Annotated in this window: 213 protein-coding genes, 1 other RNA gene and 2 pseudogenes (2 of these 216 cut by a window edge); 97 read left to right on the top strand and 119 right to left on the bottom strand. The window is 61.4% G+C overall.

From position 1 onward, the window contains the following. From H043_RS0102650 to pilG, 11 genes are all read right to left on the bottom strand, one after another. Positions 1-751, bottom strand: partial view of a biotin-independent malonate decarboxylase subunit beta gene (locus H043_RS0102650; RefSeq protein WP_027610591.1) — the 5' portion only. Its footprint begins 101 nt before the window's first position; 751 of the gene's 852 nt are visible here — the first part of the coding sequence; it begins with the start codon at positions 749-751; its stop codon lies off the left edge, out of view. Next, positions 744-1,043 carry a malonate decarboxylase subunit delta gene (locus H043_RS0102645; protein ID WP_007964081.1) on the bottom strand — a complete coding sequence of 100 codons (300 nt, stop codon included), beginning with the start codon at positions 1,041-1,043 and terminating at the stop codon, positions 744-746. Before H043_RS0102645 ends, H043_RS0102650 begins: the two co-directional genes overlap by 8 nt. Beyond that, on the bottom strand, positions 1,043-1,915 hold the full coding sequence (locus H043_RS0102640) for a triphosphoribosyl-dephospho-CoA synthase (protein WP_027610590.1): 873 nt from the start codon (positions 1,913-1,915) through the stop codon (positions 1,043-1,045). The genes H043_RS0102645 and H043_RS0102640 overlap by 1 nt, the downstream gene beginning before the upstream one ends. Next, positions 1,915-3,585, bottom strand: a complete 1,671-nt coding sequence (mdcA, locus tag H043_RS0102635; protein ID WP_027610589.1) for a malonate decarboxylase subunit alpha — start codon at positions 3,583-3,585, stop codon at positions 1,915-1,917. The genes H043_RS0102640 and mdcA overlap by 1 nt, the downstream gene beginning before the upstream one ends. Positions 3,586-3,813: 228 nt before the next feature. Continuing rightward, complete coding sequence (locus tag H043_RS0102630) at positions 3,814-4,179, bottom strand: hypothetical protein (RefSeq protein WP_027610588.1); 366 nt, start codon at positions 4,177-4,179, stop codon at positions 3,814-3,816. Positions 4,180-4,713: 534 nt separating this feature from the next. Next, positions 4,714-5,184: a chemotaxis protein CheW gene (locus tag H043_RS0102625; RefSeq protein WP_027610587.1), complete on the bottom strand. Its 471-nt coding sequence runs from the start codon at positions 5,182-5,184 to the stop codon at positions 4,714-4,716. Continuing rightward, positions 5,177-11,077 (bottom strand): Hpt domain-containing protein, encoded by a 5,901-nt coding sequence (locus H043_RS0102620; protein WP_027610586.1) that lies wholly within the window; start codon positions 11,075-11,077, stop codon positions 5,177-5,179. The genes H043_RS0102625 and H043_RS0102620 overlap by 8 nt, the downstream gene beginning before the upstream one ends. 11 nt (positions 11,078-11,088) lie before the next feature. After that, a complete protein-coding gene (locus H043_RS0102615; protein ID WP_027610585.1) occupies positions 11,089-13,143 on the bottom strand; it encodes a methyl-accepting chemotaxis protein in 2,055 nt (684 codons plus the stop codon). Between the two features lie 154 nt (positions 13,144-13,297). Next, the gene (locus H043_RS0102610; RefSeq protein WP_007964098.1) at positions 13,298-13,837 is read right to left on the bottom strand and encodes a chemotaxis protein CheW; all 540 of its coding nucleotides are present in this window, start codon (positions 13,835-13,837) and stop codon (positions 13,298-13,300) included. A 10-nt stretch (positions 13,838-13,847) separates the two neighbouring features. Further along, complete coding sequence (gene pilH, locus H043_RS0102605; RefSeq protein WP_025109154.1) at positions 13,848-14,213, bottom strand: twitching motility response regulator PilH; 366 nt, start codon at positions 14,211-14,213, stop codon at positions 13,848-13,850. 60 nt (positions 14,214-14,273) lie between these two features. After that, on the bottom strand, positions 14,274-14,678 hold the full coding sequence (gene pilG, locus H043_RS0102600; protein ID WP_003229093.1) for a twitching motility response regulator PilG: 405 nt from the start codon (positions 14,676-14,678) through the stop codon (positions 14,274-14,276). Between the two features lie 225 nt (positions 14,679-14,903). On the opposite strand from pilG, the gene gshB reads away from it, so the two are divergent. From gshB to H043_RS0102560, 7 genes are all read left to right on the top strand, one after another. Continuing rightward, positions 14,904-15,875 (top strand): glutathione synthase, encoded by a 972-nt coding sequence (gene gshB, locus H043_RS0102595; RefSeq protein WP_027610584.1) that lies wholly within the window; start codon positions 14,904-14,906, stop codon positions 15,873-15,875. A 107-nt stretch (positions 15,876-15,982) separates the two neighbouring features. Next, the gene (locus H043_RS0102590) at positions 15,983-16,882 is read left to right on the top strand and encodes an energy transducer TonB (RefSeq protein ID WP_007964106.1); all 900 of its coding nucleotides are present in this window, start codon (positions 15,983-15,985) and stop codon (positions 16,880-16,882) included. Between the two features lie 172 nt (positions 16,883-17,054). Continuing rightward, positions 17,055-17,627, top strand: coding sequence for a YqgE/AlgH family protein (locus H043_RS0102580; RefSeq protein WP_025109150.1), 573 nt, complete (start codon positions 17,055-17,057; stop codon positions 17,625-17,627). Beyond that, positions 17,627-18,064, top strand: coding sequence for a Holliday junction resolvase RuvX (gene ruvX / locus H043_RS0102575; RefSeq protein WP_003229101.1), 438 nt, complete (start codon positions 17,627-17,629; stop codon positions 18,062-18,064). Before H043_RS0102580 ends, ruvX begins: the two co-directional genes overlap by 1 nt. An 81-nt stretch (positions 18,065-18,145) precedes the next feature. Beyond that, entirely contained in the window at positions 18,146-18,652 is a 507-nt protein-coding gene (gene pyrR / locus H043_RS0102570) for a bifunctional pyr operon transcriptional regulator/uracil phosphoribosyltransferase PyrR (protein WP_027610583.1), read from the top strand. A gap of 28 nt (positions 18,653-18,680) precedes the next feature. Further along, positions 18,681-19,685, top strand: coding sequence for an aspartate carbamoyltransferase catalytic subunit (locus tag H043_RS0102565; protein WP_003229107.1), 1,005 nt, complete (start codon positions 18,681-18,683; stop codon positions 19,683-19,685). Further along, entirely contained in the window at positions 19,682-20,953 is a 1,272-nt protein-coding gene (locus H043_RS0102560; RefSeq protein WP_027610582.1) for a dihydroorotase, read from the top strand. The genes H043_RS0102565 and H043_RS0102560 overlap by 4 nt, the downstream gene beginning before the upstream one ends. 152 nt (positions 20,954-21,105) lie before the next feature. On the opposite strand, the gene H043_RS0102555 is transcribed toward H043_RS0102560, so the two are convergent. After that, complete coding sequence (locus H043_RS0102555; protein WP_007964113.1) at positions 21,106-21,537, bottom strand: TM2 domain-containing protein; 432 nt, start codon at positions 21,535-21,537, stop codon at positions 21,106-21,108. Positions 21,538-21,785: 248 nt separating this feature from the next. Between H043_RS0102555 and H043_RS0102550 the strand changes: the two genes are divergently transcribed. Further along, positions 21,786-22,412 (top strand): C40 family peptidase, encoded by a 627-nt coding sequence (locus H043_RS0102550; protein WP_003229112.1) that lies wholly within the window; start codon positions 21,786-21,788, stop codon positions 22,410-22,412. A gap of 143 nt (positions 22,413-22,555) precedes the next feature. Here H043_RS0102550 and H043_RS0102545 read toward each other — a convergent pair whose 3' ends face one another. Beyond that, the gene (locus H043_RS0102545) at positions 22,556-23,590 is read right to left on the bottom strand and encodes a type IV pilus twitching motility protein PilT (RefSeq protein WP_027610581.1); all 1,035 of its coding nucleotides are present in this window, start codon (positions 23,588-23,590) and stop codon (positions 22,556-22,558) included. Between the two features lie 56 nt (positions 23,591-23,646). Between H043_RS0102545 and H043_RS0102540 the strand changes: the two genes are divergently transcribed. The 11 genes and pseudogenes from H043_RS0102540 to H043_RS30605 form a co-directional block, all read left to right on the top strand. Continuing rightward, entirely contained in the window at positions 23,647-24,333 is a 687-nt protein-coding gene (locus H043_RS0102540; RefSeq protein WP_027610580.1) for a YggS family pyridoxal phosphate-dependent enzyme, read from the top strand. A gap of 28 nt (positions 24,334-24,361) precedes the next feature. Further along, positions 24,362-25,180, top strand: coding sequence for a pyrroline-5-carboxylate reductase (gene proC / locus H043_RS0102535; RefSeq protein WP_027610579.1), 819 nt, complete (start codon positions 24,362-24,364; stop codon positions 25,178-25,180). Between the two features lie 10 nt (positions 25,181-25,190). Beyond that, positions 25,191-25,781, top strand: a complete 591-nt coding sequence (locus H043_RS0102530) for a YggT family protein (protein ID WP_027610578.1) — start codon at positions 25,191-25,193, stop codon at positions 25,779-25,781. Beyond that, positions 25,778-26,071 carry a DUF167 domain-containing protein gene (locus tag H043_RS0102525; RefSeq protein ID WP_027610577.1) on the top strand — a complete coding sequence of 98 codons (294 nt, stop codon included), beginning with the start codon at positions 25,778-25,780 and terminating at the stop codon, positions 26,069-26,071. The genes H043_RS0102530 and H043_RS0102525 overlap by 4 nt, the downstream gene beginning before the upstream one ends. Before the next feature lie 186 nt (positions 26,072-26,257). Continuing rightward, positions 26,258-27,397 carry a homoserine O-acetyltransferase gene (locus H043_RS0102520; protein WP_027610576.1) on the top strand — a complete coding sequence of 380 codons (1,140 nt, stop codon included), beginning with the start codon at positions 26,258-26,260 and terminating at the stop codon, positions 27,395-27,397. A gap of 7 nt (positions 27,398-27,404) precedes the next feature. Continuing rightward, positions 27,405-28,025: a methionine biosynthesis protein MetW gene (metW, locus tag H043_RS0102515; RefSeq protein WP_003229126.1), complete on the top strand. Its 621-nt coding sequence runs from the start codon at positions 27,405-27,407 to the stop codon at positions 28,023-28,025. Between the two features lie 26 nt (positions 28,026-28,051). Beyond that, positions 28,052-28,486 carry a DUF4426 domain-containing protein gene (locus H043_RS0102510; protein ID WP_027610575.1) on the top strand — a complete coding sequence of 145 codons (435 nt, stop codon included), beginning with the start codon at positions 28,052-28,054 and terminating at the stop codon, positions 28,484-28,486. Then, positions 28,483-29,079, top strand: a complete 597-nt coding sequence (rdgB, locus tag H043_RS0102505) for an RdgB/HAM1 family non-canonical purine NTP pyrophosphatase (RefSeq protein ID WP_027610574.1) — start codon at positions 28,483-28,485, stop codon at positions 29,077-29,079. Before H043_RS0102510 ends, rdgB begins: the two co-directional genes overlap by 4 nt. After that, positions 29,076-30,281 (top strand): radical SAM family heme chaperone HemW, encoded by a 1,206-nt coding sequence (gene hemW / locus H043_RS0102500; protein ID WP_027610573.1) that lies wholly within the window; start codon positions 29,076-29,078, stop codon positions 30,279-30,281. Before rdgB ends, hemW begins: the two co-directional genes overlap by 4 nt. Before the next feature lie 29 nt (positions 30,282-30,310). Continuing rightward, positions 30,311-30,634, top strand: a complete 324-nt coding sequence (locus tag H043_RS0102495; protein WP_003229134.1) for a DUF3392 domain-containing protein — start codon at positions 30,311-30,313, stop codon at positions 30,632-30,634. Positions 30,635-30,658: 24 nt separating this feature from the next. Next, positions 30,659-30,745 (top strand): annotated as a pseudogene (locus H043_RS30605) (metal ABC transporter ATP-binding protein); the annotation flags it as partial. Positions 30,746-30,764: 19 nt separating this feature from the next. Here H043_RS30605 and trmB read toward each other — a convergent pair. The 4 genes from trmB to H043_RS0102475 all read right to left on the bottom strand — a co-directional run bounded on the left by trmB (position 30,765) and on the right by H043_RS0102475 (position 33,006). Beyond that, complete coding sequence (gene trmB, locus H043_RS0102490; RefSeq protein WP_027610572.1) at positions 30,765-31,490, bottom strand: tRNA (guanosine(46)-N7)-methyltransferase TrmB; 726 nt, start codon at positions 31,488-31,490, stop codon at positions 30,765-30,767. Positions 31,491-31,499: 9 nt separating this feature from the next. Next, positions 31,500-32,294, bottom strand: a complete 795-nt coding sequence (locus H043_RS0102485) for a thiazole synthase (protein WP_007964131.1) — start codon at positions 32,292-32,294, stop codon at positions 31,500-31,502. A 59-nt stretch (positions 32,295-32,353) separates the two neighbouring features. Next, positions 32,354-32,554, bottom strand: coding sequence for a sulfur carrier protein ThiS (thiS, locus tag H043_RS0102480; RefSeq protein ID WP_027610571.1), 201 nt, complete (start codon positions 32,552-32,554; stop codon positions 32,354-32,356). An 80-nt stretch (positions 32,555-32,634) separates the two neighbouring features. Further along, positions 32,635-33,006, bottom strand: coding sequence for a DUF423 domain-containing protein (locus H043_RS0102475; protein WP_003229144.1), 372 nt, complete (start codon positions 33,004-33,006; stop codon positions 32,635-32,637). A 74-nt stretch (positions 33,007-33,080) separates the two neighbouring features. Here H043_RS0102475 and mtgA point away from each other — a divergent pair, with 74 nt between their 5' ends. Further along, entirely contained in the window at positions 33,081-33,803 is a 723-nt protein-coding gene (gene mtgA / locus H043_RS0102470; RefSeq protein WP_027610570.1) for a monofunctional biosynthetic peptidoglycan transglycosylase, read from the top strand. A gap of 198 nt (positions 33,804-34,001) precedes the next feature. Here the strand turns inward: mtgA and rpoH are convergent, their stop codons facing one another. The 4 genes from rpoH to ftsY all read right to left on the bottom strand — a co-directional run bounded on the left by rpoH (position 34,002) and on the right by ftsY (position 38,176). Next, positions 34,002-34,856 carry an RNA polymerase sigma factor RpoH gene (gene rpoH / locus H043_RS0102465; protein WP_003229146.1) on the bottom strand — a complete coding sequence of 285 codons (855 nt, stop codon included), beginning with the start codon at positions 34,854-34,856 and terminating at the stop codon, positions 34,002-34,004. Between the two features lie 115 nt (positions 34,857-34,971). Continuing rightward, entirely contained in the window at positions 34,972-35,997 is a 1,026-nt protein-coding gene (gene ftsX / locus H043_RS0102460) for a permease-like cell division protein FtsX (RefSeq protein ID WP_007964135.1), read from the bottom strand. Continuing rightward, positions 35,994-36,665: a cell division ATP-binding protein FtsE gene (gene ftsE, locus H043_RS0102455; protein WP_003229148.1), complete on the bottom strand. Its 672-nt coding sequence runs from the start codon at positions 36,663-36,665 to the stop codon at positions 35,994-35,996. Before ftsE ends, ftsX begins: the two co-directional genes overlap by 4 nt. Next, the gene (gene ftsY / locus H043_RS0102450; RefSeq protein ID WP_027610569.1) at positions 36,662-38,176 is read right to left on the bottom strand and encodes a signal recognition particle-docking protein FtsY; all 1,515 of its coding nucleotides are present in this window, start codon (positions 38,174-38,176) and stop codon (positions 36,662-36,664) included. The genes ftsE and ftsY overlap by 4 nt, the downstream gene beginning before the upstream one ends. A 344-nt stretch (positions 38,177-38,520) precedes the next feature. Here ftsY and H043_RS0102440 point away from each other — a divergent pair, with 344 nt between their 5' ends. The 5 genes from H043_RS0102440 to H043_RS0102420 all read left to right on the top strand — a co-directional run bounded on the left by H043_RS0102440 (position 38,521) and on the right by H043_RS0102420 (position 43,961). Further along, on the top strand, positions 38,521-39,876 hold the full coding sequence (locus tag H043_RS0102440; protein WP_027610568.1) for a pitrilysin family protein: 1,356 nt from the start codon (positions 38,521-38,523) through the stop codon (positions 39,874-39,876). Beyond that, the gene (locus tag H043_RS0102435) at positions 39,869-41,356 is read left to right on the top strand and encodes a pitrilysin family protein (protein ID WP_027610567.1); all 1,488 of its coding nucleotides are present in this window, start codon (positions 39,869-39,871) and stop codon (positions 41,354-41,356) included. Before H043_RS0102440 ends, H043_RS0102435 begins: the two co-directional genes overlap by 8 nt. Continuing rightward, on the top strand, positions 41,356-41,967 hold the full coding sequence (gene rsmD / locus H043_RS0102430) for a 16S rRNA (guanine(966)-N(2))-methyltransferase RsmD (RefSeq protein WP_027610566.1): 612 nt from the start codon (positions 41,356-41,358) through the stop codon (positions 41,965-41,967). The genes H043_RS0102435 and rsmD overlap by 1 nt, the downstream gene beginning before the upstream one ends. A 162-nt stretch (positions 41,968-42,129) precedes the next feature. Continuing rightward, positions 42,130-43,125 (top strand): hydrolase, encoded by a 996-nt coding sequence (locus tag H043_RS0102425; protein ID WP_027610565.1) that lies wholly within the window; start codon positions 42,130-42,132, stop codon positions 43,123-43,125. Continuing rightward, the gene (locus H043_RS0102420) at positions 43,122-43,961 is read left to right on the top strand and encodes an AraC family transcriptional regulator (protein ID WP_027610564.1); all 840 of its coding nucleotides are present in this window, start codon (positions 43,122-43,124) and stop codon (positions 43,959-43,961) included. The genes H043_RS0102425 and H043_RS0102420 overlap by 4 nt, the downstream gene beginning before the upstream one ends. Before the next feature lie 111 nt (positions 43,962-44,072). Here H043_RS0102420 and H043_RS0102415 read toward each other — a convergent pair whose 3' ends face one another. Both H043_RS0102415 and H043_RS0102410 read right to left on the bottom strand, forming a co-directional pair. Beyond that, the gene (locus H043_RS0102415; RefSeq protein ID WP_027610563.1) at positions 44,073-44,927 is read right to left on the bottom strand and encodes a sulfurtransferase; all 855 of its coding nucleotides are present in this window, start codon (positions 44,925-44,927) and stop codon (positions 44,073-44,075) included. 31 nt (positions 44,928-44,958) lie between these two features. Continuing rightward, entirely contained in the window at positions 44,959-45,630 is a 672-nt protein-coding gene (locus H043_RS0102410) for a TetR/AcrR family transcriptional regulator (protein ID WP_027610562.1), read from the bottom strand. A 145-nt stretch (positions 45,631-45,775) separates the two neighbouring features. Between H043_RS0102410 and H043_RS0102405 the strand changes: the two genes are divergently transcribed. The 5 genes from H043_RS0102405 to H043_RS0102385 all read left to right on the top strand — a co-directional run bounded on the left by H043_RS0102405 (position 45,776) and on the right by H043_RS0102385 (position 50,477). Further along, positions 45,776-47,206 carry a coniferyl aldehyde dehydrogenase gene (locus H043_RS0102405; protein WP_027610561.1) on the top strand — a complete coding sequence of 477 codons (1,431 nt, stop codon included), beginning with the start codon at positions 45,776-45,778 and terminating at the stop codon, positions 47,204-47,206. A gap of 28 nt (positions 47,207-47,234) precedes the next feature. Further along, positions 47,235-47,780, top strand: a complete 546-nt coding sequence (locus tag H043_RS0102400) for a hypothetical protein (RefSeq protein WP_027610560.1) — start codon at positions 47,235-47,237, stop codon at positions 47,778-47,780. Between the two features lie 119 nt (positions 47,781-47,899). Next, positions 47,900-49,495 carry a GMC family oxidoreductase gene (locus tag H043_RS0102395; RefSeq protein WP_027610559.1) on the top strand — a complete coding sequence of 532 codons (1,596 nt, stop codon included), beginning with the start codon at positions 47,900-47,902 and terminating at the stop codon, positions 49,493-49,495. Between the two features lie 115 nt (positions 49,496-49,610). After that, a complete protein-coding gene (coaD, locus tag H043_RS0102390) occupies positions 49,611-50,090 on the top strand; it encodes a pantetheine-phosphate adenylyltransferase (RefSeq protein WP_003229157.1) in 480 nt (159 codons plus the stop codon). Between the two features lie 135 nt (positions 50,091-50,225). Then, complete coding sequence (locus H043_RS0102385; RefSeq protein ID WP_003195146.1) at positions 50,226-50,477, top strand: YfhL family 4Fe-4S dicluster ferredoxin; 252 nt, start codon at positions 50,226-50,228, stop codon at positions 50,475-50,477. Between the two features lie 151 nt (positions 50,478-50,628). Here the strand turns inward: H043_RS0102385 and H043_RS0102380 are convergent, their stop codons facing one another. From H043_RS0102380 to H043_RS0102370, 3 genes are all read right to left on the bottom strand, one after another. Then, positions 50,629-50,952, bottom strand: coding sequence for a hypothetical protein (locus tag H043_RS0102380; protein ID WP_027610558.1), 324 nt, complete (start codon positions 50,950-50,952; stop codon positions 50,629-50,631). Positions 50,953-51,021: 69 nt separating this feature from the next. Further along, entirely contained in the window at positions 51,022-51,834 is an 813-nt protein-coding gene (mutM, locus tag H043_RS0102375) for a bifunctional DNA-formamidopyrimidine glycosylase/DNA-(apurinic or apyrimidinic site) lyase (protein WP_027610557.1), read from the bottom strand. Positions 51,835-51,846: 12 nt separating this feature from the next. Beyond that, the gene (locus H043_RS0102370; protein ID WP_171061892.1) at positions 51,847-52,659 is read right to left on the bottom strand and encodes an HDOD domain-containing protein; all 813 of its coding nucleotides are present in this window, start codon (positions 52,657-52,659) and stop codon (positions 51,847-51,849) included. A 228-nt stretch (positions 52,660-52,887) separates the two neighbouring features. Here H043_RS0102370 and H043_RS0102365 point away from each other — a divergent pair, with 228 nt between their 5' ends. From H043_RS0102365 to ilvD, 6 genes are all read left to right on the top strand, one after another. Next, on the top strand, positions 52,888-53,427 hold the full coding sequence (locus H043_RS0102365) for a type 1 glutamine amidotransferase domain-containing protein (RefSeq protein WP_027610555.1): 540 nt from the start codon (positions 52,888-52,890) through the stop codon (positions 53,425-53,427). Between the two features lie 250 nt (positions 53,428-53,677). After that, the gene (locus tag H043_RS0102360; protein WP_027610554.1) at positions 53,678-54,874 is read left to right on the top strand and encodes a class I SAM-dependent rRNA methyltransferase; all 1,197 of its coding nucleotides are present in this window, start codon (positions 53,678-53,680) and stop codon (positions 54,872-54,874) included. Between the two features lie 438 nt (positions 54,875-55,312). Beyond that, positions 55,313-56,386 (top strand): SagB family peptide dehydrogenase, encoded by a 1,074-nt coding sequence (locus H043_RS0102355; RefSeq protein WP_027610553.1) that lies wholly within the window; start codon positions 55,313-55,315, stop codon positions 56,384-56,386. Further along, on the top strand, positions 56,383-57,360 hold the full coding sequence (locus H043_RS0102350; RefSeq protein ID WP_027610552.1) for a diiron oxygenase: 978 nt from the start codon (positions 56,383-56,385) through the stop codon (positions 57,358-57,360). The genes H043_RS0102355 and H043_RS0102350 overlap by 4 nt, the downstream gene beginning before the upstream one ends. Beyond that, the gene (locus H043_RS0102345; protein WP_027610551.1) at positions 57,353-58,585 is read left to right on the top strand and encodes an MFS transporter; all 1,233 of its coding nucleotides are present in this window, start codon (positions 57,353-57,355) and stop codon (positions 58,583-58,585) included. Before H043_RS0102350 ends, H043_RS0102345 begins: the two co-directional genes overlap by 8 nt. A 257-nt stretch (positions 58,586-58,842) precedes the next feature. Continuing rightward, a complete protein-coding gene (gene ilvD, locus H043_RS0102340) occupies positions 58,843-60,684 on the top strand; it encodes a dihydroxy-acid dehydratase (protein ID WP_007964170.1) in 1,842 nt (613 codons plus the stop codon). Between the two features lie 218 nt (positions 60,685-60,902). Here the strand turns inward: ilvD and H043_RS0102335 are convergent, their stop codons facing one another. Next, positions 60,903-61,958: a hypothetical protein gene (locus H043_RS0102335; protein WP_027610550.1), complete on the bottom strand. Its 1,056-nt coding sequence runs from the start codon at positions 61,956-61,958 to the stop codon at positions 60,903-60,905. Between the two features lie 241 nt (positions 61,959-62,199). On the opposite strand from H043_RS0102335, the gene H043_RS0102330 reads away from it, so the two are divergent. Beyond that, on the top strand, positions 62,200-63,591 hold the full coding sequence (locus tag H043_RS0102330; protein ID WP_027610549.1) for an L-cystine transporter: 1,392 nt from the start codon (positions 62,200-62,202) through the stop codon (positions 63,589-63,591). Positions 63,592-63,715: 124 nt separating this feature from the next. Here the strand turns inward: H043_RS0102330 and H043_RS0102325 are convergent, their stop codons facing one another. Next, entirely contained in the window at positions 63,716-64,228 is a 513-nt protein-coding gene (locus H043_RS0102325; protein ID WP_027610548.1) for a dihydrofolate reductase, read from the bottom strand. Positions 64,229-64,313: 85 nt separating this feature from the next. Here H043_RS0102325 and H043_RS0102320 point away from each other — a divergent pair, with 85 nt between their 5' ends. After that, the gene (locus tag H043_RS0102320) at positions 64,314-65,687 is read left to right on the top strand and encodes a DUF2868 domain-containing protein (RefSeq protein ID WP_027610547.1); all 1,374 of its coding nucleotides are present in this window, start codon (positions 64,314-64,316) and stop codon (positions 65,685-65,687) included. Then, positions 65,680-67,056 carry a GTPase/DUF3482 domain-containing protein gene (locus H043_RS0102315; RefSeq protein ID WP_027610546.1) on the top strand — a complete coding sequence of 459 codons (1,377 nt, stop codon included), beginning with the start codon at positions 65,680-65,682 and terminating at the stop codon, positions 67,054-67,056. The genes H043_RS0102320 and H043_RS0102315 overlap by 8 nt, the downstream gene beginning before the upstream one ends. 113 nt (positions 67,057-67,169) lie before the next feature. Here H043_RS0102315 and H043_RS0102310 read toward each other — a convergent pair whose 3' ends face one another. The 7 genes from H043_RS0102310 to H043_RS0102280 form a co-directional block, all read right to left on the bottom strand. Beyond that, the gene (locus tag H043_RS0102310) at positions 67,170-67,727 is read right to left on the bottom strand and encodes a phosphonate degradation HD-domain oxygenase (RefSeq protein ID WP_027610545.1); all 558 of its coding nucleotides are present in this window, start codon (positions 67,725-67,727) and stop codon (positions 67,170-67,172) included. Continuing rightward, complete coding sequence (locus H043_RS0102305) at positions 67,727-68,860, bottom strand: TIGR03364 family FAD-dependent oxidoreductase (RefSeq protein WP_027610544.1); 1,134 nt, start codon at positions 68,858-68,860, stop codon at positions 67,727-67,729. Before H043_RS0102305 ends, H043_RS0102310 begins: the two co-directional genes overlap by 1 nt. Before the next feature lie 137 nt (positions 68,861-68,997). Further along, the gene (locus H043_RS0102300) at positions 68,998-70,023 is read right to left on the bottom strand and encodes a putative 2-aminoethylphosphonate ABC transporter substrate-binding protein (protein ID WP_027610543.1); all 1,026 of its coding nucleotides are present in this window, start codon (positions 70,021-70,023) and stop codon (positions 68,998-69,000) included. 47 nt (positions 70,024-70,070) lie between these two features. After that, the gene (locus H043_RS0102295) at positions 70,071-71,795 is read right to left on the bottom strand and encodes a putative 2-aminoethylphosphonate ABC transporter permease subunit (RefSeq protein WP_027610542.1); all 1,725 of its coding nucleotides are present in this window, start codon (positions 71,793-71,795) and stop codon (positions 70,071-70,073) included. Next, positions 71,795-72,871 carry a putative 2-aminoethylphosphonate ABC transporter ATP-binding protein gene (locus tag H043_RS0102290; protein WP_003229183.1) on the bottom strand — a complete coding sequence of 359 codons (1,077 nt, stop codon included), beginning with the start codon at positions 72,869-72,871 and terminating at the stop codon, positions 71,795-71,797. The genes H043_RS0102295 and H043_RS0102290 overlap by 1 nt, the downstream gene beginning before the upstream one ends. Before the next feature lie 221 nt (positions 72,872-73,092). Next, positions 73,093-73,956, bottom strand: coding sequence for a LysR family transcriptional regulator (locus tag H043_RS0102285; protein WP_027610541.1), 864 nt, complete (start codon positions 73,954-73,956; stop codon positions 73,093-73,095). 16 nt (positions 73,957-73,972) lie between these two features. Next, a complete protein-coding gene (locus tag H043_RS0102280) occupies positions 73,973-76,288 on the bottom strand; it encodes a heavy metal translocating P-type ATPase (RefSeq protein WP_027610540.1) in 2,316 nt (771 codons plus the stop codon). Positions 76,289-76,372: 84 nt separating this feature from the next. On the opposite strand from H043_RS0102280, the gene cadR reads away from it, so the two are divergent. Continuing rightward, positions 76,373-76,822 (top strand): Cd(II)/Pb(II)-responsive transcriptional regulator, encoded by a 450-nt coding sequence (cadR, locus tag H043_RS0102275; protein ID WP_008088440.1) that lies wholly within the window; start codon positions 76,373-76,375, stop codon positions 76,820-76,822. 125 nt (positions 76,823-76,947) lie between these two features. Here cadR and H043_RS0102270 read toward each other — a convergent pair whose 3' ends face one another. The 3 genes from H043_RS0102270 to H043_RS0102260 all read right to left on the bottom strand — a co-directional run bounded on the left by H043_RS0102270 (position 76,948) and on the right by H043_RS0102260 (position 79,661). After that, the gene (locus H043_RS0102270) at positions 76,948-77,919 is read right to left on the bottom strand and encodes a thymidylate synthase (RefSeq protein ID WP_027610539.1); all 972 of its coding nucleotides are present in this window, start codon (positions 77,917-77,919) and stop codon (positions 76,948-76,950) included. Between the two features lie 50 nt (positions 77,920-77,969). Then, positions 77,970-78,785: a prolipoprotein diacylglyceryl transferase gene (gene lgt / locus H043_RS0102265; RefSeq protein WP_027610538.1), complete on the bottom strand. Its 816-nt coding sequence runs from the start codon at positions 78,783-78,785 to the stop codon at positions 77,970-77,972. A gap of 93 nt (positions 78,786-78,878) precedes the next feature. Then, positions 78,879-79,661, bottom strand: coding sequence for a sulfite exporter TauE/SafE family protein (locus H043_RS0102260; RefSeq protein ID WP_027610537.1), 783 nt, complete (start codon positions 79,659-79,661; stop codon positions 78,879-78,881). Between the two features lie 130 nt (positions 79,662-79,791). Here H043_RS0102260 and H043_RS0102255 point away from each other — a divergent pair, with 130 nt between their 5' ends. After that, the gene (locus H043_RS0102255) at positions 79,792-80,538 is read left to right on the top strand and encodes an NRDE family protein (protein ID WP_027610536.1); all 747 of its coding nucleotides are present in this window, start codon (positions 79,792-79,794) and stop codon (positions 80,536-80,538) included. A gap of 108 nt (positions 80,539-80,646) precedes the next feature. Here the strand turns inward: H043_RS0102255 and ptsP are convergent, their stop codons facing one another. Together ptsP and H043_RS0102245 are read right to left on the bottom strand one after the other, a co-directional pair. Continuing rightward, positions 80,647-82,926 (bottom strand): phosphoenolpyruvate--protein phosphotransferase, encoded by a 2,280-nt coding sequence (ptsP, locus tag H043_RS0102250; RefSeq protein WP_007965577.1) that lies wholly within the window; start codon positions 82,924-82,926, stop codon positions 80,647-80,649. Positions 82,927-82,948: 22 nt separating this feature from the next. Next, complete coding sequence (locus H043_RS0102245) at positions 82,949-83,428, bottom strand: RNA pyrophosphohydrolase (RefSeq protein WP_003229203.1); 480 nt, start codon at positions 83,426-83,428, stop codon at positions 82,949-82,951. Positions 83,429-83,571: 143 nt separating this feature from the next. Between H043_RS0102245 and H043_RS0102240 the strand changes: the two genes are divergently transcribed. Next, a complete protein-coding gene (locus tag H043_RS0102240) occupies positions 83,572-84,228 on the top strand; it encodes an HAD family phosphatase (RefSeq protein WP_027610535.1) in 657 nt (218 codons plus the stop codon). A gap of 106 nt (positions 84,229-84,334) precedes the next feature. Here the strand turns inward: H043_RS0102240 and H043_RS0102235 are convergent, their stop codons facing one another. Continuing rightward, positions 84,335-84,760, bottom strand: a complete 426-nt coding sequence (locus H043_RS0102235; RefSeq protein WP_027610534.1) for a DUF2269 domain-containing protein — start codon at positions 84,758-84,760, stop codon at positions 84,335-84,337. A 39-nt stretch (positions 84,761-84,799) separates the two neighbouring features. Next, positions 84,800-86,314 carry a threonine ammonia-lyase, biosynthetic gene (gene ilvA, locus H043_RS0102230; protein WP_027610533.1) on the bottom strand — a complete coding sequence of 505 codons (1,515 nt, stop codon included), beginning with the start codon at positions 86,312-86,314 and terminating at the stop codon, positions 84,800-84,802. Positions 86,315-86,460: 146 nt separating this feature from the next. On the opposite strand from ilvA, the gene rpiA reads away from it, so the two are divergent. After that, a complete protein-coding gene (gene rpiA, locus H043_RS0102225) occupies positions 86,461-87,135 on the top strand; it encodes a ribose-5-phosphate isomerase RpiA (protein WP_007913886.1) in 675 nt (224 codons plus the stop codon). Positions 87,136-87,285: 150 nt separating this feature from the next. On the opposite strand, the gene H043_RS0102220 is transcribed toward rpiA, so the two are convergent. The 4 genes from H043_RS0102220 to H043_RS0102205 form a co-directional block, all read right to left on the bottom strand. Next, positions 87,286-88,203: an SdiA-regulated domain-containing protein gene (locus H043_RS0102220; protein WP_027610532.1), complete on the bottom strand. Its 918-nt coding sequence runs from the start codon at positions 88,201-88,203 to the stop codon at positions 87,286-87,288. 130 nt (positions 88,204-88,333) lie between these two features. After that, positions 88,334-89,257 carry an SdiA-regulated domain-containing protein gene (locus H043_RS0102215; protein ID WP_027610531.1) on the bottom strand — a complete coding sequence of 308 codons (924 nt, stop codon included), beginning with the start codon at positions 89,255-89,257 and terminating at the stop codon, positions 88,334-88,336. 301 nt (positions 89,258-89,558) lie between these two features. After that, positions 89,559-90,224 (bottom strand): fumarylacetoacetate hydrolase family protein, encoded by a 666-nt coding sequence (locus H043_RS0102210; RefSeq protein WP_027610530.1) that lies wholly within the window; start codon positions 90,222-90,224, stop codon positions 89,559-89,561. Between the two features lie 41 nt (positions 90,225-90,265). Continuing rightward, positions 90,266-91,660: an FAD-binding oxidoreductase gene (locus H043_RS0102205; RefSeq protein ID WP_027610529.1), complete on the bottom strand. Its 1,395-nt coding sequence runs from the start codon at positions 91,658-91,660 to the stop codon at positions 90,266-90,268. A gap of 204 nt (positions 91,661-91,864) precedes the next feature. Here H043_RS0102205 and serA point away from each other — a divergent pair, with 204 nt between their 5' ends. Further along, the gene (serA, locus tag H043_RS0102200; protein ID WP_003229219.1) at positions 91,865-93,094 is read left to right on the top strand and encodes a phosphoglycerate dehydrogenase; all 1,230 of its coding nucleotides are present in this window, start codon (positions 91,865-91,867) and stop codon (positions 93,092-93,094) included. A 62-nt stretch (positions 93,095-93,156) separates the two neighbouring features. Here serA and H043_RS0102195 read toward each other — a convergent pair whose 3' ends face one another. Continuing rightward, the gene (locus H043_RS0102195; protein ID WP_027610528.1) at positions 93,157-93,582 is read right to left on the bottom strand and encodes a DUF4399 domain-containing protein; all 426 of its coding nucleotides are present in this window, start codon (positions 93,580-93,582) and stop codon (positions 93,157-93,159) included. A 135-nt stretch (positions 93,583-93,717) separates the two neighbouring features. On the opposite strand from H043_RS0102195, the gene H043_RS0102190 reads away from it, so the two are divergent. Continuing rightward, positions 93,718-94,287: a transporter substrate-binding domain-containing protein gene (locus H043_RS0102190; protein WP_027610527.1), complete on the top strand. Its 570-nt coding sequence runs from the start codon at positions 93,718-93,720 to the stop codon at positions 94,285-94,287. Between the two features lie 55 nt (positions 94,288-94,342). Here the strand turns inward: H043_RS0102190 and H043_RS0102185 are convergent, their stop codons facing one another. Further along, positions 94,343-94,828 (bottom strand): DUF523 domain-containing protein, encoded by a 486-nt coding sequence (locus H043_RS0102185; RefSeq protein ID WP_027610526.1) that lies wholly within the window; start codon positions 94,826-94,828, stop codon positions 94,343-94,345. 1 nt (position 94,829) lies between these two features. Further along, a complete protein-coding gene (locus tag H043_RS0102180; protein WP_027610525.1) occupies positions 94,830-95,462 on the bottom strand; it encodes a 2OG-Fe(II) oxygenase in 633 nt (210 codons plus the stop codon). Between the two features lie 108 nt (positions 95,463-95,570). Between H043_RS0102180 and H043_RS0102175 the strand changes: the two genes are divergently transcribed. Next, on the top strand, positions 95,571-96,323 hold the full coding sequence (locus tag H043_RS0102175; protein ID WP_027610524.1) for a DUF2059 domain-containing protein: 753 nt from the start codon (positions 95,571-95,573) through the stop codon (positions 96,321-96,323). Positions 96,324-96,426: 103 nt separating this feature from the next. Here the strand turns inward: H043_RS0102175 and H043_RS0102170 are convergent, their stop codons facing one another. Beyond that, positions 96,427-97,374 (bottom strand): alpha/beta hydrolase, encoded by a 948-nt coding sequence (locus tag H043_RS0102170; protein ID WP_027610523.1) that lies wholly within the window; start codon positions 97,372-97,374, stop codon positions 96,427-96,429. A gap of 99 nt (positions 97,375-97,473) precedes the next feature. On the opposite strand from H043_RS0102170, the gene H043_RS0102165 reads away from it, so the two are divergent. Then, complete coding sequence (locus tag H043_RS0102165; protein ID WP_027610522.1) at positions 97,474-98,052, top strand: DUF6436 domain-containing protein; 579 nt, start codon at positions 97,474-97,476, stop codon at positions 98,050-98,052. A gap of 102 nt (positions 98,053-98,154) precedes the next feature. Continuing rightward, positions 98,155-100,566, top strand: coding sequence for a penicillin acylase family protein (locus H043_RS0102160; RefSeq protein WP_027610521.1), 2,412 nt, complete (start codon positions 98,155-98,157; stop codon positions 100,564-100,566). A 113-nt stretch (positions 100,567-100,679) separates the two neighbouring features. Here the strand turns inward: H043_RS0102160 and H043_RS0102155 are convergent, their stop codons facing one another. Beyond that, a complete protein-coding gene (locus tag H043_RS0102155) occupies positions 100,680-101,645 on the bottom strand; it encodes a GlxA family transcriptional regulator (protein ID WP_027610520.1) in 966 nt (321 codons plus the stop codon). 315 nt (positions 101,646-101,960) lie between these two features. Between H043_RS0102155 and H043_RS0102150 the strand changes: the two genes are divergently transcribed. Further along, the gene (locus H043_RS0102150) at positions 101,961-102,602 is read left to right on the top strand and encodes an HD domain-containing protein (protein ID WP_027610519.1); all 642 of its coding nucleotides are present in this window, start codon (positions 101,961-101,963) and stop codon (positions 102,600-102,602) included. 191 nt (positions 102,603-102,793) lie between these two features. On the opposite strand, the gene H043_RS0102145 is transcribed toward H043_RS0102150, so the two are convergent. The 7 genes from H043_RS0102145 to H043_RS0102115 all read right to left on the bottom strand — a co-directional run bounded on the left by H043_RS0102145 (position 102,794) and on the right by H043_RS0102115 (position 111,153). Next, positions 102,794-103,684, bottom strand: coding sequence for an ABC transporter permease subunit (locus tag H043_RS0102145; RefSeq protein WP_027610518.1), 891 nt, complete (start codon positions 103,682-103,684; stop codon positions 102,794-102,796). Beyond that, positions 103,681-104,562, bottom strand: a complete 882-nt coding sequence (locus H043_RS0102140; RefSeq protein ID WP_171061891.1) for an ABC transporter permease subunit — start codon at positions 104,560-104,562, stop codon at positions 103,681-103,683. Before H043_RS0102140 ends, H043_RS0102145 begins: the two co-directional genes overlap by 4 nt. A gap of 35 nt (positions 104,563-104,597) precedes the next feature. Beyond that, entirely contained in the window at positions 104,598-105,740 is a 1,143-nt protein-coding gene (locus H043_RS0102135) for an ABC transporter ATP-binding protein (protein WP_003229245.1), read from the bottom strand. A 67-nt stretch (positions 105,741-105,807) separates the two neighbouring features. Continuing rightward, the gene (locus tag H043_RS0102130) at positions 105,808-106,905 is read right to left on the bottom strand and encodes a polyamine ABC transporter substrate-binding protein (RefSeq protein ID WP_027610516.1); all 1,098 of its coding nucleotides are present in this window, start codon (positions 106,903-106,905) and stop codon (positions 105,808-105,810) included. A gap of 187 nt (positions 106,906-107,092) precedes the next feature. Continuing rightward, positions 107,093-108,202 carry a polyamine ABC transporter substrate-binding protein gene (locus H043_RS0102125; protein WP_027610515.1) on the bottom strand — a complete coding sequence of 370 codons (1,110 nt, stop codon included), beginning with the start codon at positions 108,200-108,202 and terminating at the stop codon, positions 107,093-107,095. A 171-nt stretch (positions 108,203-108,373) separates the two neighbouring features. Continuing rightward, the gene (locus H043_RS0102120; protein WP_027610514.1) at positions 108,374-109,738 is read right to left on the bottom strand and encodes an aspartate aminotransferase family protein; all 1,365 of its coding nucleotides are present in this window, start codon (positions 109,736-109,738) and stop codon (positions 108,374-108,376) included. Between the two features lie 56 nt (positions 109,739-109,794). After that, the gene (locus tag H043_RS0102115; protein WP_007967993.1) at positions 109,795-111,153 is read right to left on the bottom strand and encodes a glutamine synthetase family protein; all 1,359 of its coding nucleotides are present in this window, start codon (positions 111,151-111,153) and stop codon (positions 109,795-109,797) included. A gap of 730 nt (positions 111,154-111,883) precedes the next feature. On the opposite strand from H043_RS0102115, the gene H043_RS0102110 reads away from it, so the two are divergent. Together H043_RS0102110 and H043_RS0102105 are read left to right on the top strand one after the other, a co-directional pair. Then, the gene (locus H043_RS0102110) at positions 111,884-113,260 is read left to right on the top strand and encodes a glutamine synthetase family protein (protein ID WP_003229254.1); all 1,377 of its coding nucleotides are present in this window, start codon (positions 111,884-111,886) and stop codon (positions 113,258-113,260) included. Between the two features lie 248 nt (positions 113,261-113,508). Then, entirely contained in the window at positions 113,509-114,141 is a 633-nt protein-coding gene (locus tag H043_RS0102105) for a TetR/AcrR family transcriptional regulator (RefSeq protein WP_027610513.1), read from the top strand. 161 nt (positions 114,142-114,302) lie between these two features. Here the strand turns inward: H043_RS0102105 and H043_RS0102100 are convergent, their stop codons facing one another. The 8 genes from H043_RS0102100 to H043_RS0102065 form a co-directional block, all read right to left on the bottom strand. Continuing rightward, entirely contained in the window at positions 114,303-114,518 is a 216-nt protein-coding gene (locus H043_RS0102100; protein WP_007967989.1) for a molybdopterin-binding protein, read from the bottom strand. Between the two features lie 32 nt (positions 114,519-114,550). Beyond that, the gene (ssuB, locus tag H043_RS0102095; protein WP_027610512.1) at positions 114,551-115,357 is read right to left on the bottom strand and encodes an aliphatic sulfonates ABC transporter ATP-binding protein; all 807 of its coding nucleotides are present in this window, start codon (positions 115,355-115,357) and stop codon (positions 114,551-114,553) included. Then, a complete protein-coding gene (ssuC, locus tag H043_RS0102090) occupies positions 115,354-116,136 on the bottom strand; it encodes an aliphatic sulfonate ABC transporter permease SsuC (RefSeq protein WP_027610511.1) in 783 nt (260 codons plus the stop codon). The genes ssuB and ssuC overlap by 4 nt, the downstream gene beginning before the upstream one ends. Before the next feature lie 8 nt (positions 116,137-116,144). Further along, entirely contained in the window at positions 116,145-117,293 is a 1,149-nt protein-coding gene (gene ssuD, locus H043_RS0102085; RefSeq protein ID WP_027610510.1) for an FMNH2-dependent alkanesulfonate monooxygenase, read from the bottom strand. Between the two features lie 26 nt (positions 117,294-117,319). After that, positions 117,320-118,300, bottom strand: coding sequence for a sulfonate ABC transporter substrate-binding protein (locus H043_RS0102080; RefSeq protein ID WP_027610509.1), 981 nt, complete (start codon positions 118,298-118,300; stop codon positions 117,320-117,322). Positions 118,301-118,389: 89 nt separating this feature from the next. Next, positions 118,390-118,983, bottom strand: coding sequence for an NADPH-dependent FMN reductase (gene ssuE, locus H043_RS0102075; RefSeq protein WP_027610508.1), 594 nt, complete (start codon positions 118,981-118,983; stop codon positions 118,390-118,392). Between the two features lie 317 nt (positions 118,984-119,300). After that, complete coding sequence (locus tag H043_RS0102070; RefSeq protein ID WP_007967980.1) at positions 119,301-119,939, bottom strand: peroxiredoxin; 639 nt, start codon at positions 119,937-119,939, stop codon at positions 119,301-119,303. A gap of 296 nt (positions 119,940-120,235) precedes the next feature. Further along, complete coding sequence (locus tag H043_RS0102065; protein ID WP_027610507.1) at positions 120,236-121,585, bottom strand: OprD family porin; 1,350 nt, start codon at positions 121,583-121,585, stop codon at positions 120,236-120,238. Between the two features lie 367 nt (positions 121,586-121,952). Here H043_RS0102065 and tauA point away from each other — a divergent pair, with 367 nt between their 5' ends. Beyond that, complete coding sequence (gene tauA / locus H043_RS0102060; protein WP_177325600.1) at positions 121,953-122,945, top strand: taurine ABC transporter substrate-binding protein; 993 nt, start codon at positions 121,953-121,955, stop codon at positions 122,943-122,945. Between the two features lie 124 nt (positions 122,946-123,069). Here the strand turns inward: tauA and argA are convergent, their stop codons facing one another. Both argA and argE read right to left on the bottom strand, forming a co-directional pair. Next, the gene (argA, locus tag H043_RS0102055) at positions 123,070-124,368 is read right to left on the bottom strand and encodes an amino-acid N-acetyltransferase (protein WP_007967974.1); all 1,299 of its coding nucleotides are present in this window, start codon (positions 124,366-124,368) and stop codon (positions 123,070-123,072) included. 266 nt (positions 124,369-124,634) lie between these two features. Beyond that, entirely contained in the window at positions 124,635-125,789 is a 1,155-nt protein-coding gene (gene argE, locus H043_RS0102050; protein WP_027610505.1) for an acetylornithine deacetylase, read from the bottom strand. Between the two features lie 156 nt (positions 125,790-125,945). Between argE and H043_RS0102045 the strand changes: the two genes are divergently transcribed. Then, the gene (locus H043_RS0102045; protein WP_027610504.1) at positions 125,946-127,316 is read left to right on the top strand and encodes an inorganic triphosphatase; all 1,371 of its coding nucleotides are present in this window, start codon (positions 125,946-125,948) and stop codon (positions 127,314-127,316) included. Positions 127,317-127,405: 89 nt separating this feature from the next. Here H043_RS0102045 and H043_RS0102040 read toward each other — a convergent pair whose 3' ends face one another. After that, complete coding sequence (locus H043_RS0102040; protein WP_027610503.1) at positions 127,406-127,870, bottom strand: Lrp/AsnC family transcriptional regulator; 465 nt, start codon at positions 127,868-127,870, stop codon at positions 127,406-127,408. A gap of 126 nt (positions 127,871-127,996) precedes the next feature. Between H043_RS0102040 and H043_RS0102035 the strand changes: the two genes are divergently transcribed. The 3 genes from H043_RS0102035 to H043_RS0102025 all read left to right on the top strand — a co-directional run bounded on the left by H043_RS0102035 (position 127,997) and on the right by H043_RS0102025 (position 130,596). Beyond that, entirely contained in the window at positions 127,997-128,335 is a 339-nt protein-coding gene (locus H043_RS0102035; protein WP_027610502.1) for a hypothetical protein, read from the top strand. Between the two features lie 90 nt (positions 128,336-128,425). After that, a complete protein-coding gene (locus H043_RS0102030; RefSeq protein ID WP_027610501.1) occupies positions 128,426-130,210 on the top strand; it encodes a GspE/PulE family protein in 1,785 nt (594 codons plus the stop codon). 65 nt (positions 130,211-130,275) lie between these two features. Then, the gene (locus tag H043_RS0102025) at positions 130,276-130,596 is read left to right on the top strand and encodes a DUF2388 domain-containing protein (protein ID WP_169843014.1); all 321 of its coding nucleotides are present in this window, start codon (positions 130,276-130,278) and stop codon (positions 130,594-130,596) included. A 192-nt stretch (positions 130,597-130,788) separates the two neighbouring features. On the opposite strand, the gene gcvP is transcribed toward H043_RS0102025, so the two are convergent. Next, positions 130,789-133,662 (bottom strand): aminomethyl-transferring glycine dehydrogenase, encoded by a 2,874-nt coding sequence (gene gcvP, locus H043_RS0102020; RefSeq protein ID WP_027610500.1) that lies wholly within the window; start codon positions 133,660-133,662, stop codon positions 130,789-130,791. 156 nt (positions 133,663-133,818) lie between these two features. Here gcvP and H043_RS0102015 point away from each other — a divergent pair, with 156 nt between their 5' ends. After that, entirely contained in the window at positions 133,819-134,961 is a 1,143-nt protein-coding gene (locus H043_RS0102015; protein WP_027610499.1) for a DegT/DnrJ/EryC1/StrS aminotransferase family protein, read from the top strand. A 56-nt stretch (positions 134,962-135,017) separates the two neighbouring features. Here H043_RS0102015 and gcvH read toward each other — a convergent pair whose 3' ends face one another. The 8 genes from gcvH to H043_RS0101975 form a co-directional block, all read right to left on the bottom strand. Then, a complete protein-coding gene (gene gcvH / locus H043_RS0102010) occupies positions 135,018-135,401 on the bottom strand; it encodes a glycine cleavage system protein GcvH (RefSeq protein WP_027610498.1) in 384 nt (127 codons plus the stop codon). 49 nt (positions 135,402-135,450) lie between these two features. Continuing rightward, positions 135,451-136,533: a glycine cleavage system aminomethyltransferase GcvT gene (gene gcvT, locus H043_RS0102005; RefSeq protein ID WP_027610497.1), complete on the bottom strand. Its 1,083-nt coding sequence runs from the start codon at positions 136,531-136,533 to the stop codon at positions 135,451-135,453. 156 nt (positions 136,534-136,689) lie between these two features. Beyond that, the gene (locus H043_RS0102000; protein ID WP_027610496.1) at positions 136,690-138,306 is read right to left on the bottom strand and encodes an iron ABC transporter permease; all 1,617 of its coding nucleotides are present in this window, start codon (positions 138,304-138,306) and stop codon (positions 136,690-136,692) included. 198 nt (positions 138,307-138,504) lie between these two features. After that, positions 138,505-139,509 (bottom strand): extracellular solute-binding protein, encoded by a 1,005-nt coding sequence (locus H043_RS0101995; RefSeq protein ID WP_027610495.1) that lies wholly within the window; start codon positions 139,507-139,509, stop codon positions 138,505-138,507. Between the two features lie 220 nt (positions 139,510-139,729). Next, complete coding sequence (locus H043_RS0101990) at positions 139,730-140,947, bottom strand: 2-octaprenyl-3-methyl-6-methoxy-1,4-benzoquinol hydroxylase (protein WP_177325599.1); 1,218 nt, start codon at positions 140,945-140,947, stop codon at positions 139,730-139,732. A 109-nt stretch (positions 140,948-141,056) separates the two neighbouring features. Beyond that, positions 141,057-142,244 (bottom strand): 2-octaprenyl-6-methoxyphenyl hydroxylase, encoded by a 1,188-nt coding sequence (ubiH, locus tag H043_RS0101985; RefSeq protein WP_027610493.1) that lies wholly within the window; start codon positions 142,242-142,244, stop codon positions 141,057-141,059. Continuing rightward, the gene (gene pepP, locus H043_RS0101980) at positions 142,241-143,575 is read right to left on the bottom strand and encodes a Xaa-Pro aminopeptidase (protein WP_027610492.1); all 1,335 of its coding nucleotides are present in this window, start codon (positions 143,573-143,575) and stop codon (positions 142,241-142,243) included. The genes ubiH and pepP overlap by 4 nt, the downstream gene beginning before the upstream one ends. Before the next feature lie 27 nt (positions 143,576-143,602). Beyond that, positions 143,603-144,163: a YecA family protein gene (locus tag H043_RS0101975; RefSeq protein WP_027610491.1), complete on the bottom strand. Its 561-nt coding sequence runs from the start codon at positions 144,161-144,163 to the stop codon at positions 143,603-143,605. A gap of 130 nt (positions 144,164-144,293) precedes the next feature. Here H043_RS0101975 and H043_RS0101970 point away from each other — a divergent pair, with 130 nt between their 5' ends. From H043_RS0101970 to H043_RS0101960, 4 genes are all read left to right on the top strand, one after another. Beyond that, entirely contained in the window at positions 144,294-144,503 is a 210-nt protein-coding gene (locus tag H043_RS0101970) for a TIGR02449 family protein (RefSeq protein ID WP_025112001.1), read from the top strand. Continuing rightward, the gene (locus H043_RS0101965; RefSeq protein ID WP_007967943.1) at positions 144,500-144,817 is read left to right on the top strand and encodes a cell division protein ZapA; all 318 of its coding nucleotides are present in this window, start codon (positions 144,500-144,502) and stop codon (positions 144,815-144,817) included. Before H043_RS0101970 ends, H043_RS0101965 begins: the two co-directional genes overlap by 4 nt. A gap of 30 nt (positions 144,818-144,847) precedes the next feature. Beyond that, positions 144,848-145,026, top strand: a non-coding RNA gene (gene ssrS / locus H043_RS29530) — 6S RNA. A gap of 80 nt (positions 145,027-145,106) precedes the next feature. Continuing rightward, positions 145,107-145,712, top strand: a complete 606-nt coding sequence (locus H043_RS0101960) for a 5-formyltetrahydrofolate cyclo-ligase (protein ID WP_027610490.1) — start codon at positions 145,107-145,109, stop codon at positions 145,710-145,712. Positions 145,713-145,747: 35 nt separating this feature from the next. Here H043_RS0101960 and H043_RS30405 read toward each other — a convergent pair whose 3' ends face one another. Continuing rightward, positions 145,748-145,903 (bottom strand): hypothetical protein, encoded by a 156-nt coding sequence (locus H043_RS30405; protein ID WP_003229308.1) that lies wholly within the window; start codon positions 145,901-145,903, stop codon positions 145,748-145,750. 197 nt (positions 145,904-146,100) lie between these two features. Here H043_RS30405 and H043_RS0101950 point away from each other — a divergent pair, with 197 nt between their 5' ends. The 4 genes from H043_RS0101950 (at position 146,101) to H043_RS0101935 (ending at position 151,478) form a co-directional block, all read left to right on the top strand. Continuing rightward, complete coding sequence (locus H043_RS0101950) at positions 146,101-146,550, top strand: EVE domain-containing protein (RefSeq protein ID WP_027610489.1); 450 nt, start codon at positions 146,101-146,103, stop codon at positions 146,548-146,550. Positions 146,551-146,671: 121 nt separating this feature from the next. After that, complete coding sequence (locus H043_RS0101945; protein WP_027610488.1) at positions 146,672-147,637, top strand: HlyD family secretion protein; 966 nt, start codon at positions 146,672-146,674, stop codon at positions 147,635-147,637. Continuing rightward, positions 147,634-150,360, top strand: coding sequence for a ribosome-associated ATPase/putative transporter RbbA (gene rbbA, locus H043_RS0101940; RefSeq protein ID WP_027610487.1), 2,727 nt, complete (start codon positions 147,634-147,636; stop codon positions 150,358-150,360). Before H043_RS0101945 ends, rbbA begins: the two co-directional genes overlap by 4 nt. Then, complete coding sequence (locus tag H043_RS0101935; RefSeq protein ID WP_027610486.1) at positions 150,360-151,478, top strand: ABC transporter permease; 1,119 nt, start codon at positions 150,360-150,362, stop codon at positions 151,476-151,478. The genes rbbA and H043_RS0101935 overlap by 1 nt, the downstream gene beginning before the upstream one ends. Before the next feature lie 16 nt (positions 151,479-151,494). On the opposite strand, the gene H043_RS0101930 is transcribed toward H043_RS0101935, so the two are convergent. Next, positions 151,495-151,902, bottom strand: a complete 408-nt coding sequence (locus tag H043_RS0101930) for a flagellar basal body-associated protein FliL (RefSeq protein WP_027610485.1) — start codon at positions 151,900-151,902, stop codon at positions 151,495-151,497. Positions 151,903-152,052: 150 nt separating this feature from the next. On the opposite strand from H043_RS0101930, the gene H043_RS0101925 reads away from it, so the two are divergent. Further along, positions 152,053-153,030 (top strand): NADPH:quinone oxidoreductase family protein, encoded by a 978-nt coding sequence (locus H043_RS0101925; protein WP_027610484.1) that lies wholly within the window; start codon positions 152,053-152,055, stop codon positions 153,028-153,030. Positions 153,031-153,099: 69 nt separating this feature from the next. Here the strand turns inward: H043_RS0101925 and H043_RS0101920 are convergent, their stop codons facing one another. Both H043_RS0101920 and H043_RS0101915 read right to left on the bottom strand, forming a co-directional pair. Next, on the bottom strand, positions 153,100-153,714 hold the full coding sequence (locus H043_RS0101920) for an energy transducer TonB (RefSeq protein ID WP_027610483.1): 615 nt from the start codon (positions 153,712-153,714) through the stop codon (positions 153,100-153,102). Between the two features lie 177 nt (positions 153,715-153,891). After that, the gene (locus H043_RS0101915; protein ID WP_027610482.1) at positions 153,892-154,521 is read right to left on the bottom strand and encodes a hypothetical protein; all 630 of its coding nucleotides are present in this window, start codon (positions 154,519-154,521) and stop codon (positions 153,892-153,894) included. 225 nt (positions 154,522-154,746) lie between these two features. On the opposite strand from H043_RS0101915, the gene glpT reads away from it, so the two are divergent. Next, on the top strand, positions 154,747-156,096 hold the full coding sequence (glpT, locus tag H043_RS0101910) for a glycerol-3-phosphate transporter (protein WP_027610481.1): 1,350 nt from the start codon (positions 154,747-154,749) through the stop codon (positions 156,094-156,096). On the opposite strand, the gene H043_RS0101905 is transcribed toward glpT, so the two are convergent. Continuing rightward, on the bottom strand, positions 156,072-156,740 hold the full coding sequence (locus H043_RS0101905) for a gamma-glutamylcyclotransferase (protein WP_027610480.1): 669 nt from the start codon (positions 156,738-156,740) through the stop codon (positions 156,072-156,074). The two genes, glpT and H043_RS0101905, sit on opposite strands and share 25 nt — an antisense overlap. Positions 156,741-157,093: 353 nt before the next feature. Between H043_RS0101905 and H043_RS0101900 the strand changes: the two genes are divergently transcribed. Continuing rightward, positions 157,094-157,567: a hypothetical protein gene (locus H043_RS0101900; RefSeq protein ID WP_027610479.1), complete on the top strand. Its 474-nt coding sequence runs from the start codon at positions 157,094-157,096 to the stop codon at positions 157,565-157,567. Positions 157,568-157,616: 49 nt separating this feature from the next. Here the strand turns inward: H043_RS0101900 and H043_RS0101895 are convergent, their stop codons facing one another. From H043_RS0101895 to H043_RS0101870, 6 genes are all read right to left on the bottom strand, one after another. Continuing rightward, positions 157,617-158,585 carry a CDP-6-deoxy-delta-3,4-glucoseen reductase gene (locus H043_RS0101895; protein ID WP_027610478.1) on the bottom strand — a complete coding sequence of 323 codons (969 nt, stop codon included), beginning with the start codon at positions 158,583-158,585 and terminating at the stop codon, positions 157,617-157,619. Continuing rightward, complete coding sequence (ubiD, locus tag H043_RS0101890) at positions 158,585-160,051, bottom strand: 4-hydroxy-3-polyprenylbenzoate decarboxylase (protein WP_003229330.1); 1,467 nt, start codon at positions 160,049-160,051, stop codon at positions 158,585-158,587. The genes H043_RS0101895 and ubiD overlap by 1 nt, the downstream gene beginning before the upstream one ends. 69 nt (positions 160,052-160,120) lie before the next feature. Continuing rightward, positions 160,121-162,121, bottom strand: a complete 2,001-nt coding sequence (locus H043_RS0101885) for an acyltransferase family protein (RefSeq protein WP_027610477.1) — start codon at positions 162,119-162,121, stop codon at positions 160,121-160,123. Between the two features lie 196 nt (positions 162,122-162,317). Continuing rightward, positions 162,318-163,577: a transcription termination factor Rho gene (rho, locus tag H043_RS0101880; RefSeq protein ID WP_003229334.1), complete on the bottom strand. Its 1,260-nt coding sequence runs from the start codon at positions 163,575-163,577 to the stop codon at positions 162,318-162,320. A gap of 247 nt (positions 163,578-163,824) precedes the next feature. Beyond that, positions 163,825-164,154 carry a thioredoxin TrxA gene (gene trxA / locus H043_RS0101875; protein ID WP_003177349.1) on the bottom strand — a complete coding sequence of 110 codons (330 nt, stop codon included), beginning with the start codon at positions 164,152-164,154 and terminating at the stop codon, positions 163,825-163,827. 120 nt (positions 164,155-164,274) lie between these two features. After that, positions 164,275-164,982, bottom strand: a complete 708-nt coding sequence (locus H043_RS0101870; protein WP_027610476.1) for a FadR/GntR family transcriptional regulator — start codon at positions 164,980-164,982, stop codon at positions 164,275-164,277. A gap of 256 nt (positions 164,983-165,238) precedes the next feature. Between H043_RS0101870 and H043_RS0101865 the strand changes: the two genes are divergently transcribed. The 5 genes from H043_RS0101865 (at position 165,239) to ppx (ending at position 169,824) form a co-directional block, all read left to right on the top strand. Beyond that, a complete protein-coding gene (locus tag H043_RS0101865; protein WP_027610475.1) occupies positions 165,239-166,024 on the top strand; it encodes a transporter substrate-binding domain-containing protein in 786 nt (261 codons plus the stop codon). A 22-nt stretch (positions 166,025-166,046) separates the two neighbouring features. After that, complete coding sequence (locus tag H043_RS0101860; protein ID WP_027610474.1) at positions 166,047-166,715, top strand: amino acid ABC transporter permease; 669 nt, start codon at positions 166,047-166,049, stop codon at positions 166,713-166,715. Continuing rightward, complete coding sequence (locus H043_RS0101855) at positions 166,712-167,362, top strand: amino acid ABC transporter permease (RefSeq protein WP_007968438.1); 651 nt, start codon at positions 166,712-166,714, stop codon at positions 167,360-167,362. Before H043_RS0101860 ends, H043_RS0101855 begins: the two co-directional genes overlap by 4 nt. Then, positions 167,349-168,086 (top strand): amino acid ABC transporter ATP-binding protein, encoded by a 738-nt coding sequence (locus tag H043_RS0101850; protein ID WP_027610473.1) that lies wholly within the window; start codon positions 167,349-167,351, stop codon positions 168,084-168,086. Before H043_RS0101855 ends, H043_RS0101850 begins: the two co-directional genes overlap by 14 nt. Before the next feature lie 235 nt (positions 168,087-168,321). Next, positions 168,322-169,824: an exopolyphosphatase gene (ppx, locus tag H043_RS0101845; RefSeq protein ID WP_027610472.1), complete on the top strand. Its 1,503-nt coding sequence runs from the start codon at positions 168,322-168,324 to the stop codon at positions 169,822-169,824. Positions 169,825-170,072: 248 nt separating this feature from the next. Here ppx and ppk1 read toward each other — a convergent pair whose 3' ends face one another. After that, positions 170,073-172,298 carry a polyphosphate kinase 1 gene (gene ppk1, locus H043_RS0101840; RefSeq protein ID WP_027610471.1) on the bottom strand — a complete coding sequence of 742 codons (2,226 nt, stop codon included), beginning with the start codon at positions 172,296-172,298 and terminating at the stop codon, positions 170,073-170,075. Positions 172,299-172,316: 18 nt separating this feature from the next. Further along, positions 172,317-173,330 (bottom strand): porphobilinogen synthase, encoded by a 1,014-nt coding sequence (gene hemB / locus H043_RS0101835; protein WP_027610470.1) that lies wholly within the window; start codon positions 173,328-173,330, stop codon positions 172,317-172,319. A gap of 207 nt (positions 173,331-173,537) precedes the next feature. On the opposite strand from hemB, the gene H043_RS0101830 reads away from it, so the two are divergent. Beyond that, positions 173,538-174,188, top strand: coding sequence for a DedA family protein (locus H043_RS0101830; protein ID WP_027610469.1), 651 nt, complete (start codon positions 173,538-173,540; stop codon positions 174,186-174,188). 279 nt (positions 174,189-174,467) lie between these two features. Next, on the top strand, positions 174,468-175,136 hold the full coding sequence (elbB, locus tag H043_RS0101820; RefSeq protein WP_027610468.1) for an isoprenoid biosynthesis glyoxalase ElbB: 669 nt from the start codon (positions 174,468-174,470) through the stop codon (positions 175,134-175,136). Positions 175,137-175,274: 138 nt separating this feature from the next. On the opposite strand, the gene H043_RS0101815 is transcribed toward elbB, so the two are convergent. The 3 genes and pseudogenes from H043_RS0101815 to H043_RS0101805 form a co-directional block, all read right to left on the bottom strand. Then, positions 175,275-175,730: a YaiI/YqxD family protein gene (locus tag H043_RS0101815; RefSeq protein ID WP_027610467.1), complete on the bottom strand. Its 456-nt coding sequence runs from the start codon at positions 175,728-175,730 to the stop codon at positions 175,275-175,277. A gap of 108 nt (positions 175,731-175,838) precedes the next feature. Further along, the gene (locus H043_RS0101810) at positions 175,839-177,734 is read right to left on the bottom strand and encodes an FTR1 family protein (protein ID WP_027610466.1); all 1,896 of its coding nucleotides are present in this window, start codon (positions 177,732-177,734) and stop codon (positions 175,839-175,841) included. Positions 177,735-177,820: 86 nt separating this feature from the next. After that, positions 177,821-178,720 (bottom strand): annotated as a pseudogene (locus H043_RS0101805) (LysR family transcriptional regulator). A gap of 128 nt (positions 178,721-178,848) precedes the next feature. On the opposite strand from H043_RS0101805, the gene H043_RS0101800 reads away from it, so the two are divergent. The 5 genes from H043_RS0101800 (at position 178,849) to H043_RS0101780 (ending at position 183,625) form a co-directional block, all read left to right on the top strand. Next, on the top strand, positions 178,849-180,228 hold the full coding sequence (locus H043_RS0101800; RefSeq protein WP_027610465.1) for a COG3014 family protein: 1,380 nt from the start codon (positions 178,849-178,851) through the stop codon (positions 180,226-180,228). A gap of 241 nt (positions 180,229-180,469) precedes the next feature. Then, positions 180,470-181,864, top strand: coding sequence for a COG3014 family protein (locus H043_RS0101795; protein WP_027610464.1), 1,395 nt, complete (start codon positions 180,470-180,472; stop codon positions 181,862-181,864). A 15-nt stretch (positions 181,865-181,879) separates the two neighbouring features. Beyond that, complete coding sequence (locus tag H043_RS0101790) at positions 181,880-182,254, top strand: YcfL family protein (protein ID WP_027610463.1); 375 nt, start codon at positions 181,880-181,882, stop codon at positions 182,252-182,254. Between the two features lie 36 nt (positions 182,255-182,290). Next, a complete protein-coding gene (gene lpoB, locus H043_RS0101785) occupies positions 182,291-182,878 on the top strand; it encodes a penicillin-binding protein activator LpoB (protein WP_003229365.1) in 588 nt (195 codons plus the stop codon). Between the two features lie 3 nt (positions 182,879-182,881). After that, the gene (locus tag H043_RS0101780) at positions 182,882-183,625 is read left to right on the top strand and encodes a hypothetical protein (protein WP_027610462.1); all 744 of its coding nucleotides are present in this window, start codon (positions 182,882-182,884) and stop codon (positions 183,623-183,625) included. 199 nt (positions 183,626-183,824) lie between these two features. Here the strand turns inward: H043_RS0101780 and H043_RS0101775 are convergent, their stop codons facing one another. From H043_RS0101775 to H043_RS0101765, 3 genes are all read right to left on the bottom strand, one after another. After that, positions 183,825-184,457, bottom strand: coding sequence for a LysE family transporter (locus H043_RS0101775; RefSeq protein ID WP_027610461.1), 633 nt, complete (start codon positions 184,455-184,457; stop codon positions 183,825-183,827). 202 nt (positions 184,458-184,659) lie between these two features. Further along, the gene (locus H043_RS0101770) at positions 184,660-185,241 is read right to left on the bottom strand and encodes a mechanosensitive ion channel family protein (RefSeq protein ID WP_027610460.1); all 582 of its coding nucleotides are present in this window, start codon (positions 185,239-185,241) and stop codon (positions 184,660-184,662) included. Further along, positions 185,241-187,151 carry an ATP-binding cassette domain-containing protein gene (locus tag H043_RS0101765; RefSeq protein ID WP_027610459.1) on the bottom strand — a complete coding sequence of 637 codons (1,911 nt, stop codon included), beginning with the start codon at positions 187,149-187,151 and terminating at the stop codon, positions 185,241-185,243. The genes H043_RS0101770 and H043_RS0101765 overlap by 1 nt, the downstream gene beginning before the upstream one ends. Positions 187,152-187,201: 50 nt before the next feature. Between H043_RS0101765 and H043_RS0101760 the strand changes: the two genes are divergently transcribed. After that, a complete protein-coding gene (locus H043_RS0101760) occupies positions 187,202-187,666 on the top strand; it encodes a TIGR02444 family protein (RefSeq protein ID WP_027610458.1) in 465 nt (154 codons plus the stop codon). On the opposite strand, the gene H043_RS0101755 is transcribed toward H043_RS0101760, so the two are convergent. Further along, positions 187,663-188,826: an AlgP family protein gene (locus tag H043_RS0101755; RefSeq protein ID WP_027610457.1), complete on the bottom strand. Its 1,164-nt coding sequence runs from the start codon at positions 188,824-188,826 to the stop codon at positions 187,663-187,665. The two genes, H043_RS0101760 and H043_RS0101755, sit on opposite strands and share 4 nt — an antisense overlap. Positions 188,827-189,018: 192 nt before the next feature. On the opposite strand from H043_RS0101755, the gene H043_RS0101750 reads away from it, so the two are divergent. Further along, positions 189,019-189,684 carry an FKBP-type peptidyl-prolyl cis-trans isomerase gene (locus tag H043_RS0101750; protein WP_027610456.1) on the top strand — a complete coding sequence of 222 codons (666 nt, stop codon included), beginning with the start codon at positions 189,019-189,021 and terminating at the stop codon, positions 189,682-189,684. 75 nt (positions 189,685-189,759) lie between these two features. Here the strand turns inward: H043_RS0101750 and H043_RS0101745 are convergent, their stop codons facing one another. From H043_RS0101745 to H043_RS0101715, 7 genes are all read right to left on the bottom strand, one after another. Next, a complete protein-coding gene (locus H043_RS0101745) occupies positions 189,760-190,218 on the bottom strand; it encodes an Rsd/AlgQ family anti-sigma factor (protein ID WP_027610455.1) in 459 nt (152 codons plus the stop codon). Between the two features lie 186 nt (positions 190,219-190,404). Then, on the bottom strand, positions 190,405-190,956 hold the full coding sequence (locus H043_RS0101740) for a disulfide bond formation protein B (protein ID WP_027610454.1): 552 nt from the start codon (positions 190,954-190,956) through the stop codon (positions 190,405-190,407). Between the two features lie 218 nt (positions 190,957-191,174). Further along, positions 191,175-192,413, bottom strand: a complete 1,239-nt coding sequence (locus H043_RS0101735; protein ID WP_027610453.1) for a heme biosynthesis protein HemY — start codon at positions 192,411-192,413, stop codon at positions 191,175-191,177. Beyond that, the gene (locus tag H043_RS0101730) at positions 192,410-193,552 is read right to left on the bottom strand and encodes a uroporphyrinogen-III C-methyltransferase (protein WP_027610452.1); all 1,143 of its coding nucleotides are present in this window, start codon (positions 193,550-193,552) and stop codon (positions 192,410-192,412) included. The genes H043_RS0101735 and H043_RS0101730 overlap by 4 nt, the downstream gene beginning before the upstream one ends. 16 nt (positions 193,553-193,568) lie before the next feature. Next, positions 193,569-194,336 (bottom strand): uroporphyrinogen-III synthase, encoded by a 768-nt coding sequence (locus H043_RS0101725; RefSeq protein ID WP_027610451.1) that lies wholly within the window; start codon positions 194,334-194,336, stop codon positions 193,569-193,571. Further along, positions 194,333-195,274: a hydroxymethylbilane synthase gene (hemC, locus tag H043_RS0101720; RefSeq protein WP_027610450.1), complete on the bottom strand. Its 942-nt coding sequence runs from the start codon at positions 195,272-195,274 to the stop codon at positions 194,333-194,335. The genes H043_RS0101725 and hemC overlap by 4 nt, the downstream gene beginning before the upstream one ends. A 137-nt stretch (positions 195,275-195,411) precedes the next feature. Beyond that, on the bottom strand, positions 195,412-196,158 hold the full coding sequence (locus H043_RS0101715; RefSeq protein WP_003229385.1) for a LytTR family DNA-binding domain-containing protein: 747 nt from the start codon (positions 196,156-196,158) through the stop codon (positions 195,412-195,414). Between the two features lie 472 nt (positions 196,159-196,630). Between H043_RS0101715 and argH the strand changes: the two genes are divergently transcribed. Next, on the top strand, positions 196,631-198,025 hold the full coding sequence (gene argH, locus H043_RS0101710; protein WP_027610449.1) for an argininosuccinate lyase: 1,395 nt from the start codon (positions 196,631-196,633) through the stop codon (positions 198,023-198,025). A 120-nt stretch (positions 198,026-198,145) separates the two neighbouring features. Here the strand turns inward: argH and H043_RS0101705 are convergent, their stop codons facing one another. Next, entirely contained in the window at positions 198,146-198,805 is a 660-nt protein-coding gene (locus H043_RS0101705) for a glutathione S-transferase (protein ID WP_027610448.1), read from the bottom strand. A gap of 123 nt (positions 198,806-198,928) precedes the next feature. Between H043_RS0101705 and H043_RS0101700 the strand changes: the two genes are divergently transcribed. From H043_RS0101700 to H043_RS0101690, 3 genes are all read left to right on the top strand, one after another. After that, positions 198,929-199,213: a hypothetical protein gene (locus tag H043_RS0101700; RefSeq protein ID WP_027610447.1), complete on the top strand. Its 285-nt coding sequence runs from the start codon at positions 198,929-198,931 to the stop codon at positions 199,211-199,213. Positions 199,214-199,473: 260 nt separating this feature from the next. Beyond that, positions 199,474-199,719: a TIGR02647 family protein gene (locus H043_RS0101695; RefSeq protein ID WP_027610446.1), complete on the top strand. Its 246-nt coding sequence runs from the start codon at positions 199,474-199,476 to the stop codon at positions 199,717-199,719. A gap of 185 nt (positions 199,720-199,904) precedes the next feature. Continuing rightward, positions 199,905-202,748: a class I adenylate cyclase gene (locus H043_RS0101690; RefSeq protein WP_027610445.1), complete on the top strand. Its 2,844-nt coding sequence runs from the start codon at positions 199,905-199,907 to the stop codon at positions 202,746-202,748. Between the two features lie 7 nt (positions 202,749-202,755). Here H043_RS0101690 and rnk read toward each other — a convergent pair whose 3' ends face one another. The 3 genes from rnk to cyaY form a co-directional block, all read right to left on the bottom strand. Then, entirely contained in the window at positions 202,756-203,166 is a 411-nt protein-coding gene (gene rnk, locus H043_RS0101685) for a nucleoside diphosphate kinase regulator (protein ID WP_027610444.1), read from the bottom strand. A 258-nt stretch (positions 203,167-203,424) separates the two neighbouring features. Continuing rightward, positions 203,425-203,643, bottom strand: coding sequence for a DUF1289 domain-containing protein (locus H043_RS29520; RefSeq protein ID WP_081730175.1), 219 nt, complete (start codon positions 203,641-203,643; stop codon positions 203,425-203,427). Between the two features lie 4 nt (positions 203,644-203,647). Further along, entirely contained in the window at positions 203,648-203,980 is a 333-nt protein-coding gene (cyaY, locus tag H043_RS0101675) for an iron donor protein CyaY (RefSeq protein ID WP_003229398.1), read from the bottom strand. A gap of 317 nt (positions 203,981-204,297) precedes the next feature. On the opposite strand from cyaY, the gene H043_RS29515 reads away from it, so the two are divergent. The 6 genes from H043_RS29515 to H043_RS0101645 are packed head-to-tail and all read left to right on the top strand — an operon-like array spanning position 204,298 to position 208,907. After that, the gene (locus H043_RS29515; protein ID WP_007911098.1) at positions 204,298-204,471 is read left to right on the top strand and encodes a lipoprotein; all 174 of its coding nucleotides are present in this window, start codon (positions 204,298-204,300) and stop codon (positions 204,469-204,471) included. A 9-nt stretch (positions 204,472-204,480) separates the two neighbouring features. After that, the gene (lysA, locus tag H043_RS0101665; protein ID WP_027610442.1) at positions 204,481-205,728 is read left to right on the top strand and encodes a diaminopimelate decarboxylase; all 1,248 of its coding nucleotides are present in this window, start codon (positions 204,481-204,483) and stop codon (positions 205,726-205,728) included. Between the two features lie 3 nt (positions 205,729-205,731). Beyond that, on the top strand, positions 205,732-206,562 hold the full coding sequence (gene dapF / locus H043_RS0101660) for a diaminopimelate epimerase (protein ID WP_027610441.1): 831 nt from the start codon (positions 205,732-205,734) through the stop codon (positions 206,560-206,562). A gap of 13 nt (positions 206,563-206,575) precedes the next feature. Then, positions 206,576-207,301 (top strand): DUF484 family protein, encoded by a 726-nt coding sequence (locus H043_RS0101655; RefSeq protein WP_027610440.1) that lies wholly within the window; start codon positions 206,576-206,578, stop codon positions 207,299-207,301. Between the two features lie 2 nt (positions 207,302-207,303). Continuing rightward, the gene (xerC, locus tag H043_RS0101650) at positions 207,304-208,203 is read left to right on the top strand and encodes a tyrosine recombinase XerC (RefSeq protein WP_027610439.1); all 900 of its coding nucleotides are present in this window, start codon (positions 207,304-207,306) and stop codon (positions 208,201-208,203) included. Beyond that, complete coding sequence (locus tag H043_RS0101645; RefSeq protein WP_027610438.1) at positions 208,200-208,907, top strand: HAD family hydrolase; 708 nt, start codon at positions 208,200-208,202, stop codon at positions 208,905-208,907. The genes xerC and H043_RS0101645 overlap by 4 nt, the downstream gene beginning before the upstream one ends. 191 nt (positions 208,908-209,098) lie before the next feature. On the opposite strand, the gene sutA is transcribed toward H043_RS0101645, so the two are convergent. The 4 genes from sutA to glnK all read right to left on the bottom strand — a co-directional run bounded on the left by sutA (position 209,099) and on the right by glnK (position 211,881). After that, positions 209,099-209,425 (bottom strand): transcriptional regulator SutA, encoded by a 327-nt coding sequence (gene sutA / locus H043_RS0101640; protein ID WP_007951900.1) that lies wholly within the window; start codon positions 209,423-209,425, stop codon positions 209,099-209,101. Positions 209,426-209,527: 102 nt separating this feature from the next. Further along, complete coding sequence (locus H043_RS0101635) at positions 209,528-209,953, bottom strand: secondary thiamine-phosphate synthase enzyme YjbQ (RefSeq protein WP_003229414.1); 426 nt, start codon at positions 209,951-209,953, stop codon at positions 209,528-209,530. A gap of 215 nt (positions 209,954-210,168) precedes the next feature. Further along, a complete protein-coding gene (locus H043_RS0101630; RefSeq protein ID WP_027610437.1) occupies positions 210,169-211,506 on the bottom strand; it encodes an ammonium transporter in 1,338 nt (445 codons plus the stop codon). 36 nt (positions 211,507-211,542) lie between these two features. Then, positions 211,543-211,881, bottom strand: coding sequence for a P-II family nitrogen regulator (gene glnK / locus H043_RS0101625; protein WP_002555808.1), 339 nt, complete (start codon positions 211,879-211,881; stop codon positions 211,543-211,545). A gap of 413 nt (positions 211,882-212,294) precedes the next feature. On the opposite strand from glnK, the gene H043_RS0101620 reads away from it, so the two are divergent. Beyond that, positions 212,295-212,555, top strand: a complete 261-nt coding sequence (locus H043_RS0101620; protein ID WP_007920416.1) for an accessory factor UbiK family protein — start codon at positions 212,295-212,297, stop codon at positions 212,553-212,555. Between the two features lie 757 nt (positions 212,556-213,312). Next, positions 213,313-214,806, top strand: a complete 1,494-nt coding sequence (locus H043_RS0101615; protein ID WP_027610436.1) for a YifB family Mg chelatase-like AAA ATPase — start codon at positions 213,313-213,315, stop codon at positions 214,804-214,806. Here the strand turns inward: H043_RS0101615 and H043_RS0101610 are convergent. The 3 genes from H043_RS0101610 to H043_RS0101600 form a co-directional block, all read right to left on the bottom strand. After that, positions 214,803-216,017: an aldose 1-epimerase family protein gene (locus tag H043_RS0101610; RefSeq protein ID WP_027610435.1), complete on the bottom strand. Its 1,215-nt coding sequence runs from the start codon at positions 216,015-216,017 to the stop codon at positions 214,803-214,805. The two genes, H043_RS0101615 and H043_RS0101610, sit on opposite strands and share 4 nt — an antisense overlap. A gap of 219 nt (positions 216,018-216,236) precedes the next feature. Further along, a complete protein-coding gene (locus H043_RS0101605) occupies positions 216,237-218,213 on the bottom strand; it encodes a methyl-accepting chemotaxis protein (protein WP_027610434.1) in 1,977 nt (658 codons plus the stop codon). Between the two features lie 181 nt (positions 218,214-218,394). Beyond that, positions 218,395-219,315, bottom strand: coding sequence for a LysR substrate-binding domain-containing protein (locus tag H043_RS0101600; RefSeq protein WP_027610433.1), 921 nt, complete (start codon positions 219,313-219,315; stop codon positions 218,395-218,397). A 159-nt stretch (positions 219,316-219,474) separates the two neighbouring features. On the opposite strand from H043_RS0101600, the gene H043_RS0101590 reads away from it, so the two are divergent. Continuing rightward, positions 219,475-220,872, top strand: coding sequence for a NorM family multidrug efflux MATE transporter (locus H043_RS0101590; protein WP_027610432.1), 1,398 nt, complete (start codon positions 219,475-219,477; stop codon positions 220,870-220,872). Between the two features lie 127 nt (positions 220,873-220,999). On the opposite strand, the gene H043_RS0101585 is transcribed toward H043_RS0101590, so the two are convergent. After that, positions 221,000-222,673 (bottom strand): bifunctional diguanylate cyclase/phosphodiesterase, encoded by a 1,674-nt coding sequence (locus H043_RS0101585; RefSeq protein WP_027610431.1) that lies wholly within the window; start codon positions 222,671-222,673, stop codon positions 221,000-221,002. Positions 222,674-222,927: 254 nt separating this feature from the next. Between H043_RS0101585 and rep the strand changes: the two genes are divergently transcribed. Together rep and H043_RS0101575 are read left to right on the top strand one after the other, a co-directional pair. Then, complete coding sequence (rep, locus tag H043_RS0101580; RefSeq protein ID WP_027610430.1) at positions 222,928-224,937, top strand: DNA helicase Rep; 2,010 nt, start codon at positions 222,928-222,930, stop codon at positions 224,935-224,937. Between the two features lie 55 nt (positions 224,938-224,992). Beyond that, a complete protein-coding gene (locus H043_RS0101575) occupies positions 224,993-225,565 on the top strand; it encodes a xanthine phosphoribosyltransferase (protein ID WP_003229440.1) in 573 nt (190 codons plus the stop codon). A 132-nt stretch (positions 225,566-225,697) separates the two neighbouring features. Here the strand turns inward: H043_RS0101575 and H043_RS0101570 are convergent, their stop codons facing one another. After that, positions 225,698-227,620, bottom strand: coding sequence for an acetyl-CoA hydrolase/transferase C-terminal domain-containing protein (locus tag H043_RS0101570; protein WP_027610429.1), 1,923 nt, complete (start codon positions 227,618-227,620; stop codon positions 225,698-225,700). 135 nt (positions 227,621-227,755) lie between these two features. Beyond that, positions 227,756-227,985 carry the 3' portion of a cytochrome c5 family protein gene (locus H043_RS0101565; RefSeq protein WP_041071964.1) on the bottom strand. The gene runs 187 nt beyond the window's last position, so 230 of the gene's 417 nt are visible here — the last part of the coding sequence; the start codon falls outside the window, past its right edge; its stop codon occupies positions 227,756-227,758.

Here is a 227,985-nt window from a genome sequence, read left to right as displayed (position 1 = left end):
GACTGCGCGGCTGAGCAGGCAAGCCTTGTTGCAACAACTCGCCCACCTGCTGGCGAATCTGTGCCACATCATCGGCGACATAACGATCCACCAAGCTGCTAGCGAAACGCTGCTCGCCACCGGTCAGGCTCCAGATGAAGGGCCGGTCGCGGGAGTCGTATTCCTCGATCCCGGCTTCCTGCTCGATCACCTGCGGCCCGTTCAAACCGAGACGCGCTTCCTGGGTTACCAGCAAATAACTGCACAGCGCAGCGGCAATCGACATGCCGCCGAAACAACCGACGCTGCCCGCGACCACACCGACCACCGGTTGGTACTGCTGCAAATCGACAATCGCCGCATGAATATCGGCAATCGCCGCCAGCCCGAGGTTGGCTTCCTGCAAACGCACGCCACCGGTTTCCAGCAGCAGAATGGCGCGGGTCGGAATGCCTTTGCGGTTGTCTTCGGCGGCCAGTTCCAGCGCGCCGGCAATCTTCGCTCCGCCGACTTCGCCGAGGCTGCCGCCCTGGAACGCGCCTTCGATGGCGGCGATCACCACCGGCAAACCGTCGACGCTGCCCTTGGCGATCACCACGCCGTCATCGGCTTGCGGCACCACGCCCTGACGCTCCAGCCATGGCGACATCACCCGTTGAAACGGGTCGAGCAATTCACGGAAGGTCTCGGCGTCGAGCAAGGCTTTCGCCCGTTGCCGCGCCCCGAGTTCGACGAAGCTGTGCTTGTGCAACAGCGCTGCGCTGTCAGTCATGGCCGATCTCCTCGAAACCTTGTTCCAGACGCAGACGCACCACCCCCGGCGTGGCGCCGAAATCGTGGATATCGATGGCCATCGCCGGTGGCGTGGAGCCGTCGAACATCCGCGCAAACAGATGTTGCCAGCGCTGCTGCGCACCGTTGACCGAGGTCTGCACATTGATCGTCAGCTTGCCGGCCAGCCCCGGTTCGATCAGCACTTCCAGATCGCCCGAGCCGACACAACCGACCAGCGCGCGCCCGCGTGGCGGCTGCCCGGCGGGGAATTCAAAGGATAAGGTTTCCATCAAAACGCTCCCTGAAGGATGCCGTCGCGCTCGATTCGATCGAGCAGCAGCGTGGCGGCGAGCAAGTCGGCGGCGCCACCGGGCGAGGCATTCAATGCGATGAGTTGTTGATCCAGTTCGTGCAGGCGCCGACGCCCGCCGAGGCTGGCGCTGCCGCCGGCGTCGAGCACCGCTTGCGCGCCTTGTTGCATGGCGTGCAGGCCTTGTTCACCGGCGCGGTAGAGCACGCAGGTGTCGGCCAGATCGGTCATGATCGCCAGCAGCGCATCGAGCCGGGCGTTCTGTTCGCCGTGGCCTCTGGCGCGGCTGCGTTTGAGTTGCGGCAGGCCGCGTTGCAGCACAGACGGAAAGCCGAGTTGCGCTTCCTCACGGGCACCGCGTGCGCCGTAACGCAGGGCGACTTGTGCGCCGTGGCTCAGCGGTTTTGGTGCGTAGCGGTCATCGAGTAATGCCAGACGTGCGGCGCGCAAGGTGACGGCGTTGGCGCTGGAGGATTTCGGTTCGAGTGCAGCGGCGGTCACCAGTAACCCCAGTGCCCAAATGGCGCCGCGATGGGTATTCACACCGTTGGTGGTCGCGAGCATGGCTTGCTCGCCTTCGCGACCGATGCGGCCAATCGCTTCGCGCAACGTTGAATCGACTGCGCCGATTTCAGCCGCCGCTTCGGCCATTTCCTTGAACGCCGGCCACAACGACAACGCCGAGGCGTGCATCAGGCCCAAGTGCAGATCGGTGTGCGCGCCATTGCCGCGCCGGTCGACCAGCGCCGGTTTCGGCGACAGATCGGCTTCGTCGATCAGCGCATCCACCGCCAGATCGGCCAGGTGTTCGCGGAGGCTCAGGGGTTTCGCTTGCAGGTTGAGTGCGTGCATTACCAGCTCCTGAACTTGGCGGGAGGGTTGTAGAGGCCGCCGGACCACTCGACCAAATCGGCAACGCTTTTCGCCGCCAGCAGTTCGCGGGTGGCGTCGGTGCGGCGGATGCCGAGGTCTTCGGGCAAGGCGATCAGGCCTTCGCGGCGCATGCGTTCGGTGTCTTTCGGGTTGTGGCGCAGGCCGATGGCGGTCACGCCCGCAACCGCAGCGATCATCGCCTGGCGTTCTTCCAACGAGCGCGCCTTGTACAGGTAGGCGATGCCTTCCTCGGTGAGCAGGTGGGTGACGTCGTCGCCGTAAATCATGATCGGCGCCAGCGGCATGCCGCTTTTCTTCGCCACTTCCACCGCGTCGAGGGTTTCGACGAAGGTCGGTTTGCCACCCTCCTGGAAGGTCTCGACCATTTGCACCACGAGTTTCTTGCCGCGTTCGAGCATCGGTTGCTGTGAATCGTCGTGGCGCATGTCGAGCCACGCCGGGGTGCCGTGACGGCGACCACGCGGGTCGTGGCCCATGTTCGGTGCACCGCCGAAACCGGCGAGACGACCACGGGTCACGGTCGAGGAATGCCCGTCGCCATCGACCTGCAGGGTCGCGCCGATGAACAGGTCCACCGCGTACTGCCCGGCGAGTTGGCAGAACATCCGGTTGGAACGCAGCGAGCCGTCGCGCCCGGTGAAGAAAACGTCCGGGCGCGCGGCGATGTAGTTTTCCATGCCCAGTTCAGTGCCGAAGCAATGCACGCTCTCGACCCAACCGCTCTCGATCGCCGGGATCAGGGTCGGGTGCGGGTTGAGCGTCCAGTTGCGGCAGATCTTGCCTTTGAGGCCGAGGGATTCGCCGTAGGTCGGCAGGATCAACTCAATGGCAGCGGTGTTGAAACCGATGCCGTGGTTGAGCGACTGCACGTTGTGTTTTTCGTAGATCCCGCGAATCGCCATCATCGCCATCAACACGTGCACCGGTTTGATGTGCCGTGGGTCGCGGGTGAACAGCGGTTCGATGTAGAACGGCTTGTCGGCCACCACCACGAAATCCACCCACGAAGCGGGGATGTCCACGCGGGGCAGTTCGCTGACGTCGTCCACCAGTTGATTGACCTGGACGATAACGATACCGTCGCTGAACGCGGCCGGTTCGATCAATGCAGGGGTGTCTTCGGTGCTGGGGCCGGTGTAGATGTTGCCGGCGCGGTCGGCCATGAACCCGGCCGAGAGCACGACGTTGGGGATCAGGTCCACCACCAGCCGCGCGTAGAGTTCGATGTAAGTGTGAATCGCGCCGATTTCCAGCAGGCCGTCTTCGAGCAACTGGCTGATGCGCAGACTCTGGGTGCCGGCAAAGGAGAAATCGAGCTTGCGGGCGATGCCGCGTTCGAACAGATCCAGATGCTCGGAGCGACCGACGCTGGGCATGATCATGTGCAGATCATGCAGCTTGGCCGGGTCAGCCTTGGCCAGCGAACGGGAAAGGAAATCCGCCTGTTTCTGATTGTTGCCCTCCAGCACCACCCGGTCGCCGGGATGGATCAACGCTTCGAGTGCCGCGACGATCTTGTCGCTGGGCAACACCACACCGTCGGCCAGCCCGAGCACCTTGTCGAGACGCCGCTGCTTCTCGTCACGCCGCCGCGTCCAGCGCGAGTCGGGGGAAATTGTTGTTGTCATGCTCACTCCACGGGGTTCGCTGTCGTGGAGCTACGTTAGGCGTGTGGGGTGGGGGCATCAATCAAGCGCGGTGGTAAATCATTACGCTGAGCGTAACGTTCACTGCCGCATTCGCGAGCAGGCTCGCTCCCACAGGGGTTCTGTGTCGTGCTCAAAATCCCGGATCACTGAAGATCCAATGTGGGAGCGAGCCTGCTCGCGAAGAGGCCAGTCGGAACACCGCATCAATCAGTCCGTGGGCACCAATTTGTCCAACACCCGATTCACCGCCATCTCCGCCACCATCACCACCTGAGCAATGCCCTGCAGGGTCTTGCGGTGCGTGCCTTGCACCAGCGCCGCATGGTTGTTGAGCATGACCGTAGCGGAGCCGAGGGATTCGCTGGCGTCGGCCAGCAGGGATTCGCTGTCGGCGTCGGGGTTGGCCATGTACAGCGTGTTGGGGGTGTAGGGCGTGGCCATGAGGTCGGGTTTTGGCGGGCCGAGGTAATGGTCGAGGGCGCGTTCGGCGGCTTCGTGGAATTTCTTTGATTCGGGGGCTTCGTAGGGGGATGCCGTGTCGGTGACCGGCGGGTTAGGTGTTACTTTGAACATCGGAATGTACCTCTGTGAGGCCGCACCATCTCGCTGCTAAACGGTAGGGTGGCGGCTGTGCGCAAGTTAGCAGACCGGTCATTCCGGAACCCGGCGCACCCGAAGGTGCCATGCACACAGCCACCATCAAGCGCAGGCGAATGCCTGACCGGATGAGACTTGTACGACCGGAATAAAACGAAGCCGGGCTGCTAAACCCGATCACTGGGAATCAGTGACGCAATCAAGTTACGCAGCCTGCCGAGGGCGCACAAGCCGGCGGATTCTGGTGCATGCGTAGGCAGCGGCGCAAGGATTTGTAGGCCGGTGAGGCGTAACACTGAGTGTCTTTAAACAGCTGTGCTGGAAAGTGTTTATTGCGCTACAGAAATCGGACTTTATTTGTAGGAATCGGGTGAAGCGACTGGCGCCTTCGCGAGCAGGCTCGCTCCCACAGGGGATCTGTGTCGTGTCCAAAATCTGTGTTCACTGAAGATTCAATGTGGGAGCGAGCCTGCTCGCGAAGAGGCCAGCAAGATCACCACAAACTCTGGATCAGTGAACCAGCCCAGCCTCCACCAACAACTGCTCCAACCCCAACAAATCCGGCACCTTGGCCACCTGCTCCCCGACCTGCACCGCCGCCTGCTCCAGCGCACACAACGGCACATCGACATAACTCAACTGACTGTCGAGCTTGTACGAACGCGGAATCCCCTGCACCAGCAGCGCAATGAATTTCAGCTGCGGCAAGCCGCCGAGAGCATTGAGGATGACGATCCGCGCGCGTTCGCCGATGACGATTTTCTGCCCGCAGGCCGACTCGAAACTCAGCAGCGGAATCTGCCGCTCACGCCAGCTCACCCGCCCCAGGTACCACGGCGGTGTGTCGAGGTCGAAGGCGCTGGCCTGGTAGTCAATCAGCTCGGCCACGGCGACGTTGGGCAGGATCAGGTTGCGGTCGGCCAGTGGCAGCAGCAGGCCGGTGAGTTGGCTGGTGCGCGCGTTGTGGCGGCGCTCATGCATGTTTCTTGCTCCAGTGGGCAATGCTTTCGAGCAGCACCGATTCCTGATACGGCTTGCCGAGGTAGTCGTTGACGCCGATGGCCATCGCGCGGTCGCGGTGTTTCTGCCCGGTGCGCGAGGTGATCATGATGATCGGCAGGTGTTGCAAGCGTTCATCGTGGCGCACTTGGGTGGCGACTTCGAAGCCGTCCATGCGCGGCATTTCGATGTCGAGCAGCATCAGGTCGGGCATGTGTTCTTCCAGCAGCAGCATCGCGTCGACGCCGTCCTTGGCGGTCAGCACGTTCATGCCGTGGCGTTCGAGCAAACGGCTGGTGACCTTGCGCACGGTCACCGAGTCATCGACCACCAGCACCAGCAGTGGCTTCTGCGGTTCGCTGTCGATTTCCGCCTGCGCCGGACGCTGTGCAACCCGCGCCTGCATCGCGCGAATCGGTGCGAGCAGATCAAGAATCAGCACCACCCGGCCATCGCCAAGAATCGTCGCCCCGGACACGCCCTGCACCGCCGCGAACTGCGGGCCGAGGCTCTTGACCACAATCTCGCGAGAGCCGGCCATCGCATCGACCTGCACCGCAATGTGCCGGTCATTGCACTGCACCAGCAGCACCGGCAATGGAAGGCTCTGGCCGAGCAGTTTCGGGCGCGGCGCGGTTTTCAGCAGCTCGCCCAGATAGCACAGTTCGTAGCGCTGGCCGGCGTAGTGGTAGCTCGGCGGATCGTTGCGGTAGTGCGCTTCCAGATCATTCGGCAACACGCGGACGATGCCTTCGATGGTGTTCAGCGGAATCGCGTATTGATCCTCGCCGCATTGCACCATCAGCGCGCGGTTGACCGACACGGTGAACGGCAGACGAATGCGGAAGTGCACGCCCTGCCCCGGCACCGAGTCGATGCTCATGGTGCCGCCGAGCTGGCGGACTTCTTCGTGAACCACGTCCATGCCGACGCCGCGTCCGGAAATCTGGGTGATCTTTTCCGCCGTGGAGAAGCCCGGCTGCAGGATGAATTGCAGCACGTCGCGGTCGCTGATTTCGGCGTCCGGTGCCAACAGGCCGCGCTTGATCGCCTTGCGCCGCACCGCTTCGAGCGGCACCCCGGCGCCGTCGTCGCGAATATCGAAAACGATGTCGCCGCCCTCGCGGGTCAGGTCGAGGGTGATCGTGCCCTGCGCCGGTTTGCCCGCCGCCAGCCGCACTTCGGCCGACTCCAGGCCATGGTCGACGGCGTTGCGCAGCATGTGCTCCAGCGGCGCGGCCATGCGCTCCAGCACATTGCGATCCATCTCGCCTTCGGCGTTGCCGATGATGAACGCGACGTCCTTGTTCAGCTCTTCGGCGACCTGCCGCACGATGCGTTTCAGGCGCGGCAACATCCGTTCGAACGGCACCATGCGCGTGCGCATCAGGCCTTCCTGCAACTCGGTGTTGATCCGCCCCTGTTGCTGCAACAGGTTCTCGGCGTCGTGGTTGCGGCGCTCGAGGGTTTCCTTGAGATCGAGCAAGTCGGAGGCGGATTCGAACAGTGCCCGCGACAGTTGCTGCAACTGCGAATGGCGGTCCATTTCCAGCGGGTCGAACTCTTCGTAACCGAGGCGTTCGGCATCGACTTGCTGACGGCTGAGAATCCGTCCCTGGGTTTCAGTGTCGAGCCGGCGCAACTGATCGCGCATGCGTTCGATGGTGGTTTCCATCTCGTTCAGCGCGGTTTGCGCATCGCTGACCTGCTGCTCGATACGCCCGCGGAAAATCGAAGTTTCGCCGGCCAGATTGACCAGTTCATCAAGCAGTTCGGCGGAGACCTTGACCATGTCCGCGCCGGCATCGGCGGCAGGCACCGCAGGCTCGGTCTTGGCCGGAATCGGCAGCAACGGCGGCGTGTCGGGGGTCGCCGGATGGCTGAAATTCTGGATCGCATTGATCAGCCGATCCGCCGGCGGGCATGGCTGCCCGGCACGCACGCCATCGAGCATTTGCGCCAGGCGGTCATGCCCGCGCTGCACCAGCGCGAACAGTTCGGCGGACGGTTGCAGCACGCCGGTGGCGAGGCTTTCGTAAAGGTATTCGAGCTCATGGGCGAGGTCGCCGATCGGGCCGATCTCGACCATCCGCGCACCGCCCTTGAGGGTGTGCAGATCGCGCAGCAGGGTTTCCACTTCCTGCCGATTGCCCGGCTCGGCCTGCCAGCGCAGCAACGCCGCGCCGGAGCTTTCGATGATGTCGAAACCTTCTTCAAGGAAGATTTCCAGCAGCTCCGGATCATGCGCTGTGCTGTCGGGTACAGCCGTCGGCTGCGCTGTTTCGGCACTGCCGGACTGGCCCTGACGGAACTGGCGGATCGCTTCGATCAGGTCTTGCGCCGGGGTCAGTGGCTGATGGTTGTGCAACTGTTCAAGCAACTGGGCCAAGCGGTCGTGGCTCTTGTGCAGCAAGCGTCCGAGCAGCTCGCTGTAGCTGTGGCGACGATCCACCAGACCTTCGTAGAGACTTTCCAGCTCATGGGCCAGATCGCCGATGGCGTCGACCTCGGCCATCCGCGCGCCACCCTTGAGGGTGTGCAGATCGCGCTGCAAAGAGGACAGCGGCGCAGCGTTGTCCGGGTCGCTCAACCAGCGTTGCAAGGCTTGCCCGGCACTGTCGAGGATGTCCACCGCTTCTTCGAGAAAGATCTCGACGATCTCGTCGTCCGGTGCGGTCTCGGCATTGGCGTGAGCGAGTTCGGCGGTCGCGGCGCCCAGTTCGCTGATGCTCAAGGTCCTGCTGCCGTCGCTGCGAATCAGCCCCATCGCCGTCGGGTCGAGGCTTTCATCGAGCAGTTCGTGCAGGGCGCGAATGCGCTGCGGCTGTGGGGTGATTTCCTGGCCGGCGGCCAGTTCATCGAGCATGTTGATCAGCGCTTCATGGGCGTTCTGCGCTTCGTGGAAAAACCTGTCGCTGACCGCCAGGCTGCTTTCTTCGACGGCGCCATACAGGTCGAGCAAGGCTTCGCAGAGCACGTCCACCGGCAGCAGATCGGCGAGGTGTGCGCCTTCGCCCAGAGTAGTGAGTTCGTCCAGTAGCGCGCTGAGTTCCTGACGCTCGCCGGGATGTTGCTGCCAGCGCTGCAACAGGCTTTCGGCGTCGAGCAGGATGTCCATGCCCTGGGCGAGGAAGTTGTTGATCAGTTGCGGATCGCGCTTGATCCGCAGGCCAGTGTTCGGCGCGTTGAGGATCGCCTCCAGACGTTCGGCCAGCAGCGTTTCGGTGCGTTTGATCAGCGACTGCGCACCGACAATCGGTGCCAGCGGATCGTGCTTGAGCTGGCGCAGGCCGACGCGGAACAAGCCTTCGGCTTCGAGGAGCAATTCCACTTCATCGAGATCCAGCGGCAACTGATGCGCCTTGAACTCGCGCGCCAGTTTATCCAGCGGCGCCGCCAGTTCGGCAATCGGCAACACGCCGGCCATCGACGCACTGCCCTTGAGCGTGTGCAAGGCGCGCTGCAATTCGTCGCTGGCCGGCAGCGGCACATGCTCGGCAGCCTGATCGAGGAAGCGGTTGAGGCTGGCGAGGTGGGTTTCGGCCTCGTTGCGGAAGATCTCCAGCAACAGCGGGTCGAGAGCCGCCACGTCGTCGACGTCTTCGGCCGCCAGCGGCTCGACACCTTTGGCCAGCGCATGCGCACGGGCCGCCAGTTGATCGACATCAATGCGCTGACGCTGGCGCTGCATGGCGAATTCGCTGATCAGTTCCGGCAGCAGCAACAGCGTGTCAGTGAGCAACTGCTGCACCTGCGCTCCAGGCTCGACACTGTGCTCCAGCACGCGGTTGAGCAGGTTTTCCACGGCCCAGGCCAGCTCGCCAAGGATCAACGCGCGAACCATGCGCCCGCTGCCCTTCAAGGTGTGAAAGGCGCGGCGCAGTTCGGTCAGTGCGGCGCGGTCATGAGTGTCAGCCGACCAGCGCGGCAGGTATTCGTGCAGGACTTCGAGGACTTCGTCGGTCTCTTCGAGGAACACTTCGCGCAGTTCATCGTCCACCGGTTCTTCATCGACCGGCGGCGGCATCAGGCTGCCGGGCGTGATCAAGGCCGGCGGGTTGACCGCCGACACCGGGCTGGCCAGCACCTCGGCCAGCGACTGCACGGTCTCGGGGTCATCCAGTGTCTGCAGATCCTGCATCACCAGCGCTTCGCTGGGGCTGAGCACGTCGTCGAGCAGCGGCACGTGCTGCTCATGTGGAAAGAAACCGAGACTGGCGAGGCTCTTTTGTGCGACATCCAGCAGTTGTTCATTCGGCGCTTGCGGGTCGTCGCTCAGGCGTTCGAGGTAATACTCGAGGCTGGTGATGACGTCGGCCAGATTATCCAGTTGCTGCCAGCCTGGCTGGTGCGGATCGAGCAGCAGGTGTTCGCGGATGAAGCTGTTGCAGGCCTCGACCAGACTGGCCGCCCGGCTCAGCGGAATCATCGCCAGCGCGCCGCGCACCTGGGTCAGCAGTTCCGGCAACGGTTGCAGTTGCTGGCGATCCCAGTCGGCGTCGATGTAATCGACGATCATGTCCTTGGCCTGTTGCAGGCAGATGCGCGCTTCCTTGATCACGATCTGATGGATCTGCGTCAGGTCGGTGGTCGGCAGGCGCGCGTCTTCGGGGCTTTCCGGCTCGACGGTGCCGACCATGCCGGCGAGGTTGGCTTCGACGTAAAGCAGCGCGCCGGCAACGTCCATCAGGGTCGCGTCATTCGGTTCGCGCTGGCCCTGAGCGAGGCTGAGCACCACCGCCAGTTGATCGATGATGACTTTGCGCGGCTGGCCGAAACCGAGCACCGCGAGGGTGTCGGCGATCTGCCGCAGCGGCGCCAGCAGGCTCTCCAGGTCGGAGGTGTGCTGACGGTCGCTGCGCACGAACAGGTCGAGACGCTCCTTGACCCGCACCAGCTCTTCGCACAATGCCGCCAGCACCGAGCGCATCGCATCGCGGTCGGGACCGGCCAGACGCGCACGTTCTTCGTCGACCATCGCGCTGTCGGGCAACGCGTCGTCCAGGGAGTAGCGATCTTTCATGGTCAGCATCTGCCCGGTGGGATGTTCGGCTTTGGCAATATAGAACAGCAGGCTTTTCAGCAACTCCGGCGGGGGCGGCTGATTGAGGCCGCGCATGCCCTGTTCGAGCAGGCGCTTGAGTTCCTTGTCGGCGTCCTTGAACAGGCTGCGCAACGCCGGGCTGTTGGCGATGGCGCCTTCGCGCATGCCTTCGACCAGCGCGGAAGCGACCTGCCACAGCGGGCTCAGGGGCGCATCGGCGCTGAGCGCTTCGAGGCGCTGGAAAACTTTCGCCAGGTATTCGAGGTGGGTCTGATCATCCTGCTCGCGCAGCAACCCGACCAGCGCCATTTGCAGCATCTGGCGCAACTTGCGCAGCATGTTGGGCCACTCGGCCGGCTCCAGCGCGGCCAGCGCTTCTGCGCTCAACGGCGGCAAGTCCGGCAGTGGCGGGCTGAACAGGCTGGTTTCCGAGAGCAGGCTGTCGCCGCGTGCACTGCGCAGATCGTTGATTAGCGGCAGCACCACCAGCGGCAGATCGCGGCGGGCGCTCTGCACGCGATCGAGGTAAATCGGCAATTGCCCGAGGGCTTGCAGCAGCAAGTGCAGGGCTTCATCGCGATGGGCGACGCGTCCCTGCTGCAAGGCTTCGACCAGATGCTCCATCTCTTCGGCGAGCAAAGCGGCGCCGTAGAACTCGACCATCTGCAAACTGCCGTGCACCTGATGGATATAGGCCAGACACTCATCCAGCCCCGGCGTGGCCTGCGGGTCATCGAGCACGGTTTCAATCGCCTGATGCGCCTGTTTCAGCGTTTCGGCAATTTCACCCTTGACCCATTCGAGGGCCACGTAGTCGTGCCGGTCACCCATAACCACTCCACTCACGCCTTATCCGTCGCGGACGCCGACGGCAAGGTGAAACCGGATACCGAACGGCGCAGCTGACTGGCCATTTTCGCCAGATTGCCGATGCTCTCGGCGGTGGCGGTGGAGCCGGACGAGGTCTGCGTGGTGATCTGCTGGATCACATTCATCGTCAGTGAGATCTGCCCGGCCGACGAGGTCTGCTGCTGCGCCGCGTTGGAGATGCTTTGAATCAACGCGGCGAGGGTTTTCGAAACGCCTTCGATTTCTTCCAGCGCCACCCCGGCATCCTGCGCCAGTCGGGCGCCGCGCACCACTTCGGTGGTGGTCTGCTCCATGGAAATCACCGCTTCGTTGGTGTCGGTCTGAATCGCCCGCACCAGGGTTTCGATCTGCCGGGTGGCGGCGGACGAACGCTCGGCCAGTCGCTGCACTTCGTCGGCAACCACGGCAAAGCCGCGCCCGGCGTCCCCGGCCATCGAGGCCTGAATCGCCGCGTTGAGCGCGAGGATGTTGGTCTGGTCGGCAATGTCGTCGATCAGGCTGACGATGTCGCCGATTTCCTGGGACGACTCGCCCAGACGCTTGATGCGCTTGGCGGTGTCCTGAATCTGTTCACGAATGTTGTCCATGCCGTGGATGGTGTTGTGCACCACCTCGTTGCCCTTGTTGGCGATCTCCACCGAACGCTCGGCCACCGCCGAGGATTCAGCGGCGTTGGCCGAGACCTGATCGATCGACTGGGCCATATCGCTGATCGCGGTCGAGGCTTCGGAAATCTGCTGCGCCTGATGTTCCGAGGCCTGGGCCAGGTGCATGGCGGTGGCCTGGGTTTCCTGCACGGCGGCGGCGACCTGGCCGGCGGTGAGGTTGATGGTCGCAACCAGATCGCGCAGTTGATCAACCGAGTAGTTGATCGAGTCGGCGATGGTCCCGGTGAAGTCTTCGGTTACCGAGGCGGTCACGGTCAGGTCGCCGTCGGCGAGGTCTTCGATCTCGTCGAGCAGGCGCATGATCGCGTTCTGATTGCGTTCGTTCTTCTCGGCGGTCTCGCGCAACTGGCGATTGGTTTCACGAACCATGACCATGCCGATCAGGATGATCGAGGCCAGCGCCAGCAAACCAAGGACGTAGCCGCCGATGGTGTCGGTGTTGCGCCCGCCAGCGAGGTTTTCGAAACCGCTGGCGAGGTGCGAGGCTTCGTCGAGCAGGGTCTGCGACAGGCTGAAGATATTGCTCGCCGACTCCCGGACCTTGAACAGCTCCGGCGAGGTTTCGAGGATTTCATCCACGGAGCCGGAGACGAACTGGAACAGCTCGGAAATTTCACTCAGCCGCGCACGGGCATCACGGTCTTCGACCTGGCTGATTTTCAGGGTCGGGTTGCCCTGCAACATGCCGTTGAGCACCTGGCCGAAACGGGTGGCATCGCGGCCAAACGCATCGGCAGCCTGCTGCGAATTCTCGTCGCCAGCGAGCACGGTGTTGACCGCGCCGAGAATGCGTTCAGCGAGCAGCGATTGGCGCTGGGCCATCGCCACTTGGGCGGCTGGCGCGCCGCGTTGCAGAAGGATCTCGACGACTTTTTCGTATTCGATCTGCAACTGCGGCACGGTTTCGGCCAAGGTCGCGGCGACTTGATGCAGCGAGAGCACGGTCTGCTCGCTGGAGAGAATCGCGTCGGTGTTTTTCAGCAGGCGTTCCCAATCCAGCTGCACCGCGCGCATTTCCGGGCGCACGGTGGCCGGCGCGGGCGGCAGGCCGGTGGCCGGATCGCCCTTCTTCAGGTAACCCCAGCGCTGGGCAAAATCGTTGCGCGCATCGCTCAGCAGCTTGAACGCTGCCGACTTCCCGGCAGCCGCTTCGGTGGCGTTCTTGGCGATGCGTTGCGACAGCACGCGCAGCTCACCGGCGTGGCCGATGTACTGCTTGTCGTAGTTGGCCTGGGTGTTGAGGTAGGCGAAGTTGGCGAACAGCAGCATGATGAACACGATCAGTGCGATGAACAGCACGATGATCTGCGAGCGACTGCGCGACCCTTCCGCCGATTTGCCTGTTTTTGCCTTTGTCATCGGTCCTCGCCCTTAACCCACATCTTTGAGGCCTGCTGCAATCCCTGTGGGAGCGAGCCTGCTCGCGAAAGCGTCGGGTCAGCCAATATTTATCTTGCCTGACACGCCCTCTTCGCGAGCAGGCTCGCTCCCACAGGGGACAGTGTTGAATCTGTTATATCGCGACGCTCATGAACACTGGCGATTTGGCCAGCGCAAACAGGCTGAACACCCGCCAGTTCTGCTCACGCCGGAAATAGCCTTTGACGAACTCGGCCTTGGAACCCTGGCGTTTGCTGATCGAGATCGGTTCGAAGCTGTCCTGCTCGAAGTGCTGCAGACCGAACACCTCATCAACCAGCAGCCCGGCGAACACGTCGTTGTGCTCCACCACCAATACCCGCCGCTGTTTGCGCAGCGGCGACAGCTCATGGCCGAAGAAGCCGCACAGGTCCATGATCGGCAGCAAGCGCCCACGCAGGTTAGCCACCCCTTTGACCCACGGCTTGACCCCGGGCAACTGCGTGCAACGCGGTTCGTGCAGCACTTCGCTGACTTCGCCCATCGGCGTCACGTACCAATGCTCGCCGAGGCGAAAACCGATGCCGCTCCAGCGATCCTGACGGCCGGGCTGCGACGGCAGGTCCGCCGCCAGCAGACGGCAGCGCTGGTCGATCTGCCACAGCAGCTCGAACGCGGTCAGCGACTGGTTCATGGCCGCGCGATCAACCGGCCAGCACGTTGTTCAGGGTCTTGATCAGCATGTCTTCTTCGACCGGTTTGGTCAGGTAATCCTTCGCGCCCTGGCGCGTGCCCCAGACCTTGTCGGTTTCCTGATCCTTGGTGGTGATGATGATCACCGGGATGTGGCTGGTCTCGGCATCCTTGGTCAGTTGCCGGGTGGCCTGGAAGCCGTTGAGGCCGGGCATGACGATGTCCATCAAGACCGCGTCAGGCTTTTCCTGACGGGCCAGGGCCACGCCGTCGGCGCCGTTTTCGGCCTTGAGCACTTCATGGCCGTGCTTTTCCAGCATGCCGGTGAGTTTGTACATTTCAGTCGGCGAATCATCGACGATCAGGATACGTGCCATGGTCTTCCCCATTTTTCTTGTCGACACCCGGCCCGCTGGCCGAGCGTCACTGTACGTGTCTTACTGCGGCAAAACGGCGGCGAAGCCCGGAACATGGGCCTGAATCGCGTCGAGCAGTTCTTCCTTGCTGAAAGGCTTGGTCAAAAATTGATCAGAACCGACAATCCGCCCCTTGGCCTTGTCGAACAGCCCGTCACGCGACGACAGCATGATCACCGGCGTGGCCTTGAACGCACTGTTGTTCTTGATTAAAGCGCAGGTCTGATAACCATCCAGACGCGGCATCATGATGTCGACAAAAATGATCCCGGGGTGGTGGTCGGCGATCTTCGCCAAAGCGTCGAAGCCATCGATCGCCGTGATGACTTCGCAGCCCACATTTTTCAACAGCGTTTCGGCGGTGCGACGAATCGTTTTCGAGTCATCGATCACCATGACCTTCAAGGCGCTGGACTGCTGTTCCATAAGAGGGCTCTACCGTCGCCTTTGCGAATCAAATTGTCCGTTTTGCGATGAGTAATGGCTGGAAACCCTTGATGCTCAAGGGCCAGCACGCTATGCCAGCCTTTTTAGCACAGTCTCCAGATGCAATCTATCGACGGGTTTTTCCTTGACCGAAAACCCTGCCAGCGCCACTCTGGCGGCACTTTTTCAATACCGATCCGGTAGCCAATTTTCGAGGAAAACCCAATGAGCGTTCGCGTCGGGATTGTCATGGACCCTATCGCCAGCATTTCCTATAAAAAGGATAGCTCGCTGGCCATGCTGCTGGCCGCGCAGAAACGTGGCTGGGAACTGTTCTACATGGAGCAGCGCGACCTGTATCAGGCCGAAGGTCAGGCCCGGGCGCGCATGAAGCCGCTGAAAGTCTTCGCCAACCCGGAAAAATGGTTCGAACTGGACGCCGAGCAGGACAACCTGCTGAGCGACCTCGACGTGATCCTGATGCGCAAGGATCCGCCGTTCGACATGGAGTTCGTCTACTCCACCTATTTGCTGGAACAGGCCGAAACCGCCGGCGTGCTGGTGGTCAACAAGCCGCAGAGCCTGCGCGACTGCAACGAAAAACTGTTCGCCACGCTGTTCCCGCAGTGCACCCCGCCGACCATCGTCAGCCGCCGCGCCGATGTGCTGCGTGAATTCGCCGCCAAGCATGGCGACGTAATCCTCAAGCCGCTGGACGGCATGGGCGGCACTTCGATTTTCCGTCACCGCGTCGGCGACCCGAACCTGTCGGTGATTCTGGAAACCCTGACCGCCCTCGGCAATCAGCAGATCATGGGCCAGGCCTACCTGCCGGCAATCAAGGACGGCGACAAACGCATCCTGATGATCGACGGCGAGCCGGTGGATTACTGCCTGGCGCGAATTCCGGCGCAAGGCGAAACCCGTGGCAACCTCGCGGCCGGTGGTCGTGGCGAAGCGCGGCCGCTGACCGACAAGGATCGCTGGATCGCCGCCCAGGTTGGCCCGACCCTGCGCGAGAAAGGTTTGCTGTTCGTCGGTCTGGACGTGATCGGTGAAAACCTCACCGAAATCAACGTCACCAGCCCGACCTGCATCCGCGAAATCGACAACGCTTTCGGTACCGACATCGGCGGCATGCTGATGGATGCCATCGACAAGAAGCTGCAAGCCGCCGGCAAAAAGCCGCAAGCTTGACGTGTGTCACATGCAGCCTGTCGCTTGAAGCGTGAAGCCCAAGGCGCGAAACCAACATTGCGTTATCATGCGCAGCCTCTGAAAAACGCGATGTTGGTTTTCTTGTCATGACCCTCCCGTCCGATCTGCCCGCAGAACTCGCCCACCGTGGCGTGCGCCCGGCCGATCGCCTCGGATTTACCCTGTTTCTCGCGGCGCTGATTCATTTGGCGCTGCTGCTCGGCGTCGGCTTTACCATGGTCGAACCCAAGCAGATCAGCAAAACCCTGGAAATCACCCTCGCCACCTTCAAGAGCGAAACCAAGCCGAAAAAGGCTGATTTCCTCGCTCAGGAAAACCAGGAAGGCAGCGGCACCCTCGACAAGAAGGCGATTCCCAAGACCACCGAGGTCGCGCCGTTCCAGGACAATCAGGTCAAGAAGGTCACCCCGCCCCCGGCCGCCAAACCGGAAGTGCGCGAAGCCGCGCCAAAGGCTGCGGTGACCACGGTGGCGCCGAAACAGCAAAAGGCGCCGACCAAGAAAGAAGAAACCAAAACCGAGACCAAACCCGCGGTCAACGCGCCGACGTTCGACAGCTCGCAGTTGTCCAGCGACATCGCCAGCCTCGAAGCGGAACTGGCCAACGAACAACAGCTGTACGCCAAGCGCCCGCGGATTCACCGTTTGAGCGCGGCCTCGACCATGCGCGACAAGGGCGCCTGGTACAAGGATGACTGGCGCAAGAAGGTCGAACGCATCGGCAACCTCAATTACCCCGAGGAAGCTCGGCGCAAGCAGATCTACGGCAACCTGCGGCTGATGGTCTCGATCAACCGCGACGGCTCGCTGTATGAAGTGCTGGTGCTCGAATCGTCCGGCCAGCCGTTGCTGGATCAGGCGGCGCAGCGCATCGTCCGACTGGCGGCACCGTTTGCGCCGTTTACCGGCGATCTGTCGGATATCGACCGACTGGAAATCATCCGCACCTGGAAATTTGCCCGGGGCGACAAGCTTTCCAGCAATTAAGAACACCGCAAAACCCCTGTGGGAGCGAGCCTGCTCGCGAATGCGGCGGATCAGCTACATCAATATTGAATGACACACCGCTTTCGCGAGCAGGCTCGCTCCCACATTGCATCGGTGTGTCACCTGCATCTCCAGCTTGTCAGTTCGCCCCTTGAACGCCACACTATCGCTCATGAAAAACGTCAGCCCCAGCTACCTCAAGCATCACTTCCTGATTGCCATGCCGCACATGGCCGACCCGAACTTTGCCCACACCTTGACCTACATCGTCGAGCACACGGCCAATGGCGCCATGGGACTGGTGGTCAATCGACCGCAAGAGCTGAATCTGGCTGACATCCTCGAGCAATTGCGCCCGGACATCGATCCGCCAGCGCTGTGCCAGCATGTGCCGATCTTCATTGGTGGCCCGGTGCAGACCGATCGCGGTTTCGTCCTGCACCCGGCGGGCAAGACCTTTCAGGCCACCGTCGAACTGGACGGTGATCTGGCGCTGTCCACCTCGCAGGACGTGCTGTTCGCCATCGCCGACGGCGTAGGCCCGGCGAAAAGCGTGATTGCCCTCGGTTATGCCGGTTGGGAAGCCGGGCAACTGGAGGCTGAACTGGCCGACAACGCCTGGCTGACCTGCCCGTACGACGCCGACATCCTGTTCAACACCAGCAGCGAGCTGCGTCTGGAAGCGGCGGCACGGCATCTGGGGATCAACCTCAGCCTGCTGACCAGTCAGGCGGGGCACGCCTGATGGCCCTGCGCCTGATTCTCGGCTTCGACTACGGCACCAAACAGATCGGCGTTGCGGTCGGCCAGGTGATCACCGGCCAGGCCCGCGAGCTGTGCACCCTGAAAGCGCAGAACGGCGTGCCCGACTGGAATCAGGTCGAAGCGCTGTTCAAGGAATGGAAACCCGACGCCGTGGTGGTCGGCCTGCCGCTGAACATGGACGGCACGCCCAGCGAGATGTGCCTGCGCGCGGAGAAATTCGCCCGCCGTCTCAATGGCCGTTTCAATGTGCCCTTCTATACCCACGACGAACGCCTGACCACCTTTGAAGCCAAGGGTGAACGACTGGTGCGCGGCGGGCAGAAAGGCAGTTACCGCGACAACCCGGTGGATGCCATCGCCGCCGCTCTGCTGTTGCAGGGCTGGCTCGATGAAAACACTGCATTGTTTGAATCCTGACAAGCGCTTCGGCGCTTTTCTTTTGGTTATAAACCCAGCCGCGTCCGGCAGGACGCGGCTCGGAATCACGAAGGAGCAACCATGAGCCTGCCCAATCCCGCCGATCTGATCAGCCAGATGGCGACCCGCCTCAAGGCGCACCTTGCACAGCGTGATATCAGCGAACCGCGTTACATCGGCATCCGCACTGGCGGCATCTGGGTCGCGCAGGCCTTGCTCAAGGAATTGGCCAGCGACGCGCCATTGGGCACGCTGGATGTTTCCTTCTACCGCGACGACTTCAGCCAGAACGGCCTGCACCCGCAAGTGCGCCCCTCGGCCCTGCCCTTCGAGATCGAAGGCCAGCATCTGGTGCTGATCGATGACGTATTGATGAGCGGCCGGACCATCCGCGCCGCCATGAACGAACTGTTCGACTACGGCCGCCCGGCCAGCGTGACCCTGGTCTGCCTGCTAGACCTGGACGCCGGCGAGCTGCCGATCCGCCCGAACGTGGTCGGCGCGACGCTGTCGCTGGCCGCCAATGAGCGGGTCAAGCTGTCCGGCCCGGAGCCGCTGACGCTCGAACTGCAAGACCTGAATTCCTAACCCGCCCTTATTGAGAGTCCCCCTCGCGATGACGCCTCTAGATACCAAGCGCCCGCTGCAGCTCAATGATCAGGGCCAGCTGCGCCACTTCCTCTCGCTCGATGGCCTGCGCCGCGAGTTGCTGACGGAAATCCTCGACACTGCCGACTCGTTCCTCGAAGTCGGTGCCCGGGCGGTGAAGAAGGTCCCGTTGCTGCGCGGCAAGACCGTGTGCAACGTGTTCTTCGAAAACTCCACCCGCACCCGCACCACCTTCGAACTGGCGGCCCAGCGGCTGTCGGCGGACGTGATCACCCTGAACGTGTCGACCTCGTCGGCCAGTAAAGGTGAAACCCTGCTCGACACCCTGCGCAACCTCGAAGCCATGGCCGCCGACATGTTCGTCGTGCGCCACGGTGATTCCGGCGCCGCACACTTCATCGCCGAGCATGTCTGCCCGCAGGTGGCGATCATCAACGGCGGCGACGGCCGGCACGCGCACCCGACCCAGGGCATGCTCGACATGCTCACCATCCGTCGGCACAAGGGCGGTTTCGAAAACCTCTCGGTGGCGATCGTCGGCGACATCCTGCACTCGCGGGTGGCGCGCTCGAACATGCTCGCGCTGAAGACCCTCGGCTGCCCGGACATCCGCGTGATCGCGCCGAAGACTCTGCTGCCGATCGGCATCGAGCAGTACGGCGTCAAGGTCTACACCGACATGAACGAAGGCCTGAAGGACGTCGACGTGGTGATCATGCTGCGCCTGCAGCGTGAGCGCATGACCGGCGGCCTGCTGCCGAGTGAAGGCGAGTTCTACCGCCTGTTCGGCCTGACCACCGCGCGTCTGGCCGGGGCCAAACCCGATTGCATCGTCATGCACCCGGGGCCGATCAACCGTGGGGTAGAGATTGAGTCCGCGGTGGCCGACGGCCCGCACTCGGTGATCCTCAATCAAGTCACCTACGGCATCGCCATCCGCATGGCCGTGCTGTCGATGGCCATGAGCGGGCAAACAGCACAACGTCAATTCGAGCAGGAGAACGCCCAGTGAAGCTCAGCATTCTCGGCGCCCGCGTCATCGATCCAAGCAGCGGCCTGGATCAAATCACCGACATTCACGTTGAAGCCTGCAAGATCGTCGCCCTCGGCGCCGCACCGGCCGGTTTCACCGCTGTGGAAACCATCGACGCCAACGGTCTGGTTGCAGCACCGGGCCTGGTCGACCTGAATGTGGCCCTGCGCGAGCCGGGCTACAGCCGCAAAGGCAGCATCGCCAGCGAAACCCGCGCAGCGGCGGCCGGCGGCGTGACCAGTCTGTGCTGCCCGCCGAAGACCAAACCGGTGCTCGACACCTCGGCCGTGGCCGAACTGATCCTCGACCGCGCCCGCGAAGCCGGCAACACCAAGGTGTTTCCGATTGGCGCGCTGAGCAAAGGGCTGGACGGCGAACAGCTTGCAGAGCTGGTGGCGCTGCGCGACGCCGGGTGTGTGGCGTTCGGCAATGGTCTGGAGAGTTTCCGCAACACCCGCACCCTGTGCCGGGCATTGGAATACGCGGCGACCTTCGACCTGACGGTGATTTTCAATTCGCAGGATCACGATCTGGCCGATGGCGGTCTGGCCCATGAAGGCGCGGTCGCCAGTTTCCTCGGCCTGCCGGGGATTCCGGAAACCGCTGAAACCGTGGCTCTGGCTCGCGATCTGTTGCTGGTCGAGCAGACCGGCGTGCGCGCGCACTTCAGCCAACTGACCAGCGCGCGCGGCGTGGCCCTGATCGCTCAGGCGCAGGCCCGTGGCTTGAAGGTCACGGCGGATGTCGCCCTGTATCAGTTGATTCTCACCGATGAAGCGCTGATCGACTTCAGCAGCCTGTATCACGTGCAACCACCGCTGCGCACCCGCGCCGACCGCGACGGCCTGCGTGAAGCGGTGAAGTCCGGGGTGATTTCGGCGATCTCCAGCCATCACCAGCCGCATGAACGCGACGCCAAACTGGCACCGTTCGGTGCGACCGAACCGGGCATCAGCAGTGTGGAGTTGCTGCTGCCGCTGGCGATGACGCTGGTTGAGGATGGTTTACTGGATCTGCCGACCCTGCTGGCGCGCCTGAGTGCCGGGCCTGCGGATGCACTGCGTCTGCCGGCGGGCAAACTGGCGGTAGGCGGTGCGGCGGATATCGTGCTGTTCGACCCGAAGGCGTCCACCGTGGCCGGCGAAGGCTGGCTGTCGAAGGGCGAGAACTGCCCGTTCCTCGGTCACACCCTGCCGGGTGTGGTGCGTTACACCTTGGTGGATGGGCGGATCAGTCACCAGACGTAACCGGCTGCTGAGGGACATTGTGGCGAGGGGATTTATCCCCGATGGGCTGCGCAGCAGCCCTCAATCTACAACCGCGGTGATTCAATTCCTCCGCGGTTGAATGTTTTAGGGCCGCTACGCGCCCCATCGAGGATAAATCCCCTCGCCACAGGTTACTGAAAGGCGCCGCGATTCTGCGCGTTACGCACCGAAACCTGATCATTCAGTGTCCAGAAGTCATACAGCACACCAATAAAGAACAACCCGCCGGTCAGCAGATACAGCAACCCGCTGATCCACTTGCCCTGGTACATCCGGTGCACGCCGAACACGCCCAGGAACGTCAGCAGAATCCACGCCACGTTGTATTCGATCGGCCCTGCGGTGAAACGCAGATCCGCCTCGCGATCCATTGCCGGGATCAGGAACACGTCGATCAGCCAGCCAATGCCCAGCAGACCGAAGGTGAAGAACCAGATCGTCCCGGTCACCGGCTTGCCGTAATAGAAGCGGTGAGCGCCGGTGAAACCAAAAATCCACAGCAGATAACCGATGATTTTGCTGTGCGTATCCTGCGGTGCAGCGACCTGCTGATAGCGGTTCATGAAGACCTCGATTCACACGATAGATAAATTTTCTTTAATTCTTTGTGACTTTTTTACATGTAGCCGACGTACGGCAAATGTTACCGTGTCGTCCGTCAAAGCCTTATAGCACCGGACTTCTGTCCGACAATTGCGTCCGTTTGCCGCTTGTTTGGTTCCGTTACCCTCCGATGGAATCGACCAACGGCCTCGGAAGGGACAAAAAAGCTGTTATAAAGTTGCGCGCTAACACATAAGAGCCACGCCTAATGCGACCATTTTTCAAGACATGGCTAACTATTTGCCTATTAATGCCACTGGCCGCCCACGCCACCAATCGTGAGCAACGTCTTCCCAACGTTAACGGTTTCACCCCTAAATCCCATGCTTCGGCTCCTTCGAGCAAGAGCAGCAAACAAACGAAACACACCACGCTCGCCAGCAAGAATCACGGCAAGCTGGTGCCACCGATGGCCAACAAGGAAAGCAGCAACGTCCTGAGCCGTGCGGTGAACGTCCTCGGTACTCCTTACCGTTGGGGCGGCAGCAGCCCAAGTAAAGGCTTCGACTGCAGCGGGCTGGTGAAATATGCGTTCAACGACGCCACATTCGACCTGCCACGCACTTCCAACGCGATGGCCAGCGGGCATGGCGAGAAAGTCGAACGCAAGGATCTGAAGCCGGGCGACCTGATTTTCTTCAACATCAAGAGCCGTCGGGTCAACCACGTTGCCATCTACCTGGGCAACGACCGCTTCATCCACGCACCACGCCGTGGCAAAGCGGTGAGCATCGATACGCTGAACAAGCCGTACTGGGAACAGCATTACGTAGTTGCCAAGCGTGTGCTGCCGAAAGAACCGGCTGGCAAACAGATGCGTGTGGTTCAGCGCTGAGTCGACTGATCCGGAATCTGCTCAAGCAGTACTGACCCCTTCGCGAGCAAGCCCGCTCCCACATTTGATTTGTGAACGACACAGATCCAATGTGGGAGCGGGCTTGCTCGCGAAGAGGCCAGTGAAAGCAACACAAGCCTCTCTTAAAAATTATCCGGCGTACGCGCCTTTTCCCGCGCATGCTCGCGGCTGATCAAGCCCTTGGTCACCAGTTCCTTCAGGCACATGTCGAGTGTCTGCATCCCCAACGACCCTCCGGTCTGAATCGCCGAATACATCTGCGCCACCTTGTCCTCGCGGATCAGGTTCCGGATCGCCGACGTTCCCAGCATGATCTCGTGCGCGGCCACCCGTCCGCCGCCGATCTTCTTGATCAGCGTCTGCGACACCACGGCCAGCAGCGACTCCGACAGCATCGAACGGACCATGGACTTCTCGTCGCCGGGAAACACATCGACAACACGGTCGATGGTCTTGGCGGCCGACGTCGTGTGCAGCGTGCCGAACACCAGATGCCCGGTCTCAGCGGCAGTCAGTGCGAGGCGAATGGTTTCCAGGTCGCGCATCTCGCCCACCAGAATCACATCCGGGTCTTCGCGCAGCGCCGAGCGCAGCGCCGTGGCGAAGCTGCGGGTATCGCGATGGACTTCGCGCTGATTGATCAGGCATTTGCGCGATTCGTGGACGAATTCGATCGGGTCTTCGATGGTGAGGATATGGTGATGGCGATGGATATTGAGGTAGTCGATCATCGCCGCCAGCGTGGTCGATTTGCCGGACCCGGTCGGCCCGGTCACCAGCACCAGCCCGCGCGGCGCATCGGTGATCTTGCGAAAGACGTCGCCCATGCCGAGGTCCTCCATGCTCAGCACTTTCGAGGGAATGGTGCGGAACACCGCGCCGGCGCCCCGGTTCTGGTTGAACGCGTTGACCCGAAAGCGCGCTACGCCGGGGACTTCGAACGAGAAATCCGTTTCCAGGTGTTTCTCGAAGTCGACCCGCTGGGTGTCATTCATGATGTCGTAGATCAATTCGTGCACTTGCTTGTGATCCAGCGCCGGCAGATTGATCCGCCGCACATCGCCATCGACGCGGATCATCGGCGGCAGACCGGCCGACAGGTGCAGGTCGGAAGCGCCCTGTTTGGCGCTGAACGCCAGCAGTTCAGTGATATCCATAGCGTCCCTCAATTCCAGTAGAATGCCGCGAACCTTCAGACCGCCGGCGCCTCTTGATGTCCACGATAGCAGACAACATTCTTCAGGTTAGTTCGCGTATCCAGGCAGCGGCCAAAGCTGCAAACCGCGATGAACACAGCATCCAGTTGCTGGCCGTGAGCAAGACCAAACCGGCGCAGGACCTGCGTGAAGCCTACGCCGCCGGCCTGCGTGACTTTGGCGAGAACTATCTGCAGGAAGCCCTGGGCAAACAGCTCGAACTGGCCGACCTGCCCTTGATCTGGCACTTCATCGGCCCCATTCAATCGAACAAGACTCGCGCCATCGCCGAGCATTTCGACTGGGTGCACTCCGTGGATCGCCTGAAAATCGCCCAACGCCTGTCCGAGCAGCGCCCGACCGAGCTGCCGCCGCTGAACATCTGCATTCAGGTCAACGTCAGCGGTGAGGCCAGCAAGTCTGGCTGCGCCCCGGCCGACCTGCCAGCGCTGGCCGAGGCCATCAGCGCCCTGCCCCGGTTAAAACTGCGCGGGCTGATGGCGATTCCCGAGCCGACCGAAGATCGCGCCGAACAAGATGCCGCTTTTGCTGCCGTGCAACGTTTGCAGGACAGCCTGAATCTGCCGCTCGACACACTTTCCATGGGCATGAGCCACGACCTCGAATCGGCCATCGCCCAAGGCGCCACTTGGGTGCGGATCGGTACCGCCCTGTTTGGCGCCAGAGATTACGGTCAGCAATGACCGACAGCCATCTGAAAAAGGACCTGACATGAGCAACACACGCATTGCCTTTATCGGTGCCGGCAACATGGCCGCCAGCCTGATTGGCGGCCTGCGGGCCAAGGGTCTGCAAGCCAGCCACATTCGCGCCAGCGATCCGGGCGAAGAGACCCGCCAACGCGTCAGCGCCGAACACGGCATCGAAACCTTCGCCGACAACGCGCAGGCTATTGATGGCGTCGACGTGATCGTGCTGGCGGTCAAGCCACAGGCGATGAAAGCCGTGTGCGAAGCCATCCGTCCCAGCCTGAAGCCGCAGCAACTGGTGGTGTCGATCGCCGCCGGCATCACTTGCGCGAGCATGACTGCGTGGCTTGGCGAGCAGCCGATCGTGCGCTGCATGCCCAACACCCCGGCGCTGTTGCGTCAGGGCGTCAGCGGTCTGTACGCCACCAGCGAAGTGACTGCCGAACAGCGTCAGCAGGCTGAAGAGCTGCTGTCCGCCGTGGGTATCGCGCTGTGGCTTGACGAAGAGCAGCAACTCGATGCGGTGACCGCCGTCTCCGGTTCCGGCCCGGCGTACTTCTTCCTGCTGATCGAAGCGATGACCGCCGCTGGCGTCAAACTCGGCCTGCCAAAGGAAATCGCCGAGCAACTGACCCTGCAAACGGCTCTGGGCGCCGCGCACATGGCGGTATCCAGCGATGTCGACGCTGCCGAACTGCGCCGCCGCGTGACCTCGCCAAATGGCACCACAGAGGCCGCGATCAAATCATTCCAGGCTAACGGCTTCGAAGCCCTGGTAGAAAAAGCACTCGGCGCCGCCGCGCACCGCTCGGCCGAAATGGCCGAACAACTGGGCAAATAAGGAGCCTTACATGATTGGATTGAACACCGCAGCGGTTTACGTGCTGCAAACCCTCGGCAGCCTGTACCTGCTGATCGTGCTGTTGCGCTTCGTCCTGCAACTGGTGCGCGCAAACTTCTACAACCCGCTGTGCCAATTCGTGGTCAAGGCTACCCAGCCGCTGCTCAAGCCGCTGCGCCGGATCATCCCGAGCATCTTCGGTCTGGACATGTCGTCGCTGGTGCTGGCGATTCTGGTGCAACTGGCCCTGATGGCCCTGACCCTGCTGCTGACCTACGGCACCACCGGCAACCCGCTGCAGCTGTTCATCTGGTCGATCATCGGCGTGACCGCGCTGTTCCTGAAGATCTTCTTCTTCGCCCTGATCATCAGCGTGATCCTGTCGTGGGTCGCTCCGGGCAGCCACAACCCGGGCGCTGAACTGGTGAACCAGATCTGCGAGCCGGCGCTGGCACCGTTCCGCAAGATTCTGCCGAACCTCGGCGGTCTGGACCTGTCGCCGATTTTCGCCTTCCTGGCGCTGAAGCTGATCGACATGCTGGTGATCAACAATCTGGCGGCGATGACCATGATGCCGGAAATCCTGCGCCTGCTGATGTGAGCTGGTTTCGCTGGGACGGGGACGACTTGATCCTCGAATGTCATCTGCAACCGGCAGCCCGCAGCGATGATTTCGCCGGGCTGCACGGTGACCGCCTGAAGATCCGCCTCACCGCGCCGCCGGTCGAGGGCAAGGCCAATGCGTATCTGATGGGCTTTCTGGCCAAGGCGTTTGGGGTTTCCAAAAGCCAGGTCAGTTTGCTCAGCGGCGAGTTGAACCGGCAGAAACGGGTGAAGATCTGTTCGCCGAAGAAGCTGCCGGAGTTGCCTGATCTGGCGCGTCCAGCCTGATCCACCGAGTTGCCCCATTCGCGAGCAGGCTCGCTCCCACACTGGAATGCAATCCCCTGTGGGAGCGAGCCTGCTCGCGAATGGCTGCACCTCGGTCCAGAGCGAAGACATCTGAGCCCCAACGTTGCTTGCCGCTAACCCCCCCGGTCTTTAGACTTACGCCTCATTTCAACGAGAGCAGGGTCGATGCCAGCTGCCTTTCCCCCCGATTCTGTTGGTCTGGTGACGCCGCAAACGGCGCACTTCAGTGAACCTCTGGCTCTGGCCTGTGGCCGTTCGCTGCCTGCCTACGACCTGATCTACGAAACCTACGGCACGCTGAACGCACAGGCGAGCAACGCCGTGCTGATCTGCCACGCGTTGTCCGGGCACCACCATGCCGCCGGCTATCACAGCGCCGAAGACCGCAAGCCCGGTTGGTGGGACAGTTGCATCGGCCCGGGCAAACCGATCGACACCAACAAGTTCTTCGTGGTCAGCCTGAACAATCTGGGCGGCTGCAACGGCTCCACCGGCCCGAGCAGTATCAACCCGGAGACCGGCAAGCCGTTCGGCGCGGACTTCCCGGTGCTCACCGTGGAAGACTGGGTGCACAGTCAGGCGCGTCTGGCGGACCTGCTCGGCATTCGTCAGTTCGCCGCCGTCATCGGCGGCAGCCTGGGCGGCATGCAGGCGCTGCAGTGGACCATCACCTACCCGGATCGCGTGCGCCACTGCCTGGCCATCGCCTCGGCCCCCAAGCTGTCGGCGCAGAACATCGCCTTCAACGAAGTGGCGCGCCAGGCGATCCTCACCGACCCGGAGTTCCACGGTGGTTCGTTCCAGGAACAAGGTGTGATCCCCAAGCGCGGGCTGATGCTGGCGCGGATGGTCGGACACATCACCTACCTGTCCGACGACTCCATGGGCGAGAAATTCGGCCGTGGCCTGAAGAGTGAAAAGCTCAACTACGACTTCCACAGCGTCGAGTTCCAGGTCGAAAGCTACCTGCGCTATCAGGGTGAAGAGTTTTCCGGGCGTTTCGACGCCAATACCTATCTGTTGATGACCAAGGCACTGGACTACTTCGATCCGGCGGCGAACTTCGACGATAACCTGGCGAAAACTTTCGAAAACGCCACCGCCAAGTTCTGCGTGATGTCGTTCACCACCGACTGGCGCTTCTCCCCGGCCCGCTCGCGGGAGCTGGTGGACGCGCTGATGGCGGCACGCAAAGACGTCAGCTATCTGGAAATCGACGCGCCACAGGGCCACGACGCCTTCCTGATTCCGATCCCGCGCTATTTGCAGGCGTTCGGCAATTACATGAACCGAATTACGGTGTGAACAAGCCATGAGAGCTGATCTGGAAATCATCCAGGAATGGATCCCCGCTGGCAGCCGCGTGCTCGACCTCGGTTGCGGCGACGGCGAACTGCTGACCTGGCTGCGCGACAACAAGAACGTCACCGGTTATGGCCTGGAAAACGACGCCGACAACATCGCCGAGTGCGTGGCCAAGGGCATCAACGTCATCGAGCAGGATCTGGACAAGGGGCTGGGCAACTTCGCCAGCAACAGTTTCGACATCGTCGTCATGACCCAGGCCCTGCAAGCCGTGCATTACCCGGACAAGATCCTCGACGAGATGCTGCGGGTCGGTCGTCAGTGCATCATCACCTTCCCCAACTTCGGTCACTGGCGCTGCCGCTGGTACCTGGCGAGCAAGGGCCGGATGCCGGTGTCGGAATTTCTGCCGTACACCTGGTACAACACGCCGAACATTCACTTCTGTACCTTCGAAGACTTTGAAGAACTTTGTCGCGAACGTGATGCGAAGGTCATTGATCGGCTTGCCGTGGATCAACAGCACCGTCACGGGTGGGCCAGTAAGCTATGGCCTAATCTGTTAGGTGAGATTGGTATCTACCGCGTCAGCAGCCCGGTGCTTGCAGATCATCGGGTCGCGGTCTGAACCACGACATTTCGAGGAGAACGATCATGGGTCGCTTGATTACTGTGCTATTGGCCGCCTGCCTGAGTCTGTCGGCGGTGGCCGCCGATGCCATCAAGGGCGAACGCAAGGAAGTGTTCGGCGACGTTACCGTGCACTACAACACTTTCAACTCGACCTTCCTGACACCCGACATCGCCAAAGCAGCCGAGCTGATCCGCAGCAAGAACCAGGGCGTGATCAATGTCTCGGTGATCAAGGACGGCAAACCGCTGATCGCCAACGTCACCGGCACGGTCAAAGACCTGACCAGCCAGAGCGTGCCGCTGAACTTCCGCCAGGTCACCGAACAGGGCGCGATCTACTACATCGCCCAGTACCCGGTGGAGCAGCAGGAAACCCGCACCTTTGAAATCAAGGTGCAGAACGGTGACAAGATCAACACCATCAACTTCAACCAAGAACTCTTTCCCGGCGAATGATGAACCTCACGCAACTCGTACTGGCCAGCCATAACGCCGGCAAACTCAAGGAACTCCAGGCCATGCTCGGCGACTCGGTGCAACTGCGCTCGATCGGCGAATGGAGCAAGGTCGAACCGGAGGAAACCGGTCTGTCGTTCGTCGAGAACGCGATCCTCAAGGCGCGCAATGCCGCGCGCATCTCCGGCCTGCCGGCGCTGGCCGACGATTCCGGTCTGGCGGTGGATTTCCTCGGCGGTGCACCGGGCATCTACTCGGCGCGCTATGCCGACGGCAAGGGCGATGCGGCGAACAACGCCAAACTGCTCAAGGCCCTCAAAGACGTGCCGCAAGCCGAGCGCGGCGCGCAGTTCGTCTGCGTGCTGGCACTGGTGCGGCATGCCGATGATCCGCTGCCGATCCTCTGCGAAGGCCTGTGGCACGGGCGCATCCTGACCGCCGCCAGCGGCGAGCACGGTTTCGGCTACGACCCGCTGTTCTGGGTGCCGGAGCGAAACGTGTCCAGCGCCGAACTGAGCCCGGCCGACAAGAACCAGATCAGCCACCGCGCCCGTGCAATGGATCTGCTGCGCCAGCGTCTGGGCCTGAAATGACCGACAGCCACCCCGCGTCGTCGCTGATCATCGGCGGCGCCGCCTCTTCGCCTCGGGCGCCGCTGCCTACGCTGCCGCCTCTGGCGCTGTACATCCACATCCCGTGGTGTGTGCGCAAATGCCCGTATTGCGATTTCAACTCGCACACCGCCAGCCCGGTGCTACCGGAAGAGGAATACGTCGACGCGTTGCTGGCCGATCTCGATCAGGACCTGCACGCGGTGTATGGCCGTGAAATCAGTTCGATCTTCTTCGGTGGCGGTACGCCGAGCCTGTTCAGCGCGCAAGCCCTCGGGCGCTTGCTCAAAGGCGTCGAGCAGCGCATCCCGTTCGCCCACGACATCGAGATCACCCTGGAAGCCAATCCCGGCACCTTCGAGCAAGAGAAGTTCGTTGCGTATCGCAAGCTCGGGATCAATCGCCTGTCGATCGGCATTCAGAGCTTCCAGCAGCAGAAACTCGAAGCCCTCGGACGTATCCACAACGGCGACGAAGCGGTGCGCGCGGCCGGTATGGCGCGTCAGGCCGGGTTCGATAACTTCAACCTCGACTTGATGCACGGCTTGCCCGATCAGTCGCTGGAAGATGCCTTGAGCGACCTGCGTCAGGCCATCGAACTGCAACCGACGCACATCTCCTGGTATCAGCTGACACTGGAGCCGAACACGGTGTTCTGGAACCAGCCGCCGGTGCTGCCGGAAGACGACACGCTGTGGGACATTCAAGAAGCCGGGCAAGCGCTGCTCGCCGCGCACGGTTACGCGCAATACGAAGTCTCGGCCTATGCCCAGCCCGGGCGGCCGGCGCGGCACAACCTCAATTACTGGAGTTTCGGCGACTTCATCGGCATCGGTGCTGGCGCCCACGGCAAGCTCAGTCATCCGGACGGGCGCATTGTGCGCACCTGGAAGACGCGCTTGCCGAAGGACTATCTCAACCCGGCCAAGAGTTTCCAGGCCGGCGAGAAAGCCCTGAGCAATGACGAGATGCCGTTCGAGTTCCTGATGAACGCCCTGCGCCTGACTGCCGGGGTGGAATCACGCCTGTATCCCGAACGCACCGGCCTGCCGCTGGAAAGTCTCGCCGAACACCGCCGCGAGGCCGAACAAAGTGGCCTGATGCAGGTCGAACCGTCACGTCTGGCGGCCACCGAGCGCGGACAACTGTTTCTCAACGACTTGCTGCAGAAATTTCTGAGCTGAGCCCTAACGGCCGCCCCAAGGAAAACCGCATGGATTTGATACTCGATCTGCTCGCCACCGTGTCCCGCTGGAGCCGCAGCAACCTCTCGGAAATCGCCCTGGCGCTGGTGGGCTGCCTGCTGGTGCTGTTCGGCGCCGACTTCAAGGGCTGGGTCGAGCAGCGTCTGGGCAGCATCGCCGGCGCCCTGCGCGTACCACTGATGGCCCTGCTGTGCGTGATCGGCAGCGGCGCCGCGCTGATCTATGCGACGCCGTGGGTGGTCAAGGGCCTGAGCCAGTTCAACAACTACAGCCTGGCGCCGGTGCTGCTGGTGGTGCTGGTGCTTATCGGCGTAGTCGCTGACCGCCGCTGAATCCTCTGACACCCCAAAACAACTGTGGGAGCGGGCTTGCTCGCGAAGGCGTCGTATCAGTCAACATCAACGTTGAATGATTCACCGCTTTCGCGAGCAAGCCCGCTCCCACATTGGGTTTGCGTGATGTTTAAGCGATTTTCTCGAACTTCAGATCCCACACGCCATGCCCAAGACGTTCGCCGCGGCGTTCGAACTTGGTGATCGGCCGTTCGGCCGGGCGTGGTACGCATTTGCCGTCTTCGGCGAGGTTGCGGTAGCCCGGGGCGACGTTCATCACTTCCAGCATGTACTCGGCGTACGGCTCCCAGTCGGTGGCCATGTGCAGGATGCCGCCAACCTTCAGCTTGCTGCGCACCAGTTCGGCGAAGGACGCCTGAACGATACGACGCTTGTGGTGACGGCTCTTGTGCCATGGATCCGGGAAGAACAGCATCAGGCGATCGAGGCTGTTGTCGGCGATGCAGCGGTTGAGCACTTCAATCGCGTCGCAATCGTAGACCCGCAGGTTGGTCAGGCCCTGAGTCAGCACGCCGTTGAGCAGCGCGCCGACACCCGGACGGTGCACTTCAACACCGATGAAGTCCTGATCCGGCGCCGCCGCAGCCATTTCCAACAGCGAGTGGCCCATGCCGAAACCGATCTCCAGCGAGCGCGGTGCCGAACGGCCGAACACTTGATCGTAATCCACCGGCGCGTCGGCCAGCGGCAGCACGTACAGCGGCGCGCCCTGGTCCAGACCCCGTTGCTGGCCTTCGGTCATGCGCCCGGCGCGCATCACGAAGCTCTTGATGCGGCGGTGTTGGCGCTCGTCGCCCTCTTCCGTCTGGATAGGCGTGTCGTTCGATTCAGTCATCAATGGCTCTTACTTGATCAGACCATCCAGCGGCGAAGAGGCGCTGGCATAGAGTTTTTTCGGCATGCGGCCGGCGAGGTAGGCCAAGCGGCCTGCGACGATCGCGTGTTGCATGGCTTGGGCCATCATCACCGGTTGCTGAGCATGGGCGATGGCCGAGTTCATCAGCACCGCGTCACAGCCCAGTTCCATGGCGATGGTGGCGTCGGAGGCGGTACCGACACCGGCATCCACCAGCACCGGAATCTTGGCTTCTTCGAGGATGATCTGCAGGTTGTACGGGTTGCAGATCCCCAGACCGGAACCGATCAGACCGGCCAGCGGCATGACCGCTATGCAGCCGATTTCCGCCAGTTGGCGAGCGATGATCGGGTCATCACTGGTGTAAACCATCACGTCGAAGCCTTCCTTGACCAGCGTTTCGGCGGCCTTGAGGGTTTCGATCACGTTGGGGAACAGGGTTTTCTGGTCGGCCAGCACTTCCAGCTTCACCAGGTTGTGACCATCGAGCAGCTCACGGGCCAGGCGGCAGGTGCGCACGGCCTCGATAGCGTCGTAGCAACCGGCGGTGTTCGGCAGGAAGGTGTAGCGATCGGGCGACAGCACTTCGAGCAGGTTCGGCTCGCCTTCGATCTGGCCGAGGTTGGTACGGCGCACGGCGAAGGTGACGATCTCGGCACCCGAGGCTTCGATGGCCTGACGGGTTTCTTCCATGTCACGGTACTTGCCGGTACCGACCAGCAAACGCGACTGGTAAGTACGACCGGCCAGAACAAAAGGCTTGTCGCTGCGAACGATGCTCATGGGGAATCCTCTTTAGGGGTGAGGGTCTTGCAGAATTCTGTGCCCTTGCGGGCCGGCGATCAGCCGCCGCCGATGGCGTGCACCACTTCGACGTTGTCGCCGTCGTTGAGCACGGTGTCGGCATGCTGGCTGCGCGGGACGATATCCAGATTGAGTTCGACTGCCACCCGGCGACCGGTCAGGTCCATACGGGCAATCAGGGCCGCAACGGTTTCACCGTCGGGCAGTTCAAGGGATTCGCCGTTCAACTGAATGCGCATGCGCCTGGCCGCCATCATTTTTAGGGGGTGGCATTCTAGCCCGATCATGACCTAAAGGTCAGCACCAAGCGTCAAGCGGTTTACTGCAGGCGCCAGGCGGCAAGTCCAAGACACAGCCAGCCAACCAGAAACGCCAGACCGCCGAACGGAGTGATGATGCCGAGCTTGCTGATACCTGTGGTGGTCAGCACATACAGGCTCCCGGAGAACAGCAGAATGCCGACGGCGAACGAAATACCCGCCCAGGTCACCAGCCGCCCCTGAATCTGCGTGGCCAGCAGCGCCACGCCGAACAGTGCCAGGGTGTGCACCAGTTGATAGGTCACGCCGGTGTGGAAAATCGCCAGATACTCGGGGGTCAGGCGGCTCTTCAGGCCATGCGCGGCGAAGGCGCCCAGGCCCACACCGGTAAAACCAAAGAAAGCGGCCAGCATCAGAAAGCCACGCAGCATGTGGAACTCCAGTCAGACTCGTTCGGCAGGGTCTGTATAATGGCCCGCTCTATCGGTTCGGCCAAGCCATCTCTATGCTGCGTTCACTTTTGCGTCGTCTCACGAAGGCCCTGCTCTGGTTCGCGGGCGGCAGTGTATTGCTGGTGTTGCTGTTTCGCTTCGTGCCGCCGCCGGGCACGGCGCTGATGGTCGAGCGCAAGGTCGAATCCTGGGTCGACGGCGAGCCGATTGACCTGCAGCGCACCTGGAAACCGTGGGACGAGATCTCCGACGATCTCAAGGTCGCAGTCATGGCCGGCGAAGACCAGAAATTTCCCGAGCACTGGGGCTTTGACTTCGGCGCGATTCAGGCTGCGCTGGCCCACAACGAACTCGGCGGTTCGATTCGCGGTGCCAGCACCCTGAGCCAGCAAGTGTCGAAGAACCTGTTTCTGTGGTCCGGTCGCAGCTATCTGCGCAAAGGCCTGGAAGCCTGGTTTACCGCACTGATCGAGGTGTTGTGGCCCAAGCAGCGGATTCTTGAGGTTTACCTGAACAGCGTCGAGTGGGATGACGGGGTGTTTGGTGCCGAAGCCGCAGCACGCCATCACTTTGGTGTCAGCGCCAAGTCACTGTCGCGTCAGCAGGCGAGTTATCTGGCGGCGGTGCTGCCTAACCCGCGAGTGTGGAGCGCCAGCCATCCGACGGCCTATGTATCGCGCCGGGCCGGGTGGATTCGCCAGCAGATGAGCCAGTTGGGCGGGACCAGCTATCTGCTAGGGCTTGATGATTCGCGTCGGGCGCCTTGGGCGCAATAGCAGGCCACATTCATCCAAACCCTGAAAATCCCATGTGGGAGCGAGCCTGCTCGCGAAAGCGGTGTGCCAGCTTGCATTGATGTCACTGATAAACCGCATTCGCGAGCAGGCTCGCTCCCACAGGGATTTGTGTTGAAACAGAAATGAAAACGCCCCGATCATCGCTGATCGGGGCGTTTTTTATTGCCTGAGCGCCGGTTATGCGGCGATCGACAATTTGAGCTTGTTCATCGCGCTCTTCTCGAGCTGACGGATTCGCTCGGCCGACACGTTGTACTTCTGCGCCAGGTCGTGCAGCGTGGCTTTCTCTTCTGCCAGCCAGCGCTGGTAGAGGATGTCGCGGCTACGTTCGTCCAGCACTTCCAGCGCTTCGTGCAGGTTGTGGTTGGAGTTGTCGCTCCAGTCGGCATCTTCCAGTTGACGCGCCGGGTCGTACCGGTGGTCTTCCAGGTAGTTGGCCGGCGACTGAAAAGCGCTGTCGTCGTCAGCTTCTGCAGCCGGGTCGAAGGCCATGTCATGGCCAGTCAGGCGACTTTCCATCTCGCGCACTTCACGTGGTTCGACGCCAAGGCTTTCCGCCACACGGTGGACTTCCTCGTTGTTCAGCCACGCCAGACGTTTCTTCTGGCTGCGCAGGTTGAAGAACAGCTTGCGCTGGGCCTTGGTGGTCGCGACCTTCACAATGCGCCAGTTGCGCAGGATGAACTCGTGAATTTCCGCCTTGATCCAGTGCACGGCGAACGACACCAGACGCACACCCATTTCCGGGTTGAAGCGTTTTACCGCCTTCATCAGACCGACGTTGCCTTCCTGGATCAGGTCAGCCTGAGCCAGACCGTAGCCGGAATAGCTACGGGCAATGTGTACGACAAATCGCAGGTGGGCGAGCACCATCTGCCGAGCCGCCCCCAAATCCTGCTCATAGTAGAGACTCTCGGCCAGTTCACGCTCCTGCTCCGGCGTCAGCAATGGAATGCTGTTGACGGTGTGCACATAGGCTTCCAGGTTCGCACCCGGAACCAACGCGTACGCAGGTTGCAAAGAATTGGTCATGCGAAAAAACCTCCCACTTACATACTCGTGCCTCTCGGCACTGCGAAAAATTGACCGGGAATTCAAGTACAAGTTCCCAAAAAAACCGCAAGGTCAATCACGCGCAAAAAAGATTCTACTTCGGCGCCAGCTCCCTGAGATGACGTGCGACTGCAATCCATGCACCGATATAACCCAACAGCACCGCGCCAAGCAAGAGCGACAGACCGTCGGCAACTGGCACTCCGGCCAGCGCGAAATCACTGCCGTACAAGCCGGCCAGTCCAACCACCGCGTCGTTCAGCCAGTTCAGGCCGAACGCCAGCACACCCCAGGACAGAACCCCCGCACCGAAGCCATACAACGCGCCCATATAAAGGAAGGGGCGACGTACATAGCTGTCAGTGCCGCCGACGAGTTTAATCACTTCTATCTCTGTGCGGCGGTTTTCAATATGAAGACGAATGGTATTGCCTATCACCAAAAGTAATGCAGACACCAAAAGCACCGTCAGACCGAAGACAAAACGGTCACCAAGCTTGAGGATGGCGGCCAGACGCTCGACCCAGACTAGATCAAGTTGCGCCTGTTGTACCTTCGGCAGCTCGGAAAGTTTTTGTCTTAATGCTTCCAGAGTCGGCTTGTCGACCTCGTTCGGGGTCACCAGCACCACGCCCGGCAGCGGGTTCTCCGGCAGCTCGCGCAGGGCTTCGCCCAGACCGGACTGCTGCTGAAACTCTTCCAGCGCCTGATCACGACCGACATATTCGGCATCAGCGACGCCGGGCATGCCTTTGATCTGCTCGCGCAACGATTCACCCTGCGCGGGCGTGGCATCCAGCTGCAGGTACAGCGAAATCTGCGCCGCACGCTGCCACGAACCGCCGAGACGCTCGACGTTGTTGATCAGCAGTGACAAGCCCATCGGCAGGCTCAGCGCCACAGCCATCACCATGCAGGTGAAGAAGCTGCCGATCGGCTGCTTGCCGAGGCGCCGCAGGCTGTCGAGCAGGCTGGCACGGTGACTTTCGATCCACGAACGCAACAGCGTGGAAAAGTCCGGGCCGTCGTCATCGTCGTGTTTTTTCTTCTTTGGCGGTTGCGGGTCGGCGGCTTTCGGGGCCACGCGCTCGGATACCTTCGGACTGCGTGTCGCACTCATACGCCGGCCTCCCCGTCGCCGATCAGTCGGCCGCGTTGCAGGGTCAGCATGCGGTGGCGCATGCGCGCAATCAGCGCCAGGTCGTGACTGGCGATCAGCACGCTGGTGCCCAGGCGGTTGATGTCTTCGAACACGCCCATGATCTCGGCCGCCAGACGCGGGTCGAGGTTACCGGTCGGTTCGTCCGCCAGCAGCAGGGCTGGACGGTGGACGATGGCGCGGGCGATGCCGACGCGCTGTTGCTGACCGGTGGACAGGTCGCCCGGGTACAGATCGGTTTTATCCGACAACGCCACGCGCTCCAGCGCCGAATCGACGCGCTTGGCGATTTCGGCCTTGGACAAGCCGAGAATCTGCAGCGGCAGCGCGACGTTGTTGAACACCGTGCGATCGAACAGCAACTGGTGATTCTGGAACACCACGCCGATCTGCCGACGCAGAAACGGAATCTGCGCGTTGCTGATGGTGCTCAGGTCCTGCCCGGCCAGCAGCAGTTTGCCGCTGGTCGGACGCTCCATCGCCAGCAACAGGCGCAACAGCGTGGACTTACCGGCACCGGAGTGACCGGTGACAAACAGAAACTCGCCACGACGCACTCGAAAGCTCAGCTCATGCAAGCCGACGTGACCGTTCGGGTAGCGTTTACCGACCTGTTCGAAACGAATCATGAACGCTCCCGTTCGGCAAACAGTGCCTGGACAAAGGGTTCGGCTTCAAAGGTACGCAGATCGTCGATGCCTTCACCGACGCCGATGTAGCGGATCGGCAGGCCAAACTGCTTGGCCAGGGCGAAAATCACCCCGCCCTTGGCGGTACCGTCAAGCTTGGTCAGCGCCAGGCCGGTCAGTTCGACGGTCTGGTTGAATTGCTTGGCCTGGTTGATCGCGTTCTGACCGGTGCCGGCATCAAGTACCAGCAGCACTTCGTGCGGTGCGTCGGCGTCGAGCTTGCCGATCACCCGGCGAACTTTCTTCAGCTCTTCCATCAGGTTGTCTTTGGTGTGCAGACGACCGGCGGTGTCGGCGATCAACACGTCGATGCCACGGGCCTTGGCGGCCTGCACGGCGTCGAAGATCACCGAAGCAGAGTCGGCGCCGGTGTGCTGGGCGATCACCGGGATCTTGTTGCGCTCGCCCCAGACCTGCAGCTGCTCAACGGCAGCGGCGCGGAAGGTGTCACCGGCGGCGAGCATGACTTTCTTGCCTTCCAGTTGCAGCTTCTTCGCCAGTTTGCCGATGGTGGTGGTCTTGCCAGCGCCATTGACGCCGACCACCAGAATCACGAACGGCTTGTTCTGCGAGGCAATTTTCAGCGGCTGCTCGACCGGCTTGAGCATCGCCGCCAGCTCGGCCTGCAACGACTTGTACAGCGCGTCGGCGTCGGCCAGCTCTTTACGTGCGACCTTCTGGGTCAGACGCTGAATGATCTGCGTAGTGGCTTCGACACCGACGTCGGCGGTCAGCAGACGGGTTTCCAGCTCATCGAGCAAATCGTCATCAATGGTTTTACGGCCGAGAAACAGGCTGGCCATGCCCTCGCCGATGCTGGCGCTGGTTTTCGACAGACCTTGCTTGAGGCGGGCGAAGAAGCCGACTTTGGTTTCTTCGCTGCGCGGGGCTTCCACTGGCGTTTCAGCAACCACGTCTACCGGCACCACCGGAGCAGCGACGACCGGTGCAGGTGCAGGTGCAGGCTCGGGCTGCTGCACGACCGGCGCAACAGGGGCAACGAACACCGGGGCCTCTGGCTCGGGAACAACCGGAGCAGGCTCGACAACCGGCTCAACCAATGGCGCCTGAGCGACTTCAGGGACGAACGCGGCAGGTGCAGGAATCGGCGGCGTCACATGCGGCGCAGCCTCTTCGACCAAGGCCACCGGCTCTTCCGCCACCGGCAAGGTCAGCCACGGCTCGGCCGCCGGAGTCAGTGGCAGCTCGGCCGCTACCGGGGTTTCAGGTTCTGGCTCGGGCTCGACCGGTTGCAGCACCGGCTCGGCAATCGGCAGCACGATCGGCGCCGGTTCTTCTTCTATAGCAGGCGCTGGCGTCGGAGCCGGTTCAGGAATCGCGGGCGGCTGTTCGACGACGGGTTCCTGCGGTTTCTTACGCAGCCATCCGAACAGGCTTTTCTTCTCGCCAGCCGCAGCTGGGGTCTTCTTGTCGTCGTTGGAACCAAACATGGAGGACGGCTATCTCACGGTAGCGACGCGCCATAAGGGCGCCCCGGCAAATAAATATTCGATGCAGAACAGACTGTGTTTCATCCAGCTTGTTCACGCGCAACATTTTGTCGAGGCGCCAGCGGCACCCCAAAGATTCGTATTAACGAAGGACTAAACCGGCAAAATCGGCGAAAAAGCGAAGTCTAGTCGATAAACCGCAGCTTTCTGCCGCCAACCTATACAACCGCATCAGGCCTGAAAACCTGATAGGCGTGGTCGCCGGTAAAACGGATCAGTATCCTAGCACCCTCTCGCCCGCCGACGCTAAGACCAAGCGGGCAGCCCAACAGGTTAAAAAACGAATGAATGCTCTAGCCCGCCGCGCTGCAGGCCTGCTGCTCAGCACAGTCTGCCTGCCCCTTTCGGCCCTGGCGGCCGACCCGCAACCGACCCACGAATTCACCCTCGACAATGGCCTGAAGGTCGTCGTGCGCGAAGACCATCGCGCGCCGGTGGTGGTGTCGCAGGTCTGGTACAAGGTCGGTTCCAGCTACGAAACTCCGGGCCAGACCGGCCTGTCCCACGCGCTTGAGCACATGATGTTCAAGGGCAGCGAGAAAGTCGGTCCCGGCGAAGCCTCGCTGATCCTGCGCGACCTGGGCGCCGAAGAAAACGCCTTCACCAGCGACGATTTCACCGCTTATTACCAAGTGCTGGCCCGCGACCGTCTGGGCGTAGCGTTCGAACTGGAAGCCGACCGCATGGCCAATCTGCGCCTGCCGGCTGAGGAGTTCGCCAAGGAAATCGAAGTCATCAAGGAAGAGCGTCGCCTGCGCACTGACGATAAGCCGATGTCCAAGGCTTACGAGCGTTACAAGGCGATGGCTTACCCGGCCAGCGGCTACCACACACCGACCATCGGCTGGATGGCCGACCTGGACCGGATGAAGGTCGAAGAGCTGCGCCACTGGTATCAGTCCTGGTATGTGCCAAACAACGCCACGCTGGTAGTGGTCGGCGACGTCACCCCCGATGAAGTGAAGACCCTCGCCCAACGCTACTTCGGGCCGATTGCCAAGCGCGACGTGCCACCGGCGAAGAAACCGCTGGAACTGGCCGAGCCGGGTGAGCGCCAGATCACCCTGCATGTGCAGACCCAACTTCCCAGCCTGATGCTCGGCTTCAACGTGCCAAGCATTGCCACTGCTGAAGACAAGCGCTCGGTCAACGCCCTGCGCCTGATCTCGGCGCTGCTCGACGGCGGCTACAGCGGGCGCATCCCGACGCAACTGGAGCGCGGCGAAGAGTTGGTCTCGGGCGGTTCGTCGAGCTACGACGCCTACACCCGTGGCGACAGCCTGTTCACCCTGTCGGCGACGCCGAACACCCAGAAGAAAAAGACCATGGCGCAAGCTGAAGCCGGTCTGTGGAAACTGCTGGAACAGCTGAAAACCACCGCACCGTCCGCCGAAGAACTCGAGCGCGTGCGGGCACAAGTGATTGCCGGTCTGGTGTTCGAACGTGATTCGATCACCAGTCAGGCCACCGCCATCGGCCAACTGGAAACGGTCGGGCTGTCGTGGAAGTTGATGGACACCGAACTCGCCGACCTGGAAAGCGTGACCCCGCAAGACATCCAGAACGCCGCCAAGCTGTATTTCACCCGCGAACGTCTCAGCGTCGCCCATGTCCTGCCACTGGAGACGACTCATGAGTGAGCGCAAATCCCCACGCCTGTTGCTCGGCCTGATCGCCGTGGCGGTCATCGGCTCCGCCGCGTTCTATCTGATGCCCGGTGTCAAAACCGGCGCCAGCGAAGCACTGGACAACGCCAAGACCACCCAGAAGCTGCAATCGCTGGCCGAACTCGATGGCAAGGCCCCGGCCAGCCGCAAGCTCGACGTGCAGACCTGGAACACCGCCGAAGGCGCCAAGGTGCTGTTCGTCGAAGCCCATGAGCTGCCGATGTTCGATATGCGCCTGATCTTCGCCGCCGGCAGCAGTCAGGACGGCAATGCACCGGGTCTGGCAGTCCTGACCAACGCCATGCTCAACGAAGGCGTGGCCGGCAAGGACGTCGGCGCCATCGCCCAAGGTTTCGAAGGCCTCGGTGCGGATTTCGGCAACGGCGCCTACAAGGACATGGCGCTGGCTTCGCTGCGCAGCCTGAGTGCCGCCGAGCAACGTGAACCGGCGCTGAAGCTGTTCTCCGAAGTGGTGGGCAAACCGACCTTTCCGGCCGACTCCTTCGCGCGCATCAAGAACCAGATGCTCGCCGGTTTCGAATACCAGAAACAGAACCCCGGCAAACTCGCCAGCCTCGAGCTGATGAAGCGTTTGTACGGCGATCACCCATACGCGCACTCCAGTGACGGCAATGCGCAGAGCGTGCCGAAGATCACTCTGGCGCAACTGCGTGAATTCCACGCCAAGGCCTACGCGGCCGGCAACGTGGTGATCGCGCTGGTCGGTGACTTGTCTCGCGCCGAAGCCGAGGCGATTGCCAATCAGGTCTCCGGCGCCCTGCCTAAAGGCCCGGCGCTGACGAAAATCGCCCAGCCGCAGGAACCGAAAGCCAGCGTCAATCACATCGAGTTCCCGTCGAAGCAGACCAACCTGCTGCTCGCGCAGCTGGGCATCGACCGTAACGACCCGGATTACGCGGCGCTGTCGATGGGCAACCAGATCCTCGGTGGCGGCGGTTTCGGCACCCGCCTGATGAGCGAAGTGCGCGAGAAGCGTGGCCTGACCTACGGCGTGTACTCGGGTTTCAGCCCGATGCAGGCTCGCGGCCCGTTCATGATCAACCTGCAAACCCGCGCGGAAATGAGCGAAGGCACGCTGAAACTGGTGCAGGACGTGCTCGCCGATTATCTGAAGACCGGCCCGACCCAGAAAGAACTCGACGACGCCAAGCGCGAGCTGGCCGGCAGCTTCCCGCTGTCCACCGCAAGCAACGCCGATATCGTCGGCCAACTGGGCGCCATGGGCTTCTATAATCTGCCGTTGAGCTATCTGGACGACTTCATGCGTCAGTCCCAGAGCCTGACTGTCGAGCAGGTCAAAGACGCGATGAACAAACACCTGAGCACGGACAAACTGGTCATCGTCAGCGCTGGCCCGACCGTGCCGCAAAAGCCGTTACCGGCCCCATCTGATAAACCCGCCGAGCAACCGCTCGGGGTTCCGGAGCATTAATGGCTACTCGTCCTAAAAAACCTGCGCAGAACGTTCACAACGGCGTGAACCAGTTGCGCATCATCGGCGGCGAATGGCGCAGCCGTAAACTGAGCTTCCCCGATGCACCCGGCCTGCGCCCGACACCGGATCGCGTGCGTGAGACCCTGTTCAACTGGCTCGCACCGTATGTGGCCGGGGCCAAGGTGCTGGACCCGTTCGCCGGCAGCGGCGCGCTGTTTCTTGAAGCACTGTCGCGTGGCGCGGCCATGGGTCAGGCGCTGGATGCCAGCCACGTTGCTGTTTCGAGCCTGAAAGAACACCTCGGTACCCTGCGCTGCACCAATGGTCAGGTGCAGACCGCCGATGCGCTGCGCTATCTGGAAACCCAGGTCGCCACGCCGTTTGATCTGGTGTTCCTCGATCCGCCGTTCAACCAGAACCTGCTTCCGGCCGTCTGCACCCTGCTGGAAGAGCGCCAATGGCTGGCGCCGGATTCGTGGATCTACACTGAAAGCGAGACCGCGCCTTCGACGCTGGGTCTGCCGGGCAACTGGCGCCTGCACCGCGAGCAGAAATCCGGGCGGGTGTACTACGCGTTGTGGCAACGTATGGCAGAGATCGCCGGTTAACTGAAAGTTTGCGCTAAATCTGTGGCGAGGGAGCTTGCTCCCGCTGGGGCGCGTAGCGGCCCCTTTTTTAGCAGCGAGGCCTGCTGCGCAGTCCAGCGGGAGCAAGCTCCCTCGCCACAAAAGCGTGCGTACTCTGCCCACAAAGCTGCATCGAGAATCATCGTGCCCGCTTCTTCAGATCGCTTTACCCCCGCCTTCGGCCTCGGCAATCCGCACCTGCAAACCTTGTGGGGGCCGCTCTGGCGCAAAACCGTCCACCTTGATCGCGAGCGTGAACGCTTGTGGCTGGACGACGGGGATTTCCTCGATCTCGACTGGCATGGCCCGCACAGCGCCGAGGCGCCGCTGGTGCTGGTGCTGCACGGGCTGACCGGCTCTTCAAATTCACCCTACGTCGCCGGGATTCAGGCGGCAATCGCCACGCAAGGCTGGGCCAGCGTCGCGCTGAACTGGCGCGGTTGCTCCGGCGAACCCAACCTGCTGCCGCGCAGTTACCACTCCGGCGCCAGCGAAGACCTCGCCGAAGCCATCAGACACCTGCGCGCCAAGCGCCCGCTGGCGCCGCTGTATGCAGTCGGATACTCATTGGGCGGCAATGTGTTGCTCAAGCATCTCGGCGAGACCGGCAGCGACAGCGGCGTGCTCGGTGCAGTGGCGGTGTCGGTGCCGTTTCGCCTTGATCAGTGCGCCGACCGCATCGGTCAAGGCTTCTCCAAGGTCTATCAGGCGCACTTCATGCGCGAGATGGTCGCCTACATCAAGAACAAGCAACGTCAGTTCCAGCATGACGGACGCGAGGATGGCCTGGCGGCTCTGGCGGCGCTCGGTTCGCTGGAGAACATGCGGACTTTCTGGGACTTCGATGGCCGGATCACTGCGCCGTTGCATGGTTTTACCGATGCCGAGGATTACTATCGACAGGCATCGAGTCGCTACTTTCTCGGTGAAATCCGCACCCCGACTCTGATCATTCAGGCGGCTGACGATCCGTTCGTGTTTCCCCACAGCCTGCCGACGGCCGAAGAGCTGTCCGCCAGCACCCGGTTCGAGCTGCAGGCCAAGGGTGGGCATGTCGGCTTTGTCGATGGCACGTTGCGCCAGCCCGGTTACTACCTGGAACGGCGCATCCCGCAGTGGCTGGCCCGTGTGACGTCATGAGCGATCAGGGCGAGTCGATCCGATTCTGGCAAACCGCGCCGCTGGCCGGGGTCGAGTTGCTGTCGGCGCGCTACATCGAGCATCGCTTCGCCCCACACGTGCACGACGGCTATGTGATCGGCATGATCATGGCCGGTGCCCAGCGTTATCGCTATCGCGGTGCCGAACACCTGGCCGGCAGCGGCACGCTGGTGCTGATCAACCCGGACGAATTGCACACCGGGCACAAGGGCACCGAGGACGGCTGGCTGTACCGGGCGTTTTATCCCGATACCGGACAGATCGTTTCACTGCTCGAAGAACTGGAACTGCCCACCGCGCCGATGCCGGCCTTCGGCGCAACGCTGTACCGCGACCCGGATCTGGTCAACGGTTTCTGTCAGTTGCATCGCTTGCTGGAAAGCCCCGCCACAGCACTGCAACAGCAAACGGTATGGCGCGAGATGATGATGCTGCTGTTGCAGCGGCATGCGGCGGTGCAGATCAACGGCAAACCGGGCAAGGAGCATCGTGCGGTGGTAATGGCCAAGGAACTGCTGCATGCGCAACTCGCGGCGCCGCCATCGTTGGAAGAACTGGCGGTTGCGGTCAACCTGTCGCCCTTCCACTTCGCCCGGGTGTTCCGCCGCGCCACCGGCATGCCGCCACACACCTGGCTGATGCAGCAGCGCATCGCCACGGCCCGGGGTTTATTGCAGCACGGTTGCCTGCCGGTGGAAGTCGCCATGCAGTTGGGCTTTGCCGACCAGAGTCATCTGAGCCGGCAGTTCAAGCAGGTGTATGGCGTGGGGCCGGCGGCGTATCGCAGTGCCCGACAACCTGTCAGCGACGATTAACCCCTGTGGGAGCGGGCTTGCTCGCGAAAGCGGTGTTTCAGTCGATAATGATGCCTGCTGATACAACGCTTTCGCGAGCAAGCCCGCTCCCACATTGGGGGTATGGTGACTTTATTCGCCCGTGGCGATGCCTCGGGAAGGCTCGTTGATCCACTCACTCCACGACCCGGCATACAGCGAACCCAGCGGATACCCCGCCAGGCACAACGCAAACAGGTTGTGACAAGCCGTCACCCCGGAGCCGCAATAGGCGACCAGCTCCGAAGGCGAACGCTCGCCGAGTTTCGCGGCAAAGCGCTGCTTGAGCTGCTCCGCCGGCAGGAAGCGCCCGTCGCTGCCGAGATTCTCGGTAAACGCTGCGCACTGCGCGCCGGGAATGTGCCCGGCAATCGGGTCGATCGGCTCCACCTCACCCTTGAAGCGCGGCAAGGCCCGGGCGTCGAGCAACGTCAGCGATGGCTGATCAAGGCGCTTGTGCAATTGCTCGGCGCTCAGCAGCAGTTTCATTTCCGGCTGACCACTGAAGTTGCCCCGGGTGACCGATGGCGCATCCAGGCTCAGCGGCAGACCCGCCGCGTGCCAGGCCTTCAGCCCGCCGTCGAGAATGAACACGCCATCGCGCTTGCCCAGCCACGCCAGCAACCACCAGGCGCGGGCCGCATAGACACCGGGGCCGTCGTCGTACAAAACCACATCGCTGTCGGCATTGATGCCCCAGGCCTGTAGGCGCTCGATCAATGCCGCCGGCTCGGGCAGCGGGTGGCGCCCGGTCACGCCTTTGACCACCTTGCCACTGAGGTCACGCTCAAGGTCGGCGAAACGGGCGCCGGCAATGTGCCCTTCGGCGTAGCTGCGCTGCCCGTAATCCGGGTCTTCAAGGGCAAAACGGCAATCGAGAATCACCAGCCCCGGCTGCTCCTTGCGGGCATCCAGTGCATTCGGGCTGAGCAGTTGCGCAATCGGCATAACGGACTCCTGTGAGCGACTTCGAAATGGTTTAGCGCCCTTCCTCGAGGGCCTGGGCCAGCGGCACGTAGAACTCGTCGAACAAGGCATTCACCTCTTCGCGGGCCTGATCGGTGACGAATCCGGCCTCCAGCACCAGCACCTGATACACGCCACGCTTGATGGCCTGTTCGCTGAGGTGGTTGGAGTTTTCCCGGGTGGTGCACAGAAAGCGCACCCACGAGGTGAGGATGATCCAGGCATTGATCGTCAGGGATTCGATCTGCACCCGATCCATCTTGAGAATGCCGGCGGCGACGAAGCCTTCGTAGATCGCCATGCCCTGAATCACGCAGCGCTGGGAAAAACGTCGGTAGCGCGCGGCCAGATCAGGGTCGCTGTCGAGCAGGTGTTCGAGATCGCGATGCAGAAAGCGGTAGCCCCACATCGCCGACAGCAGCTCCTTGAGGTAATAGCGCTTGTCTTCGACGGTGGCGGCACGCCCCTGCGGCGGGCGCAGAAAGCTGTCCACAAGCGTCTCGTACTCACTGAACAGCACGGCGATGATCGCCTGCTTGTTCGGGAAGTGGTAGTACAGATTGCCCGGAGAAATCTCCATGTGCGCGGCTATGTGATTGGTGCTGATGCTGCGCTCGCCCTGCTGATTGAACAGTTCAAGGCTGTTCTGCACGATGCGCTCGCTGGTTTTTATTCGTGGGGCCATGGCTTGAGCTTTAATTCAGAGTGCGGTGAGGGGCATCTTACGACCTAACCGGAACTGGATAAAACAAAGCTGTGTCGGGAAGTCATTTGACTTTCTAGAGCATAGACTCTAGAAAGTCATCACTACAATAAATCCGGAGCCGACGATGACTGCCGACATTGCTTATCTGCAAACACTGCAACAGCCCCTGGAAGAGCTGGATCGGCTGTTCGCGGCACAGCGCGCCGCCTATGCCGCCAACCCGATGCCAGCGGCAGACCAGCGCCAGCAGTGGCTCAAGGCGTTGCGCGAGTTGCTCAGCGATGAGCGCCAGGCCCTGATTGACGCTATCAGCGCAGATTTCAGTCATCGCAGTGCCGATGAAACCCTGCTCGCCGAACTGATGCCCAGCCTGCACGGCATTCATTACGCCAGCCGCCATCTCAAGGGCTGGATGAAGTCGTCGCGACGCAAAGTCGGCATGGCCTTTCAACCGGCGTCGGCGAAAGTCGTGTATCAGCCGCTCGGCGTAATCGGCATCATCGTCCCGTGGAACTACCCGTTGTACCTGGCCATCGGCCCGCTGGTCGGCGCACTGGCGGCGGGTAACCGGGTGATGCTCAAGCTCAGCGAATCGACCCCGGCCACCGGCCAGTTGCTCAAAACCCTGCTGGGGCGAATTTTCCCCGAAGATCTGGTCTGCGTGGTGCTTGGCGAGGCCGATGTCGGCGTGGCGTTTTCCCGTCTGCGCTTTGATCACCTGCTGTTCACCGGCGCCACCAGCATCGGCAAACACGTGATGCGCGCCGCAGCGGAAAACCTGACCCCGGTGACCCTCGAACTCGGCGGCAAGTCCCCGGCCATCGTCTCCCGCGACGTGCCGCTCAAGGACGCCGCCGAACGCATCGCCTTCGGTAAAACCCTGAATGCCGGGCAGACCTGCGTCGCCCCCGATTACGTGCTGGTGCCGCAAGACCGCGTCGGCGCGTTCGTCGAGGCCTATCGTCAGGTGGTCAACAGTTTCTATCCAACCCTCGCCGACAACCCGGACTACACCGCGATCATCAACGAGCGCCAACTGGCCCGGCTCAACGGTTATGTCAGCGACGCCACGAGCAAGGGCGCGCTGCTGATCCCGCTGTTCGAACAGGGCCAGGGCCGGCGCATGCCGCACAGCCTGCTGCTCAATGTCACTGACGAGATGACCGTGATGCAGGACGAAATCTTCGGCCCGTTGCTGCCGATCGTGCCGTATCAGGATCTCGATCAGGCGTTTGCCTACATCAATCAGCGCCCGCGTCCTCTGGCGCTTTACTACTTTGGCTACGACAAGCGCGAGCAGGATCGCGTGCTGCACGAAACCCACTCCGGCGGCGTGTGCCTGAACGACACCCTGCTGCACGTGGCGCAGGACGACATGCCGTTCGGCGGCATCGGCCCGTCGGGCATGGGCCACTATCACGGCCACGAAGGTTTCCTGACCTTCAGCAAGGCCAAAGGCGTGCTGATCAAACAGCGCTTCAATGCCGCCAGGCTGATTTACCCGCCTTACGGCAAATCGATTCAGAAGCTGATCCAGAAGCTGTTCATCCGCTAATCATCGTCACCGCCGGGTAATAACAACAATGCACCCAAGCCTGACCGATACACCTGCCCTGTCGCGCCGTGGCCTGCTGAAGTTCAGCCTTGGTGCCACAGCATTTCTCGCCACCGCCGGCCTCGGCGCCAGCCTCAGTGGTTGTTCATCAAGTGTCGCGGCCAATGGCTTCGTCACTTTGCGCGACGGCGACCTGCTGTTTCTGCGCGCACTGATTCCGGTGATGCTCGAAGGCGCCGTGGCGAGCGAAAAAATGCCCGGCGCCGTCGATGGCACCCTCAAATCGCTGGATTACAGCCTCGATCACCTGTCGCCGGAGATGCTCAAACTCACCCGGCAATTGTTCGACGTGCTGGCCATGGCGGTCACCCGCGGGCCGCTCACGGGCATTTGGGGCAGTTGGGAAAACGCCAGCCCCGAGGCCATGCGCCACTTCCTCGAGCGCTGGCAGAACAGTTCATTGAGCCTGCTGCGCATGGGCCACAGCTCATTGCAGCAGATGGTGATGATGGCCTGGTACACCCGCGCCGAGTCCTGGGGCCATTGCGGCTACCCCGGCCCGCCTACTGTTTGAAACCGAGTCGCGCCCTTCGCGAGCAGGCTCGCTCCCACAGGGGGCTGCGGTGCAAATGTGGGAGCGAGCCTGCTCGCGAAGGGACCCGCAAGAACAACAAGAACAAGAGAACCTGATCAATGCCCGTACCCGACCCGTTCCGCGAAGGCCTCGCCCGTGGCTGGAAAACCTACAACGGCGCACAGCTGACCGCCGACCTGACGCTGCAAGCCGATGTGGCGATCATCGGCAGCGGTGCCGGTGGCGGCACCACGGCAGAAATCCTCAGCGCCGCCGGTTACAAAGTGCTGCTGATCGAAGAAGGCCCGCTCAAGACCAGTTCCGACTTCAAAATGCTCGAAGACCAGGCCTACAGCAGCCTCTATCAGGAAGGCATCGGCCGCATGAGCAAGGACGGCGCGATCACCATCCTCCAGGGCCGCGCGGTGGGCGGCACCACGCTGATCAACTGGACGTCGAGTTTCCGCACGCCCGAGCCGACGCTCGAGCACTGGGCCAGGGAGCACAACGTCAAAGGTCACAGCCCGGCCGAGATGGCGCCGTGGTTCGAAAAAATGGAACAGCGCCTCGGCGTCGCGCCGTGGATGGTCCCGCCCAATGCCAACAACGACGTGATCCGCAAGGGCTGCGAGCATCTCGGCTACAGCTGGCACGTGATCCCGCGCAACGTGCGTGGCTGCTGGAACCTCGGTTATTGCGGCATGGGCTGCCCGACCAACGCCAAGCAGTCGATGATGGTCACCACCATTCCGGCGACCCTGGAAAAGGGCGGCGAGTTGCTGTACCTGGCCCGCGCGGAAAAACTGCTGATCAGTGGCGACAAGATCACTGGCCTGCAATGCGTGGCGATGGACGAACGTTGCGTTGCGCCGACCGGACGCAAAATCACGGTCAAGGCCCGGCATTACGTGCTGGCCGGCGGTGGCATCAACAGCCCGGCACTGCTGCTGCGCTCGGATGCACCGGATCCGCATCAGCGCCTCGGCAAACGCACGTTCCTGCATCTGGTGAACATGTCCGCCGGGCGTTTCGACGAGGTGATCAACCCGTTCTACGGCGCGCCGCAGTCGATCTACTCGGATCATTTCCAGTGGAAGGACGGCACCAGTGGGCCGATGGGCTACAAACTCGAAGTGCCACCGCTGCAACCGGCACTGGCCGCAACCTTGCTCGGCGGTTTCGGCCAGCAGAATGCCGAACACATGGCCGACCTGCCGCACACCCACGCGATGCTCGCGTTGCTGCGCGACGGTTTCCACCCGGACAGCCCCGGCGGCAGTGTCGAACTGCGCGGTGATGGCTCGCCGGTGCTCGACTATCAAGTCTCGCCTTATGCCTGGGAGGGCCTGCGCCGCGCCTTTCACAGCATGGCCGAGATCCAGTTTGCCGGCGGCGCCAAAGCCGTAATGCCGATGCACGCCGATGCGCGCTACGTGAAAACCCTGGCCGAAGCCCGCACGCTGATCAACGTTCTGAGCCTTGAGCTGTATCGCACGCGGCTGGGCAGTGCCCACGTGATGGGCGGTTGCGCAATGGGTGAAGACCCGAAAAACGCAGTCACCGACAGCCTTGGCCGGCATCATCAACTGAGCAATCTGTCGATTCACGACGGCTCGCTGTTCCCCACCAGCATTGGCGCCAACCCGCAATTGTCGGTGTATGGGCTGACAGCACAATTGGCGACTGCCCTCGCCGATCGGCTGAGAAATCCGTGAAAAAACCGGTTTATCGCGTCGTCTATAGTGCTTTCTTACCCAACAGGCGACTTGGCCGACCGGGACGGCTGCGATACCATCCGACTCCCCAACGGACTCCCGCCAGGACGACGCGATGAACCGAGTGTTGTACCCAGGTACCTTCGACCCTATTACCAAAGGGCATGGCGATCTGGTCGAACGCGCCTCGCGCCTGTTCGATCACGTGATCATTGCGGTCGCCGCCAGCCCGAAGAAAAACCCGCTGTTCCCGCTGGAACAACGGGTTGAGCTGGCTCGCGAGGTCACCAAACACCTGCCCAACGTCGAAGTGGTCGGCTTCTCGACGCTGCTGGCGCATTTCGCCAAGGAACAGAACGCCAATGTGTTCCTGCGTGGCCTGCGTGCGGTGTCGGACTTCGAATACGAATTCCAGCTGGCCAACATGAACCGCCAGTTGGCCCCGGACGTCGAGAGTCTGTTTCTCACCCCGTCCGAGCGTTATTCGTTCATTTCCTCGACGCTGGTGCGGGAAATCGCCGCGCTGGGCGGCGATATCAGCAAGTTCGTGCACCCGGCCGTGGCCGATGCCCTGACCCTGCGCTTCAAAAAGTAGGAGCTGCCGCAGGCTGCGATCTTGGCTTTTGATTTCAGCCCTTGATCGCAGCCGCGTGCACTGCGGGCGCCAATGCGGCACAATTGCGCGCATTGATTTATTGCGCCCGGGCCTGCCGCCCCGGCTGGAGTTAGCATGTCCCTGATCATCACCGACGATTGCATCAACTGCGACGTCTGCGAACCCGAGTGCCCGAACGCCGCCATTTCTCAAGGCGAAGAGATCTATGTGATCGACCCGAACCTGTGCACCCAGTGCGTCGGCCATTACGACGAACCGCAGTGCCAGCAGGTCTGCCCGGTGGATTGCATTCCACTGGACGAGGCGCATCCTGAGACTGAAGAACAGTTGATGGAAAAGTACCGCAAGATTACCGGCAAGGCCTGAGTCCTTCAGCGCCTGTTCCGACGCCATCGCGGGCAAGCCCGCTCCCACAGGGTTGTGTGGTGATACACAAATCGTGTTAACACCGAAATCCTTGTGGGAGCGGGCTTGCCCGCGATAAGGCCATCAATAACACCGCTGATCTCGGATCAGCTCACTCGCGCTGCTCAAACCCCTCCCCCGTACACCCCAGACACCGCACAAACGCCGCTTTCGCCGGATCCACCACCAGCGCCTGCCCCGCATCACCTACCCCGCCACCCAGCGCGGTAAACGGCAATGACACTACAAACACCCCCGCACCCAGCACCGTTGCCACCACCAATAAAGGTCGGGCAATCAGCAAATCGCCGATCATGGCGTAGGCGGGAGGGTTCTGGATGGTGTAGCGCGGATCACCGCTGCCATGCTCCGCGGCCTGAACGGCCAGGCTGGAACACAGCAACAGTGTGGCAAAGAGGACTTGCAAGGACTTCATGGCACGATCCTTCGGGCTGAACAGTGAGACCACTCACTATAGACCGTAGGACTTTTTCAGATTTTTGCCTCAGGTCTGGCAGCGCGGACAGAACACACTGGCCCGTTGCCCCAGCTTCACTTCCCGCAGGCCAGTACCGCAGACCTTGCAGTGCTCACCACCGCGACCATAGACAAACAGTTCCTGCTGGAAGTAGCCGGGCTGCCCGTCACCGCCGATGAAATCCCGCAACGTAGTGCCGCCGCGTTCGATGGCTGCGGCGAGGATGCGTTTGATCTCGATCGCCAGCCTCAGATACCGCGCCCGGGAGATACTTTTGGCTTCGCGGCGCGGATCGATCCCGGCGGCGAACAGCGCTTCGGTCGCGTAAATATTGCCGACGCCTACCACCACCGCGTTGTCCATGATGAACGGCTTGACCGCCATCGAACGCCCGCGCGACAGCTGGAACAGGCGCTCACCGTCGAACAGATCGGTCAATGGCTCCGGCCCGAGGCGTATCAGCAGTTCGTGATTGAGCGGATCGGTGCTCCACAGCATCGCGCCGAAACGGCGTGGATCGGTGTAGCGCAGCGCCAGACCGGATTCCAGCTCGATATCGACGTGCTCATGCTTGAGCGCCGGCAACCCGACTTCCACCAGCCGCAAGTTGCCCGACATGCCCAAGTGACTGATCAACGTGCCGACTTCGGCATTGATCAACAAATACTTGGCCCGCCGCTCGACCAGCACGATGCGCTGCCCGGACAGGCGCACATCGAGGTCTTCGGGGATCGGCCAGCGCAGCCGACGATCCCGCACGATCACCCGGCTGACGCGCTGGCCTTCCAGGTGCGGAGCAATGCCCCGGCGGGTGGTTTCGACTTCCGGCAATTCAGGCATGACGTTCTCGAATCAATGCGCGCCGAGGTCGCGGATCGTCTGTTTGAGGGTTTCGAAATCGTAGTCCGACAGACCGACGTAATCGAGAATCAGCGGGCCAATGCTGTTCCACTCGTGGTCTTCGGTCTGGTTGCCCAGCACCCGATAAGACGCACAGATGTGCTCGGCCATCTTCAGGATCGCCAGCAGATTCTTCATCTGGCTGTTGCGCGAGGATTCGTCGCTGAAGATCGCCAGCGCATTGTGGTGATTGGCGATCGCCGTGCTGACGTGTTCCGGCAGGCGCCACGACTTGGCGGTGTAGTAGCCGACCACGGCGTGGTTGGTATTGAACTCGGCGTTCTCGGTGTCCACCACCCGGCATTCGGCGCTGGCATTGGCGTAAGCCTTTTCCAGTACCGACATGTAGTTGGGGAAGCGCTGCAGCATCAACGGCACGCCGCAGTCGTGGAACAGCCCCAAGGCATAAGCTTCGTCGCCGGCCTGGGTGCCGATGCGCTTGGCCAGGGTCAGGCAGGTCATCGCCACGTCCTGGGCGGTGTCCCAGAAACGGTTGAGGGTGACGATGGTGTCATCGTTCATCTCGCCCTTGATCGACTGCGCGTTGATCAGGTTGATGATCGAACGGCTGCCCAACAGATTCACCGCACGCTGGATCGAAGTGATCTTGTTGCTCAGGCCGTAATACGGCGAGTTGACGATTTTCAGCAGAGAACCGGACAGGCCGGGATCCTGGGCGATCAGCTTGGCGATCACCTCCAGGTCCGGGTCGGGCATGTACTGCTCCATCTGCAGATCCACCATGATCTGCGGCTGCGCGGGCACGCTGATGCCTTGCAGGGATTGTTGAATCTGTTCGGTGGTCAGCTCTTGGGACATAAGTACACACTCTGGGACAGGCGGCGATTCTAACCTCTAAAAACCGCAGGACGACACACCAGTGGGCAATTGTCAGGAACTTTCATTCACGCTCAGGCTTCGGACTTTGTAACGCCGACCGGACAATCAAGCACCGGCTCGGCGGTAATTTCCCGCAGACTCAGGAGCTTATCGATGGCTACTTCCCTCACTGGCAAACGCGTCGCCATTTTAGTAACAGACGGTTTCGAACAGGTCGAACTGACCGGGCCCAAGCAAGCACTGGAGCAGGCCGGCGCCCAGGTCGACATCCTTTCGGCCGAGGCCGGCAAGGTCAAAGGCTGGAACCACGACAAACCGGCGGATGACTTCAAGGTCGATCAGACCTTTCAAGGCGCCAGCAGCGAGCAGTACGACGCGATCGTCCTGCCGGGCGGCGTACAGAACTCCGACACCATCCGCATCGACCAGGACGCCCAGCATCTGGTGAAAACCGGGGCCTCCGCCGGCAAACCGATTGCGGTGATCTGCCATGGCGGCTGGTTGCTGATTTCCGCCGGGCTGGTCAACGGCAAGACCATGACCAGTTTCAAGACACTCAAGGATGACCTGGTCAATGCCGGGGCCAACTGGGTCGACAAGGAAGTGGTCAAGGACGGTCATCTGATCAGCAGCCGTCAGCCGGATGATATTCCGGCGTTCAACAAGGAGTTGATCGACGCGCTGTCGGCCTGATCTGTGGGCTTGTGAGTTTATGTGGTGAGGAGATTTATCCCCGATGGACAGCGCAGCTGTCCCAGATCGACTCACGCGGTCAGTCAGAAAACTGCGTTGGGGGTTTGCGGCTGCTGCGCAGCCGATCGGGGATAAATCCCCTCGCCACAGGTAATGTCTTCCACCGGCAATGACTTGCCACATGTCCACTCACCAGCCAATCAGGCCGAGCAACACGGTATACTCCCGCTCTTTTTTCCGGAGCGACGTCATGTCCCTGCCTAGCCTGCGCCTCAAAGCCAACGCCGACCGTCGCCTGCGCAACGGCCACTTGTGGGTCTACAGCAACGAAATCGATGTGGCCGCCACGCCACTGCACGGCTTCAAGGCCGGCGATCAGGCGATCCTCGAAGCCGCGGGCGGCAAGCCGCTGGGCATCGTCGCGATGAGCCCGAACAACCTGATCTGCGCGCGCCTGCTGTCGCGCGACATCAAGCTGCCTCTGGACAAGTCGCTGCTGGTGCATCGTCTGAACGTGGCCCTGTCGCTGCGCGAGCGCCTGTTCGACAAGCCGTTCTACCGCTTGGTGTACGGCGATTCCGACCTGCTGCCGGGTCTGGTGGTCGACCGTTTCGGCGACATCCTCGTGGTGCAGATTGCCTCGGCAACCATGGAAGCGCACAAAGATGACGTGATCGCTGCACTGACCCAAGTGCTCAAGCCAAGCGGCATTCTGTTCAAGAACGACTCCGCCGCCCGTGACGCCGAAGGCCTCAACCGCTACGTCGAAACCGTGTTTGGCCTGGTGCCGGAGTGGGTGGCCCTGGAAGAGAACGGCGTGAAATTCGAAGCACCGGTCATCGGCGGCCAGAAAACCGGCTGGTTCTACGACCACCGCATGAACCGCGCCCGCCTCGCCCCCTACGCCAAAGGCAAACGCGTCCTCGACCTCTATAGCTACATCGGTGGCTGGGGCGTGCAGGCTGCCGCGTTCGGCGCCAGCGAAGTGTTCTGCGTCGACGCGTCGGGCTTCGCCCTCGACGGCGTCGAGCGTAACGCCGCGCTGAACGGCTTCGCCGACAAGATGACCTGCATCGAAGGCGACGTCTTCGAAGCGTTGAAGGAACTCAAGGCCAGCGAAGAACGTTTCGACGTGATCGTTGCCGACCCGCCAGCGTTCATCAAGCGCAAGAAAGACATGAAGAACGGTGAAGGCGCCTACCGTCGTCTGAACGAGCAAGCCATGCGCCTGCTGACCAAGGACGGCATTCTGGTCAGCGCTTCGTGCTCCATGCACCTGCCAGAGGACGATCTGCAGAACATCCTGCTGACCAGCGCCCGTCACCTGGACCGCAACATCCAGATGCTCGAGCGCGGCGGTCAGGGCCCGGACCACCCGGTACACCCGGCCATCGCCGAGACTCGCTACATCAAGAGCATCACCTGCCGCCTGCTGCCTAACAGCTGATCGGCCCATGAAACGGGGAGCCTGCGGGCTTCCCGTTGGCTTTACGGCGATGCAATGTCGTCGAATTTCTTCCTCTTTCCTACAACTAACTTCCTACATGCATGCAGGACATTTCCCTGCGCATTACATTTCAACATCTAATACTTACAAGTTTGCCCTTGCAGCACGCCCACTCCGACAAAATTAATAGAAATTTCCTACCCAAGTATCACTTGCCAATAATTCATTACAACCTATTATTAAGTTGTCACCACGACGGTGACATTCACTCTCAATGAACAAGGAGTTCATACTTATGAAAGCAATTACTCTGGAAACCAACCAAATCGCAAACCTGGCCTTCCTGGTTGCACCTAAAGCCCGCTAAGTGAGCCAGAACGCTGGGGAGTGCCGGCACCCCAGCGTTCTTCCGACCCGTTCCAGAGCGATGAACACAACATGCATATCAATCCCTATTTATTCATATTGCCGCGCACGCCCGGACAAATAGTCTGGAACTATAAAGACCACACCCAACATGAACTTGACCTGACTTACTCTTGTCGACTTTCACAACTTATCAATAACCCGGAACAGTTCGACAGACGCAACATAATAGACTCACAACTTCTGAACGCGGGCATATTAACCGTTGCAAAAATAGACGGTCCGCCATGGGGCTGGGATGAATTGTCGAAGATTTATCATATTGGCACCCAGAACATTCCCTGCGAACAGACACCCCAGAATATTCACGAGTGGTCCAGGCAATACCTGAACCATTGCAACGCGGTGCTGACTACACCGGCCCCCGCACTAGATCGGTCGACACCTCAAGACGAACCTCGAATCGCCCTGCCCGCCTCCGCGGCCCTGACCGTTGCCAGCTTGGGCAATGTCCTGCGCCTGAGAAAAACCTGCCGCTCCTTCACTGGCGCAGCGATCACCCTCAATGACGTCGGTACACTGCTGTACCTCTCGCTGGGCTTTCTTCGCCATCGCGACAATGACCGCGACGAGAGCATCGCCGAAGGCCTCGGTGCCCGGCGCAGCAGCCCGTCGGGTGGAGGATTGAATGCCTGTGAAGGGTTTCTTCTGGCACGCAATATCGAGGGCCTGGAACCGGGTGTCTACGCCTATCACCCGGCAGAACACGCACTCAGCCGGGTCAATCCTTTGCCCGACCACGCGCTGGGTCATTTGCTGGCGGGTCAGCACTTCATCAATAACCTGCCACTGGGTCTGTTCATCACCGCTCGTTTCGACAAGCTCTGGTGGAAGTATGAACACTCACGCGCCTATCGCATGGCGTTTGTCGAGGCGGGTCATCTGTCGCAAACCTTTCAACTGGTGGCCACAGCGCTGGGCCTGGGAACGTGGCTGACCGGGGCATTCGCCGACCGCCAGGTCGAAGCCCTGCTCAAACTCGAAGGCAGCGCTGAACAACCGTTGTTCTTTGTCGGCTGCGGCGCCAGCGACGGTCAGGCGATGTGTCAGGAAATGCGCGACCTGTTGCAGGAGACGCGCAAATGAGCGCATCAACCGTGGACCAGCCCGAAGCGCCAGAGTCCTGGGCGCTTCGATTCACCCTCGGCGACTGGAACAACCACGCCTCGGTACGCACCAGCCGGCACGACTACCAGTTGCCGGCAGACCTGCAGTTGCAACTGCAAACCCGCTTCTGGTTTCCGCCGGCATTCCTGCCGTATCTGTCCCACCCGGCGATCGAAGCCGCAGGCAGCAAGGTCATGCATCGGCTGGCTGCCAACCACCTGGTGCACTTTCTCGACTACACCACGCTGCTGGAACACCGCATCGTCAACCGCGCCGTGGAAACCATCGTCCACGGTGAGTTGCCCGCGCACATTCCGTCAAGGATGAAAACCGCCGCGCTGCAGCTCTATACCGACGAGGGTTATCACGCATTGTTCTCCCATCATCTGGCCGAACAGATCGCCGAACTGCATGGTTTCACCGGTCGTCCACAGATGCCGCTGCGCATCACCCGCCTGACCGGTCAGATCGCCCGAACGCCGGAGAGCAAACGCCCGCTGGCATGGTTTCTGCTCGGCTTCGTCTCCGAAACCATCATTGCCCGGGAGTTGCTGGATGTGTGTCGGGAAACGCTGGTCAGCAGCGTGAACGACATGCTGCGCGACCACCTCGCGGATGAAGCGCGCCACAGCCGTTTTTTTTCCGAGGTCTTTCACTACCTCTGGTTGACCCTGAACAGCCGCCAGCGCGCCTTTGCGGCCAGAACCTTGCTGGAGACCCTGGCGACCTTCTTCGAAGTCGACGAGCAATGGCTGCACCAAAGCCTGCGCCGCGCCGGCATTGGCGAAGGTGCGATCAAGGAAATCCTCGACAGCCTGACCAACGAACAGGCCAGCCGCCAGCGTGCCCGATCCGGAGCAACGGCTACGCTTGCTGCACTCGAAAAAGCCGGATTCTTCGCGCTACCCAACAACCGCAAACTTTTCGCCAAGGCAGGACTGATCGATGCTTGAAGGAAGAACGGTGGTAACGACCCGACAACGACGCGGGGCGATCAGCCTGCTTTTGGCCATGGTGCTGCTGGGGGTGTTTCCGCTGGACGTCCTGCTGCCGTCGTTCCCGGCGCTGGCCGAACACTTCGCCAGCACTCCGACCGACATCGCCCTGTCGATCAGCCTGTTCGCGGTGGGCATCGCCTTTGCCCAACTGCTGATCGGGCCGTTGTCCGACGTCATCGGGCGCAAGGGCTTGCTGCTCGCCGGCATGGCTGTCTCGATCCTCGGCGCTATCGGCTGCGTAATGACCAGCGACTACACGCTGTTCATGGCCTTTCGCATCGTGCAGGCCATCGGTTGTGGCTGTTTCGTCCTGTCACAGGCGCTGGTGCAGGATCTGTTCGAGGGCGCAGAGCGCGATCGCCTGCGGATCCTGATGGTGACCGCCACCGGGATCTTCATCTCCATATCACCGCTGGCCGGAACCTTTCTGCAGGCGACCCTGGGCTGGCGTGGCAGCTTCTGGCTGTTCATCGCACTGGCGGCGGTGGTGTTGCTCAAAGCCTGGCTGTTTCTGGACGGCGGTCGGCCAGTCGCCAAGGGCACACCGCTCAACTTTCTCAGCGCCTACCGGCGAGTGCTGGGGGATTTCGAGTTCGTCGGCTACTGGCTGATTTCGGCTTTCGCGTTCGCCTGCCACTTCTCGTTCATCGTCATTTCGCCGTTGATCTTCATGGATCAGTTGCAGCTCTCAGCCTATGACTTCTCACTGATCCTGCTGATCTACGGTGCGGCGTATGTGACCGGCGGGATTGCCGCCACGCTGTTGAGCCGGCGCATCAGCTCTGCGCAACAGATCGTGGCCGGGTTGGGCCTGATTCTGCTGGCAGGGCTGGTGATGCTATTACTGTCGCAGTACTTCGCACTCTCGCCCGTCACGGTATTGATCCCGATGCTGATCTGCACCGCCGGCACCACCATTGCACGCCCGGCCGCCACCTCACGCGCCATGGGCCTGTTTCCGGAGAACGCCGGTACTTCGGCCTCGGCCGGTAGCACGATCATCTTCATTTGCGGCGGGTTGATCAGTGCGCTGATCAGCCTGAGTCCAGGCAACCTGCAGGCCACTCTCGGCTACTGTTTTGTCCTGCTCAGTTGCATCGCGCTGGCGCTGAACAAGCGGATCAGCCATCGCGCCAGCATTATCGAGAACGGCGCGGTCACGCCCTTCGGCAGCGATTGAGCCTGCCGGTCGTCATGCCATACGCACCGTCGGCACTGGAACAACACTTTGCGCCATTCCCTCCAGACGCCAGCGGTGTAGAATCGGCTGATTCATCGCCATTCATCCCCCGGCGGGTTTATGAGCTCAGGCTGAGGCAAGCGGCGATCCCGCAAAGTCATCGGCAACATCCAGGACACACGGCCATTTCTGAGTGTTCCAGACGTCAATAGAAGCTCACTCCCTTTTGATACCTGATTAGCCGCCCGGAGTGCTCCATGCCAGATTACCGCTCGAAAACATCCACCCACGGCCGCAACATGGCCGGCGCCCGCGCACTGTGGCGCGCCACCGGGATGAAAGATGACGACTTCAAGAAGCCGATCATCGCCATTGCCAACTCCTTCACCCAGTTCGTGCCGGGCCACGTGCACCTCAAAGACCTCGGTCAACTGGTTGCCCGGGAAATCGAACGCGCCGGTGGCGTAGCGAAAGAATTCAACACCATCGCCGTGGATGACGGCATCGCCATGGGTCACGACGGCATGCTCTATTCGCTGCCGAGCCGCGAGATCATCGCCGACTCTGTCGAATACATGGTCAACGCCCACTGCGCCGACGCCATCGTCTGCATCTCCAACTGCGACAAGATCACCCCGGGCATGTTGATGGCCGCTTTGCGCCTGAACATTCCGGTGATCTTCGTTTCCGGCGGCCCGATGGAAGCCGGCAAGACCAAACTCGCTTCCCACGGCCTCGACCTCGTCGACGCCATGGTGATCGCCGCCGACTCCAGCGCTTCTGACGAGAAGGTTGCCGAGTACGAGCGCAGCGCCTGCCCGACCTGCGGTTCATGCTCCGGCATGTTCACCGCCAACTCGATGAACTGCCTGACTGAAGCCCTGGGCCTGGCATTGCCGGGCAACGGTTCGACCCTCGCGACCCACAGCGACCGCGAGCAGTTGTTCCTGCAGGCCGGCCGCACCATCGTCGAGCTGTGCAAGCGTTACTACGGCGAAAACGACGAATCCGTGCTGCCGCGCAACATCGCCAACTTCAAGGCGTTCGAGAACGCGATGATGCTCGACATCGCCATGGGCGGTTCGACCAACACCATCCTGCACTTGCTGGCTGCCGCCCAGGAAGCCGAGATCGATTTCGATCTGCGCGACATCGACCGTCTCTCGCGCAGCGTGCCGCAACTGTGCAAGGTCGCGCCGAATATCCAGAAGTACCACATGGAAGACGTGCACCGCGCCGGCGGCATCTTCAGCATCCTCGGTTCCCTGGCCCGTGGCGGCCTGCTGCACACCGACCTGCCGACCGTGCACAGCCGCAGCATGGAAGAAGCCATCGCCAAGTGGGACATCACCCAGACCACTGACGAAGCCGTGCATCACTTCTTCAAGGCCGGCCCGGCGGGCATCCCGACCCAGACCGCGTTCAGCCAGTCGACCCGTTGGGAAACCCTGGATGACGACCGTGAAAACGGCTGTATCCGCAGCTTCGAACACGCCTATTCGAAAGAAGGCGGCCTGGCCGTGCTGTACGGCAACATCGCTCTCGACGGCTGCGTGGTGAAAACCGCCGGCGTCGACGAGTCGATCCACGTCTTCGAAGGCAACGCGAAGATCTTCGAAAGCCAGGACAGCGCGGTGCGCGGCATCCTCGCCGACGAAGTGAAGGAAGGCGACATCGTCATCATTCGCTACGAAGGCCCGAAAGGCGGCCCGGGCATGCAGGAAATGCTCTACCCGACCTCGTACCTGAAGTCCAAAGGTCTGGGCAAAGCCTGTGCGTTGCTCACCGACGGTCGTTTCTCTGGCGGTACTTCCGGCCTGTCGATCGGCCACGCTTCGCCAGAGGCTGCGGCCGGTGGCGCGATCGGTCTGGTGCAGGACGGCGACAAAGTGCTGATCGACATCCCGAACCGCTCGATCAACCTGTTGGTCAGCGATGAAGAACTGGCTGCACGCCGGGTCGAACAGGACAAGAAAGGCTGGAAACCGGTCGAGCAGCGTCCACGCAAAGTGACCACCGCCCTGAAGGCCTACGCCCTGCTGGCGACCAGCGCCGACAAGGGTGCGGTGCGTAACAAGGCGATGCTCGACGGGCTGTAAGTTTTAGCCGCCGAATAAAAATGCCCCGCCAAGTGCGGGGCATTTTTTTGCCTGATCCAAAAACAATGAAGATCAAAACTGTGGGAGCGGGCTTGCTCGCGAAAGCGGTCTACCGGTCAAAAAATCTCTCGCCTGACACTCCCTCTTCGCGAGCAAGCCCGCTCCCACAGGGGGCTGTCAGTGCATCCAGAATCTGCGCTCCCACAAGGATTGTGGGCTTACTGGATTTCCTCGGGTTTAACGATCACCCAGTTCTTGTCCGCCGTCACCGACAAACCTTCCTTGGCCTGCGCTGCCGCGTGCTTGGCCATCATGCCGTTGAGCTGGGTCATGTACTTGTCCTTGCGGTTGATCCACAAGTGAATACCGCCCTTGGCCACGTCGACATCGTGGAACAGCATGTAGCCATCACTGGTTGGGGTGTCGCCACCGACCAGAACCGGTTTTTTCCACTCGTCGATATAAGTCAGAATCGCCGCGTGTTTGCCGGCCATCCAGGTTGCCGGGGTCCACAGGTACGGGGTCAGTTCGAGGCCGAGGTTGGCCTTCTCGTCATACTTGCCGGCGGTAATCTGCTTGCGTGCGGTCGTCAGCTCGCCGGTTTCGCGGTTCTTCAGCAACGTGGTCACGCCGATCACGTTCTGCGGTTTGACGTTGTAACCGTACTTCGGATCGGCCGCGACCATGCGCACCAGTTCTTCGGAGGCGGCGGTCATCACGTAAACCTCGATGCCGTTCTCCATCAGCTTGTTGTACAGCTCGGCCTGGCCGGTGAAGACTTTCGGCGGCTGCACATCGATGTTCTTCACTACGTCGCCTTCGTAGTAAGTGGCCGGCACCGGTTTGCCCGACGCCATCAGCTCATCGACGTAGCCCTTGAGTTCCTTGAGAGTGAAGCCGGAGAACACCTGCGCTACCCACGGGTAGCAGACCATGTCGTCGACTTCGCACAGGCGATAGTAGTAACTGAACAGGCTTTCCTTATGGTCGGCGGTGTCCTTGAACGGCATCAGTTTCAGCGAGGGGTCGAGTTTGTCGCGGGTGATCAGGCCCTTGTTTTCCATGAACGGCAGCAAAGACTCTTCAAGGTCGTATCGGTAGCTGGTGTTGTCCATGTCGAACACCGCGTAGTTACCCTTGTTGGCGTTGGCCGCGATCATCGCGTCGAGTGCCTTGGCCTGATCCGCCGGCCAGTGCTTCAGGTCGGTGGCGAATGCGTGAGCGGCCAAGCCCAATCCAAGAACCACAGCGAGCATTTTCGGTGCGAACTTCATCGGCGTTTTCTCCCTGACTGAAAGACATCGACGCTAACAAATAAGTGTGACAGTCCTCGTCTGTCAGCGACCGCTTACGTCTCCTCAACGCCAGTTGCATTGCCGAGAGCGACAAGCGCTTATTCCAAAAACGACGGACAACCTGCGATTTCGGTATTAATTCATTGGAAATCAAACTGTTAGGCTTGCCGGTTCGCAGTTGCCCAAGAATGCGACTGGCACAAGTCTTATCGGAGTCTTCATGAATCTGCCGCTGATCCTCAATCTGCTGGTGTTCCTCGCCCTGCTCTTCGGTCTGGCGCAAACCCGCCACACCACCTGGAGCCTGGCGAAAAAAGTCCTGCTCGCGCTGGTGCTGGGCGTAGCCTTCGGTGTTGCCCTTCACACCGTTTACGGTGCCGGCAACCCGGTACTGAAAGCCTCGATCGGTTGGTTCGATCTGGTCGGCAACGGCTACGTGCAGTTGCTGCAAATGATCGTGATCCCGCTGGTGTTCGCTTCGATCCTCAGCGCGGTTGCGCGTCTGCACAACGCATCGTCGCTGGGCAAGATCAGCTTCCTGACCATCGGCACCCTGCTGTTCACCACCGCGATTGCGGCGCTGATCGGTATCGGCCTGACCAACCTGTTCGGCCTCACCGCCGAAGGCCTGGTCGCCGGCACGCAGGAAATGGCCCGCCTGCAAACCATCCAGACCGACTACGCCGGCAAGGTCGCCGACCTGAATGTGCCGCAGCTGCTGCTGTCGTTCATTCCGCAGAACCCGTTCGCCGACCTGGCCCGCGCCAAGCCGACCTCGATCATCAGCGTGGTGATCTTCGCCGCGTTCCTCGGGGTCGCGGCGCTGCAACTGCTCAAGGATGATGCCGAGAAAGGTCAGAAAGTGATCAACGCCATCGACACCCTGCAAGCCTGGGTGATGCGTCTGGTGCGTCTGGTGATGAAGCTGACCCCGTACGGCGTGCTGGCGCTGATGACCAAAGTGGTCGCCGGTTCCAACCTGCAGGACATCATCAAGCTCGGCAGTTTCGTCGTGGTCTCGTACATCGGCCTGGGCCTGATGTTTGTGGTGCATGGCCTGCTGGTGTCGGCGGCCGGGATCAACCCGCTGCGCTTCTTCCGCAAGATCTGGCCGGTGCTGACGTTCGCGTTCACCAGCCGCTCCAGCGCGGCGAGCATTCCGTTGAGCATCGAAGCGCAGACCCGTCGTCTGGGCATTCCGCAGTCGATCGCCAGTTTCGCCGCCTCGTTCGGTGCGACCATCGGCCAGAACGGTTGCGCCGGTCTGTACCCGGCGATGTTGGCGGTGATGGTTGCGCCAACGGTCGGCATCAACCCGCTGGATCCGCTGTGGATCGCGACACTGGTGGCGATTGTCACTCTGAGCTCGGCCGGTGTGGCCGGGGTCGGTGGCGGCGCGACGTTCGCGGCACTGATCGTGCTGCCGGCGATGGGCTTGCCGGTGTCACTGGTGGCGCTGCTGATTTCGGTTGAGCCGCTGATCGACATGGGTCGTACGGCGTTGAACGTAAGTGGTTCGATCACCGCCGGTGCGATTACCAGCCAAGTGATGCAGCAGACCGATAAAGCACTGCTGGATGCGGATGAGCATGCGGAGCTGGCTCAGGCCTGACAGCAACACAGTCTTGTGGCGAGGGGATTTATCCCCGATGGGCTGCGTAGCAGCCCCAAAGCACGGGGTCGCTGCGCGACCCATCGGGGCGGTGCGACGTTTCGCTAAATCCCCTCACCACAATTCAAGCCTTTTCCCAGACTTCGAAGTTGTACGCGGGCTTATCGACCTCAGCCGGATTCGACACGTTCGACACCAGCTTCCACTGGTTCAGATCGAACTCCGGAAACCACGCATCGCCTTCCGGGCTCAGCGCCACTCGGGTCAGATACAGACGATCGGCCTGCGCCAGCCCTTGCGCATACAACTGCGCGCCGCCAATCAGCATCAACTCATCGACACCCTGCGCTTTCGCCCATTCCTCGGCGCGAACCACCGCGGCTTCCAGCGACGGATACACCTCCGCCCCTTCCAGCAGCAGATCCGGCTGACGGCTGACCACGATGTTCAAGCGGCCCGGCAGCGGACGGCCGAGGGAGTCCCAGGTCTTACGGCCCATGATGATCGGCTTGCCGAGGGTCGTGGCCTTGAAGTATTTGAAGTCCCCCGGCAGGTGCCAGGGCATGCTGTTGTCGACGCCGATCACGCGGTTTTCACCGAGGGCTGCGATCAGGCTGAGGGGGAGTGATTTAGTCATGCCGGCGAGGATACCAGAGCCTCGCTTGACCCGATAAGCGCCACAGCGGTTATGCTCACTGCTCAATCGAGCAACGGAATGGCGCGTGACTGAACTGACTCCACTGCAAAACCTCTGGCTGACTGAAACCATCCGCCTGCGCGAAGAACACGCAGGCCCCCTGGAAGATCTGGAAGCCAATCGACTGGCCCGCGCGGCCGGCGGCGATCTGCCGGGCCGTATTCAGCGCCGCGCCGTGTGGCTGGCCGAGCGCGACGGGCTGAGCGCAGCACTCAAGCACTGGCTGCAAGGCGCGCGTCTGGCGCTGGTGCTGCTGGTGATTTTCGCGCTGCTGAGCGGCGCCGGTCTGGCCTTCGCCGCACTGAGCCAGTCACCGGTGAATGTGTTCTGGGCCTTGGGCAGCCTGCTCGGATTGAACCTGATTCTGCTACTGAGCTGGGCACTGGGGCTGATCTTTGCCGGAGAACACGGCGCCACCCTCGGGCGCTTGTGGCTGTGGCTCAGCGAAAAACTCGCTCGCGATGCCAAAGCCGCGCAACTCGCGCCGGCCCTGCTGCTGATGCTGCAACGCAAAAAACTCAATCGCTGGGCGCTCGGCACATTGGTCAACGGTCTGTGGTTGCTGGCGATGCTCAGCGCCCTGCTGTTGCTGCTGACACTGATGGCGACCCGGCGCTACGGCTTCGTCTGGGAAACCACCATTCTCGGCGCCGACACCTTCATCAACCTGACTCAAGCCCTCGGCGCGCTGCCGGCGCTGCTTGGCTTCAACGTGCCGACCGTGGAGATGATCCGCGCCAGCGGCGGCGCAGCGCTGGATATCGAAAGCGCGCGACAGGCTTGGGCAACCTGGCTGGTCGGCGTGCTGGTGGTCTACGGCGTACTGCCGCGTCTGCTGCTGGCGCTGTTGTGTTTCTGGCGCTGGAGTCACGGCAAAGCCGCGCTGACCCTGGACTTGAACCTGCCCGGTTACGCCCAGTTGCGTGAACGGCTGATGCCGACCAGCGAACGCCTCGGCATCAACGACGCCGCGCCTGCGCAGTTGCATCGGGTCGAAAGCAGCGTCAGCGAACACGCCAGCGACGGCGCTTTGCTGGTCGCCATCGAACTCGACGATCATCGCCCGTGGCCACCAGCCCTGCCGAAAACCGTGAGCAACGCCGGGATTCTCGACAGCCGCGAATCACGGCACAAACTGCTCGAACAGCTCAGCCGTTTCCCTCCGGCGCGCCTGCTGATCGCCTGCGATCCTCGGCGCTCGCCGGATCGCGGCAGCCTCGCGCTGATCGCCGAACTGGCGCGCAACGCCAGCGCCACCCGGGTCTGGCTGCTGCAAGCACCGTCCGGCGAAGCGCTGGACAGTGCCCGTCTCGGCGACTGGCACGTTGCGCTGCAACAACTGGAGTTGCCGTTCGCCGATTGCGCGCCGATGAACTGGCTGGAGAGCGGTCATGACTGATGCCCGGAAAGCGCCGCTGAAACTCGCGGTGGTCGGCCACACCAACGTCGGCAAGACTTCGCTGCTGCGCACCCTGACCCGCGACGTCGGCTTCGGCGAAGTCTCGCACCGGCCGAGCACCACTCGACATGTCGAGGGTGCGCGGTTGTCGGTGGACGGCGAGCCGTTGCTCGATCTCTACGACACGCCGGGGCTGGAAGACGCCATCGCCCTGCTGGATTTCCTTGAGCGTCTGGAGCGCCCCGGCGAACGTCTCGACGGCCCGGCGCGACTGGCGCGGTTTCTCGACGGCAGCGAAGCACGTCAGCGTTTCGAACAGGAGGCGAAAGTCCTGCGACAGCTACTCGCGTCCGACGCCGGTCTGTATGTGATCGACGCCCGCGAACCGGTGCTGGCCAAGTATCGTGACGAACTCGAAGTGCTGGCCAGTTGCGGCAAACCACTGCTGCCGGTGCTGAATTTCGTCAGCAGCGCCAACCATCGCGAACCGGACTGGCGCGAAGCGTTGGCGCGGCTCGGCCTGCATGCGCTGGTGCGCTTCGACAGCGTTGCGCCGCCGGAAGATGGCGAGCGGCGCCTGTACGAAAGCCTTGCGCTGTTGCTGGAAAACGCCCGTCCGCAACTGGAGCGCTTGATCGCCGATCAACAGGCCCAGCGCCTCGCCCGCCAACAAAGTGCGGCGCGTTTGATCGCCGAATTGCTGATCGACTGCGCCGCGTGCCGACGCAGTGTGGTCAGCGAGGCTGAGCAGGAACAGCAAGCGATCAGCGAACTGCGCAAAGCCGTGCGCCAGCGTGAACAGAAATGCGTCGAAGCATTGCTCAAGCTCTATGCGTTTCGCCCGCAAGATGCGGCGGCCAGTGATCTGCCGTTGCTCGATGGGCGTTGGGGCGATGATCTGTTCAACCCGGAAACCCTGAAGCAACTCGGCGTGCGGGTGGGCGGCGGGATTGCGGCCGGTGCCGCTGCCGGGGCTGGCGTGGATCTGCTGGTCGGCGGCATTACCCTCGGTGCGGCGGCATTGGCCGGTGCGATTGCCGGTGGTGCACTGCAAACCGCGCGCAGTTATGGCAGCCGCCTGCTCGGCAAGATCAGGGGCCAGCGGGAGTTGACCGTGGATGACGGGGTGTTGCGGCTGCTGGCGTTGCGTCAGCGCCAACTGTTGCTGGCGCTGGATCAGCGCGGGCATGCGGCGATGGAGGCGGTTCAGGTCGCCACCCCGCAGGACAAGACCTGGCGCGAAGGCAAGTTGCCGGATGCGCTGAGCAAGGCGCGGGCGCATCCGCAGTGGTCTTCGCTCAATCCGCATGCGAAGTTGAATCAGGCGGAGCGGCAGGAGCAGATTGAGTTTCTGGCTGCAGATTTGTAGCGCCTGATCTGGCCTCTTCGCGAGCAGGCTCGCTCCCACATTGGATCGTGGTCAGAACACAAAACCCTGTGGGAGCGAGCCTGCTCGCGAATGGCGCGACTCGGTGACATGGATTACGCAGCCAGCAGCCGCGCCGCTTTCTCCTTCAACACCTGAAGGTCAATCACCGGCACCGCCCTCTCCTTGGCCAGCTCGTCCCACTGGCGCATGCGCAAGCTGACGGCACACAACGGATCCCGCTCAAACACATCCGCCTCAGCCTCGCTCATCACCCCGCCCTGATACTCCAGCGTGCGGCGACTCGCTTCACTCAAGCGCTCGAAATACCCCGGCTCACGCAGCGTCAGATAACGTTTGGCCTGCACGTGATATTCCACCAGTCGGGCCATACGCTCACTAAAACCCGCCTCACGCAAGTAGTCCGCACCCAATCGCTCATGGCTGACCACGCCATAACCGCCCATGCTCTCGGCACCTTCGGCACACAAATGACCGATGTCATGGAAGAACGCTGCCAGCACCACTTCATCATCAAAGCCTTCGGCGATCGCCAGTTCAGCAGCTTGGGACATGTGCTCGATCTGCGACACCGGCTCGCCGATGTAATCACTAGCACCAAAGCGTTCATACAGCGCAAACACCCGGTCAACGACTTGCGCATGCCCCGCCATCACATTTCCTCCAGCCACTGCGCGACATTGCGCTCGGCCAGTGCCGGGCCGACGCTCATGCCGACACCGGTGTGCATCAACGCCACACTCAGCCCCGGGGCCGGGCGCAGCAACGAAAACGGCCCCGGCCCACGGGCACCGTAGACGCCCTGCCAGCGCTCGACCACTTGCACCTTGCAGCCCAGCGTGTGCTCGGCCAGTTCGAGCATCCAGTTGTCCACTTGCTCGGCGTTGAACGGCGACGGATCGCTGCCGTAATGGTGCGAGTCGCCGATGATCAGCTCGCCATACGGCGTCGGACTGATCAGCAGGTGAATGCCGTTGTCGTGCAGGTGCGGTTGTTCGCGCAGGATCTGCGCCTGCACCGCCGCCGCTTCTGGCAAATCGGCGAAGGCGCCGTAGTGCACGCAGCTCAAACCGGTGAGCAAGGCGTGTTGCAGATTCAGCTCGATCTGCGGTTTGGCGCGGAGCATTTGCAGGCGGCATATCTGCGGGTCGAGCGCGGCAATCGGCTCGGCCAGCAGGGTCTGATAATCGTGGCCGGAGCAGACGATGATCTGCTTCGCCGTGAAGCTGCCGGCGGTGCTGTGCAGGCGCGCCGGTTCGACGTCGCGCACCAGCGTATTGAAGTGAAACTCGACGCCGAGGTCGCGGCGCAGATAGTCGATCAACGCCGGAATCGCTTCGCGCGAGTACAGCTGTTGATCGTCCAGGCCGTGCAACGCCGCGCGGTGATGACTGAACTGACCGTGGTACAGATCACGCAGGGCAGCGCCACGCAGCAAGGCGACGTTGTACCCGTGCTCCACGGCGCGGCCGTTGCAGAAAGCTTCGAGCAAGTGTTCTTCGGCTTCGCTGCGGGCGAACAGGTACGAGCCGTTTCGCTTGATCTGCAGACCGGCGAGTTGCGCCCAGCCACCCCAGATCTCGCGGCTGGCCTTGGCCAGTTCAAGCATCGGCCCCGGTGGCTGACCGGTGACCAGCGCCTGACCAAAGTTGCGCACCGAAGCGCCGAGGGGCGTGGCAGTGCGTTCGAAAACGCTGACCTTGAGGCCGCGTTTGGCGGCGGCGTAGGCGTGGGACAGGCCGAGGATGCCGGCGCCGACGATCAGCAGGTCTTTGTGTTGAGTCATGGAGATTTTCCCTGAATGGGAGACCGCCTTCGCGAGCAAGCCCGCTCCCACAGTTTGATCGCATTCCTTCCGGTGGAACTCGGTCGAATGTGGGAGCGGACTTGCTCGCGAAGAGGCCCTGTCAGTCGATAAAGATCTTACTTGGCAACGACTTTCTCGGACTTGCCGTCATAACGCTTGCGCCATTCGGTCAGGATCTCGTCGCGATTCTTCGAGGCCCAGGCAAAGTCGTTCTTGATCAGGCGCTGCTCGTAGTCGGCCGGCAGTTCGGTCTGTGGCTTGGCGATACCCGGCTGCGCAAGAACCGCAAAGTTCTCCTTGTACAGATCCATCGCACCGGCGCTGGCGGAGAAGTCCGCGAGTTTCTTCGCTGCCTCTTCATGCGGCGTGCCTTTGATCACGGCCGTCGCTTCGATCTCCCAGCCCAGGCCTTCTTTCGGCAGGATGATGTCCAGCGGCGCGCCCTGGCGTTTCAGCTGTACGGCCGGGTATTCGAAGGAAATGCCGATCGGGAATTCGCCCGCAGCAGCCAGTTTGCAAGGCTTGGAACCGGAGTGAACATACTGGCCGATGTTCTGGTGCAGACCGTCCATGTAGGCCCAGCCCTGCTTCTCGCCGAAGGTTTGCAGCCAGGCGCTGACGTCGAGGAAACCGGTGCCGGACGACGCCGGGTTAGGCATGACGATCTTGCCCTTGTACTCAGGCTTGGTCAGATCCTGCCAGCTCACTGGTTTGCTCAGGCCCTGCTTCTCGGCTTCGACGGTGTTGAAGCAAATGGTCGCGGCCCACACGTCCATGCCGACCCAGGCTGGCGGGTTGGCAGCATCGCGGTAGTTCGCGCCGATCTTGCCCAGATCCTTCGGTGCGTAGCTTTGCAGCATGCCCTGCTGATCGAGGATCGCCAGGCTCGAAGCGGCCAGGCCCCACACCGCGTCAGCCTGCGGACGGGCCTTTTCGGCCAGCAACTTGGCGGTGATGATCCCGGTGGAATCACGCACCCACTTGATCTCGACGTCCGGGTTGGCCTTCTCGAACGCGGCTTTGTAAGCGGTCAGTTGCTCGGCTTCGAGGGCGGTGTACACCGTCAACTCGGTTTTTGCCGCGAAGGCGTTCAGGCTGAAAGTAGCGAGCACAGCAGCGGCCAGGGCCATAGGCTTGAACATGATCGTTTTCCTGTCGGTGAGTTGAGGCTGTAGGGATAAGTCGTCAATCAGTGACCGGGCGCGGTTTGCCGCCAGGCCTGGGAACGGCGCAGCAAGCCGCGCGAAGCCCACGCCAGCAGCAAGGACACGCCTGCCGAGGTGAACAGAATCAGGGTCGACATCGCCGCCGCGCCGCCGACGTTGCCGGCGTCATCCATGTTCAGCACCGCGACCGCCGCGAGGATGGTGTCGGGGCTGTAGAGGAAGATCGCCGCCGACACCGTGGTCATCGCCGAGACGAACAGGTAGCGCATGATGTCCAGCAGCGCCGGCAGGCAGATCGGCACGGTGACGCGCAGGTAGTGGCGGTACAGCGGTGCCTTGAGCGACAGCGCGGCGGCCTCGAACTCGGCGTCGAGCTGGCGCAGCGCGGTGGTCGCGGTCATTTGTGCGGTGGTCAGATAGTGAGCAATGGTGCAGACGATCAGCAGGGTCATCGTGCCGTACAGCACGTGCAGCGGGTTGCCGCTGAGGTTGAAGAAGAAGACGTAACCCAGACCGAGCACCAGCCCCGGCACTGCCATCGGCACGAAACTGAGCATGCGCAACGTCAGGTTGAGGCCGCGTTGGCTGCGGGTTTTCTCCATCAGGTAAGCGCCAGTGAAGATCAGCACGCTGCCGATCAGCGCCGTGCCCAGCGCCATCTTCAAGCTGTTGCTGTACGCCAGCCAGCCACCGCCGGCGGTCTCGTTGAACTGGTAGTGATTGAGCGACAGCGACAGGTTGTACGGCCAGAACTTCACCAGCGACGAAAACACTGCCATGCCGAACACCAGCAGCAGCGCCGCGCTGATCAACAAAACAATCGCCAGATAGCAGCCATCACGCAATTTCGACGGCGCCGGTTTGAACACCTGGGCGCGGCCGCTCATGGAATCACCGTGACGCCGACGCAACCAGGCATCGACGCCGAAGCTGAACAGCGCCGGCAGCAACAGCACCATGCCGATCAACGCCCCGCGTCCGAATTGTTGCTGACCGACCACGGCTTTGTAGGCTTCCAGCGCCAGCACTTGATAGTCGCCGCCGACCACCACTGGCACACCGAAATCGGTGATGGTCAGGGTGAACACCAAGCAGAACGCGGCGAACACTGCCTGCCGGGTCGCCGGCCAGGTGATGCTGCGAAAGGCTTTCGCCGGACTGGCGCCCATGCTCGACGCCGCATCGAACAGCCGCGCATCGGCCAGCGACAGCGCCGACAGCAGAATCATCAGCGCATGGGGAAAGGTGTAGATCACCTCACCCAGCACAATGCCCCAGAACCCGTAGAGATTGTCCGAGAGCAGCCCGCGCAACATGCCCTGATTGCCGAACAGATAGACCAGTGCGATCCCCGGCAGCATCGACGGCGCCATCAATGGCAGCAGAGAAATTCCGCGCCAGAGGCCCTTGGCCGGAATCATCGTGCGTTGCAGGGCGTAGGCAAACAGGTAGGCCAGCGGTACGACGATGGCCGCGACGCTGAGGGAAACTTTCAGGCTGTTGCCGAGCAGCCAGTGGAAATTCTCGCTGCTGACCAACTCCTTAGCGGCGAGCCAGCCACCGCCCTGCCCGGCCTCACTGCTGAAGCCACGCCAGAAGATCGCCAGCAACGGCAGCAGCACGGCGATACCGAGCAGCAACAGCAGCAGGAGTTTGCCGCCGAGGACGAAGATCCGGTCACCGACCTCGGCCCCGGACACTCGCCGCGCTTGCTTGTGCGGTAGCGGCAGTGCGATGTTCGCGCTCATCAGGCAAACACCTGCAGGCTGCGCGGTGGCAAGGCGACCATGATCTGCTGGGCGCCAAGGCGTGGCATGGCTTCCGGCGCCAGTTCAGCAAGCAGCGCGTGGCCCGGCAATTGGTCGAGTTCGAAGCTCATGCGGCAGCGATTGCCGAGAAAGGTGATCTCACGGACTTTCGCCGGAAACAGGTTTTCTTCGTGCACCAACGGATTGACGCTGATTGCTTCCGGACGGCAGAACAGTCGGCCCGAGGCGCCGCTGACGCTACCATCGGCCAGACGCACATCCATCCCGCCAACCCGGGCGTGACTGGCGCTGCTGCGCTGGAACGGCAGCCAGTTGCCCTGCCCGACAAACTCGGCGACAAACGGCGTGGCCGGGCGGTTGTAGATTTCCTGCGGGGTGGCGTACTGCTCGACCCGGCCGTTGTTCATCACGGCGATGCGGTCGGCCATCAGCATGGCTTCGTCCTGATTGTGGGTGACCATCAGGGTGGTGATGCCGAGGTTGCGCTGCAGTTGGCGCAGTTCGGTGCACAGATGCTCGCGCACTCGGGCGTCCAGCGCCGACATCGGTTCATCAAGCAACAGCAGCGACGGCGCCGGGGCCAGGGCACGAGCCAGGGCAACCCGCTGTTGCTGGCCGCCGGACAACTGGCCCGGGTACTTTTTCTCACTGCCGGTGAGGCCGACCAGTTCCAGCATCTGCCCGACGCGACGGCGTACTTCGTCGCGACCGCTGCCGGCGAGGCCGTAGGCAATGTTCGCTTCGACGGTCAGATTGGGGAACAGCGCGTAGGACTGGAACAGAATGCCGTAATCCCGGGCCTGCGGCGCAAGGTGCGAGACATCGCGATCGCCGAGGTACAACTCGCCGCTGTCCTGCTTCTCCAGCCCGGCGATGCAGCGCAGCAGCGTGGTCTTGCCGCAACCCGAGGGGCCGAGCAGGCACACCAGCTCACCGGCCGCAACATCGAGGGAGACGTTATCCAGTGCGGTGAACGCGCCGAAGCGCTTCTGCACGCCGCGCACTTTCATCGGCGCACCGGGGTTGGTCAGGGCAGTTGCGATTGCAGGATTCATGGACAGACCTCATCAAGCTGATGGGGCCAATCCTAGAGTTGTAATGCGTCCGTCATGTGGCAGTAGGGCAAAAACGGCTGATAGTGGTATTCGGGGATTTGGGTTCAGATTCTGTATTGCCTGGTCTGACGCTTTCGCGAGCAGGCTCGCTCCCACAGGGAACGCATTCCAATGTGGGAGCGAGCCTGCTCGCGAAGAGGCCAGCAAGATAGATGGAGATCTCAGGCCGGGGACATTTCCTGCGCCAGTCCGAGGAACGCCGCCGGCAACCGCGCACCCTTGCGCTCCTTGAGGCAATACAGATACTCGGGAATCTGCGGCGCATTCTCGATGGTCAGCACCCGCAATTGCGGATCGTGCGGGACTTCCTGGCGGGCAATGATGCTGATGCCGATATTGCGCAGCACCGCCTCACGGATCGACTCGCGGCTGCCAATTTCCAGCAGCGGCCCGAAACTGACCCCAGCGCTTTGCAGCAACTCCTCGGTCAAACGGCGGGTGGTCGAACCCGACTCGCGCATCAGCAAGGTATGCCCGGCCAGCGCACTCAACGCCACATGCTCCTGCGCCGCCAGCGGATGGTTGCGATGCACCGCCAGTACCAGTGGATCGCTGCCCAATACCCGGCGAATCAACCGCGCATCCTCAAGCAACTGCGACGACGCGGCGACATCGACCCGGTAATCCTCCAGCGCTTCGAGCACCTGCTGCGAGTTGCCGATCTCCACCGATACTTCCACCTGCGGCAGACGCTCGCGGAAGGTCTTCACCAGATCGAGGATGTAATACGGCGCGGTGGCGGCGATGCGCAGCGTGCCCTGCACCTGACCGCTGTTGCGCAGGAAGAACTCGATGTCCGCCTCTTGCTGCAACAGCGCCTTGACCATCGGCAGCAACCGCGCGCCTTCGTCGCTGACGCTCAGGCGCCGGCCGCCACGGTAGAACAGCTCCACCGAATACTGACTTTCCAGATTACGAATCTGCGTGGTCACGGTGGGTTGGCTCAGGCCGAGCTTTTTCGCCGCCAGCGTAATGCTGCCCAGGCGGGCGACCATATAAAACGCTTTCAGCTCGGCACTCAGCACAACCATCCCTCATCGTTTATTTACGCAGCAGGCGCAAACCGTTGAACACCACCAGCAGGCTCACGCCCATGTCGGCGAACACCGCCATCCACATGGTGGCGAGTCCGGCGAAGGTTACCCCAAGAAAGATAGCCTTGATCACCAGTGCCAAGGCGATGTTCTGTTTCAGGATGCTCGCGGTGTCACGCGACAGGCTGATGAACGCGGGAATTTTGCGCAGATCGTCGTCCATCAGGGCGACATCGGCGGTTTCAATCGCGGTGTCGGTGCCGGCGGCCGCCATGGCGAAACCGATCTCGGCGCGGGCCAGTGCCGGGGCGTCGTTGATGCCGTCGCCAACCATGCCCACCCGATGACCCTGTGCATAAAGCGCTTCGATGGCTTGCAGCTTGTCGGTTGGCAGCAAGTCGCCCTTGGCCTGATCGATGCCGACCTGCGCGGCAATCGCCTGCGCGGTGTGCACGTTGTCACCGGTGAGCATCATGGTTTTCACGCCCAGCGCGTGCAACTGGCGGATCGCTTCGCGGCTGGACTCCTTGACCGTGTCGGCCACGGCGAACAGCGCCAGCGGACCAGAACTGTCGAGCAGCAACACCACGGATTTGCCCTGTTTCTCCAGCGCAAACAGCTTCTCTTCCAGTTGCGGCGAGCACAGGCCCAGCTCCTCGACCAGACGATGGTTGCCCAAGTGATAGGTCTGGCCGTTGACCTGTCCCTTCACGCCACGACCGGCCAGCGCTTCGAAGTTATCCACAGTCAGCACGGCGAGGTTTTTATCCACAGCCGCATTGGCGATGGCCAGCGACACCGGGTGATCGGAGCGCCCGGCCAGTGCGGCGGCGATTGCCGGAGCGCTGGCGTCGGCGGTCGGGTCGAGCGACAGGTAATCGGTCTGCACCGGTTTGCCGTGGGTGATCGTGCCGGTCTTATCCAGCGCCAGATAGTCGAGCTTGAAGCCGCCCTCCAGGTACACGCCACCCTTGACCAGAATGCCTTTGCGCGCCGCTGCCGCGAGGCCGCTGACGATGGTCACCGGGGTGGAAATCACCAGTGCACAGGGACACGCCACCACCAGCAGCACCAGCGCACGGTAGATCCAGTCGAACCACAACGCGCCCATAAACAGCGGCGGAATGATCGAAACCGCCAGCGCCAGCACGAACACCACCGGGGTGTAGATTTTCGAGAACTGATCGACGAAGCGCTGCGTCGGCGCCCGCGCACCCTGAGCCTGCTCGACGGCGTGGATGATCCGCGCCAGGGTCGAGTTGTTCGCCGCCGCAGTCACCGAGTATTCCAGCGAACCGGCCTGGTTGATGGTGCCGGCGAAGACTTTGTCGCCCACGGTTTTCTCCACCGGCAGGCTTTCGCCGGTGATCGGCGCCTGATCGATGGTCGAACTGCCGCTGACCACTTCACCGTCCAGCGCGATGCGCTCGCCGGGTTTTACCCGCACACGGGCGCCGAGTTCGACGCTTTTAACCTCTTGTTCGATCCAGTTGCCGTCGGCTTGCTGCACCGTGGCCTGTTCCGGGGTCATCTGCATCAGGCCGCTGATGGCATTGCGCGCACGATCCAGCGAGCGCGCCTCGATCAACTCGGCCACGGTGAACAGGAACATCACCATCGCCGCTTCCGGCCACTGACCGATGAGGATTGCGCCGGTCACCGCGATGCTCATCAGCGCGTTGATGTTGAGGTTGCGGTTTTTCAGGGCGATCCAGCCCTTTTTATAGGTGGTCAGGCCGCCGCTGAGGATCGAGAGCAGCGCAATGATCGCCACCACCCAGGTTGGCGCAGCGTTGGTGAAATGGATCACTTCGGCCGCCAGCGCGCCGACACCGGACAGCGCCAGGGGCCACCAGTGTTTTTTCACCGGTGCCGGGGTCGGGGCTTCGACGCCCGCCTCCAATGGCTCGGCGTGCATGCCCAGCGAGGTGATCGCCTCGGTGATCGGCGCGGTGTCGCGCAGATTGTGGGTCACGCCGAGCACGCGGTTGATCAGGTTGAACTCCAGCTGCTGCACACCGGCCAGCTTGCCGAGTTTGTTCTGGATCAGCGTCTGCTCGGTCGGGCAGTCCATCGCTTCGATGCGGAAACTGCTCAGGCGGGCGTCAGCGCTGGTCTTTTCGCTCAGTTGCACCAACGCAGGCGCGGCGACTGTCGAGGAGCAGCAAGAATCTTCGTGCGAATGAACCGGTGCCGGTGCTGCGGCTTTCGACCCGCAGCAGGAATCGCCGCCATGTTCGTGCTTATGCACAGGCTGCAATTTATGGCTGTGGCTATGATCGTGCCCGTCGTCGGGCTTGTGGGTGTGCTGGGAATCGCTCATTGGTCGCGTCCATGAAGGTGCCTGTTGCCAAGTTAAGACCCTGTAGCCACTATAGGGTCAAGCACCCTTTTGGAGATTGCCGTCATGAAGATCGGAGAACTGGCCAAACTCACCGACTGCGCCGTGGAAACCATCCGCTATTACGAGCGCGAAAACCTGCTGCCGGAGCCGGCGCGCAGCGACGGTAACTACCGCGTTTACACCCAGGCGCATGCCGAACGCCTGACCTTCATCCGCAACTGTCGCACCCTCGACATGACCCTCGAAGAAATCCGCAGCCTGCTGGCGATGCGTGACAGCCCGCAGGATCAGTGTGAAAGCGTCAATACGCTGATCGACGAGCACATCCAGCATGTGAAAGCGCGGATTGACGGGTTGCTGGCGTTGCAGACACAACTGCTCGACCTGCGCCAACGCTGTGGCGAAGGGCCGGGGGCGGATCAGTGCGGGATCTTGCAGCGGCTGGAGGTGAGTGGCGGGGTTGTGGCGACGGAGGTTGAGCATTCGCATGTCGGCCGCAGTCACGGCCACTGAGGCTTACACAGAACCCAATGTGGGAGCGAGCCTGCTCGCGAAAGCGGTGTATCAGTCGACATCTCTATGACTGACACGCCCTCTTCGCGAGCAGGCTCGCTCCCACAGGGGTTTTGTGCAACGGCTTAGACCGCCATCGGCGCGGTCATTGGCGCGTGGTGCTCATAGCCTTCCAGCGAGAAATCGCTCGGTTCTACCAACTCCAGCCACTCCGGCTGGTACACACCGGTCTTGGCGAACTCCGGCACGCGGTCGGAGATTTTCAGTTTCGGCATGGCGAACGGCTCGCGCTTGAGCTGTTCGTTGAGCATGTCCAGATGATTCTCGTAGACGTGCGCATCACCGATGAAATAGGTGAACCAGCGCGGCGTGTAACCGGTCAGGCGCCCGATCAGGCTGAGCAGCGCAGCGCCTTCGGTGAGGTTGAACGGCGTACCCAGACCCAAGTCGTTGGAGCGGATGTACAGGGTCAGGGAGATCTCTTTGGTCTCGACGTTCGGGTGGAACTGGTACAGCAGATGGCATGGCGGCAGGGCCATTTCATCGAGCTGGGCGACGTTCCAGCCGTGGAACAGGATGCGGCGGCTGCCCGGGTCGTTGATGATCGTGTCGACGCACTGGCGCACCTGATCGATGGCTTTGTACAGCACCACGTAAGCCTGGCCGTCTTCTTCGCCCTGGGCGATCTGCTTGTAGCCGTTGCTCAGTGTCTGTTCGATGGCGGCGGTGTTGCTCAGCGGGATCTGCTTGTACGCCGGCCACTTGCGCCATTGCACGCCGTAGATTTCGCCGAGGTCGTCCTCGCCCTGACGGAACGGGTTGGCCAGCCATTGCGCATTTTCGTTGGCGTTCTGATCCCAGACCTTGCAGCCCAGCGCACGGAATTCCGCGGCGTTGTTCACGCCACGCAGAAAACCGCACATCTCGCCGATGGCCGATTTGAAGGCCATCTTGCGGGTGGTGATCGCCGGAAAGCCTTCCTGCAGATCGAAACGCAGCATCGCACCCGGGAAGCTGATGGTGTTGATGCCGGTGCGATTGGCCTGTTTGGTGCCGTTCTGAATGACGTGCGAGACCAGTTCGAGATATTGCTTCATGAGTTACCTGTGTCCTTTGAGCCCCGGCGTCGCGCGCCGGGGTTCGTAGTTTAAGCGGTCGGCGCGAGCGGCGCTGCCGGCGCACGACGATAGGCCAGCCAGATCAGGAACAGCCCGCCGACGATCATCGGTACGCACAGCACCTGACCCATGGTCAGCCAGTTCCAGGCCAGGTAGCCCAGTTGCGCGTCCGGCACGCGAACGAACTCGACGATGAAACGGAAAATGCCGTAAAAAAGCGCGAACATGCCGGATACCGCCATGGTCGGGCGCGGTTTACGCGAGAACAGCCACAGGATCAGGAACAGCGCCACGCCTTCGAGCGCGAATTGATACAGCTGCGACGGGTGACGCGGCAGTTGCGCCGGATCGCTGAACGGCGGGAACACCATGGCCCACGGCACGTCGGTCGGCTTGCCCCACAACTCGGCATTGATGAAGTTGCCGATTCGCCCGGCACCCAGACCGATCGGCACCATCGGTGCGACGAAGTCCATCAGCTGGAAGAACGACTTGCCATTACGCTTGCCGAACCACAGCGCGGCGAGCATCACCCCGATGAATCCGCCATGGAACGACATGCCGCCCTTCCACACTTCGAAAATCAGCGTCGGGTTGGCGATGTAGGCGCTCAGGTCATAGAACAGCACGTAACCCAGACGTCCACCGACAATCACCCCCATCGACAGCCAGAACACCAGATCGGAGAGCTTCTCCTTGGTCCAGGTCGGGTCGAAACGGTTGAGCCGGCTCGACGCCAGCAGCCATGCGCCGCCGATGCCGACGAGGTACATCAGGCCGTACCAGTGGATTTTCAGCGGACCGATGGCCAGGGCCACCGGGTCGATCTGCGGGTAAGGCAGCATTGCGACTCCTCGTTAGAGTTGAAACCAAAATTCCCGGGCGACGCTGCCACCTCAGGATTAAGCCAGGATTGCGGCCCGTTCTGACCCAGCGGATCAGAGCAGGAAATTCAGGCCCACGCAGAACAGCAAAGCGGCGAACAGCCGTTTCAGCAAGCGCGGCGACAATCTGTGTGCCAGGCGCGCGCCGAGACGGGCGAACACCATGCTGGTCAGGGCAATGCCCAGCAGCGCCGGCAAATAGACAAAACCGAGACTATGCGGCGGCAACAGCGGATCATGCCAGCCCAGAATCATGAAACTTAACGCACTCGCCACAGCAATCGGCAAGCCACAGGCCGACGACGTTGCCACCGCCTGCTGCATCGGCACGCTGCGCCAGGTCAGGAACGGCACGGTCAGCGAACCGCCGCCGATTCCGAAAATCGCCGAGGCCCAGCCGATCACACTGCCGGCCACGGTCAGACCGAGTTTGCCCGGCACCGTTCGACTGGCCTTGGGTTTGACCTCCAGCGCCAGTTGCACGGCAATCACCAAGGCGAACACGCCGATGATCTTCTGCAGGTTCGGCCCGGAAATCGCCTCGGCCGTCAGCGCCCCAAAACCGGCGCCGAGCAGAATACCCACGGTCATCCACATGAAGATCGGCCAGCGCACCGCACCACGTCGATGGTGTTCACGCACGGCGTTGACCGAAGTGAAGATGATGGTCGCCAGCGATGTCCCTACCGCCAGATGCGTGAGGATCGACTGATCGAATCCCTGCAAGGTAAAACTGAACACCAGCACCGGGACAATAATGATCCCGCCGCCCACCCCGAACAGCCCGGCCAGCACGCCCGCACAGGCGCCCAACGCCAGATAGAGCAGAAATTCCATGACCGTCTCCCAGACGCATCCCCAAAACCGGAGCGGCATGGTAACGGATGCATGCCCTTTGGCTCCACTGACGATGGATGCACGGACGCCGACTGCGTAGAGTGAGCAGAAAACACACAAGGACCACCTTATGTGCCTGATCGTTTTCGCCTGGCGCCCGGGCCATGCCCAGCCGCTGATCGTCGCGGCCAACCGTGACGAGTTCTACGCCCGCCCGAGCCTGCCGCTGGCGCCATGGGCCGACGCGCCGCACGTGCATGCCGGGCGCGATCTTGAGGCGGGCGGCACGTGGCTGGGGATTGGTGCCAACGGACGCTTCGCCGCACTGACCAATATCCGCGATCCGCACCAGCCACCAGCGCGCAAATCGCGGGGAGAGCTGGTGGCGCGGTTTCTCGCGGGTGATGCGTCAATTGATGATTATTTGCGCGATGTGGTCGGTCGCTCGCCGGAATACGCCGGGTTCAATCTGCTGCTGGGTAATACCCATGAGCTGTGGCACTTCAATGCGCGGACGTCTGAGCCGGTGATGCTCGAACACGGGGTTTACGGGCTGTCGAATGCCGGGCTGGATACGCCGTGGCCGAAATTGCTCAAGGCCAAGGCTGCATTGAGTGCGGTGCTGGATGATCCGCAGCCTGCGCGACTGCTGGGGTTACTGAGCGATGCGCAGACCGCGCCGTTTAATGAATTGCCGGACACCGGGGTCGGGCTGGCGACTGAATCGTTACTGTCAAGTGTGTTTATTGCCAGTCAAAGTTACGGGACACGGGCGAGTACGGCGTTGATCGTGCAGGCGGACGGCACGCGGCGAATGGTCGAGCGCAGTTTCGGGCCGTATGGCGGGCATTTGGGGGAGGTGGAGGTTCAGGTTTAGCGGTAGCGGGACTGACGCCTTCGCGAGCAAGCCCGCTCCCACATTGGTTCTGTGATCGACACAAATCCCTGTGGGAGCGGGCTTGCTCGCGAAGGGGCCATCAGCCTTTCAGAGGGCCTTGTTGACCGCCGGCGGATTCATCTTCGACAACCCGAGATTCTTCAGCGCCAGTTGCAGCGAGCTGTGGATCACTTGCGGGTTATCGATCTTCATCAGCTCCGCCAGCAGATCCTTGGCCTTGCTCAGGTTGATCTGGCGCAGCATCCACTTCACTTTCGGCAAGTTGGTGGCGTTCATCGACAAGCTGTCGAAGCCCATCGCCATCAACAGCACCGCCGCTGCCGGATCACCGGCCATTTCGCCGCAGATACTCACCGGTTTGCCTTCGGCATGCGCGTCGCGGACCACGGTTTGCAGGGCTTGCAGCACCGCCGGGTGCAGGTAGTCGTAGAGGTCGGCCACTCGCGGGTTGTTGCGGTCGACGGCTAGCAGGTACTGGGTCAGGTCGTTGGAGCCGACCGACAGGAAGTCCACCTGCCGCGCCAGTTCCTTGGTCTGGTACACCGCAGCCGGAATTTCAATCATCACCCCGATTGGCGGCATCGGCACGTCGGTGCCTTCGTCACGCACTTCGCCCCAGGCCCGGTGGATCAGGTGCAGGGCTTCTTCGAGTTCGTGGGTGCCGGAGATCATCGGCAGCAGGATCCGCAGGTTGTTCAGGCCTTCGCTGGCCTTGAGCATCGCGCGGGTCTGCACCAGGAAGATTTCCGGGTGGTCGAGGGTCACGCGAATCCCGCGCCAGCCGAGGAACGGGTTGTCTTCCTTGATCGGGAAGTACGACAGCGACTTGTCGCCGCCGATGTCCAGGCTGCGCATGGTTACCGGTTGCGGGTGGAACGCGGCGAGTTGCTCGCGGTAGATCGCCAGTTGTTCCTTTTCGCTCGGGAAACGCTGGTTGATCATGAACGGCACTTCGGTGCGGTACAGACCGACTCCCTCGGCGCCGCGCTTCTGCGCCCGCGCCACATCGGCCAGCAGACCGGTGTTGACCCACAACGGCATGCGATGGCCATCGAGGGTCACGCACGGCAGATCACGCAGGGTGTCGAGGCCCAGCGCCAGCTGTTTCTCTTCTTCGACCACCTCGGCGAACTGCTTGCGCAGCACATCGCTGGGGTTGGTGTAGACCTCGCCGCGGGTGCCATCGACGATCACCTCGATGCCGTCAACCTTGGCGTACGGCAAGTCAACCAGGCCCATCACCGTCGGAATGCCCATGGCCCGGGCCAGGATCGCGACGTGCGAGTTACCCGAACCGAGGACCGACACCAGACCGACCAATGTGCCTTCCGGCACCTCGCCGAGCATCGCCGGCGTCAGCTCTTCGCTGACCAGAATGGTTTTTTCCGGGTAGACCAGATTCTGCTGACGCTCTTCCTGCAGGTAGGCCAGCAGGCGCCGACCGAGGTCTTTGACGTCCGACGCACGCTCGCGCAGGTAGGCGTCGTCCATCAGTTCGAAACGGTTGACGTGCTCAGTGACCACCTGACGCAGCGCGCCCTGGGCCCACTGGCCGGTCTTGATCACGGTGGTGATTTCGCTGCCCAGCGAGGCATCGTCAAGCATCATCAGGTAGACGTCGAACAGCGCACGCTCTTCCGGGCGCAGCTGGGTCGCAAGCTTGGCGGACAACGCGCGCATGTCGGCGCGCACGCCTTCGATGGCGGTCTTGAACAGCGCCAGCTCGGCGTCGATGTCAGTGATGTGCTTGTCCGGCACCACGTCCAGATCCGCCGGCGGCAGCATCACCACCGCAGTACCGACGGCGGCACCCGGCGAACCCGGTACGCCGACGAACTTGGCTTCCTGAATGCCCTTGCCCTGACGGCCCAGGCCACGGATCGACCCGGTGGCCTCGGCGTGGGCGATTACGCCGGCGAGCTGCGCGCTCATGGTCACGAGGAAGGCTTCTTCACCTTCATCGAACTGGCGGCGTTCTTTCTGCTGGATGACCAACACGCCGACGACGCGGCGGTGGTGAATGATCGGCGCCCCGAGGAACGAGGCGTAGCGCTCCTCGCCGGTCTCGGCGAAGTAACGGTAGCGCGGGTGATCCGCGGCGTTTTCGAGGTTCAGGGGTTCTTCACGCGTGCCGACCAGACCCACCAGACCTTCGTTGGGTGCCATGCTGACCTTGCCGATCGAGCGCTTGTTCAAGCCCTCGGTGGCCATCAGGACGAAGCGGTTGGTCTCGGGATCAAGCAGGTAGACCGAGCAGACCTGGCTGCCCATGGCCTCTTTGACGCGCAACACAATAATCCCCAACGCCGCCTTGAGATCCTTGGCGGAGTTAACTTCCTGGACGATCTTGCGCAGCGTATTGAGCATGGCTCGGGGTCGAACTCCGTCGTCAGTCGCGCGCTAAAAGGCGCGGGGCAAGCTCTTTGAGGGCGCGTCGATACACCTCGCGCTTGAATGTCACCACCTGGCCCAACGGATACCAATAACTGACCCAGCGCCAGCCATCGAACTCCGGTTTACCGGTCAAATCCATCCGCACCCGCTGCTCGTTGGAGATCAGGCGCAGGAGAAACCATTTCTGTTTCTGGCCGATGCACAGCGGTTGGCTGTGGGTACGCACCAGACGTTGCGGCAAACGATAGCGCAACCAGCCCCGGGTACAGGCCAGTATTTCAACATCTTCACGTTCCAGGCCAACTTCTTCGTTCAGCTCGCGGTACAAGGCGTCTTCCGGCGTCTCCTCGGGATTGATTCCCCCTTGTGGAAACTGCCAGGCATCTTGATTGATACGGCGAGCCCATAGCACCTGGCCGGCGTCATTCGTCAGAATGATCCCGACATTGGGGCGGAAACCATCGGGGTCGATCACGGCAACAACCTCGCAAACGCATGTCGCCGCATTGTTCCACAAAGCTTGATAAGGCGGCAACGAAGGTTCCTACCTTATGTGCACTCTTGTGAAAAGACCGTATTCTTGTCGCCTTTTTACTGACTTTTCAGCGGGTAACTGCAATGCGCCTGGCTCTATTCGATTTGGACAACACCCTTCTGGGCGGCGACAGCGATCACGCCTGGGGCGACTATCTGTGCGAACGCGGCTTCCTCGACCCGGTTGCATACAAGCAGCGCAACGACGAGTTCTACCAGGATTACCTGGCCGGCCAACTGGATAACGCCGCGTACCTGAACTTCTGCCTGGAAATCCTCGGCCGCACCGAAATGGCCGTGCTTGAACAGTGGCACAACGACTACATGCGCGACTGCATCGAGCCGATCGTGCTGCCCAAGGCGCTGGAACTGCTCAAACAGCACCGCGACGCCGGCGACAAACTGGTGATCATCACCGCCACCAACCGCTTCGTCACCGCGCCGATTGCGGTGCGCCTGGGCGTCGAAACCCTGATCGCCACCGAGTGCGAGATGGTCGATGGCCGCTACACCGGGCGCAGCACCGACATTCCGTGCTTCCGCGAAGGCAAGGTGACGCGCCTGAATCGCTGGCTGGAGGAAACCGGGCATTCGCTGGATGACAGCTATTTCTACAGCGACTCGATGAATGACCTGCCGCTGCTGGAGCAGGTGGCGAACCCGGTGGCGGTGGATCCAGATCCGAATCTGCGCGCCGAGGCCGAGAAGCGGGGCTGGCCGGTGATTTCGTTGCGCGGCTGATTACGCCTTCGCGAGCAGGCTCGCTCCCACAGGGGATGGTGTTCACAACACAAATCCAATGTGGGAGGGGGCTTGCTCCCGAATGGGCTCGACGCGGTCTCAAGCCTTAAACAGGCTTGGCGCCCATCAACCCGGCAATGGCGATAAAGCAGACAAAGCTGAATAACGCCAAGGCAAAAGTGAACCTGCCAACGCCGCCCGGCGCCTTGCGCAAGCGATTCAACCGCACCAGCAACCAGAACCACGCCAGCGCCGCCACGGTGTACAGCACGCTGGAAGCCAGCAGCCAGGTCTGCCCCAGCGGCCACCCCACCAGATGCACCATGCCCCAGCCGGTAAACGGCATGCTCAGCAACGCCAGGCCCATCAACAGCCAGATGAACACCCGTGGCCGTTGCAAGGTGCGGCTGCCAGCCGTTGCATCACCTTTGCGGCGCGCCAGAAAAACCCAGACTCCCAACCCGAGCGCACCAGCCAGCAATACTACAGTGGCGACCATGTGCGCGGCTTTCAGGGCAGTTAACGTTTCCATTGTTCGATTTCCTCAGGGCCTGCCCATCAGCGTAGCCGCTCAGCCAAGAAACAGCTGATAGGCCGGGTTCTCGCTTTCATCCCAGTACGGGTAGCCGATTTCTTCAAGTGCCGCCGGCACCAGATGACGCTCGTCATGCGGTACTTGCAGGCCTGCGACGACACGACCATCCGCCGCGCCATGATTGCGATAGTGGAACATCGAGATGTTCCAGCGCCCGCCGAGCTTGTTGAGAAAGTTGAACAGCGCGCCCGGACGTTCCGGGAATTCGAAGCGAAACACCACTTCGTCGATCACGTGCGCCGCGTGGCCGCCGACCATGTGGCGGATGTGCAACTTGGCCAATTCGTTATCGGTCAGGTCGAGTACCGGGAAGCCCTGCTCGGTCAGGCTCGCCAGCAGTGCGCTGCGCGGGTCGTTTTCCGGGTGAGTCTGCACGCCGACGAAGATGTGCGCTTCGCTGCCGGTGTTGTAGCGGTAGTTGAATTCGGTGATCTGGCGCTTGCCGATCGCTTCGCAAAACGCCTTGAAGCTGCCGGCCTGCTCCGGGATGGTCACGGCGATGATCGCTTCGCGACCCTCGCCCAGCTCGGCTCGCTCGGCGACGTGGCGCAGGCGATCGAAGTTGACGTTGGCCCCGGAGTCGATGGCGACGAAGGTCTGGCCACTGACGCCGCGCAACTCGACGTACTTCTTGATCCCGGCCACGCCCAAGGCGCCGGCAGGTTCGGTGATCGAGCGGGTATCGTCGTAAATATCCTTGATGGCCGCGCAGATCTCGTCGGTGCTGACGGTGATCACTTCGTCGACGTAATCCTTGCAGATGTCGAAGGTGTGCTGGCCGATCTGCGCCACGGCCACGCCGTCGGCGAAGATGCCTACGGTCGGCAGCACCACGCGCTCGCCGGCGGCCATGGCCGCTTGCAGGCAGTTGGAGTCGTCCGGCTCGACGCCGATGACCTTGATGTCCGGACGCAGGTATTTCACGTACGCCGCAATACCGGCGATCAGACCGCCGCCGCCGACCGGCACGAAGATCGCGTCCAGCGGTTGCGGGTGCTGGCGCAGAATTTCCATCGCCACGGTGCCCTGCCCGGCAATGGTGTGCGGATCGTCGTACGGGTGGATGTAGACGTAGCCCTTTTCATCGACCAGCTTCAGCGAGTAGGCCAGTGCTTCCGGGAACGAATCACCGTGCAGCACGACTTTGCCGCCACGCGAACGCACGCCTTCGACCTTGATCTCCGGAGTAGTCTTGGGCATCACGATGGTCGCTTTCACACCCAGCACTTTCGCCGCCAGCGCCAGACCCTGCGCATGGTTGCCCGCCGACGCAGTGACCACGCCACGGGCGCGCTCTTCGTCAGTCAACTGGGTCAACTTGTTGTAGGCGCCGCGAATCTTGAACGAGAACACCGGCTGCAAGTCTTCACGCTTGAGCCAAATGTCATTGCCCAGCCGCTCGGAGAGCTGGCGAGCGTTCTGCAGCGGGGTTTCTACGGCAACGTCATAAACGCGCGAGGTGAGGATCTTTTTGACGTACTGTTCGAGCATCGGAAAGCATCACTGGCGATTGGGCGGGACCGACGAGTCTAACCCGGCTTTTGCCCGTGCGACCACACGAATCAGGAGGTTTTAGCCCGGCTTGCGGCTATAATGCCGGCCTTTCCGCACTCACCTTGCCCGCTTCCGGAGCCCGCATGACCCAGGATCAACTCAAACAGGCAGTGGCTCAGGCCGCCGTCGACTTCATCCTTCCGAAACTCGACGACAAGAGCATCGTCGGGGTCGGCACCGGCTCCACCGCCAACTGCTTCATCGATGCACTGGCCCAGCACAAGGGCGCATTCGATGGCGCGGTTGCCAGCTCCGAAGCCACTGCGGCGCGCCTCAAGGGCCACGGGATTCCGGTGTATGAGCTGAACACCGTCAGCGACCTGGAGTTCTACGTCGACGGCGCCGACGAGAGCGACGCGCACCTGAACCTGATCAAGGGTGGCGGCGCCGCCCTGACTCGCGAGAAGATCGTCGCGGCCGTGGCCAAGACCTTCATCTGCATCGCCGACGCCAGCAAACTGGTGCCGGTGCTGGGCGAGTTCCCGCTGCCGGTGGAAGTGATCCCGATGGCTCGCAGCCACGTCGCCCGCCAACTGGTGAAACTGGGCGGCGACCCGGTGTACCGCGAAGGCGTGCTGACCGACAACGGCAACATCATCCTCGACGTGTTCAACCTGCAGATCACCAACCCGGTGGAGCTGGAAGCGCAGATCAATGCGATCGTCGGCGTGGTCACCAATGGCCTGTTCGCGGCGCGTCCGGCGGATCTGCTGTTGTTGGGTACCAGCGAAGGTGTGAAGACGCTGAAGGCTGAGTAAGCCGAGACTGCCCACACTCTTGCAGGCAAATGCATTACCCCCTGTGGGAGCGGGCTTGCTCGCGAATGCGGTGTGTCAGATACATTAATTTGTCTGATACACCGCATTCGCGAGCAAGCCCGCTCCCACATTTGGTTTTTTGGGTGTCAGTCAGTTTTGCGCAGGCTTTTTGAAGACGTAGAACAAGTTCGGCTCACTCACCAGATACAACGTCCCGTCGTCATCCATCGCAATGCCTTCGGCTTGCGGCACCCTCTTCTGCAAACCCTGCCGCCCCTTGTTCAGCGACAAGGTACTCAGCGGCCGCCCGTCCACGTCCAGTTCCAGAATCAGTCCCGACTCGTCGGACAGCGCCAGCAAATGGCCGCTGCGCTCGTCGTATTGCAGGCTCGACAGATCGCGCACGAACATCCCGGCATCGCGCTTGGGGTTGTTGATCACGTGTACCGCGTAGGATTTTTCCGGGTTGAAGTGCGGAAAACCGTGCACCTCATAAATCAGCATCGGGTCACGCTCCTTGGCGACGAACAGGCGCTTGCCCACTGAGTCGTACGCGAGGCCTTCGAAGCCCTTGTTGCCACTCATGTGCACGCCGAGGGTCATCTGTTCGGCGTCCGCCGCATCAAGGAACGTGGTGTCCCGCTCCAGATGCACCTTGATCAGGCGTTGCTGGCGCTCGTCGGTGATCACATAGGTGTCGGCGCTGATGAACTCCACCGCTTCAGGATCGCCGAAGCCGATCAGCGCGATGCGCCGCAGGATTTTGCCTTCGAGCGACAACTCGACCAGCTCGGCATTCTTGTTGGTCACGGTGAACAGGCTTTTGCGCACCGGATCGTAGGTCAGCGCCGAGACATCGTCGTTCAGGCCGTCGATGACCCTGGCTTCGACTTCGACTCGGTATTGATCCAGACCAATGGCCTCGCTGCTCAACGGCTGCCACAAGGTATGCAGATTGAACCAGGCGCGCTCGAACAGGCGCAGGTATTGGCCGATCGCGATCAACACGATCAGGACAAAAACCGACAGGATGATAAACAGGGGCTTGGGGCGGGCAAGTCGACGCATTCAGGCAGGCTCGGGATCAAAACAGGCGGATGAAATATCACGCCTGTCTGAACTGAAGCTTAATGGCCACTTGCCTCAGGCCACAAGACAACCCTGCGGCAGCTCCTACATGAGGATTAGTGAAAGGTGGTTATTTCTGCTTTTCGAAGCGATAGAACAGGTTCGGCTCACTGACCATGTACAGCGTACCGGCGTCGTCCATGGTCACGCCTTCGGCGCGGGGGATGGTGTCCTTCAAACCATTGAAGCCGCCGAGCAGGGTCATGAAGCTGACCTGCTCACCCTTCTCGTCCAGCTCCAACAACAGATGCGAATCGGCAGACAGCACCAGGGTGTGGCCGGTACGCGGGTCGATCGCCAGCGCCGACAGGTTGCGGATATCCAGTTCATCGCTGGCCAGCTTCTGCTTGTCGCCCTTGAGGATCTGGCTGCCGTCGCTCTTCCAGGTGAACAACGCCGGCGGCCGCTCTTCGCCCAGCAGCAACTGTTGGTTGTGCGGATCCCAGGTGATTGCTTCGAATGCCTTGTTCTGGTTTTTCGACGGACCGAGATCGTATTTCGGGAAGTCGGCGATATTCAGCTCGCGGGTGTTGGCATCGACCTTGACGATGGTCAGCAGGTGTTCGCGCTCATCAACAATCGCCATCAGGCCGTTTTCCATCACGGTCACGCCCTCCGGATTGCTCCAGCCCACCAGCGGCATCTTGCGCAGCACATCACCCTGCAGGGTCAGTTCGACCAGAAACGGATTCTTGCCCATCACTGAAAACAGGGTTTTGGTCTGCGGGTTGTAGGACAGGTCCGAGGCCTCGTCCTTCTCCATACCCGGCAGCAGCTTGCCATCGATCACCGCCCGATAGTCCGGCAGCCAGATACTCGCCTTTTGCTCGGTCTGGCTCTCGAAGCGCTCGCGCAGCCACAGCAGGCCACGGTCGTCCCAGTGCATGGCAAACGCCAGGCCATACGCGGCGGCAAGCACCAGCAACAGCCAGACATACCAGCGCAGGGCGAAACGTGAGCGACGAGGAGGATTGAGCTGAGTGTGAGCTGACATCAGGGACGCGTTCCGAAAATTCAGGCTAAGGGTAATAGCACAAAGAGGCCGGCTCAGACGCCAGAATGCGAGGAATTATCCGGACAGGATGTGAAAAAAACGGCAAATGGCGGGATTGGCGTGTGCCGCCAACCTTCTTCAGGACACCACAAAGCGATGTGGGAGCGAGCACTGTGGTGAGGGGATTTATCCCCGATGGGCTGCGAAGCGGCCCCAAAAACTGGGACTGCTGCGCAGGCCATCGGGGATAAATCCCCTCACCACAACAGGCTCGCTGCCACAGGGTGTTACGGTTTCGCGGTTAGCGAACGCTGCTGCTGAAGCTGCTCGCGCCAACCAGTTCCAACACGATGTCGTCACCGACATTCAGCGGGCCGACGCCCACTGGCGTGCCGGTGAGGATCACGTCGCCGGCCTGCAGCGAGAAGCAGCCGGCCATGTGCTGGATCATCGGCACGATCGGGTTGAGCATCGCGCTGCTGTTGCCGTCCTGGCGTACTTCACCGTTGATGGTCAGACGAATGCCGATGTCGGTCAGGTCAGGGAAAGTGCTGCCGACCACGAACGGGGCAATCACCGCCGCGCCGTCGAACGACTTGGCGATTTCCCACGGCAGGCCCTTGGACTTGAGCTCGGCCTGTTTGTCGCGCAGGGTCAGGTCCAGCGCCGGAGCGAAACCGGAGATCGCGTCGAGCACTTCTTCACGGCTCGGCTTGGTCGACAGCGGCTTGCCGATCAACACGGCGATTTCCGCTTCGTAGTGCACCGAACCGCGCTCGGTCGGAATGCTGAACCCGCCTTCCAGCGGCACCACGCAACTGCCCGGCTTGATGAACAGCAACGGCTCGGTAGGCACCGGGTTGTCCAGTTCCTTGGCGTGTTCGGCATAATTACGGCCAATGCACACCACTTTCCCGATCGGGAAGTGAATGCGCGTGCCGTCGACGTACTGGTGCTGATAGCTCATTTACCGACTCCTGCCTTCATTGATTCATCAGGGATTGCCAATCAAACCGCGAAGATCTTGCCCGGGTTCATGATGCCGTTCGGGTCGAACACCGCTTTGACCGCTTTCATGTACTCGATTTCGACCGGCGAACGGCTGTACGTCAAGTAGTCGCGCTTGGTCATGCCGACGCCGTGCTCGGCGGAAATCGAACCGTTGTACTTCTCGACGGTTTCGAACACCCACTTGTTGACGGTCGCGCACTTGGCGAAGAACTCGTCCTTGCTCAGGTTATCCGGCTTGAGAATGTTCAAATGCAGGTTGCCGTCGCCGATGTGGCCGAACCAGACGATTTCGAAGTCCGGGTAGTACTCGCCGACGATCGCGTCGATTTCCTGCAGGAATGCCGGGACTTTCGACACGGTGACCGAGATGTCGTTCTTGTACGGCGTCCAGTGCGAGATGGTCTCGGAGATGTACTCGCGCAGCTTCCACAGGTTCTGCAGCTGGGTTTCGCTCTGGCTCATCACACCGTCCAGCACCCAGCCTTGCTCGACACAGTGTTCGAAGGTTTCCAGCGCCGTGTTGGCCACTGCTTCGCTGGTCGCTTCGAATTCCAGCAGCGCGTAGAACGGGCAGTCGGTTTCGAACGGCGCCGGTACGTCGCCACGCCCCAGCACTTTGGCCAATGCCTTGTCGGAGAAGAATTCGAACGCGGTCAGATCAAGCTTGCCCTGGAAGGCGTGCAGCACCGGCATGATCGAGTCGAAGTCGGCGGTGCCGAGGACCATCGCAGTGAGGTTTTTCGGCGCGCGATCCAGACGCATGGTCGCTTCGACCACAAAGCCGAGGGTGCCTTCGGCGCCGATGAACAACTGGCGCAAATCGTAGCCGGTGGCGTTCTTGATCAGGTCTTTGTTCAGCTCCAGCACATCGCCCTTGCCGGTAACCACTTTCAGGCCGGCGACCCAGTTACGGGTCATGCCGTAGCGAATCACCTTGATCCCGCCAGCATTGGTGCCGATATTGCCGCCAATCTGGCTCGAACCAGCGGAGGCGAAGTCCACCGGGTAATACAAGCCGTTCTCTTCGGCGACGTTCTGCAGGTGCTCGGTGACCACGCCCGGCTGACACACGGCGGTGCGGTCAGTGAGGTTCACGTCGAGAATCTGGTTCATGTAGTCGAACGACACCACCACTTCGCCATTCGCGGCGACGGCGGCGGCGGACAGCCCGGTGCGCCCGCCCGACGGCACCAGCGCCACCTTATGGGTGTTGGCCCAACGGACAATGGCCTGCACCTGTTCGATGGTCTTGGGAAACACGATGGCGCTTGGCGCGGGCGCGAAGTGCTTGGTCCAATCCTTGCCGTACGCATTCAGGGAGTCGGCGTCGGTCAGGACCTTGCCAGGCTCGACCAGGGTCTTCAGTTCATCAATCAGGGCAGGATTGGTCATCGACAGAACTCTCGAACAATTCATGGTCATCCTGAGAACGCTTCACGTCGCAGGAATGAGTGATTAGCGGGGCGGCTATGCTAGCATACCGACCCCGCAGGCCAGTGCCCAAGGCCAGTTCTGCGGTGACGGCTTTCTTGTCGTCCAGGTCAATGTCTGTTGACCATTTCCTGCCATTTTTCTCCGGGATACAGGTTTACGCAGATGAGCAAGACTTCTCTCGATAAGAGCAAGATCAAGTTCCTTCTTCTCGAAGGCGTCCACCAATCGGCTGTCGACGTCCTCAAGGCGGCGGGCTACACCAGCATCGAATACCTGACAGGCTCCTTGCCGGAAGCCGAGCTCAAGGAAAAGATCGCTGACGCTCACTTCATCGGCATTCGTTCGCGCACCCAACTGACCGAAGAGATCTTCGATCACGCGAAGAAGCTGGTCGCGGTCGGCTGTTTCTGCATCGGCACCAACCAGGTTGACCTGAGTGCTGCCCGCGAGCGCGGTATCGCCGTGTTCAACGCGCCGTACTCCAACACCCGCTCCGTCGCGGAACTGGTGCTGGCCGAAGCGATCCTGCTGCTGCGCGGCATCCCTGAGAAAAACGCTTCCTGCCACCGTGGCGGCTGGATCAAGTCCGCAGCCAACTCCTTCGAGATCCGTGGCAAGAAACTCGGCATCGTCGGCTACGGCTCGATCGGTACTCAGCTGTCGGTTCTGGCGGAAGGCTTAGGGATGCAGGTGTTCTTCTACGACACCGTGACCAAGCTGCCGCTGGGCAACGCCACTCAGGTCGGCAACCTGCACGAGCTGCTGGGCATGTCCGACATCGTCACCCTGCACGTTCCGGAAACCGCTGCGACCCAGTGGATGATCGGCGAGAAGGAAATCCGCGCCATCAAGAAGGGCGGCATCCTGATCAACGCCGCGCGCGGCACCGTGGTCGAGCTGGACGCCCTGGCGGACGCGATCAAGGACAAGCACCTGATCGGCGCGGCCATCGACGTGTTCCCGGTGGAGCCTCGCTCCAACGACGAAGAGTTCGAAAGCCCGCTGCGTGGCCTGGACAACGTGATCCTGACCCCGCACATCGGTGGTTCGACTGCCGAAGCACAAGCCAACATCGGTCTGGAAGTGGCGGAAAAACTGGTCAAGTACAGCGACAACGGTACTTCGGTGTCGTCGGTAAACTTCCCGGAAGTGGCCCTGCCGGCCCACCCTGGCAAGCACCGCCTGCTGCACATCCACGAGAACATCCCGGGTGTGATGAGCGAGATCAACAAGGTCTTCGCCGAAAACGGTATCAACATCTCCGGTCAGTTCCTGCAGACCAACGAGAAAGTCGGTTACGTGGTGATCGACGTCGACGCCGAGTACTCGGAGCTGGCGCAAGAGAAACTGCAACACGTCAACGGCACCATCCGTAGCCGCGTGTTGTTCTGATCCGACGCTGAGCGACAAAAAAAGGGAGCCTTCGGGCTCCCTTTTTCATGCGTGCGAAAACGTCATTCGACGTTGACGGTGATCTTTTTCGACACGATCGGCGGATCGAACGCCATGTGGCCGCTGTCGCCCAGCTCCAGTTGCAAGGTGTGCTTGCCCGGGGCCAGTTTGATTGTGGCCTCGGTTTGCGCCTTGCCGAAGTGCATATGGTTGGCGTCGGTCGGCACGACGGAACCGGCCGGAACGATTTCCTTGGCATCAATCAGCAGGTGATGGTGCCCGGTGTTCTTGGTGACGTCACCGGCGGGTGCCAGCGCAACGTCCTTGACCCCGAACTTGACCTTGAACTCCTGAGAAACCGTGGCCCCGTCTTCGGGAGAAACGATGAACACTTCGGCGCCCTTGGGTGCCGGGGTCGCTGCACTGGCCAGCACTGAAACACCCATCAACAGGCCAGCCAAGGCTGCTCGTGACATAAACGTTTTCATTCTCTTCTCCAGTTTTTCCGTAAAATCCGCGCGGTCATGACAACTTCATGACCATTCGTTGTCGAAGGCACTCGACAACCATAGCAAAGCGAGCCTGACTCAGAGCATCGCAATAATGATTTCAAAGGAGTGACCATGCGCTTTCTGCCTGGCCTGATCTGCCTGCTACCCCTTCTGAGCCCTCTGGCTCACGCCGAACTGATTGATGACGTCAACGACCGTGGCGAGTTGCGCATTGCCCTTGAGGCTAATACACCGCCCTTCAATTTCAAGGATGGCGACACACTCACGGGGTTCGAGGTCGAGCTTGGGCAACTGCTGGCCAACGAGCTGGATGTGCGCGCCGACTTCATCGTCACCGACGAAGCCGACCTGCTCCAGGGCGTTGAAAGCGGCAAGTACGACGTTGCGCTCAACCACATAGCACTGACACCTGAACTCAAGGATCGTTTCGACGTCAGCGAGCCTTACGGCAAGGTCGATTCGCAGCTGCTGGCGAAGAAGGATGAGCAGCCTCGACCGATGGTGCTGGTACAGGCGCTGACCGAGGAGAAGCCGAAGACGGCGGTGCCGGTGGAGTTGGCGATTCCGTTTCAGAAGGGTAATCCGGCGTTTCAGGCCAGTCTTGCGAGCGCGATGGAGCGGATCAAGGCAGATGGACGCTTGGCGGCATTGTCGCAAAAGTGGTTCACCGAACCCAAATGAACACATAAACCCTGTGGGAGGGGGCTTGCTCCCACTTGGGCTTTGTGGGGGGCTTTCAGTCGAGCTGGGTCAGGGCCACTGCGGCTTCAGGCAGTTCGAGCTCGCTGAAGACCTGCACACCATGGCGCTTGAGCAATGCTGCCGTCACGCCTTCGCCAGAGACTTTGACGCCACTGAACGTCCCGTCATAGGTCAGCAAATTCCCGCAAGAAGGACTGTTGGCCTTGAGCACCGCCACGCGGATGCCGTGCTTTTGCACCAGCGCCAGCGCTTGCCGCGCACCATCGAGAAACTGCGCGCTGACGTCCTCGCCCTCGCTGGTGATCACCGCCGCCTGGCCATCGAGCACTTCGGCGCCCTGCCCGCCGGGGATTTCCGCCGCAGCACGCGGGGTTGGCAAACCGCCAGCTACCTCTGGACACAGCGGTACCACGCGGCCCTCGGCGATCCACTGTTCGAGCAGATCGAACGGCCCGCTGGCCCCGCCGTCGTAACGCACGTGGTGGCCCAACAGGCAGCGGCTGACCAGAATCTTCTGCATATCAGAACGGCTCGTTGCCACGGCGGCGGAACCAGCCGGTCAGCGACAGGCGTTCGCGGTGCGCCGGCAGCACTTCATGCGGCACCTCACCGGAGAGGAACACCACCAGACAGCCGCCGGTGGGTTGCACGTCGTGGACCCGGTCTTCGTCCAGATACATGCGCAACTGACCGCCGTCTTCCGGCAGCCACGCGTCATTGAGATAGACCACCGCCGAAACCATGCGCCGGTCATCGTCGCGAAAACGGTCGACGTGCTTGCGGTAAAACGCGCCCGGCGGATACAGGGCGAAGTGGCACTCGAAATCCTCGAGCCCGAGGAACAGCCCGCGATTGAGCGCCTCGCGCAGGCTGTCCATCAGGTTCAGATAACGGTCGCTGGCCTCGGCCTGGCCCGGGTCGATCCACTGGATGTGGTCGCCACGAATACCCTCGCGAATCTCCGAAAACGGCCCACGGCCTACCGCTGCCGGCGCCAGCTCACCCTCGGCCTCACGTTTGCGGCACTCGGCCGCCAGCTCGCGGGTCAAACCTGCGGGCAGGAAAATGTTCTGCTGCGACCAGCCGTGTTCGGCCAGGTCGTCGACGATGCGTAACAGCAGCGGGTGTTCAGAGGATATTTGCATGGCGCGCATAGTATGTCGGCGGCAAGAAATCCGACAGAGCCACGCAGCGGCTTGCTACGAATTCTCGACAAGTACCGGCACCGCACGGAGAATAGTCCGCTGCTGACAGGAGTCCCTATGCGCCGTTTGCTTTTTTCACTGTTGATGTTCTGCGTTTTGCCCGCCTGGGCGGACGGCCACGATCAGTTGTACAAGATCGCCGGCTGGCCAGATCAACGTGCGCATTTCAATGATGCCCTGAGTGCCGCGCAGCAGCGCTACCAGAACAACCTGCCGCCGGCGGTGTTTCAAGCCCTGGTCAACAACAGCAACCAGCGCTTCGCCCCCCAGGCGATGGATCAGCGTGCCGAAGCGCAACTGCGCCAGCACCTTGCCGATCCACAACCGGCGCTGACTTTCTTCCAGTCACCGCTGGGCAAGAAAATCGTCGCCGCTGAATTACTCGCCACCCGTCGCGATCAACTGGCGAAGAACGCCAAGGGCCTGCCGAAGATGCAGGCCAGCGACAGCCGCCTGCTGATCATCGGCCATCTGGCCCAGGCCCTGCCCGCCCGCGAGGCCGGCGCGGAAGTCAGCCTGGCGATTGCCGGGGTGGCGGCGGACAGTTTGAGCTCGATGATCCCCGGCCTGCTCGGCGGCGGTCAGGCGCAAGGCATGCTGAACGGTCAGCGCCAGCGTCTGATGGAGCAGATCGGCGCCGATTTGAACAACACGCTGCTCTACGTTTATCGCGATCTGTCGGATGACGAACTGGAGCAGTTCGCGACCTTCGCCGAGTCCAGCGAGGGCAAGGCGTATTACCAGGCGGCGCTGGCGGCGATTCGGGCGGGGTTGGCGGTGGGGCAAAGCGCCTCGAACCACAGCCAGTAATCTTTATCGCCTTTCAGACCGCCATCGCGAGCAGGCTCACTCCTACAGGAGACCGCGATCAATTGTAGGAGTGAGCCTGCTCGCGATAAGGCCCTCGAAGACGCTAGAGATTCCGCCCCCTGATCCGCTTGTTCAGAAACTCGAAATACTCCTCGCGCATTTCCAGCGTCTCGTTCGCCAGATGATGCCGCGCCTGCGGCAGCAGCAGAATCTGCGGCCGGTCGAACTTCCACTTCAGCACCTGCAAGTTGTGCTGCCAATCCACGGTCATGTCCGCCTGCCCCTGAATGATCAGCGGCCGTCGCGGACTTTTTTTCGCGTGTTCCACACGGATGATCCAGCGCGACAGCGCACCGACCCACGCCGTCGGCAAGCGTTTGGGCTGTAACGGATCAGCCTGCAGGAACGGCAGGAAATCCGGGTCGTTGGAGTTCTCGCTGAAGCGCCGGGCGATGCCCCGCACGAAAGGCCTCAGCAGGTAATAACTGAGCTGCGACCAGCCCCAGGCGCGCGGACGCACCAGCGGTGCCAGTAGAATCAACTGACCCTGCGCCGGACTGTTCTCGCCATGATTGAGCACATGATCGACGACGATCGCGCCGCCAGTGCTTTGTCCGCACAGATGCCAGGGTTGCGGCAGGGCGATCGAACTGGCTTCGGCGAACAACGCCTGCAAGGCGTCCTGGTATTCGGAGAAGTCGCGGATGCTCGCTCGCGGCCCACTCGACAGACCATGGCCCGGCAAGTCGCAGGCGATCACCGCAAAATCCTGATCCAGCGCCCACTCGATCACATGCCGATACAGCCCGGTGTGATCGTAAAACCCGTGCAGCAGAAACAGCGTGCCCTTGACCTTCTCCGGCCACCAGCAATGGCTGACCAGTTCATAACCATCGACTTCGAAGCGGCCCATGCCGCGCCAGACATCACGCTCCGGGAAGTCGGTTTTATAAAACCGCTGATACGCTTTCGCCTCGTCCGACAACGGCTGCCACTGGGCCAAAGGCTTGAGGCTGGCGCGTAAATGATCGGCATCGAAAGTGTCAGGCATGCGGGTATTCCAAAGCGGTAAACAGACTTTATCGGCCTGCGATATTCATCTGTTGCGGCAAGCATGGCAAGCTAGCCCCCCTTCGAGGATCGAAAAACCATGCGCTCGCCCTACCGCACCGCACTGTTTGCCAGCCTGCTCGCGCTTGTGTGTGCCGGGGTGCTGTGGGCGGCGTACGACTGGTTTCAGGGGCGTTATCTGCGCGCGTTCAGTCAGCACACCGCGGTGTTTTCCGGGGATCCGTTGCGCCTGCCGGATGAACTGGCCGGCCCCGGCAAAATCCGTCTCGTGCACTTCTGGGACCCGGCCTGCCCGTGTAACGTCGGCAATCAACAGCACCTGACGGAAATGGTCGAGCAGTACGGCACGCGCGGTGTGGAATTCTTCGCCGTGCAGCGCACCGGCTCCCACGGCCAGTTGCCCGCCACCCTGAGCAATCTGAAAACCATCGCGGTATTGCCCGGCTCCGAGCAGATCCCGGCCAGTCCCGCCGTGGCGATCTGGGACCGCAGCGGCAAACTGGCGTACTTCGGGCCGTACAGCGAAGGGCTGACCTGCAATTCCAGCAACAGTTTTATCGAACCGATCCTCAATGCCCTGACCGATGATCGCCCGGTCAACGCCACGCACACCCTGGCGGTCGGTTGTTATTGCCCGTGGCCGGTGCTGGCGCAGTAAGACATTCCGGACTTTTCGAGGACAGCGATGCACGGCACGGAAGGTCTGTGCTAATTGTTTGCAGCCCGACGGGCGGCAATCCCGCATGCACAAGGAGTCACCATGAAACGCGTCTTCACCGTTCTTGCCTTGCTCATCGTTGTCCTGCTCGCCGGCGTCGGCGGGTACGTCTATAGCAAGCAACCGACGCGTCAGGGCCAGGTAGAGCTGCGCAATCTGCAGGGTTCGGTGACCGTGCGCTATGACGAACGCGGGGTGCCGCATATTCGTGCCGAGAACGAAACCGATCTGTATCGCGCCCTCGGCTACGTGCACGCTCAAGACCGACTGTTCCAGATGGAAGCCATGCGCCGCCTCGCGCGTGGCGAACTGGCAGAAGTGCTCGGGCCGAAGCTGCTCGACACCGACAAACTGTTCCGCAGCCTGCGCATCCGCGAACGCGCTGCCAGCTATGTCGCCAGTCTCGATAAGCAATCCCCGGCGTGGAAGGCCCTGCAAGCCTATCTGGACGGCATCAACCAATATCAGGACAGCCACGCCGCGCCGGTGGAGTTCGACGTGCTGGGCATCCCCAAGCGGCCGTTCACCGCCGAAGACAGCATCAGCGTCGCCGGTTACATGGCCTACAGCTTCGCCGCCGCGTTTCGCACCGAGCCGCTGCTGACCTACGTGCGCGATCAACTCGGCACCGATTACCTCAACGTCTTCGACCTCGAATGGCAGCCCAAGGGCGTGCTAGCCAAAGGTCACGCCAACAAGACGCCGGCCCTCGCCGCCGGCGACTGGCAAGACCTCAACGCCCTCGCCCGCCTCAGCGAGCAGGCGCTGATCGAAAACGGTCTGCCGCAATTCGAAGGCAGCAACGCCTGGGTGATCGCCGGCAGTCGCAGCCAGAGCGGCAAACCGCTGCTGGCCGGTGACCCGCACATTCGCTTCTCGGTGCCGTCGGTGTGGTACGAGGCGCAACTGTCGGCGCCGGGGTTTGAGCTTTACGGCCATCATCAGGCGCTGGTGCCGTTCGCGTTCCTCGGCCACAACCTGGATTTCGGCTGGAGCCTGACCATGTTCCAGAACGACGATCTGGATCTGATCGCCGAGAAGGTCAACCCGGACAACCCGAATCAGGTCTGGTACCACGGCCAGTGGACCGATCTGCTCAGCACCCAGCAGCAGATCGCGGTGAAGGGCCAGGCGCCGGTGACGCTGACCTTGCGCCAGTCGCCCCATGGCCCGATCGTCAACGACGCCCTCGGCACTGCCGCCGGTAAAACGCCGATCGCCATGTGGTGGGCGTTCCTCGAAACGCCGAACCCGATCCTCGAAGGCTTCTACCAGCTCAACCGCGCCGACACCCTGGCCAAGGCCCGCGCCGCCGCGACCAAAGTGCAGGCACCGGGGCTGAACATCGTCTACGCCAACGCCAAGGGTGACATTGCCTGGTGGGCCTCGGCGCTGTTGCCGAAACGCCCGGCCGGGGTGAAGCCGGAGTTCATTCTCGACGGCAGCAGCAATCAGGCAGACAAGGACGGCTACTACCCGTTCAGCGCCAACCCGCAGGAAGAAAACCCGGCGCGCGGCTACATCGTCTCGGCCAACTTCCAGCCGCTGTCGCCGACCGGGATGGAAATCCCCGGTTACTACAACCTCGCCGATCGCGGCCAGCAGCTCAACCGCCAGCTCAGCGACAAGAGCGTGAAATGGAGCAACGAGGCCAACCAGAAACTGCAACTGGGCACCACCACCGGTTACGGCCCGCGCACCCTGGCGCCATTGCTGCCGGTGTTGCGGGAAGTGGTGAGCGATCCGGCGCAGCTGAAACTGGTCGAGCAACTGGCGCAGTGGCAAGGCGACTATCCGCTGGATTCGGTCAACGCCACACTGTTCAACCAGTTCCTCTACGATCTTGCCGATGCGGCGATGCGTGATGAGCTGGGCAACGATTTCTTCGAAACGCTGCTCTCGACCCGGGTGATCGACGCGGCCCTGCCGCGCCTGGCGGCGAACGCCGATTCACCGTGGTGGGACAACCGCAAGACGCCGAACAAGGAAACCCGCGCCGACATCGTCAAAGCAGCGTGGCAGGCGAGCATGGCGCACCTGAGACAAACCCTCGGCGACAATCCGTCGGACTGGCATTGGGGCACAGCACACACCCTGACCCACGGTCATCCGTTGGGTCAGCAGAAGCCGCTGGATCGCATCTTCAACGTCGGGCCGTTCGCCGCGCCGGGTAGCCACGAAGTGCCGAACAACCTCTCGGCCAAGCTCGGCCCGGCGCCGTGGCCGGTGACTTACGGGCCTTCGACGCGGCGGCTGGTCGACTTCGCCGACCCGGCGCACAGCCTGACCATCAACCCGGTCGGCCAGAGCGGTGTGCCGTTCGACAGCCACTATGACGATCAGGCCGAGGAATACGTCGAGGGGATGTATGTGCAGGCGCACTTCAGCGAGGAAGAGGTGACGGCCAATACGCGCAGTACCTTGAAGCTGTTGCCGGCGCGGGCTGCCCAATAGTTCTCGGTTAGCCGGACGGGCCCTATCGCGAGCAGGCTCACTCCTACAGGTAACGCATTCCAATTGTAGGAGTGAGCCTGCTCGCGATCGGGCCCGCCAACTCAACACATCTCTCAGAGCATCAACGCAAAATTCAGCCGAAACTGCCGCGGCGTCACCCCCAACCGCCGATTGAACACACTGCGCATGTGCTGCGCATCGCGAAACCCGCACTGATAGGCCACGGTCTTCAGCGGTGCCGTGGTGCTTTCCAGCAGCACCCGCGCCGCATCCACTCGCGCACTTTCGACGAACTCTGCCGGGGTGACCCGAGCCTCACGGGCGAACACCCGGGAGAAGTTGCGCGCACTCATGTTCGCCGCGTTCGCCAGATCGGCAATCGTCAGATCGCCGGTGAGGTTGGCCAGCACATACAACTGCACCATCGCCACCGCTGACGTCGACTCCGCATGCGGTGTGAGGAACGGGCTGAACTGCGATTGCCCGCCCGAGCGCTGAGTGAACACCACCAGCCGCTTGGCCACGCTCAGCGCCACTTCAGCGCCGTGATCGCGGGCCAACAGGTACAACGACAGATCAATCCCGGCGGTGACCCCGGCCGAGGTGTAGAGCGCACCGTCCTCGACATACAGGCGGTCGGCCTCGACTTGAGTCGATGGACACAACAGTGCCAAGGCTTCGGCATCGTTCCAGTGGGTGGTCACGGTGCGCCCTTCGAGCAATCCCGCCCGCGCCAGCATGAACGCGCCGTTGCAGATCGAGCCAAAGCGCCGGGCACGGGTGCAGGCCTCGCGCAGCCAGGTGTCGAAAGGCTTGCCGAAATCCATGAACGGTAACTGCGGCCCGCCGGCCACCAGCAGCAGGTCATAAGCATCGTGCGCTTCGCTGAAGTGTCGGTGAGCGCTGAGGTTCAGGCCATTGGAGCAAGCCATCGGCCCACGTTCGAGGCCGATCACCTCCAGCTGGTAGTGATCCTCGGGCGGCAGAAACCGGTTGGCCTCGGCGAACACATCCATCGGCCCGCTGACATCCAGCGCCTGCACGCCGGGGAACACCACGATGGCGACGGTTTTGTTCATGAGCCTCCAATGTCCTCAATGCCTGTGGCAAACACAAATCCCTGTGGGAGCGGGCTTGCTCGCGAAAGCGTTGTGTCATTCAACAGACAAGTTGAATGTAAGGGCCATTTCGCGAGCAAGCCCGCTCCCACATGGGCCGTGCCTGCCTTGTTGATTGGGCCAACCCTAGCCAATCCAGGTTCAACAAGCGAGGTTGGCACGATTTGCAGGTCGATTGGCAAGGATCGCAGCCATGCGTTGATTGTCCGTTTAGTGCCTCGGGGAACAGACTTCGTCCATCAGCGCCACGACGGCGTTTTCGATGAGGATACCTTCATGAGCACGACCATTGCCGGCATCAAGATTCCCGACAGCGCCCTCGCCCGGGCCACCACCGAGTACATTCGCGACATTGAATCCGACCTGCTCTACCACCACTCGCGCCGGGTGTTTCTGTTCGGCGCATTGAGCGGCGAGCGCCAACAACTGGCCTACAACCCGGAGCTGCTGTATGTCGGCGCGATGTTCCACGACCTCGGTCTGGTCGAGGGCTATCGCAGTGCCGACGAGCGTTTCGAAGTGGATGGCGCCAACGCGGCAGCGGCGTTTCTCAAGCCGTACGGTCTGAGCGATGACGACATCGAACAGGTCTGGCTGTCGATTGCCCTGCACACCACACCGGGGGTGCCTAAGCATCTGCGTCCGACCGTGGCGCTGGTGACGGCGGGTGTCGAGATGGATGTATTGGGGATGGATTACGCGGCGTTCAGCAGCACCCAGCGCGAAGCGGTGGTGCATGCGCATCCACGCGGGGAAGGTTTCAAGGAATGCATCATCTGCGCGTTCGCCGACGGCTTGCGCCATCGTCCGCAGACCACGTTCGGCAACGTGAAGACCGATGTACTGGTGGATCAGGAGCCGGGGTTCAAGCCGATGAATTTTGTTGAGGTCATCCGCCAATCTCCTTGGACTGCATAAAACCGACTGTGGGGGTGTGCCCTGTGGTGAGGGGATTTATCCCCGATGGACTGCGTAGCAGTCCCTTTCTTTTTGAATCAAGAGAGGGGGCCGCTTCGCAACCCATCGGGGATAAATCCCCTCGCCACAAAAGCCCGCTCCCACAGTTGGATTTGGGTTGGCCTTGATAAAGGGGCCAACCCGATTTTGCTTTAAGCCGCTTCCGGCGCAGGCGCGCGGCGCACGTCCGGTTGCTTCCACGAATCGGCGGCGCCTTCTTCGATGGCTTGCTGGATGGCTTTCTTGCGCGCTTCTTCGGCGCGGCGGCTGAAGAACCACACCATGAACGTCACGATCGACACCGCCAGCAGAATCAGGCTGGCCACGGCGTTGATCTCAGGCTTCACGCCCAGACGCACCGCGGAAAACACTTCCATCGGCAGCGTGGTCGAACCCGGGCCGGAAACGAAGCTCGCCAGTACCAGGTCATCCAGCGACAGAGCGAACGACATCATGCCGCCCGCTGCCAGCGACGGCGCGATCATCGGGATGGTGATCAGGAAGAACACCTTCCACGGCCGTGCACCGAGGTCCATCGCCGCCTCTTCGATCGACAGGTCCAGCTCACGCAGACGCGCCGACACCACCACCGCCACATACGCCGCACAGAACGTGGTGTGGGCGATCCAGATGGTGACGATGCCGCGTTCCTGCGGCCAGCCGATCATCTGCGCCATGGCCACGAACAGCAGCAACAGCGACAGACCGGTGATCACCTCAGGCATTACCAACGGCGCCGTCACCAGGCCACCGAACAGTGTGCGGCCCTTGAAGTGGGTGATGCGGGTCAGCACGAAGGCTGCCAGCGTACCCAGCGCCACCGCCGCAACGGCGGTATAGCAGGCGATTTCCAGCGAGCGCACCACCGACCCCATCAGTTGGGTGTTGTCGAGCAGGCCGACGTACCACTTGATCGACCAGCCGCCCCACACCGTCACCAGTTTCGAGGCGTTGAACGAGTAGATCACCAGGATCAGCATCGGCAGGTAGATGAACAACAGACCCAGTACCAGCATCAGGCTGGAGAAACGGATGCGTTTCATTCTTTGCCCTCCATTTCCTTGGCCTGACTGCGGTTGAACAGGATGATCGGCACAATCAGGATCGCCAGCATCACCACCGCCAGGGCGGACGCCACCGGCCAGTCACGGTTGTTGAAGAACTCTTGCCAGAGCACTTTACCGATCATCAGGGTTTCCGGGCCGCCAAGCAGTTCCGGGATCACGAACTCGCCGACCACCGGGATGAACACCAGCATGCAGCCGGCGATGATCCCGTTCTTGGACAGCGGAATAGTGATTTTCCAAAAGCTGTTGAAGGTGCTCGAACCGAGGTCGGAAGCGGCTTCCAGCAGGCTCTGATCGTGCTTCACCAGGTTGGCGTACAGCGGCAGGATCATGAACGGCAGGTACGAATAAACCACGCCGATGTACACCGCGAGGTTGGTGTTGAGGATCTGCAGCGGCTCGTCGATAAAGCCCATGCTCATCAGGAAACCGTTGAGCAGGCCGTTGTTGCTGAGAATGCCCATCCACGCGTAAACGCGGATCAGGATCGCGGTCCAGGTCGGCATCATGATCAGCAACACCAGCACTGTCTGCAGCTCTTTACGGGCGCTGGCGATGGCGTAGGCCATCGGGTAGCCGATCAGCAGGCACAGCAGCGTGCTGAAGAACGCCATCTTCAGCGAGCCCAGGTAGGCGGCGATGTACAACTCGTCGTCGCCCAGCATCGCGTAGTTGCCCAGGTTCAGCAGCAATTGCAGCTTCTGCTCGGCGAAGGTGTAGATCTCGGTGTACGGCGGGATGGCCACGTCGGCTTCAGCGAAGCTGATCTTCAGGACGATGAAGAACGGCAGCATGAAGAACAGAAACAGCCAGATGAACGGAACCCCGATGACCAGTTGCCGGCCATTGGGAATTATTCGGTTGAGCCGTCGTTTGAACTTGCGCATGTTCATGAGCGAAGTACCACGCCGCTGTCGTCTTCCCACCACACGTAAACCTGATCGCCCCAGGTCGGACGCTGGCCGCGGCGTTCGGCGTTGGCAACGAACGATTGCACCAGCTTGCCGCTCGGCAATTCGACGTAGAACACCGAGTGACCGCCGAGGTAGGCGATGTCATGCACCTTGCCGCTCGACCAGTTGTATTCGCAGGTCGGCATTTCGGCGGTGACCAGCAGCTTCTCCGGACGAATCGCGTAGGTCACCGATTTGTCCTGCACCGAAGTGCTGATGCCGTGGCCGACGTAGATCTGCCGGTCGAGGTCTTTGCAAGTGATGGTCGCGTGGCCTTCGGCGTCGTCGATCACTTCGCCTTCGAAGATGTTCACGTTGCCGATGAATTCGCAGACCAGACGGCTGGTCGGGGTTTCGTAGATGTCGATCGGGCTGCCGATCTGGGCAATCCAGCCCAGGTGCATGATCGCGATGCGCTCGGCCATGGTCATGGCCTCTTCCTGGTCGTGGGTCACCATCACGCAGGTCACGCCCACGCGCTCGATGATCTCTACCAGCTCCAGTTGCATCTGCGAACGCAGTTTCTTGTCCAGTGCGCCCATCGGCTCGTCGAGCAGCAGCAGTTTCGGCCGCTTGGCCAGCGAGCGCGCCAGTGCCACACGCTGACGCTGACCGCCGGACAGTTGATGCGGCTTGCGCTTGGCGTACTGGCTCATCTGCACCAGCTTGAGCATCTCGGCCACGCGCGCATCGATCTCGGCGTTGGGGATCTTGTCCTGCTTGAGGCCGAAGGCGATGTTCTGCGCCACGGTCATGTGCGGGAACAAGGCGTACGACTGGAACATCATGTTGATCGGTCGCTCGTACGGCGGCATGTCGGTGATGTCGACGCCGTCGAGGAAAATGCGCCCCTCCGTGGGCCGTTCGAACCCTGCCAGCATCCGCAGCAGCGTGGATTTGCCCGATCCCGAGCCGCCGAGCAGGGCGAAAATTTCGCCCTTCTTGATTTCCAGGGACACATCGTCCACGGCAATCGTCTCGTCGAACTTCTTCGTGACCCGGTCGATTTTGACCAACACCTGTTTAGGTGTCTGGTCGCCCTCGAGGGCTTTCTTATAGGCGCCGGAGGCAACTGCCATTTACGAAACTCCCAGAAAAAAACAGTGCAGTTCGCCCCATGCGGACGAACCCAGGATAGTTTGTGCCTTACTTGCCCGACTTGACCTTGGTCCAGCTACGGGTCATCAAACGCTGAATATTGGGTGGCAACTCGACCGACACGTAAGTCTTGTCGAGGACTGCTTGCGGTGGATAAACCGCTTCATCGGTGCGAATGGACTGCTCCATCAGCTTGTCCGACCCGGGGTTAGGGTTGGCGTAACCGACGTAATCACTGACCTGGGCGATCACCTCAGGTTTCAGCAAATAGTTGATGAAGGCGTGGGCCTCTTTGACGTTGGACGAATCCTTCGGAATCGCCAGCATGTCGAACCACAATGCGCCGCCCTCTTTCGGAATCGAGTAGGCGATGTTCACGCCCTTCTTGGCTTCTTCGGCACGGTGCTTGGCCTGGAAGATATCGCCGGAGAAACCGATGGCCACGCAGATGTCGCCGTTGGCCAGATCACCGATGTATTTCGACGAGTGGAAGTAGGTCACGTAGGGACGCACGGCCAGCAGTTTGTCGGTGGCCTTGGCGTAGTCCTTCGGATTGGTGCTGTTGGCGTTCAGGCCCATGTAGTTGAGCACGGTCGGCATCATTTCATCGGCCGAGTCGAGGAACGCGACGCCACAGCTGTGCAGCTTCTTGATGTTTTCCGGCTCGAACAGCACGCTCCAGGAGTCGATCTTGTCGATGCCGAGCACCGCTTTGACTTTCTCGACGTTGTAGCCGATGCCGTTGGTGCCCCACAGGTACGGCACGGCGTACTGGTTGCCCGGGTCGTTCTGTTCCAGGCGCTTGAGCAGCACCGGATCGAGATTCGAATAATTCGGCAACTGCGACTTGTCGAGCTTCTGGAACGCGCCCGCCTTGATCTGCTTGCCGAGGAAATGGTTCGACGGCACGACCACGTCGTAACCGGTACGCCCGGCCAGCAGCTTGCCTTCCAGGGTCTCGTTGGAATCGAACACGTCGTACACCGGTTTGATTCCGGTTTCTTTCTGGAAGTCGGCCAGGGTGGTCTCGCCGATGTAATCCGACCAGTTATAAATATGCACCGTACCGGCGGCCTGGGCTCCGACAGCGATCGTCAGGCCGGCAGTGGCCAGCAGGGCTTTGCGCAAAGAAGAAAAAATAGGCAAGTGGAGGTCCTCTAAATTAGTTGGGCCCAAGTTGCCCCGCGTTACATGACAGCCATGGCTGCCCGGCAACCAAACCGGCGCGCAACTTACCCTCGAAAAACCGTTCCTGCAAAACTTCCTGTCATTTAATTGATCCGCTGGCCGCCGTCGCGGCGACGACGGCCAGCGGTTGCTGCGTCAAACCGGCTTATTTACCGGATTTGATCTTGGTCCAGCTGCGGGTCAGTTCACGCTGGGTAGCGGCCGGCAAGTCGGCGATCGCATACAGCTTGGCCTGCACGTCGGCTGGCGGGTAGATGCCTGGATCGGCGGTGATGTCCTTGTTCACGTACTGGGTCGCTTCGGCGTTACCGTTAGGGAAGCGCACAGCGTTGGTGATCTCGGCCATCACTTTCGGTTGCAGCAGGTAGTTCATGAACTTGTAGGCACCGTCGATGTTTTCCGCATCTTTCGGAATCGCGACCATGTCATAGAAGCTGCCGGCACCTTCCTTCGGAATGGCGTAGCTGACCTTGACCTTGTCACCGGCCTCGGCGGCACGGGACTTGGCCTGCTGCACGTCACCCGAGTAGCCGACCGCTACGCAGATGTTGCCGTTGGCCAGGTCCGAGATGTACTTGGAGGAGTGGAAGTAGGTGATCGAAGGACGAATCTTGAGGAACAGTTCCTCGGCTTTCTTGATGTCTTCTTTCTTCTGGCTGTCGGTTGGCAGGCCCAGGTAGTGCAGCGCGACCGGGAGCATTTCGGTCGGCGAGTCGAGGAAGCTCACACCGCAGCTCTTGAGCTTGGCGATGTTCTCCGGCTTGAGCAGAGTGTCCCAGGAATCGATGGTGTCGACGCCCAGTGCAGCCTTGACCTTCTCCGGGTTGTAGCCGATGCCGATCGAGCCCCACATGTACGGGAAGGCGTGCTTGTTGTCCGGGTCGCTGACCGAAACGGCCTTGAGCAGCGATTTGTTCAGGTTGCCGTAGTTGGACAGCTTGGACTTGTCCAGCTCCTGATAAACGCCCGCCTTGATCTGCTTGGCCAGGAAGTTGTTCGACGGCACAACGACGTCGTAACCGGACTTGCCCGCCAGCAGCTTGGCTTCCAGGGTTTCGTTGCTGTCGAACACGTCGTAGACGACCTTGATCCCCGACTCTTTTTCGAAGTTGGCGATGGTGTCCGGAGCGATGTAGTCGGACCAGTTGTAAACGTGCAGTACCTTGTCGTCCGCGTGAACCGCACCCGCCATCATGCCCGCGACGGACAGCGCGAGAAGAGTCTTGCCAGCAAGCTTTTTACCTAATGCCTTCATGCGTCATGCTCCAAATTTTTCTTTTTTGAACCACTTTGTTCAGCGGCCGAACCCGGACAACTGGAACCGCGGCTAGTCTGGCAAGATCGGAGGCGGTCTTTCAAGAAAAGGCCAACCTTTCTGACACCTTCGAGCGAGAGCACCGCAGCTCCCCCGCTCGAAGCCTAGCACTTAGGCCTGCAACGCACTGAGGGTCAGGTCCAGGCATTTACGTGCCTTGGTCACCAGCTCATCGATTTCTGCCTTGCTGATCACCAACGGCGGCGCAATGATCATGGTGTCGCCCACGGCGCGCATGATCAGGCCGTTATCGAAGCAGAACTGCCGGCAGATCATGCCCACGCCCCGCCCTTCGTAACGCTTGCGAGTGGCCTTGTCCTGCACCAGTTCGATCGCCCCCAGCAAACCGACCCCGCGCACTTCACCCACCAACGGGTGATCGTTGAGTTCGCGCAGACGTTTCTGCAAATACGGTGCCGTTTCGTTGTGCGCGTTCTCGATAATTTTCTCGTCGCGCAGGATCCGGATGTTTTCCAGACCCACCGCCGCCGCCACCGGGTGCCCGGAGTAGGTGAAGCCGTGGTTGAAGTCGCCGCCTTCGTTGAGCACCTTCACCACTTCGTCACGCACGATCAGGCCACCCATCGGGATGTAGCCGGAGGTCAGGCCTTTGGCGATGGTCATCATGTCGGGTTTCAGATCGTAGAAATCCGAACCGAACCATTGGCCGGTACGACCGAAACCACAGATCACTTCGTCAGCGACGAACAGAATGTCGTACTTGGCGAGGATTTCCTTGATGCGCGGCCAGTAAGTCTCTGGCGGAATGATCACGCCGCCAGCGCCCTGAATCGGCTCGGCAATGAACGCACCGACGTTGTCGACGCCGACTTCGAGAATCTTCTCTTCCAGCTGATTGGCCGCCCAGATGCCGAACTCTTCCGGCGACATGTCGCCGCCCTCGGCAAACCAGTACGGCTGCGCAATGTGGACGATGCCCGGGATCGGCAAATCGCCCTGCTCGTGCATATAGGTCATGCCACCGAGGCTCGCGCCCGCCACGGTCGAACCGTGGTAACCGTTCTTGCGGCTGATGATGACTTTCTTGTTCGGCTGGCCCTTGATCGCCCAGTAGTGCCGAACCATGCGCAGCATGGTGTCGTTGCCTTCGGAGCCGGAACCGGTGAAGAACACGTGGTTCATGCCTTGCGGGGCCACGTCGGCAATGGCCTTGGCCAGTTCCAGTGCCGGCGGGTGCGCGGTCTGGAAGAACAGGTTGTAGTAAGGCAGTTCGCGCATCTGCTTCGCGGCCGCGTCAGCCAGCTCATCGCGGCCATAACCGATCGCCACGCACCACAGACCCGCCATGCCATCGAGGATCTTGTTGCCCTCGCTGTCCCACAGGTACACGCCCTTGGCGTTGGTGATGATCCGTGGACCCTTCTCTTTCAGCTGCTTGAAATCGCTGAACGGGGCCAGGTGGTGATCGCTGCTCAGGGCTTGCCACTCACGGGTTTGCGGGTTGTTGCTGGTCATGCCAATTCTCCTTGTTATCGGTGAAGGCGCGGCTGTTGCCAGCCGCGCCCGGCGTATCAGACGGCGAAGAGCAGGTACTCACGCTCCCAGGAACTGATCACGCGCTTGAAGTTTTCATGCTCGGCCCGCTTGACCGCGACGTAGCCGGTGATGAAGGTCTTGCCCAGGTATTTCTCGATGGTCGCGCTGTTTTCCATACGCTCCAGCGCGTCTTCGATGGTCAGCGGCAGACGCAGGTTGCGGCGTTCATAGCCACGTCCGACCACTGGCGCGCTCGGGTTGAGGCCCTCGACCATGCCGATGTAACCGCAGAGCAGGCTCGCGGCAATCGCCAGGTACGGGTTGGCGTCGGCGCCCGGCAGGCGGTTTTCCACGCGGCGGTTCTGCGGGCCAGCATCCGGTACGCGCAGGCCCACGGTGCGGTTCTCTTCGCCCCACTCCACGTTCACCGGCGCCGAAGTGTCCGGCAGGAAGCGGCGGAACGAGTTGACGTTGGGGGCGAACAGCGGGAGCAATTCCGGGATCAGTTTCTGCAGACCACCGATGTGGTGCAGGAACAGCTGGCTCATGGTTCCGTCTTCATTAGAGAACACGTTTTTGCCAGTCTCGATGTCGATGATGCTCTGGTGCAGGTGCATCGCACTGCCGGGCTCGCCGGTCATCGGCTTGGCCATAAAGGTCGCGGCCACGTCGTGCTTGAGCGCGGCTTCGCGCATGGTGCGCTTGAACACCAGAATCTGATCGGCCAGGGACAGTGCATCGCCGTGGCGGAAGTTGATTTCCATCTGCGCCGTGCCGTCTTCGTGGATCAGCGTGTCGAGGTCCAGCTCCTGCAGTTCGCACCAGTCGTAGACGTCTTCGAACAGCGGGTCGAATTCGTTCGCCGCTTCGATGGAGAACGACTGACGACCGATTTCCGGACGGCCCGAGCGGCCGATTGGCGGCTGCAACGGATAGTCGGGGTCGTCACTGCGCTTGGTCAGGTAGAACTCCATCTCCGGCGCCACGATTGGCTGCCAGCCCTTGTCGGCATAGAGTTTGAGGACTTTCTTGAGGACGTTGCGCGGCGACAGCTCGATCGGGTTGCCTTGCTTGTCGTAGGTGTCGTGGATCACCTGGGCGGTCGGCTCTATCGCCCATGGCACCAGGTACACCGCGTTCTGGTCGGGACGGCAGATCATGTCGATGTCGGCCGGGTCGAGCAGTTCGTAATAGATGTCGTCTTCGACGTAGTCGCCAGTCACGGTCTGCAATAGAACGCTTTCTGGCAGGCGCATGCCCTTTTCGGCGATGAACTTGTTGGTCGGCGAGATCTTGCCCCGGGTAATACCGGTCAAGTCGCCGATCATGCATTCGACTTCTGTGATCTTGTGGTCTTTCAACCAATCGGTGAGCTGGTCGAGGTTGTTACTCATAAATGCCTCTGGGCTGAGTCTCCTGACATCGTGTCAGGCAAAGTTTGACGCCGTGGCGTCGCGTTAAAGGGGGCTTGCTTGCGCGCAGTACCGGCTTACGCCTGGCACCGCGCATAGACAATGAAAGAGGAGCTTACCTGCCCTTTACGCTGGCGTTGCATTTCCTGTGCACATTCAAGGCGTGCAGAATCATGAGCACGGCTTTGGGAGCGGCACAGGCTTTGGGACTCAAAGGGATCTATATTGGAAGGAGACGCCATAAACAGGATGCTGTCCCGTGCGTCCAGAATATCGGACGTTGCCGTTGGGCCTGATGCGCACGAGAACCTCGTCGACCCGCCACGAGCCATGCTGGCCGCGTCACGGACGGATTTGTCGCCACTGATGTGATGAGCATGCAGACCGGACTGTTGCGAGCAGTCGGTGATGCCGATTAACGGCAGGCGAGACATGAAGCACCCCGGTATTATTGCTGTTATGGGTTTGGTCGGAGCTTAGCCTTGTTCATTTTTTTACACAACACCCCCGTAAAAAATACAACACGGCCTGCTCAAGCCCGCGGGTGCCAAGCGTCCCCAAGACAAAAAACTGCCCCAAAGTGCCCCATAAATGCCCTCGCAGCGCTTTTTTAGGGCAAAAAAGGCCTCGCTTGACTTCGGCAGGCCGTTCGGGTTGACTGAAACCAGAAAAGATCAATGATTGATATTTTTAACAACAAAGGTGTTGCATCATGTCGGTACCCCCGCGTGCCGTTCAGCTTAACGAAGCGAACGCGTTCCTTAAGGAACATCCTGAGGTTCTGTACGTTGACCTTCTGATTGCGGATATGAATGGTGTGGTGCGCGGCAAGCGCATCGAACGCACCAGCCTCCACAAGGTTTACGAGAAAGGCATCAACCTGCCGGCCTCCCTATTTGCTCTGGATATCAATGGCTCTACGGTGGAAAGCACCGGCCTGGGTCTGGACATCGGCGACGCCGACCGGATCTGCTATCCAATCCCCGATACCCTGTGCAACGAGCCATGGCAGAAGCGCCCTACCGCGCAACTGTTGATGACCATGCACGAACTCGAAGGCGACCCGTTCTTCGCCGATCCGCGCGAAGTGCTCCGTCAAGTTGTTGCAAAGTTTGACGAGCTGGGCTTGACCATCTGCGCAGCCTTCGAGCTGGAGTTCTACCTGATCGACCAGGAAAACGTGAACGGCCGCCCTCAGCCGCCACGCTCGCCGATCTCCGGCAAACGCCCGCACTCGACTCAGGTCTACCTGATCGACGACCTCGACGAATACGTCGACTGCCTCCAGGACATTCTGGAAGGCGCCAAAGAGCAAGGCATCCCGGCCGACGCCATCGTCAAGGAAAGTGCCCCGGCGCAGTTCGAAGTGAACCTGCACCACGTCGCCGACCCGATCAAGGCGTGCGACTACGCAGTCCTGCTCAAGCGTCTGATCAAGAACATCGCCTACGACCATGAAATGGACACCACCTTCATGGCCAAGCCGTACCCAGGCCAGGCGGGTAACGGTCTGCATGTCCACATCTCGGTGCTCGACAAAGATGGCAAGAACATCTTTGCAAGCGAGGATCCCGAGCAGAACGCCGCGCTGCGTCACGCGATCGGCGGTGTGCTCGAGACCCTGCCGGCGCAGATGGCTTTCCTCTGCCCGAACGTCAACTCGTACCGTCGCTTCGGCGCGCAGTTCTATGTGCCGAACTCGCCGTGCTGGGGCCTGGACAACCGCACTGTGGCGATCCGCGTACCGACCGGTTCTGCCGATGCCGTGCGTATCGAACACCGCGTGGCCGGCGCCGACGCCAACCCGTACCTGCTGATGGCTTCGGTCCTGGCCGGTGTGCATCACGGTCTGGTGAACAAGATCGAACCGGGCGCTCCGGTCGAAGGCAACAGCTACGAGCAGAACGAACAAAGCCTGCCGAACAACTTGCGCGATGCCCTGCGCGAGCTGGACGACAGCGAAGTGATGGCCAAGTACATCGATCCGAAATACATCGATATCTTCGTCGCCTGCAAGGAAAGCGAGCTGGAGGAGTTCGAACACTCCATCTCCGACCTTGAGTACAACTGGTATCTGCATACCGTGTAAACGGATTGCAATCAGATAAAACGCCGTCGGCTGTCGTAGCCCGCGGCGTTTTTTTATGGCCCGATTTTGATCTGAATGGCCGCCTGCGGCGGTTCGGGAGCAAGCCCCCTCCCACAGGGGGCCTCAGCGAATGGGGATCGTTTGTACGCAGAAGATCAACTGTGGGAGGGGGCTTGCTCCCGAAGGCGTCCTGGCAGACAACACACGGCGCGGCTCGTACAATGCCCGCTGCCCCGCAGGAGACTTCCATGACGCGTCCCGCCCCCGTCCGCAAACCCCGTGCCCGCAGCCAGGCGCGGATCGACTCGATACTCGAAGCCGCGCGTACGCTGCTGGCCGCCGAGGGTGTGGCCAGTCTGTCGATCTACAGCGTCGCCGAACGCGCGCAGATTCCGCCGTCATCCGTGTATCACTTCTTCGCCAGCGTCCCGGCACTGCTCGAAGCGCTGACCGCCGACGTGCATGCGGCGTTTCGCGCCTGCCTGCAAGCGCCGATCGACCACGACGCCCTGCGCGACTGGCGTGACCTGTCGCGGCTGGTCGAAGAGCGGATGCTGGAGATCTACGACGAAGACGCGGCGGCCCGCCAGTTGATCCTCGCCCAGCACGGCCTGACCGAAGTGACCCAGGCGGACCGCCAGCACGACATCGAACTCGGCGACCTGATGCACAAGCTGTTCGACCATCACTTCGAATTGCCGCGCCTGCCCAGCGATGTCGATGTGTTCGCGCTGGCGATGGAACTGGGTGACCGCGTGTATGCGCGCTCGGTGCAGCAGCACGGGCAGATCACACCGCGCATGGCCGAGGAAGGGATGCGGGTGTTTGATGCCTATATCGGGCTGTATCTGCCGCCTTATCTGCCCAAAAGAATTCTCTAGCGTCTTTACCGGCCTCTTCGCGAGCAGGCTCGCTCCCACATTTGGAAAGCGGTTCCCTGTGGGAGCGAGCCTGCTCGCGAAGGCCGCACCGCGAACTTCAAGACAGACACAAAAAACCCCGAAGGGCTCACGCCTTTCGGGGTTGTTTTTTACTCACCGGCTTACAACTTGGCGATCGACACCTCGGTGGATTTCACGAAGGCGATCACCTCGCTGCCCACCGCCAGTTCCAGCTCCTTGACTGAGCGGGTGGTGATCACTGAAGTGACGATGCCGGAAGCGGTTTGCACGTCGATTTCCGACAGCACGTCGCCGAGAACGATCTCCTTGATCGAGCCTTTGAACTGGTTGCGCACGTTGATGGCTTTGATAGTCATGGCTTTGATTCCTGTCGTTGATAAAGCTTGAGTTATTGAGCCCAGCGCAATTGCGTAGGCAGTGGTGAAACAGGTTCCGGCTCCGGCGGCTCGCCGGGCAGGGACAGAACACGGTTGAGCACTTCGGTTTCCAGCGCCGCCAGTCGATGCGATCCGCGCACTCGCGGGCGTGGCAGTTCCACTTGCAGGTCGAGGCCGACTTCGCCGTCCTCGATCAGAATCACCCGGTCGGCAATCGCCACCGCTTCGCTGACGTCATGGGTCACCAGCAGCACGGTGAAGCCATGCTTCTGCCAGAGGCGTTCGATCAGTTGCTGCATCTCGATCCGGGTCAGCGCATCCAGCGCACCCAGCGGCTCGTCGAGCAACAGCAGGCGCGGCTGGTGAATCAGCGCCCGGGCCAGCGCCACACGCTGCTTCTGCCCGCCGGACAAAGCGGCCGGCCACTCGTTGGCGCGATCGGCCAGACCCACCGCTTCCAGCGCCTCCAGAGCTTGCGGGCGCCAGTCGCCTTTAAGGCCGAGGCCGACGTTGTCGATGATCTTTTTCCACGGCAGCAACCGGGCTTCCTGGAACATCAGCCGGGTGTCTTCCCGCGCATCGCTCAGCGGCGCGGCGCCGGCCAGCAGGTCGCCGCCAGTCGGTTGGTCGAGGCCGGCGAGCAAGCGCAGGAAGGTGCTCTTGCCGCACCCGCTGCGTCCGACCACGGCGACGAATTGCCCCGCCGGAATGTGCAGGTCGATGTCGCGCAGCACTTGCCGCGTACCAAAGGTTTTCTGCAGGTTGCGCACCACCAGCGGAATCCCGCGCAGCAGGCGTGGAGGTTGTTGAGCGGTCATGCCGCACCTCCCTTGGCCACCTGATAGGCCGGATGCCAGCGCAACCACACACGCTCAAGACCACGGGCGGCGAGATCAGCAAGTTTGCCGAGTACCGCGTAAAGCAGGATCGCCAGCACCACCACATCGGTCTGCAAAAACTCCCGGGCATTCATCGCCAGATAGCCTATGCCGGAGCTGGCGGAGATGGTTTCGGCAACGATCAGCGTCAGCCACATGAAGCCCAGCGCAAAGCGCACACCGACCAGAATCGAAGGCAGTGCCCCCGGCAGAATCACCTGCCAGAACAAACTGAAACCGGACAGGCCATAACTGCGCGCCATCTCCACCAACGCCGGATCGACGTTGCGGATGCCGTGATAGGTGTTGAGGTAGATCGGGAACAACGTGCCCAATGCGACCAGGAAAATCTTCGCCGACTCGTCGATGCCGAACCACAGAATTACCAACGGAATCAGCGCCAGGTGCGGCACGTTGCGGATCATCTGCACCGAGCTGTCGAGCAGGCGTTCGCCCCACTTCGACAGGCCAGTGATGAAGCCCAGCACCAGACCGATGCTGCCGCCGATGGTGAAACCGAGTGCCGCGCGCCAGCCGCTGATTGCCAGGTGCGTCCAGATCTCGCCGCTGCGCACCAGGCTGACACCGGCCTCGATCACCGCCACCGGTGCCGGCAGAATCCGCGTCGACAACCAACCGGCTGACACCGACAACTGCCACACCGCCAGCAGGAGCACCGGCAACGCCCAGGGCGCGAGGCTGTGGATAAATTTGTTCATGGCGCGCCTCAGCTCTGCGACGCGGCTTTGGGAAGAATATCGTTGGCCACCATCTCGCCGAACGGGCTGACATAACCGGCGCTTTTCGGCAGTTCCGGACGCTCGATGTCGAGGTGCGGGAACAGCAGTTCAGCGACGCGGTACGATTCTTCGAGGTGTGGATAACCGGAGAAGATGAAGGTGTCGATACCCAGATCCGCGTACTCCTTCACGCGGGCGGCCACGGTTGGACCATCGCCGACCAGCGCAGTACCGGCACCGCCACGCACCAGGCCGACACCCGCCCACAGGTTGGGGCTGACTTCGAGGTTGTCGCGACTGCCGCCGTGCAGCGCGGCCATGCGTTGTTGACCGACCGAGTCGAAGCGCGCCAGCGATGCTTGCGCACGTTTGATGGTGTCGTCGTCCAGATGCGAAATCAGCCGGTCTGCCGCTTGCCAGGCTTCGGCGTTGGTTTCGCGCACGATCACATGCAGACGAATGCCGAAGCGCACGGTACGCCCGAGCCTGGCGGCTTTGGCGCGCACTTGTTCGATCTTCTCGGCCACCGCGGCTGGCGGCTCGCCCCAGGTCAGCACCATCTCGACCTGTTCGGCAGCCAGATCCTGTGCCGCTTCGGAGGAGCCACCGAAGTACAGCGGCGGACGCGGTTGCTGGATCGGCGGATAGAGCAGTTTGGCGCCCTTCACGCTGATGTGTTCGCCGTCGTAATCGACGGTTTCACCTTCCAGCACCCGACGCCAGATCCGGGTGAATTCCACCGAGGCTTGATAACGCTCCTCGTGGTTGAGAAACAGACCATCACCGGCCAACTCTTCCGGATCGCCACCGGTCACCAGGTTGAACAGCGCACGACCGCCGGACAGACGATCCAGCGTCGCTGCCTGCCGCGCCGCCACCGTCGGGGAAATGATCCCGGGGCGCAGGGCGACTAGGAATTTCAGACGCTGAGTTACCGGGATCAGCGACGCGGCGACCAGCCACGAGTCTTCGCAGGAACGGCCGGTGGGAATCAGCACGCCGCCAAAGCCCAGACGATCCGCCGCTTGCGCGACCTGTTGCAGATAACCGTGGTCAACGGCGCGGGCGCGTTCGGCGGTGCCAAGGTAATGGCCGTCGCCGTGGGTAGGCAGGAACCAGAAAATGTTGAGGCTCATGGAGTGGTCTCCTTGGGGGATTCGATTTACTGGGTTTGGCTAACCGAGCTTTGGGCCACAGCGGCCGGTGGTGTCCAGATCACATCCTTGATGCTCAACGGCTTGGGAATCAGCTTGAGCTGGTAGAAGGTGTCGGCGATTTTCTGTTGTGCGGCGACCACGTCCGGGGTCAGGAACAGCGCACCGTAGCCCTGGCGTTTCACCGAGGTCAGGGTGATGTCCGCCGGCAGGCCGAGCAGCGGCGCGACCTGCTGGGTCACGTCTTCAGGGTTGGCTTTGGACCACTCGCCGACAGCGCGCACTTCTTCGACGAGGGTCTTGATCACCTCGGGATTTTTCTGCGCGTAAGGTTTGGTCGCGAGGTAGAACTGATGGTTGTCGACGATGCCTTTGCCGTCACGCAGGGTGTGCGCTTGCAGCTGTTTCTCGGCAGCGGCCTGGTACGGATCCCAGATTACCCAGGCATCGACGCTGCCACGCTCGAACGCGGCGCGGGCATCGGCCGGCGGCAGGAACACGGTCTGGATATCGGAGTATTTGAGGCCGGCGTCTTCCAGTGCGCGCACCAGCAGGTAGTGCACATTGGAGCCTTTGTTCAGGGCGACTTTCTTGCCCTTCAGATCCGCCACCGATTTGATCGGCGAGTCTTTCGGTACGAGGATCGCTTCGCTGTTCGGCGCTGGCGGTTCGTAGGCGACGTAAAGCAGATCAGCGCCCGCTGCTTGGGCAAACACTGGCGGAGTCTCACCGGTCACGCCGAAGTCGATCGAGCCGACGTTCAGGCCTTCGAGCAGTTGCGGGCCGCCGGGGAATTCAGTCCATTGCACGTCCACGCCTTGGGCGGCCAGACGCTTTTCCAGAGTGCCTTTGGCCTTGAGCAGCACCAGCGTGCCGTACTTCTGATAACCGATCCGCAATGTCTCGGCTTGAGCTTGAGTAATGGCGCCGAAGGACACAGCCGCAGCAAACAGAGCGACCAGACCACGACGCAAAAATACAGTGCGCATAGCGCTCTCCTTTTTGCTGTTGGGTTTTGGCTGCACCTGCTTGGCCGTTAGCGGCTGAGTAAGGTGAGTGGAGCAAATTCGGGTAAGGCTTAAATGCTCCAGCGAGCACTCAATAAACGTTCATTCAACAGGCCCGGCTCCAGCGGTTTCGGCCGGCGAGCCATGGCACTGACAAACTGATCCAGCGCTTCATGCAGACGCTGTTCCAGCGCTGGCGCCAGTTGCGCCTGGGCGCTGCCTTCGCCATAAGCGATCTGGCTGTCCTCGGCAAAAATCCCTTGCAGCATTTCCTGGGCCTTCAATGCCGACAGCACAGGCTTGAGCGCGTAATCGACCACCAGCATGTGGGCGATGCTGCCGCCGGTGGCCATCGGCAGAACAATCTTGTGGTTCAAGGCGCGTTCGGGCAGCAGATCGAGTACGGTCTTCAGCGCCCCGGAAAACGACGCCTTGTACACCGGCGTGGCGATCAGCAGACCGTCAGCGTTTTCAATCTGCGCCAGCAGGTCGAGCACCTTCGGGCTGTCGAAGCGGGCGTGGAGCAAATCTTCGGCCGGGAAGTCCCGCACCTGATAACTCACCACTTCCACCCCTTGCTCCTGCAACCAGCGTTGCGAGCGCTCAAGCAACACTCCTGAGCGGGAGCGCTGGCTGGGACTGCCACCGAGTGAGACGACCAGCATTGAGACAATTCCTTAAGCGTTACAGGCGATTCGCGGGTTGCGATCTCGCTTCAATGGGAGTGACCTTACCAGCTGATTTATATATCTATAAATCATATTTATTCATTTGGTTATGCTTTTAAGAGATATGCGATTTGCTTTGTTCCGGGCAAAAAAACAGGCCGTGAAAACGGCCTGAAATCCCCTGCTTTGTGGTTCCGTGGTGGCTGGACTAACGCCATCGCGAGCAGGCTCACTCCTACAGGGGAACGCATTTCAAATGTAGGAGTGAGCCTGCTCGCGATGACGGTGGTGGCTACACCGTAAATCTCACTGATTCACTTATTCGGCTGCGGCGTCAGGCGCAGGTATGGCTTCACCGCGCGATAGCCTTTGGGGAAGCGCCGCTTGATCTCTTCTTCGTCCTTGAGCGACGGCACGATCACCACCTCCTCACCGTCCTGCCAGTTGGCCGGAGTCGCCACCTTGTAGTTGTCGGTGAGCTGCAGCGAATCGATCACCCGCAGGATCTCGTGGAAGTTGCGCCCGGTGCTCGCCGGGTAGGTGATGGTCAGGCGAATCTTCTTGTTCGGATCGATCACGAACAGCGAACGCACGGTCAGGGTGTCGTTGGCGTTCGGATGGATCAGGTCATAGAGGTCGGAAACCTTGCGATCGGCATCGGCCAGGATCGGGAAGTTGACGATCGTGTTCTGGGTTTCGTTGATGTCTTCGATCCACTTGTGGTGCGAGTCCACCGGGTCGACCGACAGCGCGATGGCTTTGACGCCGCGCTTGGCGAACTCATCCTTGAGCTTGGCGGTGAAGCCCAGCTCGGTGGTGCACACCGGGGTGAAGTCCGCCGGGTGGGAGAACAGCACGCCCCAGCTATCGCCCAGCCACTCGTGGAAACGAATCTTGCCGGCGCTGGAATCCTGTTCGAAGTCGGGGGCGATGTCGCCGAGTCTGAGGCTCATGGTGCTGCTCCTGATGAGTTGTTGGAGAACTCAACTGTAGCTCGGGATTCGACATCATGAAAAAGAATAAATAAGCAGATATTTAGAATTTAAATGAATATTAAACATCGTTCACTGGACGCTCGCCCGCATCGCGACGAACATCGCCCTCAAGGTTCGAGAAGGCCTTGAGTAGCTGCAAAAGAGGGAATTTCGGAACAGGCTTACGGGGGTGAGCCTGACCCGAAAATGCAAAAGCCCCGACCGGCGCGATGCCGGACGGGGCTTTTTTTACATCAGCGAATCGAGACGCGCTATTACAGCAGCGGGATCGAGTAGCTGACGATCAGGCGGTTTTCGTCCTGGTCGCGCTGACCTGGGACGTCGTTGCGCCAGGTAGCGTTTTTCCACATGAAGCCCAGGTTTTTCGCCGGGCCTTCAGGGATCACGTAACCGACGGTCAGGTCGCGTTCCCACTCGGAAGCGCCGGTGCCGTTTTCACGACGGTTGGAGCCAACGGTGTCGATATCGTCGCCGCGCAGGTAGACCACACCGGCAGTCAGGCCTGGCAGGCCGACTTTGGCGAAGTCATACGAGTAGCGTGCTTGCCAGGTTTTCTCGCCGGCACGACCGAACTTCTGGATCTGCATGTCGGTGATGGTGTAGTTCGACGAACCGTCGCCCTGGTTCAGCCAAGGGAAGTCGGAGCTGCCGTTGGAAACCTGGTAGCCGCCACCGAAGGTGTGGCCTTCAACGGTGTACAGGAACAGGCCGCTGTACAGATTGTTGTCGATCGGGCCTTTGCCGCTGACGTTGCCGACGTAGTTACCGTTACCGAAGTAGGCTGCGGTGTTGCCATTGGCGCCGTCGTCGCTGCTGTGGAAGTAGCGGAAGTCAGACTTCAGCACGCCCGGGCCGATTGCCCAGTTGTGAACCAGACCCAGGAAGTGTTGCTTGTAGAAGTCTTCCAGGTTGCCGTAGTAGTACTGGGCAGTCAGGTCCTTGGTGATTTTGTAGTCACCACCGGCGTAGTAGAACTTGTTGCTGTTGGCAACGCGAGCGTTCGCACCACCAACGGACAGGTTCTCGTTGTTGCTGGAGTTACGACCTTTCACTGCTTCGATCTGACCAGCGACCAGGGTCAGGTCCTTGATCTCGCCGGAAGTGATCTGGCCACCCTGCCAGGTTTGTGGCAGCAGACGACCGTCGTTTGTCACGATGACCGGGTTTTTCGGCTGCAGAGTACCCAGCTTCAGTTCGGTCTGGGAGATCTTGGCTTTGGCGGTCAGGCCCAGGCTCGAGAAGTTATCAACAGCTTCGCCGTTGGACTTGCTCGGGAACACAGTGCCGCCGTAGGAAGTCGAGGTTGCACCGTTGGTGCCGCCGCCCGAATCCAGGCGCACGCCCAGCAGGCCGATGGCGTCGATACCGAAGCCGACGGTGCCCTGGGTGTAACCGGAGATGAAACGCAGATCGAAGCCTTGGCCCCATTCTTCGTTCTTGTTCTGCGCGCCAGCCGCTTTGGTGCCGGAGTCACGGTTATCGTTGTTGATGTAGAAGTTGCGCAGGCCCAGAGTGGCTTTGCTGTCTTCGATGAAACCGGCGGCGCCTGCCTGCTGCGCCATAACCCCTACGGCCACAGCCAGGGCCAAGGTGGACTTGTTCATGTAAAGCTCCTCTCGTTTCTAATTCTTGTGTTCCTGGCCCGGGGTCTGATGCCCTGGATCCTAAGATGCGCGATTAGCGCCAGACCGTGACTGACAAGTCAATCGTAACCTTGTGTGTCTACGACCAAGGTCTAATCGCAGTGATTTGGTCCGTGCAGAGTAAAGATTTCCTGATAAACCCAAAAAGAATTTATTCATTCTTTTTCATATCATTCGGGAATATGGCCACTATCTAGCCATCTTCGCCCGGATACAACGTATCGGCGACTAAGCTCATTCCTAAATGGTATTTGTTAGCCTTTTTTTATATCGATTAGCTTTGGCGCAACCCCAATTCGTCAAACCCTATCGAAAAGGCGACGCCATGATGGCTAAACGCGCACTATCTAGTCAATTTGTTACAGTTTGTGTGTCGACGCTTATTTGTCTTTCCGCGCAGGCTGCCAACCTCACCATCGGTTATCAAACCGGGATCGACCCCAGCAAAGTCCCCCAGGCCGACGGCACTTACGAAACAACCATCGGCCAGAAGATCGACTGGCGACGCTTCAATAGTGGCCCGGAAGTTGTGACAGCCATTGCCTCCGGCGATGTGCAGATCGGCAATCTCGGTTCCAGCCCGTTGGCCGCCGCGGCTTCGCGAAACCTGCCGATTGTTGCCTTTATTGTTTCGGCGCAGATCAATGCCGCCGAAGCGTTGGTGGTACGCAATGGCAGCGGGATCAACACCCCGCAGGATCTGGTCGGCAAGACCATCGCCACGCCCTTCGTTTCCACCTCCCACTACAGCTTGCTCGGTGCACTCAAGCACTGGGGCCTGGACACCGGCAAAGTCAAAGTGGTGAACCTGCAGCCAGCGGAAATCGCCGCAGCATGGAAGCGTGGCGATATCGATGGCGCGTTTGTCTGGTCGCCGGCACTGGGGGAAATCCGCAAGACCGGCAAGACCCTGACCGATGCCGCGCAGGTTGGTCAGTGGGGCGCACCGACCTTCGAAGTCTGGGTCGCACGCAAGGATTACGCCGAGAAGCATCCTGACGTCGTCGCGAAGTTTGCCAAAGTCACGCTGGATTCATTTGCCGATTACGCAGCGCATAAAGACAGCTGGACGGCTGACTCGGCGCCGGTTCAGAAAATCGCCAAACTGACCGGTGCCAATGCCGCCGATGTACCGGAACTGCTGGCCGGTTCAGCCTTCCCGGATGCCAAGGCACAGCAATCCACCGCACTGCTGGACGGCGGCACGGCCAAGGCGATTGGTGAGACGGCGAAGTTTTTGAAGGAACAAGGCAAGGTCGAGACGGTGCTGCCGGACTACTCGCCGTACGTCAGTGCGAAGTTTGTAACCGAAAACAATTGAATAGGTGGCGAGGGGATTCATCCCCGATGGACTGCGCAGCAGTCCCCTGCTTTTGCTGAAGCGGGGGCCGCTGCGCGGCCCATCGGGGATGAATCCCCTCGCCACAAAAGTCCTTCGCTAATCTTCAGAGGGTCTTTTCGAAGATCTTCGAGTTACGCTGATAGTTGTACAGCGACGCCCGCGCCGCCGGCAGGCGCTCGACGCTGCTGGGTTCGAACCCGCGCTCGCGGAACCAGTGCGCCGTGCGGGTGGTGAGGACAAACAGGGTTTTCAACCCTTGCGCCCGGGCACGGGTCTCGATGCGCTCCAGCAGCTCATCGCCGCGTCCACCGTGGCGATACTCCGGATTCACCGCCAGGCACGCCAGCTCACCGGCATCCGAATCGGCAATCTGGTACAACGCCGCACAGGCGATGATCATGCCTTCACGCTCGACCACGCTGAACTGTTCGATCTCGCGCTCCAGCACTTCACGCGAACGACGCACCAGAATCCCCTGCTCTTCCAGCGGGCTGATCAAATCGAGCAAACCGCCGACGTCTTCAATCGCCGCCTCGCGCACCAGTTCGAATTGCTCCTGAGCGACCAGCGTACCGCCACCGTCGCGGGTGAACAGTTCGGTCAGCAGCGCGCCGTCTTCGGCGTAGCTGACGATATGGCTGCGCGCCACGCCGCCACGGCAAGCCTCGGCAGCAGCATCCAGCAGTTCCGCCTGATAGTTGTTGCCCAGACGCGCCAGATGCGCCGGCACCTGTTGCGGACGCAGTTCGCGCACCAGTTTGCCGTTCTCGTCGATCAGACCGAGGTCGGCGCCGAACAGCAGCAGCTTGTCGGCACCGAGGTCGATGGCGGCGCGGGTGGCGACGTCTTCGCAGGCGAGGTTGAAGATTTCCCCGGTCGGCGAGTAGCCCAGCGGCGACAGCAGCACGATCGAACGCTCGTCGAGCAGACGATTGATGCCTTTGCGATCGACCCGGCGCACTTCACCGGTGTGGTGATAGTCGACGCCTTCGAGCACGCCGATCGGCCGCGCGGTCACAAGGTTGCCGCTGGCCACCCGCAAGCGCGAGCCCTGCATCGGCGACGAGGCCATGTCCATCGACAGCCGCGCTTCGATAGCGATACGCAGCTGACCGACCGCGTCGATCACGCACTCCAGCGTTGCCGCATCGGTGATGCGCATGCCGTGGTGGTAGTGCGGGGTCAGGCCGCGCGCAGCGAGGCGGGTTTCAATCTGCGGGCGCGAACCGTGGACCAGCACCAGGCGCACGCCGAGGCTGTGCAACAGCACCAGGTCGTGGACGATGTTGCCGAAGTTCGGATGCTCCACGCCGTCGCCGGGCAGCATGACGACGAAGGTGCAGTCGCGGTGGGCATTGATGTAAGGGGACGCGTGACGAAGCCAATTGACGTATTCGGGCATGAACCTGGGCCTGTAATAAATAGCAGCCGAAAAAAGGGCGAAACGGAAAACGCACAGCGGGCTGATGGTTATCGTCGGAACAGGCTTGGCGACACGCGCGCTCTCCTCATGAATACGGGTTGGGGTGCTGGCAATTTACAGCGTTTGATCGGATAAAACACATACCTCCTGTGGGAGCGAGCCTGCTCGCGAAAGCGGTGTATCTGTCGACATTGAGGTGTCTGGAATGGCGCTTTCGCGAGCAGGCTCGCTCCCACAGGGGTTGATCATCGTTCGTCAGCTGTCAGGCAGTAATGTTCAATCAACTGCCGCAATAGATGCACGGTAGGCTGCAAACGTGACATTTCAAGGTATTCGCCGGGCTGGTGTGCACAGGCGATGTCGCCAGGGCCGAGCACGATGGTTTCGCAGCCAAGGCGCTGAAGATAAGGCGCTTCGGTGCCGAACGCTACTGCTTCGGCACTATGACCGGTGAGCTTTTCAGCGATGCGCACCAATTCGGCGTCTTCGGCCTGCTCGAATGGCGGCACTTCCGGGAACAACGGCTGGTAGTCGATCTTCACCTGATGACGTTCCGCAACCGGATTGAGCTTGCGCAGAATCTCCGCACGCAGGACTTTCGGGTCCATGCCCGGCAACGGGCGCAGATCGAACTCCAGTGAACACTGGCCGCAGATGCGATTCGGATTGTCGCCGCCATGAATACAGCCGAAGTTCATGGTCGGCTGCGGCACGCTGAACTGCGGGTTGTTGAATTCACGCTGCCACAACAGGCGCAGACCACGCAGCTCACCGATGGCATCGTGCATCGCTTCGAGGGCGCTGTGGCCCAGGCGCGGATCCGACGAATGGCCGCTCTGCCCGAGGATATCGATGCGCTCCATCATGATGCCCTTGTGCATGCGGATCGGTTTGAGCCCGGTCGGCTCGCCGATCACCGCTGCACGGCCCAGTGGCTTGCCGGCCTCGGCCAGTGCGCGGGCACCGGACATCGAGCTTTCTTCATCACAGGTGGCGAGGATCAGCAGCGGTTGCTTGAACGGCTGGTCGAGCAGCGGCTGCACGGCCTCGATGATCAGCGCGAAAAAACCCTTCATGTCGCAACTGCCCAGCCCGACCCAGCGGCCATCGACTTCGGTGAGTTTCAGCGGATCGGTCTGCCACAGCGCATCGTCATAAGGCACGGTATCGCTGTGCCCGGCCAGGACCAGGCCACCGGGCCCGCTGCCAAAACTGGCGAGCAGGTTGAATTTGCCGGGGCTGACCTGCTGGATATCGCAGCTGAAGCCCAGATCACCCAGCCAACCGGCGAGCAAATCGATCACCGCCCGGTTGGACTGATCCAGGCTCGGTTGGGTGCAACTGACCGATGGTGCGGCGATCAGTGCCGCGAACTGGTCTTGCATGGATGGCAAAGGCATCGCTGACTCCAACTCCCGATTTGAAGTCCATCATAGAGCCATCCGGCGCTCGGAATAAACCGCCGCAGGGCGTAGGAAGTTTGAGTCCTGTACACTGCACGGCCTTGGCAGCCACACATTCCCCCGGCTGCGCTCCCGATCCTGGATTTTCCGGCCATGCAGAAAGAAACCGAAATCAAACTCCGCGTCAGCCGCGAAACCCTCGCTGCCCTGCGCGAGCACCCGCTACTGAAAAAACGCAACAAAAATGGCTGGGAACGCCGTGAGTTGATGAACCAGTACTTCGATACCCCTGAGCGCGATCTGGCCCAGGCCAAAGTCGCGCTGCGCCTGCGCAAGGACGGTGACGAAGTGATTCAGACCCTCAAGACCCGCGGCCAGAGCGTGGCCGGTCTGTCCGAGCGTAACGAGTACGACTGGAAGCTGCCCAAAGCCAAGCTCGACGTGAAGAAACTCGACGGCGAATGCTGGCCCGAGGCGCTGGCCGAGCTCGACAAGAAGACCCTGAAGCCGATCTTCACCACCGATTTCGTCCGCGAGCGCGCGGAAATCGCTTGGGGCCGCGGCAAGGCCAAAGTGGTGATCGAAGCCGCGCTGGACCTCGGTCACGTGGTGGTCGGCAAACAGAAAGAAGAAATCTGCGAGCTGGAACTGGAACTGCGCGAAGGTGAGCCTGCCGCGTTGCTGGAATTGGCCGCCGAACTGGCCGAAACCCTGGCCCTGATGCCGTGCGACATCAGCAAGGCCGAGCGCGGCTACCGTCTGTACGACGCCAACAGCTACTCACTGAGCCTGCCCGCGCCGCAACTGACCCCGGAAACCCAACTCGACGACGCCTTCGCCGCGCTGGCCTGGCACTTGCTCGGCAGCAGCCAGCGTCTGGCCGAACAATATCGCTTCAACGGCCACTGGCGCCTGCTGCAGGACTGGGTCGAGAACCTCGCGGAAATGCGCGCCCTGCTCAGCAGCCTCGGCCAGGCCGCACCGCGTCCGGCCACTCACGACCTGCGGGTGGCGCTGGATGCACTGCTGGAAGACTGGCGCCCACTGGTTCAGGTCGGTATCGAAGACGAAGACGTACGCAAGGCGGCGCCGGAACAATTCCTCGAAGAGCTGGAAGACCCACGCTGGGGCCTGTTCTCGCTGACTGTTTCGCGCTGGCTGCTGGCCCGCACCTGGGCCGCCGAGCGCAACACCCGCGGCAATCGTCAGGGCGCCGCGCAACTGCACAGCTGGCTGCCGCGCATGCTCGGCGAAGAAGCCACGTCCCTGCAACTGCAGCGCTATCAGCAGCAGCCGGAAGATCTGGCCGAGCAACTGCCGCGCATCGAACGCATCCAGGTCTGGCTGCACCACGCGCGTAACGTGCTGGAGATCGCGGAAATGGATCGCCTGTACGGCGAGCTGAACAAACTGGCGCAACTGGCCAACGAACCGACCATCACTGACGAACTGCTCGATGCGCGCAAACAGCAGGCGATTGCGGTTTATCAGAATCGTGCGTGGAAAATGCTGCTGCGCATGTAAAACCGCTTTCGCGAGCAGGCTCGCTCCCACATTGGAATGCAATCCCCTGTGGGAGCGAGCCTGCTCGCGAAGAGGCCATCTGCCTTACCTCAGACAGGCAAGCTTGTTGTGGACTTGATCTCCGACAGCGCCACAATCGAGTTCACCTCCTGAATCCCTGGCACCAGCGACAGCTTTTCGAAGAAGAATCGCTCATACGCCTCGATGTCCGCCGCGACAATCCGCAACAAAAAATCCACCGCACCCATCAGCACATAACACTCCAGCACTTCCGGAAAACCGCGAATCGCCTCGGTGAATTCGGTGAAGTTCGAACGCCCGTGGGCGTTGAGTTTGATCTCGGCGAAGATCTGCGTGTTCAGGCCGATCTTCTTGCGATCAAGCAAGGTCACCTGCCCGCGAATGATCCCCTCCTCCTTCATCCGCTGAATCCGCCGCCAGCACGGCGACTGCGACAGTCCCACCTGCTCGGCGATCTGCGCGCTGGACAGTGACGCGTCCTCTTGCAGCAAGGCGAGAATGCGCCGGTCGTAACTGTCCAGCTCGCTGTGCATAACCAATCCTCAAAATGATCATTTACCGAATTGTTCTTGTCGAGAAATCCGCGAATCCGCTCATCTTAGACAAGAAATGCCCGACACCGAATGTAAAAATTCCTCCACTGACTCTGGAGACCGGACATGCCTCACCTCGAAGCCGTGAATACCCCTGCGCCCCGCGCCGATGTGTGGAACGTCAACAATGCCCACTGCTGTGCGCGTTATCAGTTGCTCGCCGAAGCCGAGCCGGATCTGTTGGTGCGGGTGCTGAATCTGTTTGCGCTGCAATTCCTCACGCCGCAACAGGTCCACGTCGAGCGGCTCGACGATCTGCTGTCGATCGATATCGTCATTGATGGTCTGAGCTGGCATCGCGCGCAGGTGATTGCGGAAAAACTTCGTAACCTGATCAGCGTCTGCTCGGTGAACCTGCAAGACGCCGACACGGCGTGGTCTGCTTCGGCCCAGGCGGCCGGCTGACAAATCCGGCAACGGCTTTGTCGGGTAGTGGCCCAACAGTCTGCGGGGCCACGACTATCCTTTGCGCACAGTCGTTCAAAAGGAGCCCGCATGTCCGTTCAACTCGCCACTCAGGACCGCTGGCTGGATCTCAACGATGTGTTGCGTGAGCTGGTCGCCCAAGGCTTTATCAGCCAGGACTCGGCGGAGCAGGCGCTCAACGCCCGGCGCCGCCATGCGACCCACGGCCAGCAACATCCGCTGGAGTTCATCGCCAGCCAGCAACTGGATGACCTCAGCCGTCCGGGCAAACATCTGGACCTGGAAAGCCTGACCCTGTGGCTGGCGCAGCAGGCCGGCCAGCCGTACATGCGCATCGACCCGTTGAAGATCAACGTTGCGGCGATCACCCCGCTGATGTCCTACGCCTTTGCCCAACGCCACAAGATTCTCGCGGTGGCGGTCGACCGCGATGCGGTGGTCGTGGCCAGCGCCCAGCCCTACGTCACCGGTTGGGAGGCTGACTTGACCCACGTGCTGAAGCTGCCGATCAAACGGGTGGTCGCCAACCCGGTGGACATCCAGCGCTTCAGCGTCGAGTTCTTCCGCCTCGCCAAATCGGTCAGCGGCGCCAACAACGCCGATCAGCAAAACGGCAACCTCGGCAACTTCGAACAACTGCTCAACCTCGGCGCCAGTGATCAGGAGCCGGACGCCAACGACGCGCACATCGTCAACATCGTCGACTGGCTGTTCCAGTACGCCTTCCAGCAGCGCGCCAGCGATATCCACATCGAACCGCGCCGCGAACAGGGTACCGTGCGCTTTCGCATCGATGGCGTGTTGCACAACGTCTATCAATTCCCGCCGCAGGTGACCATGGCGATCGTCAGCCGCCTGAAAAGCCTCGGGCGGATGAACGTCGCCGAGAAGCGCAAACCCCAGGACGGCCGGGTCAAGACCAAGACCCCGGACGGCGGCGAAGTGGAACTGCGGCTCTCAACGCTGCCCACCGCGTTTGGCGAAAAAATGGTCATGCGGATCTTCGACCCGGAAGTGCTGCTCAAGGACTTCGATCAGTTGGGCTTTTCCGCCGACGACCTGCGCCGCTGGCAGGACATGACCCGTCAGCCTAACGGCATCATTCTGGTCACCGGACCAACCGGCTCGGGCAAGACCACCACGCTCTACACCACACTGAAAAAACTGGCGACGCCGGAGATCAACCTCTGCACCATCGAAGACCCGATCGAAATGGTCGAGCCGGCGTTCAACCAGATGCAGGTGCAGCACAACATCGACCTGAGCTTCGCCGCCGGCGTGCGTGCGCTGATGCGGCAGGATCCGGACATCATCATGATCGGCGAGATCCGTGACCTGGAAACCGCAGAAATGGCGATTCAGGCGGCACTCACCGGCCATCTGGTGCTGTCGACCCTGCACACCAATGATGCCCCCAGCGCGATCAGTCGGCTATTGGAACTCGGCGTGCCGCACTATCTGATTAAAGCCACGGTGCTCGGGGTCATGGCCCAGCGTCTGGTGCGCACCCTGTGCCCGCACTGCAAGGCGCCGCTGACGCTGGAAGAGGAAGACTGGCAAACCCTGACCCGGCCCTGGCAGGCGCCGCTGCCGGGCAATGCGCAACGCGCTATCGGTTGCCTGGAGTGTCGCGACACCGGTTATCGCGGACGCGCCGGGGTCTACGAAATCATGCAGTTGAGCGATAGCCTCAAAGCGCTCATCACCCCGGACACCGACCTCACCGCCATCCGCCGGCAAGCCTTCAAGGAAGGCATGCGCAGCCTGCGCCTGTCGGGTGCGCAGAAGGTCGCGGCGGGGCTGACCACCCTCGAAGAAGTGCTGCGGGTGACACCGCAGAGCGAGCAGAAATAGGCCACTACGGAACCGGATTGGCGAATCGTTATCCAACGCCGTAGTTAACCCCCAGGAGTCACTCAATCATGCGTCTCAAACTTGCTGTCGCCACCCTTGCCTTGCTGTCCCTTCCCGTTGGTTCAGCGATGGCCGACAGCTTTTGGCGTAACGTCATTTCGTCCGGCGCCACCACCGGTTCGACCTACCTGACCTTCAAGGATCACAAGCTGATCGTTGCCGCACAGGACGATGCCGGCAGCTTCGTTGCCAGCGATGGCGGCATCCGTGGGCCGTACCTGGAAGCAGCGATGCAGAAAGTCCGCGCCGACAATCCGGGCCTGCAGGCCACGGACATGGAACTGGCGAATGCGATTCTGGCGAAGAACGCAGTGGCCTCCGAGTAAGCCAGGCGCCAACAAAAATGCCGCTCGATCGAGCGGCATTTTTTTGCCCGTAATGTCGAATTCACCACGCCCCCCCCCTGTGGGAGCGAGCCTGCTCGCGAATAAAGTGGGTCAGATACATGTTTGTCTTCTGACACGACGCCTTCGCGAGCAGGCTCGCTCCCACATTTGGACGGTTGTACAACCTGGAAATCAGCGGTAATCGTCTACCGGGACGCAGGCACAAAACAGATTGCGATCCCCATAAACGTTATCCACCCGATTCACCGCCGGCCAATACTTGTGCGCCTTGGTGTGCGCATCCGGGGTGATGCCCTGTTCGATGCTGTAAGGCCGCTCCCAGACTCCGGTGACATCCGCCAAGGTATGTGGAGCACGCTTGAGCGGGTTGTCTTCCGCCGGCCAGTTGCCGTTCTGCACTTCGGTGATTTCCGCGCGGATGCTCAGCATCGCGCCGATAAACCGGTCGAGTTCGGCCTTGGACTCGCTCTCGGTTGGCTCGACCATCAACGTCCCTGGCACCGGGAATGACATGGTCGGCGCATGGAAACCATAGTCCATCAGGCGCTTGGCGACGTCCTCTTCACTGATCCCGGTCTGCGCCTTCAACGGCCGCAGATCAAGAATGCATTCATGGGCCACCCGCCCGTTGCGCCCGGTGTAGAGCACCGGGAATGCGCCGGATAAATGCTGCGCCAGATAGTTCGCCGCGAGGATCGCCACTTCGCTGGCATCCGCCAGTTGCGGCCCCATCATCGCGATGTACATCCAGCTGATCGGCAAAATGCTCGCACTGCCCCACGGCGCCGCGCTGACCGCGCCGTTCTGTGGCAGCGGGCCGTCAATCGGCACCACCGGGTGATTGGCAACGAACGGCGCCAGATGCGCACGAATACCGATCGGCCCCATGCCCGGCCCGCCACCGCCGTGGGGAATGCAGAAAGTCTTGTGCAGGTTCATGTGCGACACGTCGGCGCCGATGTCCGCCGGGCGCGCCAGCCCGACCTGTGCATTGAGATTGGCGCCATCCATGTACACCTGCCCGCCGTGTTTGTGGATAACTTCGCAGATTTCGCTGATGCCCTCCTCGTACACGCCGTGAGTCGATGGATAGGTCGCCATCAGACACGACAACTTGTCCCCCGCCGCGGCAGCCTTGGTTTTCAGGTCGTCCAGATCGACGTTGCCGGCCTCGTCGCACTCGACGATCACCACGCGCATCCCGGCCATCTGCGCCGAGGCCGGGTTGGTGCCATGGGCCGAGGATGGAATCAGGCAAATGTCCCGCGCGCCCTGCTGCCGGCTCTCGTGATATTTGCGAATCGCCAGCAACCCGGCGTACTCGCCCTGAGCGCCGGAGTTGGGCTGCATGCAAATCGCATCGAACCCGGTGATCGCGCACAACCAGCGCTCCAGCTCTTCGATCATCAAGGTGTAACCGACCGCCTGTTCCCGTGGCGCGAACGGGTGCAGGTTGGCGAACTGCGGCCAGGTGATCGGGATCATCTCGCTGGTAGCGTTGAGTTTCATGGTGCAGGAGCCCAGCGGGATCATCGACTGGTTGAGCGCCAGATCCTTGTTCTCCAGTTGCTTGAGGTAGCGCAGCATCTCGGTTTCGCTGTGATGCGCGTTGAACACCGGGTGGCGCAGGTACGGCGTGTTGCGCTGCAGGTGGTCGGGAATGCCGGAAACCAGTGCTTCTGCGTCAATGTCGTCGACGTTCAAACCATGATCGGCACCGAGCAGCACGTCGAACAGTTTGGCCACCGTGTTTTCATCGCACGTCTCGTCGAGGCTCAAGCCGACTCGGCCACGGCCGAGAATCCGCAGGTTGATCTGCGCGGCCCTGGCACTGTCAATGATCGCGGTCTGCGCACCACCCACCTCCAGCGTGAGGGTGTCGAAAAACTGTGCGTTGATCCTTTGGATGCCATGGCGCTCAAGGCCCGCCGCCAGGATGCAGGTCAAGCGGTGCACGCGCTGGGCGATGCGTTTCAAGCCTTGCGGCCCGTGATACACCGCGTAGCAACTGGCGATGTTGGCCAGCAGCACCTGCGCGGTGCAGATGTTCGAGTTGGCCTTCTCGCGGCGAATATGTTGCTCACGGGTTTGCAGGGCCATGCGCAACGCGACGTTGCCACGAGCGTCTTTCGACACGCCGATGATCCGTCCCGGAATCGCCCGTTTGTACTCCTCACGGCTGGCAAAAAACGCTGCGTGCGGGCCACCGTAGCCCATCGGTACGCCAAAGCGCTGGGACGAACCGAACACCACGTCCGCGCCCAGTTCACCCGGCGGTGTCAACAGCAACAGGCTCAGCAGATCGGTGGCGACACAGGCCAGCGCTTGCTGCGCGTGCAGTTGATCGATGACCGGACGCAGATCACGAATCTCGCCGTGGGTGTCGGGATACTGCAGCAACGCGCCGAACACCTGATGCTGGTTGAGGTTATCCACAGCGTCGATGATCAGCTCGAAGCCGAAACCTTCGGCGCGGGTCTGCACCACGGAGATGGTTTGCGGATGACAGTTCTCATCGACGAAAAACAGATTGCTCTTCGACTTCGCCACACGCTTGGCCAGCGCCATGGCTTCTGCAGCGGCGGTGGCTTCGTCGAGCAACGAGGCGTTGGCCAGTTCAAGCCCGGTGAGGTCGATGGTCAGTTGCTGGAAATTCAGCAGCGCTTCGAGACGGCCTTGGGCGATCTCCGGTTGATACGGTGTATAGGCGGTGTACCAGCCAGGATTTTCCAGCACATTGCGCAGGATGACCGTCGGCGTCAGCGTGCCGTGGTAACCCATGCCGATCAGGCTGGTCCAGACCTGATTCTGCTCGGCGTAGCTGCGCAGCTTGGCCAGCGCCGCCTGCTCATCAAGGGCCGGCGGCAAGTCCAGCGCCCGATTCAGGCGAATGCCCGGCGGCACCGTCTGCTCGATCAGTTCGACCCGGCTGCCCAGACCGAGGCTGTCGAGCATCGCCTGTTGTTCGCCGGCGTCGGGGCCCAAATGGCGACGCAGGAATGCTTCGGGGTCGCGTAACTGGCTCAAGGATGGCAACTGGGACATGACGGGCTCTCTCTTGGCTGGCGCTCGGCGTCAATGCAACACGGTCAAACCAGCATAGCAGCCGATCCCGACGCGCACGGCTTGGCGGCAGAGGGGGTTCCGGGGCATGCTGTAGCGCCTGCATCAGGCGTCCAACCTTCGGATGATCCAATCCTCATGAACCAACTGCCGTTCCTGCCGTTTTCCAAACCTGTCATTGATGAAGCCACGATTGCCGCCGTCGGCGATGTGCTGCGTTCCGGCTGGATCACCAGCGGGCCGAAGGTCCAGGCCTTTGAAGCACAGTTGTCGGAATACTTCGGCGGACGCCCGGTGCGCACCTTCAACTCCGGCACCTGCACCATGGAAATCGCCTTGCGCATCGCCGGCATCGGGCCGGGTGACGAAGTGATCACCACGCCGATTTCCTGGGTCGCCACCGCCAACGTGATCCTCGAAGTCGGCGCCACACCAGTGTTTGCCGACATCGATCCGGTGACCCGCAACATCGATCTGGACCAGTTGGAAGCGGCCATCACCCCGCGCACCAAAGCGGTGATTCCGGTGTACCTCGCCGGCCTGCCGGTGGACATGGATCGGCTATATGCCATCGCGCGCAAACACAATCTGCGTATCGTCGAAGACGCCGCTCAGGCCCTGGGTTCGAGCTGGAACGGCCAGCGCATCGGCGCCACCGGCGATTTCGTGTCGTTCAGCTTTCAGGCGAACAAGAACGTCACCTGCTCCGAGGGCGGCTGCCTGGTGTTGAACACCCCGGAAGAAGCACGGTTGGCGGAGAAGTACCGCTTGCAAGGCGTGACCCGCAATGGCTTCGACGGTCTGGATGTCGATGTGCTCGGTGGCAAGTTCAACATGACCGACATCGCCGCCACCATCGGTCTGGGTCAATTCGCCCATATCGAGGCGCTGACCGCCCATCGTCAGGAACTGGCCCGGCACTACTTCAAATGTTTTGGCGATGACTTTGAAGCGACTTATGGCGCCCAACTGCCACCGGCGGACTTTACCCAGAGCAACTGGCACCTGTTCCAACTGGTCCTGCCGGAGCGCAAGGACGGCTTGCCGGCCCGCGCCACGTTCATGGAACAGATGCAGGCCAAAGGCATCGGCATTGGCTATCACTACCCACCGATTCACTTGCTGAGTCTGTACCGCGAGCGCGGTTTCAAGGAAGGCATGTTGCCAGTTGCCGAGCGCGTTGGACGCTTGATCGTGTCATTGCCGATGTTCAGCACCATGATCAAGGACGACGTCGAGCGTTCGGTGGCGGCAGTGAAAGCGGTATTGCGCGACGCCTGATCGACGCCTACAAAAAAGCCCCGAGAGATCGGGGCTTTTGCAGTATTACAGTCTGCTTATTCGCCGATGGCAGCCTTGTAGGCAGCAGCGTCCAGCAGCTTGTCCAGCTCGGCCTTGTCGCTTGGCTTGAGCTTGAAGATCCATGCGGCGTACGGATCGTTGTTCAGCTCTTCCGGCGAGTCAGCCAGCGTTTCGTTGACCGCGATCACTTCACCGCCGATCGGGGAGTAGATGTCGGACGCGGCCTTCACCGACTCGACAACACCGGCAGCCTCACCGGCAGCAAACACCTTGCCGACTTCGGCCAGTTCAACGAACACCACATCGCCCAGCGCTTCCTGCGCGTGATCGCTGATGCCCACGGTAACGGTGCCGTCGGCTTCCAGGCGTGCCCATTCATGACTTTCGGCAAAACGCAGTTCAGCGGGGATATTGCTCATGCTCGGTGTCCTCAAGAAAATTGTCAGCGGTCAGGCCCGCCGGAAAAGGTCAGATCAAGGTTTTACCATGGCGCACGAAGGTCGGTTTGACCACTCGTACCGGATACCACTTGCCACGGATTTCCACTTCGGCGCGGTCGGCGGTAGCCATCGGTACACGCGCCAGGGCAATCGATTTGCTTAGCGTAGGAGAGAAACTACCACTGGTGATCTCTCCTTCGCCAACATCGGCGATACGAACCACTTGATGGGCGCGCAAAACACCGCGCTCCTCAAGCACCAGACCCACCAGTTTGTGCGCAACGCCGGCGGCTTTTTCCGCTTCCAGGGCCGAGCGACCGATGAACTGCCGCGAAGCCGGTTCCCAAGCGATGCTCCAGGCCATATTGGACGCCAGCGGCGAGACATCCTGATGAATGTCCTGGCCATAGAGGTTCATCCCGGCTTCGACCCGCAACGTGTCGCGGGCGCCGAGGCCGATTGGCGAAATGCCGGCACCGACCAGATCGTTGAAAAATCCCGGCGCCTGCTCGGCCGGCAAAGCGATTTCCAGGCCGTCTTCACCGGTATAACCGGTGCGGGCGATGAACCAGTCGCCATCGACTTCGGCTTCGAATGGTTTGAGGTGCTGGATCAGTGCGGCGCGTGACTGGGTCACCAGTTCGGCAATCTTCTGCCGGGCCTGCGGGCCTTGAATGGCGAGCATCGCCAGATCCTGACGCTCGTGCAGATGCACGTCGTAACCGGCGACCTGCGCCTGCATCCACGCCAGATCCTGGTCGCGAGTGGAGGCGTTGAACACCAGGCGATAACGGTCTTCGAGGCGATAGACGATCATGTCGTCGACGATGCCGCCACGTTCGTTGAGCATCGTGCTGTAGAGCGCGCGGCCGGGGCGATGCAGGCGTTCGACGTCATTGGCCAGCAAATGCTGCAGCCAGGCCTTGGCCTGGGGGCCGTCAATGTCGATAACGGTCATATGGGAAACATCGAACACCCCGCAATCGCGGCGCACCTCGTGGTGTTCCTCGACCTGCGAGCCGTAATGCAGTGGCATGTCCCAACCGCCAAAATCGACCATCTTCGCGCCGAGGGCGAGATGCAGGTCATACAGAGGCGTACGCTGTCCCATGGGTTTCTCCTTCCGGGCGTGGCGAAGGTGCGGACAGCCGCTGTACGGGGTGAAAGCCTCGAAATAGAAGGCTTTCAGCCGATTTCAGCGAACGGGTCTGTCAGACGAACCGCACCGAATGCCGCGCATTGTAGCCGCATGATTCAGGACTGACGACTAAGTGTTTCGGTGCGCCGAGCGGCGGATCAGGCCGATGACCGGTAACAGGCCGACCAACACCAGGGTCAGCGCCGGCAGCGATGCCCGCGCCCATTCCCCTTCACTGGTCATTTCGAAGATCCGCACCGCCAGCGTGTCCCAGCCAAACGGGCGCATCAGCAGGGTCGCGGGCATTTCCTTGAGCACATCGACGAACACCAGCAACGCCGCGCTCAGTGTGCCGGGCAGCAACAGCGGCAGATACACTTTGAAAAACAGTCGCGGCCCACTGACACCCAGACTACGTGCCGCTTCGGGCAATGAAGGCCGTATACGCGCCAGACTGTTTTCCAGGGGCCCGTAGGCCACCGCGATAAAGCGCACCAGATAGGCCATCAGCAACGCCGCCAGACTGCCCAGCAGCAATGGTTTGCCGGCGCCGCCGAGCCAGCCCGACAGCGGAATCACCAGTTCGCGGTCGAGATAACTGAACGCCAGCATGATCGACACCGCCAGCACCGAACCCGGCAGCGCATAACCAAGATTGGCCAGACTGACCCCGGAACGGATTACCCGGGTCGGCGCCAGACGTCGGGCAAACGCCAGCAGCAGCGCGACGCTGACGGTGATCAACGCCGCCATGCCGCCCAGATACAGGGTGTGCAGGATCAGCCCGGCATAACGCTCATCGAGATCGAAGCGCCCGCGCTGCCAGAACCATACGAGCAGTTGCAGCAACGGAATCACGAACGCGCAGGCAAACACCAACGTGCACCAGCCGGTCGCCGCGAACGCCTTTAGCCCGCGCAGCTGATACAACGCCTTGACCCTGGGGCGCTCGTTGCTCGCCCGGTTGGCGCCACGGGCGCGCCGCTCGCCATACAGCACCAGCATCACAACCAGCAACAACAGGCTCGCCAGTTGCGCGGCGCTCGGCAGGCTGAAGAAACCGTACCAGGTCTTGTAGATGGCGGTGGTGAAGGTGTCGAAATTGAACACCGAAACAGCACCGAAATCCGCCAATGTCTCCATCAGCGCCAGCGCCACACCGGCGCCAATCGCCGGACGCGCCATCGGCAACGCCACCCGCCAGAACGCCTGCCATGGCGATTGCCCGAGTACCCGCGCCGCCTCCATCAAGCCTTTGCCCTGCGCGAGAAACGCGGTGCGCGCCAGCAGGTAGACGTAGGGGTAAAACACCAGCACCAGTACCACAATCACCCCGCCGGTAGAGCGCACGCGTGGTAGGCGCAAGCCGCTGCCGAACCATTCACGCAACAGGGTTTGCACCGGGCCGGCGAAGTCCAGCAGACCGACGAAGACGAACGCCAGCACGTAGGCCGGGATGGCAAACGGCAGCATCAGCGCCCAGTCGAGCCAGCGCCGCCCGGGGAATTCGCAGAGGCTGGTGAGCCACGCCAGGCTGACACCGAGCAGCGTCACGCCGACGCCGACGCCCAGCACCAGCGTCAGGGTGTTGCCGAGCAGGCGCGGCATCTGGGTTTCCCACAGGTGCGACCAGATCTGCTGATCGATGGTCTGCCACGACAGCAGCAGGACACTCAGGGGCAACAGCACCAGCGCGGCAATGGCGAGGACGATGGGGTACCAGCGGCGTTGGGCGGGGTGGGCCAAGGGGGTTCTCTAATAAATCGTGGGTTGGCGCAAGAGTAATGCCAGCCCCAATTGTGGCGAGGGGATTTATCCCCGATGGGGTGCGAAGCACCCCCATGTCGTTAATCAAGGCGTAGTGATACACCGCGGGCATCGCCTTTACGAATGCTGCGCATCCGATCGGGGATAAATCCCCTCGCCACAGGGGATAACCAGGTTTTAGTTCCAGCCCGCCCGATCCATCATCCGGATCGCCTCGGCCTGACGCTTGCCCGCCACTTCCACCGGCAAGGTGTCAGCGACGAACTTGCCCCACGCCGCCACTTCTTCCGAAGGTTTCACTGCCGGGTTGGCCGGGAATTCCTGGTTGACGTCGGCGAAAATCTTTTGCGCCTCTGGCGTAGTCATCCACTCGACCAGCGCCTTGGCTGCTTCCGGGTGCGGCGCATGCTTGGTCAGGCCGATGCCCGACAGGTTCACGTGCACGCCGCGGTCGGCCTGATTCGGCCAGAACAGTTTCACCGGCAGGTCGGGCTTCTGCTTGTGCAGGCGACCGTAGTAGTAGGTGTTGACGATGCCGACGTCGCACTGCCCGGCGTTGATCGCCTCCAGCACCGCAACGTCGTCGGAGAACACATCGGTGGACAGGTTGTTTACCCAGCCCTTGAGGATCTTCTCGGTCTTTTCGGCGCCGTGCACTTCGATCATGGTCGCGGTCAGCGACTGGTTGTAGACCTTCTTCGCCGTGCGCAGGCACAGACGCCCTTCCCAATTCTTGTCGGCCAGCGCTTCGTAGGTGGTCAGCTCGCCTGGTTTCACCCGTTCGGTGGAATAGGCGATGGTCCGCGCGCGCAGGCTCAGGCCAGTCCAGGCATGGGTGGACGAACGGTATTGCGCGGGAATATTGGTATCGATGGTTTTCGAGGTGAATGGCTGGAGGATGCCCATCTGCTCGGCCTGCCAGAGGTTGCCGGCATCGACGGTCAGCAGCAGGTCGGCGGTGGCGTTTGCACCTTCGGCCTTGATCCGCTGCATCAGCGGCGCTTCCTTGTCCGTGATGAACTCAATCTTCACCCCGGTTTTCGCGGTGTAGGCGTCGAACACCGGTTTGATCAACTCATCGATACGCGAGGAGTAGACCACCACCTCGTCGGCGGCCTGGGCGGCAGTGCTGCCGATCAGGGTCAGGGCCAGTGCGGTCAGGAGACGCTTGGGTGCCAACATGGGAGTGATCTCTCGGTCGGAAAATGTGGGCCAAATGATAAGGACTCACATTTACCAGCTCAATCGAACACTTGGGCAAGGAGTTACCAGATGTTGCACAAGCTGAAATTCATGGTGTCGGTTCTGGCCCCTTCGCGAGCAAGCCCGCTCCCACCCTTGAAATGCATTCCAATGTGGGAGCGGGCTTGCTCGCGAAGGGGCCATCAGCCTCAAACAGATCTCAGGGTTTGGCCAGTACCGGCAGATCCCCGGTCAACCCCAGCGCCTCACGCACAAACAACGCCTTGGCCTCCGGCATCTGCTCCACCAGCTTCAACCCGGCATTGCGCAACCAGCGCAGCGGCAACGGGTCAGCCTGGAACAAGCGCTCGAAGCCCTCCATCGCCGCCATCAATGCCAGGTTGTGCGGCATGCGCCGACGCTCGTAACGACTCAGCACTTTCACGTCCGCCAGCCGTTCGCCGCGTTCCGCCGCCTGCAACAACACTTCAGCCAGCACCGCCGCATCGAGGAAACCCAGGTTCACACCCTGCCCGGCCAACGGGTGAATGGTGTGCGCCGCATCGCCGATCAGTGCCAGGCCTTCGGCCACATAGCGTTTGGCGTGGCGTTGACGCAACGGCACGCACAGCCGTGGATCAGCACTGACGACTTCGCCCAGGCAACCTTCGAAGGCTCGCTCCAGCTCACGACAGAATGCCGCTTCATCCAGCGCCATCAGGCGTTCGGCTTCACTTGGCGTGGTCGACCAGACGATCGAGCACCAGTCCTGCTGCCCGTCACGTTCCAGCGGCAGAAACGCCAGCGGCCCGTGATCGGTGAAACGCTGCCACGCGGTCATCCGGTGCGGCTTGCTGCTGCGCACGCTGGTGACGATGGCGTGGTGCAAGTAATCCCACTCGCGGGTGGCGACGCCGGTCAGACGGCGCACCGCCGAATTCGCACCGTCCGCCGCAATCACCAGCGGCGCACGCAACTGCCGACCATCGGCCAGGGTCAGCAGCCAGTCGTCACCGGAGCGGCGCATCTGTTCCAGCCGTGCGTTGGCCAGCATGCCCAGATCGCAATCGTGCAAGCGATCGAGCAATGCATCCTGCACCACACGGTTTTCGACGATATGACCGAGCACTTGGGCATGCACACTGCTCGCCGAGAAGTGAATCTGCCCGGTGCCGCTGCCGTCCCACACATGCATGTCGGTGTAGGGGCTGCTGCGGCGCTTGGCGATGCCGTCCCAGACGCCAAGGCGTTCGAGTATCCGCTGGCTGGCCGCCGACAAGGCGCTCACTCGCGGCTCGAACGGCGCGGCGGCGTCGAACGGTTTGACGCTCAGCGGGCTGCCGTCGAGCAGCAACACTTCCAGGCCGCTGTCCTGTAACGCCAACGCGAGGGCGCTGCCGACCATTCCGGCTCCGACAATCAGCAGATCTGCGCGCATTTCCATGCTTTAAGCCTGTCTCGCTGGCGGCATGCGCCGCTCGTAAAAGGTTTTAGCGAGCGCGCCAGTTAGCGGCGCGCTGCTGAAAGTGAAAGTGCCGACGCGTCGCTCAAGCATCCGGCCGCGTCCCCAGCCCCATGGCCTGACGAGCAAACCAGCGCTTGGCCGGTGGCAACAGATCGAGACCGAGCAGGCCGATGTTGCGGCCCAGCGAGACCAGCGGCTGAGTGCTGCCGAACAGCCGGGTGACCTGATCGGAGAAGCCCACGGTGAGCTCCTGATCCAGACGCTGGCGCTCGCGATAGGCCTGCAACGTGGCGAAGTCGCCCAGCGGTTTTTCGCTGGCGAGCAGTGCGGCGGCCAAGGCATCGGCGTCGCGCAGGGACAGGTTGAAACCTTGTCCGGCAATCGGGTGCAGGCTGTGCGCGGCATTGCCGAGTACGGCCAGATGCGAGCGCACCTGCTCTTCGGCCTCGACCAGCGACAACGGATACAAATGCCGCGCGCCGACCTGTTTCAAGGTGCCGAGGCGGTAGCCGAACACGCCTTGCAGTTCGCTAAGGAAATCGCGCTCGCTGAGGTCTGCCAGGCGTTGCGCATCCATGCCCAGGCGGGTCCAGACCAGTGCGCAACGGTTGTCCGGCAGCGGCAGCAAGGCCATCGGGCCTTCGTCGGTGAAGCGCTCGAAGGCCATGCCGTTGTGCGCTTCGCTCGGGGTGATGTTGGCGATCAGCGCGCTCTGGTTGTACGGACGCTTGCGCACGTTGATGCCCAGTTGTTCGCGCAAACCGGAACGGCCGCCGTCGGCCAGCACCGCCAGATCGCACTCGACGGCGGTTTCATCATTGAGGGTCAGGCGATAGCCGTCGGGCAGCGGCTCCATGCGCGTGACTTCCGCCGGGCAGCGCCAACTGATCACGTCTTTATCCAGATGCTGCCACAGGCACTGGCCGAGCCAGGCGTTTTCCACCACGTAGCCCAAGGCCGGCACGCCTTCTTCCATCGCCGACAGACGGGCGGTGGAGAAGCGACCACGGTCGGACACGTGAATCTGTTTGATCGGCTCGGCGCGGCGGGAAATCTCCTGCCACACGCCCAGCCGTTGATAGATCTGCCGGGAACCGAAGGACAGCGCCGACGAACGTGCGTCGTAGCTCGGCTGCCAGCTGTCGCCGGGGGCGAACGGTTCGATCAGGACGATTTTCCAGCCGCGGGCCTTGGCCCCGGCCTGCAAGGCCAACGCCAGACTGGCGCCGACCAGGCCGCCACCGATGATTGCCAGATTGACTCGACTCATGCCGCGTGTGTCCGTGCTTGCGCCATCAGCGCTTCGATTTCGGCAACGGTTTTCGGTACGCCGCTGGTCAATATTTCACAACCGGTCTTGGTCACTACCACGTCATCCTCGATGCGCACGCCAATGCCGCGCCATTTCTTCGCTACGTGCTGGTTGTCCGGGGCGATGTAGATGCCCGGCTCCACGGTCAGCGCCATGCCGACCTCCAGCACCCGCCATTCGCCGCCGACTTTGTACTCGCCAACGTCATGTACATCCATGCCCAGCCAATGGCCGGCACGGTGCATGTAAAACGCTTTATAGGCTTCGGTCGCGATCAACTCATCGACCTCGCCTTGCAGGATTCCGAGCTTGACCAGGCCTGCTGTAATCACCCGTACCGTCGCTTCGTGCGCCTGGTTCCAGTTTTTGTTCGGGGCAATTTCAGCGAGCGCGGCTTCCTGCGAGGCCAGCACCAGTTCGTAGATCGCCTTCTGTTCGGCGGAAAACTTGCCGTTGACCGGCCAGGTGCGAGTGATGTCGCTGGCGTAGCAGTCGATCTCGCAACCGGCGTCGATCAACACCAGATCGCCGTCCTTGAGCAGCGCGTCATTCTGCTGGTAATGCAGGATGCAGCTGTTGCGCCCGGCAGCGACGATCGAACCGTAGGCCGGCATCTTCGCCCCGCCCTTGCGGAATTCGTAATCCAGTTCGGCTTCGAGGCTGTATTCATACAGTCCCGGCCGGCTGGCCTGCATCGCGCGGATATGCGCCTGAGCGGAAATCCGTGCGGCTTCGCGCATCACCTTCACTTCTGCCGCCGATTTATACAGGCGCATGTCGTGCAGCAGATGATCCAGGGCAACGAATTCGTTCGGTGGCTGGGCGCCGAGGTGCGCCTTGGAGCGGATCACGTTGATCCAGTCCATCAGATGGCGGTCGAACTCCGGGTTGCTGCCCATCGCCGAATACACCCGGTCGCGGCCTTCGATCAGGCCCGGCAGGATGTCGTCGATGTCGGTAATCGGGAACGCGTCGTCAGCGCCGTAATCACGGATTGCGCCTTCCTGCCCTGCGCGCAGGCCGTCCCATAACTCGCGTTCGGCATTGCGTTCACGGCAGAACAGCACGTACTCGCCGTGCTCGCGGCCGGGCATCAGGACGATGACCGCCTGTGGCTCGGGGAAACCGCTGAGGTACTGAAAGTCGCTGTCCTGACGGTAGACATGCTCGACGTCGCGGTTGCGGATCGCCACTGCGGCAGCGGGCAGGATCGCGATGCTGTTGGGTTCCATCTGCGCCATCAGGGCCTTGCGGCGACGGCTGTATTCCGCTTTGGGGATATGGATCATGGGCAGATGGCTTTCCCTGGCACGCGATTAATGCAGCGACGGCTTGGCGGCTGGCGGCACGTCGGCTTTCCTGGTTTCCGAGAACAGCAGCAGCGGCGCGACGCGCAGGTATTCCATGACTTCCATGTAGTCGCTTTCGCCGTCTTCGGATTCTTCCAGGGCGTCTTGCACCTGGGAGATCGCCGCCAGATCCTGCAGCACTTCGGTGGCTTCGGTGCTGAGCATGCTGCTGTCGCGGCAGTTCAGGCCGAAACCGCTGAGGAAGCCCTGGCACCATTGGCCCAGTGCGGCGGCGCGGTCGGCCAGGGGCGCGTCATCGGTCGGCAGCAGCAGAACGACGGTGACGTCGTCACCGGTCAACTCACCCTTCACCATCTCTTGCAGGCCGATCAGGGCGTTGCGGACGTTGTCCTGTGGCTCGTTTTCCAGAAGTTCGGCGGCATCGATCAGCCACTCGTCGGCGTTGAAGCCGGCACCGGCGCAGCTGCGGCCGAGCAACAGGCCGTGCAGTTCGGCAGGCGAGACGTTGTGGCCGCTGGACGTCAGCAGGGTGGCAAAGGCTTGGTACGGGGAATTCGCAATGGTCATGGGCAGCTAGGCGCCAGACGGCGCTATGTCTAGAATGAAGGCCTTGTATCCTACATCGACAGACTCGCCAAGACTATTAAAGGCTGTCCGCCAGCTATCCCATCAGACAGACTCCGACCCAGTGGACACAATGGAAGACACCGACCTGCAAGCGCTGATGGCCAGACTCGAACTGCTGATTAGTCGAGTCGAGCAACTAAAGAGTCAAAACGCACTCTTACTAGCTCAGGAAAAGACCTGGCGCGAGGAACGCGCTCACCTCATTGAAAAAAACGAAATCGCCCGGCGTAAGGTCGAATCGATGATTTCGCGCCTCAAGGCCCTGGAGCAAGACTCATGAGTTCAAGCAATAGCGTTACCGTGCAGATCCTCGACAAAGAATATTCGATCATCTGCCCCCAGGAAGAACGCAGCAATCTGGTCAGCGCCGCCCGCTACCTGGACGGCAAGATGCGCGAGATCCGCAGCAGCGGCAAAGTCATCGGCGCCGACCGTATTGCGGTGATGGCCGCGCTGAACATCACCCACGACCTCTTGCACAAAGAAGAGCGCCCGGACATCCAGGCCAGCGGCTCGACCCGTGAACAGGTGCGCGACTTGCTTGATCGTGTCGATCTGGTGCTGGCCGACGATCCGGACATCAGCAAGGGCTGATTCGCCAGGCCGCTTGAGGTATACTCGCGGCACTCCCTGGGGTGCTTGCCAGTTGACGATGTCCCTGAGCCGATTTGCACTACCCTGGAGGTTGCACGTTGGGCTGGTGTGCATGTCCGCCAGACGGAAAGCCTTAAAGTCTACTGCATCCTCCACCTTGAACTTTCGGGTTCAAGGGCTAAGTTGACAGCGGTTCATCCGGGGAGCCTGATTCGAATCCGATGCCGGTTTTTGCCGACATCGGATTTTTTATGCGTGCGTTTTCGCCCTCACCTGCCGAAGCCGAACCATGACCGAACCTGCGCTGCTGCCCCGCCCGCAACTCCGCCGCCTGCTGCGCAAGGCGCGCCGTTCACTGACTCCCGCTGAACAACGGCAGGCCGCCAAAGGCCTGTTCCGCCAACTGGCGCAAGACCCGCACTTCCGCCGGGCCCGACACATTTCCCTGTACCTGCCCACCGACGGTGAAATCGACCCGCGCCTGCTGCTGCGCGAAGCCCAGCGTCGCGGCAAGGCCACCTACCTGCCGGTGCTCAGCGCCTGGCCGCGAACCAAAATGGTGTTCCAGCGAATTCGCCCCGGCGACAAGCTCAAGCCCAATCGCTTCCGTATTCTTGAGCCTCGGGCCAATCTGGCTCGTCAGCGCAAGATCTGGACCCTGGATCTCGTGCTGTTGCCACTGGTGGGGTTTGACGATGTTGGCGGACGCCTGGGGATGGGCGGCGGATTCTACGACCGCAGTCTGGCGTACCTGGCCCGGCGCAAGAACTGGCGCAAGCCGACGTTGCTGGGCCTGGCCCATGAATGTCAGAAGGTCGAACGCCTGGCACAGGCCAGCTGGGATGTACCGTTGCAGGGCACGGTCACCGATAAGGCGTGGTATTTCGCAGGATAGACGCCGCGCAGATCAGCGGCGTCGGGAAGGCAGTTTCAGCGTTTGAAAGCGGTCGACTGTTGAACCTGTTGCGCGACTTCAACCGGAGCATCGGTCTTGCTCGTCCACAGACTTTGCGCATAACCGGTGGTTACGACGCCAAGGCCGAACAAAATAACCAAAGTCCATAGCAAATCCGGTTTGCGTTTCATCGATTGCCCCCCTCAAGGCACATCATCACGATGACAGCAGCGGTTTCCGTTCGTAGGCCGTGCAGCAGCGTCAAGCTTTAAAGGCCGGCATTTTGCGACAACGTGAACCCGGGCGCAAACGCTGACGTCAACCGACCGTCGGTTTGTCATAAAATTGCCCGACAACCTGCCCAATCACCGCTTGAGGAGCAAAAGACATGGCCTATTGGCTGATGAAGTCCGAGCCTGACGAACTCTCGATCAAAGGCCTGGAGAAACTCGGCACAGCGCGCTGGGACGGGGTTCGCAACTATCAGGCGCGCAACTTCCTGCGGGCGATGGCGGTGGGCGATGAGTTCTTTTTCTACCACTCCAGTTGCCCGGAGCCGGGTATCGCCGGAATCGGCAAAATAATCGAGGCGGCGTACCCGGATCCCACCGCACTGGAACCCGAGAGCCATTACTTCGACCCGAAGGCCACACCCGAGAAAAACGCCTGGAGTGCGATTGATGTGGCACACGTCGAGACGTTTGCCCGGGTGCTGAAGCTCGATTACCTGAAACAGCAGACTGCGCTGGCCGAAATGCCGCTGGTGCAGAAAGGCAGTCGCCTGTCGGTCATGCCGGTGACGGCCGAACAGTGGGCCGCCGTACTCGGTTTGCGCTGAGAACTCGCCAGTCACGGTTTTTACCGGCAAAAGGGGCTAGGCTTGGCGCTCATTTGACTGACATCAAGCGAATGGAACGCTTGAACAGTCAGACTGCAAGCCACAGCCGCAGGATGCCCCCATGTCGACGCACAGCCGTTCTTCACTTCTATACGCCGGTTCGCTCTTGGTATTACTCGCCATCGCTGGCGGACTCGGTTACTGGATGTCCATCAGCAGCCGCCTAGTCGAAGGACTGTCGATGGGCAACGGGCGACTGGAAGCCACTGAAGTGCAGATCGCCAGCAAGACTCCTGGGCGCCTCGCCGAAGTACTGGTCGACGAAGGCGACAAGGTCAGCAAAGGGCAATTGCTGGCACGCATGGACACCCGCACCCTTGAAGCCCAGCGTAATCAGGCCGAAGCCGAAGTGTTGCGCGCCCGGGAGAATCTCAACGCCGCTCAGGCCAACGTGCAATTGCGCCAGAGTGAACTGCTGCTGGCCCAGCAAGAGCTCGGGCGTTCGCAATCACTGTTCAAGCACGGTTATGTCAGCGCGCAGATCATCGATCAGCTGCAGTCACGCATCGGCACTGGCAACGCTGCCGTTGTCGCCGCCCGGGCCCAAGTGTCTGCTGTCAGTGCGGCGATTGGCGCGGCACAGGCTCAAGTCGCGCAGTTGACCAGTGAAATTGACGACAGCAGTCTGCGCGCGCCGATTGATGGCGTGATTCAGCTGCGCATGGCCGAACCCGGCGAAGTGCTGGGGGCCGGTGGTCGCGTGCTGTTGCTGATCGATCCCAACGACCAGTACATGAACCTCTATCTGTCAGCCGCGGTGGCTGGGCGCCTGGCGGTGGGCGATGACGCTCGCGTGCTGCTTGATGCCTTGCCCGATAGCCCGCTGCCGGCAAAAATCAGCTTCGTCGCAGCCAAATCGCAGTTCACTCCCAAAGAGGTCGAGACCCGCGACGAGCGGCAAAAACTGGTGTTCCGCGTCAAGCTGCGCCTGGTTCAGCCCAGCGCCGTGCCGCAGGCCAAACCCGGCATGCCCGGGGCCGGCTACGTGCGGATCGCGCCCGTCGAATGGCCGGCCAATCTGCAATGAGCGGCCTTGCGGTTCAAGCGAACGGTATCGCGCACCGCTACGGCAAACAGCAAGCGCTTAGCGACATCGCCTTCAGCCTGCCCGCCGGTACGCGCTGCGGGCTGATCGGCCCCGATGGCGCGGGCAAATCCAGCCTGCTGGGGTTGATTGCCGGCGTGAAGACCTTGCAGCAAGGGCAACTGGACGTGCTCGGTGGCGCGATCGAGGATCGCCGGCATCGCGACACACTCTATGCGCGCATCGCCTTCATGCCGCAGGGACTGGGCGGCAACTTGTACCCGGAGCTGTCGATCCGCGAGAACATCCAGTTCTTCTCGACGCTGTTCGGCCTGTCCAAGGCTGAAAGCGAGCAGCGCATGCACAGCCTGCTGCTCGCCACGGATCTGCTGAAGTTCGCCGAGCGCCCTGCCGGCAAGTTGTCCGGTGGGATGAAGCAGAAACTCGGGCTGTGCTGCGCGCTGATCCATGAACCGGATCTGCTGATCCTCGATGAGCCGACCACCGGCGTCGACCCGCTCTCGCGCCGGCGCTTCTGGGAGTTGGTCGACGATGTGCGACGCCAGCGCCCGCAACTGACGCTGCTGGTCGCCACGGCCTATATGGAAGAAGCCGAGCAGTTCGAGCATTGCCTGATGCTCGATGCCGGCAAGTTGATCGCCACCGGCCTGAGCCGCGAGCTGGCGAACGTCACCCCCAGCGGCAAACTCGATGACGCCTTCACCCATTTTCAGGGTGACCGCCAGCATGACGCTCAGCCGCTGGTGATTCCACCGCGCACCGGCAACAGCAGCGACATCGCCATCGAAGCCCACGACCTGACGCTGCGCTTCGGCGATTTCACCGCTGTGGATCACGTCAGTTTTGCCATTGGGCGTGGCGAGATTTTCGGCTTTCTTGGCTCCAACGGCTGCGGCAAGACCACCACCATGAAAGTCCTGACCGGGCTGATGCCGGCCAGCGAAGGCAGTGCGACGCTGCTCGGCAACCCGGTGAACGCCAAGGATCTGGCCACGCGCAAGCGGGTTGGCTTCATGTCGCAGAGTTTTTCGTTGTATGGCGAACTCAGTGTGCGGCAGAACCTCGAACTGCACGCGCGGCTGTTCGACCTGCCCAAAACCGAGAGCGCACAACGCATCGAGGCGTTGATTCAGCGCTTCAATCTGCTCGCGGTCGCCGACCAGCCATCCGGGGCATTGCCATTGGGGCTGCGCCAGCGTCTGTCACTGGCGGTGGCGGTGCTGCACCGCCCGGAGGTGCTGATTCTCGACGAGCCGACTTCCGGCGTCGATCCGGCAGCCCGTGATAATTTCTGGCGACTGTTGATCGAGTTGTCCCGCGAACAGGGCGTGACGATCTTCCTCTCCACGCACTTCATGAACGAAGCGCAGCGCTGCGACCGCATCTCGCTGATGCACGCGGGCAAGGTCCTCGCCTGCGACACCCCGGCGGCGCTGCAACGCCAGTTTGCGGGAGAGACGCTGGAAGCGGCCTTCGTCACTTGCCTGGAACAGGCTCAGGGCGCTCAGCCATCAGCGCCTGTGGCCGAACCGCAAATGGCGCCGCCGAGCGCAGCGACAACACCGCTGCCCCGTCACGGTTTCAGCCTCGGTCGCCTGTTGGCCGTGGCCAGTCGCGAAGGCAAGGAGCTGTTGCGCGACAAGGTGCGCATGGCGTTCGCCTTGGCCGGGGCGATTTTCATGATGGTGATCTTCGGTTACGGCATCTCGCTGGACGTGGAAAACCTCGCGTTTGCCGTGTACGACCAGGATCAGACGCCGCAGAGCCGAGCTTATCTGGAGGCGTTTCGCGGCTCCCGGTCCTTCGACGAACAGCCGGCCATTCATGACCCGCAGGAACTGCACCGGCGCCTGCAACGCTCGGAAATCAAACTGGCGCTTGAGATTCCCCCCGGATTCGGCCGCGATCTGTACGCCGGGCGCCAACCCGCTGTGGCGGCGTGGCTGGATGGCGGCATGCCGTTTCGCGCCGAAACCAGCCGCAACTATGTTGAAGCCGTGCACCTGGGCAATCTGCAACAGTTGGCCGAACAAAGTAGCCCGGCGCTGGCCCACCCGGCGGCGGCCAGCCTGGAAACCCGCTTTCGCTACAACCAGGACGTGGTCAGCGTCAACGCTATTGGCCCCGGGGTCATGGCGCTGATCCTCGCCTTCATTCCGGCGATGCTCACGGCGCTGGGCATCGTCCGCGAAAAGGAGTTGGGGTCGATCACCAATTTCTACGCCACGCCCCTGACCCGCCTCGAATTTCTGCTGGGCAAACAGGCGCCGTACCTGCTGGTCAGTCTGGTCAACCTGGCGCTGCTGGTGGCGATGAATCGCTGGCTGTTCGGCGTGCCGTTCAAGGGCAGCCTGCTGACGCTGGCATTCGGCGGCCTGCTGTACGTGCTGGCGACCACCAGCATGGGCCTGCTGATCTCGGCGTTCACCCGCACGCAAATTGCCGCGATCCTCGGCACCATGATCATCACCAGCCTGCCGACCATCCAGTTCTCCGGGCTGATCGTGCCGCGCTCTTCACTGGAGGGCGCGGCAGCGATTATGGGCATGCTGTTTCCGGCGGGGCACTTCCTCGACATCGCGGTGGGTACGTTCACCAAGGCGCTGGACCTGTGGCAGCTGTGGCCACAGTGCCTGGCGCTGTTCGGGTTCTTTGTCGGGTTCACCGGGCTGAGCCTGATCATGCTGAAAAAACAGGAGGCCTGATGCACAAGTTCGCGCACATCCTGCGCCTGGGACTCAAGGAACTGACCAGCCTGCGCCATGACAGCGTGTTGCTGCTGTTCCTGTTCTACGCCTTCACCGTGGCGATTTACATGCCCGCCGCCGGTTCGGTGATCGGCGTGCACAACGCCAGCGTGGCCATCGTCGACGAAGACCACAGCGCCCTCTCACGCCAATTGGCCCAGGCCCTGCAGCCGCCGGAATTCCAGACGCCGGTGCTGCTGCCTTATGCGCAACTGGATCAGGTCATGGACAGCGGTGAGTACACCTTCGTGATCAATATTCCGGCGGGCTTTCAAACCGACTTGCTCGCCGCGCGGCAACCGGCGATTCAGGTCAACGTCGATGCCACCGCCATGAGCCAGGCGTTCATGGGCGCCGGCTACATCGGCCGGATCTTCCAGCGCGAATTGCTCGACTATGCCGGTCAGGGCGGTGCAGCGGCCAAGGCACCCGTGCAACTGACCACCCGCGCGCTGTTCAACACCAATCTGGAGGGCGGCTGGTTTCTGGCGGTGATTCAGATCGTCAACAACATCACTATTCTGGCGATCATCCTCACCGGTACTGCGCTGCTGCGCGAACGCGAACACGGCACGCTCGACCATTTGCTGGTGCTGCCGCTGACGGCGCTGGAAATCATGCTGGCGAAAATCTGGAGCAACTTGCTGGTGGTGGTGTTGTGCACCTGGCTGTCGCTGGAGGTGGTGGTCAAAGGCCTGTTGAATGTGCCGTTGGCCGGCTCGATGAGCCTGTTTTTGCTGGTGACTGCGGTTTATCTGTTTGCCAGTACCGCGCTGGGCATCTTTCTGGCGACGCTGGCGCGCTCGACGCCGCAGTTCGGTCTGCTGGCGATTCCGGTGATCATCCCGATGTTGCTGCTGTCGGGCGGCAGCACGCCATTGGACAGCATGCCGCAGTGGCTGCAGTGGGTCATGCAGGGCTCGCCGTCCACGCATTTTGTCAGCCTCAGCGCCGCGATTCTGTTTCGCGACGCCGGGCTGAGCGTGGTCTGGCCGGACTTGCTGGCGCTGACGGCCATCGGTCTGCTGTTCTTCGTTATCGCCCTGGCGCGCTTTCGCAAGAGCCTGGCGTCCTGAACAGCGGCCAGCGTGGTTACTGAATGATCAGGTTGTTGAACAACAGATCTTCAACCACCGGTTTGCCGGTCTCGTCATTCATCACTTGCTGGGTCTGCTTCAGGGCTTCCTGACGCAGCTTTTCCTTGCCTTCGATGCTGCCCATCGCCTCGGTTGTCTGCTGAGTGAACAGCGCCACCAGTTGATTGCGGATCAGCGGCTCGTTGGCCTTGACCAGCTTGGTCGCCTCTTCGCCCGTTACACGCAGCGCCACGTCGGCCTTGTAGACCTTCAGCTTAGGCGTGCCGTCCAGCCCGTAGTTACCCACGAACGGCGGGCTCAGGGTGATGTAGTTGACCTTCGGCGCCTCGCCTTCTTTGGCTTCTTCGGCCAGCGCTGCCACAGGCAGAGACAGGGCCAGCAACAACATGATCCACGCTTTCACAATTCGCTCCTTATCCGGTTTGCGGCCTAGCATAACGACCCGCCGCGCAAGCACAAGCTTATGGCTGACTATCAGGGCCGGGCATGCTCGTTGACCCGTTGACTGACACACCTACACTTATCGGCCATCACTCCCAAAGGAATAGCCCTGATGAAAGCCGTGCTGTGCAAAGCCTTCGGCCCTGCCGAATCGCTGGTGCTGGAAGACGTCGCCAGTCCTGTCGCGAAGAAGAACGAAATCCTGCTGGAGGTGCACGCCGCCGGGGTCAACTTCCCGGACACGCTGATCATCGAGGGCAAGTATCAGTTCAAGCCGCCCTTCCCGTTTTCGCCGGGGGGCGAAGCGGCCGGCGTGGTCAGCGCCGTCGGTGAGAAAGTCAGCCACCTGAAAGTCGGCGACCGGGTCATGGCCCTGACCGGCTGGGGCAGCTTCGCCGAACAGGTCGCGGTGCCGGGCTACAACGTGCTGCCGATCCCGCCGTCGATGGATTTCAACACCGCCGCCGCGTTCAGCATGACCTACGGCACTTCGATGCACGCCCTCAAGCAACGGGCCAACCTGCAACCGGGCGAGACCCTGCTGGTGCTCGGCGCTTCCGGTGGCGTCGGTCTGGCGGCGGTGGAAATCGGCAAAGCCATGGGTGCCCGGGTCATCGCCGCCGCCAGCAGCACGGAAAAACTCGCCGTGGCCAAGGCCGCCGGTGCCGATGAACTGATCAACTACAGCGAAACCAGCCTCAAGGACGAAATCAAACGCCTCACCGACGGCCAGGGCGCCGACGTGATCTACGACCCGGTCGGTGGCGACCTGTTTGACCAGGCCATCCGCGCCATCGCCTGGAACGGCCGCCTGCTGGTGGTCGGCTTCGCCAGCGGACGCATCCCCGAGCTGCCGGTCAACCTCGCCCTGCTCAAGGGCGCCGCGGTACTCGGCGTGTTCTGGGGCTCCTTTGCCCAGCGCCAGCCGCAGGACAACGCGGCGAACTTCCAGCAACTGTTCGACTGGTTCGCCGAGGGCAAGTTGAAACCGCTGGTGTCGCAGGTGTATCCGCTGAGCAACGCGGCGCAGGCGATCAACGATCTGGGGCAGCGCAAGGCGGTGGGCAAGGTGGTGGTGCAGGTGCGCTGAGTGTTTTCTGGCCGGTGACCTCTCGGAGCCGGCCTGATTCGCGCCAGGCAGCAACACAGCGTCGCTGGCTCAAAGCAACTCACGAACCTCTCCCGGCAGAAAACTCATGTAGCTACGCATAGGAGCTTCCCGGCAGCCTCTGACGATCATCGGTACGCGCCGGTTCATCTTGGCGATGATTGCCAGACGTTGTTCATCGGCCAACTGACTCTTGAGAATCACGTTGGAAACGTAAGCACGGGTGTAATTAAACACTTCTGCGTCGACCCAGGCGTGCTCAGGCATGTTCCTGAAACCGTCATTGATGACGCGACACTTTACTGACTTCAGCCACTGGTTGATGTCGATCGGCTGGTCCCTGGCCAATCGAAAGAGCATCGGCGCCACGACGGGCTGTTCCGCAGGCCGACCGTCTTCAATCGTCCAGGGCCTGAAGCGCCACTGTGTTATGGCGTCTTTGACCGCCTCAGCCAGATCGGGGTGATCACTTTGCACGATGTCGATCGCGCTGACCGAGCCATCCGCCTTGACGATAAAGCTGACCCTGACCTCGCCTTCGACCCCTGCCCTGGACAACCTCTTCGGGTAAATCGGCTGCGGGTTGTTTTCAGGTATGAGTAACCCTTCTGCCGCCAGTGCAAGACTGAAGATCGTCAATAAAAGCCCTGCAAAAAACCACCGCATGATCGCGCCCCTTCCCTATTGAGATGCCTGTCCGGCAACAACAGAAAGTTTAAGGAGCACTGTCTTTTTACTGAATGGCGCAGCTTCGCTATTGAATGCAGGACATTTCCTGATCCCGATGGGAAATCCGACGAAACCGCTGGGCAAATGACGGCAGGTACATTTTCTGACGGACGTTTAGCCGCCGCTCGCACCAGCAACGTCGCCCGGCAACAAGTGCTCCTGCACCTTCAGGCTGCGCGACGGAATCAGCCGACCCTTGTCGTCGAAGCGCAGGACGATCAGCCAGTCAAAGACCTCATCCGGCCATTTTTCCTGGCCCATCAGGGCTGTGGGGTCACCGCCAAAGGCTTTGAGCAGTTTGTTGATATGGCCGTGGTGCCAGGCAATCAGCACCGTCTGCGCCTGATTGCTCTTGCGCAACAGTTTGACCAGTTGATGCAGGTCGCCATTGACGTAGGGCTGCTCGATCGCAAGGTTCAAGCGCTGGGCCAACGGGGTCAGGGTCAGGCGTGAGCGCGAACTTTCCGGGGTATCGCCGGCAGCGATCAAACGCTGGGGGGTGAACGTCTGGCCGTCGAGTTTCAGCGGATTGAAATAGTCGACGTAGGCGGCGGCGCGTTGCTCGCCTCGGGCATTGAGCACCGATCCTGTATCCGGTTTTTCCGCATGCCGAATGATCAGCACCGTAGCGTTGCGCAGGCCGGAATGAGCAGGATGATCGGTGACGATCAATGTCAGCAACACGACGGCAAGTCCCGCTGCCACCAAAAATCTCGGCACCAACATGCGAACCTTCAGTGACATTGCTTATCTCGGCTGATCAATCGGCTGAACGGGCCGCGAGTCTAAGTCACTCCAGGTAGATAAGTGGTGAAAACGCCCTGTTCTTACAGCTGAGCGACAGGTTCGTAAAAGAACGCGCGAATTCCAACATTTCCCCTGTTTTGCCAATGCGAACCGGTGCTATTTTCGGTAACGAAACTGTAACATTCGCATCCGCAGTCAAAACAAGAAATCTGGAGCTCTTGAATGTTTGCTTTCTTTCGTCCTGCCGCACATCAGGCTCCATTGCCTGAAGAAAAAATAGACAGTACTTACCGACGCCTGCGCTGGCAGATCTTCGCCGGTATCTTCTTTGGCTACGCGGGTTACTACCTGCTGCGCAAAAACTTCTCGCTGGCCATGCCGTACCTGATCGACGAAGGCTACAGCCGTGGCGATCTGGGTCTGGCGATGTCGGCCATCGCCATTGCCTACGGTCTGTCGAAGTTCCTGATGGGCCTGGTGTCCGACCGTTCCAACCCGCGTTACTTCCTGCCGTTCGGCCTGCTGGTGTCGGCCGGGGTGATGTTCATTTTCGGTTTTGCGCCTTGGGCGACTTCCAGCGTGACCATGATGTTCATCCTGCTGTTCATCAACGGCTGGGCTCAGGGCATGGGCTGGCCGCCGAGCGGACGCACCATGGTGCACTGGTGGTCGCAGAAGGAACGTGGCGGCGTGGTTTCGGTGTGGAACGTGGCGCATAACGTCGGTGGCGGTCTGATCGGCCCGCTGTTCCTGATCGGCATGGGCCTGTTCAATGACTGGCACGCAGCCTTCTACGTTCCGGCAGCGGTGGCGCTGGGCGTGGCGGTGTTTGCCTTCATCACCATGCGCGACACCCCGCAATCGGTCGGCCTGCCGCCGATCGAGAAGTACAAGAACGATTACCCGGAAGGCTACGACGCCAGCCACGAAGACGAATTCAGCGCCAAGGAAATCTTCGTCAAATACGTGCTGCGCAACAAAATGCTCTGGTACATCGCCATGGCCAACGTGTTCGTTTACCTGCTGCGCTACGGCGTACTGGATTGGGCGCCGACCTACCTGAAAGAAGCCAAAGGTTTCACCGTGGATAAAACCTCGTGGGCCTATTTCTTCTACGAGTGGGCGGGCATTCCGGGCACGCTGCTGTGCGGCTGGATGTCGGACAAGATCTTCCGTGGCAATCGTGGCCTGACCGGCATGGTGTTCATGGCGCTGGTGACCGTGGCGACGCTGGTGTACTGGCTGAACCCGGCCGGCAACCCGACGGTGGACATGATCGCGCTGTTCTCGATCGGCTTCCTGATCTATGGCCCGGTGATGCTGATCGGCCTGCAGGCGCTGGAACTGGCACCGAAGAAAGCCGCCGGCACGGCTGCGGGCTTCACCGGTCTGTTCGGTTACCTGGGTGGTTCGGTCGCGGCGAGTGCGGCAATGGGCTACACCGTTGACCACTTCGGCTGGAACGGTGGTTTTGTCCTGCTGGTGGGCGCTTGCCTGCTGTCGATGGCCTTCCTGGCCCCGACCCTGTGGCACAAGCAAGTCGCCAGTCAGAGCCGCGAAGCCGTCGCCTGATCGGCTTTTGACTGACAGCGCTTGAGCCGCGCCTCCAGATTTCGATCCGGCATGGCGTGGCTGCGCAGGGCGTGGGCGGTCTGCTCGACATAATCGCGAGTGGTGCCGTAACGCCCGCAAGCGCGTTCGAACACCTGACTCAGCACATGATCCGGCAAGTTGCCGGCATAGCTGGGCAGGTGTCGCTCCAGAACAAATCCCAATGCCTGCACCTGACTGCCATCTTCGAGCCGGCAGTTGAGCCAGTGCGGGCGATAGGACGGGAACGGCATCTCGCGTTTCCACAGCGCGTACAGCGCAGCGTCGAGGTTCTCTTCCGGCAGCCGATAGGCGAAGCCGCTGCATGAACCGCCGCGATCCAGACCAAATACCAGCCCGGGCATTTCCGGCGTCCCCCGATGCTCGTGCGACCACAAATACAGGCCGCGGTGGTAGCCATGGACGCGCCCGCGCACCCGCTCCACCGCAGTACATTCCGGGCGCCAGATCAGCGACCCGTAGGCGAACAGCCACACCGGGCCTCCCTTGTGGCGCGCCATGGTCGATTGCATCGAGACGACAAGTTGTTCGTGGGTCAGCTGCGGCCCCAGATCGAGCCGCGGAGGGTAAGCCAGATTCACAAAAGCAGATTCAATGGCTGTCATGACGGAAGTGTTCGGCCCCGCAAGTATTACAAGATGTAAGCACAATTCGCTGGATAGAACATATAGCAGTAACTGTAAAACGAAAAGTGCTAAAGGATGTATGGCCTGCCCGATAGCGCTACTGGGGGTTATCAGCCCCGGCTATGCGGCTTTATATAGCCTAATACCATTGCAGAAATATCTTAAATACCCGAATGAAATATGCATAAGCCTTCGCTTGTTCAGGTTTCGTTCATGAAGGCGCAGGAAACTTCCTACTAAAATGTCGGACTTTCTTTCTTCTCCGTCGCTGAACGCCTACGTATAACGGCCTTCCTCTGGCGCAAGCCATCCCGTTTAACCGAGGCTGCACTATGAAAATCCCAAGACTTCTGGCCGCGTTGCTGATGGCTCAGGCCGGCCATGCATTGGCCGAGGACAATGCGCAAGGCAAAGGCTTCTGGTATGCCCAGACCAGTGTCTACACCCGACATTACTCGCCCGACCCCGAACACAATAATCATCAGGACTTGATCGGCATCGAACGCAATCAGGCTTCCGGCTGGGTATTTGGCGGGGCAACTTTCCGCAACTCGTTCCGCCAGCGCTCGAACTACGCCTATGTCGGCAAGCGCTATGACAGCAGCGAGTATCCGCTGTATCTGAAAGTCACCGGTGGGCTGTTGCAGGGTTATCGCGGTGATTACAAGGACAAGATTCCTTTGAACCGCTACGGCGTTGCGCCGGTGATCATTCCGTCCGTCGGGACTCACTACGGCCCATTGGCCGCCGAGCTGGTATTTCTCGGCGCCAATGCGGCGATGGTGACTAGCGGCGTGCGTTTCTAGAAGCGCGGCTCAGGCGCGGGACGCAAGAGCTCGGCTCAATTCGCGCGGCTCAAGAGCGCGGCGCATACGCAAATACATCGGCGCGCATCTGGTGCGCATCCATCCCGGCTTCCACCAGCGCATCCAGCGTGCCGTAGACCATCGCCGGCGAGCCGCTGGCGTAGACGTGCAAGGGCTTCAGATCCGCGAAGTCTTCACACACGGCCTGGTGCAACATCCCGCAGCGCCCTTCCCAACCGCACTGGTCGCTGACGACTTTGTGCAGGAACAGATTGGGCAGCTTCAACCATTCGTCCCAATGTTCGATCTCGTAGAAATCTTCCGGACGGCGTACACCCCAATACAGATGCACCGGGTGTTTGAAGCCGTTGGCGCGGCAGTGTTCGATCAGGCTGTGGATCTGGCCCATGCCGGTACCGGCGGCGATCAGTACCAGCGGCCCGTCAGGCAACTCGGCGAGGTGGGTGTCGCCGAATGGCAGCTCGACGCGCACCAGCGGGTTGCGCTGCAGTTGCTCGATCAGACTCAGGGCACTGGCTTCGCGGGCCAGTACGTGGATTTCCAGATCGCGCCCGCCGTGCGGCGCCGAGGCCATGGAGAACGCCGACTTCTCGCCGTTTTCACGCTCGATCATCAGGTACTGCCCGGCGTGATAACGCGGCGGCTTGCCGGCCGGCGCACGCAGACGCACGCGCCAGGTGTCGCCGCCGACATCCCGGCATTCGATGACCTGACACGACAGGCTGCGCACCGGCAGTTCTCCCAGCGCGAGCACGCCATCCCACAGCAGGACGCAGTCTTCCAGCGGCTCGGCTATGCAAGTGTAGAACTCGCCGTGGTCGTGCACCTTGCCGGCCTGCTCGACCCGGCCTTCCACCAACAGCGCCGCACACACGTGGCAATTGCCATTGCGACAGCTTTGCGGACATTCATAGCCCAGGCGCCGCGCACCATCGAGAATCCGCTCGCCGGGCCGTATCTCAAGCACCGCTCCGGAGGGCTGCAGGGTTACACGCATCAATCTATTCCTAACTGATTCCAGATGGCATCGATCCGCTGGGTGACGGCGTCGTCCTTGACGATTACGCGGCCCCACTCGCGAGTGGTTTCGCCCGGCCACTTGTGGGTGGCATCCAGGCCCATTTTCGAGCCCAGGCCGGACACCGGCGAGGCGAAGTCGAGGTAGTCGATCGGCGTGTTGTCGATCATCACCGTGTCGCGCTTGGGGTCCATGCGCGTGGTGATGGCCCAGATCACGTCGTTCCAGTCCCGGGCGTTGATATCGTCGTCAGTGACGATAACGAACTTGGTGTACATGAACTGTCGCAAAAACGACCAGACACCGAGCATCACGCGCTTGGCATGCCCCGGATACGACTTCTTCATCGTCACCACGGCCATGCGGTACGAGCAGCCTTCGGGCGGCAGATAGAAATCGGTGATCTCCGGGAACTGCTTCTGCAGGATCGGCACGAACACTTCGTTCAGCGCCACGCCGAGGATCGCCGGCTCATCCGGTGGACGGCCGGTGTAGGTGCTGTGATAGATCGGCTTGATCCGGTGGGTAATGCGCTCGACGGTGAACACCGGGAAGCTGTCGACTTCGTTGTAGTAACCGGTGTGGTCGCCGTACGGGCCTTCGTCGGCCATTTCGCCCGGATGAATCACCCCTTCGAGGATGATCTCGGCAGTGGCCGGCACTTGCAGGTCGTTGCCACGGCACTTGACCAGCTCGGTGCGGTTACCGCGCAACAGACCGGCGAAAGCGTATTCGGAGAGACTGTCCGGCACCGGCGTCACGGCGCCGAGGATGGTCGCAGGGTCGGCGCCCAGCGCCACGGAGACCGGGAACGGCTGGCCCGGATGCTTCTCGCACCACTCACGGAAGTCCAACGCACCGCCACGGTGGCTGAGCCAGCGCATGATCACCTTGTTGCGGCCGATCACTTGCTGACGGTAGATACCGAGGTTCTGACGGTCCTTGTTCGGGCCTTTGGTGACGGTCAGGCCCCAGGTGATCAGCGGGCCGACGTCGCCGGGCCAGCAGGTCTGCACCGGCAGCATCGCCAGGTCGACGTCGTCGCCTTCGATGACCACTTCCTGGCACACCGCGTCTTTGACGACTTTCGGCGCCATCGAGATGATCTTGCGGAAGATCGGCAGTTTCGACCACGCGTCCTTCAAGCCCTTCGGTGGCTCCGGCTCCTTGAGGAAAGCCAGCAGCTTGCCGATCTCGCGCAGTTCGCTGACCGACTCGGCGCCCATGCCCATGGCCACCCGCTCCGGGGTGCCAAACAGGTTGCCGAGCACCGGGATGTCGTAGCCGGTCGGCTTCTCGAACAGCAGCGCCGGGCCCTTGGCCCGCAGTGTGCGGTCGCACACCTCGGTCATCTCCAGCACCGGCGAGACGGGAATCTGGATGCGTTTCAACTCTCCGCGCTGCTCAAGCTGCTGCACGAAATCCCGAAGATCCTTGAATTTCATTGACGATGGCACCCTCAAAATAGGCGTACATCCTACCTGCTATGCAGCCCTGTGGCAGCCTGTCGCTGCTTACTTGGCTGCATTCGTCTGCGCTTTGCCAAGGTTTTCCCGGCCTTGCAGGCCGATAAACAGCGGCTCGAGGATCGGCGCCACAAACCGCGCACCGACTTCGGACAGGTGATTGTCATCGGTGTACAGCGAGTAGCCGCCCAGTTCGGCGTGGCACAGGCCCTTGTCATCACACAGCCGCGGCGCCGGATCGACCACGCGCACCGCCGGATCCTCCTGCGCCAGTTGCGCGAACAACTGACTGATGAACACCTGACGCTTGTGGTGCGCCTCGACGGCCAGTCCGACGTCATCCACCGGACGATCGAGCATCGCCAGCCGCGTCAGCCGATACGGCGGGCTGAACGCCTGCAACGGCGCCTCTTTCACCAGCCATACGCGATGCCCGGCCGCGCGCAATTGCGCGACACGAGTGCGTAGGCCTGCGGCAAAACGCTGTTCGGCCTCGGCGCGATCGTAACGACCGTCTGGCGTTCTCAAGACATGCCCGAGATCTCCCTTGGCATCGCCGTACAGGTACAAGCTCCAGCGGGCGACCAGCACCACATCGCTGATCGCCTGGGTTTTCAGCCCCTGCTCGACCCGCTTGTTGAAGCGTGCACAAACCCCGTCATGCTCCAGCCCATCGACCGGAATGCAACCCGGAGAACTGGCCAGAATCACGCTGACACCGTGAGCTTTGGCACCGTCATCGAACACCGGGATCAGCGCCGTGGCATGGCTGTCGCCCCAGACCATCGCGCGGGTCGGCAGATCCGCCACGCCGTAATTGCAGAACAGCTTGTCGTCAGGGGTCTTGTCGTCCGCCAGACACGCCATCAGCTCCGGCCGCCACTCGCGGCCCTTGGCATATTGCAGCGCCTGCTCGGACAGGCGCCATGGCAAGCCATCGGTCCAGCGCAGTGATTGCCCGGCCAGACCGAGCACCAGGATCCCGCAGAAACCGGCCAGCAGAATCTGCCGACGACCGGCGAGCAGGCGCCGTTCACGGAACGGCGTTTCGACGAACTTCCATGACAGATAACCCAGCACCAGGGTCAGCAGAATCAACCCGGCCGTGTCGAGCGCGCCCGGCTCATCGACACTGGCGTAGCTGGAAAACACGAATACCGGCCAGTGCCACAAATACCAGGAATAGGAGATCAGCCCGAGGCCGACCATCACCCGACTGCTCAACAATTGACCAACCAGCGTTTCGCGATGACCGTTGGCCAGAATCAGCAGCACCACGCCCAGCACCGGCAGCAACGCGGTGACACCCGGGAACGGCGTCGACTTGTCATAGGCAAACACCGCCAGCAGGATCAACCCCATGCCGAGCAGGCTCAAGGCCTGGGCGGCCAGCGGCTTCAAGCGCCAGGCGTGTTTCGGCGCAACCGCCAGCATCGCCCCGGCCAGCAACTCCCAGGCGCGCATCGGCAGCAGGAAGAAGGCTTTCTCCGGATGATGCTGGATCGCCCACACACTCAGCCCGAACGACACCAGCAGCACGCCGAATAGCGCCAGCCGCCAGTGTTTCAGGCGGCTCGAGAGCAACGTCAGCAGCAGCGGGAAGAAGATGTAGAACTGCTCCTCCACCGCCAGTGACCACGTGTGCAACAGCGGTTTCAGGTCAGAGGCAACGTCGAAGTAGCCGTCCTGACGCATGAACAGGATGTTCGAGACGAACGTCACCTGATAGCGCACCGAACGCCCCAGCTCTTCGTAGTCCTTGGGCGCCAGCAGGAACCAGCCCACCGCCAGCACCGCAATGATCATCGCGAACAGCGCCGGCAGAATCCGCCGCGCACGCCGCGCCCAGAACTCGACGAAGCTGAAACGGCCAGCCTGACGCTGATTCCAGATGATCGAGGTGATGAGGTAGCCGGAAATCACGAAGAACACGTCCACGCCGACAAAACCGCCGGTAAACCCCGGGACCCCAAAATGGAACAGCACCACGGCGATCACCGCGACTGCTCGCAGGCCGTCGATATCCCTTCGATAAGCGAGTGTGCTCATAAAATCTTTAATGCCAATCAGGTGGTTGTTTTTTTGTACAGCTCGAGCCTTATTCACAGAGGCTCCGAGCGCTGTTTGTGGGTTGCCCGATCACAGACCTTACCAGATCAGGAACCTCCCATTGCCGGGGTAAATTTCATGCAAAAAAAAGGCGCCCCCCAAAGGGGCGCCCTTTTTATCGGTTCAACCGGCGATGTTACTTGCGCTTCATCGACAGGAAGAACTCGTCGTTGGTCTTGGTCGTTTTCAGCTTGTCGACCAGGAACTCGATGGCAGCCACTTCGTCCATCGGGTGCAGCAGCTTGCGCAGGATCCACATGCGCTGCAGTTCGTCGTCGGCGGTCAGCAACTCTTCGCGGCGGGTGCCGGAACGGTTGATGTTGATGGCCGGGAACACACGCTTCTCGGCGATCTTGCGATCCAGAGGCAGTTCCATGTTGCCGGTACCCTTGAACTCTTCGTAGATCACTTCGTCCATCTTCGAGCCGGTTTCAACCAGCGCGGTGGCGATAATGGTCAGCGAGCCGCCTTCTTCGATGTTGCGCGCAGCACCGAAGAAACGCTTCGGTTTCTCCAGGGCGTGAGCATCGACACCACCGGTCAGCACCTTGCCGGAGCTCGGGATCACGGTGTTGTAGGCACGGGCCAGACGGGTGATGGAGTCGAGCAGGATCACCACATCCTTCTTGTGTTCGACCAGGCGCTTGGCCTTCTCGATCACCATTTCGGCAACCTGCACGTGACGGGTCGGCGGCTCGTCGAAGGTCGAGGCAACCACTTCGCCGCGCACGGTGCGCTGCATTTCGGTTACTTCTTCCGGACGTTCGTCGATCAACAGCACGATCAGGTGAACTTCAGGGTTGTTACGGGCGATGTTCGCCGCGATGTTCTGCAGCATGATCGTCTTACCGGCTTTCGGCGGCGCAACGATCAGACCACGCTGGCCTTTGCCGATCGGGGCGCACAGGTCGATCACACGACCGGTCAAGTCTTCGGTGGAACCGTTGCCGGCTTCCATCTTCATGCGCACGGTCGGGAACAGCGGGGTCAGGTTCTCGAAGAGAATCTTGTTCTTCGCGTTCTCCGGACGATCGAAGTTGATCGTGTCGACCTTGAGCAGAGCGAAGTAACGCTCGCCTTCCTTCGGAGGGCGGATCTTGCCAACGATGGTGTCACCGGTGCGCAAGTTGAAACGACGGATCTGGCTCGGCGAGACGTAGATATCGTCCGGGCCGGCGAGGTAGGAAGCGTCAGCGGAGCGCAGGAAGCCGAAGCCGTCCTGGAGAATCTCCAGCACGCCATCACCGGAGATTTCCTCGCCGCTTTTCGCGTGCTTTTTCAGCAGGGAGAAAATCACGTCCTGCTTGCGCGAACGGGCCATATTTTCTATGCCCATCTGTTCGGCCAATTCGAGCAGTTCGGTAATCGGCTTTTGCTTGAGTTCAGTCAGATTCATATAGGAATGACGTAATCATTTATGGAGGGGGGAAATTAAGCTTTTGGCTTAATGAGGCCGCGCCGCGGAGAAGGCGACAGGATCGCGAACTTGTTCGAAAAGGAGTGCGTCGGCGACGGCTAGCAGGGGGCAGTGGAGAAACCAGTGCGGGGCCGAATGTACCACCTGAGTTTCGGAGCGTCTAGCCCTGAATACGCAAAAAGCCCCGCAAATTGCGAGGCTTTTTTTCGGCGATTTACTGCGACGCTTAGATGTTGGCGTCGAGGAAAGCAGCCAGTTGCGACTTCGACAGGGCGCCGACTTTGGTCGCTTCAACGTTGCCGTTCTTGAACAGCATCAGCGTCGGGATACCACGCACGCCGTGCTTGGCCGGGGTTTCCTGGTTTTCGTCAATGTTCAGTTTGGCGATGGTCAGCTTGCCTTTGTAAGTCTCGGCAATCTCGTCCAGAACCGGAGCGATCATTTTGCAAGGGCCGCACCATTCAGCCCAGTAGTCGACCAATACAGCGCCTTCGGCCTTGAGTACGTCGGCTTCGAAGCTGGCGTCGCTAACGTGTTTGATAAGATCGCTGCTCATGGAATTCTCCAGGTTGTAAGCAAAAAAACGTGGCCCATCATAGCCGCCCTTCCCTTGTTCAGGAAGCCGCAGTTGATTGAGTCTTGCTATGGCACTCGATGAGTTTGGGTATAGCCCAAGTCACGCCGTGGCGGGGGCAATGAAGGAAATTCCGGTGCGCAGGGCGGCGTTGCGCACGTGTTCCTGCATGGCCTTCTGGGCCGCAGCGGATGCCCGGCGCGCCAGCGCACGAAGGATCTTGCGGTGCTCCTGCCAGGTTTCCATCGCCCGCTCGGCGCGGATGAACGGTAGCTTCTGGCTCTCCAGAAAGATCTCGGCGCTGGCGGTGAGGATGCTCAGCATCGCCTGATTGCCGCTGGCCAGCAGAATACGCCGATGGAATTCGAAGTCGAGTTTCGCCGCGGCCTCGAAGTCGCCGGCCTTCAATTGCTCGCGCATCGCCGCAACGTTGTCCTCCAGCGCATCCAGATCGAACGTGCTCAAGGTCACCGCCGCCAGCCCGGCGGCAAACCCCTCCAGCGCATAGCGCAACTGAAAGATGTCCAGTGGCGAGGCCTGCGCTGCGAACGGCCAGCCCGGCGCATTGTCACCCTGCGCAATCTCCACCGGTGCCTGCACGAACACGCCTTTGCCCGGCTGGATGCTGACCACGCCCAGCGCACTGAGCGACGACAGCGCCTCGCGCAACGACGCCCGACTGACCCCCAGTTGCACCGCCAGATCCCGTTGCGACGGCAACGCATCGCCCGCACCGAAACCCTGCTCAGTGATCAGTTTGCGTATGGCTTGCAGCGCCACTTCGGGTACGGCGCGGGAGATCGAGTTCATGGTTTTTCAGACGAGCCAGGCCAAGGTGCGGCTAGTTGTAAAGCTATTCGCCGGTTCCGGCAAGTCGTGCCCCAGCGGGGTTCGGCGCCCGCTGCCGGTGCGCCATCGGGGTGCGAAAAACAACCTGACTGTTCAGACCAGTAAGACCGAACAAACCCGGCAAACCCGCGGCCTGCCGGGGATAAATCCGGGTATTGGCACGGCCCGTGCTCTGTCCGATCGCAGAAATCACTTCCCGTCGATCCGGAGATTTGCCATGACCCTGCGTTACCGAGCCCTCCTCGCCGCTCTGTTTTCCAGCTTGATGCTGAGCCAGATCCCCGCCCACGCCGATGGCCTGGAAGACGTGGTCAAACGCGGCACACTGAAAGTTGCCGTGCCTCAGGACTTCCCGCCATTCGGCTCGGTCGGCCCGGACATGAAACCCCGTGGTCTGGATATCGACACGGCAAAACTGCTGGCCGAGCAGCTCAAGGTCAAACTCGAACTGACCCCGGTCAACAGCACCAACCGCATCCCGTTTCTCACCACCGGCAAGGTCGATCTGGTGATCTCCAGCCTGGGCAAGAACCCGGAGCGCGAGAAAGTCATCGACTTCTCCCACGCCTACGCGCCTTTCTACCTCGCGGTGTTCGGCCCGCCTGAGGCAGCGATCAGCGGCCTTGACGACCTTAAAGGCAAAACCATCAGCGTCACCCGTGGCGCCATCGAAGACATCGAGCTGACCAAGGTCGCCCCCGAAGGCGTGACCATCAAGCGCTTCGAGGACAATAACTCGACCATCGCCGCCTACCTCGCAGGCCAGGTCGATCTGATCGCCAGCGGCAACGTGGTGATGGTGGCGATCAGCGAGAAGAACCCGAAACGCGTGCCGGCGCTGAAAGTGAAGCTCAAGGATTCGCCGGTCTACGTCGGCGTGAACAAGAACGAGCCTGCGCTGCTGAGCAAGGTCAACGAGATCCTCGCCACCGCCAAGGCTGACGGCGCGCTGGAGAAAAACTCGCAGACCTGGCTCAAAGAGCCGCTGCCGGCCGACCTCTGATCGGTCGCGCGGGAGACAATCGATGGCTTATCAGTTCGATTTCATGCCGGTGGTGCAAAACACCGACCTGCTGCTGCGCGGCGCCCTGTTCACCCTGGAGCTGACGGCGATTGGCGCGCTGTTCGGGGTCGGCGTGGGCATCGTCGGCGCACTGGTGCGGGCGTGGAACATCCGCCCGTTCTCGGCACTCTTCGGCGTCTACGTCGAGTTGATCCGCAACACGCCATTTCTGGTGCAACTGTTCTTCATCTTCTTCGGCCTGCCATCCCTCGGGGTGCAGATTTCCGAGTGGCAGGCGGCGGTGCTGGCGATGGTGATCAACCTCGGCGCGTATTCGACCGAGATCATCCGCGCCGGCATCCAGGCGATTCCGCGCGGACAACTGGAAGCCGCTGCCGCACTGGCGATGAGCCGTTTCGAAGCGTTCCGCCATGTGGTCCTGCTGCCGGCGCTGGGCAAGGTCTGGCCGGCCCTGAGCAGCCAGATCATCATCGTCATGCTCGGTTCGGCGGTGTGTTCGCAGATCGCCACCGAGGAGCTGAGCTTCGCCGCCAACTTCATTCAGTCACGCAACTTCCGCGCCTTTGAAACCTATGCGCTGACCACGCTGATCTACCTGTGCATGGCGCTGCTGATCCGCCAGTTGCTGAACTGGATCGGCCGCCGCTATATCGCGAGGAGCAGCCAATGAGCGACTTCACCTTCTGGGACATCCTGCGCAACCTGCTCACCGGCCTGCAATGGACGCTGGCGCTGTCACTGGTGGCATTCATCGGAGGCGGGATCGTCGGGCTGCTGATTCTGGTGATGCGCATCTCGAAAAACCCGTTGCCGAGCAATATCGCCCGCACCTGGATCGAGCTGTTCCAGGGCACACCGCTGCTGATGCAGCTGTTTCTGGTGTTCTTCGGCGTGGCGCTGGCCGGAATCGAGATCTCGCCGTGGATGGCGGCGGCGATTGCCCTGACATTGTTCACCAGCGCCTATCTGGCGGAGATCTGGCGCGGTTGCGTCGAAGCGATCCCCAATGGCCAGTGGGAAGCCTCGTCGAGCCTGGCGCTGAATCCGCTGGAGCAATTGCGTTACGTGATCCTGCCGCAGGCGCTGCGCATCGCGGTGGCGCCGACCGTGGGCTTCTCGGTGCAGGTGGTCAAGGGCACGGCGGTGACCTCGATCATCGGTTTCACCGAGCTGACCAAAACCGGCGGCATGCTCGCCAACGCCACCTTCGAACCGTTCATGGTCTACGGCCTCGTTGCCCTCGGCTACTTCCTGCTCTGCTACCCCTTGTCGCTCAGTGCGCGCTACCTGGAAAGGAGACTGCATGCCTCTGCTTAGAATTTCCGCCCTGCATAAATACTACGGCGATCACCACGTACTCAAAGGCATCGACCTGAGCGTCGAGGAAGGCCAGGTGGTGGCGATCATCGGCCGCAGCGGCTCGGGCAAATCGACCCTGCTGCGCACCCTAAATGGCCTGGAATCGATCAACGACGGGGTGATCGAAGTCGACGGCGAATACCTCGACGCCGCCCGCGCCGACCTGCGCAGCCTGCGGCAGAAAGTCGGCATGGTGTTCCAGCAGTTCAACCTGTTCCCGCACCTGACCGTCGGCAAAAACGTGATGCTCGCGCCGCAAGTGGTGCAGAAAGTACCGAAGGCCAAGGCGGCCGAACTGGCGCGCAAGATGCTCGAACGCGTCGGACTGGGGGAGAAGTTCGACGCCTTCCCGGATCGGTTGTCTGGCGGACAGCAACAGCGCGTGGCGATTGCCCGGGCACTGGCGATGTCGCCGAAAGTGTTGCTGTGCGATGAAATTACCTCAGCGCTGGACCCGGAGCTGGTCAATGAAGTGCTCGCCGTGGTGCGCCAACTGGCCAAGGAAGGCATGACGCTGATCATGGTCACCCACGAAATGCGCTTTGCCCGGGAAGTCGGCGACAAGCTGGTGTTCATGCACCATGGCAAGGTGCATGAGGTGGGGGATCCGAAGGTGTTGTTTGCCAATCCGCAGACGGCGGAGCTGGCGAACTTTATTGGCACGGTGGAAGCGACAGCCTGAAATAGCCCGCAGTGATGGGGCGGACGCCTTCGCGAGCAGGCTCGCTCCCACAGGGATCTCTGTTGGACCACTATGGTGAGTTCGCTGCAAAACCTGTGGGAGCGGGCTTGCTCGCGAATGGCCGCGCCGCGGTCTCAAGCTTTTATGCGCAGGATCAACGGTTTGAACCATGCGCGTTGGCGTCAGCGTTTGATCGTGGCACGATGGCGGGGTTATCGACCGAGACCCCCTGACCATGCCGCAATCCAAAGCCAAGAATCTGTCCCTGATCGCCGCAATCGACCTGGGCTCCAACAGCTTCCACATGGTCGTGGCCAAGGCCCAGAACGGTGAAATCCGCATCCTGGAGCGCCTCGGAGAGAAAGTGCAGCTCGCCGCCGGCATCGACGATGAGCGCCATCTCAACGAAGAATCGATGCAGCGCGGCCTCGACTGCCTCAAGCGCTTTGCCCAACTGATCAACGGCATGCCACTGGGCGCCGTGCGGATCGTCGGCACCAACGCCCTGCGCGAAGCGCGCAATCGCCTGGAATTCATCCACCGCGCCGAAGAAATCCTCGGTCACCCGGTGGAAGTCATCTCCGGCCGTGAAGAAGCGCGGCTGATTTATCTGGGCGTTTCGCACACCCTCGCCGACACCCCGGGCAAGCGTCTGGTGGCCGACATCGGCGGCGGCAGTACTGAATTCATCATCGGGCAGCGTTTTGAACCACTGCTGCGCGAAAGCCTGCAAATGGGCTGCGTCAGCTTCACTCAGCGTTATTTCAAGGACGGCAAGATCACCCCGGCCCGTTACGCCCAGGCGTACACCGCGGCGCGGCTGGAGATCATGAGCATCGAGCACGCCCTGCACCGCCTGACCTGGGATGAAGCCATCGGCTCCTCGGGCACCATCCGCGCCATCGGCCTGGCGCTGAAGGCCGGCGGGCATGGCACCGGCGAAGTGAATGCCGAAGGCCTGGCCTGGCTCAAGCGTCGTCTGTTCAAACTGGGTGACGTCGACAAGATCGACTTCGAAGGCATCAAGCCTGACCGTCGGGCAATCTTCCCGGCTGGCCTGGCGATTCTCGAAGCGATCTTCGACGCCCTCGAACTGCAACGCATGGATCATTGCGAAGGTGCGCTGCGTGAAGGCGTGCTCTACGACCTGCTCGGGCGCCATCACCACGAAGACGTGCGCGAACGCACCCTGACTTCGCTGATGGAGCGCTATCACGTCGATCTGGAACAAGCCGCGCGAGTTGAACGCAAGGCACTGCACGCCTTCGATCAGGTCGCCGCAGACTGGGAGCTGGATGACGGCATCTGGCGCGAATTGCTCGGTTGGGCAGCGAAGGTCCACGAAGTCGGCCTCGACATCGCGCACTACCACTATCACAAGCACGGCGCCTATCTGATCGAGCACTCGGACCTTGCCGGTTTCTCCCGCGAAGACCAGCAAATGCTCGCCCTGCTGGTGCGCGGCCATCGCCGCAACATCCCCAAGGACAAGTTCGCCGAGTTCGGTGACGACGGCGACAAGCTGATCCGCCTGTGCGTGCTGCTGCGCTTCGCGATCCTGTTCCACCACATCCGCGGCACCCAGGCGATGCCGCAAGTGACGCTGCATGCCAAAGGCAACACCCTCGACGTGGAATTCCCGGAGAACTGGTTGGATGAAAACCAACTGACTCAGGCCGACTTTGGCCTCGAAGCCGACTGGCTGACGCGGGTGGGGATTGTCCTCACTGTTCACTGAGTTAAATTTCAGGTGCAAAAAAGGCGATCCTTCTGGATCGCCTTTTTTATTGGGTTCGACTTGAGTGCGGGTGTGGACCTGCCCCTCACCCCAGCCCTCTCCCGAGGGAGAGGGAGCCGATCCGTGTTGTTTTCAAAGCCTGACTTCGACCCGATATTTCAGGTCGGCGTAACTCGACCATCCAACTCGGTCAGTCCCCTCTCCCTCGGGGAGAGGGTTAGGGTGAGGGGTTTTTGACCTTCAAGGCCTCAGCTGCTCACCGGCAGAATCGGGCTGCCCAGGCGTTCCAGCAACGTCGCCTGCGCGCTGCGCGGGTTCTGGTTGCCGGTTGGCGTGTTGCGGATGTAACGGCCATCCGACTGCAGGCTCCAGCTATGGGTGTTGTCGGTCAGGTACAGCTCCAGCTCTTTCTTGACGCGGGTCAGCAGCTTCTTGCCTTCCACCGGGAAGCAAGTCTCGACGCGCTTGTCGAGGTTGCGCTCCATCCAGTCGGCGCTGGAGAGGAACATCTGCTCCTCGCCGCCGTTGAGGAAGTAGAACACTCGGGTGTGTTCAAGGAAGCGACCGATGATCGAGCGCACATGGATGTTGTGCGAAACCCCGGCGATGCCCGGACGCAGGCAGCACATGCCACGCACCACCAGATCGATGCGTACGCCGGACTGGCTGGCCTTGTACAGCGCGCGAATGATCTTCGGATCTGTCAGCGAGTTGAACTTGGCGATGATGTGCGCCGGTTTGCCTTCGACGGCGAACTGGGTTTCCCGGGCAATCATGTCGAGCATGCCCTTCTTCAGGGTGAACGGCGCGTGCAGCAGCTTCTTCATGCGCAGGGTTTTACCCATGCCGATCAACTGGCTGAACAATTTGCCGACGTCTTCGCACAAGGCGTCGTCGGAGGTCAGCAGGCTGTAGTCGGTGTACAGACGCGCATTGCCGGCGTGATAGTTACCGGTGCCGAGGTGCGCGTAACGCACGATTTCACCGGCTTCGCGACGCAGGATCAGCATCATCTTGGCGTGGGTCTTGAAGCCGACCACGCCGTAAATCACCACCGCACCGGCCGCTTGCAGACGGCTGGCCAGTTGCAGGTTGGACTCTTCGTCGAAGCGGGCGCGCAGTTCGATGACTGCGGTCACTTCCTTGCCGTTACGCGCGGCGTCCACCAGCGCATCGACGATTTCCGAGTTGGCGCCGGAACGGTACAGAGTCTGGCGCACGGCCAGAACATGCGGGTCTTTCGCCGCCTGACGCAGCAGGTCGACCACCGGGGTGAACGACTCGAACGGGTGCAGCAGCAGGATGTCCTGCTTGCTCACCACGCTGAAAATGTTCTCGCTGTTCTGCAGCAGTTTCGGGATCTGCGGGGTGAACGGCGTGTATTGCAGCTCCGGGTGGCTGTCCAGACCGGTGATGCTGAACAGACGGGTCAGGTTGACCGGGCCGTTGACCTGATACAGCTCGGTCTCGCTCAGGTTGAACTGCTTGAGCAGATAGTCCGAGAGGTGTTTCGGGCAAGTGTCGGCGACCTCCAGGCGCACCGCATCGCCGTAACGCCGCGAGAACAGTTCGCCACGCAGGGCACGCGCAAGGTCTTCGACATCTTCGGAGTCGAGCGCAAGGTCGGCGTTTCGGGTCAGGCGGAACTGGTAGCAGCCCTTGACCTTCATGCCCTGGAACAGGTCATCGGCGTGGGCGTGGATCATCGACGACAGGAACACATAGTTGTCGCCCGGGCCGCCGACTTCTTCCGGAACCTTGATGATCCGTGGCAGCAGGCGCGGTGCCGGGATGATCGCCAGACCGGAATCGCGACCGAAGGCGTCGATGCCTTCCAGTTCGACGATGAAGTTCAGGCTCTTGTTCACCAGCAACGGAAACGGGTGCGTCGGGTCGAGGCCGATCGGGGTGATGATCGGCGCGATCTCGTCGCGGAAATAACGGCGCACCCAGGTCTTGATCTTGGTCGTCCAGTGACGGCGACGGATGAAGCGCACCTGATGCTTTTCCAGCTCCGGCAGCAGGATGTCGTTGAGGATCGCGTACTGGCGGTCAACGTGACCGTGCACCAGCTCGCTGATCCGCGCCAGTGCCTGGTGCGGTTGCAGACCGTCGGCACCGGCCTGTTCGCGAGCGAAGGTGATCTGCTTTTTCAGGCCGGCGACGCGGATTTCAAAGAATTCGTCGAGGTTGCTGGAGAAGATCAGCAGGAACTTCAGCCGCTCCAGCAACGGATAGGACTCGTCCAGCGCCTGTTCCAGCACGCGGATGTTGAACTGCAATTGCGAAAGCTCGCGATGGATATACAGGCTGCTGTCATCCAGGCCCGGGATCGCAATCACTGGCGCCACCGCGACGGCTTCGGTAACCGGCGCGGGTGGCGCAGGCTCGAGTTCCGGCGGGGTTTCGGTGATTTGCTCCACCACCGGTTGAGCTTCTTTTACTGCAACTTCAGTGAGTCCTTCGGTATTCATCGAATGTTCCTGGGAGGGCTATTTCTGCTCTCGTAACAATTGAGCGGCGCGGACAGCAAAGTAAGTCAGGATGCCATCAGCGCCGGCACGTTTAAAGGCGGTCAGTGATTCAAGAATTACCGCCTCGCTCAACCAGCCATTCTGGATCGCCGCCATGTGCATGGCGTATTCGCCGCTAACCTGATAGACGAAGGTCGGCACTTTGAAGGCATCTTTTACCCGGAAAAGAATGTCCAGGTACGGCATGCCGGGTTTGACCATGACCATGTCCGCGCCTTCAGACAAGTCCGCGCCGACTTCGTGCAGCGCTTCGTCGCTGTTGGCCGGGTCCATCTGATACGAGGCCTTGTTGGCCTTGCCCAGATTCGCCGCCGACCCCACGGCATCGCGGAACGGCCCGTAATAGGCGCTGGCGTACTTGGCCGAGTAGGCCATGATCCGCACGTTGACGTGACCGGCCAGCTCCAGCGCCTCGCGGATCGCCTGAATCCGACCGTCCATCATGTCCGACGGCGCCACGACCTGAGCGCCGGCTTCAGCGTGGGACAGTGCCTGCTTGACCAGTGCGTCGACGGTGATGTCGTTCTGCACGTAGCCTTCTTCGTCGAGAATGCCGTCCTGCCCGTGGGTGGTGAACGGATCAAGGGCGACGTCAGTGATCACGCCCAATTCCGGGAACCGCTCACGCAACGCGCGAGTAGCACGTTGGGCAATGCCCTCGGGGTTCCAGGCTTCGGCAGCATCAAGGGATTTCAGTTCGACAGGCGTGACCGGGAACAGCGCCAGCGCCGGGATACCCAGTTCGACCCAGTTCGCCGCTTCTTCAAGCAGCAGGTCGATGGTCAGGCGCTCGACACCGGGCATCGAGGCCACGGCTTCGCGACGGTTTACACCATCGAGCACGAACACCGGCAAGATCAGGTCATCGACCGTCAGCACGTTTTCCCGCACCAGCCGACGCGAAAAATCATCGCGACGGTTGCGACGCAGGCGAGTGGCAGGGAACAGACGATTGGCAGGGGTAAAGCTCACGGCGGACTCCTGAGCCCGCGCAAACGGGCGAGCGTGACAGTTATAGACGGCCATTATGACCAACAGATTACAGTTGTGCGTACCCCGTGACATGTAGCCGCATTCCATTGTTAGCGTAGGAATTGTTCACGTCGAGACACATTTGGACACTTTCATGAATGTGTCCGAAGGGTTAGGCTGCGCGTTCATTTCGCCAGCACCCAGACAATGCTCCAACAATTTCTGCATGACTTTGGCTACTTTGCCTTGTTCCTCGGCACGTTCTTCGAAGGCGAAACCATCCTGGTGCTCGCAGGCTTCCTCGCGTTCCGTGGATACATGGACATCAACCTGGTGGTGGTCGTGGCGTTCTTCGGCAGCTATGCCGGCGATCAGCTGTGGTACTTCCTGGGGCGCAAGCACGGGCGCAAATTGCTCGCGCGCAAACCGCGCTGGCAGATGATGGGCGACCGCGCGCTGGAACACATTCGCAAGCATCCGGACATCTGGGTTCTGAGCTTCCGCTTCGTTTACGGCCTGCGCACGGTGATGCCGGTGGCGATCGGCCTGTCGGGTTATCCGCCGGGACGTTATCTGTTGCTCAACGGCATCGGCGCAGCGATCTGGGCCACCGCTCTGGCAGCCGCCGCCTACCACTTCGGCGCGGTGCTCGAAGGCATGCTCGGCAGCATCAAGAAGTACGAGCTGTGGGTGCTCGGTGCGCTGCTGATTCTTGGCGTTGGTCTGTGGCTGCGCCGCCGCTTCAAGAATGCGCGACTGGCAAAACAGGTTTACGCCGATGAGCAAGCCGCAAAAGCGGCACTGCTGAATCAAGCCGAAGTGGCCAAACCTGCCGAACCGAAGACGCCAGCCGAATAACGCGCTGGCGCCTGGCGCACAGCCCTGCGCAAAGCCCGGGCTGGCCGGCTCTTTTAGTCATTTATCCCCTCTGCGCCAGCGGACTCCCGTTCGCCAGCGGCGTTCTCACGCGAAAAATCTCCTGCTCGTCACGAGGCAGGCAACCGCAAATAATGAACACCCCGCCGTTGTTGCGATCCATTTAGAAAGCGCTCCATGCAGGTGCCGCCGCCACTTCAGCCTATGGCAACGCGCGATAAATTAGTGGACATTTAGCGCCATGAATCTGGAGAGAAACCCATGAGCAAAAAAGTTGCAGTGATCCTGTCCGGCAGCGGCGTGTACGACGGCGCCGAAATCCATGAAAGCGTCATCACCCTGCTGCGCCTGGATCAACGCGGCGCGCAGGTACAGTGCTTCGCGCCGAACATCGCGCAATTGCACGTGATCAATCACCTGACCGGTGAAGAAATGCCCGAAACGCGCAACGTGCTGGTGGAGTCGGCGCGTATTGCCCGCGGCAACATCAAGGACATCCGCGAAGCCGACGTCGATGACTTCGACGCGCTGATCGTACCTGGCGGTTTTGGCGCCGCGAAAAACCTCTCGAACTTCGCCGTTGAAGGCGCCGGTTGCGCAGTACAGCCTGAGGTGCTGGCCTTGGCGGAAGCATTTGCCGAAGCGGGCAAACCGGTGGGCCTGATGTGCATCTCGCCGGCGCTGGCAGCGAAGATCTACGGCCCGGGCGTGACCTGTACCATCGGCAACGATGCCGACACCGCCACCGCGATGAACAAGATGGGCGCCAGCCACGAAGACTGCGCGGTGACTGACATCATTGAAGACAAGGCACGCAAACTGGTGACGACCCCGGCTTACATGCTGGCGCAGAACATCAGTGAGGCGGCTTCGGGGATCAACAAACTGGTCGACCGCGTGCTCGAACTGACTCACGAGAACGATGCCTGATGCGACCTTGATGAAGGTTTTTGTGGTGAGGGGATTTATCCCCGATGGCTGCGCAGCAGCCCCTTTGCATCTTGAAGCATTGGGCCTGCTGTGCAGGCCATCGGGGATAAATCCCCTCACCACAGGAATACGGTTGAATCAGGACTGACGTGCAAGGCGGGTGAGGATGCGGTCCAGCGCATTGGCAAACGCCTGCTTCTCGCGCTCGCCGAACGGTGCCGGGCCGCCGCTGATCTGGCCCTGCTCACGCAGGTCGGTGAACAGGTTGCGCACCGCCAGCCGCTCGCCCATGTTCTGCGCATCGAACTCCTTGCCGCGCGGGTCCAGCGCTGCCACCCCCTTCTTCACCAGACGATCGGCCAGCGGGATATCGCTGCAGATCACCAGCTCACCAGGCACCGCGTGCTCGACCAGATAATCGTCCGCCGCATCCGGACCGCTGGGCACCACGATCAGTTTGACGATGGCCAGCCCCGGCTTGGTCTGCGGCTGCCCGGCCACCAGCACCACTTCGAACTGGCGCTTGAGGGCGAACTTCACCACCAGATCCTTGGCGGCCCGAGGGCAGGCGTCGGCATCGATCCATACACGCATGATTTTTTCCTCTTCAAAAAAGCATCGCGGGCAAGCCCGCTCCCACAAGGTTAACGCTAAACCTGTGGGAGCGTGGCTTGCCCGCGAATGTGAGCGCAGCGAATGCTGTTAAGCAGTGACCCGCTTCTTCTCCGCGATCCGACTCCGCCCGTACAGCACAACAATCGCCAGAATCGCCACGGCCTGAGCCGTCAGCGAATAGGCGTCGGCGTGAATCCCCAGCCAGTCGAATTCAAAGAACGCCACCGGTCGCGTGCCGAAGATCCCGGCTTCCTGCAGCGCCTTCACGCCATGCCCGGCGAACACCACCGACAAGGCACAGAGCAGACCGGCGTTGATGCTGAAGAACAGCGCCAGCGGCAGTTTTGCCGAACCGCGCAGGATCACCCAAGCCAGACCGATCAGCAGCACCAGCGCCGTCGCACCACCGGCCAGCACCGCGTCATGCCCGGCGGGGCCGGCCTGCAGCCACAGGGTTTCGTAGAACAGGATCACTTCGAACAACTCGCGGTACACCGAGAAGAACGCGAGGATCGCGAAGCCGAAACGTCCGCCGCCGCCCACCAGACTCTGCTTGATGTAATCCTGCCAAGCCGCGGCGTGCCGCCGGTCGTGCATCCACACGCCGAGCCACAGCACCATGACGCTGGCGAACAGCGCCGTGGCGCCTTCGAGCAGTTCACGCTGCGAGCCGCTGACGTCGATCACATACGCCGCCAGCGCCCAGGTGCCAAGACCGGCGAGCAACGCCAGTCCCCATCCGATGTTGACGCTGCGCACCGCCGACTGCTGGCCGGTGTTGCGCAGAAACGCGAGGATCGCCGCCAGCACCAGAATCGCTTCGAGGCCTTCACGCAGCAGAATCAGCAGGCCGGAGATAAAGCTCAGCGACCAGCTCAGACCATCGCTGCCGAGCAGTTCAGCAGACTCTTTCAACTTGCCCTTGGCCGCGTCCAGGCGCTGTTCGGCTTGCGCCACCGGCAAGCCGTCCTGCAACGACTGACGGTAGGCCATCAGCGATTTTTCGGTGTCCTTGCGCACGTTGGCGTCGACGTTATCCAGCGAGCTTTCGACCAGTTCGAAGCCTTCCAGATACGCCGCCACCGACAGGTCGTAAGCCTGATCGTGATCACCGGCGCGATACGCCGCCAGGCTCTTGTCCAGCGTGGCCGCGGTGTAATCGAGCAGCTGCGCCGGGCCACGCTTGACCTGCGGCGGTTGCGCACGCTGGGCACGGAAGCTTGCGGCGACCTGCGGGCCTTCGGCGGCCTGCACTTCCGCCGGCGTCTGGCGCGCCAGATCAGCGATGTTGAAGGTCTTGTCGGCCTTGGCTGCGGCCGGGTCGGCACTGAAACCGGCGATGTAGGTCGCCAGATCCCAACGCTGACGGTCGTCCAGTTGATCGGCGAAGGCCGGCATGTCGGTGCCTTCGACGCCTTGGCCGAGGGTGCTGTAGATCGCGTACAGACTCAGATGGTCGATGCGTGCGGCATCGCGCAGGTTGGCCGGAGGCGGCGTCATGCCGAGGCCCGCCGGGCCGTCACCGGCGCCGGTTTCACCGTGACATACCGAGCAGTTCTGCGCGTACAACGGCGCGCCCCGGGTGGGATCGGGAGTGATGATCGGCGCCTGGCTGACTTCATACGCCACCGCCAGTTTCGCCCCCAGTTGCCGGGCCTGACGCGCGACTTCAGCGCCGTCCTGTTTCGCGGTGATGGCGGTGTGCAGCGCTGCGACGCCCTGCTCCAGCTCAGCCTTCTCCGGTTTGGCCGGCAGACCGCCGATCAGCCCTTGCAGCACCTGGATGAATTCCAGTTGCTCGCGGTATTCGCTGTCGTCGACGACCTTGCCCGCCTCGACCGTCGGCGGATAGTCGGCGCTAATGTAATCGAGCAGGTGCAGCGCCTGCGGGGCGCCTTCCACGGTGTCGGCCAGCAGGTTGAAACTGCTCAGGGCAAACAGCGGGAACACCAGCCAGGCCAGGAATCGGGACGCGGCAGTCATGAATGAGTCTCAAATGGAAATGCGAAGTTACATATTGTTCACTTCGAACGCTTTTCACTCAAGCTTTGTCGACGTCTCATGGCGTTTTAACGCAGCGCTGTGGCGGTGTTGCGGTAGTGCTCAAGCATGAATTCAACGAACACCTGCACCTTCAGCGCGACGTGCCGGGCATGCGGATAGAGCGCGTAATAGTGGCGCTGCCCGAGGCTGTAGTTAGGCAGGATCTGCACCAGCCGGCCACTGAGCAGATCCTCCTACACCGTGGCCCGGGTGAACGCGGCGATACCAACCCCGGCCAACGCGGCGGCGTGCAGCGAACTGATCGAGTCGGCCTTGAACCGGCCCTGCACGCGCAAGCTGGTGGTGAGTCCACGCGTATCGGTCAGGACCCAGTCACTGCCACCGGCAAACGCCAGCAACTGCTGCTCGGCGAGTTCGCGCACCTGGCGCACCAGACCATTGCGCGCCACATACACAGGCGAAGCCACCAGCAACATGTCCGAGACAGTCAGCAACCGCGCCACCATGGATGAATCGGCCAAGGGTCCGCAGATGCGCAGAGCCACATCGAAACCCTCGGCGATCAGATCGACGAAACGGTCATCGCAGGACAGGTCCACTTCAATCTCGGGATAGCGCTGCTGAAACGCCGGCAACCAGCTCGCCAGTTCCAGCGTACCGATGACCATCGGTGCACTGATGCGCAGCACACCGCTGGGGCTTTCATGTGCCTGCCCCACCGCCAGTGCGGCTTGATCGAGGCGATCGAGAATGTCCACGCACGCCGCGTAATACTGCTGCCCTGCCGTAGTCAGGCTGAAACCTCGGGTGTTGCGATTGATCAGCCGCGTGCCCAGCTCGCGTTCCAGCTGCTGCAACTGCCGGGAGATGGTCGAGTGAGTGGTGTCGAGGCGCTCGGCGGCGGCGCTGAACCCGCGACACTCGACGATGCAACGAAACGCGCGCATGGCTTGCAGTTGATTCATTAAAGCCCCGGATCTGTTGAGCGCTGAGCGCTCAAGCCTAGCGCAATCCTTGTCCACCCGGCAGCAGCAAAGCGCCCCTATAATGCGTCACCTCCGTGCTTTTGCCGTTCAAGGAAGAACCCGTCTCCATGCGCCATTGCCTGCCGCTCTACCTGCTGCTTAGCCTCATCATGCAACTGAGTGGGTGCGCCGCTTACCGCAATTACGATCAGGAAATGCAGCAGACCATCGATCAGATGGCGCAGGGCAATCTCAACGAAGCGCTTTATCTGATGGAGCTGCACAATCCTTGGGAAGACAAGGATCTGCTGTATTTCATGGAACGCGGCGCGATCCTCAGCGCCGGCACCAACCTGCCAAAAAGCCAGGAAGCGTGGCGCAGTGCTGACCGGATGATTTTTCAGCGCGAAGAAGCCGTGCCCTCCGCAGGCATGAAGTTGCTGACCCGTTTCGGTAATGAAATGGGCACCATGCTGGTCAATGACAAGCTGCAGCGTTACGAAGGCTACGACTACGAAAAAGTCATGCTGACCACCGAGATGGCGCTCAACCAACTGGCGGAAAACGATTTCGACGGTGCCCGGGCCGACATCAAGAAAACCCACGAGCGCGAAACCCTGATCGCCCGCCAGCGCGAAAGGCAATACGAAGAAGCTGAAGAGCAAGCCAAAAGCCAAGGGATCAGGCTGCATTACAAAGATTTGCAAGGCTATCCGGTGACCATCCTCGACGCTCCGCAAGTCATCGCGCTGAAGAATGGCTACCAGAGTGCGTTCAGTCATTATCTGGCAGGCTTCACCTATGAAGCCTTGGGCGAGCGTACGCTCGCGGCACCCGGCTATCGACAGGCGATCGAATTGCGCCCGGGCCTGCGGTTTCTCGAAAACGCTCTGCGCAATCTGGACAAACCCGGGCCGACAGGCGATGAAAGCGAGATTCTGATCGTGGTCCAGGCCGGCTTCGCCCCGGCACGCAGTTCGGTGCAAGTGCCGATCCCGGTACGGCTGAACGAAAACCTGACGATTATCGCCCCGATTTCGTTCCCGGTGATGGTGCCCGACACTCTCACACCTCCGGTTCCAAGCGTGCTCGTGGATGGTAAACAATACCCGCTGACGATGATCAACAGCGTCACGGACATGGCCATGCGCACCTTGCGCGATGACATGCCGGCGATCATTTCCCGCGCCATGTTCCGCGCCAACATGGCCGCCATCAGCCAGGCGCAAATGAACGAGCGCGATCCGTCCAAGGCGTCGTTGGTGGTGACCGATCCTGATCCTTTTGAAGAGGCTGACACCCGAACCTGGCGCACGCTGCCGGACAAAACCCTGGTCGCCCGTCTGCGCCTGAAAAAAGGCCTGCACCGCGTGCGCTTTCCGTATTTTCGTGCAGAAGACGGGTTCACGGTACGCGTCGACCACAGCCATCAAGTGTTCAACCTGCGGGTATTCATGGGCCAGAACTATTACGTCGGATCCGCATTGGTCCTGCCCGAAACGCCATGAACGAAAGGTGTCAGATAATGCAGAGGAGTAATGGCACCAAACTAACAAGTGCGATTAAAAAGCTATTACATGGCCAGCATCGGCCGCTTATAATGCCGCGCCCGCGCTATCGCGATGCGGCATAAAAGCTCCTCTGGTTATGAGGAATTGGCAGGAGGCCAGCGCCACTGTCGATGGGTCACACCAGCCCGACCAGCACCGGCGGCTGATGCAGTTACTAGCTCAGGGAAGAAGTACCCCCATGGCATTGCGCACTCCCACCTTGATCGCGCTCAGCGCGGTTACTCTGCTGTCCGGCTGTTCAGCGTTTCGCAACTACGATTCGGAACTGGCCCAGACCAACCAGCAACTGGCCACCGGCAACGTCGACGCCGCGCTGAGCCTGCTGGAAAAGAACAACACCGGTCCGGACAAAGACCTGCTCTATTACTTCGAGAAAGGTGAGTTGCTGCGCGCCAAGGGCGACCTGTCCGGCAGCCAGAACGCCTGGACCAGCGCCGATCAGGTGGTTGGCCAGTGGGAAGATTCGGTCAAGCTCGACACCGGTAAATACCTGGCTCAGTTCGGCAGCTTCCTGGTCAACGACAAGGTACGTCGCTACGAAGGCTACGACTACGAAAAAGTCATGTTGACCACGCAGATGGCCCTCAACCTGCTGGCGGTCAATGACTTCGACGGCGCCCGCACCGCGATCAAGAAGACTCACGAACGTGAAGCGGTGATCGCCGACCTGCGCGACAAGGAATACCTCAAGAGTGAGGAAGAGGCCGAGAAAGAAGGCATCAAGACTCAGTACAAGGATCTGCAAGGCTACCCGGTTGCCAGCCTCGATGCGCCAGAAGTGGTCAGCCTGAAAAACAGCTACCAGAGTGCGTTCAGCCATTACCTGGCCGGTTTCGTCTACGAAGCCCTGGGCGAGAAAGACCTGGCTGCACCGGGCTACCGCAAGGCGGCCGAACTGCGCCCGAACACCCCGCTGCTGGAGCAGGCGCTGGCCAACCTCGACAAGCCGAGCAAGTCCGACGACAGCGACATCCTGATCGTGGTGCAAAGTGGTCTGGCACCCTCGCGTGATTCGATCCGCGTGCCGCTGCCATTGCCGATCTCCAACAACGTGGTGATCACCCCGCTGTCGTTCCCGATCATCAAGCCTGACACCTCGACCGCACCGTTCGCGCAGATTGGCGTCGATGGTCAGCAAGTCAACCTGACCGCCCTCAACAGCACCACCGCCATGTCGCGCCGCGCCCTGCGCGATGACATGCCGGGGATCATTGTGCGCACCACCGTGCGCGCAATCACCAAAGGTGTGGCGCAGAAGAAGATCAACGAAACCAACCCGCTGGCCGGTCTGGCCGTGGGTATTTCTTCAGCTGTGCTGGAAGGTGCCGATACCCGTACGTGGCGTACCCTGCCGGACAACACCCAGGTGGTGCGTCTGCGCTTGAAGAAAGGCGAGCACCAGGTCAGCCTGCCGAGCGCCGTCGGCGGTTCGTTGGTCAAGGTCACCGTCGATCAGCGTTATCAAGTGATCAGCCTGCGTGCCGTGGGCAATCAGGTATTTGCCGGCGGCGTCGCCGCCCATGTCATCCCGAGCGCCGGCGCGACCAACGTCGCCAGCCTCAAACAACCTTAAGAACGGAGTCTTTGCATGCGCTTGAAACTCTTCGCCGTCGCCGCTCTCGCCATCCTGGCCAGCGGCTGCGCCACCCCGCCACCACCGGAGCCGGGCAGCGCCGCGAGCAAGGTCGTGGCCATGGGCCCGCAGAAACACATTGCGGTCGGCGCCATGCGCGTCGCCCGTGAGAACGGCTTCATGACCGTCAATGTGCAGTTGACCAACACCCTCAACAGCAACAAGACGTTCTACTACCGTTTCGCCTGGCTGGGCCCGGAAGGTTTCCCGATCGCCGAGGAAGAAGTCTGGAAAAGCCAGATGATGTACGGCGCTCAGACCAGCTTCATCCAGGGCATCGCCCCGACCCCGAAAGCCGTGGATTTCCGTCTCGAACTCAAGACGCCTTAAGTCCGCCACCCTATTCCTGTTTTAGAGAGCATTCCCATGTTTGCACGCTTTTCCCTGATCGCTGTCCTCGCCCTGCTGGCCTCCGGTTGCGCCAATACTTCGCCGACCCTGGGCAGCAAGAACATCAGCTACGGCGACACCAAAGCGGTTGAAACCGTGACCAACGAATTCGGCTCGACCGACCTGCAAATGATCGCCGAATCGATGACCCGCTCGCTGGCCCAGTCCGGCATTCTGCAGGGCCGCCCGGTTGTGCAGGTTTACGACGTGAAGAACAAGACCAGCGAGTACATCGATACCCGCGAAATCACCACCAGCATCAAGACTCAGCTGATGAAGTCCGGCACCGCCCGCTTCGCCAGCGACAACACCGCGATGCAGAGCCAGGTCGACCAGCTCAAGCTGCAGAACCAGAGCGGCCTGTACAAGAAGAGCACCGTGGCCAAGACTGGCAACATGATCGCCGCCAAATACCGTCTGGAAGGCTCGATCAGCTCGATCGTCAAGCGCAGCAGCGACTACAAGGACGTCTTCTACAAATTCAGCCTGCAACTGATCGACGTCGAAAGCGGTCTGGCCGAATGGATGGACGAAAAAGAGATCCGCAAAACCACGGAGCGTTAATTGATGCGCGCATGGATTGGCATGATGGCCCTGGCTTGCGCGTTCAGCGTGCAAGCGGCCCCGAAAGTCGCGGTGACGGATCTGGCGTATCAGGAGCGTGTGGAGCAGTACATCCACATCGTTTCGGCGCAGAACAATTACCGCGAGGGTTACTACAGCTCCAGTGGTTCGTCGAACTACAACGAGCTGGAAGCGACCACCAGCTACATCGAACAAGGTGAGCTGCGTAAATTCACCGGCGACATCAAGGGCGAGATCCTCCGCACCGGGATGTTCCAGCTGGTGCAGGGCACGCCGTACACCGCGTCGTCCAAGGGTGACGTGTACGACGTGATCAAGCGCATCAAGGCCGGCAACTTCAAGGGCGCCGACTATGTGCTGTTCGGCACCGTGTCGGACATCGACTTCACCCAGGACATGAACGAGCTGGCGCACACCGACAGCTATTCGGCGGTTTTGGGCCTGACGCTGGTGGCGGATTTCAGCCTGATCAACACCAAGACCTACGAAATCACCTCGGCCTTCACGGCGATGGGCGAAGCGCAGGACACCAAACTGGTGAACGGCCGCGACATCAAGATCTCGCTGAACCGCCCTCGCGTGGTGCGTGAGGTATCGAAAGCGCTGGGTGAGGACGTGGCCGGGCAACTGAGCATGCAGCTCGGTGGCGGCGGTTACGAGCAGCCGCGTGAGGCGCAGCAGCGCAACAATCTGCCGCGTGATACCGCGCCGGTGATTTTGCACTAGTCGGCTGAGTGAATAACTGTGTGGTGAGGGGATTCATCCCCGATGGACTGCGCAGCAGGCCCCTTCTTGTCAGGTCAAGAGCGGGGCCGCTTCGCGCCCCATCGGGGATGAATCCCCTCGCTACAACGGCGTTCACTGGAGAAATCAGTAGGAATAAAAAGGCGACCTCAAGAGGTCGCCTTTTTTCTGCCTGCGGGTTTTACACCGCCGCTTTACGCAACGTCGCCATGAACGCCGCCGCACCGATGAACAGCCCGGCAAACGTGCGGTTCATGCGTTTCTGCTGCTGCGGCGTACGCAACAGACGCAGCACCTTGGACGCCAGCCCGGTGTAACCGGCCATGACAATCAGATCCACGCAGATCATGGTCGCACCGATCACCACATACTGAATCAGCAGCGGTGCGTGGGGATTGATGAACTGCGGCAGCACCGCCAGCATGAACACCAGCGCCTTGGGGTTACTGATGTTCACCAGAAACCCACGGAACACCAGCGCCAGCGGCTTGCCGATCGGCCGTACCGCCGCGTCATCGCTCATGTCCATGGGCAGCGCGCGCCACTGCTTGATCGCCAGATAGACCAGATACGCCACACCGAACCATTTGATCGCGTGGAATGCGGTGGCCGAGGCGGTGAGGATCGCGCCGACACCGGCGCCGACAATCGCGATCTGCACCGCCAGGCCGATCTGCAGGCCAAGGGCGTTCCAGTAACCGCGCCAGAAACCGTATTGCAGACCGCTGGACATCGACGCAATGGCGCCAGCACCCGGGGACAGACTGATCACCCAGCAGGCGGCAAAGAATGCCAGCCATGTTTGAAGCTCCATCGCACACCTCGACTCTGAATCGTGACAGACGTCAAAGCTAATGCGCTTTGGCGCGGATGACTACCGATTTTTGCTGGAGGGTTCGGGCGCGGCTGAGGGCCTCTTCGCGAGCAAGCCCGCTCCCACATTGGATTTGTGTCGATCACAGATCCAATGTGGGAGCGGGCTTGCTCGCGAAGGCGTCAGATCAGACGCCCGAGGACTACTTTTCGAAACCGCTGGAAGGAAACACATCACTCCCGCGCCAACGCCGCACCGAACGCTGGAAGAACAGGCTGTTCGGCACTTGCACCATGGCGCTGCCCGTCCCGAGCTCCTCTGCTTCGATCAACGTGGTGTAGAGCAGATTGATCGCCACCACCCGGCCTTTGACACCCGGCTTGTCGGTGGTGTCCACCAGCTCGACCACATCGCCCAGGCGGAACGGGCCGACGGTGAAGATCAGAATCGCGCAGAGCAGGTTCGACAGCACACTCCACATGGCGAAGAACGCCACCGCCGCCACCGCGACGAAACCCGACAGCGCCGTCCACAACACCGTGGCCGATACGCCGAGGCGCTCCAGCACAAAAATCACCGCGCTGCCCATGATCAGCCAGCGCAATACGCCACGCAGGGGCATCAGCAACTGCGGCGGAAACGGATAGCGCTCGCCCAGGCGGGTGAGGAATCGAGCGACGACACGTTGAGCGAAGTAGCCGGCCAGCAGGATCAGCAGAATCTGCACGCCGAGCCAGATCGGTTCGACCCACACCGCCGGCAGCGGCAGCTTGAACGCTTCCATCAGGACAGCGCCTCCAGCTCCGCCTGCATGCTTTCCAGGGTTTCGAGTGCCTCCATCCACGCTTCTTCCAGCTCGGCTTCGCGCACTTTCAGCTTGGCCTGCTCTGCCAGCAGATCACGCAACTCGTTCTTGCGCGCCGGCTCGTAGATGTCGCTGTCGCCGAGGCTGGCATCGACCTTGGCGAGTTTTTCGTGGAGCTTGCCCAGTTCGGCTTCGAGCTTGTCGGCTTCACGCTTGTGCGGTGCCAGTTGCTGACGCAATGCAGCAGCGGCCTGGCGCTGGGCCTTTTTGTCGGTCTTGTCCGGGTTCACCGGGGTGTTGCTGACCGGCGCATTGCGTTGACGGTATTCCACCAGCCAGCGCGCGTAGTCTTCGAGGTCGCCATCGAACTCTTCTACCTTGCCGTCCGCGACCAGGTAGAAGTTGTCGGTGGTGCTCTTGAGCAAGTGCCGATCGTGAGACACCACCAATACCGCGCCGCTGAATTCCTGCAGCGCCATGGTCAGCGCCAGGCGCATTTCCAGATCGAGGTGGTTGGTCGGTTCGTCGAGCAGCAACAAGTTCGGCCGTTCCCAGGCGATCAATGCCAGCGCCAGACGCGCTTTCTCGCCACCGGAGAAATTCAGCACTGGCTCGTCAATGCGTGCGCCACGGAAATCGAAACCGCCGAGGAAGTCGCGCAGGGTCTGCTCGCGTTCGGTCGGCGCCAGACGCTGCAAGTGCAGCAGCGGGCTGGCCTTGGCATCCAGCGAGTCGAGCTGATGCTGGGCGAAATAGCCAACCACGGTGTTTTCGCCACGGGTCAGGCGCCCGGCCAGCGGTTCAAGCTCGCCGGCGAGGTTCTTGATCAGGGTCGATTTACCGGCACCGTTCGGCCCGAGCAGACCGATCCGCGCACCCGGGGTCAGTTGCAGCTTGACCTTCTCCAGGATGGTTTTGTCGCCGTAACCCAGGCGCGCATCGGACAGGTCGATCAGTGGACTGGAGATCTTGGTCGATTCGCGAAACACGAAATCGAACGGTGAATCGACGTGGGCCGCCGACAGCTCTTCCATGCGCTCCAGGGCCTTGATCCGGCTCTGCGCCTGACGGGCCTTAGTGGCCTGAGCCTTGAAGCGGGCGATGTAGCTTTCCATGTGCGCACGTTGCGCCTGCTGCTTCTCGTAGGCCTGTTGCTGCTGGGCCAGACGTTCGGCACGGGCGCGTTCGAACGCGGTGTAGCCGCCACGGTACAGGGTCAGTTTGCGCTGATCGACATGCGCCACGTGATCGACCACTTCATCGAGGAAGTCGCGGTCGTGGGAAATCAACAGCAAGGTGCCCGGATAGCTTTTCAGCCACTCTTCGAGCCAGATGATCGCGTCGAGATCCAGGTGGTTGGTCGGTTCGTCGAGCAGCAACAGGTCCGACGGACACATCAAGGCCTGCGCCAGGTTCAGACGCATCCGCCAGCCACCGGAGAAATCTCCTACCTGACGATCCATCTGCTCGTTGGTGAAACCGAGACCGGCCAGCAACTTGCGTGCCCGCGCATCGGCGGTATAGCCGTCGGCGCTGTCGAGTTCGGCGTGCAGGCGGGCCAGAGCCGTGCCATCGTGGGCCGCTTCGGCCACGGCGAGGTCACGTTGCACTTCGCGTAGACGCAGGTCTCCATCGAGCACATAGTCGACCGCCAGGCGTTCGAGGGTGTCGACCTCCTGGCGCATGTGCGCGATCCGCCAGTCGGCCGGCAGCAGGCAATCGCCCGAGTCCGGGTGCAACTCGCCGCGCAGCAAGGCAAACAGGCTGGATTTGCCGGCGCCGTTGGCACCGATGAGGCCGGCTTTGTGGCCGGCGTGCAGGGTCAGCTCGGCGTCTTCTAGCAGACGTTGCGGGCCACGCTGTAAAGTCAGGTTCTGAAGTCGGATCATAATGGCGGCGGAGTCTACCAGCTTCGCTCACAACTGGCGCGAGTAGCACGATGTCCTCTGACCTGTGGAGCTTTTCCCTTGCCATCTACGCCCGACCGGGCGTGGAACCTGCTTGCCTGCAACTGCAAACGGCGGGGGCCAATGTCTGCCTGCTGCTGTGCGGTTTATGGCTGGAGCGGCGCGGCGCGGCCTGCGACGAACAGCGCGTGCAGCAGCTGAAAACGCTGGTGGGGCCGTGGGATGTGGAGGTGGTGCAGCCACTGCGTGCGTTGCGTACTCAGTGGAAAACCCTGGCCGAGGAAGATCCGGTGCTCAAGGGGCTGCGAGCACAAATGAAGGCGCTGGAGCTGGAAGCCGAACGGCATCTGCTGTGGCAACTGGAACAGGTTGCGCAGGATTGGCCGCGCGATGACGCATCAGCGTCGGGGGAGTGGCTGGAGAGTCTGACGGGATCGGCCGCCAGCCCGAACCGCGACGCGCTGCAAGTGCTGCGCGTCGCGGCAACCGGCACTTAGGAAGCGCTGGTCGGGTTGCTGCTGGCGCTCGACGCGGCGGCTGGCGTTGGCGCAGTCGTGGTGGTCGAGGTGGAAGCGGCTGGAGCAGGCGCGGCGGCGGCCGGCGCCGGAGCGGCTGGCTTGGCGGCAGCTGGTTTGGCAACGGCCGGTTTTTTCGCGGCAGGTTTGGCAGCTGGCTTGGCGGCTGGTTTAGCGGCTGGCTTTGCGGCTACTGGTTTGGCGGCTGGCTTTGCGGCTACTGGTTTGGCGGCAGGCTTGGCTGCAGCGGTCGCAGGTTTTGCTGCTGCAGGTTTGGCAGCGGTTTTAGCGGCAGGCTTGGCCGCTGGTTTGGCAGCAACCTTGGCAGCAGGTTTTGCCGCGACTGGTTTGGCCGCAGTCTTGGCTGCCGGTTTTGCAGCGGCGGTTTTCGCGGCAGGTTTGGCAGCCGGTTTTACCGCTACTTTGGCAGCTGGTTTAGCAGCAGCGGTTTTTGCCGGAGCGACTTTGCGCGCAGCAGGTTTTGCTGCTGGCTTAGCAGCCGGTTTGGCCGCTGCAGGTTTGGCAGCGGCAGTACGTGCGGCCGGTTTCGCAGCGCTCGCCGCAGCCGGTGTTTTCACTGCGGTTTTTGCAGCAGGTTTGGCGGCGGTTTTAGCCGGTGCCTTGGCTGCTGGTTTGGCTGCTGGTTTGGCTGCCGGTTTTGCCGCAGCGGTTTTCGCCGGGGCTTTCGCCGCAGCAGGTTTGGCTGGCGCTTTTTTCGCAGGCGCTGCTGCTGGTTTAGCGGCGCGGGAGGACAGCGCTTTGCCGGCGGCCTCTTGCACCCGGCCGACACCCTGGGCCAGTTTCAGGCTTTCCTGGGCATCGCGCTTGAGTTGCAGAATGTAGCCGCGAGTGTCGGACTGACGATCCTTCAACGCATCGAGCAGGTCTTCAAGTTCTTTGACGGCAGCCTTGGCCTTGTTCTGTGCCTTGGCTTTACCGGCAGCAGCGGCGTCCTGCAATTTGGTGCGGGACTTGTGCAGTTTTTCTTGCGCCTTGCCGCGTTGCTTTTCCAGTTTGGCGAGCAGTTTTTCAGCATCAGCCAAGGCTTGGGAGCAAGCGTTTTCCAAATGCTCGAGCAGGCTGCCCGAGAGTTGTTGGAGTAAGTGCAACGGAGTGTTTACAGGCTTCTTGGTGGCCGACATGGTTTACCTCCTGGCTGACGTGAGTGCGGCTCATACTAGACCTCTGCAGTTACCGCCGCTAGGTCATCTTGACAGTAACGAAACCGTTGCGTTGCAACGAAGCGAAAATGTTCTGCACAAAGACAAAAGCAGTTCACCGTTGCAGACCTTCGCGCTGGCATAATCGCCCGCATCTCAGGACGGAGAGTGCCCATGTCGCGCTACCTTTTTTTATCCCTCTGCATGATTTTTTCCGCCGCCCACGCCGACGAAAAAACCACCGCGAACGATGCTCACGATCTGGCCTACAGCCTCGGCGCCAGCCTCGGTGAACGCTTGCGCCAAGAGGTGCCGCAATTGCAGATTCAGGCATTGGTCGACGGTTTGCAGCAGGCCTATCAAGGCAAGCCACTGGCACTGAGCGAAGCACGGATCGAGCAGGTCCTCGCCGATCATGAATCGCAAAACGCCGAACACGCGTCGCTGCCTTCCAGTGATGCTGCGATGGAAAACGAGCAGCGTTTTCTCACCGCCGAAAAAGCCAAACCGGGTGTGAAGGAATTGGCCGACGGCATCCTGCTGACCGAACTGACGCCGGGCACCGGTGCCAAGGCCGGTCCGGATGGAAAAGTCCAGGTGTTGTATGTCGGACGCCTGCCGGATGGCACGGTGTTCGATCAGAACACTCAGCCACAATGGTTCAGCCTCGACAGCGTGATAGCCGGCTGGCGTTCCGCGCTGCAGAACATGCCGGTGGGTGCCAAGTGGCGACTGGTGATTCCATCGGATCAGGCCTATGGCGCCGACGGTGCGGGCGATCTGATCGCGCCGTTCACACCGCTGGTGTTTGAAGTCGAATTGCGCGGTGCAACGAGCTGAACGACGCCGATTCGCAGGCATAAAAAAACGCGGTGCGCTTTCGGCGCATCGCGTTTTTTTGCCTGAGAAAACCAATCAGGCCTGAGCGGTATCTTCTTCCTTGTGTGCCGTGTGCAACACTTCAATCAGGCAGTCTTCAAGTTCGAAGCGTTCGTGAAGCAGGCCACCGAGCTCCTTGAATTTCTCCGCAACGCATTTGCCTTCGTCGCAAAGGTCGTTGAACGCGAGGAGTTTTTCGGTGATGACGTCGATGCGCGGGTAGATTGTCTCGGCCAATTCCAGACCGCGCGTGTCACCGAACGCCTTGGCTTCACCGGTCAGCTGTTCGTAGATCTCGAAGTGCCCGGCCGAGACGTAATCGACCAGCACGCCGCAGAATTCAAGCAAGGGTTTACGGTTCTCGGACAGAGCCTGTGGTTTGTCACCCAACTTGTCGTAGGCACCGATCAGATCTTCACGCTCCTGCAACCAGCGGTCGATCAGCAGATGAACTCCACCCCAGCGTTCCTGAGCATTCTGACAACTTTCGAGCATGGCGATCTCTCTTCCCTTGTGGGTCATGCTGCTCTACACCCGCGCCCCTCTTCTGGCTGTTATCGCTTGGGGGCCGACCGGGCAGAGCGTCATCGAGCAACATAAATCCAATGACACGTGCGGGCCAGATTATGCCCGCACGCCTATGGCTTCAAGGTACGCAGGAGATAAAGTTCATACAAGTGTTTAATCCCTGACCAGCGTGCGGTGCGACGCTTCGCCGCTGAGCGGTCGCTGCAGAGCGCTCCAGACCAGCCGCAGCAATTGATAGACCGCCAGGATCGACATCGCCACAAAGAACAGCAGGCTCCATTCCGGGATGCTCAAATCGAACAGCGTCCAGGAAATTTCTGCGCAATCTACACCGCCCCTAAGCATCCGCAACGTTGCACACAACCACGGCAGGTTGCTGAACAACGCTTCGGCATCAGGCGCGCACCTCGCCATCTGCATCAACGGGTCACTCTGCAACAATACCTGTCGCCAGGCCGCCGTAGTCCCGCCCAGGCTCAGGCCAAGCGCGGCGACCCAGTACAGCGACAGGCCGACACGCCGTGGGCCGTGGACCGCCGCCAACCCGCAACAGAACGTCAGCAACGCCATGAAAAACCTTTGCGCCAGGCACAGGCTGCAGGGCGTCAGCCCGACCGCATACTCGAGATAATAGGAAGCTCCCAGGGCCATGGCCCCTGCAGTGAAAGCCGTGAAAAACAAGGAGCGTGAACAGGCCAACGACATGGCTTTTCCGTAACAGTGGAGACAGGCAGTTACGGTAGAGGAAAGCTTGTCAGCCTTTCAAGGCGGGGCCTTGGCGACAGTTCACCAGAAGTGTAGGGAAAACCCGACAGGTGCGAGAGGAATAGATGTAGTCCGTTGTAGGACTTTGCCCAAGACGCCCGCCACAGGTAATTTTTCGCTCACTGAACGTTAACGAGGGAGCATGCTCCCTCGCGATATCAGGCGTGAACCGGCACCGGCAACGGCGCGGCCAGCAGACGCTCATCCAGCAATCCGAGACCCTCCTGGAACAGCTGGTTACTGCGCTCGGTGTCACCCAGTTGCGCAAGCAGACGTGCTAGCTCAGCGCAGGCTTCAGGGTTACGCTGCACTCGCAGACTGCTTTCCAGGTAATCCCGTGCCTTGCCCCACAAGCTGGCTTGCAGACAGAGACGACCGAGGGTCAGCAACAGGCTCGGGTCAGCAGGATGTTCCTTGAGCCAACCTTCGGCGGTCTGCAACTGGCGCGCCGGATCGCTGCCGCGCACCAGGCCATACAGACGCGCGAGATGGCTGTCGTACTTGCGCTTGAGGGCACTGCGCAGGATTTCTTCAGCTTCGACCTGAGCACCCAACTGACGCAATTGCTCGGCGTATGCCAGCACCAGCGCCGGCTCCTGACGCTGCGCGGAGGTCAACTGCTCCCAGGCACGGGTGAGTGACTGCAGACCGACCTTGCCGTCCTCGTCCCGATGCGCTGCCAGAGACAGGTTGTTGCCCCAGGCACGACGTTCCAGTTCAGCCAGTTCGGCCGGCGGCAGCACCTTGTCCTTGCGCAGTTCCGGCAACAGGCGAATCACCGCCGACCAGTCGCCGCGCTGCTGATGCAGACGCTGCAACTGTCGCAAGGTCTGCACGTTATGCGGATGTCGCTCGTGCATCGCCTGCAGGGTCACCAAGGCGCCGTCGGTATCACCACGATCGGTCTGCAACTGCGCATGACTCAAGGCAATCGCCAATTCGGCCTGCGGCTGGCGCTCCAGCGCACGTTCAAGCAGGTGATCACACTCTTCGTACTTGCCTTGTTCGTTGGCCGCGCGTGCCGCGCCGAGGTAATACAACAGCGGCTGGCGCTCGGCCTCGGCGGCGCGAGACAGATGACGTTGCGCGCTGGCCCAGCGACCTTCGGCCAGATCCAGCTGCCCGTGTTCGATGGCCACCTGCACCCGCCGGCTGCGGTTGCGGCGCGACCACGGATTGACCACGCCACTGGAGGCCATGACCAGCTCGACCAAGGCCTTGATCCCCCAGATCAGCAGCCACAACACCGCGATCAGGCCCAGCGTGGCCCACAGACTGGCCTCGTAGCGGAAGCTCTTGTAGGCAATCAACACGTACCCGGAGTGCTCGGCAATCGCCAGGCCCAGTGCCGCCGTCGCCGCGATCACCAGAAACACGATCACATACAGGCGTTTCATGGCGTGGTCTCCTGCGCGGTATTGGCGGCAGGTTTGGCGAACGGTTTGACCGATTCTTCAGCGTTGACGTTACGGCGCTCCAGATAAGCCTGCACCGCACTCAGCGTGCCGGTCAGGTCCGGCGTCTTGACCGTGACCGGTTGCTTGCTCAGCTCGGCAACCTGTTCAAGCATGATTTTGCTCTGCGGATTGTCCGGGTTGAAATTGCCCGTGAGCACATCCCGCGCTTCGGTCAGTGCCTGGGTGTAGACCGGTGCCTGGCCATTGAGAGCAGCCCATTGCGCCTGCTCCAGCGCGAGGCTGAGGGCCAGACGCACCTGGCTCAGACTTTGCCCGGCCAGCAATGGCTTGACGTTCTTGTCGGCATTGAAATCGATGCGGATATAGCGCGACACCTGGTCCCACCACTGCGCCCAGCGACTGGCACCATCGCCATCAGCGGTCAGGCCCAGCAGCGACTCGCCGCGATCCTTGTACTCCGGCGCCAGCTCGGTCAGTTCAATGACCTGATCGCGCAAGGCACCAATGCGCAGGAACAACCCGGTGCGATCCGGCTGCTCGGTGCTGCGCAGAGCGACGAGGGTTTTCGCCACTTGCTCGCGGGCGGCGAACGAGCCGGGATCGTTCTGCTCACGCAGAATTTCGTCGGCACCCTGCACCAGCGCCTGGGCGCTGCTGATGTCCTGCAAGGCCGACAGACGCAGGCTGGCCAGACGCAGCAGATGCTCGGCCTCGGCCAGACGCCAGTCCTTGCGGCTGGCACCGAGGACGGTTTCCAGACGCTGGTTGAGGCGCTGCTGATCCCCCTGCAGTTGCGTCACCAGACGCTGACGTTCGGCGAGTTCATCGGCACCGGGCAGTTGCGCGAGGCGCTCGGTCAGGCGCTGTTCGTTGAGCTTGAGGCTCTGTGCCTGATCGTTCAGTGCCTGCACCTGGCCTGACTGTTGTGCGGTGTTGCTCTGCAGGTGACGCACCTGCCAGACACCCCAGCCACCGATCGCCACGCCGGCAGCGCCGAGCAACAGGGCGACAATGGCCAGTCCGTTGCCTCGGCGCGGCTCTTTGGCCGGCGGTGGAGTTTCAACCTGGGCATCGATCACAGGCTGGACATCATCTTTAGGCAAGGCTGTTTCGCTCACGTATCCATCCTTTGCATTAGAGAACGGGCACGGGATGCTCCCGTAACGCCGTCAGCAAAGCCGCGGCATTCGCGCCGCGGCAATCCACAACTGTTCGGGCCCCGGCGGCATGTGCCAGCTCGGCAACCCTTGGGCTTGGCACAAACAACGGCAACTGCGCAATTGACGGCCAGGCATCACCGGCCATCTGGCGCAAGTGCTCGAAACCCTGTCCACTGCTGACCACCAGCCCGTTCAAGCGTTCCGCTGCAATCCGCCGCGGCAGCTCTTGCGGCGGGTAGGCCGGCAGGTCACGCCGATACAACTCCAGATACTCGACACTAGCACCAAGCGCGCGCAGGCGCTCGGCGAGCAGCTCGCGGCCACCCTCGCCACGCAGGATCAGCACCTGCGCGCCGGGCTCGGTGACCGCCTCGCGCAGACGCGACAATTGCAGCAGGGCTTCACTGTCATCGCCGTCGGCGGGACAGTGCACATCGAGACCGTGATCGCGAAGAATCTGCGCGGTCGCCGCACCGACGCTGAACCACGGCATCGACAGCGACTGAAGCCCATGAGCGTCCAGCAGATCAAGCGCAATCCGCGCCGCCGGCTTGCTGACCACGATGACCGCGCTGCAACCCGGCAGCTGCGCCAGCGCCTGACGTATCTTGTCAGAGACCGGCAGCGGCGCGATGTCCAGAAGCGGCAGGCAACTGCTGAAAATCCCCTGTCCGGCCAACACCGCGGCCAGCGCCGCGCAGTCATCCGCAGGGCGCGTCAGCAGCAGGCGCCAGCCAGTCACTCGTGACCTGCCTCGCCATACACCGCTTTGAGAATGTTGTCGGCACCCTGGCTGAGCAAGTCTTCGGCAACCTTCACCCCCAGCGTCTCGGCATCGGCACGCGGCGCGCGCGCCTCGGCGCTGAGCAGCTTGCCACCGCTCGGTTCGCCCACCAGACCACGCAACCACAACTGCTCACCTTCAAGCACGGCGTAGCAGGCGATCGGCACCTGGCAGCCGCCATTCAGGTGTTTGTTGAGGGCACGTTCAGCGGTCACGCGCGAAGCGGTGTCGGCGTGATGCAACGGTGCGAGCAAGGCGTGGATTTGCGTGTCGGCGCTGCGGCATTCGATGCCGACAGCGCCTTGGCCACCGGCCGGCAGACTGTCGTCGACGCTGATCGCAGAAGTGATGCGCTCTTCGAAACCGAGGCGGATCAGGCCGGCCGCCGCGAGGATGATCGCGTCATATTCGCCGGCATCGAGCTTGGCCAGACGGGTATTGACGTTACCGCGCAGGAAGCGGATTTCCAGATCAGGACGACGGGTCAGCAACTGCGCCTGTCGCCGCAGGCTGGAGGTGCCGACGATGGCGCCGGCAGGCAGCGCATCGAGGCTGGCGTAGGTATTGGAAACGAAAGCATCGCGCGGGTCTTCGCGTTCGCAGATACAGAACAGGCCAAGGCCTTCGGGGAAGTCCATCGGCACGTCTTTCATCGAGTGCACGGCGATGTCGGCTTCGTTTTCCAGCAGCGCAGTTTCCAGTTCTTTGACGAACAGACCCTTGCCGCCGATTTTCGACAGCGGCGAGTCGAGCAGCTTGTCGCCGCGACTGACCATGGGCACCAGCGTCACCAGCAGACCCGGATGGGCCGCTTCCAGACGGGCTTTGACATATTCGGCCTGCCAGAGGGCCAGCGCACTTTTACGGGTGGCGATGCGGATTTCGCGAGAGGACATGGATCAATCCGTACTGAATAGATACGGCGGATAATAACAGCTCAGCCAAATCCACTTTGACTTGAATCAGAAACGGCGTGGCCTCCCTGGCCTGCAATGCCCGGTAGAAGAAAGTGCAACCGCGTGCGAAGGCCGGGTCAGAGGCCCTGCATCATCTTGCGCACACCGGCCACATGCCGACGGCTGACGATCAGCGCATCACCATTAAGGCCTTTGAGGAACAGCTGGAAATGCCCCAACGGCGTGCGTTGCAGACGCTCGATGCGGTCGCGGGCGACCAGCGCGTTGCGGTGGATGCGCACGAAACGCTCGCCGAATTCGTCTTCGAGGGCTTTCAGCGGCTCATCCAGCAGCACCTCGCCGCTTTCATGGCGCAGGGTCACGTATTTGTGATCGGCAATGAAATAGACCACCTGATCCAGCGGGATCAGCTCGATGCCTTTGCGGGTGCGGGCGCTGATGTGACTGCGCGGGCCATTACCGCTTTCGGCGGCGGGACGGGTCAGGGCCGAGAGTTGCGCCCGGTTGGGACGTTCAGCCCGTTTCAGGGCGTCATGCAGATGTTCGGTTCGCACGGGTTTCACCACATAGCCCACGGCGCTGGCCTGCAGGGCTTCCACGGCAAATTCATCGGGGCCGGTGCAAAACACCACGGCCGGCGGCGTTTCGCGTTCGCACAGACGGGCAGCGACTTGCAGGCCATCAAGGCCCGGCATGCGAATATCGAGCAGCACGATATCCGGCTTGTGGCTGTCGATCAGCGCCAACGCCTCTTCGCCATTCGTGGCGCTGGGCTCCAGGACTGTATAACCCTCGAGCTCGCTTACCATTCGGCTTAGGCGCTCGCGAGCCAGTGGTTCGTCATCAACGATCAGGACATTCATATTGCGCTGGATTCCTGCGTGAGTCTCGCACAAGGATAGCGTAGACAGGTGAAGTGACGTCCGTCACCGCGATCCACGCTAAGACTAGCCCGAGCGCCAAAAAGTGCCGTACGTCGGCCAGCAATATTTGCCAGTGTCCGGGTCGTACCGCTCAAAGCCCGCTGTTTCCTGCGTTTTTCACGGGGTATGCCAAAGGACAAAACCACCCACCCCCTCTTCTTATAGTCGGCGTCCGGACCTTTGTGCGATCCGCAGTCGCGCCGACCCTTATGTCCAACTGTAGACGCTTGCCGGGCCGATATTGCTCAATCGAAAAATATCCTTGCGCAAATCCCCCGCAGACGGCGCCGACTATGAATGAGCAGATGAGAAAAAAACGTATCGACCGGTGTCAGCGACAGGATTGGCAACCCTGTTATTATCCGCGCCAGCGTTTCACGCCTTCTTTCTTCAAGCCGATACGAGCGAATTCATGAGCACTGACAAGACCAATCAGTCCTGGGGCGGCCGCTTCAGTGAACCCGTCGACGCCTTCGTCGCCCGCTTCACCGCCTCCGTCACCTTCGACCAGCGCCTGTATCGCCACGACATCATGGGCTCGATCGCCCACGCCACCATGCTGGCCAAGGTCGGCGTGCTGACCGATGCCGAGCGCGACAGCATCATCGACGGCCTGAAGACCATTCAGGGCGAAATCGAAGCCGGCCAGTTCGACTGGCGCGTCGACCTCGAAGACGTGCACATGAACATCGAAGCGCGCCTGACCGACCGCATCGGTATCACCGGCAAGAAACTGCACACCGGGCGCAGCCGCAACGATCAGGTCGCCACCGACATCCGTCTGTGGCTGCGTGACGAGATCGACCTGATCCTGGCCGAAATCACCCGCTTGCAAAAAGGTTTGCTGGAACAAGCCGAGCGCGAAGCGGCGAGCATCATGCCCGGCTTCACTCACCTGCAAACTGCTCAGCCAGTGACCTTCGGCCACCATATGCTGGCGTGGTTCGAAATGCTCAGCCGCGACTACGAGCGTCTGGTCGACTGCCGCAAGCGCACCAACCGCATGCCGCTGGGCAGCGCTGCGCTGGCCGGCACCACCTACCCGATCGATCGCGAATACACCGCGCAACTGCTGGGTTTCGACGCCGTCGGCGGCAACTCGCTGGACAACGTTTCCGATCGCGACTTCGCCATCGAATTCTGCTCGGCCGCGAGCATCGCGATGATGCACCTGTCGCGCTTCTCCGAAGAGCTGGTGCTGTGGACCAGCGCGCAGTTCCAGTTCATCGATCTGCCGGACCGCTTCTGCACCGGCAGCTCGATCATGCCGCAAAAGAAAAACCCGGACGTGCCGGAGCTGGTACGCGGCAAGACCGGTCGCGTATTCGGCGCACTGATGGGCCTGCTGACCCTGATGAAGGGCCAGCCACTGGCCTACAACAAGGACAACCAGGAAGACAAAGAGCCGCTGTTCGACGCCGCCGACACCCTGCGCGATTCGCTGCGGGCGTTTGCCGACATGATCCCGGCGATCAAACCGAAACACGCGATCATGCGTGAAGCGGCCCTGCGTGGTTTCTCCACCGCGACCGATCTGGCGGACTACCTGGTGCGCCGTGGCCTGCCGTTCCGTGACTGCCACGAAATCGTCGGTCACGCGGTGAAGTACGGCGTGGATACCGGCAAGGATCTGGCCGAGATGAGCCTGGAAGAACTGCGACAGTTCAGCGACCAGATCGAACAGGACGTGTTCGCCGTGCTGACCCTGGAAGGCTCGGTGAATGCCCGTGACCATATCGGCGGGACTGCGCCGGCGCAGGTCAAGGCAGCGGTGGTTCGCGGTCAGGCCCTCATCGCCAGCCGCTAAAAGCATCGCTGGCAAGCCAGCTCCCACAGGGTTCTTTGTTGGAACACAATTTTGCGTTCGACCCAAAGACCTGTGGGAGCTGGCTTGCCAGCGATTACCTATTTACAAACGCCACAATACTCACTTCTTGGCAGCGATCATCGCCAAAAACGCCGGCATCGCCGCCTCTTTGTCCGCTGCAATCTTCTGCACATGCAGATTCTGCTCAAGCCGCTCCAGCAGCGCCTTGGCTTTCGGCATCTCTGCCAACAAATCGATCCCGAACAGTTTCTGCCCGACCGCACACGCCAGCGGCACGCTGTACAGGAAATACAAATCCGCGATGCTCAAACTGTCGCCCGCCACGTACGGGGCGAATTTGCCGTGGCGGCCCAGTGCCGCAAAACCCAGCAGCAGCTCGGCTTTGGTTTTCTCCTTGATCGCCTCCGGCACCGGCGAGCCGAAGAACGCTTCGCCATAACAGGCGCGGCCCGGCAGTTCGATGTACAACTCGATTTCCTTGGCGATCGCCAGCACCTGCGCCCGCTCGAATGGATCGCTCGGCAGCAGCGGCGTGCCTTTCTGGGTCTGCTCGAGGTATTCGAGGATGATCGCGGTTTCGTTAATAAATCCGGCATCGACGCCGAGTACCGGTACTTTGCCGCGCGGGCTGATCGCCAGCGATTGCGGGGTCGGCGTCGGGTAGAACGTCACCTCTTCGAACGGCAGGCCTTTTTCCAGCAGCGCCAGCTTGACCATGTTGTAGTAGTTGCTGACAGCGAATCCGTAGAGCTTGAACATCACATAGCCTCCAGGCCGTGCGGGGTGGGCAGGCACTGTTTATAGATCGCCTGGCTCGATCCTGCCAGCAGCATCACGCCGCTGAATGCGGGTAAACTGGCGCCTTTCCTTGAGGAGCCTGCCATGAGCGAGCCGACTGACATCGACAATGATGAAGAAGAGTTCACCGAATCGACGCTGATCGAAGCGATCGAGAACCAGATCGAAAGCGACAACCCTCCAGCGGCCAAGGCAACCTTCAACAAGCTGACGCTGGTCGGTTACGAGCGTGATGACATCCTGAATCTGATGGCCCACGTGCTGGCCTACGAAATCGACGCGATGCTCGACGAAGACCGCGCGTTCAATACCGAGTGGTATGAAACCGCGCTGCGTGCGTTGCCTGAGCTGCCACCCGAAAAACAGTAGGCCAAACACATCCCCCTGTGGGAGCGAGCCTGCTCGCGAATGCCGTGCATCAGCAAAAACAACGCTATATGACACACCGCTTTCGCGAGCAGGCTCGCTCCCACACAATTTGTCACCCATCCATCCAGCCATCTCTCCGGCCCCGACTAGACTGGAATCCGCCTCAAGACAAAATCCCTGATCTGAGCACTGGACATGCCGCAAAAGCGGGTTCACCTTAGGGGCGCTGTCGTCCAATTCCTAGAAAGTCTGGAGTCCTTATGTCGCTTACCCCTGAGCTGGTTGCCGAACTGGAAGTCCTCGCACTCTTTCCCCTGGACAGTTCCCAGGAAGGTTTGAAAATTCATCAGACCGCTGCCCCGAAACATATCGCCGCCGCCAAACGCCTCTTCGAGAAAGACCTCACCGACCAGCCTGATGGCGGGTATCTGACCAGCCTGGGTCGTGATGCCGCGCAAAATGTGCAAACCGTGCTGACCATTTTGAGAGAGCAGGAAACCGCCTGATTTTTCCCCGTCTTTGCCCACGGGAACTCCTGCCACGGGATTTCCGCGGGCCCGCTTGATCGCTCTCCGCTAAAAATCTGACGTCAAAAAACAAATTCAGCTTAAAAGTCCCGCTGCTCAAAGGCTAAACTGCCTCCCATTCCGAGACCCTCTTCGTCCGAGCCTGCGAGCCGGTTTGAGCTGACATGACGCGCACCCATGAAATCCGCCCCGATCTGGACGAGGGAATCGACCGCAAGGTGCTCAGCCAGTTGCGTGCGCGCTTTCTCAAACTCAATGAAGGTCGCCTTGGCCGGGCGTTAGAAGGTCTTTCGAACCGCCAGCAAGGCGTGCTGACCCTGCTGCCGCTGTTCTTCCACGTCAATCACCCGCTGTTGCCGGGCTATGTTTCCGGCAGCACCCCAGCCGGGCTGTCCAACTATGAACCGGACGCCAGCGCCCTCACCGAAGCGCAGCGCCTGACCCGCTCGTTCTCCTACAAGCCGCGCCACGGCAGCAACCCGCCACGGCCGATTCACGGTTTGTTCCTGATGGGCAGCCTCGGCACCCTGGCTCAGGCCGATCAGAGCGACATGGATGTGTGGGTCTGCCATGCGCCGGACCTGAGCGAGAACGAACTCGCCGAGCTGCGCAAAAAATGCCAGCTCCTCGAAGCCTGGGCCGCGACCCAAGGCGCCGAGGCGCACTTCTTTCTGATCGACCCGGTACGCTTCGTCAAAGGCGAACGCGACACCCAGCTCAGCTCCGAAAACTGCGGCAGCACGCAGCACTATCTGTTGCTGGACGAGTTTTATCGCACCGCGATCTGGCTGGCCGGGCGCACACCGATCTGGTGGCTGGTGCCGGTCTACGAAGAACGCGCTTACGACCTGTACACCCACACTCTGCTGTCCAAGCGTTTCATTCGCGCCGACGAGACGCTTGATCTCGGGCCTCTGGCGACAATTCCGCCGGGCGAGTTCATCGGTGCCGGCCTTTGGCAGTTGTTCAAGGGCATCGAATCGCCCTACAAGTCGGTGCTCAAGCTGTTGCTGACCGAGGTCTACGCCAGCGAACACCCGCAAGTGCAGTGCCTGAGCCTGCGCTACAAGCAGGCCGTGTTCGCCAATCAGCTGGATCTGGATGAGCTGGATCCGTACATGGTGGTGTACCGACGCATTGAGGAATACCTCAGCGCCCGCAACGAACCGGAGCGTCTGGAGCTGGTGCGGCGCGCGCTGTACCTCAAGGTCAACCGCAAGCTCACCGGCAACAGCCGCACCCAAAGCTGGCAGCGTTCGCTGCTGGAGCGCCTGGCGCACGAATGGCATTGGGATCAGCGGCAACTGGCCTTGCTCGACAGCCGCAGCCAGTGGAAAGTCCGCCAGGTCAGCGCCGAACGCCGCGCCCTGGTCAATGAGCTGAATTACAGCTACCGCTTCCTGACCCAGTTCGCCCGCACCGAACAGACCGTCAGCCTGATCAACAAGCGCGACCTGAACGTGCTCGGTCGTCGCTTGTACGCCGCATTCGAGCGCAAGGCCGACAAGGTCGAATTCATCAACCCCGGCATCGCCCCGGATCTGGCCGAAGACACCCTGACGCTGGTGCAATCGCCGAACAAAAAAGAGCCCGGGCAAACCCAGTGGGGTTTGTACAACGGTAGCCTGAACGCGCTGGAGTGGGAGCACTTCGCGCCGATCAAGCGCAGCCGCGAGTTGCTCGAACTGCTGACCTGGTGCCACCGCAACGGTGTGATCGACAGCAGCACCCGACTGGCGCTGCACCCCGGCACTAGCGATATGAGCGAGTTCGAGCTGTTCAACCTGCTCGGCAGCCTGCAGCAGTGCATCGCCCTGCCCCTGCCGACCGTTGCCGAAGAACGACTGCTGCGCGCTGCGGTGCCGAGCGAAGTGCTGATGCTGGTCAACGTCGGTATCGATCCGCTCAAGCATCACCGCGACCTGAATATCCTGATGACCACCGAGCGCACCGACTCACTGAGTTACGCCGGGGTGCGCGAAAACCTTGTGCTGACCCTCGATCAGGTCACGCTCAACAGCTGGAATGAAGTGCTGGTCAACCGTTTCGACGGCCCCCACGCGCTGCTCGATTGCCTGCGCGACTACCTCAACAATCTGCCGCGCGGCGCGCAGCAGCCGTCATTGAAGGTGCGCTGCTTCTGCCACAACCGCGCGCAGTTCATTGCCCGGCGCGTGGAAGAAGTCATCGACACCGCGCAGACCCTGCTGCTCAGCGAGCTCAATCACCGCTACCTGATTCAGGTGCAACAGCACTATCACGTGCTGGAGCTGGTGCCGGGCCAGGTCAACCATGTCGCACTCGCCACACTGCCGGCGCTGCTCGATTATCTGGGCGAAGAACAGCCGCGCTACAGCCCGCTGCACCTGGACCCGATGGCGCTGGAGGATCACGACCTCGCGTTGATCCTGCCGATGGGTCAGCCGGAATCGATTCAGGTGTTCTACCGGATCAGCGAACAACAGGCCGAGCTGTACGTGCTGGATGAGTTCAACGCGCTGTGGCAACAGCATCTGCCGTATCACGATGAACAGAGCCTGCTGGTACCGCTGCAGCGCTTCCTGCAATCGATCCAGTACCGACGCGAAGCGCTGTTGCCGATGGATGGCAGCCCGGCGGTCGGCCTCGACACCTTGTATTACCAGCTATTGCCTTCCGGCCCCGGGCGGGCGCGCCGGGTCGAACCACGACCGGCGCCGCAGACACCGGCCAACAAACCGTTCTACGACGTGCAGGCGATCGTCGGCAAAGCCGCACCGGGCGAGGTGCAGGTCACCTTGTATTGCAATCAACGGGAATTCAGCGAGCTGGAATATGGCGACCAACTGTTTCGCGTGGTCGCCCGGGAGATCGTCGAGCAGCGCCGCGAGACCGAGCGCTATCGCTGCTACATCACCGACCTGGACCTCTCGGGCCTGCTCGGTGATGGTCATAGTTCAAGCAATCTGTATCTGCGCTACAAGGCCGACCTGGAGCGCGCCCTGAACGAGGCACTCGAACAGGTCTGAGGCGGGGTCACTCGCGGAATTCACCGCCGTTGGCCGGCTGCGATTCAACTTCCAGCAAGGTCAGTTTCAGGGTCTTGCCACCCGGAGCCGGCCAGTCGATGTGCTGACCGACTTTCAGGCCCAGCAGCGCGCTGCCGACCGGTGCGAGGATCGAGATCTTGCCTTCGTCGGCGTTGGCATCCTTGGGATAGACCAGCGTCAGGTGATAGTCCTTGCCACTGCCTTCTTCGCGGCAGTGCACGCGGGAATTCATCGTCACGACATCGGCGGGCACTTCATCGTGGCCGACCACGGTGTCGGCTCGATCCAGTTCGGTTTGCAGCGCGATCACGCCCGGCAGCGTGTCATCCAGGCTGTCGATCAGGCGCTCCAGACGTTGCACGTCCAGACGGGTAAGGGTGATGGAAGGTGCGGTCATGATCCGGGCAGACTCCTTTCTTCTGCACACAAAAAAGCAAAACCCCGCCAAAAAAGACGGGGTTTTCACCAGGCCTCGATGGGTTGAGGCGTGTTCGGACACTATCACAGCTCAAAAAATATACAAGCCACCCACTTTTGATCTGGCAAGAACCCCTGTGGCGAGGGGATTTATCCCCGATGGGTCGCGCAGCGGCCCCAAGCTTCTGAGACTGCTGCGCAGTCTATCGGGGATAAATCCCCTCACCACAAGGTCGAGTCAAGTCAGGGCTTTTCGTGCGGCAGCCTGCTGGCAGATGATCCGGCGGCGTTGATCGTCTGCCGAGCGCCATTCGCGAATATCCTCGACATGGCGGAAGCAGCCGAGACAAACCTTCTGTTCATCCAGCCGGCACACGCCGCTGCACGGCGAAGGCACGGCCGGGCTGATGTTGCTGTAAAGCGGCTTTGGCGGACGAACAGGTGCGCTATCAGTCACGAAATCACAGACCTTCGAAGTCAAATTCGACGCCGGCCTGCTGCTTGACGATGCGCTCGAGCATCTCGCCCAGTTGCTCTTCGCTCTTGTCGCACATCCAGCGCTCGCTCTCTTCGTCGTAGTCGAAGTGGAAACCGCCGGAGACCGCCGCCAACCACAGCTGACGCAACGGCTCCTGACGACTGAAAATCAGCTGCGTGCCGTTTTCAAACTTCACAGTCAGTACACCGGCCGAGCTTTCCAGGTCGATATCCAGGTCGCTTTCGTCAAAGATGTCCTCCAGTTTTTCCTGGGTTTCATCGACCAGATCGTGGAAACGCGCTTCGGACAAACTCATTGTGGCAACCTCAAAAAATGTCTGATCAGGCTCAAGCGCCGCAAGATACGGACGCTGCCGGCCGATTGCAAAGATTAACGACCAAGCACCTCAATAGCACTGTAAACACCGTACCGGTGGGAGCGGGCTTGCTCGCGAAGGGGCCGGCATATCCAGCAATTCTGCCTGCAGAACCACCGCTTTCGCGAGCAAGCCCGCTCCCACAGGGCTTGGTGCGCCTATAACTAGCCCCGCCGGACGGGAGGGCCATCACATAGGCAAGCTGCCGGGTGGCCGGTATACTCCGGCGCAATTAACGCATTTTCAAGGATTTCGCCATGAAGCGCCTGATCTCTTCCCTTGCTGCGCTCGTCGCGGTTGCCTGCCTCGTTTCGGCCTGTGGTCAAAAAGGCCCGCTGTACCTGCCGGATGACGATCAGGACCCGGCCGAGCAAGCCCAGTCTTCGCAAAAGCAGCCGTCCAAAGCACACAAGCACGACGTTTACCAATAAGGGATCGCCATGGACGCTTTTAACTACCGTGGCGGGGAGCTGTTCGCGGAAGGTGTGGCGCTGTCCGCCATCGCCGACCGCTTCGGCACGCCCACCTATGTCTACTCGCGTGCGCACATCGAAGCCCAGTATCTGGCCTACGCCGACGCGCTGGCCGGCATGCCGCATCTGGTCTGCTACGCCGTCAAGGCCAACTCCAACCTCGGGGTTCTGAATGTCCTGGCCCGTCTCGGCGCCGGTTTCGACATCGTTTCCCGTGGCGAGCTGGAACGTGTACTCGCCGCTGGCGGCAGCGCCGACAAGATCGTGTTCTCCGGCGTCGGCAAGACCCGTGACGACATGCGTCGCGCGCTGGAAGTCGGCGTGCACTGCTTCAACGTCGAATCCACCGACGAGCTTGAGCGCCTGCAAGTCGTGGCTGCCGAGCTGGGTGTTCGCGCACCGGTCTCGCTGCGCGTGAACCCGGACGTCGACGCCGGCACCCACCCGTACATTTCCACCGGTCTCAAAGAGAACAAGTTCGGCATCGCCATTGCCGACGCCGAAGACGTGTACGTGCGTGCCGCGCACCTGCCGAACCTGGAAGTGATCGGTGTCGACTGCCACATCGGCTCGCAACTGACCACCCTGCCGCCGTTCCTCGATGCCCTCGATCGCTTGCTGGATCTGGTCGACCGCCTCGGCGACTGCGGCATCCACCTGCGCCACATCGATCTCGGTGGTGGCCTGGGCGTGCGGTATCGCGATGAAGAGCCGCCACTGGCCGGCGACTACATCAAGGCTGTGCGCGAGCGTCTGAACGGTCGTGACCTGGCGCTGGTGTTCGAACCGGGCCGCTTCATCGTCGCCAACGCCGGCGTGCTGCTGACCCAGGTCGAGTACCTCAAGCACACCGAACACAAGGATTTCGCCATCGTCGACGCGGCGATGAACGACCTGATTCGCCCGGCGCTGTATCAGGCCTGGATGGACGTCACCGCGGTCAAACCGCGTGACTCCGCTGCGCGCAAATACGACATCGTCGGCCCGATCTGCGAAACCGGCGATTTCCTCGCCAAGGATCGTGAGCTCGCGCTGGAAGAAGGCGACCTGTTGGCCGTGCATTCGGCCGGTGCCTACGGCTTCGTGATGAGTTCCAACTACAACACCCGTGGCCGTGCCGCTGAAGTGTTGGTAGACGGTGATCAGGTTTTTGAAGTGCGCCGCCGCGAAACCGTGGCCGAGCTGTTTGCCGGCGAAAGCCTGCTGCCGGAGTAACCCATGCTGCTGCGTTTTACCAAAATGCACGGCCTGGGCAATGACTTCATGGTTCTCGACCTGGTCAGCCAGCACGCGCATATTCAGCCCAAGCACGCCAAGCAATGGGGCGACCGGCACACCGGTATCGGTTTCGACCAGTTGCTGATCGTCGAAGCACCGAGCAACCCGGACGTGGATTTCCGTTACCGGATCTTCAACTCCGATGGCTCGGAAGTGGAACAGTGTGGCAACGGTGCGCGCTGCTTCGCGCGCTTCGTGCTCGACAAACGTCTGACGGCCAAGCGGCAGATTCGCGTCGAGACCAAGGGCGGCATCATCGAGCTGGACGTGCGTAACGACGGCCAGATCGGGGTGAACATGGGCGCGCCGCGTCTGGTGCCGGCGGATATTCCGTTCGACGCACCGGCGCAGGCCAGCAGCTATCAGCTGGAAGTCGACGGCACCACGGTCGAACTGGCCGCTGTGTCAATGGGCAACCCCCATGCGGTGCTGCGCGTACAGGACATCAACAATGCACCGGTGCATGAACTGGGGCCGAAAATCGAACACCATCCGCGCTTCCCGGCGCGGGTCAACGTCGGTTTCATCCAGGTCATCGACCGCAACCGCGCGCAGTTGCGCGTCTGGGAACGCGGGGCCGGGGAAACCCAGGCCTGCGGTACCGGCGCTTGTGCCGCTGCAGTTGCGGCCATCAGCCAGGGGTGGATGGATTCGCCGCTGTTGATCGACCTGCCCGGCGGGCGTCTGTCCATTGAATGGGCAGGCCCTGGCCATCCAGTGCTGATGACCGGCCCGGCAGTGCGTGTATACGAAGGACAAGTGCGTCTTTGAGTGAGCAGAAGCCATGACCGATAAGCCTCAGGTACCCGCCCGACAGTCCGACGAATCCGCGTCCGAGAGCCTGGAGGCGGCAGCGGTTGCCGCATACCTGGAGGCTCATCCGGACTTCTTCGTCGAGCACGAAGAACTGCTGCCCGCCATGCGCATTCCCCACCAGCGCGGTGACACCGTTTCGCTGGTCGAGCGGCAGATGAGCATCCTGCGCGACCGCAACATCGAGATGCGTCATCGTCTCTCGCAGTTGATGGACGTCGCCCGCGACAATGACCGGCTGTTCGACAAGACCCGTCGCCTGATTCTGTCGCTGATGGACGCGGTCAGTCTGGAAGACGTGGTGATCAGCGTCGAAGACAGCCTGCGCCAGGACTTTCAGGTGCCCTTTGTCAGCCTGATCCTGCTCGGCGACAACCCGGCACCGGTTGGCCGTTGGGTCACTCATGCCGACGCGCAAACCGCGATCGGCGGTCTGCTCACCGAAGGCAAGAGCGTCAGTGGCACTCTGCGAGAACATGAGCTCGACTTCCTGTTCGGCGAAGAACAGCGCAAGCAGATCGGCTCCACCGCGGTAGTCGCGGTCAGCCATCAAGGCATCCACGGCATTCTGGCGATCGCCAGCCGTGATCCGCAGCACTACAAGAGTTCGGTGGGCACGCTGTTCCTCAGCTACATCGCTGAAGTCATGGGTCGCGTGCTGCCACGGGTCAACAGCTCCCTGCGCTCGGTACGCTGAGCATGGAACGACAACTGGACGCTTACTGCGAACACCTGCGCAGTGAGCGACAGGTGTCGCCGCACACCCTGTCGGCCTACCGCCGCGATCTCGATAAAGTCCTCGGCTGGTGCCTCAAGCAGAACATTGGCAGTTGGGCGGCGCTGGATATTCAGCGCCTGCGCAGCCTGATCGCCCGACTGCATGCGCAGGGACAATCGTCACGCAGTCTCGCCCGATTGCTCTCGGCGGTGCGCGGGCTCTATCACTATCTGAATCGCGAAGGTCTGTGCGACCACGACCCCGCGACCGGTCTGGCGCCGCCAAAAGGCGAACGGCGCTTGCCGAAAACCCTCGACACTGACCGCGCATTGCAACTGCTGGAAGGTGCGGTCGAGGACGACTTTCTCGCCCGTCGCGATCAGGCGATTCTCGAATTGTTCTATTCCTCGGGCCTGCGCCTGTCCGAGCTGACCGGGCTCAATCTCGATCAGCTGGATCTGGCCGACGGCATGGTTCAGGTGCTCGGCAAGGGCAGCAAGACCCGCCTGCTGCCGGTCGGCAAAAAGGCGCGCGAAGCACTGGAGCAATGGCTGCCGCTGCGAGCCATGTCCAACCCGGCCGACGACGCCGTATTCGTCAGCCAACAAGGTCGGCGCCTCGGCCCACGGGCGATTCAGGTGCGAGTGAAACTGGCCGGCGAGCGCGAACTGGGGCAGAACCTGCACCCGCACATGCTGCGGCACTCCTTCGCCAGCCACTTGCTGGAATCCTCACAGGACCTGCGCGCGGTGCAGGAACTGCTCGGCCACTCGGACATCAAGACCACGCAGATCTACACCCACCTGGACTTCCAGCACCTGGCGGCGGTCTACGACAGCGCCCACCCACGGGCCAAACGCAGCAAAGGCGACGATTCATGAACATCCAGTTGATCACCTTCGACCTCGACGACACCCTGTGGGACACCGCCCCGGTGATCGTCAGCGCCGAAGCGGTATTGCGCCAATGGCTGAGCGAACACGCGCCGAATCTGGGCGCAGTGCCGGTGGAGCATTTGTGGGGGATTCGTGAGCGGGTACTGGCCAGCGAACCGGGTCTCAAGCACCGCATCAGCGCGTTGCGCCGGCGCGTGCTGTTCCACGCACTGGAGGAAGCCGGGTACGCCCACGGCGAAGCTGCGGATCTGGCCGACAAAAGCTTTGAAGTGTTCCTGCATGCGCGGCATCAGATCGAGGTGTTCCCGGAGGTCGAACCGACCCTGGAAATCCTTGCCAACCATTACGCACTCGGCGTGGTCACCAACGGCAACGCCGACGTGCGTCGGCTGGGCCTGGCGGATTACTTCAAGTTTGCCTTGTGCGCGGAAGACATCGGCATCGCCAAGCCGGATGTGCGGCTGTTTCACGAGGCGTTACAGCGTGGTGGCGCCACAGCCGAAACCGCCGTACATATCGGCGATCATCCGGGCGATGACATTGCCGGGGCGCAACAAGCGGGCATGCGTGCCGTCTGGTTCAACCCGACGGGCAAGGTCTGGGAAGCCGAGCGGCTTCCGGATGCCGAGATCCGTAGCCTGACCGATTTGCCAGCAGTGCTCGCCCGCTGGAATGCCCTCTCGAACTGATCCACTATCCCCTGTGGGAGCGGGCTTGCTCGCGAAGAGGCCGTGTCAGTCGACATACAATTTGAATGACACACCGCCTTCGCGAGCAAGCCCGCTCCCACAGGGGGTTGCGTGTATCCATGACCTCTTTGTTTCAGGCATGAAAAAGCCCGCAGCGACGGCGGGCTTTTTCAGCAAGCAGGTAGCACGCCTCAGATAGGGCGGCTGCCGTACTTGTTGTCCGGCTTCTTGGGCGGATCGGCGACCACGTTGGCCTCCACTTCCTGCACCTTGCCGCCGCGCGCAAGGAATTCTTCCATAGCCTTGGCCAGGGCGTCGCGCTCCTTGTTCTTGGCTTCGATGCTCGGCAACTCGTCGACCGACACCGCAGCCTTGGCTTTGCCTTTGGCAGCCGGGGCCGGCGTATCGTCACCGCCATCGTCTTCAGCAACGTCTTCCGCTGCTGCTTCCAGACCGTCCTCGGCCTCGTCTTCGTCGCCTACTTCGAGGTCGTCGTTTTCCAGATCATCGTCGCTCATGTTCTACCTCATGACTTGCGAAAAGCAGATTAGTTATAGACCAGCTTTGGCGACTGTCGAAAGTCGCCGGAAAAAAATCGGTAACCGCGGGTGACCAACGGTTTACGCCCCTTCACCGTGCAGGGTGGCGAGGACTTTACGGGCACCGCCATGATCACGGTGCTCGCCCAGATAAACACCTTGCCAGGTGCCCAGTGCCAGTCGCCCTGCCGAAACCGGCAGACTGATCTGACAGCCAAGTACGCTGGCCTTGAAGTGCGCCGGGAGGTCGTCCAGGCCTTCGTCGTTATGCTCATAGCCGTCTGTTCCTTGTGGGATCAGACGATTGAAAAATCGTTCGAAGTCGCGACGGACCGCCGGATCGGCGTTCTCGTTGATGGTCAACGACGCCGAGGTGTGCTGCAGCCACAAATGCAACAGACCGACCCGGCACGCCTTGAGTTCAGGCAGGCCGGCGAGTAACTCGTCCGTTACCAGATGAAAGCCCCGGGGCCGTGCCCGCAGGGTTATCAGAGTCTGTTGCCACATACAGTTCTCCGCACGTTCGGGGCGCATTCTAGCGCGCTCTGGGAAAAAACAAAGGCCCTAATATTCCTGCAATGATGTAAGCGATTGGCCGCAGAAAAATGCCCGCCGTAAACACGACCAAAGCCGTACGAAAAATCCTTTCAGCCTTCCTTTCAATGACAAATTCCAGACAAAAAAATGCCCGGCGAACCGGGCAAGTTTTTTAATGCGCGTACTTACAGGTTGTAGCCGCGTTCGTTGTGTTGTGCCAGATCGAGACCCACCGACTCTTCTTCCTCGGTCACACGCAGACCCATCACGGCGTCCAGGACCTTGAGGATGATGAAGGTGACGATCGCGGTGTAGATCACCGTGAAGCCGACACCTTTGCACTGAATCCACACTTGAGCGGCGATGTCGGTGACGGTGCCGAAGCCACCCAGCGACGGTGCAGCGAACACACCGGTGAGGATCGCACCGAGGATACCGCCGATACCGTGTACGCCGAACGCGTCCAGAGAGTCGTCATAGCCGAGTTTGCGTTTCAGCGTGGTGGCGCAGAAGAAGCACACCACACCTGCCGCCAGACCGATCACCAGTGCCCCCATCGGGCCCACAGTGCCGGCCGCCGGAGTGATTGCCACCAGACCGGCAACCACACCCGAGGCGATGCCCAGTGCACTTGGCTTGCCGTGGGTGATCCACTCGGCAAACATCCAGCCCAGTGCAGCCGCAGCGGTAGCAATCTGAGTGACCAGCATCGCCATGCCGGCGGTGCCGTTGGCGGCTGCGGCGGAACCGGCGTTGAAGCCGAACCAGCCGACCCACAGCATCGCTGCACCCATCAGGGTGTAACCGAGGTTGTGCGGTGCCATCGGGGTGGTCGGGAAACCTTTGCGCTTGCCCAATACCAGGCAGGCAATCAGACCGGCCACACCGGCGTTGATGTGCACCACGGTGCCGCCCGCGAAGTCGAGTACGCCCCAGTCCCACATCAGGCCGCCGTTACCGGACCAGACCATGTGCGCGATCGGTGCATAGACCAGGGTGAACCAGATGCCCATGAAGATCAGCATCGCGGAGAACTTCATCCGCTCGGCGAATGCACCGACGATCAGCGCCGGGGTGATGATCGCGAAGGTCATCTGGAAGGTGATGAACACCGCCTCAGGGAACAGCGCCGCAGGGCCGGTCAGGCTCGAAGGCGTGACACCGGCGAGGAATGCCTTGCCCATGCCGCCGAAGAACGAGTTGAAGTTGACGACGCCCTGCTCCATGCCGGTGGTGTCGAACGCAATGCTGTAGCCATAAATGACCCACAGGATGCTGATCAGACCGGTAATGGCGAAGCACTGCATCATCACGGAAAGAATGTTTTTCGAGCGAACCATGCCGCCGTAAAACAGCGCCAGGCCCGGGATGGTCATGAACAGCACGAGGGCTGTCGAGGTGAGCATCCAGGCGGTGTCGCCGGAATTGAGGACCGGGGCCGCCACTTCGTCTGCCGCCATTGCAAGGCCGGGCATTACGATGGACAACAGGGCTCCTAGCCCTGCGAATTTACGCAGAGTCATATTGTTTTCTCCTGGGGCGTTGGGGTTTGTGGCGGCTTAAATCGCGTCGGTATCGGTTTCGCCGGTACGGATGCGGATCGCCTGTTCCAGATTGACCACGAAGATCTTGCCGTCACCGATCTTGCCGGTGTTGGCCGCTTTGGTTATCGCCTCGATAACCCGATCCAGATCCTTGTCGTCGATGGCCACGTCGATTTTCACCTTGGGCAGAAAATCGACCACATACTCCGCGCCGCGATACAGCTCGGTGTGACCCTTCTGCCGGCCGAAGCCTTTGACTTCAGTAACGGTAATGCCCTGCACGCCGATTTCGGACAGCGACTCGCGCACGTCGTCCAACTTGAACGGCTTGATGATGGCAGTGACTAGCTTCATGAAACTCTCTCCCGAATTGGTGGACTTGCCCCAGGAAAACAAACCCGACTCAAGTCTAAGCGCAGTGCCTGGCTTTGTAACGCATCGTCGGCCTTACCTGCCCGACTGACGCCAGCTAACCGCTGCCGGCGAAACTCCCCGTCCCGCCTGCCGCACTGCATTCGTCACAGCGACTGCATCAGTGCATGGGTCACTACCGACTAAGCAGAAAGCTTGCCATCTCGCCAAATTCCTCTGATTTCAAGCCCTTGGCCGCTGCCACAGGCGCCCGCGCAAAAAAGCCCCGACGGTTACGCACAACAACGGTGCGCTGCCGTCCGTCCGCCTGCGCGAAAAGCGTGCATCCGCGCCTGCGTCAATGACTATAGACACTGCGTGATACACTGCCCGCCACTGTTTACAGGACACATTCCATGCTCGCGCCCAAAGACTTCCTCGACGCCCTGAGCGGCACCGCCTCCCGCCTGTTCAGCGGCGACACCCCGCTGCCGAAAGCCGAAATCGAAAGCCAGTTCAAGATGCTGCTGCAGAGTGCGTTCAGCAAACTCGATTTGGTGAGCCGTGAAGAGTTTGATAGTCAGATGGTCGTACTGGCCCGCACTCGTGCCCGCCTCGAGAGCCTCGAAGCGAAAGTTGCCGAGATGGAAGCGAAGCTGACACCGCCTGCGGAATAACAATCCCGAGTAGAAATGCCTTCAAATTTGCGAAGAGAAGTTAAACCGCTCCTGCCAAGGCAGGAGCGGTTTCCGTCAAATCAATCCTTACAACGAATTATTCCAACGGTCTCGCAGAAACTCGTACAGGCGAAAAGCCCATAACGCGATTCTGACGAGGCGCCACATATGTTTAAGAAACTTAGACATACTTTGGCCCTCCTTGCGTGGGGCCAAACCTCCGATGCACTTTCCGGCGTACGAACACCTTCGGGACTACACGTGAGTGTGTCCGCCAAGGCGGCCGGGTGTGAGTCCCCCAAAAAAAGCACCGGCACGGGTCTCACACCGCGTCGAGGAACATGAAGTCTTTGCGCTCCCGGCCACACTTCGCGAATACTCCATGAGTGGGCATCGTCATTGCGGATTTTATGACCGCCCTTAGAAAGCGATTTAAACAACTTGTATCAAGTCGTTAGGCAAGTGCTGACAACATTACCGTTGCACCCGTTCAAGCCCTTTTGATACTTGCGCCAATGAGCAAACATGCATAACCTGATTTCACGTGAGTGTGTCCGCAAAAGGATACGCAGGCCTTGGCCTCACCGAAGCCTGCAAACTGAAAACCGTCTCCTCAAGGCGGTTTTTTTTCGCCTCGAGATTGGTTGACCACTTTCCCGCAACATCCAGTGAAAGTTCGCCCCGCCTGATCGCCCTTCCCCAACTACCCTTAAAAAACCCGCAGGAAGCGGCTCCCGATTCAGCTCAAGGAACGACCATGTCCCTCTCCATCGTCCACAGTCGCGCCCAGATAGGCGTGGATGCTCCCGCCGTCACCGTCGAAGTCCATCTGGCCAACGGTCTGCCTTCGCTGACCATGGTCGGCCTGCCCGAGGCGGCGGTGAAGGAGAGCAAGGACCGGGTGCGCAGCGCGATCATCAATTCCGGGCTGCAGTTTCCGGCGCGGCGGATCACCTTGAATCTGGCGCCGGCGGACTTGCCCAAGGATGGCGGGCGCTTTGATCTGGCGATTGCCCTAGGGATTCTGTCGGCGAGTGTGCAGGTGCCGTGTCTGACGCTGGATGAGGTGGAATGCCTTGGTGAACTGGCGTTGTCCGGCGCTGTGCGGCCGGTACGCGGAGTGTTGCCGGCGGCGCTGGCGGCGCGCAAGGCCGGGCGGGCACTGGTGGTGCCGCGGGCGAATGCCGAGGAAGCATGTCTGGCTTCGGGTTTGAAGGTGTTTGCGGTGGATCATCTGCTGGAAGCAGTGGCGCATTTCAACGGGCATACGCCGGTCGAGCCTTATGTCTCGGACGGGCTGATACATGCGGCGAAACCTTATCCCGACCTCAACGAGGTGCAAGGACAGATGGCCGCGAAACGCGCGCTGCTGATTGCCGCAGCGGGCGCGCACAATTTGCTGTTCAGCGGGCCACCGGGGACGGGCAAAACATTGCTGGCAAGTCGCTTGCCGGGGCTGCTGCCGCCACTCTCAGAATGCGAGGCGCTGGAAGTGGCGGCGATTCAATCGGTCGCCAGCGGCGTGCCACTGACCCATTGGCCGCAACGGCCCTTTCGCCAGCCACACCACTCGGCCTCCGGGCCGGCGTTGGTCGGTGGCAGCTCGAAACCGCAACCCGGCGAGATCACCCTCGCCCACCACGGTGTGCTGTTTCTCGACGAGCTTCCGGAATTTGATCGCAAGGTGCTGGAGGTGCTGCGCGAGCCGCTGGAATCCGGGCATATCGTGATTGCCCGAGCCAAGGATCGCGTACGCTTTCCCGCGCGTTTCCAGTTGGTGGCGGCAATGAATCCTTGCCCCTGTGGATATCTTGGCGAGCCGAGCGGCAAGTGCTCTTGTACACCGGACATGGTGCAGCGCTACCGCAACAAGCTATCGGGGCCGTTGCTGGATCGGATCGATCTGCACCTGACGGTGGCGCGGGAAGCGACGGCGTTGAATCCGGCAGTGAAGCCAGGCGAGGACAGCGCCAGTGCGGCAGCAGTGGTGGCCGAGGCACGCGAACGACAGCAAAAGCGTCAGCGTTGTGCCAATGCGTTTCTCGATCTGCCAGGCCTGAAGCGGCACTGCCAGTTATCCACAGCCGATGAGAAATGGCTGGAGTCAGCCTGTGAGCGGCTGACCTTGTCGCTGCGCTCAGCCCATCGTTTGCTCAAAGTCGCCAGAACCCTGGCAGACCTTGAGCAAGTCGATGCAATCAAGCGCGAACATCTGGCCGAGGCGTTGCAATACCGGCCAGCGACGCCTTAATGCTCGGTCAGATCAACCAGCGGCGTCTGCCGCACTTCGGTTTCACGCCCGGCCTGGATTTCGCTCACGCGCTTCAGCGCGTTATCCACAGCGCCTTTGTCTGCCAGCAGGCTGTAGCTGATCTGAAACTGTTGGCTGGCCTTTGGCGCAATGGTCGGCACCAGATTCAGCGGACGCTGATAGCGGCGGTTGTAGGAAAAGCTGGTGCCTGGCTCAAGGCCCGTGACATAGCCCTGCCCTTGGGTGTCGGTGTTTTTCCACAGGGAAAACACTGGCAGCTGTTGTGTATTGAAGCCAACGGAGACACCGAGGCTGCCAGCCTTGTTGTGCAAAACAGTCAGGGTTTCGCCTTTTGCGTCGGCGTAGGGCACGACGTTATAGACGGTTTCGTCGTAGTCCTTGGTTGGACCGCGATAAGTCTGCCAGTCCGCCAACTCGGCTTTGGCCTTGTCGTTGAATGGCGAGACCTGTTTCACCGGCGCCGCAAACCGCGCGCCCTGCTCAAGGAACGGTGTACTGAAGTTACTGTGATACAGCGCCTGGTATTCCTTCGGATAATCGCCGTTGTTGGTCAGCGTATCGTTGAGGGCAAAGCGCACGCTGCCCGGCTCGGTGACCAGCTCAGTGACGACCGAGAAGTCGACTTTCTTGAAGGCCTGCTCCTTCAGTTCACCGCGCAGACTGATGGCGTAGGGTGGTTTTTCATCGATGTGCAGCGTGACAGTGCTGGCCGGGATGTTGGCGGCGCGGCCGTGCAGGGTCAGCAACTCGCCATTGTCCATACCGGGATGGCCGACCCATTCGTAACCGCAGCGGGTCACCAACTCATTGAAGCCTTCCAGCCAGCCCAGGCCACCGCGTCCATTGAGTTGGATGAAGGCCGGGTTGACCACTTCCTTGACCGGCGAATCCCAACCCATGCGCACGTTGCCGACAGACGCCTGCAGGACATTCATGCCACGGGTCGGCACCACCGAGAGTTTCATCGTGCCGTTATCGATATCGACGATGCTGACACCTTCCTGTCGCCCGCCGTGCAAGGTTCGCAGACTCACGGAGAACGGCTTGGCGGTTTTCACTCCGAGCTGCTCACTGGTAATGCTCCAGTTTTGCGCGGGCTTGTTGTTATCGAGGAGTACGTAATCCCAGGCCATGGCGTGGGAAGCAGCAGAGAGTGCGCCGAGTGCAACGGCGAGTTTGAACGGGGTCATGGCAGCAGCCTTTATTGGAGTTGTGCCATTTTTATAGCGCTGCGGAAACGTTTCAGCAAGAAAAGATGAGAGACATATAGGATGATTTGCCATGGATCGGCGGCGTTGCATTCGCGAGCAGGCTCGCTCCCACAGAGTATTCGGGTGCTCAAACGATTTATGAGCTACCCCGGAAACTGTGGGAGCGAGCTTGCTCGCGAAAGCTATATCAAGGCTGTATCAACGAAAGCGATCAACCTCGGAACGCAGATCCGCCGCCAGCTTTTCAAGCTCTTTGGCGGTGACCGCAAGGTTCGACACCACCTCACGCTGCTCACTGTTGGCCAGCGCAATGCTCTGCAGGTTACTGCTGAGCAAAGTAGCCGTGCTGCTCTGCTCCTGGGTCGCGGTGGTAATCGCGGCGAACTGCTGCCCTGCCGAACGGCTCTGCTCATCGATCCGCGCCAGCGCCGACGCCACGTTGGCGTTGCGCGAAAGGCCTTCCTGCATCAGCAGATTGCCCTGCTCCATGGTGCTGATGGCGTTGCCGGTTTCCTGCTGGATGCTGTGAATCATCCCGGAGATTTCATCAGTGGCCTGACGGGTGCGCGACGCCAGGTTACGCACCTCATCGGCGACCACGGCAAAACCACGGCCCTGTTCACCGGCACGGGCCGCTTCGATGGCCGCGTTGAGCGCCAGCAGGTTGGTCTGTTCGGCAATCGAGGTGATCACACTGACAATGCCGCCGATTTCCTGGGAACGCTGGCCAAGGGTGTTGATCACGGTAGCCGTGGTGTTCAGCGCGCCAGCGATTTGCTCCAGCGAGGAAGAGGCCTCGTCCATGGAAGTACGACCGATCTGCGTCTGCTGAGCGTTTTCCTGGGCCAGACGCTGGGTGGCCCCCATGTTGTCGGCGATGTTCAGCGAGGTGGCGCTGAACTCTTCAACTGCCCCGGCCATGCTGGTGATTTCGCCGGACTGCTGCTCCATGCCTTCGTAGGCACCACCGGACAAACCGGACAATGCCTGGGCGCGGCTGTTGACCTCTTCCGAGGAGCGGCGGATGTGTTCGACCATCGTCGACAGCGCCTGGCTCATCTGGTTGAACGCACGGGACAACTGTCCGATCTCGTCGTTGCTCGACACGTTCAGGCGCACGCTCAGATCACCTGCGCCCAGCGCTTCGGCCTGACGCACCAGATCACTCAGCGGCGCCAGTTTGCTGCGCAGCAACCACACCACCGAACCCACCGCCAACAGCATCGCCAGCAGGCTGCCGATGGCCAGTTGCGTGCCGACGCTCCAGGTCACCGCGCGAATCTCGGCTTTCGGCATGCTCGCCACTACCGCCCACGGCCCACCATCGAACGGTACCGAAACACTGTAGAAATCTTCGTTCTTGTCGCCCCAGAACTGACCTTTGCCAGGGGTCTTGGCCAGAGCGCCAATCACCGTAACCGCCTGATCCAATGCCTGGACGCCCGCCGGGGCCACCAACCATTTGTTCTGCTCATCCAGCAGCGCCAGCGAACCGGTCTGGCCGATGCGGAAGCGCTTGAGGTTGTCGAACTGGGCGTTCTGCGCATCGGTGTAATCAAAACCAACGAACAACACCGCAATCACTTTGCCGCTGCCATCGCGCACCGGGGTGTATTGGGTCATGTAGGAACGATCGAACAGCAGCGCGCGGCCGACGTAACCCTGACCCGCCATCAACTTTGCGTAGGCCGGGTGTGCGTGATCGAGCAGAGTGCCGATAGCGCGCGTGCCGTCCTGTTTGGTCAGCGAGGTGCTGACCCGCACGAAGTCTTCGCCGCTACGCACGAACAGCGTGGCAACGCCGGCGGTCATCTGCTTGAACTCGTCGACTTCCTTGAAGTTGTTGTTCAACACTTCGCTGCCCAGGTGCAGGCCCGGGGTCTGGGTGCCGGCGACGTTCACCGGTTCATCCGGGTGAATGCTCAGGCCCGCGCTGAAGCGTTTCTCGAACAGCCCGCTCAGGCGCTGGGTGCTTTCGCGCAGCGTGCCGTGGAAAGTGCTCAACTGGTCGGCCAGCAGCCGCGCTTCACTGGCGAGGTGTTCTTCACGGGTGGCGAGGTTGGCGGAATCCAGCGAACGCAGGGCGAACACCGTACTGCCGCTGATGACGATCGCCAGTATCACAGCGAGCGCGAGGCCCAGCTGCGAGGCGATCCGGGCACGAGGTTGAGACATGGACAGCTCCTGGCCGAACTTGCCGATCCTCCTTGATCGCAGCTCGGATAATTTTCTAATGGGGGTGAATCGTGGATACCTGCACGGCGGTTCCACATGCACGTATTCGGCGGTAAAGCCGAATACTTGAGCGAGCAGCAGGGTTATGGCACAAGGCCGGCATTGTGGCGGCTCTAACGTTTCAGCTCAAGCGCTTGACCACCGGCAACGCCATGGCGCGCACTTCGCCTTGCAGGAAGTCGCTGAGACGGCGCAAACGTTCACCTCCCGGACGGGTTTTTGGCCACACCAGGTAATAATTCAGTCCACTGGCGACCGCGGTCGGCCACGGCAGGCTCAAGCGCCCCTGCGCGACATCCTCGGCGACCATCAGCAAATCGCCCATCGATACCCCGTAACCACGCGCCGCGGCAATCATGCCCAGCTCCAGGGTATCGAACACCTGCCCACCCTTGAGCGACACCTGATCGGACAGGCCCATGTGCTCCAGCCAACTGCGCCAGTCGCGCCGATCCGGGGTCGGGTGCAGCAGTTCGGTGGAGGCCAGACGCTCGACATCCCACGGCTGATCATTCAGCAGGTTCGGTGCGCCCACCGGTATCAGCTCTTCGGGAAACAGCAGGCTGGCTTCCCAGTCCGGCGGAAAATGCCCGTCACTGAGCAGCACGGCGCAGTCGAAGGGTTCGTTGTTGAAGTCCACCGAATCCACGTCCATCCACGCACTGGTCAGCTGTACCTCATTGCCCGGTTGTAGATGGCGAAAGCGGCTGAGTCGCGCCAGCAGCCAGCGCATGGTCAGGGTCGACGGCGCTTTCATGCGCAGGATGTCGTCTTCGGCGCGCAAGGTGTTGCAGGCGCGCTCCAGCGCCGCGAAACCATCGCGAATGCCGGGCAACAGCATCCGCGCCGATTCCGTCAGTTGCAGGTTGCGCCCACTGCGATGAAACAGCTTGCAGGCGAAATGTTCTTCCAGCGTCTTGATGTGCCGGCTGACTGCACTCTGGGTGATCGACAATTCCTCGGCCGCCCGGGTGAACGAGCTGTGCCGCGCCGCCGCTTCGAATGCGCGCAGGGCATACAAGGGTGGAAGACGACGGGACATACACAAAGCTCCTTTGGCGGCATCCGGCCACCCCGGCGAATTTTTCTCATAATGAGTTTTAATCATGCGACCTATCCTTTTTATCCTTTTGTGCAAACCTTTCCAAGCGCCGAGAATCGACGGTCTCTTGTTCCTTCTGATTGATGGGTGGTGATGACCATGCAGCATCCTGTGCGTACCGAACTCTGGGCCATCCTGCGGCTGGCGGGGCCGTTGATTGCTTCGCAGTTGGCGCACATGTTGATGGTGCTGACCGACACCCTGATGATGGCGCGCCTCAGCCCCGAAGCCCTGGCCGGCGGCGGACTGGGCGCGGCGAGTTATTCGTTCGTGTCGATTTTCTGCATCGGCGTGATCGCGGCGGTCGGCACGCTGGTGGCGATCCGTCAGGGCGCCGGCGACATCATCGGCGCGGCCCGCCTGACCCAGGCCGGGTTGTGGCTGGCGTGGCTGATGGCGCTGGGCGCCGGGTTGCTGCTGTGGAATCTGAAGCCGGTATTGCTGCTGTTCGGCCAGACCGAAACCAACGTCAACGCTGCTGGACAATTTTTGATCGCTCTGCCCTTCGCCCTGCCCGGCTACCTGAGCTTCATGGCCCTGCGCGGCTTTACCAGTGCGATCGGCCGGGCAACCCCGGTGATGGTCATCAGCCTCGGCGGCACCGTGGCCAATTTCCTGCTCAATTACGCGCTGATCACCGGCATGTTCGGCCTGCCGAAACTGGGGTTGACCGGCATCGGTCTGGTCACGGCAATCGTTGCCAACTGCATGGCGCTGGCCCTCGCCTGGCACATTCGCCGGCACCCGGCCTACGACGCCTACCCATTGCGCGCCGGCCTGTCGCGGCCAAATCGTCAGTATCTGAAAGAACTGTGGCGCCTCGGTCTGCCGATTGGTGGCACCTACGCGGTCGAAGTCGGCCTGTTTGCCTTCGCGGCCCTGTGCATGGGCACCATGGGCAGCACGCAACTCGGCGCACACCAGATCGCTCTGCAGATCGTTTCGGTGGCGTTCATGGTGCCGGCGGGGATGTCCTACGCGATCACCATGCGCGTCGGCCAGCACTACGGCGCCGGGCAACTGAGCGACGCGCGGATGTCCGGCCGGGTCGGCATCGTTTTCGGTGCAGTGGTGATGCTGGGTTTCGCCATGGTGTTCTGGCTGTTGCCGAATCAACTGGTCGGATTGTTCCTTGATCACAACGATCCGGCCTTTGCCGAAGTGATTCGTCTGGCGGTGAGCCTGCTGGCGGTGGCGGCGTGGTTCGAGCTGTTTGACGGCACGCAGACCATCGCCATGGGCTGCATCCGTGGACTCAAGGATGCGAAAACCACGTTTCTGGTCGGCCTCGCTTGTTATTGGTTGATTGGCGCACCGGCGGCGTGGTGGATGGCGTTCCACCTGAACTGGGGGCCGACGGGCGTCTGGTGGGGTCTGGCGCTGGGCCTGGCCTGCGCGGCAGTGAGCCTGACCCTGGCGTTTGAATGGAAGATGAAGCGGATGATTCAGCGCGAACCTCTGTCATCAAACCAGTACACAGTCGCTCAGGCAGACTGAGATTCCCTTGTGGGAGCGGGCTTGCTCGCGAAAGCGGTGGGTCAGGCAGCCTATGCTTTGACTGACACGACGCCTTCGCGAGCAAGCCCGCTCCCACAGGGATTCATGCCTAACCCGGAGATTGCGTTCAACTGACGATTTCGAGGGCTGGCTGCTGGCTAGAGCCGAAGGTCAGGTATTCAACCAGCTCTGCCAACGGCAACGGCCGGCTGATCAGATAACCCTGCACCTGATCACAGCCAAACCCGCGCAATAACTCCAGTTGCTCCGGGGTTTCCACCCCCTCGGCCACCACTTCCAGATGCAGGTTATGCGCGAGGTTGATCATCGCGTGCACCAGTTTGCGGTTCTCTTCGCGCTGCTCCATGCCGCCGACAAAGCTTTTGTCGATCTTCAGCAAGGTGATCGGCAGGCTGTTGAGGTGCACGAATGACGAGAACCCGGTGCCGAAGTCATCCAGCGAGAAACGCACGCCGAGACGGCCGAGGGCGTCCATGGTCTGTTTGACCAGATCGCTGCGGCGCATGACGGCGGTTTCGGTGAGTTCAAATTCCAGCCACTGCGCCTCGACCCCACGCTCGGCAATCAGCCGACTGAGCGTCGGCAGCAACTGGCTGTCCTGAAACTGGCGGAACGACAGGTTGATCGCCATGTGCAGCGCCGGCAGCCCGCGCTCGCGCAGTGCCTGCATGTCGCGCAACGCGCGGGAAATCACCCAGTAGCCCAGCGGCACGATCAGACCGCTCTGCTCGGCCAGCGGCACGAATTCGCTCGGCGGCAACAGGCCGCGCTCGCCATGGCGCCAGCGCACCAGGGCTTCGAGGCCGACGATCTGCCCGTCTGCAAGATTCAGCCGTGGCTGGTAGTGCAACTCCAGCTCATCGCGGCGCAAGGCCCGGCGCAGCTCGCTTTCGAGGTCGGCCATGCTCCGGGCGTTGCGGTTGATGCGTTCGTTGAAGATATGGAAGGTGCAGCCCTGCGTACTCTTGGCCTGCTGCATGGCAATGTGCGCGTGCCACATCAGTGGGTCGGCACCACCCTGTGCACGGGCATGGGCGATGCCGAGGCTGGAGCCGATCAGCAGGCTTTCGCCATCGACCCAATACGGTTCGGCGAGGGCTTCGGTAATGCGTTCGGCCATCCACTCGGCGCGTTGCGGCGCGCGGCGGGTGTCGATCAGCAAGGCAAACTCGTCGCTGCCCAGCCGCGCCAGTTGATCCCCGGCCTCGAGCTGACTTTTCAGCCGCGCGACGACTTGCAGGATCAAGCGATCGCCGGCCTGATGACCGAGGGCGTCGTTGGCGTGACGGAAGTTGTCGAGATCGAGATGCCCGAGGGCCAGACCACGGCCGTCGTTTTCCGCCAGGCGCGCCGCGAGCAGGGTCTGGAAGCCTTGGCGGTTGGCGATGCCGGTCAGCGGATCCTGTTCGGCCAGGCGTTGCAGGGTGTTTTCGAGGACGCCGCGTTCACGCACATGGCGCAGACAACGGCGCAGCATGCCGGCGTCGAGGGCGTCGAACACCAGCCAGTCACTGACGCCAACCGGCGCGGTGGCCGGTTCGTGATCCAGCAGCAACACCGTCGGCAGGCTGCAACGGCCCGGGGCCGGCTGCAACGCGGGAACGGTCAACAACACCGCGTGACGATTGTCTTCGAACAGACTGCTGACCGACTCCCAGCTCGGCGCACTGATCAGCACCGCCGCGCTCCCCATCGGAGCCAGACACTCGCGCAATAACGCTGTCCACGCTGGCTCTTCGGCCAGTAGCAGCAAACGCAAGGGTTCGACAGGCGTAGACAAGCTAGCTCCCTAGACTCTGCAATGATGTGGGCGGGGCATTATGCCGTTGCGATGTTCAATGACAACGATTATCAGAACGTTATTTTGTGTCACGAATGAGAACATTAGCCGCAAAATCACCGTGTATCCTCCGCGAAAGTAACAAAACCGGCAAATTTGAATCGCGTGGTACGTCACAAGTCGGACAGAGCAGCACAAATCGCTGAGCCTGTTAAAATGCCGGCCCATTTCGTCAACGACTCCCGAATTTTCGTATGTCCCGACTCAATCCCCGGCAGCAAGAAGCCGTGAACTACGTCGGCGGCCCTCTATTGGTGCTCGCCGGCGCTGGCTCCGGCAAGACCAGCGTGATCACCCGCAAGATCGCGCACCTGATCCAGAACTGCGGCATCCGTGCGCAGTACATCGTCGCCATGACCTTCACCAACAAGGCTGCGCGCGAGATGAAGGAGCGGGTCGGCACCCTGCTGCGTGCCGGCGAAGGTCGCGGCCTGACGGTCTGCACCTTCCACAACCTGGGCCTGAACATCATCCGCAAGGAGCATGCGCGGCTGGGCTACAAACCCGGTTTCTCGATCTTTGACGAGACCGACGTCAAAGCCCTGATGACCGACATCATGCAGAAGGAATACGCAGGCGACGACGGCGTCGACGAGATCAAGAACATGATCGGCGCCTGGAAAAACGACCTGATCCTGCCGGCCCAGGCGCTGGAAAACGCGCGCAATCCGAAAGAACAGACTGCCGCCATCGTCTACACCCACTACCAGCGCACGCTCAAGGCGTTCAACGCGGTGGACTTCGACGACCTGATCCTGCTGCCGGTAAAGCTCTTCGAAGAGCACGCCGACATCCTCGAAAAGTGGCAGAACAAGGTGCGTTACCTGCTGGTCGACGAATACCAGGACACCAACGCCAGCCAGTACCTGCTGGTGAAGATGCTGATCGGCAAGCGCAATCAGTTCACCGTGGTGGGCGACGACGACCAGTCGATCTACGCCTGGCGCGGCGCACGGCCGGAAAACCTGATGCTGCTCAAGGATGACTACCCGTCGCTGAAAGTGGTGATGCTCGAGCAGAACTACCGCTCCACCAGCCGCATCCTGCGCTGCGCCAACGTGCTGATCTCGAACAACCCGCACGAATTCGAAAAACAGCTGTGGAGTGAGATGGGCCACGGCGACGAGATCCGCGTGATCCGCTGCCGCAACGAGGACGCCGAAGCCGAGCGCGTGGCCATGGAAATCCTCAGCCTGCACTTGCGCACCGACCGCCCGTACAGCGATTTCGCGATCCTCTATCGCGGCAACTACCAGGCCAAGCTGATCGAACTGAAGTTGCAGCACCACCAGGTGCCGTACCGCCTGAGCGGCGGCAACAGCTTCTTTGGCCGTCAGGAAGTGAAGGACCTGATGGCCTACTTCCGCCTGATCGTGAACCCGGACGACGACAACGCCTTCCTGCGCGTGATCAACGTGCCGCGCCGGGAAATCGGCTCGACCACCCTGGAAAAACTCGGCAACTACGCCACCGAACGCAAGATCTCGATGTACGCCGCCACCGACGAAATCGGTCTGGGCGAGCATCTGGACAGCCGCTTCACCGATCGCCTGTCGCGCTTCAAGCGCTTCATGGACAAGGTCCGTGAGCAGTGCGCCGGCGAAGATCCGATCTCGGCGCTGCGCAGCATGGTCATGGACATCGACTACGAGAACTGGCTGCGCACCAACAGTTCCAGCGACAAGGCTGCGGACTACCGGATGAGCAACGTCTGGTTCCTGATCGAGGCCTTGAAGAACACCCTGGAAAAAGACGAAGACGGCGAAATGACCGTCGAGGACGCCATTGGCAAACTGGTCCTGCGCGACATGCTCGAGCGTCAGCAGGAAGAAGAGGACGGCGCCGAAGGCGTGCAGATGATGACCCTGCATGCGTCCAAGGGCCTGGAATTCCCTTACGTGTTCATCATGGGCATGGAAGAGGAAATCCTCCCGCACCGCTCCAGCATCGAAGCCGACACCATCGAGGAGGAACGCCGCCTGGCCTACGTGGGTATCACCCGCGCCCGTCAGACCCTGGCGTTCACCTTCGCCGCCAAGCGTAAACAGTACGGCGAGATCATCGACTGCGCGCCAAGCCGCTTCCTCGATGAGCTGCCGCCGGACGACCTGGCGTGGGAAGGCAACGACGACACACCGACCGAAGTCAAAGCCGTGCGCGGCAATAGCGCATTGGCTGATATACGCGCGATGTTAAAGCGCTAGAATTGACCACTTTTTTAAAGCTTAGGGCGCACAAGCGCTGAACGAGGACAGCTTCATGGAAGCATTGCACCAGAAAATCCGCGAACAAGGCATCGTGCTTTCCGACCAGGTCCTGAAAGTCGACGCCTTCCTGAACCATCAGATCGACCCGGCCCTGATGAAGCTGATCGGCGACGAATTCGCCACGCTGTTCAAGGATTCGGGCATCACCAAGATCGTCACCATCGAAGCCTCGGGCATCGCTCCGGCGATCATGACCGGTCTGAACCTCGGCGTGCCGGTGATCTTCGCCCGCAAGCAACAGTCCCTGACCCTGACCGAAAACCTGCTGTCGGCGACCGTTTACTCGTTCACCAAGAAGACCGAAAGCACCGTGGCCATCTCGCCGCGTCACCTGACCAGCAGCGACCGCGTGCTGATCATCGACGACTTCCTGGCCAACGGTAAGGCTTCGCAGGCGCTGATCTCGATCATCAAACAGGCTGGCGCCACCGTCGCCGGTCTGGGCATCGTGATCGAGAAGTCGTTCCAGGGCGGCCGTGCCGAGCTGGATTCGCAGGGCTATCGCGTTGAATCGCTGGCCCGCGTGAAATCGCTGAAGGATGGCGTCGTTACCTTCATCGAATAAACCAGCAGCACCGCAATACCCCTGTGGGAGCGAGCCTGCTCGCGAATGCTTAGGGTCAGTCGACATCTTGGTTGACTGATACACCGCTTTCGCGAGCAGGCTCGCTCCCACAGTGGGTTTTGCGGTGGGCGGTTACTGCGCGGTGGCTTTGAGGCCGGTTAGCAGCAGACGCTGGAACAGGTCTTCTTTCAGGCCTTCCGGGTGGGTCAGTTGCATTCGTTCAAGGTGTTCGGGGAACGTCGAAGCCTCCGGCGCATCCAGCGCAGCCTTGCCCAGCTCCAATATCTCACTCAGCTTGAACTTACTTTTCAGCCAGTTCAGCGCCCGCAGCAGATCCCGCTCGATCGCGGTGAAATCACAACCCAGCGGATACTCGGGAAACAGATTCGGATGCTTCGCGGCGATCGCCTGCAAGCGTTGCGGGGTGTTGTCGGCAAAGCGTGGATCGAGGCGGAAATCCTTCGGCAGTTTGCCGACCTTCTGCGCCTGTTCGATCAGCCCCGGTTGAAAGCGTGAATCGCTGATGTTCAGCAACGACTCGATTACCACCGCATCGGTCTTGCCGCGCAGATCGGCAATGCCGTATTCGGTGACCACGATGTCGCGCAGGTGCCGTGGAATCGTGCAATGGCCGTACTCCCAGACGATGTTCGAGCTGACCTCGCCGGCGGACTCGCGCCAGCTGCGCAGGATCAGAATCGAGCGCGCATCGTGCAGCGCGTGGCCCTGGGCGACGAAGTTGTACTGCCCGCCGACACCGCTGAGCACCCGCCCGTCTTCCAGCTGATCGGCCACACCCGCGCCCATCAGCGTCATGGTGAAAACGGTGTTGATGAACCGTGCATCGAGGCGCTGCAAGCGCTTGAGTTCTTCCTGCCCGTAAAGCTCGTTGATGTAGCTGATGCGGGTCATGTTGAATTCGAGGCGCTTGCTCTGCGGCAACTCACGCAGGCGCTCGTAGAAACTGCGCGGGCCGAGGAAGAAGCCGCCGTGCACCGAGATGCCATCGGTCTGCGCCGACTCATCGAGGGTGCCGGCGTTGGCCTGCTCCTGAGTGTGCACGTCGGGGTAGACCTTGCGCCGGATGATCCCGGCATCGGCCAGCACCAGCAGGCCGTTGACGAACATTTCGCTGCAGCCATACAGGCCTTTGGCGAATGGCGCAGTGCCGCCCTCGCGCTCGATCAACTGTGCCCACTGACTGAGATTGATGTCGTTGAGCAAGGCTTGGTAACCGGCGTTGTCCGCCTGCCGCGCGAGCAACGCGGCGGTGAGTGCGTCGCCCATCGAACCGATGCCGATCTGCAAGGTGCCGCCGTCGCGCACCAGGGTGCTGGCGTGCAAACCGATGAAGTGATCCTGAAAACCCACCGGCATGTTCGGCGTGGAAAACAGCGTGCTGCTGTCCTTCGCGTCGATCAGCAGGTCGAAGGTGTCGATATCGACTTCGGCATCGCCGGGCATGTACGGCAGATCGGTGTGCACCTGACCGACCAGCAGAATGATCTCCCCGGCGTCGCGGCGCTTGGTGATCATCGGCAACAGGTCGAGGGTGATGTCCGGGTTGCAGCTCAGGCTCAGGCGATCGGGATGCTCGCTGCTGCTGGCGAGCAATTGCGCCACCAGATTGAGGCCGGCGGCATTGATATCGCGGGCGGCGTGGCTGTAGTTGCTGCTGACGTAATCCTGCTGGGCCGGCGCGCTGTTGAGCAGGCTGCCGGGCTGCATGAAGAACTGCTGGATGCGGATGTTGGCGGGCAGGCTGTCATGCTGCAGGTCGGCGAGGAAATCGAATTCGGGGTAATCACCGAAGACGCGCTCGACGAAGGGTTCAATGAAGCGCTTCTGCAGACCGTCGCCCAGCGTCGGTCGCCCCAGGCACAGCGCGGTGTACATCGTCAGTTGTCGTTCGGGCAAGTCCTTGATCCGCCGGTACAGCGCGTTGACGAAGTGATTGGGTTTGCCCAGACCCAGCGGCATGCCCATGTGGATATGCGCCGGCAAGCGTGCGAGCACGTCGTCCACCGCCTGTTCGATCGAACACAACTGCACCATCTGAAGCCTCCCGCCCGTTCCGTGAATAGAGGTAGACCGAGCTTGCCTCGACTTTGCTGCAAAGGACAGCGAAAGCCGTGAATCGCAGGCACAAAAAAACCGTCCGAAGACGGTTTTTTTCGTCAGAAGCGCGGCTTATTTCAGGCCGGACATCTTCTGGATCGCGCCTTTCAACTCGTCGTCCGAGCAATCGGCGCAGGTGCCTTTTGGCGGCATGGAATTGATGCCGGTGATGGCTTTGGCAAGGATGCCGTCGAGGCCGCCCTGGTGATCGGCGCGGTCTTTCCAGGCGGCGGTGTCACCGATTTTCGGTGCGCCCAGCAGACCCGTACCGTGACAAGCGTTGCAATGTTTTGCAATCACTT

Source organism: Pseudomonas sp. URIL14HWK12:I6, from assembly GCF_000514195.1.
In the GTDB taxonomy this organism is placed as follows: domain Bacteria; phylum Pseudomonadota; class Gammaproteobacteria; order Pseudomonadales; family Pseudomonadaceae; genus Aquipseudomonas; species Aquipseudomonas putida_A.
The sequence above is the reverse complement of the archived record's forward strand: the minus strand, read 5'-3'. Positions and strand labels throughout refer to the sequence as shown.

Coding starts and splice junctions, on each gene's coding strand:
- H043_RS0102645 (WP_007964081.1), bottom strand. CDS start 1,043: ATGGAAACCTTATCCTTTGAATTCCCCGCCGGGCAGCCGCCACGCGGG.
- H043_RS0102640 (WP_027610590.1), bottom strand. CDS start 1,915: ATGCACGCACTCAACCTGCAAGCGAAACCCCTGAGCCTCCGCGAACAC.
- mdcA (WP_027610589.1), bottom strand. CDS start 3,585: ATGACAACAACAATTTCCCCCGACTCGCGCTGGACGCGGCGGCGTGAC.
- H043_RS0102630 (WP_027610588.1), bottom strand. CDS start 4,179: ATGTTCAAAGTAACACCTAACCCGCCGGTCACCGACACGGCATCCCCC.
- H043_RS0102625 (WP_027610587.1), bottom strand. CDS start 5,184: ATGCATGAGCGCCGCCACAACGCGCGCACCAGCCAACTCACCGGCCTG.
- H043_RS0102620 (WP_027610586.1), bottom strand. CDS start 11,077: ATGGGTGACCGGCACGACTACGTGGCCCTCGAATGGGTCAAGGGTGAA.
- H043_RS0102615 (WP_027610585.1), bottom strand. CDS start 13,143: ATGACAAAGGCAAAAACAGGCAAATCGGCGGAAGGGTCGCGCAGTCGC.
- H043_RS0102610 (WP_007964098.1), bottom strand. CDS start 13,837: ATGAACCAGTCGCTGACCGCGTTCGAGCTGCTGTGGCAGATCGACCAG.
- pilH (WP_025109154.1), bottom strand. CDS start 14,213: ATGGCACGTATCCTGATCGTCGATGATTCGCCGACTGAAATGTACAAA.
- pilG (WP_003229093.1), bottom strand. CDS start 14,678: ATGGAACAGCAGTCCAGCGCCTTGAAGGTCATGGTGATCGATGACTCG.
- gshB (WP_027610584.1), top strand. CDS start 14,904: ATGAGCGTTCGCGTCGGGATTGTCATGGACCCTATCGCCAGCATTTCC.
- H043_RS0102590 (WP_007964106.1), top strand. CDS start 15,983: ATGACCCTCCCGTCCGATCTGCCCGCAGAACTCGCCCACCGTGGCGTG.
- H043_RS0102580 (WP_025109150.1), top strand. CDS start 17,055: ATGAAAAACGTCAGCCCCAGCTACCTCAAGCATCACTTCCTGATTGCC.
- ruvX (WP_003229101.1), top strand. CDS start 17,627: ATGGCCCTGCGCCTGATTCTCGGCTTCGACTACGGCACCAAACAGATC.
- pyrR (WP_027610583.1), top strand. CDS start 18,146: ATGAGCCTGCCCAATCCCGCCGATCTGATCAGCCAGATGGCGACCCGC.
- H043_RS0102565 (WP_003229107.1), top strand. CDS start 18,681: ATGACGCCTCTAGATACCAAGCGCCCGCTGCAGCTCAATGATCAGGGC.
- H043_RS0102555 (WP_007964113.1), bottom strand. CDS start 21,537: ATGAACCGCTATCAGCAGGTCGCTGCACCGCAGGATACGCACAGCAAA.
- H043_RS0102550 (WP_003229112.1), top strand. CDS start 21,786: ATGCGACCATTTTTCAAGACATGGCTAACTATTTGCCTATTAATGCCA.
- H043_RS0102545 (WP_027610581.1), bottom strand. CDS start 23,590: ATGGATATCACTGAACTGCTGGCGTTCAGCGCCAAACAGGGCGCTTCC.
- H043_RS0102540 (WP_027610580.1), top strand. CDS start 23,647: ATGTCCACGATAGCAGACAACATTCTTCAGGTTAGTTCGCGTATCCAG.
- proC (WP_027610579.1), top strand. CDS start 24,362: ATGAGCAACACACGCATTGCCTTTATCGGTGCCGGCAACATGGCCGCC.
- H043_RS0102530 (WP_027610578.1), top strand. CDS start 25,191: ATGATTGGATTGAACACCGCAGCGGTTTACGTGCTGCAAACCCTCGGC.
- H043_RS0102520 (WP_027610576.1), top strand. CDS start 26,258: ATGCCAGCTGCCTTTCCCCCCGATTCTGTTGGTCTGGTGACGCCGCAA.
- metW (WP_003229126.1), top strand. CDS start 27,405: ATGAGAGCTGATCTGGAAATCATCCAGGAATGGATCCCCGCTGGCAGC.
- H043_RS0102510 (WP_027610575.1), top strand. CDS start 28,052: ATGGGTCGCTTGATTACTGTGCTATTGGCCGCCTGCCTGAGTCTGTCG.
- rdgB (WP_027610574.1), top strand. CDS start 28,483: ATGATGAACCTCACGCAACTCGTACTGGCCAGCCATAACGCCGGCAAA.
- hemW (WP_027610573.1), top strand. CDS start 29,076: ATGACCGACAGCCACCCCGCGTCGTCGCTGATCATCGGCGGCGCCGCC.
- H043_RS0102495 (WP_003229134.1), top strand. CDS start 30,311: ATGGATTTGATACTCGATCTGCTCGCCACCGTGTCCCGCTGGAGCCGC.
- trmB (WP_027610572.1), bottom strand. CDS start 31,490: ATGACTGAATCGAACGACACGCCTATCCAGACGGAAGAGGGCGACGAG.
- H043_RS0102485 (WP_007964131.1), bottom strand. CDS start 32,294: ATGAGCATCGTTCGCAGCGACAAGCCTTTTGTTCTGGCCGGTCGTACT.
- thiS (WP_027610571.1), bottom strand. CDS start 32,554: ATGCGCATTCAGTTGAACGGCGAATCCCTTGAACTGCCCGACGGTGAA.
- H043_RS0102475 (WP_003229144.1), bottom strand. CDS start 33,006: ATGCTGCGTGGCTTTCTGATGCTGGCCGCTTTCTTTGGTTTTACCGGT.
- mtgA (WP_027610570.1), top strand. CDS start 33,081: ATGCTGCGTTCACTTTTGCGTCGTCTCACGAAGGCCCTGCTCTGGTTC.
- rpoH (WP_003229146.1), bottom strand. CDS start 34,856: ATGACCAATTCTTTGCAACCTGCGTACGCGTTGGTTCCGGGTGCGAAC.
- ftsX (WP_007964135.1), bottom strand. CDS start 35,997: ATGAGTGCGACACGCAGTCCGAAGGTATCCGAGCGCGTGGCCCCGAAA.
- ftsE (WP_003229148.1), bottom strand. CDS start 36,665: ATGATTCGTTTCGAACAGGTCGGTAAACGCTACCCGAACGGTCACGTC.
- ftsY (WP_027610569.1), bottom strand. CDS start 38,176: ATGTTTGGTTCCAACGACGACAAGAAGACCCCAGCTGCGGCTGGCGAG.
- H043_RS0102440 (WP_027610568.1), top strand. CDS start 38,521: ATGAATGCTCTAGCCCGCCGCGCTGCAGGCCTGCTGCTCAGCACAGTC.
- H043_RS0102435 (WP_027610567.1), top strand. CDS start 39,869: ATGAGTGAGCGCAAATCCCCACGCCTGTTGCTCGGCCTGATCGCCGTG.
- rsmD (WP_027610566.1), top strand. CDS start 41,356: ATGGCTACTCGTCCTAAAAAACCTGCGCAGAACGTTCACAACGGCGTG.
- H043_RS0102420 (WP_027610564.1), top strand. CDS start 43,122: ATGAGCGATCAGGGCGAGTCGATCCGATTCTGGCAAACCGCGCCGCTG.
- H043_RS0102415 (WP_027610563.1), bottom strand. CDS start 44,927: ATGCCGATTGCGCAACTGCTCAGCCCGAATGCACTGGATGCCCGCAAG.
- H043_RS0102410 (WP_027610562.1), bottom strand. CDS start 45,630: ATGGCCCCACGAATAAAAACCAGCGAGCGCATCGTGCAGAACAGCCTT.
- H043_RS0102405 (WP_027610561.1), top strand. CDS start 45,776: ATGACTGCCGACATTGCTTATCTGCAAACACTGCAACAGCCCCTGGAA.
- H043_RS0102400 (WP_027610560.1), top strand. CDS start 47,235: ATGCACCCAAGCCTGACCGATACACCTGCCCTGTCGCGCCGTGGCCTG.
- H043_RS0102395 (WP_027610559.1), top strand. CDS start 47,900: ATGCCCGTACCCGACCCGTTCCGCGAAGGCCTCGCCCGTGGCTGGAAA.
- coaD (WP_003229157.1), top strand. CDS start 49,611: ATGAACCGAGTGTTGTACCCAGGTACCTTCGACCCTATTACCAAAGGG.
- H043_RS0102385 (WP_003195146.1), top strand. CDS start 50,226: ATGTCCCTGATCATCACCGACGATTGCATCAACTGCGACGTCTGCGAA.
- H043_RS0102380 (WP_027610558.1), bottom strand. CDS start 50,952: ATGAAGTCCTTGCAAGTCCTCTTTGCCACACTGTTGCTGTGTTCCAGC.
- mutM (WP_027610557.1), bottom strand. CDS start 51,834: ATGCCTGAATTGCCGGAAGTCGAAACCACCCGCCGGGGCATTGCTCCG.
- H043_RS0102365 (WP_027610555.1), top strand. CDS start 52,888: ATGGCTACTTCCCTCACTGGCAAACGCGTCGCCATTTTAGTAACAGAC.
- H043_RS0102360 (WP_027610554.1), top strand. CDS start 53,678: ATGTCCCTGCCTAGCCTGCGCCTCAAAGCCAACGCCGACCGTCGCCTG.
- H043_RS0102355 (WP_027610553.1), top strand. CDS start 55,313: ATGCATATCAATCCCTATTTATTCATATTGCCGCGCACGCCCGGACAA.
- H043_RS0102350 (WP_027610552.1), top strand. CDS start 56,383: ATGAGCGCATCAACCGTGGACCAGCCCGAAGCGCCAGAGTCCTGGGCG.
- H043_RS0102345 (WP_027610551.1), top strand. CDS start 57,353: ATGCTTGAAGGAAGAACGGTGGTAACGACCCGACAACGACGCGGGGCG.
- ilvD (WP_007964170.1), top strand. CDS start 58,843: ATGCCAGATTACCGCTCGAAAACATCCACCCACGGCCGCAACATGGCC.
- H043_RS0102335 (WP_027610550.1), bottom strand. CDS start 61,958: ATGAAGTTCGCACCGAAAATGCTCGCTGTGGTTCTTGGATTGGGCTTG.
- H043_RS0102330 (WP_027610549.1), top strand. CDS start 62,200: ATGAATCTGCCGCTGATCCTCAATCTGCTGGTGTTCCTCGCCCTGCTC.
- H043_RS0102325 (WP_027610548.1), bottom strand. CDS start 64,228: ATGACTAAATCACTCCCCCTCAGCCTGATCGCAGCCCTCGGTGAAAAC.
- H043_RS0102315 (WP_027610546.1), top strand. CDS start 65,680: ATGACTGATGCCCGGAAAGCGCCGCTGAAACTCGCGGTGGTCGGCCAC.
- H043_RS0102310 (WP_027610545.1), bottom strand. CDS start 67,727: ATGGCGGGGCATGCGCAAGTCGTTGACCGGGTGTTTGCGCTGTATGAA.
- H043_RS0102305 (WP_027610544.1), bottom strand. CDS start 68,860: ATGACTCAACACAAAGACCTGCTGATCGTCGGCGCCGGCATCCTCGGC.
- H043_RS0102300 (WP_027610543.1), bottom strand. CDS start 70,023: ATGTTCAAGCCTATGGCCCTGGCCGCTGCTGTGCTCGCTACTTTCAGC.
- H043_RS0102295 (WP_027610542.1), bottom strand. CDS start 71,795: ATGAGCGCGAACATCGCACTGCCGCTACCGCACAAGCAAGCGCGGCGA.
- H043_RS0102290 (WP_003229183.1), bottom strand. CDS start 72,871: ATGAATCCTGCAATCGCAACTGCCCTGACCAACCCCGGTGCGCCGATG.
- H043_RS0102280 (WP_027610540.1), bottom strand. CDS start 76,288: ATGAGCGATTCCCAGCACACCCACAAGCCCGACGACGGGCACGATCAT.
- cadR (WP_008088440.1), top strand. CDS start 76,373: ATGAAGATCGGAGAACTGGCCAAACTCACCGACTGCGCCGTGGAAACC.
- H043_RS0102270 (WP_027610539.1), bottom strand. CDS start 77,919: ATGAAGCAATATCTCGAACTGGTCTCGCACGTCATTCAGAACGGCACC.
- lgt (WP_027610538.1), bottom strand. CDS start 78,785: ATGCTGCCTTACCCGCAGATCGACCCGGTGGCCCTGGCCATCGGTCCG.
- H043_RS0102260 (WP_027610537.1), bottom strand. CDS start 79,661: ATGGAATTTCTGCTCTATCTGGCGTTGGGCGCCTGTGCGGGCGTGCTG.
- H043_RS0102255 (WP_027610536.1), top strand. CDS start 79,792: ATGTGCCTGATCGTTTTCGCCTGGCGCCCGGGCCATGCCCAGCCGCTG.
- ptsP (WP_007965577.1), bottom strand. CDS start 82,926: ATGCTCAATACGCTGCGCAAGATCGTCCAGGAAGTTAACTCCGCCAAG.
- H043_RS0102240 (WP_027610535.1), top strand. CDS start 83,572: ATGCGCCTGGCTCTATTCGATTTGGACAACACCCTTCTGGGCGGCGAC.
- H043_RS0102235 (WP_027610534.1), bottom strand. CDS start 84,760: ATGGAAACGTTAACTGCCCTGAAAGCCGCGCACATGGTCGCCACTGTA.
- ilvA (WP_027610533.1), bottom strand. CDS start 86,314: ATGCTCGAACAGTACGTCAAAAAGATCCTCACCTCGCGCGTTTATGAC.
- rpiA (WP_007913886.1), top strand. CDS start 86,461: ATGACCCAGGATCAACTCAAACAGGCAGTGGCTCAGGCCGCCGTCGAC.
- H043_RS0102220 (WP_027610532.1), bottom strand. CDS start 88,203: ATGCGTCGACTTGCCCGCCCCAAGCCCCTGTTTATCATCCTGTCGGTT.
- H043_RS0102215 (WP_027610531.1), bottom strand. CDS start 89,257: ATGTCAGCTCACACTCAGCTCAATCCTCCTCGTCGCTCACGTTTCGCC.
- H043_RS0102210 (WP_027610530.1), bottom strand. CDS start 90,224: ATGAGCTATCAGCACCAGTACGTCGACGGCACGCGCATTCACTTCCCG.
- H043_RS0102205 (WP_027610529.1), bottom strand. CDS start 91,660: ATGACCAATCCTGCCCTGATTGATGAACTGAAGACCCTGGTCGAGCCT.
- serA (WP_003229219.1), top strand. CDS start 91,865: ATGAGCAAGACTTCTCTCGATAAGAGCAAGATCAAGTTCCTTCTTCTC.
- H043_RS0102195 (WP_027610528.1), bottom strand. CDS start 93,582: ATGAAAACGTTTATGTCACGAGCAGCCTTGGCTGGCCTGTTGATGGGT.
- H043_RS0102190 (WP_027610527.1), top strand. CDS start 93,718: ATGCGCTTTCTGCCTGGCCTGATCTGCCTGCTACCCCTTCTGAGCCCT.
- H043_RS0102185 (WP_027610526.1), bottom strand. CDS start 94,828: ATGCAGAAGATTCTGGTCAGCCGCTGCCTGTTGGGCCACCACGTGCGT.
- H043_RS0102180 (WP_027610525.1), bottom strand. CDS start 95,462: ATGCGCGCCATGCAAATATCCTCTGAACACCCGCTGCTGTTACGCATC.
- H043_RS0102175 (WP_027610524.1), top strand. CDS start 95,571: ATGCGCCGTTTGCTTTTTTCACTGTTGATGTTCTGCGTTTTGCCCGCC.
- H043_RS0102170 (WP_027610523.1), bottom strand. CDS start 97,374: ATGCCTGACACTTTCGATGCCGATCATTTACGCGCCAGCCTCAAGCCT.
- H043_RS0102165 (WP_027610522.1), top strand. CDS start 97,474: ATGCGCTCGCCCTACCGCACCGCACTGTTTGCCAGCCTGCTCGCGCTT.
- H043_RS0102160 (WP_027610521.1), top strand. CDS start 98,155: ATGAAACGCGTCTTCACCGTTCTTGCCTTGCTCATCGTTGTCCTGCTC.
- H043_RS0102155 (WP_027610520.1), bottom strand. CDS start 101,645: ATGAACAAAACCGTCGCCATCGTGGTGTTCCCCGGCGTGCAGGCGCTG.
- H043_RS0102150 (WP_027610519.1), top strand. CDS start 101,961: ATGAGCACGACCATTGCCGGCATCAAGATTCCCGACAGCGCCCTCGCC.
- H043_RS0102145 (WP_027610518.1), bottom strand. CDS start 103,684: ATGAAACGCATCCGTTTCTCCAGCCTGATGCTGGTACTGGGTCTGTTG.
- H043_RS0102135 (WP_003229245.1), bottom strand. CDS start 105,740: ATGGCAGTTGCCTCCGGCGCCTATAAGAAAGCCCTCGAGGGCGACCAG.
- H043_RS0102125 (WP_027610515.1), bottom strand. CDS start 108,202: ATGAAGGCATTAGGTAAAAAGCTTGCTGGCAAGACTCTTCTCGCGCTG.
- H043_RS0102120 (WP_027610514.1), bottom strand. CDS start 109,738: ATGACCAGCAACAACCCGCAAACCCGTGAGTGGCAAGCCCTGAGCAGC.
- H043_RS0102115 (WP_007967993.1), bottom strand. CDS start 111,153: ATGAGTAACAACCTCGACCAGCTCACCGATTGGTTGAAAGACCACAAG.
- H043_RS0102110 (WP_003229254.1), top strand. CDS start 111,884: ATGTCGGTACCCCCGCGTGCCGTTCAGCTTAACGAAGCGAACGCGTTC.
- H043_RS0102105 (WP_027610513.1), top strand. CDS start 113,509: ATGACGCGTCCCGCCCCCGTCCGCAAACCCCGTGCCCGCAGCCAGGCG.
- H043_RS0102100 (WP_007967989.1), bottom strand. CDS start 114,518: ATGACTATCAAAGCCATCAACGTGCGCAACCAGTTCAAAGGCTCGATC.
- ssuB (WP_027610512.1), bottom strand. CDS start 115,357: ATGACCGCTCAACAACCTCCACGCCTGCTGCGCGGGATTCCGCTGGTG.
- ssuC (WP_027610511.1), bottom strand. CDS start 116,136: ATGAACAAATTTATCCACAGCCTCGCGCCCTGGGCGTTGCCGGTGCTC.
- ssuD (WP_027610510.1), bottom strand. CDS start 117,293: ATGAGCCTCAACATTTTCTGGTTCCTGCCTACCCACGGCGACGGCCAT.
- H043_RS0102080 (WP_027610509.1), bottom strand. CDS start 118,300: ATGCGCACTGTATTTTTGCGTCGTGGTCTGGTCGCTCTGTTTGCTGCG.
- ssuE (WP_027610508.1), bottom strand. CDS start 118,983: ATGCTGGTCGTCTCACTCGGTGGCAGTCCCAGCCAGCGCTCCCGCTCA.
- H043_RS0102070 (WP_007967980.1), bottom strand. CDS start 119,939: ATGAGCCTCAGACTCGGCGACATCGCCCCCGACTTCGAACAGGATTCC.
- H043_RS0102065 (WP_027610507.1), bottom strand. CDS start 121,585: ATGAACAAGTCCACCTTGGCCCTGGCTGTGGCCGTAGGGGTTATGGCG.
- tauA (WP_177325600.1), top strand. CDS start 121,953: ATGGCTAAACGCGCACTATCTAGTCAATTTGTTACAGTTTGTGTGTCG.
- argA (WP_007967974.1), bottom strand. CDS start 124,368: ATGCCCGAATACGTCAATTGGCTTCGTCACGCGTCCCCTTACATCAAT.
- argE (WP_027610505.1), bottom strand. CDS start 125,789: ATGCCTTTGCCATCCATGCAAGACCAGTTCGCGGCACTGATCGCCGCA.
- H043_RS0102045 (WP_027610504.1), top strand. CDS start 125,946: ATGCAGAAAGAAACCGAAATCAAACTCCGCGTCAGCCGCGAAACCCTC.
- H043_RS0102040 (WP_027610503.1), bottom strand. CDS start 127,870: ATGCACAGCGAGCTGGACAGTTACGACCGGCGCATTCTCGCCTTGCTG.
- H043_RS0102035 (WP_027610502.1), top strand. CDS start 127,997: ATGCCTCACCTCGAAGCCGTGAATACCCCTGCGCCCCGCGCCGATGTG.
- H043_RS0102030 (WP_027610501.1), top strand. CDS start 128,426: ATGTCCGTTCAACTCGCCACTCAGGACCGCTGGCTGGATCTCAACGAT.
- gcvP (WP_027610500.1), bottom strand. CDS start 133,662: ATGTCCCAGTTGCCATCCTTGAGCCAGTTACGCGACCCCGAAGCATTC.
- H043_RS0102015 (WP_027610499.1), top strand. CDS start 133,819: ATGAACCAACTGCCGTTCCTGCCGTTTTCCAAACCTGTCATTGATGAA.
- gcvH (WP_027610498.1), bottom strand. CDS start 135,401: ATGAGCAATATCCCCGCTGAACTGCGTTTTGCCGAAAGTCATGAATGG.
- gcvT (WP_027610497.1), bottom strand. CDS start 136,533: ATGGGACAGCGTACGCCTCTGTATGACCTGCATCTCGCCCTCGGCGCG.
- H043_RS0101995 (WP_027610495.1), bottom strand. CDS start 139,509: ATGTTGGCACCCAAGCGTCTCCTGACCGCACTGGCCCTGACCCTGATC.
- H043_RS0101990 (WP_177325599.1), bottom strand. CDS start 140,947: ATGCGCGCAGATCTGCTGATTGTCGGAGCCGGAATGGTCGGCAGCGCC.
- ubiH (WP_027610493.1), bottom strand. CDS start 142,244: ATGAGTCGAGTCAATCTGGCAATCATCGGTGGCGGCCTGGTCGGCGCC.
- pepP (WP_027610492.1), bottom strand. CDS start 143,575: ATGATCCATATCCCCAAAGCGGAATACAGCCGTCGCCGCAAGGCCCTG.
- H043_RS0101975 (WP_027610491.1), bottom strand. CDS start 144,163: ATGACCATTGCGAATTCCCCGTACCAAGCCTTTGCCACCCTGCTGACG.
- H043_RS0101970 (WP_025112001.1), top strand. CDS start 144,294: ATGGAAGACACCGACCTGCAAGCGCTGATGGCCAGACTCGAACTGCTG.
- H043_RS0101965 (WP_007967943.1), top strand. CDS start 144,500: ATGAGTTCAAGCAATAGCGTTACCGTGCAGATCCTCGACAAAGAATAT.
- H043_RS0101960 (WP_027610490.1), top strand. CDS start 145,107: ATGACCGAACCTGCGCTGCTGCCCCGCCCGCAACTCCGCCGCCTGCTG.
- H043_RS30405 (WP_003229308.1), bottom strand. CDS start 145,903: ATGAAACGCAAACCGGATTTGCTATGGACTTTGGTTATTTTGTTCGGC.
- H043_RS0101950 (WP_027610489.1), top strand. CDS start 146,101: ATGGCCTATTGGCTGATGAAGTCCGAGCCTGACGAACTCTCGATCAAA.
- H043_RS0101945 (WP_027610488.1), top strand. CDS start 146,672: ATGTCGACGCACAGCCGTTCTTCACTTCTATACGCCGGTTCGCTCTTG.
- rbbA (WP_027610487.1), top strand. CDS start 147,634: ATGAGCGGCCTTGCGGTTCAAGCGAACGGTATCGCGCACCGCTACGGC.
- H043_RS0101935 (WP_027610486.1), top strand. CDS start 150,360: ATGCACAAGTTCGCGCACATCCTGCGCCTGGGACTCAAGGAACTGACC.
- H043_RS0101925 (WP_027610484.1), top strand. CDS start 152,053: ATGAAAGCCGTGCTGTGCAAAGCCTTCGGCCCTGCCGAATCGCTGGTG.
- H043_RS0101920 (WP_027610483.1), bottom strand. CDS start 153,714: ATGCGGTGGTTTTTTGCAGGGCTTTTATTGACGATCTTCAGTCTTGCA.
- H043_RS0101915 (WP_027610482.1), bottom strand. CDS start 154,521: ATGTCACTGAAGGTTCGCATGTTGGTGCCGAGATTTTTGGTGGCAGCG.
- glpT (WP_027610481.1), top strand. CDS start 154,747: ATGTTTGCTTTCTTTCGTCCTGCCGCACATCAGGCTCCATTGCCTGAA.
- H043_RS0101905 (WP_027610480.1), bottom strand. CDS start 156,740: ATGACAGCCATTGAATCTGCTTTTGTGAATCTGGCTTACCCTCCGCGG.
- H043_RS0101900 (WP_027610479.1), top strand. CDS start 157,094: ATGAAAATCCCAAGACTTCTGGCCGCGTTGCTGATGGCTCAGGCCGGC.
- H043_RS0101895 (WP_027610478.1), bottom strand. CDS start 158,585: ATGCGTGTAACCCTGCAGCCCTCCGGAGCGGTGCTTGAGATACGGCCC.
- ubiD (WP_003229330.1), bottom strand. CDS start 160,051: ATGAAATTCAAGGATCTTCGGGATTTCGTGCAGCAGCTTGAGCAGCGC.
- H043_RS0101885 (WP_027610477.1), bottom strand. CDS start 162,121: ATGAGCACACTCGCTTATCGAAGGGATATCGACGGCCTGCGAGCAGTC.
- rho (WP_003229334.1), bottom strand. CDS start 163,577: ATGAATCTGACTGAACTCAAGCAAAAGCCGATTACCGAACTGCTCGAA.
- trxA (WP_003177349.1), bottom strand. CDS start 164,154: ATGAGCAGCGATCTTATCAAACACGTTAGCGACGCCAGCTTCGAAGCC.
- H043_RS0101870 (WP_027610476.1), bottom strand. CDS start 164,982: ATGAACTCGATCTCCCGCGCCGTACCCGAAGTGGCGCTGCAAGCCATA.
- H043_RS0101865 (WP_027610475.1), top strand. CDS start 165,239: ATGACCCTGCGTTACCGAGCCCTCCTCGCCGCTCTGTTTTCCAGCTTG.
- H043_RS0101860 (WP_027610474.1), top strand. CDS start 166,047: ATGGCTTATCAGTTCGATTTCATGCCGGTGGTGCAAAACACCGACCTG.
- H043_RS0101855 (WP_007968438.1), top strand. CDS start 166,712: ATGAGCGACTTCACCTTCTGGGACATCCTGCGCAACCTGCTCACCGGC.
- H043_RS0101850 (WP_027610473.1), top strand. CDS start 167,349: ATGCCTCTGCTTAGAATTTCCGCCCTGCATAAATACTACGGCGATCAC.
- ppx (WP_027610472.1), top strand. CDS start 168,322: ATGCCGCAATCCAAAGCCAAGAATCTGTCCCTGATCGCCGCAATCGAC.
- ppk1 (WP_027610471.1), bottom strand. CDS start 172,298: ATGAATACCGAAGGACTCACTGAAGTTGCAGTAAAAGAAGCTCAACCG.
- H043_RS0101830 (WP_027610469.1), top strand. CDS start 173,538: ATGCTCCAACAATTTCTGCATGACTTTGGCTACTTTGCCTTGTTCCTC.
- elbB (WP_027610468.1), top strand. CDS start 174,468: ATGAGCAAAAAAGTTGCAGTGATCCTGTCCGGCAGCGGCGTGTACGAC.
- H043_RS0101815 (WP_027610467.1), bottom strand. CDS start 175,730: ATGCGTGTATGGATCGATGCCGACGCCTGCCCTCGGGCCGCCAAGGAT.
- H043_RS0101810 (WP_027610466.1), bottom strand. CDS start 177,734: ATGACTGCCGCGTCCCGATTCCTGGCCTGGCTGGTGTTCCCGCTGTTT.
- H043_RS0101800 (WP_027610465.1), top strand. CDS start 178,849: ATGCGCCATTGCCTGCCGCTCTACCTGCTGCTTAGCCTCATCATGCAA.
- H043_RS0101795 (WP_027610464.1), top strand. CDS start 180,470: ATGGCATTGCGCACTCCCACCTTGATCGCGCTCAGCGCGGTTACTCTG.
- H043_RS0101790 (WP_027610463.1), top strand. CDS start 181,880: ATGCGCTTGAAACTCTTCGCCGTCGCCGCTCTCGCCATCCTGGCCAGC.
- lpoB (WP_003229365.1), top strand. CDS start 182,291: ATGTTTGCACGCTTTTCCCTGATCGCTGTCCTCGCCCTGCTGGCCTCC.
- H043_RS0101780 (WP_027610462.1), top strand. CDS start 182,882: ATGCGCGCATGGATTGGCATGATGGCCCTGGCTTGCGCGTTCAGCGTG.
- H043_RS0101775 (WP_027610461.1), bottom strand. CDS start 184,457: ATGGAGCTTCAAACATGGCTGGCATTCTTTGCCGCCTGCTGGGTGATC.
- H043_RS0101770 (WP_027610460.1), bottom strand. CDS start 185,241: ATGGAAGCGTTCAAGCTGCCGCTGCCGGCGGTGTGGGTCGAACCGATC.
- H043_RS0101765 (WP_027610459.1), bottom strand. CDS start 187,151: ATGATCCGACTTCAGAACCTGACTTTACAGCGTGGCCCGCAACGTCTG.
- H043_RS0101760 (WP_027610458.1), top strand. CDS start 187,202: ATGTCCTCTGACCTGTGGAGCTTTTCCCTTGCCATCTACGCCCGACCG.
- H043_RS0101755 (WP_027610457.1), bottom strand. CDS start 188,826: ATGTCGGCCACCAAGAAGCCTGTAAACACTCCGTTGCACTTACTCCAA.
- H043_RS0101750 (WP_027610456.1), top strand. CDS start 189,019: ATGTCGCGCTACCTTTTTTTATCCCTCTGCATGATTTTTTCCGCCGCC.
- H043_RS0101745 (WP_027610455.1), bottom strand. CDS start 190,218: ATGCTCGAAAGTTGTCAGAATGCTCAGGAACGCTGGGGTGGAGTTCAT.
- H043_RS0101740 (WP_027610454.1), bottom strand. CDS start 190,956: ATGTCGTTGGCCTGTTCACGCTCCTTGTTTTTCACGGCTTTCACTGCA.
- H043_RS0101735 (WP_027610453.1), bottom strand. CDS start 192,413: ATGAAACGCCTGTATGTGATCGTGTTTCTGGTGATCGCGGCGACGGCG.
- hemC (WP_027610450.1), bottom strand. CDS start 195,274: ATGTCCTCTCGCGAAATCCGCATCGCCACCCGTAAAAGTGCGCTGGCC.
- H043_RS0101715 (WP_003229385.1), bottom strand. CDS start 196,158: ATGAATGTCCTGATCGTTGATGACGAACCACTGGCTCGCGAGCGCCTA.
- argH (WP_027610449.1), top strand. CDS start 196,631: ATGAGCACTGACAAGACCAATCAGTCCTGGGGCGGCCGCTTCAGTGAA.
- H043_RS0101705 (WP_027610448.1), bottom strand. CDS start 198,805: ATGTTCAAGCTCTACGGATTCGCTGTCAGCAACTACTACAACATGGTC.
- H043_RS0101700 (WP_027610447.1), top strand. CDS start 198,929: ATGAGCGAGCCGACTGACATCGACAATGATGAAGAAGAGTTCACCGAA.
- H043_RS0101695 (WP_027610446.1), top strand. CDS start 199,474: ATGTCGCTTACCCCTGAGCTGGTTGCCGAACTGGAAGTCCTCGCACTC.
- H043_RS0101690 (WP_027610445.1), top strand. CDS start 199,905: ATGACGCGCACCCATGAAATCCGCCCCGATCTGGACGAGGGAATCGAC.
- rnk (WP_027610444.1), bottom strand. CDS start 203,166: ATGACCGCACCTTCCATCACCCTTACCCGTCTGGACGTGCAACGTCTG.
- cyaY (WP_003229398.1), bottom strand. CDS start 203,980: ATGAGTTTGTCCGAAGCGCGTTTCCACGATCTGGTCGATGAAACCCAG.
- H043_RS29515 (WP_007911098.1), top strand. CDS start 204,298: ATGAAGCGCCTGATCTCTTCCCTTGCTGCGCTCGTCGCGGTTGCCTGC.
- lysA (WP_027610442.1), top strand. CDS start 204,481: ATGGACGCTTTTAACTACCGTGGCGGGGAGCTGTTCGCGGAAGGTGTG.
- dapF (WP_027610441.1), top strand. CDS start 205,732: ATGCTGCTGCGTTTTACCAAAATGCACGGCCTGGGCAATGACTTCATG.
- H043_RS0101655 (WP_027610440.1), top strand. CDS start 206,576: ATGACCGATAAGCCTCAGGTACCCGCCCGACAGTCCGACGAATCCGCG.
- xerC (WP_027610439.1), top strand. CDS start 207,304: ATGGAACGACAACTGGACGCTTACTGCGAACACCTGCGCAGTGAGCGA.
- H043_RS0101645 (WP_027610438.1), top strand. CDS start 208,200: ATGAACATCCAGTTGATCACCTTCGACCTCGACGACACCCTGTGGGAC.
- sutA (WP_007951900.1), bottom strand. CDS start 209,425: ATGAGCGACGATGATCTGGAAAACGACGACCTCGAAGTAGGCGACGAA.
- H043_RS0101635 (WP_003229414.1), bottom strand. CDS start 209,953: ATGTGGCAACAGACTCTGATAACCCTGCGGGCACGGCCCCGGGGCTTT.
- H043_RS0101630 (WP_027610437.1), bottom strand. CDS start 211,506: ATGACTCTGCGTAAATTCGCAGGGCTAGGAGCCCTGTTGTCCATCGTA.
- glnK (WP_002555808.1), bottom strand. CDS start 211,881: ATGAAGCTAGTCACTGCCATCATCAAGCCGTTCAAGTTGGACGACGTG.
- H043_RS0101620 (WP_007920416.1), top strand. CDS start 212,295: ATGCTCGCGCCCAAAGACTTCCTCGACGCCCTGAGCGGCACCGCCTCC.
- H043_RS0101615 (WP_027610436.1), top strand. CDS start 213,313: ATGTCCCTCTCCATCGTCCACAGTCGCGCCCAGATAGGCGTGGATGCT.
- H043_RS0101610 (WP_027610435.1), bottom strand. CDS start 216,017: ATGACCCCGTTCAAACTCGCCGTTGCACTCGGCGCACTCTCTGCTGCT.
- H043_RS0101605 (WP_027610434.1), bottom strand. CDS start 218,213: ATGTCTCAACCTCGTGCCCGGATCGCCTCGCAGCTGGGCCTCGCGCTC.
- H043_RS0101600 (WP_027610433.1), bottom strand. CDS start 219,315: ATGTCCCGTCGTCTTCCACCCTTGTATGCCCTGCGCGCATTCGAAGCG.
- H043_RS0101590 (WP_027610432.1), top strand. CDS start 219,475: ATGCAGCATCCTGTGCGTACCGAACTCTGGGCCATCCTGCGGCTGGCG.
- rep (WP_027610430.1), top strand. CDS start 222,928: ATGTCCCGACTCAATCCCCGGCAGCAAGAAGCCGTGAACTACGTCGGC.
- H043_RS0101575 (WP_003229440.1), top strand. CDS start 224,993: ATGGAAGCATTGCACCAGAAAATCCGCGAACAAGGCATCGTGCTTTCC.
- H043_RS0101570 (WP_027610429.1), bottom strand. CDS start 227,620: ATGGTGCAGTTGTGTTCGATCGAACAGGCGGTGGACGACGTGCTCGCA.